The sequence below is a fragment of the Dactylosporangium sp. CS-033363 genome, from assembly GCF_050942475.1.
Taxonomy (GTDB): domain Bacteria; phylum Actinomycetota; class Actinomycetes; order Mycobacteriales; family Micromonosporaceae; genus Dactylosporangium.
The window spans coordinates 6600814-6823115 of record NZ_CP192032.1; the positions used below are offsets into that span (position 1 = coordinate 6600814).

Sequence of the window (222302 nt, forward strand, 5' to 3'; positions counted from 1 at the left end):
CATGGCGCTGCTGTGGGCCGCCGGCGACCCGCTCTCGCCGGCGCAGGTGCAGCAGCGGCTCGACCGGGACCTCGCGTACAACACCGTGCAGACGATCCTCACCCGCCTGCTGGAGAAGGGCCAGGTGCGCCGGCGGGTGAACCTCAACGGCGGGCGCGGCCACGAGTACTTCCCGGCCGAGGACCAGGCGGCCGCGGCGGCCAAGCGGATGCGGGCCGTGCTCGACGGGCCCAGCGACCGCCGGGCGGTGCTGCGGCAGTTCACCGCCGACCTCGAACCGGCCGACGCCGAGCTGCTGCGGGCGTTGCTGCGCGACTCCGACGGGGAGACACCGGCGTGACGTGGCTCGTCCACGTGCCGATCCTGCTGCCGGTACTGCTCCTGCCGGTCGCCCTCCACCCGCTCGCCCGGCGGGCCACCCGGTCCGCCCGACCCGAACGGGCCGCGCGCGCCCTCGCCGCCGGGGCCGTGGTCACCGCCCTCTCCAGCGCGGTGTGCCTCGTCCTGGTGGTGGCGACACTGCTCGACGACATTCCGGCCATCGAGCGGTACGGCCACCTGTCCGTCGCCCAGGGCCGCACCCTGCCGGAGCCGGTCCCCGACCCGATCGCGATGGTCGCGGCCGTCCTGCTGCTCTGGATCGGGCGGCGGGTGCTGACCAGCCTGCGCGCGCGGCTGGCCGTCGCCCGGGAGCTGCATGCCGCCGGCCCGCCGCACGACGGGCTGGTCGTGGCCGACTGGGACAGCCCGCGCGCGGTCGCCGTGCCGCCGGGCCGCGGACGGCGGGGCCACGTGCTGGTGACGAGCGGCCTGCTGCGCATGCTCGACGGGCCGGAGCGGGCCGCGGTGCTCGCGCACGAGCGGGCGCACCTGCGGCACCGGCACGACCGCACGGCGGCGCTCGCGGCGATGGCGACCGCGCTCAACCCGCTGCTGCGGCCGGTCGAGACCGCGGTGGGGCTGCTGGTGGAGCGCAGCGCGGACGAGGACGCGGCCCGCACGGTCGAGGACCGGCGGCTCGTGGCGCAGACGATCGCGAAGGTGGCCCTGGCCGCGCACCGCCCGGCGGCGGCGCTCGGCTTCGACGGCTCCAGCACCGTGCGGCGGGTGGAGGCCCTGGTCCGGCCCGCTCCCCGGCGCGGCGGCCCGACCGTACCGGGCTCGATGGCGGTGGCCGGACTCTCGCTCGCGGTGACGATCGCCGCGGTGGCCGAGTTCATCGCGCTGCTGCAGGCCTGGCTCCCGACCGGCTGACCTCGGCCCACGGTCGGCGCGCAGATCCGAGCCGGTGTGCAGCTCAGCGCACGGTGGGCGGGCGGGTCCTGGCCGGTGTGAGGCTCAGCGCGCGGCGGGCGGGGCCTGGCCGGGGTGGGGCTCAGCGCGCGGCGGGCGGGGCCTGGCCGGGGTGGGGCTCAGCGCGCGGCGGCGCGCAGGTCCTGGCCGGTGTGCAGGGCGACGAGGGCCAGCAGGGCCAGGGCCGCGGTCGTGAGCAGTGCCCCGCCGAGCATGCTCTGGCCGGCCGCGAGGGCCGTGCCCGCGCCGACGAGCAGCAGGGCGGCCCGCAGCCGGCGGCGGCTCGGAGCGGTGCCGATGCGCAGGAGCCGGGCGGCCAGCGCGCACAGCCGCAGCGCGACGAACGCGAGCGTGGCCCAGTAGTACGCGAGCAGCGCGACGCCCAGCGCGCCGGCCGGGTGCTCGACCAGCCCGCTGTTGGCCAGCAGCACCATGGCGGCCCCGGCCAGCGCCGGCGCGGCCAGCGTGCGCAGGGTCACCGCGACGGTCCGGCCGAACGGCGCCAGCGGCGCGGCGAGCAGCGCGCCGGCGACGATCGGGGCCAGCCACCAGACGGCGATCGGCGCGGACGCCCGCAGCAGCAGCGCGACGGCGGCGGTGACGGCGAACAGCGCGGCCGCGAGCACCCGGCGGGTCTGCCCGGCGGCGGTCTCCGGCCAGTCGCTCGGGTGCAGCCACAGCCGTGCCGCCCCGGCGATCGCGTCGGCCCACGAGCGCACGCCGCGCTCGGCGATCTCCCGGCCGAGCTCGTCGCCCCACCGGTCGCGGACCGCCGGCGGGTACAGCGCGACGATGACCTCCGGCGCGCTCACGCCGATTCCACCCCCAGCGCCCGCAGCCCCGCCCTGGCCACGCGGGCGAGCTGTTCGAGCTCGGCGCGCAGCGCGGCGCGGCCGGCCTCGGTGATGCGCATGGTGCGCTGCCGGTCCTGGGCGTCGGCGTCGGCGGCGACCGGCTCGATCAGCCCGCGGCCCTCCAGCCGGGTGAGCGCCCCGTAGAGGCTGCCGGGGCCGAGCCGCCGCCCGGTGAGCTCCTCGATCGCGGTGTTGATCGCGTACCCGTGCCGCGGGCCGTCCGCGAGCACGGTGAGCACGACCATCTGGGCGTCGGTGCTGTGCATGGCCCAACTGTACTCCACGCCGCGTAGTACTTGCCGCGTAGTACGAGGCGCGTACTATGGCGGCCATGAAGCTCCTCGCGATCTGGGCGGTGCTGGCGGTCGGGGCCGTGTTCGAGGTGGCGGCCTACGTCGCCAAGCAGCACACGGTCAGCCCCTGGCGGGACGACCCGTATGACGTGGTGGTGTCGTTCGCGCTGCCGGCGGTACCGATGCTGGCTCTGGCTCTTGTGCTTCGGCTGCCGGCCTGGCGAGCTCCCGGCGGCCCCGACCGGGCCCGGCAGACCGCGCGGGCGGCCGGGGCGCTGCTAGCCGTCGTCTGGCTCACGGTGGGCACGGCCTGGTCCGCCGTCGCCGTCCGCGCACCGGTCCCCGCGCCGTTCGTCGCCGGTCTGGCGGGGATCTCGGTGCTGAGCCTCGGCGGTACCGTCGCATGGTTCGTGACGAGACCACCGCGCGGCGCGGGCCGGGGCTGGCGGCACGACTGGCTCGGCGACCTGCCGCTGGTCAACCGGTGGTTCCCGGGGCTGGCCGGACGGGTCAGGGCGCACGCGACCGGGGTGTTCGCGGCGCTGAGCCTGCTCGCCGCGGCCGGGCTCATCGGCGCCCAGGCGGTCGGCGAGCGCTGGACCGACCCGCTGCTCATCGGCTGGGCGTTCCTCGTGGAGGCCACCTCGATGTTCGCCTTCTGTGTCGTCGCCAACGCGGTCGCCGGGTTCGTCGCCCGGCCGGAGCGCTCCCGGGCCGCCCGCGTCACCGAGGCCGCGGTGCTGGCCGGCACCGCCGGGCTGGTGCTGATGACCGCGTTCCGGGATCCACTGTGGACGGCGGTGACGGGCGCCCCGGTGGCCGCGGTGCCGACCCTCGTCGCGCTCACGGCCGGCGCGGGCCTGGCCGCGGCGGCGATCGCGGCGGCGGTCCTGCTGAGCCGGACCGCCGCATGATCCGCGTCGACGCGCTGACGAAGCGCTACGGCGGCCGCACCGCCGTCGACGAGCTCAGCTTCGCGGTCGAGCCCGGGCAGGTCTGCGCGCTGCTCGGGCCGAACGGGGCCGGCAAGACCTCCACCATGCGGGTGCTGGTCGGCCTGTCCAAACCGAGCGCGGGCCGGGTCGGCATCCTCGGCGAGCCGGTCGGGCTCGGCGCCGCCGTGCTGTCCCGCGTCGGCGTCCTCATCGACGGCCCGGCGTTCGTGCCGCACCGCAGCGGCCTGGCCAACCTGCGCCTGCTGTGGTCGGCGACCCGGCGCGCGTGGCCACCGCCCGCGCTCGACGAGGCGCTGGCGCTCGCCGGGCTGGGCGAGCACCTCGGGCGCGCGGTGCGGCGGTACTCGATGGGCATGCGGCAACGCCTCGCGCTCGCCCAGGCGCTGATGCGCGACCCGGAGGTGCTCGTCCTCGACGAGCCCGCGAACGGACTGGACCCGGCCGAGGTCCGGGCGCTGCGCGAGCACCTCGCCGCCCGGGCCCGCTGCGGCGGGACGGTGCTGGTGTCGAGCCATCAGCTCGCCGAGGTGCAGCAGGTCGCCACGCACGCCGTGGTCATCGACCGCGGCCGGCTCGCCGCCGCGGGCCCGCTCGCCGAGCTGCTCGGCGGGCGCTCGCTCGAGGACGTCTTCCTGGCCATCACCGAAGGGACCGCCGATGCTGCGGGTTGAGCTCGCCACCCAGATCCTCCGGCTGCGCACCGTCGTCGCGCTCGGCTGCCTGGCCGCCCTGCCCGTCGTCGCCGGGCTGGCCACCGCCTCGTCGGCCGGCAGGCGGCTGGAGGGGCAGGACGGGCTGTTCGGGGCCGCCCCGTACTCGGCGCTGAACCACGCCATGGCGAGCCTCGAGTTCGCCGGCCCGCTGCTGCTGCCGATCGTGGTGGCGCTGCTCGGCGCGGCCATCGGCTCGGCCGACCGGGACTGGGGCATCCTGCGGTACCTCTACGTGGCCCCGGTCACCCGCGGCCGCCTGCTGGCCGGCAAGCTCGCCGCCGTCGTGGTGGCCACCGCCGCCGCGGTCGCCTCCGTCGCGGTCGCCGGCGTGCTGACCGGGCTGGCCGTCTTCGGCTGGCACCCGTTCCACGTCCTCGGCGGCGCGAACCTGTCCGCCGCCGCCACGCTCGGGCGCGTGGCGGCCGCGTGCGGCTACCTGACGCTGTGCATGCTCAGCATCGGCGCGCTCGCCTTCGCCCTCGGGCTGCTGCTGCCGCGCGGGGCGGAGGCGGTCGCGGTCGCCATCGGCTTCGTCGTCGTGGCCAGCATCCTCAACGGCCAGGCGGCGCAGCGCGGCGGCCTGCTGCACGCCGTCGCGGTCGCGCTGCCCGTGCACTACTGGCAGCAGTGGCCCGCGCTGTTCACCCCGTCCGCCGCGGCCCACCTGGGTCCGGGGATCGCGGTCCAGGCCGCCGCCGTCGCCGTGTGCGCCGGGGCCGCCGTGCTCGTCCTGCACCGGCGCGACCCGGCCGCCTGAGGCCGTTCTCTTACGCAGTTCTTAATCGGCGTTCGGCAGACTTCTTAACACCCGAGCCGAAGGTGTACTGCGTGAGACGCTACTGGCGAACCGCGTTGCTCGTCGCAGGTGTCGTGGTGGCCGCGCTGGAGCTGCGCGGCCACCTCCCGTCGCTGTCGGAGACGTGGCTGGCGCTGCGCACCGCCGGGCCGGGCTGGCTCGCGGCCGCCGCCGGGCTGGCCGTGGTGGCGATGGTCGCGTTCTCGGAGCAGCAGCGCCACCTGCTCGCCGCGTTCGCGGTGCGGATGGGCGCCGGGGCCTCGCTCGGGCTCACCTACACCCGCTCGGCGATGGCGGCGGCGCTGCCGGCCGGGTCGGCGGTCTCGGCCGGGTACGCGTTCGGCCGCTTCCGCGCCCACGGCGCCCCGCGCGCGGTCGCCGCCGCCGTGATGCTGCTGTCCGGGGCGGCGTCCCTCGCCGGGCTCGCGCTGCTCTATGTGGGCAATGTGCTCATGCTCGCGCGCCCGTCCGTCGCCACGCTCGGCGTCGCCGGGTGCGCGATCGTGCTCGGATCGCTCATCGGGCTGCACGCTCGCGCAGTCCGGCGCACGGTCGTCGCGCCCGCCCCGATCGAAGGTACGAGCCGGATCGCGCGAATGCGCGCGACGCTTCGCCAGACGCTCACGCTCGCGGGAACCGTGCCGACCGGCCGCTGGCTGCTCGTCATCGCGATGGCCGTGCTCAACTGGCTCGCCGACGTCGTCTGCCTCATCTGCACCGTCCGCGCGGCCGGGCTGGACGTGCCGGTCACGACGATCGCGACCGGGTACCTCGTGGCCCAGCTCATCCGCCAGATCCCGATCACCCCGGGCGGCATCGGCGTCATCGAGGCGAGCCTGCTGGTCGCCCTCACCGCGGCCGGTGCACCGGTGGCCCCGGCCGCGGCGGCGATCCTGCTGTACCGGATCCTGTCCTGCTGGATGGACCTGCCGATCGGCCTGGCCTGCTGGCGCGCCTCCAAGAGCCCGGCACCGATCACGAGTGCTCCAGGGACCGTGCACGCCATCCATGCAGCGTGACCGGTGGACGGGCGCGGTCGAAGGGGACCAGCAGGACGGTACAAGCGGAAACGAACAACGCGACGAGCGCCCATCCGTGCAGCAGGTCGGGCATCGGAATCCAGCGGGCGATGAACAGGCCCACGCACGCCGACATCGTCCACCACGGCAGCGCGTGCCGGGCCCCCGCGAAGTCCCAGATGATCGTGCCGACCACGACGCCGGCGATGTAGTACTTGTTGCCGCCCGGCTCCAGCACCAGCCGCGACGCGACCGTCAGCAGCGGGATCGCCTGCCACCGCCCGCGCCACACGGCCAGGGCGCCGAGGGCCAGCGCGAGCACCAGCTGCGCCGGGCGGTCCCACGGCGGCGTGTACGGGTCGTTGATGCCGAGCGCGTGCAGCGCCGACGCCGGGTGGTTCTGGATGGCGAAGCGCAGCGCGTTGCTCGTACCCGGATCGCCCACGAAGAACGGCACCCACGCGACGGCCACGGCCACGCCCAGCACGACGAAGGCCGCGAGCCGCCGCCGCCACCCGGGGACCAGGAGCAGCAGCGCCGCGAACCCGATCGCCCACGGCTTCGCGTCGGTGGCCAGGCCGAGCAGCAGCCCGGTGAGCCACCCGTGCCCCGCCCGCGCGGCGCGCAGGGCGGCGACGGAGAGCAGCAGCGCGAGGACGTCGTCGAGGTGCGCGACGCCGACGGCGAGGAACATCCAGACCGGCATGAAGTACGCCGCCGCGAGGGCCAGCCACGCGTCGTCGCGCTCCCACCGGGGCACCAGCCCGCGCACCAGCCACAGCAGCAACAGTCCGGCGGCGGCGCTGAGGATCTGCCAGCCGAGCATCGCCACCAGCCCGCCGGCCGGCAGCAGCGGCAGGACGGCCAGGAAGCTCAGCGGCCCGATCTGCAGGATCGGCGCGGCGGCGTAGACGTGCAGGCCGCCGCGCACGGGATCGTCGGCGTCGGCGAGGGCCGAGGCGCCCTGCAGGAAGTAGTGCCACGACGAGCCGCCGCGGATGACCATGATGCCGAACCACACGGCCGCCCAGGCGAGCACGAGGTAGGCGGCCGTACGCGGCGACGGTGGACGCAGGCGGTGCAGGCGTTCGAGCATCGCCGCACGCTAGGCGCGGCAGTCTGAGGGCGCGCTGAAACCCGTCTTTCAGCGAGACTTCAGGCCCCGGCGGTGACGATGCCGTCATGCACCCGAGAGCATCCGCGCTGGTCCGCGTCGCGAGCAAGGTTCCGGAAGTGACCGTCTTCTTCTGGGTCATCAAGGTGCTCGCCACCACCGTCGGCGAGACCGCGGCCGACCTGCTGAACTTCAACCTGGGGCTGGGCCTGGGCGGCACCACGCTCGCCATGTTCGCCGTGCTGGCCGGCGCGCTCGGGCTGCAGTACCGCGCGCCGTACTACATCCCGTGGCGCTACTGGCTCGTCGTCGTCCTCGTCAGCATCGCCGGCACCCTGATCACCGACAACCTGACGGATTCGTTCGGCGTGCCGCTCGAGGTGACCACGGCCGGGTTCGCGGTGGCGCTGGCGGTCGTGTTCGTCTGGTGGTACCGCAGCGAGCGCACCCTGTCCATCCACTCCATCACGACCCGGCGCCGCGAGACGTTCTACTGGGCCGCGATCCTGTTCACCTTCGCGCTCGGCACCGCCGCCGGCGACCTGCTCGCCGAGCGCCTCGGCCTCGGCTACCTGCTGTCGGCCGCGCTGTTCGCGACGGTCATCGCGTTCATCGGCCTGTTCTACGGGCTGCGCGTGTTCGGCGGAGTGTTCGCGTTCTGGGCCGCCTACGTGCTCACCCGGCCACTCGGTGCCTCGCTCGGCGACTGGGTCGCGCAGCCCTCCGACTCCGGCGGCCTGAACCTCGGCACGGTCGGCCCGAGCGCCGTCTGCCTCCTGGCGGTGGTCGTCCTGGTGGCGTACCTGACGCTGTCCCGCCGCGACGAGATCCTCGACGACGGCTTCGGGGCCTAACGCCGGCGCGCCCGGGCGCGCAGCAGCTCGACGGCGATCGGCACCACCGACACCACCACGATCCCGATCAGGATGAGCTCGATGTTGTCGCGCACGAACGCGATCTGGCCCAGGAAATAGCCGAGGATCGTCACCCCGCAGGACCACAGGACACCACCGATCACGTTGTACGTCACGAAGGTGCGATAGTGCATGCCACTCGCACCGGCGACCACCGGGGTGAACGTGCGCACGATCGGCACGAAGCGCGCGAGCACGATCGAACGCGCACCGTAGCGCTCGAAGAACTCCCGCGCCTTGTCCAGATGTGCGCGCTTGAACAACCGCGCATCCGGCCGCCGGAACAGCGCCGGCCCGACGCGCCGGCCGAGGATGTACCCGACCTGATCCCCGGCGACGGCGGCGAGCGACACGAGCAGGCACACGAGCCACAGCGGCTGGTGCAGATAGGTCCCGGCGGCCACGAGCAGCCCGGTGGTGAACAGCAGGGAGTCACCGGGCAGGAAGAACCCGATCAGCAGTCCGGACTCGGCGAACACGATCGCGAGGATGCCGATCAGGCCGAACGTCGAGATGAGGTACTCCGGGGCGAGCCAGTGCATGCAACACCAATCGTGAGAGGGGTTCAGCGATGTGCGACGGCGGCCGGGACCGCGCTCACCGGTTCGGCGAGCGCGTTGACGACGGCCGACAGGCGCTGGATCTGGGCCGGCTGGAGGGTGTCGTACCGCACGAAGCCGTCGCCCTGCCGGTACTGGGCGAGCTCGGCGTCCACGGCGGCGAACCGGTCGTCGAGGTGGGCGTCGTGGGCGGGCTTGAGGGCGGCGATCGCGGCCCGGCAGCCCTCGGCGTTCGCGGCGAAGTCCCACAGGTCGGTGTGCGAGTAGCGGTCCTCCTCGCCGGTGACCTTCTTCGTCGCGACCTCGTCGAGGAGGCTCTTGGCCCCGTTGGCGATCTCCAGCGCGGTGAGCGCGATCCCGTTCAGGCGGGTGCGCAGCTCGGTGACGTCGGCGAGCAGCTGGTCCGCGACGCCGGCCACGGCGGCCAGGTCACCGCCGTTCCACAGCTGCTGCTCGATGCGGTGGTACCCGGTCCAGGCGGCGCCGGGGTCGAGGTCGCCGTCGCGCGCGTCGATCTTCGGGTCGAGGTCGCCGAAGGACTCCGCGACGGTCTCGATCCGCTCGTACGGCGTGCGGGCGGGCGCGTACAACGCCTGCGCCCCGGCCCGGTCTCCGGACTTCACGGCGGCCACGAACGCGGTCGTCCGCTCCAGGAACGCGGCGGCCTGCTGGCGCACGTAGTCCTGGTACGTCGCGGCGGCCGCGGCGAGCGCGGGGTCGGCGGAGGGGGCACTGGAGGTACCGTTGCCGGGGCCTGCGACAACGAACTCGGCGCGGATTCCGGTGCCCGTCATGCCCGGCCGGCACGACGTGGTGTAGGTGCCGGCGGGCAGGTCGACGTGCAGGGTGCGGCTCACGCCGGGGGCGATGTTCTCGACCTCGCCGACGATGCGGTCGCCGGCCGCGTACACGTAGAACTCGGTGACCTTTCCGCCCTGGTTGTGCACGTCGAACACGCGGGCGCCGGCGGAGGCGCGGCCGGCGCTGAGGCGGCACTCGGTGTCGGTGGCCGTGACGGTGATCTGGCCGGGGTCGGCCGCCGGCGCCGCCGTGCCGCAGGCCGAGGCGAGCGCCGCGACGACCGCCAGCAGCGCGATCGCCTGCGCGCGGGGCCGGGACGTGGGGTGCGCGGGGCGGAAGTAGACCGACACCATGATCATCGTGAACGCGAGCGTGGAGCCGAGCTCGAGCGCGCCCGCCCGCGGGTCCGCGCGCACCAGGCCGTGCACGCCGTGGTGCAGCAGCAGCGCCGCCAGCGGGATCAGCAGCGCGCCGGTCCAGGTGAGGAAGCGGCGGGGGTCGGTGCCGGCGGTGGCCGTGACGGCCACCCAGCCGGCGACGGCCGCGGCGGCCGCCGCGGCGACGGAGGCGACGCTCGCCCCCGCGCTCAGCGTCGCGAGGAAGGCGACCACGGCCACCGCCCAGCCGCTGACCCGCGGCGTGCGCACGGTGCCGCCCATCCAGAGGATCAGCAGGACGGTGCCCGCCACGGCGGCGAGCGCGGCGATCGTCTCGAACAGCCATGGCTGCCGCCCGCCCGCGTCGATCCAGGCCGCCGTCGTCGCCGGGATCGCGGCGAGCACGCCGTACCCGACCGGCAGGAGCCGATCGCGGCGCCCCGTCTTGCTCAGGAACGCCAGGAGGATCACGACGACGAGCGGGCCGGCGAAGTACACGGCGGCAACCAACCTCCGACACGTTGTAGGTCATGTTCGATGGGACATTACCCAGCCATTCCTGAAAGAACCTTGAATGGTGTCGCCCGGGCCGCCGCACCGAGCGGCGGGAGCCCGTAGAGGTCCTCGATGGTGCGCAGGATCGCGTAGTGGTCGATCCGCTCGGCGCGGTCCCCCGGCGTCACGCCGGCCCCGGCGACCAGGGTCGGGATGTGGTTGCCGTCGGTGCGGTCGTCCTCGTCGAAGGTGAGGATCAGCAGGCTGTTGTGCCGCTCGGCCCAGTCCGCGTACGAGCCGAGCGTGCGCCAGAGCCACACGTCGGCGTCGCCCTTCGGGCAGTCGTGCATGTCGTGGCACAGGTCCGGCACGACGAACGCGACCGTGGGCAGCCGGTCCCAGCTCGCCGGCAGGTCGGACAGCGGGCGGTTCAGGCTCGGCGGGACGCTGGCGAAGTCGGCCCAGGGGTTGTGCCGGCGCACGTAGGTGCCGCTCGAGCAGCCGGTGTACCCGGCGTGCGGCAGCGCCTCGGCGTAGCCCGTGAAGGTCAGGCCGGCGTCGAGCAGCTGGCGGCCGAGGTTCGGGGCGTCGAAGGTGCCGCGCAGGCACCTGTTGTCGGTGACGCCCTGGGTCGAGCCGGAGAACAGCGCCAGGTAGTTGGGCTGGCTCGGGTGCGTCTCGCCGTACGCGTTGACGAAGTTGGCGCCCCGCCGGGCCAGCGCCGAGATGTACGGCGTCCTGGGATGCCCGATGACCGCGTCGTACCGCTTGTTCTCCATGACCACGACGACGACGTGATCCGGGCGCGGAGCGGGCGGCGTGGCGGCCAGGGCCACCGGGGCGGCGAGCACGGGCAGGGCGGCCGCGAGCAGCACAGTGGTAAATCGCATACCTACATCTTGTAGGGGTCTACGCAAATCGGATGAATCGGACACGCCGAAATCGTGTTCAGGCTTCTTTCAGGGGTCTTCTCCCTACCATTCCCGCCATGAATGCACGCATCGTGGTGATCTCCGCGAGCTTCGGATCCGGGCACGACGGCGTGGCCGCCGAGCTGACCCGGCGCCTGACGTCGCACGGCCGCGACGTCGAGCGCCACGACTTCGTCGACCTGGTGCCGGGCCGCCTCGGCCGGGTGCTGCGCGAGGGGTACCACCGCCAGCTCACCGCCGCCCCGCGCACCTGGGGCTGGCTGCTCGCCGCGGCCGGCGCCGGCTCGGGCGCCGCGGCCCGGCTGACCGCCCTCGCCGACCAGGCCCTCCTCGACGCCATCGGCACCGGGGCGGAGGCCGTCGTGTCCACCTACCCGCTCGCGAGCCAGGCCCTCGGCCGGCTCCGCGCGCAGGGCCGCCTCGCCGCGCCGGTGTGCACGTACCTCACCGACCTGTCGGTCCATCCGCTGTGGGTCCACCGCGGCGTCGACGTCCACATCGGACTGCACGACGACGCCGCCCGCCAGGCCAAGGAGCTCGGCGCGGCCGACGTCCGGGTCACCGCGCCGGCCGTCGGGCCCGGCTTCACCCCCGCGCCCCGGCCGGACGGCCGCCCGCGCGCGCTCATCGTCGCCGGGGCCTGGGGCGTCGGCCAGATCGAACGCGCGGCCGCCGACATCGCCGCCACCGGCGCGGCGGTGCCGGTCGTGGTCTGCGGCCGCAACGAGCAGCTGCGCGCCCGCGTCCGGCGGCAGGGTCACGCGATCGCGCTCGGCTGGGTCGACGACATGCCCGCCCTCATGCGCACCTGCCACGTCGTGGTCCAGAACGCCGGCGGCCTCTCGTCCCTCGAGGCGCTCACCGCCGGCCGGCCCGTGCTCACGTATCGCTGCATCCCGGGTCATGGCCGTACCAATGCCGAGGTTCTGGACCGGATCGGCTGGGTGCCCTGGATCCGCGACCGCGCCGGCCTCGCCGCCGGCCTGCGCCACGCCCTGACCGATCCCCCGCGCTTCGCGCCCGCCCCGGCGCAGCCCGAGGACGTCCTGCTGGAGCTGACCGCATGAACGACACCGTGGCGTTCGCCGCCACCCTCGTCCCGCCGCTGACCGCCATCACCCCGCTGCGCCGCGCCTACATGCCGCGGCTCGCCGGCGTCGGCCGCCCCGGCCACATCGCGCTCACCTTCGACGACGGCCCCGACCGCCGCTCGACCCCGCACATCCTGCGCATCCTCGCCGAGTACGACGTCCGCGCCACCTTCTTCGTGCTCGGCACCATGCTCGCCGAGGACCCGGAGCTGGGCCGCGAGCTCGTGGACGCCGGCCACGAGGTCGCCGTGCACGGCTGGCACCACCGCTGCCTGCTGCGCCGCGGCCCGCTCGCGACCGACCTGGACATCGCCCGGGCCACGATGCTCGTGGACACCGTCACCGGACGGGCGCCGCGGTGGTACCGCCCGCCGTACGGCGTGTTCACCCTCGCCGCCCTGCGCGCCTGCCGCCGCCTGGGCCTGACCCCGGTGCTCTGGACGGCGTGGGGCCGCGACTGGGAGGCGGGCGCCACCCCGCACTCGATCGTGCGGACGGTCACGCGGCGGCTGACGGGCGGCGGCACGGTACTGCTGCACGACACCGACGTCACCTCCGCCCCCGGCTCCTGGCTGCGCACCGCCGGCGCCCTCCCCACGCTGCTCGACTGGGCCCAGCTGCGCGGCTACACGGTCGGCCCGCTCGCCGAGCACCTCGAGGTGCCGCGATGACCTGGCTCGTCACCGGCGGCGCCGGCTACATCGGCGCCCACGTCGCCACCGCCCTGCAGTCCGCCGGCGAGCCCGTCGTGATCCTCGACGACCTCTCGACCGGCGACCCGGCCCGCGTCCCGCAGGGCGTCCCGTTCCTGCTCGGTGACGCCGGCGACCCCGCCACGATCCGCGAAACCCTGCACCGCCACCGGATCACGGGCGTCATGCACCTGGCCGGCAGCAAGTCCGTGCCGGAGTCGTTCCAGAAGCCGCTGTGGTACCGCCGGCAGAACGTCACGGTCGTCGAGAACGTCCTCGACGCGATGGCCGAGGCCGGCGTCACCAGGCTCGTCTTCTCCTCCTCCGCCGCCGTCTACGGCACCCCGTCCACGCCCGCCGTCGCCGAGGACGCCCCGGCCCGCCCCCTCAACCCGTACGGCGAGAGCAAACTCGACGCCGAACGCGCGGTCGCCAACTCCCCCGGCGTCTCCTGGATCGCCCTGCGCTACTTCAACGCCATCGGCGCCGGCGCGGCCCATTTGCAGGACCACGGCACCACGAACCTGCTCCCCCTGGTCTTCCAGGCCACCCGCACCGGCGAACCGCTCACGGTCACCGGCACCGACCTGCCGACCCCGGACGGCACCGCGATCCGCGACTACGTCCACGTCACCGACATCGCCGCCGCCCACCTGACCGCCGCGGCCGCCGTCACCTCGGGCCGCCGCTCCCGCGTCTACAACGCCGGCACCGGCACCGGCCACTCCGTGCTCGACGTCATCCACGCCGTGGAACGCGTCACCGGCACTCCGGTGCCGTGGCGCGCCGGCCCGCCCCGCCCCGGCGACCCGTCCACCGTGGTCGCCGACGTGACCCGGATCGCGACGGAACTCGGCTGGAAGGCCGGCCACACCCTCGACGACGCCGTCCGCTCAGCCTGCTCGTGACCCACCCGCGGCCGTTCCGGACTCACCGCTCAGGTCGGGCTTTCGTCGATCGGAGCCATGCGTGGAGGCGCCAGGGCCGAGTCAGGACGAGGCCGGCCACGGACATCGCCGCGAAGCCCGCGAGGAACTCGCGGTACGGGCCCCAGTTCCCGGTGTGGTCCAGCGGGTAGATCAGCCCGGGGCTGCCGACGTCGCGGGCCGGCAGGGTCTCGCCGGCCTTCGCACCCTTGGCCAGCCCGCCGACCAGCCGCTGCCGGGCACGGACCACGGAGCCGTCGTCGCTGACGAAGTCGCCGTACCACGCGCAGCGCTGTCTCGGCGGCTCCCACCGGTCGCACGGGGCGAACTCGGTCAGCGTGAAAGTGCCGGTGCGGCCACCGCCGTGGGCCGCGCGCCATGACGGAACGAGCGCCGCCAGCATGCCGAGCGTCCCGATCAGCCCCACCACCAGCAGGGCGGTCCCCGCGAGGAGCGCGCGCCTCATCCGCGGACCAGCGCGGATTCCCAAGGCTCCAGATCGTCCTTGTACCGCCGGCTCGCCGTGAACGTCCGGCCGCCCACCGGCACGTGCAGTTCCGCGAAGCGCCACGGCCGGCGCGAGATCGTCAGCCGTGCGGTCCGCTCGAACATCGACGCCACGAAGTGTGCGACGTCCGAGCGCGCGATGCCGTCGAACGTGTACTCCGCGCACACGATCTGCACATCGGGATGCTCGGGCGAGGCGATGACGATGAGGGCCGGGTCGTCGTCGCGGTACGAGACGGTCGTGAACGTGCTGCCGTTCTCGAGCGGACGCGTATCGATCCGCGCATCGGGGTACCGGACCAGGATGTCGTTCACGACGCGCCGGCCCGTTCCTTTGTGTGCGTTCGGCTCCACCACAGGGCGCCCACGGCGGCGGCGAACACGATCGCGCTCGTGAAGGTGTTCAGGCGAACACCGAACACGTGGTTGACCGTGTCCACCCGGAGCAGTTCCACCCAGAACCGGCCGACGGTGTACGCCGCGATGCACAGCGCCAGCGCCTGCCCGTTGCGCAGCGCGAAGCGGCGCTCGGCCCACAGGACCAGGGCGGCGACGCCGAGGCACCACAGGGCCTCGTACAGGAACGTCGGGTGGTACAGCGCGATGTCCGGCGTCGCGGCGGGCCGGTGCTCCGGATCGATGCGCAGCGCCCACGGCAGGTTGGTCGGGCGGCCGTACAGTTCCTGGTTGAAGTAGTTGCCGAGCCGGCCGATCGCCTCCGCGACAACGAGGCCCGGGGCGGCGGCGTCGGCGAAGGCGGCCAGGGAGATGCCGCGGCGCCGGCAGCCGATCCAGGCGCCCACCGCGCCGAGCGCGATCGCGCCCCAGATGCCGAGGCCGCCCTCCCAGACGTACAGCGCGCGGACGGGATTGCGGCCGTCGGCGAAGTACAACTCGGGGTCGGTCACAACGTGATAGATCCGGCCGCCGAGGATGCCGAAGGGGACGGCCCACATGGCCACGTCGACGATGTCGTCGCGGCGCCCGCCGGACGCGACCCAGCGGCGGGTGGTCAGGGCGACGGCGACGACAATGCCGGCGATGATGCACAGCGCGTAGGCGCGGATCGGCAGCGGGCCGAGGTGCCACACGCCGCGGGCCGGGCTCGGGATCGCGGCCAGGAACGACGTCATGGCATCCAAGCCTGGCACAGCGCTCACGCGCGGGTCGAGCGGGTCTTTGCTCGGGCGCGCAGCAGCTCGATCGCGATCGGCACGACCGACAGCACGACGATGCCGATGAGGATCAGCTCGATGTGGTCACGCACGAACGCGATCTGCCCCAGGAAGTAGCCGAGCGTCGTCACCCCGCACGACCACAGGACCCCGCCGATCACGTTGTACAGCACGAACGTCCGATAATGCATCCCGCTCGCCCCGGCCACGATCGGGGTGAACGTGCGCACGATCGGCACGAAACGCGCGAGCACGATCGAACGCGCACCGTACTTGTCGAAGAACTCCTGCGCCTTGGTCAGGTTCGACTGTTTGAACAGGCGCGCATCCGGCCGGCGGAACAGCGCCGGGCCGACGCGCCGGCCGAACAGGTAGCCGAACTGGTCCCCGGCGATCGCGGCGACCGTGACCAGCAGGCACACCAGCCACAGCGGTTGCGTCAGGTACTTGTCCGAGGCGACCAGGAGTCCGGTCGTGAACAACAGCGAGTCACCGGGCAGGAAGAACCCGATCAGCAGGCCGGACTCGGCGAACACGATCGCGAGGATGCCGATCAGGCCGAACGTCGAGATGAGGTACTCCGGATCGAGCCAGTGCATGCTTCGCCAATCGCCTCGGAGACGCTCCTACAACTTGTAGGCCACTACCCAAGGTAGCGACCGAACCTGAAGGGAAGCTGTACGAGCGCCGTCAGTAGGTGAACCGGGCGACCATGCCGTTGAGCCGGCCCGCGAGCCCGGCCAGGTCGTCGGCCGCGCGCTGGCTGGAGCGGGCCGACTCCGAGGTCGCCGTGGTCACCGCGGCGACGGCCGAGAAGCTCGCGTGGACATCGCCGGCGCCGCGGGCCGCGTCGTTGATCGAGCGGGTCATCTCGTTCGTGGTCGCCGACTGCTGCTCGACCGCGGCCGCGATGGTGTGGCTGAACTCGGTCAGCTGCCCGATCACCTCCTCGATGCGGTGCATCGCCGCGCTCGCCCCGTCGCTGCCGGTCTGGATGGCGCCGATGCGGCGGGTGATGTCGTCGGTCGCGCGGGCGGTCTCCTGGGCCAGGTCCTTCACCTCGCTCGCCACGACCGCGAAGCCCTTGCCGGCATCGCCCGCCCGGGCCGCCTCGATCGTGGCGTTGAGCGCGAGCAGGTTCGTCTGCTCGGCGATCGAGGTGATCAGCCGGACCACCTCGCCGATCTGCGCGCTGGCCTGCCCGAGCGTCTCCAGCTGCGCGGCGGTGGAGCGGGTGATCTCCAGCGACTGGTTGGCCACCGCCGCCGCGCGCGAGGACGTGCTCGCGATCTCCTGGATCGACACGGTCATCTGCTCGGCCCCGGCCGCGACCGACTGCACGTTCGTGTTCACCTCGTCGGCGGCGTACGCGGCCTGGGACGCCTTGCCCGAGGCCTCGTCGGCGCCGAGGTTGAGGTCGCCGCTCACCTTCGACAGCTCGCCGGCGGAGGTCGTGAGCAGTTCCGCGGTACCGGCGAGGTCCTGCACGGTTGCGCGAACGGACGCCATCGCGGTGTCCAGTTCGCGCCCCATCCGGCCGAACTCGTCGTTCGTGGCCAGGTTCGCGGTCGCGGTCAGGTCGCCGCGGGCCAGCGCCGTGATCGTGTCGCGCAGCCGGTGCACCCGCCGGGTGGTCTGCCGCGTCATCGTCAGCCCGGCCGCGACCATGCCGGCCAGCAGCACCATCACGCCGGCGACGATGCTCGTCTTGGTGCGGGTCTCGGCCGAGTTCGCGGCCTTCGCGCGCGCCGCGAGCAGTCCGGACTCCTCGGTGTACATCGCGCTCGTGAGCGTGCGGATCTGGTCCATCACCGCCTTGCCGGCGTTGGTGAGCACCACCTTCTGCGCGGCGTCGAAGCCCTGGGCCCGGCGCAGGTCGACGGTCTGCTTGAGCTCGCCGAGCTTCTGGGTGATCAGCGGGGCGAGCTGGTCGAGGCGCTGCTGCTGCCCGGCGTTGTCCGCCGTGAGCGTGCGCAGGGCCTGCTGCTCACTTGCGAGGTCGGTCAGCGCCTGGGTGTACGGCGCGAGGTAGTCGTCCTCGCCCGTGATCACGAACCCGCGCTGCCCGGTCTCGGCGTCCTTGAGGCTCGAGTTGAGCGCCTCGACGCGGCCGAGCACCTGATAGGTGTGCTGCACCATGCTCGTGTTCGTCACCAGCGAGTCCACGGACAGGTACGCCACCGTGCACACCGCCCCGAACACCACCGCGATGCCGACGAAGATGACCGCGAGCTTCCGCCCGATCGTCGCTCCCGCCATGCCGCCGCAACTCCCTCACACCCGAAAACGTCGCACAGTGTGTGCAGTACTTCGCGCTGTGTCATACGTCTCTTCGGGTCGCGGACCGCTCGTGTGAGCGTTTTGGCAAACGAGCGCCGGGCCGTTGCCGGCCCGGCGCTCGTTTTTCGTTCAGTTCCAGCGCTCGTCTTCTGTTCAGTTCCAGCGCTCGTTTTGTTCAGTTCGAGCGCTCGTTTTGGTTCAGTTCCAGTACGCGGTCGACCAGTCGTCGCTCGACCAGTAGTGACCCGACCAGTAGTGGCCGTTCCACGTGCGGCCGGACCAGTAGTGACCCTCCCAGTCGGGGTCGGTCCAGGACGTGGCCCCGGTCCAGGGCTTGCCCGACCAGGTGCCGGCGGCCCAGGTCTTCGAGGCCCACGAGGAGCCGGTCCAGCCGTCGCCGGCCAGGCGGTAGCCCATCCAGGTGCCGCCGGACCACGCCGTCACGTTGGCGCTCTTCGGGGCCCAGGCGGCGGAGCTGAACGGCCCCCAGACGGTGTTGTCGCCGCTGAGCGCCACGTTGTCGCGGACCACCCGGCTGGCGCCGCGGGCGTCGTCGAGCTTGCCGTTGCCGGTGGAGCGGTTCCAGCCGCTGGCCCACAGGCTCTGCGAGGCGAGCGCGCCGTTGAGGTTGAGCTCCTTGATGTTGCGCTGCATGGCCAGGCCCGACACGAACGTCGAGGACTGGGTCAGCACGGTCTTGACCTGGTCCGGCGTCAGCGTCGGCCGGGCCTGCAGCAGCAGCGCGATCGCGGCCGAGGTGACCGCCGCCGACTGCGAGCTGCCGCTGCCGCGCAGCAGCGTCGAACCGACCTTGGCCGACGGGTACGACAGGTCGACGTTCGAGCCCGGGACGGCCAGCGAGACGATCGACTCGCCGGGAACCAGCAGGTCGACGCTGCGGTTGCTGCCGCCGATGGTCGCGAATGAGGCGAAGTCGTCGTCGGTCGCGCTCGCCGTGCCCTTGGTGGTGCCGGCGGCGACGGCGATGACCGCCGGGTCGCTGGCCGGGTCGCTCACCACGATGTCGCTGTTGCCGTCGTTGCCGGCCGCGGCCACGACGACGATACCGTTGAGCCAGGCCTGCTCGACCGCGTACTGCACCGGGTCACTCCACGAATAGGGAGTGCCGCCCGTGCCGTACGACAGGTTGATGATCCGGATCGGGTTCGACGGGTCGTCGTTCTTGTGCGCGACCACCCAGTCGACCGCCGCGATCATCTGCGACACGTCGACGGCCCCGTTGGACGTGCCGACCTTGATCGAGGTGAGCTTGGCCTTCGGCGCGATGCCGACGGTGCCGGTCGCGGTGTCGTTGCCGACGATGATGCCGGCCATGTGCGTGCCGTGCCCGTACGTGTCCAGGTAGCGCAGATCCGGGTCCTGCGACTCGAAGGACAGGTCGGGCCCGTTGACGATCTGGGAAGCCGGCAACCCGGCCACGGGCGCGACGCCGGTGTCGATGAGCGCGACCCCGACGCCGGCGCCGGTCAACCCGGCCGCCGCGCCCGTGGACGCGTTGATGGCCTGGCGAACCGCCGCCAGGGTGGTGCCGGTACTGGTGCTGCTGCTGCCGAGCCAGGCGCTCGTCGCCCAGCCACCGTTGCCGACGGCGTGCTGTACAGGTCCTGCGGCCGCGCCGACTCCGGCGACCACGGCAGCCGCGGCCGTGAGGGCCGCAGCGATTCGGCGTCCTGCCGCCGCCCGCCGCCGCAAAGCAGATCTAGGCATGGGGTACTCCGTTCCCGCCGGCGAACTCCTCACCGGCGCGAGATCAACGATGACCGGCCGCGCCCGCGAAATCACGCCCCGTGACCCGGTTCCGGCCACCTGGCCGCCCGGTCCGCCCAACCACCCGACGCGATGTCATCCGGCACCCGTCACCCTGCACCCGGCCTGCACCACTCCTGCTCGCACACGGCAACGACCATGAGGTCCACCGCACCCGACCGGCGGCGAAATCGCTCTGCCCGCGCAACCGCCACTCGGGTCATGGCGTGTCGCTCATGGTGCTGGAGGAACTGGACGAGGACCTGCCGCCGTCGTTCACCCGGCACCCGGACGCCCGACGGGCCGGCTTCCACGCCGAGCGCGACCGGCTGACCGCCCTCGTCACGGCCCGGCTCGGCGCTGCGGAGATGGTGCTGACCGCCGCGAGCGACCGCTACCGGGCGGTGTGGCGCCGCGGCGACCGGGCGCTGCTGGTGGAGACCATGGACGACATCGCCTCCTACTCCGAGTACGACGTGCTCGGCCTGCGGCTGCGGCCCTACGGCCCGCCGCTCACCGACCTGACCGACTGACCACCGGCGGGATCGCCGTCGGCTCGGGCGCCGGCCCGGCGGCGGCGGTAGCGCTCGCCGAGCAGCCCGCCGACGGTGAGCAGCACCAGCGTGGCCAAGGCGGCCCACATCGGCCAGGCGCCGGGCTGCCAGCCGTAGGCGCCCACCGTCACATACGCCGTGGTCGCCGGCAGGATACCCAGCGCGGTCCCGGCGATGAAGTCGCGCAGCCGGACCGAGGTGAGCCCGGCGACGTAGTTGACCGCGGTGAACGGCACGATCGGGATCAGCCGGGCGACGAGCACCGTGCGGAAGCCGCGGCGGCCCGTGAGCAGCGGGTCGAGCCGGTCGAGGCGGCCGCCGGTGAGCCAGCGCACGGTGTCCCGGCCGAGCAAACGGCCGAGGTAGAACGCGGCGACGGCGCCCAGCATCGCCCCGGCCACGACGACCACGAGGCCCGGCACCAGCCCGAACAGCGCGCCGGCGGCGAGGGTGAAGACGGTCTTCGGCAGCGGGGAGAGCGACACCGCCGCGTACAGGGCGCTGAAGGCCACCGGCGCCCACCAGCCCAGCGCCTCCACCTGACCGCGCAGCTGCTGCTGGTCGGGAACCCCGACGAGCAGCGCGGCGGCGACCACCAGCGCCACCAGCGCGAGGAGGCCGGCCGCGCGCAGCAGCCGGGCGCGAAGACTCATGATCCCCATCGTGCCCTGCCGCCCCACCGCCGGCACGGCGACACCGGCGTTTCGTGGCCGGGCCCACCCGCGGCACGACACGGACGCGGTGATCGCCGCCGCCTTCGCGAGCCCGAACGGCCACCGGTCCCGACGACTACTCCGGCGGGCGCGACTGCTCCGACGGACGTGTCGACTCCCGGCGGACGTGACTACTCGCGGCGGACGTGACCTCTCCCGGCCGACGTGACTACTCGCGGCGGACGTGACTACTCGCCGCGGGCGTGGATGAGGAAGCGGTGCGCGCAGACGGTGATACCGCCACGTTCATGCATTCGCTTGAGCTCGTCCGCATACCGCGCCACGGTGAAGTCGCGCACCTGCCACGGCACCGCCCGCAGCTGGTACACCACGGCGCCCACATCCGCGAACGCCAGCGGCGGGAACTCCTCGCGCACGTCCGTCACGCGCAGCCCGGCCGCCGTCAGGGCCTGCGCGGCAATCTCGGCGTTCCACGGCTCCTCGTACGCCGGCGGGGCACCCAGCGCGGCGTTCAGGTCCGCGCAGTCCGCGCTGCCCACCTGTTGCGTGAGCAGCTCGCCGCCGGACCGCAGGACGCGCGCGATCTCGGCCGCATTCAGCCGTCCGTGGCGGTTGAGCACCAGATCGACGCACGCATCGTCCAGCGGCAGTGTCGCATCGGGCGCGAACCGAACATCGACGCCCAGCGGGCCGAGGCGCTCCCGGGCCACGGAGACGTTCGGCGCATAGCCCTCGGTGGCGATCGTGCCGCGCGTCGGTCGCAGCGTCGCGAGCAGTTCGCCGCCGCCCGTGTCGATGTCGAGCAGATCCGCGCGCAGGTGCGCACGGGCCAGGTCCGGATACGACCAGGACGGGTCAGAGCCGGTCGCCCGCCCCTCCAGCCAGGAAAAATCCCACCCCCGCAGCGGTACTTCCAATGCCTCCGTCACCAATCGCTCATACTCTTGCATGGGGTCAGACGGTACCGACGGTCATCCTCGCGCGCCCGTCATTACCGTTCGGAGGGGTGCGATGCCGTCCAGGTTCGGCCGAGCGGTCCTCGCGGCCCTCGTCACCGCCGGCGCGTCCACCGTCGCGGTCGCGGAGCCCATCACCGCCGCCGCGCCCAGCACCGCCTACACCGAGATCCTGCCGGCGCCGGTGTCCGCCGGGGCCGAGCGCGGCGGGTTCACGATCGACCGGCACACCACGATCACGGCCGGCCCGGGCGCGCAGGGCGTCGCCGACTACCTGGCCGGCATCCTGCGCCACAGCACCGGCCAGCCGTTGCCCATCGTGCGCCCGAGCCGCGGCGGCAACACCATTTCGCTCATCACCGGCGGTTCGAACGCGCCAAGCGAGAGCTATCGCCTCGACGTGAGCGGCCGCGGCGTCACGCTCACCGCAGGCCGCGCAAATGGACTGTTCGCCGGCGTCCAGACCCTGCGCCAGATCGTGAACGGTCACGTAATTCCGGCCGGGCACGTCGCCGACGCGCCGCGGTTCGCGTACCGCGGCGCGATGCTCGATGTCGCGCGGCACTTCTTCACCATGGCGCAGGTCGAGCGGTACATCGATCAGCTCGTGCAGTACAAGATAAACACCTTGCACTTGCATTTGGCCGACGACCAGGGCTGGCGCCTGATGATCAACAGCTGGCCGCGGCTGGCGACCTATGGCGGCAGCACCGCGGTCGACGGCGATCCCGGCGGCTATTACACGCAGGCGCAGTACCGGGCGATCATTCAGTACGCCGCGAGCCGGTACGTCACCGTCATCCCCGAGATCGACATGCCCGGGCACGTGAACGCCGCGCTCGCCTCGTACGCCGAGCTCAACTGCGACGGGGTCGCGCCGCCGCTGTACACCGGGACAGATGTCGGGTTCAGCTCGCTGTGCGTGCACAAGGACGTCACGTACACGTTCCTGGACGACGTGATCGGCGAACTGGCCGCGCTCACGCCCGGCGCGTACCTGCACATCGGCGGCGACGAGGCGCACGCCACGAGCCAGGCCGACTACATCGCGTTCATGAACCGCGTCCAGGGCATCGTCGCCGCGCACGGCAAGCGCGTCCAGGCCTGGCACCAGATCGCGGCCGCGACGCCGCTTGCGGGCACGGTCGCGCAGTACTGGGGCACCACGAACGACAGTCCCGCGGGCGCCTCGGGTGTGGTGCTGTCGCCGGCGAACCTCGCGTACCTGGACATGAAGTACAACGGCAGCACCCCGCTCGGGCAGGACTGGGCGGCGCTGATCGAGGTGCGCGACGCGTACGGCTGGGACCCCGGCACCTACCTGCCCGGCGCCCCGTCCTCGGCGATCCGCGGCGTCGAGGCTCCACTGTGGACCGAGACGCTGCGCACGTCGGCGGATCTGGAGTACATGGCGTTCCCGCGGCTGCCGGCCATCGCCGAGCTGGGCTGGTCGCCGGCGTCCACGCACAACTGGGACGCGTTCGAACTGCGCCTGGCCGCGCAGGCACCCCGCTGGCGGGCGGAGGGCATCAACTTCTACCCGTCACCGCAGATCCCCTGGCGGTGAGCGGTGGCGCTGGCGGCCGACGGCGTAGGCCTCGGCCAGCCAGCCCGCGAACTCCGCGTCGACGTCCGCGGGAGCGCTCAGCCGGAACGCGTGCAGGACATTGTGCGCCGAGAATCGCTCGATCCGCCGGAACCGCGCATGTTCGATCGCCCGGGCGAGCACGAGATGGCCATCGAGCCATCGTGCCCGCGGCACGAACGCCGCGAAGCTCATCCGCGCATGCAACGCGATCCGCGTCCGCTCCGGCAACACCGAGACCGGCCCGAGCGCCGTCACCTCGGCCAGAACCGCGTCGAACGTGGCGCGCACATGCGGCGCGCGACCGGCGAAGTGCGCATCCAGCGAACCGAGCGGCGCGCACGTGTGCGTCTGGTTGCGGTTGGCAAACGTCCGGCCGCACGACGGGCATGTCCACAACGGACGCGTCATCGCCCCAGCGTACGGCCTGTCTCGCGCGAACCGCCGCGCCCCGCCTCGCACGAAGCGCCGCGGCCCGCCTCACACGAAGCACCGCAGCCCGTCCCACGCGAACCGCCGCGGCCCGTCCCACACGAAGCGCCGCGGCCTGTCTCACGCGAAGCGCCGCAGCCGTCTCACGCGAAGCGCCGCGGCCCGCCCCACACGAAACGTCGCGGCCCGGGCGTCCAGCCAGGGTCAGGACCGGACGTCCGGTTCAGGTGAGGACCGGACGCCCCTGCGGAAGCCGCGAGCGCGTCGCCTGCATGCGGTCGATCACGACGGCCATGAAGCGCCGCGTCAGATCCAGGCCGAACGCCGGGTCCGCATCGCACAGTCCGCGCACGCCCGCCCCGTCCAACGCGATCGCCAGCACCGGACCGGCGGTGACCGCGCCGAAGTGCCAGCGGTACGGCGGAAACAGCCACGACCAGCCGAGCACCGCACCCGGGCCGAGGGTCTCGATGACCACTCGCTCACCGCCGGGCAGGCGAGTGTCCAGGTCGACGAACCCCTCCCGGATGAGCCAGAACCGTTCGGCGCGGCCGTGCTCGTCGAAGATGCGGGTTCCTGCCCGGAATGGTGCGCGATGCGCCCACAGCGTGAGCCGCTCGACGTCGCGCGGCGGCAGACCGGCCAGGAACGGGTGTGCCGCCATGAGATCGTTGAGACTGATCATGCCCCCATCCTGCTCCGGAGCGGGGCAGGCAGGGCAGGGCCGAAGGTCCCGAGCACGAGGCGTCAGTTAGTTGTAATACATGCTGTCGGCCTCGCCGGTCTTGTTCTTGGCGGGTCGCTGGGTGGCCAACGGCTTGCCGTGGTTGGCGAACGTCGTGTCCATGACGACCGCCGGCTTGTCCGTCTGCTCCATCTCGACGTGCACGGCGGTCACATTGCCCTGCGCGTCGACCTCCATCGTGAACGGCACGTCCTTGGTGTAGAAGGCGACGATCGACGGGTGGCCGACGGGCAGGAACTCGCCCTCGCCGGACATCGGGTCGAACAGGCCCTTGTACGAGGTCGGGCCGGTCTTCGTCGCCGAGACGATGCCGCTGGTGAACTGCGGCAGGCCGGTCGGGTTCTCCATGTCGACGCCGTCGAAGTCCGGGTGCTTGGCCCGCGCCAGGTCGAGGTGGACCCACTTGTCCTTCTCGTCGGCGCGGCTGTACAGGTCCTTGTCGAACACGATGCGGTGGATGTGCCCCGGGTACTTGCCGCCGGTGATGGTCACGTTCTCCTCGTAGATCTTGCCCGCGTGGTCGAAGCCGCCGCTCGCGTCGACCTTGCCGTCGTCCTCGGACGGCAGGTTGCTCACTACATGGAAGGTGTACTGCCCGCTCATGAGCTTGGTGAGCGCCGCGACCACGTCGTCCTTGGCCGGCGGCGGGGCGGGCGAGCGGCTGACGCTGGGCGTGACGGCGGGGCGGACCGGGTCGGCCTCCGCATCGGGAAAGCCCAGGCAGCCCGAGCTGGCGGCGGCCACCCCGGCCAGCACCAGGGCAGCGGCGAACGGCGTGTGACGTGGCATGTGGGCGTCCCCCCGTGGATCGAACCATCCAAATCAACGGTCGCCGACAATAACCCAGGTGCGCAACATGTCCCACCCGAAAACCATGTGGAGTCGACGGATAACGATGCGTGTTGGTGCGCACTAGCGTCGCCGCATGCGCACCGCCCTCCGAGCGGCCGTGGCCGCCACCACCGCGCTGGTCCTCGCGACCCTGTCGGCCACCGTGCCCGCCTCCGCCGCGGCCGCCGGCCTCAGCCGGTACCGCATCTCCTCGGTCTACGTCGCCGGCGTCTCGTCCGGCGGGTACATGGCGACCCAGCTCCAGGTCGCGTACTCCAGCCGCATCGCCGGCACCGCGGTCTTCGCCGCCGGCCCCTACTACTGCGCGCAGAACAACGTCGCCCAGGCGCTCAACGGCTGCGGCAACAACATCAGCCCGACGTACCTGAGCACGCTCGAAGCGGACACCCGCCTGTGGGCCGCCTACGGCTGGATCGACCCCGTGCGCAACCTCGCGGGCAAACCGGTCTACCTGTTCCACGGCAACGGCGACACGTCGGTGAAGAAGTCCGTGAATGACGACCTCGCCACGTATTTCCGTGACTTCGGCTCCTCCGTCCGCTACGACACCGGCTCACCGGCCGGGCACTCCTGGGTCACCCCGCAGGGCCCCGTGGCCTGCGCCTCGACCGCCTCGCCATACTTGAACAACTGCGGCACCGACCCCCAGCGCGACCTGCTCACCAAGCTGTTCGGTTCGGTGAGCGCCCCGAACACCGGCACCCTGCGCGGCACGAAAGTGCAGTTCAACCAGAGCACCTACGCGGTGAACGGATACGCACCCGGTTTGAGCATGGACTCTTCCGGTTTCGTGTACGTCCCGAGCTCCTGCGCCGCCGGCCAGTCCTGCCGCCTGCTCGTCGCCCTGCACGGTTGCGTGCAAGGTTATGGCGCAGTCGGCACCGCGTTCGTGGACAAGGCCAACCTGAACCAATACGCCGACACGAACAACACCATCATCCTGTACCCCCAGGCCGCCGCATCCGCCGTGAACCCCAACGGATGCTGGGACTGGTGGGGCTACCTGGGCGCCACGAACTACCCGATCAAGGGCGGCGCCCAGCTGGAAACCATCATGAACATGGTGCGCCAACTCGGCGGCTGACCACCCACCGCGACCGGGCCCCGCCAGTCCGCGGGGCCCGGTCCCCCGTTCGCAGTGCTCGTCACGCCGCCGGTCCGCCCGGGCCCGGCCCGCCACCGCGGCGGCCCGGCGCTCGGTCCGTTCGCGGGAGCCCGGCCCGCCATCGCGGCAGACCGGCCCGCCGCCAGTTCACGGGAGCCCGGTCCCCCGCCGGGGCAGACCGGTGTGCCGTCAGTTCGCGGAGTCCGGCCGGTTGTTGCGGTGCTTTTCCTGCAGCTTCCGGGTCCGCCGCCGTTGCCGCAGGGCGGCGATGCCGTCGGCGGCGGCGACCCACAGGCGGCCGACCCAGTCGAACCCGCCGCCACCATGCAGCGACTGCTCCCCGATGAACTGCGCGTTCGGGTCGAGCCGCCGGTTCTCGTAGTCCGCGTTGGACTGCCCCGGGATGCGCTTCGGCTGTGCGCTCATGTTCCTATTACGCCGCACGCCCGCACATGGTTCTCTACGCCGTGCTCAGATCCGTCCGGGTGAGCGCCGCACGCCCGCACATGGTTCCCTACGTCGCGCTCAGGTCCGTCCGCGTGAGCGCCGCGCGCAGCTCCAGGCCCTCCGCGGCCAGGTTCGCGCGCCCGCCCTGTTCACGATCGATCGCGCAGATGACCGTTTCGATCAGGGCGCCGGAATCGCGCAGCATCGCGCACGACGTGAGCAGCGCACCGCCGGTGGTCACCACGTCCTCGATCACCACGACCCGCCGCCCGTCGACCGGCCCGCCCTCGGCCGCCCGGGCCGTGCCGTACGCCTTGGCCTCCTTGCGCACGAAGACCGTCGGCAACCCCGTGAGCTGCGACATCACCGTCGCGATGGGGATGCCGCCCATCTCCATCCCGGCCAGCACGTCACACGGTGGCAGCAGCTCCACCATCGCCGCGGCGACCTCCCGCAGCAGTGCCGGCTGCCCCTCGAACAGATACTTGTCGAAGTACTCGTCGCTCACCTGCCCCGACCGCAGCCGAAACGTCCCGGTCAGATGGCAGGCGTCATACACGCGCCCCGCAAGCGTGGTCATGCCGGCAGTATTTCAGTGCGGGAACGCGCGAGGGATGCGCACCTTGCCGCGAGCGTCGCGGTAGGCCTGGATGCGGCTGATCACCTGCCGCCGCCCGATCGTGTGCTCGATCCGGTCCAGATACAGGCAGCGCGCGGCGAGCGAATCCAAATCGACGGTGAAGTACATCGCCATGAGCGGATTCACGAACAACGTGCTGCCACTCGTACGCCCGGTGAAGCGCACATCCCCGAACTCCCCGCCGATCGCGGCGGCGATCTGCCCCTGCACGATGCTCGGCCGCTGCGCCGTAGCGCCGTGCGCGTATGAGACGAGGTCGCGGTACAGCAGGGCCTCGCGGCTGCCGGCCGGAATGGACAAGGCGCCGAGGTACCCGCCGGCAAGAGTGAGCGCGGCCAGGTTCTCCAGCACCTGCGAGTGGTTGACCCCGTCGTGCGCGTCGATGCCGAACCCGAGCGCGCTCACGAGCTTCACCGGCACATCGAGCGCGGCGACGGCGGCCAGGCTGGTGATGTCCTCCACCGGCGTGCCCAGGTCGCTCTCGTCGCCGCGCAGCAGGATGTCCGTTCCGCCGTCGACGAGCACGATCGCGTCGATGCCCAGACGCGCAATCAGATACCGGTACGCCTCGCGCAACGTCTGCACCCCGAGCGGCGGGAACGCGAACACCGTCGACGGCAGCTCGTGCGCGTGCAGCCAGCGGGCGAGCACGCCCTCCGGGAAGTACCAGTCGGGGGAGGTCGTTTCCGGACGCACCTCGACGACGTGCTCGTCCACCCACGCGGCCCGGTCGATCAGTTCGAGCTCGGAGAACGACAGGCTCGCGAGGTGCACGTCCGCACCCCGCTCCCACAGCGCGAGCGCGAGCGGCAGCCCCGCGTACACGTCGAAGCCGCCGCCCGCCCCCGCGATCAGGATGCTGCGCGCGGAACCGAGCGCGGCGAACAACGGCGGCACAGCCAACGAGAACATCGCCGCCATTCTCGACGATCACCGCGCCCGCCGCTGCCCCGAAGATCACCGCACCCACCGCGGCCCGGGAGGTCAGTGCGGTGCCAGATGCCGGGCCAGGAACTGATCGTCGAGCCCGTGCCACTGGATGGTCCGGTGGTCGCCGGGGTTGGCGTGCAACGTCTTCTCGCTCGTGCCGAACGCGTCGAACAACTCGAGCGCCGACGCCCGGTCCACGTGCTCGTCGTCCCACGGCAGCAGGAACTGCACCGGCACCCGCACAAGCCGGGCCGCCGCCAGCAGCGGCTCGGACACCACGAACCCCGCGCCGAAGATGGCGGCGCGGATGCGCGGTTCGGCGGCGACGAGCGGAATCCCGATCGCCGTGCCGAGGGAGATGCCGCCGCCGTAGCCGATCGGAGCGTCGCCGATCTCGGGCAGGCGCTGCAGCGCGTCGAGCACGGCCTGCCACTCGGGCACGGCCTGCTCGGCCAGGGCGGCCCCGTAGGCCGCGCTCACCGCGCGCACCCGGTCGGTGGAGCCCGCGGCCATGGCCGCACCCAACTCGGCGCGGGCCCGCTCGTCGCGCGCGGAGCGGCGACGGTCGCCGTGGCCGGGCGCGTCGATGGCGACCACGGAAAAGCCGAAACCGGTGACCAGCGCACGGGCGCGCGCCACCTGGGCCGGCGTCCTCTTGTGCAGCCCGCCGCCGTGGCCCATCAGGACCAGTGGCGCGCCGGGCGTCGAGGACCACAGCACCCCGGGCACGTCCCCGAGGACGAAATCACGTTCTAGAACACCATCGGACGAGGTTGAGGCAGTGAAGTACAACGGAAGCCCTTCGAGAAACGGGACCAACTGACGATCACGGATCTCTCACCCCCTTCGACCGAAGCAGCGAAGCAGCGAAGCAGCGAACCAACACAGGCTAGCGCGCGAAGGGCCGGCCCAACCAGCGGGCCGGCCCCGAGAACGACAGACTTCAGCAGCTCAGGTTGCCACCGGCGGGCACGCCCAGGATGCCGACGAACTGGTTGTACAGGTTGATGCGGCTCTGCACCTGCGCCGGGTTGCCCCCGTTGCACTCGATGCTGTTGATCGCGCGGATGGTCGTGCCGAAGCCCTGGCCGTTGACCATCGCGTTGTGGGACGTGGTGCCGGCGTTGCCGGTGCCGGTCATCCAGTACCAGAGGCCGGTCTGCCACGAGATCGACGAGTTCGTGGCCACCAGGTTGGGGTTGTTGAGCAGGTCGACGCCGAGCGCGTCGCCCGCCGCCTTGTAGTTGAAGTTCCACGACAGCTGGATGGGGCCGCGGCCGTGGTAGGCGGACTGGCCGGCGGGGCAGCCGTAGGGCTGGGACCAGTCGCAGTACGTCGGCCAGTTGGCGGTGTTGATCTCGTCGATGTAGACCAGCCCGCCGGTCTCGTGCGAGACGTTGGCCAGGAACGCCGCGGCCTCCTGCTTCTTGACCGTGTCGCTGCCGGTGGTGGCGAACGCCGGGTACTTCTTCATCGCGTCGGTCAGCCCGGCGTACGTGTAGAAGCCGTTGCGGCTCGGGAACATCTGGTTGAACTGCGCCTCGCTCACCACGAAGCCGGTCGTACCGCCACCGCCGCCGGTGTCGCCGCCCCCGCCGCCGCACGTGGTCGGCGACCAGAACCAGGTGCTGATGGTCGGGTCATAGCCGGGGTTCTCGTGTGTCGCCACGTAGTAGAGCCCGTTGGTGTACCGCACGACCGCGCCCACCCCGTACCACTGCCCGGCCACCCAGTTCGGGGCGCTGCAGGTGCCGCCGCCCCCGCCCGTGCTGCCGCCGCAGGAGCCGTTGTCGGCCCACACGCCGGACCCGCCGGTGCTCGGGGTCTCGTACTGCGTCCACCACTTCGCGGTCCAGTTGTGGCCGTTGTACGAGGCCTGCATGCCGCCCGTGTACACCGTGCTGCTGACGAAGGCCGGCGCGCAGGCGGCCGCGCTGGCCTCGGTCGCGGGGAGAATCGCGGCCGCGGCGGCGGCGATCGCGATGCCCGCCGTGGCCACGAACGCGAGGAGTCGTTTTCTGGGCATGGAGAGATGACCTTCCCGTGAGAGCGGGCGATCGATGCATGGACGACTGTCCATACCCATATGTAAACAAAACTTCTCCTTTTGTAAAGACTGTTACCTGATTTAAGGAAGCGGGCCGCCACCGAACCCGAATTGGCCTGCGACAGCACCGGCCCGGTCGGCGAGGCTCGGGTGTATGCGCCTGCTGCTCCCGCTGCCCACCGACCGCCCGGCCCTGCGCTGGAGCATGCTCCTGGGCGGCCTGGCCCTCTACGGGCTCAGCAGCGGCCTCATCATCCAGGCCGGCCTCGGCGTCGACCCGTGGGACGTCCTGCACCAGGGCCTCGCCCGCACCCTCGGCGGCCAGGTCGGCACCTGGGCCATCCTGGCCAGCGTCGCCGTGCTGCTGCTGTGGCTGCCGCTGCGTGCCCGCTACGGCGTCGGCACCCTGGCCAACGCGATCCTGGTGGGCCTGGGCATCAACGCCACCATCTGGCTCGTGCCGGCCCCGCACAACCTGGCCCTCAAGGCCCTCATGCTCGTGGCGGCCATCCTGCTCAACGCGTTCGCCACCGGCCTGTACATCGGCGCCGGCTTCGGCCCCGGCCCGCGCGACGGCCTGACCACCGCGATCGCCGCCCGCGGCCACTCGATCCGCCTGGTCCGCACCCTGATCGAACTGACCGTGCTGGCCGCCGGCTGGCTGCTCGGCGGCTCGGTCGGCATCGGCACCGTCCTCTACGCCGTCGCGATCGGCCCGCTCACCCACATCGCGATCCCCCGCCTGCGCCCGCGCGAGGCGGTGGTCGAGGCCCATTGACGTAGACGGTGGTCGTGGTGGCGTTCGCCCTCGGCGGCCCGGTCGGGACCGCGCTCCTGCGCCGCCGCTAACCCGCGTGCTTGCGGTCGGCGCCGGCGCCGGACTCGGCGCCCGCGATCACGGTGGCAAGTGCGGCGCCGTCCTCGGCCGGAGCGACCACATCCTCCACAGCGTCGGGGTCCTCCTCCTCGGCGGGGGCGGGGCCGACGGCCGAGGCCAGCAGGGCGGAGTTCGGGATGTTGAGCGGCCCGTCCTTGGTCTCCAGCACGGTGTACAGCAACCCAGCCGACACGATCACGCCCCGGTGCGGCCCGTTCAGCGCGCCCGACATGACCCGAACCTCCTGCCCGGGCACATACGGCCGCGCGAACAGCAGCACCAGCCCCGCAAACAGGTTCCCGAGCACCGGCTGGGCCGCGAGGCCGACCACGATTCCCGTGATCGCCCCGCCGACCAGGACCTGCCGCAGTTGTACTCCCAGCAGGTCGCACGTCGCCAGCACGGCGATCAGGTAGCCGCCCAGCAGCACGAACAGCCGCAGCGGAGTGCCCGCCGCGGCGCCGGCGCGGGCGACGGCGATGCGCTGCACCTCGCGCGCCGCGGTGCGGCTCGCGGCCAGCCCGAAGATGGCCGTGAACAGCGCGCAGCCGTAGGCGATCAGCCGGGCCCGCAGCGACTCCGCGTGCACGCCGCCGATGTCGTGGCCGGTGATCAGGAAGATCAGCGCCAGCAGGCCGAAGACGATGGTCTTGCGGAAGTCCGGGCGCACCTTGAGCTCGATGGCGCGCAGCCCGGCGAACGCGTGTGACTCGTGGGACGTGTCCTGCGTCACCCGCCGCCGCGTCAACCAGCCCATCTCGTACCTCCCACGCTCCGTAACCGCCGCCCGCGACCCTACCGCGCCGCGTGAGCGGCCGGCGGAACCGGCATGATGAGGGCATGACCCCCGGCGAGGCCCTGCTCCTGCTCGGCGGCGGGCTGGTCGCCGGCACCGTGAACGCCATCGCCGGCGGTGGGTCGCTCATCACGTTCCCGCTGCTCGTCGGCCTCGGCCTGCCCGGCGTGGCGGCGAACGTCAGCAACGCGCTGTCGGTCGCCCCCGGGTACGCCGCGAGCGTCGCCGGCAGCCGCCCCGACCTCGAGGGCCAGGGCCGGCGCATCCGCACCATCCTGCCGACGATCATCGTGGGCACCCTGTGCGGCAGCGCCCTGCTGCTGTTCACGCCGCACGAGGTCTTCGACGTCGTGGTGCCGTTCCTGCTCCTCGGCGCGGCCGTGATGATGGCGCTGCAGAAGAGGCTGCGGGCGGCCACCCGGCGCAGCGGGAAACCGGCGATGCTGCACCTGGCGGTCTTCGGCTGCGGCCTCTACGGCGGGTACTTCAACGCCGCCATGGGCGTCCTGCTCGTCTCCTTCCTCGCCCTGGTCCTCGACGAGCCGATGCGGCGGCTCAGCGCGCTCAAGAACGTCTTCTCCGCCGTCGTCGGCGCCACCACGGTCCTGCTCTACAGCGCGTTCGGACCGGTCAACTGGGCGGCGGTCGGCGTGCTCGCCCCGGCCACCATCGCCGGCGGCTACCTCGGCGCCCGCGTCGCCCGGAAGCTGCCCGGCGAGGTCCTGCGCTGGACCATCGTGGTCTTCGCCACCGCGGTGGCCGTGGTGCTGTTCATCACGTAAACGTCGGATCAAGGACTCCTGCCTTGGGCGACCGCGGCCCGGGGAGTACCTCCATCTCCCATGGACCCTCGCGCGATGGGCAAGCTCGACGCCGGGCTCAAGCTCGCCGCCCACGCGTACGAGCTGGGCGGCGACGAGGAGTCCGCGATCAGCGTGCGGCTGCGCTTCGCGGGCGACCTCGACGAGATCCGGGCGCTCGGCTTCACGGTCCACGAGCGGGCCGGCGACCAGGCGTTCGGCGTCGTGCGGTTCCGCGACGTCGAACGGATCGCCCTGCACCCGGGCGTCCTGCGGATCGCCGCCGGCCGCCCGCCCCGGCTGCGGATGGACACGGCCGCCGCCGACGGCCGGGCCGCCGCGTCCTCCCCCGGCGCCGTCGGGCCCGGCGGCGACGGGCTCTGGCACGCCGACGCCGCCACCGGGGTGCTGACCGCCGCGGCCGACGCCACCGGCCGGGACGTCCTCGTCGCCATCATCGACACCGGGATCGACTTCACCCACCCCGCGTTCATGCGGCAGCTGACCCCGGCGCCGGCGACCCGGATCGTGCGGATCTGGGACCAGGGCCTGCTGCCGTCGTCGCTGGCCGAGTGCCCGCCGGTGACCAGCCTGCTCTCCGCCGACCCGTACGGCCGCGAGTTCACCGACGCGCACATCGACGCCGCGCTCACCGGCGGCCCGCCCGTCCCGCACCGCGACTGCGAGGGCCACGGCACCCACGTGGCCGCGATCGCCGCCGGCGGCACCCTGTTCCCGCCGGGCGGCGCCGCCACGTACGTCGGCGTGGCCCCCGAGGCGGGCATCATCGCGGTGAAGCTCGTCGACGTCCCCGCCCCCATCCAGTTCCGGCTGGCCAATGGGTTCGGCGGCGAGGTCGGCTTCACCACCCGGGTGCACGACGCGATCATCTACTGCCTGCGCACCGCCCGGGCGCTGGGCAAGCCGATCGTGGTCAGCATGAGCGTCGGCTCCGACGAGCTGCCCGGCGACGGCCTGGACGACGACGCGCGCTGGATCGACGACCGCCTGGACCCCGCGGTGCCCGCCGGCGACCTGCAGTTCCCGACCGGCGCCATCATGGTCAAGGCGGCCGGCAACATGGGCAAGGCGGCCTGGCGCTCGGTCGCCGTGATCACCGTACCGGCGGCGGGCCGGGTCGTCGTCCCCCTGGAGATCAAGGACGACCGGATCGGCGTGGACACCAGGTGGCGCAACTGCGCGCAGGTGACGAGCACGGAGCCGGTGGTGGCCGACTTCTGGTACCGCCGCGACTTCGACAAGGTCCGCTTCGCCCTCCGCCTGCCGCACCAGGCCGCGTTCAGCGACGACATGGGCGTCGGCGGGAACCTCACCCACTCCTTCAAGCTGCGCCCCGGTTCGCCGCCGCGCACGGTGCTCGTGGCCCCGGCCGCCAACGCCCACACCATCTGGGCCACCCACGGCACCGAGGACGCCGTGCCACACCCCGACGGCGGAACGGTCCGCCGCCACGACTTCCAGGTCCTCGTCGCGCCGAAGCTCAGCGGCACCACGGTGAGCTATCCCGAGGGCGTCTACGAGGTCCGGATCACCGCCCCGCCAGGGACGCGGTTGTACCTCATGTGCCTCTACTCCGCCTTCGCCCCTCAGCTGATCGCGGACCTGCGGATAGCGGCCACGACGGCGGACGGCGCCCCGGTCGACCCGGCGATCGCGATCGGCGCCGAGTTCTCGCTCACCGACACGCTCGGCCGGCACGCGCTGACGGTCGCCTCGTACGACGACGCCAACGGCGCGACCGCCGACCCGGCGTACCACCACATCGCCGAGACCTCGTCCCGCGGCCCCCTGCGCGACTTCTCCGACCCGCCCGGCTCCCTGCCGCTCATCGCCGACAAGCCCGACCTGGCCGCGCCGGGCGAGCACATCACCGCGGCCGAGAGCGCCGACACCAAGGCCCGGCCGATCGTGCCCACGCCCGCCTGGCTCGCCGGGTCCCGGTTCACCGAGAAGGGCGGCACCAGCATGTCCGCCCCGTTCGTGGCCGGCGTCGTCGCGCTGCTGCTGGACAAGAAGCCGGACCTGACCATCCACGACGTCCGCGCCGCGCTGGTGACTGCGGCCGCCGCCCGCCCCGGCGCCGATCCCGCCCCGCCCGGCCCAGCCCACCAGCGCGCCTTCGGCGCCGGCACGGTCGACGCCCGCGCCGCCCACGAGCTGATCTGACCGCGCCATGGCCGCCGACGAGGTCTCCATCGCCCGCCTCGGCGCCTGGCTGGCGCGGGCTCTCGGCGCGACGGCCGGCCTCGCGACCGACCTCGACACCGACGCCCTCGGCTACCAGCTCCCCGACGAAGTCGCGACCGACCCGGCAGTGCTGGCGGCCGCGACGGCGCTCGGCGACAGCGGCGACCGGCTGCTCGCCACGGCCGAAGCCCTCGACACGGCCACCGGGCCCGCGCTCGCCGACAGCGGCGCCCGGTTGATCGGCGCGGCCACGGACCGCGACGCGTCCACCGAGACCGCGTTCAGCGACAGCGGCGACCGGCCGCGAGCCACGGCCACGGCCCGCGACGCGGCTACCGGCACCGCGCAAGGCGACAGCGGCGACCGGCCGCGAGCCACGGCCACGGCCCGCGACGCGGCTACCGGCACCGCGCAAGGCGACAGCGGCGACCGGCCGCGAGCCACAGCCACGGCCACGGACCGCGACGCGGCTACCGGCACCGCGCAAGGCGACAGCGGCGACCGGCCGCGAGCCGCGGCCGCCGGGGACGACGGTGAGCTGGGGCAGGCGCTGCTGGAGCTGCTCGACGGGGTCTACCGCCACGCCGACGCCCTGACCCGCCTCGCCGCGGCGATCGACGACGCCGCGGCCGCTCTCCCGGCCGGGGAACGCGACCCGGTGCGCACGTTCGCCGCCGCCCTGGCCCGCCGCGCGTTCGACTCCGCCGTCGTCGCGCTCCTGGAGCGGGAGTGGCCGCGGCTGGCGTACCTGCTGCGGCTGCTCGGCCTGCTCGACTGGCGGATCGTCGAGGCGAGCGGGCGGCCGGGCGAGACCCGGTACGCGCACAAGGAGCTGCGCCTCGACCGCGCCGGGGCGCTGTTCACCGACCCGGCCGCGCACCTGGCCGACGCGCACGGCTGGGGCACCGCCCGCTTCGACCCGTACGAGCTCATGCGCGCCGTCCTGCCGTTCTTCGGCTCCGACGCCGCCGTCACGGTGGACCGCGACCACGGCGACGCGACCCTGGCGGCCGGGCCGTCCCGGTGGCGCCGCGACAGGTCGGAGCACCCGCCCGGCCTGATCCTCGACTACGCGGCGGACGTCGCCCAGCGGTTCCAGGAGCGGGTCGAGACGAGCTCCACCTGGGGCATCGGCTTCGACGCGACCCTCAAGCTCGGCGGCGGCGCCGTCTTCCGCCTGCGGCCCCCGACGTCCCTCACCGTCGAGGCCAACACCGGCCCCGCCGGAGGCCGGTTCGCGTTCACCGCCGACCGCAACCAGAGCGCCCGCGGCTTCACCATCGTCGGCGGCAACGACCTGCTCGCGCTCACCGCCGACAACGCCGGCGCCGGCGCCGACCTCACCGTCGGCGCGGACGCCACCGGCCCGGTCGCCGTCGAGCCGGCGCTGACCGCCGACCTCACCGGGCTCACCCTGACCCTGGGCACCGAAGACGCCGACGGCTTCGTCGCCTCCCTGCTCGCCGGGGCCGACCTGCAGGGCCGGTTCGACCTGCACCTCGCGTACACGCTGAGCAAGGGCCTCACCGTCACCGCGGCCGGCGGCCTGGCAACCGCCATCCCCATGCACCAAAGCGTGCTCGACACGCTCTACCTCATCCTCACCATCGGCGACGAGGGCGCCCTCACCCTGGAGGCGTCCGCCGGCCTCACCGCCACCGTCGGCCCGCTGACCGTCACGGTCGACCGGATCGGCGCGACGCTCACGGTCGACTTCACCGAGTTCCCACCCGTGCCGAGGCTCGCGTTCAAACCGCCGCAAGGGGCCGGGCTCGCGATCGACACCGGCCTCGTCACCGGCGGCGGCTACCTGGCGCTGAACACCGGCACCGGCGAGTACTCCGGCGCCGTCGAGCTCGTCTTCGCCGAGTTCCTGGCGCTGAAGGCGATCGGCATCGCAGCCACCCGCCTGCCGGACGGCACCGACGGGTTTTCGCTGCTCGTCGTCATCACCGCCGAGTTCGGTACCCCGCTGCAGCTCGGTCTCGGCTTCGTGCTCACCGGCGTCGGCGGGCTGCTCGGGCTGCACCGCACCATGCGCCTCGACGAGCTCGCCGACGGCGTGCGCACCGGCGAACTCGACGGCGTCATGTTCCCCCGCGACGTGGTGGCCGACGCGCCGCGGATCATCGCCGACCTCGGCCGCTGGTTCCCGGCCCAGGACGGCACGTTCGTCGTCGGCCCGATGGCCCGGCTCGGCTGGGGCACCCCGCCGCTCATCACCGCGACCCTCGGCGTCGTGCTCGGCATCCCGCCCGGCGACGTCGCGATCCTCGGCGTCCTGCGCTGCACGCTGCCCGACGAGGCGGCCCCGCTGCTCGACCTGCAGGTGCAGTTCGTCGGCGCCCTCGAGCTGGAGCGGGAGCGGCTGTGGTTCTCCGCCTCGCTGTTCGGCAGCCGGGTGGCGGGCCTCACCGTCGGCGGCGACCTGGGGCTGCTCATCTCCTGGGGCGGCGCGCCGAGCTTCGTGCTCAGCGTCGGCGGGTTCCACCCCCGGTTCGCCCCGCCGCCGCTGCCGTTCCCGGTGCCGCGCCGGGTCGCCCTGTCGATCCTGGACGAGGACTCCGCCCGCATCCGCATCGACGGGTACCTCGCCGTCACCGCCAACACCGCCCAGTTCGGCGCGGGCGCCGAGGTCTTCTTCGGCCTCGACGACTTCTCCATCGACGGGCACCTCGGCTTCGACGCGCTGTTCCAGTTCAACCCGTTCCTGTTCTCGATCGCGTACTCCGCGTCGATGGGCGTCAAGGTCTTCGGCGCCGGGCTGTTCTCGGTGCGCATCCGCGGCGCGCTGGACGGCCCCTCGCCCTGGCACGTCGAGGGCGCCGGCTCCATCACGCTGCTGCTCTGGGACCTCGTCGTGCCGTTCGCCTACACGTGGGGCGAGCGCACCGACACCGTCCGGCCCGACGTCGCCGCCCTGCCGATCCTCGCCGCCGAGCTGGCCAAGGCCGAGAACTGGATCGCCCGCCCGCCGTCCGGGTCGCGGCTGTCGGTGACCCTGCGCGCCGTCGAGCCGACCGCCGACCTGGTGCTGCACCCGCTGGGCACGCTGCAGATCAGCCAGCGGGCCGTGCCGCTGGACCTGAGCATCCAGACCATCGGCAGTCAGCGGATCGCCGACCTCGACCGGGCCGCGCTGCGGGTCGCCACCACCGGGCTGCGGCAGCAGGAGGCGGTCCGCGAGTCGTTCGCCACCGCCCAGTTCCGCGACCTCGACCCGGCCGCGCGGCTGTCCGCCCCCGGCTACGAGCCCCAGGACGCCGGCGTAGTCGTCGCGGTCACCGGCCCCGCCGCCCGCACCTCGCACGCGGTCAAGCGGGTGGTGCTGCCCGAGCTCATCGTCATCGACAGCGCCTTCACACGCACCCTTCGCCGGTACTACAACGTCGGCCGGACCTGGTTCCAGACGCTGCTCGGCAGCAACGCGGCCGCCCGCTCCCCGCTGTCGCAGACGGTCCGCCGGCAGCGGGTCCCCTTCACGGACTCGGTCACCGTCGCCGCCCCCGGCTACGTCATCGCCGACCGGCGCGACAACACCCCCAGGACCGGCGCCGCCGTGTTCACCTCGCACGCCCGGGCGGCCGACGCCCTCGCCGCCGAGCCCGGTGCGGCGCAACGGTTCCACGTCATACCCGCGGCGGAGGCGGCATGAGCGGCGTGTACACCTTCCTGCCCTGGGTACGCAGCGGGGTCGCGAACCTCGTCGAAGCGGCGGCGGGGTCGGCCCGGCCGGCCCTGGCGGTACACCTGGAGCTGGAAGGAACCGGGAAGGACGGCACGGCGCCGGCCCCGCTGCCCGTGGAGCGGACCGTCGAGCTCTACGGCCCCGGCGATGTCGTCGGCGTGGACCCGGCGCAGATCAGCCGGGTCGAGCCGAAGCACTGGGTGACCAACTTCGAGCCCAACCACCTCGCCGCGATCGAGTTCTACGACGAGGACTTCCCGTGGCGGTACACCCCGGTCGCCCCCGAGGGCCGCCGCCTCCCGCCGTGGCTCGCCCTCGTCGTGCTGGAGGAGGGCGCCGAGTTCACCGAGGGCGGAGGCGCCGCCGGCCCACTGCCCACAGTGGACGTCACCGTCCCCTTCGGACGGGTCTTCCCCGACCCGGCGGAAACCTGGGCCTGGGCCCACGTGCACGTCAACGCGGAACTGTCCACAAGGGTCGTCGAGCCGGACGGCGACGCGGCCGCGCGGGCCGCCCAGCGCGTCTTCGACACCGCGCCCGACACCGCCTGCTCCCGGCTGCTGTGCCCGCGCAAGCTCAAGCCGCGCACCGGGTACCACGCGTTCCTCGTCCCCGCCTTCGAGAGCGGCCGCCTCGCCGGGCTGGGCCGCGACCCGGGCCCCTACTTCGACGACCCGGCCAACGGGCTCACCGCGACGTCGGCGGCGTGGTGCGACTACGCCGTGGCGGCGAACCGGCCGGATCCGGCGCGCTTCCCGCTGTACCACCGCTGGCACTTCAGAACCGGCGGGGACGGCGACTTCGAGTCGATGGTCCGGCTCCTGCGGCCCCGGCCCGTGGACAGCCGCGTCGGCCACCGCGACCTCGACGTCACCGACCCGGCCCCGAACCTCGCCGGCATCGACGACCCGGACCTCGGCGGCGTGCTGCGCCTCGGCGGTGCGCTGCGGGCCCCGCTGGACGCGCTCGACGCCGCCGAGCGCGCCGAGTACGACCGCTACGACGGGTGGGCCACCCCGTACCCGCACACGTTCCAGGCCCGGCTCGCCGCGCTGGTCAACCTCGCCGACGACTACCAGCGCACCGGCCCGGACGACCCCGACGACCCCGACCCGATCGTCACGCCGCCGCTCTACGGGCGCTGGCCCGCGCTCACCGACCGGCTCCTGGACGACCCGGACGGCAATCCGGTGCCGCACCGCGCGAACTGGGTCCACGACCTGAACCTCGACCCGCGCTGGCGGGTCGCGGCCGGCTACGGCACCGCGGTCGTCCGGCAGCGCCAGGAGCGGTACCTGCGGGCCGCCTGGGACCAGATCGGCGACGTGCTGGCGGCGAACCGGCGCATCCGCACCGGCAAGCTCGCCCTGGCCGCGGGCCGCCACCTGCACCGCACCCACCTGGAGTCCACGGCGGCCATCGATCCGGCTCTGGTACTGCTCAGGGCCGCCCCACTGCGCGCCCGGATCGTCACCGGCGGGCTCACCGTCGCCCACCGCCTCGCCGAGAGCCCGATGGGCCCGGCCCTGACCTCCAGCGCGATGCGCCGCACGACCCGCCCCGGCGGCCGCCTCGCCCGCCGCCTCGCGCTCACCACCCCCGCCGCGGCCGGCGCCCTCGTCGCGCGGGCCAACGCCGGCGAGATCACCGCCGCCCCGCCCAAGACCGCGCCCGACGGGATCCTGACGCCCGACGACCTCGCCGCCGCCGTCCCGCCGAGCCGCCGGCCCCGGCTGTGGTTCGTGGTGCTGCTGATGCTCGTCGTCACGGGGTGCGCCTGGTACGGCATCCTGCTCGCCGCCCTCGTCGCCGCCGCCACGGTCCTGCGCCGCCGCCGGTCTCGGCCCCTGGCGCTCGGTGAGGACGCGCTCACCCCCGCCACGGTCGACCGGCTCCCCCAGGCGAGCGGCTTCACCCTCACGCCCGACGCCGACCCGCGCGCCCCGATCGCCGTGCCCACCGCCGGCCCGGGCGGGCGGGACAACGCCGACGCCGTGCGCTTCAAGGACGCCCTGCGCGACGAGTACCGCCTCATCGCCGTCAGCCGCCCGCTCGGCGAACCCCCGCCGGCCGTCCCACTGGACCTCTACGCCGCCGCGGTCGACCTCGTCGCCGGCACCCGGCCCGAGCTGACCGTCCCCCGCTGGGTCCGCTCCGGCCTCGCGATCCCGGACCGCATCCGCGAGCAGACCGCGGACACGTTCGACGAGATCATGGCGTACCCCGAGTTCGACATCCCGATGTACGAGCCGCTGCTCGCCCTCGGCGACGGCGTCTTCGTGCCGAACCTGCACCTGCTGCCGGCCGACAGCGTCACGCTGCTGGAGACCGACCAGCGCTTCGTCGAGGCGTACCTCGTGGGCCTCAACCACGAGTTCGCGCGCGAGCTGCTGTGGCGGGAGTACCCGACCGACCAGCGCGGCAGCCCGTTCCGCCAGTTCTGGGACGTGCGCATGCAGCCCGAGGCGAAACGGGAGCGGCGCAAGGACATCCGGCCGCTGCACGAGTGGCCGCCGGGCGGGAACCTCGGCGGCAACGACAACCGCGGCACCGGGGACGAGCTCGTCCTGGCGGTGCGCGGGGAGCTGTTCAAGAAGTACCCGAACACCGTCGTCAGCGCCCAGCCCGCCCGCTGGCCCACCGGCGCCGACGGCCGGCCCGACACGACCGGCGAGCGCGAGCTCGGCGCCGACGCCGATCGGATCTCCCCGCTCTTCGAGGCCCGGGTCGAGCCCGACATCGTCCTGTTCGGCTTCGCCCTCACCGCCGCGCAGGCCCGCGGCGACCCCACCGCCGCCGACGAGCCGGGCTGGTTCTTCCGGATCGAGGAGGTGCCCGGCGACGCCCGGTTCGGCTTCGACGTGTCCCGCGACCCGGGCACCGCCATCAACGTCTGGAACGACCTGGCCTGGTCCGACGTGGTGCCGGACCTCGCCGACGGGGACCCGGTCCGGGTCGCCGCCATCCCGCCGCACATCCTCGTCGAGCCCACCGGGGACGTCATCGAGAAGCATGAGCAGTGGGAGTACGACCGGCAGGTGCCCTTGGACGCCGGTGTCAGCGCGGCCGAACTCGCCTACATCGCGCTGCAGACCCCGGTCGTGATGGCCGTGCACGCCGCCGAGATGCTCCCGGACCAGGAGGCCGCCGGTGGCCGATGACCCGATCCCGGGCGTGGGGCAACTGCCGGACGCCACGCCGTTCGTCCTGCTGCCGCTGCGGCTGGAGACCCGCTACCTCCCCGGCCGGTTCTGCGTCCGGGTCTTCCCCGACGACGTCCTCGTCGACACGTTCCAGCCGCGGATCGCCGAGGCCGAGCTGGCGAACGTCACCGCGTACTGGGTGCGGCGCTGGCTGGCCGGCGGCGACCCGGACGCGCACCGGGCCGCGTGGGCCGCGCTCGTGCGCGCCGGCGGGGCCGGCCGCGCCCGCTGGCTGACCGTCCAGGTCGCGCCGCTCGACCCGGACGCGGAGCCGGACGGGCGCGGGCTGGTCATCGTCCCCGCCACGTCGGTTCCCGCCGCCGAACGGGACCCGATCGCCCGGTTCTGGACGCGGGTCTGGTCCACGGCCGGGGCCGAGCGCGACGCCGCCCGCGCCGACCTGGCCGCCGCGCTCGGCGCGGAGCGGGCCGCGCGGGTCGAGGCCGAGCTCGCCCCGGTCAACCTGGCCGACACCGGGCTGCGGGCCGAGGTGGCGTTCCTGGACCTGCCCGCCCGCGACACCCTCCCGCTGACCCGGCGGGCGTGGAGCCGCGGCGCCCGCGCCTGGCTGCTGCCGCAACGCCTGGTGCTGCTCGGCTTCCGCGGCGGCGAGCAGGTCCTGCAGCGCGTCGGCGAGCCGATCCCGGCCGTCCTGCCCGTCGGTCCCGACCCGGCGGCCGCCCCGGACGAGCAGCTGCGCGCCGGCGGCCCCGACCTCGCCGTCCCCGACGCGCTGCGGTGGACGGTGGACTTCGAGGCGGCCGTCCGCGCCGGGATGGCGTTCGCGGTCGAGCTCGACCCGGCCGAGCCGCCGCCCACCTTCGACCGGCTGTTCGTCCTCGGCGTGCGGCTGGGCGGCGACGCCGAGCGGGGCGGGGACGAGCTTTCCACCCTCGTCCGTCACCACCAGGCCGGCCGCGGCGGGCTCGCGCTGCTGCCGCAGGGCCGCCCGACCAGCAACACGGACGACACCAACGCCGGGCACAGCTGGTGGGAGGACCCGGACGAGAGTTTCGCGCACTTCTTCGAGCCCCACGACGACCGGGACGGATGGCGGCGGCGCACCGACGGCGCCTGGCTGGCCCGGCTGCTCGGCGTCGACCGGTCCGTGCTGCGCGAGTCGCCCGGCTACTACGGCGCCGACCAGGCCCAGGCCCGCGCCATGCACACGGCGCTGTGGCCCGCCACCCTCGGCTACTACCTGGAACAGCTGCTCGAACCCGTCGTCGACGACGCGACCGTCCGGCGCACCCGGGAGTTCTTCACCCGGTTCGTCCTCGGCCGCGGTACCGCACCGGCGATCCGCGCCGGCCGCCAGCCGTACGGCATCCTCCCGGCGACGGTGTGGTCGGCGGCGGGCTGGTGGCACGACGAGTCCTACGCCGCCCGCGCCGACGGCCTGCCCGGCCCCGGCTACCTGGACGGGCTCGCGGGCCTGCTCCGCCGGGCGGGCGCGCTGTGGCGGCCGCTGACCGGCGGGGTCGCCCACCTCGGCGCGCCGGGCCCCGACCCGCACCGGACCCTGCTCGACATCGTCGGGCTGCACCCGGGCTCGGTCGAGTTCCACCAGCGGTACGCGCGCAGCTTCACCCACTACGCCAACACCCTGTGGTTCTCGCGCACCGACGTCGGCGAGCCGCTCGGCGCGGCCGTGCGCGCCTCCGTCCGGGCCGGGCTGCGCACCCTGGCCGACCTCGGCTGGGACATGCCCGAGGACGGCGAGCTCCCCGAGATCCTGGAGAAGGTGTTCCTGCGGCACAGCAACCTGCTCACCGGCCCGCTCGTGCAGGACCCGGTCTCCGACACCGGGCCGCTCGCCGTCACCCGCCCCGACGGCCGCAACTACGTCGCCTGGCTGCGCGCCGCGGCCGGCACCTCGCACGACACCCTGCGCCGCCAGGAGGGCTTCCCCGGCGGCGTGCCGACCGCGCTGCTGTACCAGCTGCTGCGCCACGCCCTCGATCTCGGCTACGTGGACACCGCGCTGGAGCTGCGCCGCGACGCCCTCGACCTGAGCGCGGCGGCGGTGCGGGCCGAGCGCCGGGAGCCGAAGTACATCCAGGTCGCCGGCAGTGCGGACGCGGCTGGCGGGACGAGCCGCTGGCGGAGCCTCTACCGCCCCGAGCGGCAGGTCACCGGCGACCCCGACCTGCGGCTCGGTGACTACATCCCGCGCATCCTCCAGACCCGGCAGCCGTACCTGCACCGCCAGCTGGAAGCGCTCGACGAGCTGGCGGCGGCGTCCAGCGGCGCCCTCGAGCGCGCGCTCGCCGAGCACCTCGACTGCCTGACCTACCGCCTCGACGCGTGGCAGCTCGGCCTGCAGGCGGTCCAGCTGGAGCACATGCGGGACACGGCGGGCGGCGCCCACATCGGCGCGTACGGCTGGCTGGAACACGTCCGTCCGAAGGAGACGGTCCCGTCGCCGGTCGCGCTCGACGACGACCTCGCCGCGCTCTTCGCCGACGCGCAGGGCCGGCCGCTGCTGCACGACCCCGGCAACGCCGGGCACCTGCACGCCCACTCGCTCGACCAGGCCGTCACCGCCGCCGTCCTGCGCGGCGGCCACCACGGCGGCACGGTCGACCTGGGCTCGGCGCGGGTGCGGGCGGCGCTGCGGCTCATCGAGGGGATCGGCGCCGGGCAGTCGCTGGGTGCGCTGCTCGGGTACCGGCTGGAGCGGCTGCTGCACGACGAGCCCGCCCTGTACCTGGACGGCCTGATCTACGAGCTGCGGCGCGCGTTTCCGCTCGCCGGCAACCGGAACACGACGACCCGGGTCGACCCGGCCCCGCCCATCGGTGCCGTCGAGGCCCGCAACGTCGTCGACGGCGCCGCGCTCGCCGAGCACCTCGCGGACACCGGCGCCACCAGCTACCCGTACGGCCTCGACCTGCCGCCCCTGGAGGACTTCGTGCGGGCCGGGACCCCGGACGCGGCGGGCATCGGCCGGATCGTCGACGCGCGCGTGGCCACGGTGTGCGGCCTGGCCGGGGCCGTCGCCGACCTGCAGCTGGCCGAGGGGGTCTACCAGGTGGTGCGGGGCAACTACGACCGGGCCGCGGCCGTCCTCGACGCGTACTCCAAGGGCGGCCCGCCCACCGTACCCGAGGTCGTCACCACCCGGCGCAGGGGCCGCACCCTCACCCACCGGGTCGGCCTGCACCTGCCCGGCGGCCTCCCGCCCGGTGACCCCGCGGTGACGGGCCCGCGCGCGGCCGCCGAACCCGCCCTCGCCGGCTGGCTGGCCGCGCAGCTCCCGCCCCTCGACACCGTGTACGCCCGGATCACCTGGGCCGGCGGGACGCTGACGCCGAGCGTGGCCGATCTGGGGCTGACCGCCGCCGACCTGTTCTACCTCGCCGACGGCCTCGACGACCGGATCGTCGACTTCGCCGAGCGTGCCGCCGGGCCGCCGCACGGCGCCGTGTTCGGCGTGGAGTACGGGCCGGACGGCGTCGCCGGCTTCACGGTCGCCGACGTCCTGCCGCTCGTCCAGGCCCTGCGCGGGATGATCCTCGGTGCCCGGCCGCTGCAACCGGCCGACCTCGGGTCCACTGTGGAGGGGGCGGCGGTCGCCCGTACCGACACGGCCGAGGCGGTGCGGGCCGGGCTCGCGGCCACCCTGCCCGCCGTCGACGCGCTGCTGGTCCGGCTGGACGCGGCCGTCGCCGAGGACGCGGACGCGTGGACGGCGGACTACGCGGCGGCGGTCCGGCCCGCCGCGCCCTACGGGCTGGCCTCCGCGCACCTCACCGCCGCCGTCGAGGGTCGCCGGGCGCCGCTCGCCGCCATGGTGCGGGCCCTGGACCGCATCCTGGAGCGCTGGGGCCGCAAGCGCGACGAGTACGACGCCACGATCCAGGCGTACGGGGCGCTGCCGTCCGGTGCGACCGACGAGGAGCGCACCGCCCTGCTCGTCCGGGCCGGCCGCACCATCGCCACGACGATCGTGGCGCCGCTGCCGGCCGTCCCGGAGCTCGAAACCCGGATCGCCGCGCTGCGGGACGCGTTCGACGCGGCCCTGGCCGGCCTGACCGCCGTGCGGGACGGGGCGGACCGGGTCGGGGCCACCTTCGCGGCGTTCGCGGCGGCCGTCCCGGCGTACACGGCCGTCGACCACACCCCGCTGGACCTGGGGCCGTTCCGGGACGCGCTGGCCGGGCTGGCCCTTGAGCTGCGGCGGCGGGCGGAGGCGCTGCGCGACGAGATCGTGCGGCGGACCGCCGGGCCCGCCGATGCGCAGGTGGTGCTCGGCGCCGGGTTCGTCGTGCTGCCCGAGTTCACGCCGCCCGCCGAGTTCGATGAGGCCTGGTCGCACCGGGCGGACCTGGTGCCGCCGCTCGCGCTCGACGACTGGCTGACCGGGGTGGCGCGGGTGCGGGAGCGGCTGCGCTGCTTCGAGGCGGTGTCGCTGCTCGGCGAGGCCCTCGGTGTCGCGGAACCGGCGGGGCTGGAGGCGGTGCAGGTGCCGTACCGGGCCGGGGAGCCTTGGCTGGGCCTGGAGTTCGCCGGGACGGTGGGCGAGGACAAGCTGCTCTACACCGCGCACTACGGGACCATCGCGCCGACCGTCTGCGGGCTGCTGCTGGACGAGTGGGTGGAGGTGGTGCCCGAGCCGGACCTCACCACCGGGCTGGCGTTCCACTTCGACCGGCCGGGCAGCGCGGCGCCGCAGGCGATCCTGCTCGTGACGCCGCCGCGGTTCACGGGCGGGTGGCGGTGGGCGGACCTCGTGGCCACGCTGCACGAGACGCTCGACCTGGCCGTGCAGCGGGCCGTGGAGCCCGCCGGCCTGGACCGGACGGCGCTCGGGCCGCTGCTGCCGGCCGTGGTGTCGGCGGTGACGCTGTTCCCGATCACGGCCGCGCTGAACTTCGCGGTCAGCAACGACGTGCACCTGCGGCTGGCGGAGGGGGACGCATGAACCGGTACGTCGTGACGCCACACCTCGATGCCGTGCTGTCCGGGGAGACGCCGGTGCCGACGACCGTGGCCTGGAACCGGCTGGAGGGGCGGCCGCGGCGGCGGGACTATTCGCGGGCGCTGCGGGCCGAGGTGCGCGATCCACTGTGGATGGTGACGCGGCAGTGGCAGTTCGGGGAGTACCTGGCCGAGGACGCCGGGTCGCCGGTCGCGGCCAAGGTGGCGTGGCGGACCGACCCGATCACCGGGTTCCGGGCGGCCGGCGGGGGCGAGCGGCCCTACGATCCGGACGTTCCGCTGGAGGCCTTGGTGGAGCGCCGGCCGGTACCGTTGCGGCAGGATCTTCGGCTTGTGCTCGGCCGGCGCTGGCGGAAGCTGCTCGACGGGGCCGGGCTGGCCGCGCTGTGGCCGTCCTATCTGGACCGGTATCGGCTCGCGGACGTTCCGGGCCGGGCGCTGGACGGCGGGCAGCTCCTCTCGCACCTGCTCGGCGGGCTGGCCGCCTCCGACGGGCTCGACCTCACCGAAACGGAGCGGACGACCGTCGACGACCTCGGTGCGGGCTTCCTGGCCTGGGCCCAGGGCCTGTTCACGCAGCCCGGCCCGGTGGACTGCTGGCGGCCCGAACGGCTGGACTACGCGGCCGGGCTGTCCGCGCCGCCCGGCGTCCTGGCCGCGCCCGACTACCGCGGCGGGACCCTCGACTGGTACAGCTTCGACGATGATGCCGGCGACGTTGGTGCGCCGGCTCCCACCCGGGTGACGAGCTTCCTGCCGACCACCGTGCAGTTCGACGGGATGCCGGACCCGCGCTACTGGGCGTTCGAGGACGGGCGGACCAACTTCGGCGGGATCGCCGCCGACACCACGGACCTCGCGAAGCTGCTCCTCATCGAGTTCGGCCTCGTGTACGGCAACGACTGGTTCCTCCTCCCGCTCGACCTCGAGGCGGGCACGCTGACCGCGATCCGGGGCCTCGTCGTCACGAACGTCTTCGGGGAGCGGTTCTGGATCGAGCCCTCCGGCCCGCCCGGGCGCCTCTTCGTGCCGGCCACCGCGCCGGCGGGACTGGAGAGCGCCCCGGTCGAGGCGGTCACCCTGGTCCGCGACGAGCAGGCGAACATGGTCTGGGGCATCGAGACGACCGTGCCGCTGCCTCCCCCACAACGCGGCGCACCGGACACTGTGGACAAGTACACGCTGATGACCTCGGTGCCGGAGCACTGGATCCCGTTCATCCCGGTCCACGTGGCCGGCGACAACCGGGAGGTCCAGCTGCAGCGGGGCGCGATGCCCCGGCTGCTGCCCGGCGGCGGCATCGAGAAGGTCGCGCCGCGGACCGGCCTGCTGCGCGTGGGCCTGGACTCCTCGCCGCCGCGCGCCTACTACATCGCCGAGGAGGAGGTCGAGCGGGCCGGTACCGTGATCGAGGCCCGCTGGCAGCGCTGCCGGTGGACGGGCGGCCGGGTGGTGACGTGGCTCGGGTACCGGCGAACGGTGGGTCGCGGCGGGTCCTCCAGCGGCCTGGCCTTCGACACCGTCACCGGGCCGCGCGTCGGTCCAGCCTGATCAGGGGCAGGGCGGGCAGCATCAGGGCGGCGGTGAGCAGGAACGTGGCCGGGTAGCCGACCGAGGCCACGATCAGCCCGGCGGCCATCGCGCCGGCGGCCATGCCCAGGTCGTACGCGGTGTTCCAGATGGCGCTCACGGTGTCCGCCCCGCCGGCCGGGACCCGGTTGAACATCACGGTCAGCGTGGCGTTCTGCAGCACCCCGAAGCCGGCGCCGAGCACCAGCGAGCCGACCACGAGCGCGGCCGGGCTGTCCACCAGCGCCAGCGCCGCGGTGCCGCCCGCCGCGAGGAGCAGGCCGGGCGTGAACAGCCGGGCCGGACCCCGGCGGTCGCCCAGCCGGCCCGCCAGCCAGCGCGCCACGGTCGCCGCCGCCGGCTGGGCCAGCAGCGCCGCCGGGGCCACCCACGCGGGCAGCCCGGCCGCGGCCAGGGGCAGGTACGTCACGATCACGCCGACCGCGGTGGTCGACGCGGCGAAGATCAGGGCCGGGCGGGTCAAAGCCGGGGTGCGCAGCCCCGCTCGCAGGCCGTGCCCCTCCGGCGCCGCCGCGGCCCGGCCCGGCAGGCCCGGCACCGACAGCAGGGCGAGCAGCGTACACACGGCGGTGGTCACGAACACCGGCGCGAAGCCCCACCGGCCCGCCGCCCACACCCCGAGCGGCAGCGCGATCAGGCTGGTCACGCCGCTCACCACGCCGAGCAGGGCCAGCCCCTCGCCGCGCCGTTCGACCGGCACGAGGGTGGCGGTGAGTGCGCCGCCGGCGACGGTACAGATGGCGAACCCCGCGCCCCGCACCAGGCTCACCGCGATGATCACGGCCGGCGCGGTGGCGAAGGCCAGGATCACCGTCGGCGCGCCGAGCAGGAACAGGCCCGCCGCGAGGGACCAGCGGTAGCCGGCCCGGGCCACCAGCCGCGGGGTCAGCAGCTCCACCACGACGGTCGCGACCAGCAGCGCGACGGTGGCCAGGCCCGCGCCGCCGGACGAGCCGGCCAGCATCGGGACCACGGACAGGGGCAGGTAGAACCCGACCGCGGAGCCGGCGATCGAGACCAGGCGCAGCAGCAGCGGGCGGGTGACGAGGCGGGGACGGGCGAGTTCGACAACGGTCATGCATTCAAACCTAGGAGCGAACCGGTCCACTGGTAAGGTCCAGTTCCATGCCTGTCGAGTGGGCCGGTTTGGGGCCGGAGCTGCTGGTGACGATCGACCGGGACGCCGGTACCGGCCTGCGCACCCAGCTCGAGGAGGCGCTGCGCACGGCGATCCGCACCGGCCGGCTCGCCGCGCAGGACAAGCTGCCGTCCTCGCGCGAGCTGGCCCAGGCGCTCGGCCTGTCCCGCGGCCTGGTCCAGGACTGCTACGCGCAGTTGCAGGCCGAGGGGTACCTCACCAGCCGCCCCGGCTCGGCCACCCGCGTCGCCCCGGGCGCGGCCACGGTTGCCGCGCCGATCGCGCCGCGCCCGGATCCCGCCGCGGCGCCCACCGTCGCCGACTTCCGCACCGGCGTGCCCGATCTGGGGCTGATCCCGCGCGAGGACTGGGCCTGGGCGGTACGCGAGGCCTGCCGCACCATGCCGGACGCGGCCTTCGACTACGGCGACCCGTCCGGCCAGCGCCGCCTCCGGGAGGTCCTCGCCGCCTACCTGGCCCGGGTCCGCGCGACCGCCGCCACCGCCGAGCACATCGTCGTCTGCGGCGGCATGGCCCAGGCCCTCGCGCTCGTCCTGCCGGCCCTCGACGGCGGCCGGCTCGCGGTCGAGGACCCGGGTCCGGGCACGTCCACGGTGGAGCAGGCGGAGGCGGCCGGGATGCGGGTCGTCCCGGTCCCGGTCGACGACGGGGGCCTGGACGTGGCCGCCCTGACCGCCAGTGGCGCCCGCGCGGTGCTGGTCACGCCCGCCCACCAGTGGCCGACCGGCGTGGTGCTGTCCGGTCCCCGCCGCCAGGAGCTGATCGCCTGGGCCCGGGGCGCCGACGGGATCATCGTCGAGGACGACTACGACGCCGAGTTCCGCTACGACCGCGACCCCGTCGGCTCGCTGCAGGGTCTCGCCCCCGATCGCGTTGTCTCCCTGGGTACCGTCAGCAAGTCCCTCGCCCCCGCCCTCCGCCTCGGCTGGATCGTCGCCCCGGACCGGCTGCTGCCGCCGATCGTGCACGCCAAGCGCCTGGCCGACCGCGGGAGCCCGGGCGTCGACCAGTTCGCCCTCGCGGCGCTGCTGGAGTCGGGGCGGTACGACCGGCACCTGCGGCGGGTGCGGGCCGAGTACGCGGCGCGCCGCGAGGTCCTCACCGCCGCGCTCGCCGCGCACGCGCCGCACCTGCCGGTGACCGGGCTGGCCGCGGGCTTCCACGCGGTGCTCGGCCTGCCCGACGGCACCGACGAGGCCGCGCTGATCACGCGGGCGCTCGATCGGGGGGTCGGGCTGTACGGGATGGCCGAGCACCACCGCGACCCGGCGTCCGCCCGGCCGCGGCTGGTGCTCGGTTTCGGCAACACCTCGCAACGCGAGATCGCGGCCGGGATTGCCGCGGTCGCCGACCTCCTGCGTTAGCTTTCAGCCGGCTGCGTTGGCATTAGCCGGCTGCTTTGCCGAACCAGCGCGCGAGGTGGTCGTCGAGATCCTGCTGGTCGGCGCCGATCCAGGCCACGTGGCCGTCCGGGCGCAGCAGCACGGCGGGCGCGTCGAGGTCCGCGCCGGGCTCCGTGACGGCGTCGACCCGATCCGCCCAGGCGCCCGCGGTCAGCCGGCCGGTGCGGTCGAGGAGGAGGCCGCGGGCGTGGTGCAGCAGACCGTACACGTGACGGCTCTCAGGCAGGTCGAGGTCGGGCATGCGGCGGCCGAGCAGGTCGGGGCCGGGGCCGAGGTCGTAGCGGATGCCGATCGCCGAGATCTTCTCGAGCAGGTGGCGGTTCACGACGTCGAAGTCCATCAGCTCGGTGAGCAGCCGGCGCACCGCCTGCGCGCCCGGTTCGGTGGACGAGAGCGCCAGCTGGGCCCGGGTGTTGTCCAGCACGTCGGCGGCGACCGGGTGCCGCTCGGCGTGGTACGTGTCCAGCAGGCCGTCCGGCGCCCACCCGCGGACCTGCGCGGCGAGCTTCCAGCCGAGGTTGACGGCGTCCTGCACGCCCAGGTTGAGGCCCTGCCCGCCGGTCGGCGGATGGATGTGCGCGGCGTCGCCCGCGAGGAGGACCCGCCCGACGCGGTACCGCTCGGCCAGCCGGGTCGCGTTGCCGAAGCGGGACAGCCAGCGTGGGGAGTGGATGCCGAAGTCGGTACCGGCGACGGCCTTCAACTCGCGGCTGAAGTCCTCCAGCGTCGGCTGCTCCGCGCGGTCGCTTGCGGCGACGGCCGGGAGGATGACGCGGTACGCGCCGGGGCCGAACGGGGCGAACACGAACCGCTGGTCCGTCCGGCGGATCTCGGCCACCCGGGCCGCGATCTCCTCCGCCGGCCGGCTCGCCTCCAGCTCGCCCATGAGCGTGTCGGCCGGGGACGGTTCGCCGGGGAAGGCGACGCCGAGGTGTTTGCGCACGGTACTGCGCGCGCCGTCGCACCCGACGAGAAAGCGCGCCCGCAGCCGCTCCCCACCGGCCAGCTCGACGGTCACGCCGTCGTCGTCCTGCTCGAACGCGGCCACCGCCGCGCCGTGCCGGACCTGCGCACCGAGCGCGAGCGCGTGCTCCTCGAGCTGCTGCACAATGACGGGCTGGGGGATGCCGAGCAGGTACGCGTACCGGGAGTCGAGGTCCTTCGGCGCGGGCTTGTCGATGGCCGCGAAGTAGGCTCCGGCCGGACGCCGCCGCCCCCGCTCGAGCAGCCGGTCCAGCAGCCCGCGCATGGCCATGAGTTCGAGGCTGCGAATGTGCAGCCCGACGATCCGGACCTGCGCGGCGGGCTCGGTGTCCCGCTCGAGGACGAGCACACTGACGCCGTGCAGCCGCAGCTCGGCGGCGAGCATGGCCCCGGTCGGCCCACAGCCGACGATGATCACATCTTGCATGAGGTGTAGCCCTTCGAGAGTGCCCTGGTTGGCGCTCCCGGCGACGGCTACGTCAGTCGCCCGACCGTGAAGGGAGGGGGAGCGCCCACAGCGTTGCTTCCTGCATGGGTCTCACCTCCTCGTCCGGCGTCGCGGTCCGCGAGCAAAGTACTAGGCCCACCGCCACCAAGTCCAGTCCCTTTGTACTCCGCTCGGGTGAAGCGTTACCGTTCTCGATCGGTGGCACGTTGCGGGGCGGCTCACCGGGTGCGGCCTCGCCATGGGGGATTGAGAGGCTTGGTCGCTATGGCGGGGAACTCGTGGCCTGACGAGGAGCGGTCGCCCTGGGCGGCGCCGCCGGCACTTGCCCCCGACGCCCCTCGGCACGCGGCCTCGCCCGGACCTGACCCTTCGGCGCCGCCCGCTCCTCCCGCGCCGCCTTACCCCGCTGCTGCTTGGGCCCCGTCCGCTCCGGCACCCTCCACCTTTGACTCGCCGACCGTTGTACTGCCCGCCCTTGCATCCCCTGCTCCTGCACCGCCCTCTCCGGCGGCCCCTGTTGATCTGGCCGTCGCTCCCACGGCCGAGCATCCGATCATGCGGTTCGGCTTTTCGCCGGCGACTCCTCAGGCGTTCCCAGCGGCCCTCAACCCCCTCACCACAAATCCGACATTTCCGATATCGCCGACCGGCGACGACCCGGGGCGACGCAAGCGGACCAGGCTGGTGCTCGCGGCGGCCGGAGTGACGCTCGCCGTCCTCATCGGCGGGGTCGTCGCCGCCGTCACGCTGACCGGCTCCGACAAGAACGCCAACCCGACGGCCGCCGCCGCTCAGAACCCGAACGGGCCCCAGTCCGGCGACGAGACCTCGACCTCCGCGGGTCCGGTGGGCGGGCGCGACGAAACCTCGCCGCTGCCGAGCACCGCGGTGGCACCCGCCCAGCTCAAGCCGGGTTTCGAGCTGACGGCGGGGCAGGGGCTGCGGTCGGGGAACGGGAAGTACACCCTGACGCAGCAGCCGGACGGCAACCTCGTGCTCGCCGATGACGCAAAGCGGGTGCAATGGACGTCGCAGACCACCGGCAACCCGGGCGCGACCACCAGTTTCGATCGCACCGGCGACCTGGTCGTCTACAACAAGAGCGGCATCGCCCTGTGGCGAAACACCACAAACGGACAGGCCGCACTGCTCGAACTGCGCGACGACGGCAACGCCGTGCTCACGCGCGCAGACAAAACGGAGCTGTGGTCAAGCAAAACCGAGCGATCGCGCTTGTACTCCGGCCAAATGCTCACCTCCGGCCAGCAGCGCCGCACGGCCGACGGCAAGTACACCCTCGCGCAGAACGCGGACGGCAACCTCGTCATCACCGGCGCCGACAAGAAGGTCGTCTGGAACGCGCAGACGAGCGGCCACCAGGGTGCGTACACGCTCATGCAGGACGACGGCAACCTGGTCGTGTACAGCACGGACAAGAAGCCGCAGTGGTCCTCGGGCACGTCGGGCACCACGGGCGCGTCGGCCGTCCTCAACGCCGACGGCAACCTGACCGTCACCGCCGCCGGCAAGACCCTGTGGGCGACCGCAACGGACGGCTTCACCAAACTGACCGCGGGCCAGCGCATGGAGTCCGGCCAGTCCCGCACCGCCCCCAAGGGCGGCTTCACCCTGCTCATGCAGCCGGACGGCAACCTGGTCCTGCAGAACGCGGCAAAATCCATCGTGTGGAAGAGCGGTACGAACGGCCATCCAGGCTCGTCCCTGCGCTTCCAGGCGGACGGCAACCTGGTCATCTACGACGCCGCCGGCACCGCGATCTGGAGCACCAAAACCACCGGCAAGGCCGCCACCCAGCTGCTCGTGCAGGACGACGGCACGATCGCGCTGTACACCGCGGCCAAGGTCGCCGTCTGGTCGAGCAAAACCGGATGAGCAACCGGCACAGCACACCCTCGGAACTACCGCAGTCTGCGCACGTCCGGAGTCTCGGGTACCGGCTGAAACGCAACGTCGCTCGACGGCAGTTCGTCCGGGAACCAGCTGATGCGATGCCGGCCCGAAAGCAGATCGGCCAGGAAGGCGACAACTCCGCCGGCGTAATCCGACCATCGCACGCCGCGACCCTCCAGCACCGCGATGGACCACAGTTCCGGGTCGGCCACAGGTCGCATCACCCAGAACACGGCGTCACCGTTGTCCGTCTTCGCGACGGGCAACAGCTCGCCCTCTCCATACGGCACTTCCGACGACGAGCTCCGCCGGAGACTTTCCAACGACGCCTGAGCGCGGACGACCTCCCCCTCCAAGCGGATCGCGGGAAACGGGCTCTCCGGCACGAGCACATACAGAAAGTCGTCGAACGACCCGGCCCCGTAACTGTCAACCAGCCACTTGTAGTCCAGCGGCAGCCGCGTCCCGAGCCGCCCCTCCACCTCCGCCCACAACCGAAATGGCTCCACCCGCTCCGGCGGCGTCGCCAGCGAGAGCAGCCGATCGTTATCGCGCATGAGGCTCCACCTTCAGCACTGCAAGTACGGCATCCACTGCACACAAGCCGGCTTCGCCCCGCCGCCCGCGATGAACTCCTTGAATGCCTGACGCACCAGTTCGATCGGAACCTCGCATCGCGGCGGGAACTCCCGGGCATGCCCCATGAGCGAGTAGAGCGGCTCCTCCCGGCTTTCGATCCCGCCTTGCGAAACCCAGTTTCCCGTCGAACGCCAGCCGCCACGTCGCGACCAGCCTGGGGATGGCCGGCTCGGGGCAGCGCGACGAACCGGGCAGTGGACAAAATGAGGCCTTCGGGGATCTCATCTACGTGAACGCTCAGCCGACTTCTGACTCGAAGGCCCAGGGCCGGGCAACGCGATCCGGGGGCTCGGGCGTTCTATCGACATGAACCAACGCGTGCGGCTCACGCCCGTTGCTCTCGGATCGGCCGGGCTTGCGGCCGCGCCGCTGGTGAACGTGTTCACGCGGTACACCTGGGCCTGGCAGTCCGCGCTGGTCCTCGCGGCCATGGCGCTCGCCGGTGCGCTGGTCCGGCGCTGGCGCACGCCCGCCTGGGCGGCCAGCGCCGCGATGGCCGCCGCGGCCGTGTTTACGCTCGCCGCGCTCTTCCCCGGTCGCCACGCCGCGGAGCTCGTCGGCGAGGCGTCCGCGCAGCTGCACCGCTTCGCCGCGCCGGTCGGGGATCATGACGGGCTGCGGTTCCTTGCCATCGCCGGGGTCGCGGTGCTCGGGCTGGTCGTCGACGTGCTCGTGGTCGAGCTGCGGCGGCCGGCGCTCGCCGGGCTGCCGATGCTCGCGGTGTACACGGTTCCGGTCGCGGCGCTCGATGGCGGTACGGACTGGTGGCCGTTCGCGCTCGGTGCGGTCGGGTTCGTCTGGCTGCTCGGCGCGGACAGAATCGCGCAGGTGCGCACGTTCGGGCGGCGCATCGGCGGTCAGCGTTCGCTGTCGCTCGCCGCGGCCGGGCGGGGACTCGGGCTCGCCGGGGTGGCGCTCGCCGTGGCGCTGCCGTTGCTGCTGCCCGCCGCGCTGCTGCCCGTGCAGCCCTGGTCGCCCGGCACCGGAAACGGGCGCGCCGGGGATGTCGACCTGCTCGCGTTGCTGTCCGGGGAGCTCAACCGGCCCGAGGCCGTCGCGCTGCTGGACGTGACGGGAGACGACCCGCAGCCCGGGAACCTGCGCCTCGCCACGCTCGAACAGCTCAGCAACGACGGGTTCGCGCCGCTGCCGCACGGCGCGACCAGGCCCGTCACCAGCGGTCTGCCCCGTCCCGCCTTCGGGGCCGACGTGCGCACCGGCACCCACCGCGCCGAGGTGCGCATCGGTGCGCGTTTCACCGCCGGGACGCTGCCCGTTTACGGGTGGCCGACGAGCGTTCGCGGTGTCGATGCGAGCTGGCTTTTCGAGCCCAGAACGCAGATGGTGTACTCCGAGCAGCGCACCACAGCCAACCAGCAGTACACGATGGAGTATGTGCGGCCGGAGGCCGGGCCCGACGAGCTGCGGCGCGCGCCTGCCGTGGACGCGGCCGACCCGGCGCTGCGCGACCTGCTCAGCGTGCCGCCGAACCTGGTCGTGCAGTCGCTCGTGCCAGGCCTGATCGCCGGCCAGACCACGGAGTACGACAAGGTCCAGGCGATCAAGAACTTCTTCTCGCCGGCGAACCACTTCGTGTACGACACGAAGACCGGGCCCGACACGAGCGGCTCCGCGATCACCGACTTCCTGCGCGATCGGCGCGGGTTCTGCACGCAGTACGCGGCCGCCTTCGCCTGGCTCCTGCGCGCGGCGGGCATTCCCGCGCGCGTGGCGATCGGATTCGTCGCTCACCCGAGTGGGCACGGGCGGACGACGACCCTGACCAACCACGATCTGCACGCCTGGACCGAGGCCTTCTTCCCGGGGTACGGCTGGATCCCCTTCGACGCCACCCCGCCCGGCGCCACCGGCGCGCCGGCCCCCGCCCCGGCGCCGACCGCGGCCACGAGCACCGGGGTCGCGAGCCCCACTCCGGTCACCTCGGCCGCCACCCCGATCAGCCCCGGCTCCCCACCGAGCACCGCCGCGACGCCGACCTGGGCGCTCAGCGGCCTCCTGCTCGCGCTGCTCGCCCTGCCGGCCCTGGCCCGGTCCCGCACCCGCCGCCGCCGGCTCCAGCGGGCCACCGTGCACGACGCCTGGGCCGAACTGCTCGACACGATGGCCGACTACCGCATCGCGCCCCGGGCCGGCGAGACCCCGCGCGCGGTCGCGCAGCGCCTGACCGGCCTGGACACGGCGGCGCTCGACGGCGTGCGGGCGCTGCGGACGGCCGAGGAGCACGCACGGTACGCGGCCCGGCCACTCCCCGCACCCGACCTGCGCACCGCGATCCGCGCCGTGCGCACCGGCCTGGCCACCCGCGCCGGCCGCCGGGCCCGGCTCACGGCGGCCGTCCTTCCCCCGTCGGTACTGCACCGCTGGTTCAGGAAGACACGCCCAACTGCGCGCGGAACTCGGTGAACTCCTCGAACGGGAAGCGCCCGTGGCCGGGGTTGCGGTTCGAGTACCCCGCGTACTCCCCCTCCAGCACCCACCCCCGCTCGCCGTCCCACCGCCACGCGTAGTCGTCCTCCGGCACCGCCTGCATGAGCTGCGCCGCCATCCGCGCCGCCTCCTCGCCGCGGAAGAGCCCGAGCCGCTCGAACGCACCGGCGACGACCGCGCGGTGCTCGGCGAGCAGCGCCGTCTCGTCCGACCCGTGCCCGACCCACCGCGCGAGCAGCAGCAGGCCGACATCGGCCGGAAGCGGGTGCTTCGCGGTGCGCATTCGCGCAACGACGGCCTCGACCTCGCTCCACCGCAGGCAGAACGGGTGCCAGCGGGCCTGGTCCCAGTGTCCCAGCTCCAGCGAGAGGTACGGCAGGTCCTCGTCGTCGTCATCCTCGCCGCTCTGCAGGTACAACTCGTGCAGGGTGATCTCGAAGTTCAGCTCCAGCCCGAGCCACCACCCGTCGCGGACGGGCAGGATGACCTGCGCGGATTCGAGATCGTCCTCGTCGTCGGCCGGTTCGAGGTCGTTGAGCCGCCACGCGAGCTGCTCGCCGGCCTCCTCGAAGTCGAACCCGTCGTGGTCGTCGAACGCGTAGCACCGCCAGAACTCCGGCTCCCGGACCGCGGCGACCAGCGTGTGCTCAGCCAGCTCCATGGCGCCGGACTCTATCGACCGAACGCAAGCGCGAATAATGGGCGGGATGAAGCTGCTGCTGCCGGACAGCATCGACCTGGACCTGACCGTACCGACGGATGTCACCGCCGTCCGCTACGCCGTCGACGCACCCGTCCCCGACGAGCACACGGACGCCGAGGCGCTGGTCGTCTGGGGCAACTCCGCGCCCCAACTGCGCGATTCGGCCACCCGCCTGCCCCGCCTGCGCTGGATCCAGACCCTCGCGGCGGGCCCGGACGCGGTACTGGCGGCGGGCTTCCAACCGGACATCCTCATCACGTCCGGACGCTCATTGCACGACCTGACCGTGGCCGAACACGCACTTTCGCTCATCCTCGCCGCCGCGCGCCGCCTCAACCTGCTCATTCGCGCACAGGTCGGCCACCGCTGGGCCGGCGAACTGGGCGGCCTGCAGCCCGTGGCCCCGCCCGGCACCTTCCGCACCCTGCGTGGCGCCAACGTCACGATCTGGGGCTTCGGCGGCATCGCGGCGACCCTGGCCCCGCACCTGACCGCGCTCGGCGCGAACGTCACCGGCATCGCCCGCCACCCCGGCGACCGGGCCGGCTACCAGGTGCTGGGCGTCGGCACCCTGCCCACGGTCCTGCCCACCACGGACGTGCTCGTCATGATCCTGCCCGCCACCGACGAGACCCGCCACGCCCTGAGCGCCGACCAGCTGTACCTCCTGCCGTCCCACGCCTGGGTGATCAACGTGGGCCGCGGCGCCACGGTCAACGAGTCGGCGGTCCTGGCCGCAATCCGCGCCGGCCGCATCGCCGGCGCCGCCCTGGACGTGTTCGAAACCGAGCCGCTGCCGATCGACTCCGGCCTGTGGGACGAGCCGAACGTCATCATCACGCCCCACGCCGCCGGCGGCCGCCCGATCGGCGCCGCCGCCCTGATCACCGAAAACCTGACCGCCCTGCGCACCGGTGCCCACCTGCGCAACATCGTCGACCGGTGAATCAGAAAATGCGCCGCCCGTGCGCGTCGGGGACGCCGGACTTGCGCAGGAAGTACGTGTTGATCTGATCGCGCCACTCGATCGCCGAACGCTCCTGTTCGGCCAGCCGTTCGCTCACCCGCTCGTGCAGCCCGGCCCCGACCAGCTCGGGCGCCAGCTCCGACCACCGCCGCCGCATCCGCGCAACAGCCGCCGCGCCGGCGAAGTGCGCATCATAGATGTGCTGAATGACGGTGGTTCCAGAGCGAAGCACGTGTTCGTACGGCACGTGGTGGAAGAACAGCAGCAGCTCGTCCGGGCACGTGGCGAGCGACTCGTACTCGTCGCGCCACGGCACCGGATACTGCCCCGTGAACCCGGTCCCCGTGGCCCGCGTGCGGTCGACGCCGACCCCGTCCCGGTCCGCGAAGTGGTACGTCCCCCACCGGCTGTACTCGTACCCGTCCACATCCGGCCCGTAGTGATCGCCCGGATGCACCATGAACCCGGCCCCGAGCGGCGCCGTGTACTGCTCATACACGCACCACGACCGGTCCATCAGCGCATGCAACGTCGCGCGCGCCGCATCCGGAAAGGTGAGCGAAATCCACTCGTCGAGCACCGCGACCGGATCGAGCGAGGGATCCCAGGCCAGCCGCCCGGCCGCGTACAGGTTCGCCTGCGCCAGCGGATGCCCCGTCCAGTAGGCGTCCTCGCCCACATTGGACACCGTCACGACTGCGTCCACACGATCGGCCACAGTGGACAACGCCGACGTCCACATAGGAGGCAGGTAGCACAGGTGCCGCTGCTGCCCCGTGTACTCCTGCGTCGCCTGCAACTCCACCGCCAGCCGCGTCGCGGGCATCGCGAGCAGCACCGGTGAGACCGGCTCGCGGGTCTGGAAGTCGATCGGCCCGTGCTTGACCTGCACGACCACGTTGTCCGCGAACCGCCCGTCGAGCGGCGCGAAGTGCTCGAACGCCGCCCGCGCCCGATCGGTGGACCGGTCCCGCCAGTCCTGCCGATGGTTGTACACAAACGCGCGCCAGTACACCTCGCCCCCGAACGGCGCGAGCGCGGCGGCCAGCACGTTCGCCCCGTCGGCATGCGTGCGCCCATAGGCATACGGCCCCGGCTGCCCTTCGGAGTCCGCCTTGACGACGAACCCGCCGAAGTCCGGGATGCGCGCATACACCTGCCGAGCCGCCGCCGCCCACCAGTCCCGCACCCGCCCATCACACGGGTCGGCGGTGTCGAGCCCGCCGAGCATCATGGGCGAGGCAAAGGACACCGAGAGCAAAACCCGGATATGGTACGGCCTGAAGCGCCCCGCCAGCACCGCCACCTCCCCGATCCGCTCGGTGAGCAGCCGCGCCTCCCCCGCGTGCACGTTGACGTTGTTCACCGACACCAGGTTGATCCCGGTCGAGGCGAGCAGTCGCGCATAGTCGCTCACCCGCCCGAGGTCCGAGGTCAGCGCCCCGTCCTCCCAGAAGACCGACCCGCCCGAGTACCCCCGCTCCACCTGTCCCATCACGGGGTGCACGAACACGTTGTCCCAGTGCTGCACCACCCGCCGCCCCTTGACCGGCCGATGCGTCTCCGCCCCGAAGTCCCCGGCGACGCGCAGCGAGTGAAACGCCCCGTACATGAGCCCGGCCTCGTCCGCCGCGACCACGGTGGTCACCCCGCCGACCCGCGAGATCGTGTACGCCTCCGCCCCAAGCCCACACTCCGGATCGAGCCGCAGCACCACGCCCTCGCCAACGCCCCACTCGCCGCCGGCCAGTCCTGGATCGGGCCGAGCCGCGACCTGCGGCAGCCACGCCGGATGCACCCAGCTCACGACCGCCCCACCCCGTTCACGACCGCACCGCCACCACGAACTCCGCCCGGCAATACGAGGCGGCGCGGATCGGCGGGCCGGCTGGACGCCTGATCTCGGCTCGCTGACAGCCCGCCGCAGGCAGCGCACGACACCATGGTTCGACAGGCACACGCGCCGCCATTTCGACCGCCGCCCGCCGCGCACGGCACCGCCGCACGACAGGCACACGCGCCGCCACCATGCCGACTGCAGCCCGCAACGCACGACATCGCCGCACGGCTCGAACCGGCACCGTCACCGTGAGAGGCGCAACGCAACACCACGCGGGGCGCATCGGCGGACTCTCCGGCCGCGACGGCAACGTGGCGGGTCATGCCCGCTCCACCACGGCGACCGCGAGCGGGCACAGCACGACGGCCTCCTGCACCGCGGCGCCGTTCAGCAGGTCTACGCCCGGGCCCGGCACCGCGACCCCGAGCAGCGCACGGCACCACCACACGGCCCGAACCAGCACCGCGACCCCTAGCAGCGCACCGCGGCACCGCGCGCGGTGGATCAGCGCGCGACGGCTCGGGGCGCGACGGCTCGGGGCGCGACGGATCAGCGCACGGCGGATCGGCGGACTGGCTGGACGCGGCGGCGACGACGGGGCGGGTCATGACAGGTCCACCACGGCGACCGCGAGCGGGGCCAGCACGACCGCATCCTCCACGGCGGCGCCCGTCAGTAGGTCGACGCCCGGGCCCGGCACCGTGACCGTGGCCGTGCGGGCGTCCGAGTGGTTGAGCAGGAACAGGTAGCGGTCGCGCCGCGTGGCCTCGACGTACGGCGGGGCGCCCTCCAGCACCGGGGACGCGCCCGCGGCCCGCACGGCGCTCAGCAGGGTGTCGCGCAGGGCGGACGGTTCCAGGCGGGTGCCCAGGTAGACGACGCGGCCCGCGCCGAAGTCGTTGCGGATCAGCGCCGGGCGGCCCGCCAGGTCGCCGGTGGTGTACTCGCCCAGGACCGTGGCCGTCTCAGGGTGCAGGCTGTCCTGCCACCAGTCGGCGGTCGCGGTCGTGCCGTCGGCGAACTCGACCTCGAACGTCTCCCCCTCTCGCGCCGGCCAGTACTCGTCTATGTATGCCCCGATGAGCCGGCGGAACGCCCCCGGGTAGGCGGGCTGCCGAACCTGGTTGTCCCGATCGACGACACCGGAGAAAAAGGAGATCACGACGGTTCCGCCGGCCTCCGTGAACTCCTCGAGCGCCGCGGCGAACCCGTCATGGACAAGGTACGCGCTGGGTACGACAAGAATCCGGTACGGCGACAGGTCCGAGCCGAACGACACCAGGTCCACCGCGTAGTGCGCCTCCAGCAGCGGCCGGTAGAACGACTCGGCAATCCACGCATAGTCGAAGTCGTTGCGGGGCAGGCCGTGCGTGACCTCCAGGCCCCACCAGGCGTCCCAGTCGAACAGGAGCCCGACGTGCGCTGAGGAAGAGCACGAACCCACCACAGGCGCGAGGCGCCGCAGTTCGTTGCCCAGCGCCACGACCTCGGCCCACGTGCGGGAGGACGTGCCCGAGTGCGGCAGCATCGCCGAGTGGAAGCGTTCGTGGCCGCCGCGGGAGGCGCGCCACTGGAAGAACAGGACGCTGTCGGAGCCGTGGGCGAGCGCCTGGTACGAGCCGAGCCGCATCCGCCCCGGCCGCTTGACGTTGTTCACCTTCCACTGCGAGACCGCCGACGCCGCCTGTTCCATGAGCAGCCACGGCTCGCCGCGCAGTGAGCGCATCAGGTCGAAGTTGAGCGCCGCCGCCACGTGCGAGTCGGCCACGCCCGGGTCGGGGTAGATGTCCAGCGCGACCGCGTCCTCGAAGCCGGCCCACCGCCAGTAGTCGGCGTGGCGGTAGAAGCGCATGAAGTTCGTGACGATGGGGAGGTCGTCACGGTACCGCCGGACCGCGTCCCGTTCCGCGACGAAGCACTCCAGCAGCGCGTCGGAGACGAACCGCTTGAAGTCGAGGCGCCGAGCGGGGTTCGACCACGAGCGCGGCACCGACGGTGGGCCGACCTGCTCCCAGTCGGTGTAGCGCTGGCCCCAGAACCGGGTGTACCAGGCGTCGTTGAGCGCGTCGAGCGACCCGTAGCGCGACTGCAGCCACGAGCGGAACGCCACGGCCGACGACGGGCCATAGGACGTCGGCCCGTACTCGTTGCTGATGTGCCACATCGCCAGCGCCGGATGCCCCGAGTACCTGGCGGCGAGCCGGTCGGCGATGCGCACGGCGTGCGACCGGTACCGCGGCGACGCCGGGTCGTAGTGCAGCCGGTTGCCGAACCCGAACCGCGAACCGTCCTCCATGACGGGCAACACCGAGGGATCGTCCTGCGACAACCACACCGGCGGCGCCATGGTCGGCGTGGCCAGGTCGACGCTGATCCCGCCCGCGTGCAGCAGGTCCATCACCTCGTCGAGCCAGCCGAACTCGAACCGCCCCGGCGAGGGTTCCAGCGACGCCCAGGCGAACACCCCGACGGTGACCAGGTTGACGCCGGCCCGCCGCATGAGTTCGACGTCCTCCTGCCACACCGCCCGGTCCCACTGCTCGGGGTTGTAGTCCCCGCCGAACGCGAACCCGCCAAGCCGCTGCCGCAACGTGTCCATCCGCGCATTCACGCCACGAACCGCCGCTCGATGTCCGCGCACATCGGCCGGCACACGAGCAGAAGCGCGGCAATGAACAACGACGCCGGCAGCAGCACGAACGCCTCCGACGCCAGCACGGTGATCGCCCCCGCGCTCAGCAACAGTCCGGCCGTGCCCAAAGCGACACCGGGCCGGTGCGCGAGAAAGTACGCAGCCAACCGCGCAACGTCGGAAGCGCGGAACACGTACAGCGACGAAATCACCACAGCGTTCACGCTCCAGAGCAGGATGACCGAGGCGAGCACCACCAGCAGCCAGAACCACCACCCCGGAACCCCCGCGGCCGTCCGGTTGACGAGCGAAACGAACAGCACCGCCAGCACAACCAGCGCCGGCAGCCAGACGCGCAGCACACCGAGCACATTCAGCCGGTACCCGCGCAGGAACGTCCGCGCCGGGTGCAGATCCGCGAGGTCGGACCCCCGCCGGTGCACGGCGTAGACAGCGGCTGAAGCGGCCGGCCCGAGCGGGACCGCGCACAACACGAACAGCGGCACATTGCGACCGTCCGGAGCGAGCAGCAACAGCACCACCAGCCCGGGCGCCGCCGCCACCACGAACAGCACCTCGACGACGAACAGCGTGTAGACCAGCGCGGAGAACCGGGCAAGCGTCGTCACGCAACATCACCGCCGAACAACCGGGCATCGTCGAACCACGGCGGCGTCTCGTCGCACACCGCGCTCACCTCGACCAGCGTCACCTCATGCAGCCCCAGCACCAGATCCAGCTCGACCCGCCCCCCGACCACCGGCACACTGCGATGCGTCCGCACCGGCTCCGCCGCCTCTCGCAACGCGTCGAGCTGACGGGGCAACGGCGAAGCGGGCCGCCCCATGGCCGCCCAGGCCGCCCGAGCGTTCCCCGCCTCCTCGGAGACAGAAGAACGCGCAACAAAGGCGGAGGCAGACGCGCCGATGGGCACCGACAACCGCACCCGATGCCCGTGCACAGGAGACCGCCCGGTGTGATCGACCGGCGCCCAGGCCAGCACCGTCACCTGACCGGACGCGTCCCGGGTGACCAGAAAATCAGCACCGCGCGCCAGCACGTCAGGCCCCATACGCGCCAGAAACGCGTACAGGTGAAAGGTCGGCTTCTTGATCTGCCGATGCGTCAGCAGCCCGAACCCGCCATGGAACAGCGCCGCCGGCACCCCCGCCTCCTCGAACGTGTCGCAGAACGTCCAGTACGAGAACGAGTCCACAAGATCGCCCGCCGCCGCGACCACCGGCGCCAGATAGGCCGCGTGAAACGCCGTGTCGTGGATCGGGTTGTCGGGCCGGTACGACGAGCTGAACTCCGTGATGTGCACCGGCAGCCCGTCCAGCGACGTCCCGGCGAGGGCCTTCCGCGGCGCCCCGAACTGCTCCAGCAGCGCCGCGGAGGGCCGCAGCGTCTGGTACGACAGAAACGGCACCGCCTGCGCGGGCCCGGAGGTGTAGGCGTGCCGGCTCACGAAGTCGACCGGCACCGAACGAGCGGCCACGAAGTCCGCGAAGCGCAGCAGCCACTCGTCCGAGGCCCCGGGCGACAACGCCGGCCCGCCCACCTGCAGCGACGCGTCGACGGACTTCACCGCGGACACCGTCAGCTCGTACAGCCGGTGGTAGGCGTCCTGGTCCGCGCCCGGCCAGAACACCGTCAGGTCCGGCTCGTTCCAGACCTCGATCGGCCAGGTGCGCACCTCGTCGAGCCCGTACCGGTCGACGAGGTGCGCCATGAACGCCCGCACGAGCGCGGTCCACTCGGCCGGCGACGAGGGCGGCGTCACGTTCCCCTGCCACCAGAAGACCGTCTGCGAGCCGGAGCCGAGCGCCGCCGGGGTGAAGCCGAGCTCGACGAACGGCCGCACCCCCAGCGTGAGGTAGGCGTCGACGACCTGGTCGACGTACGTGAACGCGTGCGCCACCCGCCGCTCGCCGCCGAACTGGTACGGGCGGTAGACGCCGACGCCGTCGCTGAGCACGCCGTGCTGGCGGATGTGCCGGAACCCGATCTCCCGCTGCACGAGGGCGAGGGAGTCCTGGTAGTCGCGGCGCAGGGCCAGCTCGAACCGCCCGGCGCCGACGGAGTGGCGCCAGGCGTCGGTGAGGCGGCCCGAGGGCCGGTCCGGCACGAGCATCGGGGCGGTCACTCAGCCGTGCGCCTTCTTGTACCGCTGGTACGCGGCGTTGACCGTGTCGACGTACTTGTCCATGTTCTTGCCCTTGAGCTCGCTGACGTACGCGTTCCACTCCGACAGCGGCCGCTGGCCCAGGATGAACTTGAGGGTCTGCTGGTAGACGGTGTCCTTCAGCCCGGTCTCCCACAGCGTGGCCTGCTCGCGCTCCTCGGCGCTGAGCGGCCGCGGCGGCGGCTGGGGCCGGTTGGTGCGCTTGTTCATGACCTCCTGGAAGGCCAGCTCCTCCTTGGGGAACTGGGAGTTGAGCAGCTTCGTGGAGCCGCCGTAGACGAAGACGCCGTTGAAGAAGCCGTACTCGACCTGGAGGTTCTTGGTCCCGGACGGGTTGAGCCCGCCGAAGTTCACGTCGCTCGCGAGCTTCAGCGAGCCGTCCTCGACGCTGCCGGTGTAGGTGGTGCCCTCGATGCCCCACTTGGCGAACAGCTTGCCCTCGGGCGAGTAGAACAGCCAGTCCATGAACTGCATGAGCGCGACGAAGTTCTTGCTCTGCCGGGCCTTCGCGGAGATCATCACCCCGGACTCGAGGCGGGACACGTAGATGGTCTCGCCCGTGCTGCCGGTCGGCACCGGGATCTTCAGCACCGTCGCGCCCGGGATGTTCTTGATGCTCGGCCGGATCTCGTTGACCAGCGTCTGGGCGTTGCAGCTCATCACGAACGACTTGCCGTTGGCGAACTTCTGCTTGGCCTGGTCGTCGGGCTGCGTGAAGCTCTCCGGGTCGACCAGCTTCTCCGCCACGAGCGTGTTCAGGAACTGCAGGACCTGCTTGTACTGGTCGGTCGCCCCGGCATACACGAACTTCTTGGCGCCGTCGTCCCAGGTGGTGTGCTGGAAACCCCAGCCGGCCAGGGCGCCGTAGGACGACCCGACGAGGTTGAGCAGGTTGTTGCCGCCCGGCTGGGGCGGCGTGCTCCAGCGGTCCGACAGGGGGTACACGTCGGGGTGGGCCTGTTTCATGGCCTTGAGCACGTTGTGCAGATCGTCCCACGTCTTGGGGATCGTCAGCCCGAGCTGCTGCAGGACGTCGGTGCGGATCGCGAGGGAGTAGTCCTGCCAGGCGTCCTCGTGCAGGCCGGGCAGCAGGTAGAACTTGCCGTCCTCCTGCCGGAAGCCGTCGAGGTCCGGCTCCAGCTTCCACTTCGCGACCTGCTCCTTGAAGTTCGGCATCAGGTCGAGGTGGTCGCTGACGGGCAGGATCGCGCCGGAGGCGATGTAGGCCTCCTCGTCGGGGTGGTACGTCTTCGGGATGATCAGCGGTGCGTCCCCGGACGCGACCACGACGCTGCGCTTCTGGTTGTAGTCGCTGCCCGGCACGACCGTCGACTGCAGCGTCACGCCGGTGCGCTTCTTGAGCTCCTCGAAGAAGAGCCAGCTCTCCTTGTACGGGTAGGCGGCGTTGCTGTACATCATGATGGGGAACGTCAGCGGCGCCTTCGCGGTGAATTGCTTGCCGACCGCGTAGTCGTCCATCGCCCCCTCGCGGTTCGCGCTGTAGTCGGGGGCCTTGCCGCCGTCGTCGGTCTCGTCGTCGCCCGAGCAGCCGGCCATGGTGGCAAACGCGGCGGCACCGGCGGCGCCCAAGACGGCGCGTCGAGAAAGTTGCATCGGTCCTCCTGAAAGAGACGCGTCAGCCCTTGACGGCGCCGAGGGTGACGCCGGAGACGAAGTAGCGCTGGATGAACGGGTAGACCATGACGATCGGCAGGGCGGTCAGCACGATGGTCACGGCCTGGATGTTCGCGGCGATCTGCAGCGTCATCTCGCTCGGCGCGGAGATGTCGGTGCCGCCGGTCGCCCCCGCGATGAGGTTGCGCAGGTAGATCGTGACGGGGAACAGGTCGGCGTCGTCGAGGTACAGGAACGCCGCGAACCACGAGTTCCAGAACGACACGGCGTAGAACAGCGTCATCGTGGCGACCACCGCCTTGGACAGCGGCAGCACGATGCGCAGCAGGGTGCCGTAGGTGCCCAGGCCGTCCACGGCGCCGGCCTCCTCCAGCTCGACCGGCATCGCCTCGAAGAACGCCTTCATCACGAGCAGGTTGAACACGCTGATCGCGTTGGGCAGCACGATCGCCCACAGGGTGTTGCGCAGGCCGAGCGAGCTGACCAGCACGTAGTTGGGGATCAGGCCGCCGTTGAAGAACATGGTGAAGACCGCGATGCCGACCAGCGCGGTGCGGCCCTTGAGGTGCCGCTTGGACAGCACGTACGCGTAGCAGGTGGTCAGCACCATCGAGATCAGGGTGGCCACCACGGTGTACAGGACCGTGTTGCCGTAGTTGGTCCAGAACACCGGGTCGCCCATGACGCGCTTGTACGTGGTCAGGTTGAACCCGCGCGGCCACAGGTTCACGTCGCCGTTCTGGATGTGCTGCTCGTCGCTGAACGAGCGGGCGACGACGTTGACGAACGGGTACAACGTGAGCACCACGACCCCGGTCAGGACGACCGCGTTGACGACCCTGAACGCGCGGCTCACCACAGGCTCGCCCCGACCGTGCGGCGCGAGATGAAGTTGGTGGTCAGCACCAGCGTGAGGCCGATGACGGACTCGAACAGCCCGATCGCGGCCGCGTAGCTGAAGCTGCCGGAGACCACGCCGACCCGGTACAGGTACGTGGAGATGACGTCGGCGGTGGGGTAGGTCAACGGGTTGTACAGCAGCAGGATCTTCTCGAAGCCGACCGCCATGAACGTGCCGACGTTGAGGATGAGCAGCGTCATCATCGTGGGCCGGATGCCGGGCAGCGTGACGTGCCAGGTCTGGCGCCACCGGCCCGCGCCGTCGATCTTCGCGGCCTCGTACAGCTGCTGGTCGATCGTGGTGAGCGCCGCGAGGTACAGGATGGTGCCCCACCCGACGGTCTGCCAGACCTCCGAGGAGACGTAGATCGTGCGGAACCAGCCGGGCTGCTGCAGGAACGAGATCGCGTCCCCGCCCAGCGCCTTGATGCCCGCGTTCACCGCGCCGTCCAGGGCCAGCAGCTGGAACACCAGGCCGGCCACGACCACGATGGACATGAAGTGCGGCAGGTAGGACACGGTCTGCACCAGCCGCTTGAGCCAGCGGGTGCGGACCTCGTTGAGCAGCAGGGCCAGCACGATCGGCAGCGGGAACGTGAAGGCCAGGGTGAGCCCGCCGATGATCAGGGTGTTGGTGAAGACGTGCCAGAACGTGGGGTCGTCCCAGAACATCTCGAAGTAGTGCAGGCCGACCCAGCGCTCGCCGAACAGGTCCCCGCCCGGCTTGTAGCGGCGGAACGCGATCACGTTCCCGGCCATCGGCAGGTACCGGAAGATCACGAAGAAGGCCAGCGGGACGACGGCGAGCGAGTACAGCTGCCAGTCCCGGCGTAGGGCCGCGCGCCAGGTGCGGCGCCGCGCTCGGACCACCATGGGCCGCCCTCCTGTCGAAACTTTCGGAAACTCCGCCGCAACGGCAAGGGCGAATGTAGATTTCTCGATGGACCGTGTCAAGGGTTCCTGGCGAAGCGCTATGACCTGCAAACACTTGCAAACGCCGATCTGTCGCAGGCGCCCTGGTAGCGCTACCATGGCGCCCGGCGCCGGGCTTCCGGCGATCGGAAACTTTCGAAGAAGGAGCGCGCAGCCGTGGCCGAGCCGGAGGACTTCGACGCGTTCTGGGCCGAGACCCTGCGCGCGGCCCGGGCCAACGCATCGATCCAGAAGCTGAGCCCGCACCCGACCCCGCTCCAGCTCCTGGAGACCTGGGACGTCACGTTCGGCGGCTTCGGCGGCGCGCCGATCCGGGCCTGGTACACGCGCCCGGCGGGCAGCGAGGAGGACCTGCCCGCCGTCGTCGAGTTCGTCGGCTACGGCCGCGGCCGCGGGCTGCCGATCGAGCGGCTGACCTGGCCAACCGCCGGTTACGCGCACCTGCTCATGGACGCGCGCGGCCAGGGCGACCAGTACGGCAACGGCGGCGACACCCCCGACCCGCACCGCGGCGCGCCCGGCGGCTCCCGGCCCACCACCGACGGCATCCTCGACCCGCACGACTACTACTACCGCCGGCTCGTCACCGACGCCGTGCGCGCCGTCGACGCGGCGCGCGCCCTGCCCGGCGTGGACCCCGCGCGGGTCGCGGCGGCCGGCAACAGCCAGGGCGGCGGGCTGGCCCTCGCCGTCGCCGGCCTGGTCCCGGACCTGTTCGCGCTGCTCACCTCGGCGCCGTTCCTGTGCGACATCGAGCGGGCGCTGAGCATGACGGAGCTCGCGCCGTACGGCGAAATCCGGCAGTTCCTGGCCGTCCACCGCGAGCGCCACGAGCAGGTGCTGCGCACGCTGTCCTATGTGGACGGCCTGCACTTCGCCCGCCGGGCGGGCGCACCCGCCCACTTCGGCGTCGGCGGGCTCGACCCGGTGTGCCCCGCGAGCACCGCGCTCGCCGCCTTCGACGCCTACGCCGGAAGCGACAAGACGCTGCACGTGTACCCGTACAACGGCCACGAGGGCGGCGAGGCACTGCACACTCTGCGACAGCTGGAGTGGCTGCCGAAACTTTCGAAGTAGACTGCCACGGCCAACATCGCGAAGGGAGATCGATGCCGCCGCACCAGCGGGCCACCATGGCGGAAATCGCCGCCGAGGCCGGTGTCTCCGTGCCCACGGTCTCCAAGGTCCTCAACGGCCGCCGCGACGTCGCCCCGGCGACCCGGGACCGGATCGAGGACCTGCTGCGACGGCACAGCTACAAGCCGCGCCGCGCCCAGCCGGCCGCCGCCGGGCTCATCGACGTGGTCTTCGTCGACCTCGGCAACTCGTGGGCGATGCAGATCCTGGCCGGCGTCGAGGAGACCGCGCACCGGGCCGGCACCGGCGTCGTCGTCTCCGCCGTGCACGGCCGCCAGCACCGCACCGAGCCGGACCGCCGCTGGCTGGACGGCCTCGCCGCGCGCCGCTCCGACGGGGTGCTGCTGGTGCTGTCCGAGCTGTCCGCGACTCAGCTGGAGCAGCTCGGCGGGCTCGGCATCCCGGTCGTCGTGATCGATCCCGTGGGGCAGCCCGATCCGGCGGTACCGTCCGTCGGCGCCACCAACTGGACCGGCGCCCTGACCGCCACGGAGCACCTCATCGGCCTCGGCCACCGCCGGATCGCGGTCGTCGGCGGCCCGGAGGACGTGCTGTGCTCGCAGGCGCGCATCGACGGGTACCGCGCCGCCATGCACGCCGCCGGCCTGCAGATCCCGCCCGGCTTCATCCGCACCGGCGACTTCACCAGCCCGACCGGCCACCGCGAGACCCTCGCCCTGCTCGACCTGCCCAACCCGCCGACCGCCCTGTTCGCCTGCTCCGACGAGATGGCCCGCGGCGCGTACGAGGCCCTCTACGAGCGCGGCCTGCGGGTGCCCGACGACATGTCCATCGTCGGCTTCGACGACCTCGAGCAGGCCCGCTGGTCGATCCCGCCGCTGACCACCGTGCGCCAGCCGCTGACCGAGATGGCCGCCCTCGCCACCCGGATGCTGCTCACCCTCGCGGCCGGCGACAAGCTCGACGCGTCGCGGCTGGAGCTGGCCACGCCGCTGGTCATTCGCAGCAGTACGGCGAAGCTGTGAGCGCCAGGCGCCGGGGCGAGGTCACCGTGGCCGCGATCGCCGAGCTCGCCGGGGTGTCCGTGCCCACCGTGTCCAAGGTCCTCAACGGCCGGGCCGGGATCGCCGCCGAGACGCGCGACCGGGTGGAGGCGCTGCTGCGCGAGCACGGGTACCGCCGCGCCGACGCCGCCACCACCACGCCGAACATCGAGGTGGCGTTCTTCGGCCTGGAGAGCCACCTCGCGATGGAGATCCTGCGCGGCGTCGAGCAGACCGTCCGCGAGCGCGGCCTCGCCGTCGGCTTCACCGACCTGCAGGGCCCCGTCCCGGGCGGCCGCCGGCCGGCCGACCGGCTGCTGGCCCGCCGCCCCACCGGCGTCATCGCGGTCAACTCGGCGTTCCGGGTCCGCCAGTACGAGCAGCTCATGGCCGGCGGCGTGCCGATGGTGGTGCTCGACCCGACCGGCGAGCCCGGCCACACCATCCCCTCGGTCGGCGCCACCAACTGGAGCGGCGGGGTCGCCGCCGCCCGGCACCTGCTCGACCTCGGCCACCGGCGGATCGCCGTGGTCACCGGGCCGATGGAGTACCTCTGCGCCCGCGCCCGCCTCGAGGCCACCCGCGGCGCCCTGGAGACCGCCGGCCTCCCGCTCGACCCGGCGCTGGTCCGCCACGGCCGGTTCACCTTCGAGGACGGCATCGAGCTCGGCCACGCACTGTTACAGCAACCAGACCGCCCGACCGCCGTCGTGTGCGGCGACGACCTGCAGGCCCTCGGCGTCTACGAGGCCGCCCGCCGCCTCGGCCTGCGCATCCCGCAGGACCTCAGCGTGGTCGGCTTCGACGACATCGAGGTGACCCGCTGGTGCGGCCCGCCGATGACCACCGTGCGCCAGCCGTTCGCCGAGATGGGCGCGACCGCCGCCCGCATGGTGCTGCGACTCGCCCTCGGCGAGCCGGTCGAGCCGGCCCGGGTGGAGCTGGCCACCGAACTCGTCGTGCGCGGCAGCACCGCCCCGCCAACCATCTGAGCACCCCGCGGCGTCCCATCGACATGCGCTGCCGTCTGCTGCTGCTCATCCCACTGCTGCTCGCCGCCTCCGCCTGCGCGGAACAGACCTCCGGGACCACCCCCGGCGGGCCCGTCACCCCGACGCCGGTCCCGCTCGACGTCGGGCCGAGTGCCAAGGTCACCGGCAACACCATGCCGACCGGGATCGTCGTGCAGGGCAAGGAGCTCATCTTGTACCTGTGGGTGGCGACCGGAGCGCCCGTCCTCGCCACCGCCAGCCGCGACTCGGCCTCCGGCACCGTCGACCCGAAGAGCGACGGGGGCATCTGCACCGGCACCACCCTGTCCGAGGACCAGAACCCGTTCTTCGGCCTGACCCAGTGCGTCGCGGGCGACGGCTCGCTCATCGAGTTCGGCGCCTACAAGGGCGAGGTGTCCCGCGTCATCGACGAGATGGACGGCAAGACCACCGACGCCACCTTCACCCGCTGGACCGGGTCCGAGCAGCCGGTCACCATCTTCTGGCTGCAGCGGCGCGGCAACCCGAACCCGTCCAACGTCGTCAACGCGCCCGGCAAGACCTCGCCGTTGCCGGCCGCGCAGTACCCCCGGATCACCGTCTACAGCACCAAGGGCAAGGCGGTCGCCTCGGCCCACATCCGGCCCGGCCAGACCGAGCAGAAGGGCGGCTGATCCGGTCAGAAGCGCAGGATCCGGTCGTCGCCGTCCTTGGGGTCGCCGCGCCCGTCCCGGTTCGAGGTGGTCACCCACAGCGAGCCGTCGGGCGCGGCGACGGCGGTGCGCAGCCGGCCGTACTTCCCGGTCAGCTCGGCCTTCGGCTGCCCCGTCTGCTCCCCGTTGAGCGGCAAGGTCCACAGGCGCTCACCGCGCAGGGCGGCGACGTACAACGTGTCCCCGATGATCGCCGCGCCCGACGGTGACGCGTCGTCGGTCGCCCAGGTCACCAGCGGGTCGGTGAACTTGCCGCCCTGCGTGTCCCCCTTGCCCTCGACGGTCGGCCAGCCGTAGTTGGCGCCCGGCTTGATCAGGTTGACCTCGTCGAACGTGTCCTGCCCGAACTCGATCGCCCACAGCCGCCCCGCCGAGTCCCAGGCCAGCCCCTGCACGTTGCGGTGCCCGAGGCTGTACACCGGCGAGCCGGCGGTGGGGTTCCCGGGCGCCGGCCTGCCGTCGGGCGACAGCCGCAGAATCTTGCCGTTCGGGCTGCTCGGGTCCTGCGCGCGCTGGCGCTGCCCGGCGTCCCCGGCCCCGACGTAGAGCAGCCCGTCCGGCCCGAACGCGATCCGCCCGCCGTTGTGGATGCCGGCCTTGGCCAGACCGCTGAAGATGACTTCGGGGGTACCGCCGGTGCCGCCCAGCTTGAACCGCACGATCCGGTTGTCGTCGGCGGCGGTGAAGTACGCGTACACGTACCCGTCCTGCGCATAGTCCGGCGACACGGCCAGCCCGAGCAGCCCGCCCTCGCCGGACGCCTGGACCCCCGGCACCTGGTACACCTGCCGCGCCGCCCCGCCCTGCGCCGGCACCTGCAGGATCCGCCCGGTGTTGCGCTCGGCGACCAGCGCGTCACCGCCGGGCAGGAACCCGATCCCCCACGGCACGTTGAGCCCGGTCGCGATCTCCTTGGCCGCCCCGAAGTCCGGCGCCTTGGCACTCGTCGAACCTTGCGGCGCCGCCGGTGCGGCCGAACTCTGCACGGGACTTTGCGCCTTGGGCGTCTCGTCCGAATTGTCGCTGTCGCTGCACCCGGCCACCAGCACCGCGCACAGCACGGCGGCCATTCCCGCTCTTCCACGCATGTCCGACTCCTACCCTCGATAGTTGAGTCACATGCAACCAGTACGGTTCCCGCGCCCGCCGGCTCAGCGCTGGTGCAGCGCCATGCGCAGGGTCAGCGGCGGGTGCGTGACCAGCGCGCGGACCCGGGAGCGGCGGGCCGCCGGGTTCGTACGCCGGGCGCTCGCCACGAGCGTGCGCAGGTGCACCGCCCAGGCGCGCAGGGCGCCCGCCCCCGCCTGCCGGACGGCGAACCGGTCGCAGGCGGCCTCGCCCCACCAGCGGCCGGCGACGGTCAGCACCGGCACCGCCAGCAGGGTGAGCCCGAGCGCCCGCGGGTCGAAGCTCAGCATCGCCCCGATCAGCGCGCCCACGCCGAGCAGGCCGGTCACGGTCCAGGCCAGGCTGTCGCGCCGGGCCAGGTGGGCGATCTCGTGCCACAGCACGAACCGCGCGCGTTCCAGGTCGCCGTCGGTGTGCTCGGTCAGCAGGATCACCGCCTTGCGCCCCAGCCACAGACAGCGATCGGAGCCGATTCCCGCCTGCAGGTGTACCTCCAGTTCCCGCAACCCCAGCCGCCCGAGCAACACCCCGGCGTCGGCGGGCAGCGGGACGAGCGCCAGCGAGCGCACGGTGACCTCCCGCCGGCGGCGCAGGATCTGCACCGGCGCCACCACGAGCGCGATGAACATCGACCCGGCGGCCCCGGCGACCACGATCTCGGGGCCGGAGGTGTCCCAGGTGACGGCGAGCAGCAGCCCGTACAGCAGCAGCCAGAACGGCAGCAGCACCCCCAGCGTCCCGACCCACCCGCGGCGCGGCACCGCCCCGGCCCGCGCGGTGACCTCGGCCAGCACCGGCTCGACGAAGCTGCCGACAACCTCCGGGCAGCACCCGGCGTGCTCGCCCACGGTCGTGCCGAGCAGCCCGGCCAGCAGGTCGGCGGTGGCCACCCGATCCCGCCCGGCCGCCTGCGCGTGCCGGGCCGCGGCCTCGATCGCGGTCCGCAGCTCACCGCCCGGCGCCACCGGCGGCCCGGCCAGGCCGGCCAGCTCGTGCCGGGCGCCGCCCTCAACCTCGGCCAGCCCCTGCAGCAGGTGGCCCGGCCCGGCACTCGACGCTCCGGCCCGCCGCGCGGCCACGGCGGCCGCCTCGATCGCACGCTTGGACTGCTCCGTCAGCCGCATGCGCGAGATGGTCCCACAGCGGCGGCAGGGCATCATCGTCGCGTGCGAGTCTTCTTCAACTTCGCCAACGACACCTTCCGCTGGGTGGACGTCCTGCGCTTCCCGCTCCCCGCGCCGCCGCCGGACGACCGTTCGTGCCTCGACCTGCTGATCCGGCACGCGTGGTACGGCACCAGCTACACCGGCGGCGAGCCGGGCGGGGATCCGGAGCGGCACGGGCGGTACAAACGCGAATGCATCACGGCGGAGAGCTTCGACCCGATCGAGCCGGACCCGGCCGAGCGGTGGCTGCGGGGCTGGTCGGTGCAGTGGGCCCCGCTCGCGGCGGCGATCGCGGAAGGACTGGAGCGCGACGTGTACGCCCCGATGCGCGCCGCCGACCGCGTGTTCCGGCTGCGGGAGCTGGGCGATCAGGCGGTACACGATGCGGGGTGGCTCCTGACGGAATTCCACGAACTGGTGCTGCTCGACCGCACCGCGGGGGCGCTGCTCCTGGTCGTCGCGGCCGAGGACTGAGCCGCTAGGTTGACCGCATGGAACTGCGCGCCGCCGTGGCCGAGGACATTCCCGCCGTGCTGGCGTTCTGGAAGGTCGCGGCCGAGGACACCAACCGGGTCGGGGACGATGCCGGCGCGGTCGCGGCGCTCATCGCGCGGGACCCGGACGCGTTGCAGCTCGCGCTGGACGGGGACGCGATCGTCGGGTGCCTGATCGCGGGGTTCGACGGGTGGCGGTGCCACCTGTACCGCTTCGCCGTGCACCCCGGGCGCCGGCGGCAGGGCATCGGGCGGCTGCTGCTCGACGCGGCCGAGGAGCGGTTCCGGGCCCTCGGCGCGCGGCGGGCCGACGCGATGGTGCTCGAGGACAACACCGTCGCGCACCGCACGTGGGCGGCCGCCGGCTACGAGCAGCAGCCGGAGTGGCGGCGCTGGATCAAGCGGCTCGGCGGATAATGGACGCGTGGGGACGCAGTACCTGACCCTGATCCTGCTCGCCGGCCTGCTCGCGGTCGTCGTCGTGCTGGCGGTGCGCGCGCTGGGCACCTGGCGCGCGCAGTCCGGCGGGGCCGAGGTGGCGGTCCGCTGCCGCGACGGGCACGTGTTCACCACCGACTGGATTCCCGGCGTCTCGTTCCGGGCGGTGCGGCTCGGCAACGTCCGGTACCAGTACTGCCCGGTCGGCCGGCACTGGACCTTCGTGACCCGGGTCGACCGCACGGCCTGAGCGCGGCAGCACCAGGCCGTCCACGAGCAGGGCGGTGCCGCCGCCGGCCATGGCGGTCCAGTGGGCCCAGGCCGGCCAGACCCCCCGCGAGTGGACATTCAACGGTCGATGAGGTCGGCCAACTCGGCGAGGTGAACCTCCAAGCGCGGGTCAGGGGACGCGATCCAAGGTCCGATCAGGTGCGGTTCGTGCCGCCCGACGATCACGGTGAACGCAGCCAACTGGTCACGTGCGTTCTCCGCTGCGGTTACCTCTTCACCGACCAGCTGCCGGGCGGCCAGGCAGAGGTCGATGCGCTCCGCCAGCCATACCGGTGCGTGGCGGGCTCGTTCCGCGGCGCCGTACGCGTCGGCGCCGGCGATCTCGGCGACCCGGGCGGCCACCTGGCTATGGCCGTGACGGCGGGCCATGCGTTCGAAGCGGGTCCACTCGCGGCCCATCGAACCCATGCGTTCGCCCCACTCCTCCAAGAGCACCATGCGCAAGGCACGCGCGGACTCGCGCATCAGATCGGTCGCCCGTCCCGGATCCGCCTCCTGCGCTTCGACGGCCTCGGACAGGCAGCGTCTCGCCTGCTGCCGCCAGACCCCGATCCGCGCCGCCACGACGTCGGGGTGGAAACGGGTTTCGGTGATCCAGGCCGCGAAGCCGGCGACGAGCTGGTCGTCGGGCTCGGCCGCGTGACCCCCGTATGCCTTGTCGAGCCCGTGGAACCAACGCCGCTCGCCGAACCTGGCGATCACCCACGACGGACCGGCCGCCGTCGCCTCGCGGACCTCCGCGGCGGTGAAGGCCAGGCCACCCACGTCAAGCGACTGGGCCCGTCCGGAACCTGCCCACCAATGCGCCAGGCCGTCACGGCGGTGCACGAGCGCGGCCAGGTCGGGATCGGCTGCGGAGAACACCGGCAGGAGGTCGATGTCGGACATCGGCCACGCCTCGCCGCGCCCGATACTGCCGCCCACCAGGAATCCTCGGATCCCGGGAACCGCGCCGAGCACGGCGACGGCCTCGTGGAGCCTCTCGTCGAGTAGTTCCTTCCAGCGCTGCACGCGCACGAGCCTAGCTGCCCGCAGATCCCGCACCGGCCAACGGCGGGGCCAAGCGGCACGACCGGACCGGGCGGGTCAGCTGAGCCAGAGCACCATCGCGTCGCCGGTTCTTGTGGCTTCGGCGAAGTAGCCGACCAGGTCCTCGTAGTAGCGGCGCAGGTGGTCCAGGGAGCCGGGGTCGTCCCAGCCGCCCTGCGGGTACAGGTCGGCCGCGGCCAGGTCGGGGCCGGTCACGCTCTGGATCAGGGCTTCGAACGGCAGGGTGGACAGGAAGGCCGAGCCGGTCGCGACCTGGTCCGGGGTCAGCAGGAAGGCGGGCCCGTAGCCCCAGTCCTCCTCGGTGAACTCCTCCTCGCCGTGCACGACGTTGACCGGGCAGCCGGCGCGCTCCAGCAGGTAGCGCAGCGCGTCCCAGGCGCGGTCGGTGCGGTGCAGCCGGTCCGCGGCCAGCTGCCCGTCGGGGCTCTCGGGTTCGTCGATCTCCGCGTCCTCGAGATCCTCGGCATACTCCATCGCCCAGTCGGGATCCTTGCGGGCCCGATCCAGCTCCAGGGGCGTGATGCGCAGGTAGTTGCCGATCATGCTCATGGATTCAGGCTATCGGCTCCGTATCATCGGGTGGCGTGAACCTCAGACTCGCCACGGTCGGGGACGCCGGGGCGCTCGCGGCCTTGCACGTGGCCACCTGGCAGGCGGCCTACCGGGGTCTCATCCCGCAGGGGTACCTCGATGCCCTCGACGTCGCCGAACGCGCCCGCGAGTGGCGGCGGCGCCTGGCCGATCCGCCGCCCACCGCGGTGGTCGTCGTGGCCGAGGACGCCGCCGGAGTGCAAGGCTTCGTCACGGTCGACACGGGCGTCGTGCGGGCGATCTACGTCCACCCCGATCACTGGAGCACCGGCACCGGCCGCCGGCTCATGGACGCGGGCCTCGACTGCCTGCGCGCGGCGGGCTGCACCGAGGCCGTGCTGTGGGTGCTGGCCACGAACGAGCGGGCGCGCCGCTTCTACGCCGCGGCCGGCTGGCACCCGGACGGCGCCGTCCAGATCGAGGACTTCGACGGTGTACCGCTGGAAGAGCTCCGCTACCGCCGGACCCTCGCATGACGGTGTGGGACGCCCACGCGGCCACGTTCGACGACGAGCCGGACCACGGCCTGCGCGCGCCGTCCGTCCGCCGCGCCTGGGCCGGCCTGCTGGCCTCGGTGCTGCCCGCGGAGCCCGCCGCGCTGGTCGACCTCGGCTGCGGTACCGGCAGCCTGACCGTCCTGGCCGCGGAGCTGGGCCATCGGGTGGTCGGCCTCGACTCGTCCCGGGCCATGCTGGACCAGGCGCGCCGGAAAGCGCCGGCGCTGCACGTCGTTCAGGCGGACGCCGACCGGCCGCCGCTCGCGCCGGGCTCGTTCGACGTGGTGCTGGTCCGCCACGTGCTCTGGTCGGTCCCGGATCCGTCGGCGACCGTCGAGCGCTGGCTGCAGCTGCTGGCTCCGGGCGGCCGGCTCGTGCTCATCGAGGGCCACTGGTCCACGGGCGCCGGCATTCCCGCCGCCACCTGTGCGGCCCTCGTCGGCCGGCACGCGTCGGCGGTACAGGTGCGGCACCTGACCGACGAGGCGCTGTGGGGCGGGCCGATCGCCGACGAGCGGTACCTCGTCACGGCGTTGTGAACACGTTCCAACAACTTCCCGCCTATTGACAACTGTCTTTACAGTCGGCGAGCATGCTGAGAGCGCTCTCACAACCGTGGAACGGGCGCTTACCCTTTCCCCCGCCCAAGGTACGAGAAGGGGCACATGCATCGTGGAAAGTCAACGTAAACGCACATGGAGGGCACTGCGAGCGGCCGCCGCGCTCGCCATCGCCGTCCCGGTCACCGTGTTCGCCGCCGCCACGGCGTCACAGGCCGTCGGGCCCGCTGTCCTGCCCGTCACGGTCACCAACAACACCGGCCGCTCCGGCGCCGTCTACCTGTACGTCCTCGGCACCAACCTCAGCACCGGCCGGCTCGGCTACGTCAACGCCGCCGGCGCGTTCAGCAACTGGCCGGCCGGCGGCAACCCGCCCACGCCCGCGCCGGACGTGTCGATCGGCGGGCCCGGCAACGGCGGCTCCGTCACCATCCAGGTGCCCCGCGGCCTGTCCGGCCGGGTATACTTCTCGATCGGCCAGAAGATCAACTTCTTCCTGACGCCGGACGGGCTCGTGCAGCCCGCGCCGTGGGCCGGCGGCGACACCAACCGCGACATCCTGTTCGACTGGAGCGAGTTCACGTACAACGACGCCGGCCTGTGGCTCAACAGCTCGCAGGTCGACATGTTCGCGATCCCGCACGCCGTCACCGTCACCAACGGCGCCGGCGCGACCAAGCGGACCGGTGACCTCGTCGCCGGCGGCCGGGACGCGGTCATCAACGGCATCAAGGCGCAGGCGGGCTGGTCCGGGTCGGTCTACACCCGCTCGGACGGCACCGTGCTGCGGGTCCTCGCGCCCGGCAAGGCGTCCGAGGCCGGTCTGCTCAGCGCCACCTACCTGGACTCGTACATCAACTCCGCCTGGAGCGCGTACGCGTCCAAGACGCTGACCGTGGTGCCGTTCGGCGACCAGCCGAACACGAAGTACTTCGGCCGCACGTCGGGCACGGTCATGAACTTCACGAACAGCGCCGGGCAGCAGGTGGCGTCGTTCCAGCGGCCGGGCAGCAGCGACGTGTGGGGCTGCGCGGGCAAGCTCTTCGCGCCCAACGACAACGTCGTCGGGCCGATCGCCCGCACGCTCTGCGCCGCCCTGACCCGCGGGACGCTGGGCACCATCGACACCCAGCCCAGCACCAACGCGGCCCAGTTCTACCAGAGCAACCCGGCCGACCAGTACGCGAAGATCATCCACGCGAACATGGTCGACGGCAAGGCGTACGCGTTCCCGTTCGACGACGTCGGCAACTTCGAGTCGCTGGTCAACGACGGCGACCCGCGCTCGGCCGGCATCGTGCTCACCTCCTTCACCGGTGGTGGCGGCGGTGGCGGAGGCGGCGGTGGCAGCACCGCGGCGGCGGGCACCATCACCGGCCCGGGCGGCAAGTGCGTCGACGTGAGCGGCGACGACACCGGCGGCAACGGCACCGCGGTGCAGCTGTGGGACTGCCAGTCCGGCGCGGTCGACCAGCGCTGGACCCACAACGCCGACAACTCGCTGAGCACGCTGGGCCGCTGCCTCGACATCAACGGCAACGGCACGGCCAACGGCACGCAGGTCCAGCTGTGGGACTGCAACGGCGTCGGCGGCCAGAAGTGGGTGCAGCAGGCCGACGGTTCGCTGCGCAACCCGCAGTCGGGCCGCTGCCTGGACTCGCCGAGCGGCAACACCGCCAACGGCACGCGCCTGCAGATCTGGGACTGCAACGGTTCCGGCGCGCAGAAGTTCGCCGTCAACGGCGGCGGCACGATCGCCGGACCGGGTGGCAAGTGCGTCGACGTGGCCGGCGACGACAACGGCGGCAACGGTACCGCGGTGCAGCTCTGGGACTGCCAGGCCGGCGCGGTGGACCAGCACTGGTTCCGGCAGTCCAACGGCTCGTTGCGCACCCTCGGCCGGTGCCTGGACATCATCGGCAACGGCACCGCCAACGGCACGCAGGTCGAGCTCTGGGACTGCAACGGCGTCGGCGGGCAGAACTGGACGCAGCAGGCGGACGGCTCGCTGCGCAACCCGCAGTCGGGCCGCTGCCTGGACTCCCCGAGCGGGGCGACCGGCAACGGCACGCGACTGCAGATCTGGGACTGCAACGGCACTGCGGCGCAGAAGTTCGCGCTGAGCTAGAACACTGGACGGCGGCCCTGAACAGGGCCGCCGTCCTCCTATCGATTGAACTGGAACCAGTTGAGGTTCACGAAGTCGGTGCCCGCGGTTCCGGTGAACGTCAGGTACACCGTGTGCACGCCGGTCGCCGACCCGGACAGGTTCGTGGTGGTGCTGACCCAGGCCTGCCAGCCGCCGGTCGAGCTGACCGGGACACTGGCGACGATCGGCCCGGTGGTCGAGTCGAGGCGGTACTGGATGGTCCCGCTCGAAGCGCCGGAGGCCAGCCGCGTGGTCACCGACACCGCGCTCGGCGTGCCGAAGTCCACATTGGAGTACGAGAGCCAGTCCCCCGGCGTCACGTAGCCGACGTTCTGGCCGCCGCCGGTGTCGGTGCACGCCTCCGTCTGGATGCCGGACTGGCCGGCGAAGCTCTCCGCCTGCCGCACGCCGTACGCGTTGGGCAGCCCGGCGCCGGCGGTGAACTGCAGCCAGTTGAGGTTCACGAAGTCGACGCCCGCGGTGCCGGTGAACGTGAGGTACAGCCGGTGCACGCCGGTCGCCGAGCCCGACAGGACCGTGGTGGTGCTGACCCAGGTCTGCCAGCCGCCGGTCGAGGTCACCGGCACGCCGGCGATCACCGGCCCGGTGGCGGAGTCGAGGCGGTACTGGATGGTGCCGCTCCCCGCCCCCGAGGCCAGCCGGGTCGTGACCGAGGCCGGCGACGACGTGCCGAAGTCGAGGTCGTAGGCGAGCGTGTCACCGGGCGCGATGTAGCCGACGTTCTGCCCGCCCCCGGTGTCGGTGGTGGTCTCGGTCTGCGTCCCGGACTGCGCGCTGTAGCTCTCGGCCTGGATCTGCGTGTACGCGCTGCGCGTCACCGGCGGGGTGCTGCCCCACGGGACCTGCGGCGAGGCGTAGAAGTTGATGCCCTGCGCCGTCCACCGCGGACCCTGCGCGCCCAGCCGCACCTTGAACGTGTCCCAGCTGCGGGCCGACTGCGGCGACCACGCCAGCTCGGCCAGCGCCGGCATCCGCGGGAACGCCATGAACTCGATGTCGGCCAGCTTGGTGAGCGTCTCGGTCCACATCGGCGCCTCGACGCCGAGGATCGCGCTGGCCGGCACGCCGGTGAGGTACGCGCCCGGGTCCCAGTTGTACGCGGTCTGCACCTCGATCAGCCCCGCCCACGACTGCCCGAGCGGGGTCGAGCTGGTGTACTTCATGTCGAGGTACGCCTTGTTCGCCGGCGACATCAGGATCTTGTCGCCCTTGCTCACCGCCGCGCTCAGGTCCGCGTCCGAGGTGGACGTTCCCCAGAACTGCGCGACCCGGTTCGCCGTGTGGTTCGCCTGCCCGATCTGGTGCCAGCCGACGACGGTCTTGCCGGCCGCGCCGACGAAGGGCTGCACCCGGTTCATGAACGCGGTGTAGTCCGCCGCCGGGGTGCTGGCGGCCTCATCGCCGCCGACGTGCAGGTACGGCCCGGGCGTCAGGGCCGCCAGCTCGTTGAGCACCTGCTGCACGAACGTGTACGTGACGTCCTTGGCGACGCAGAGCGAGCTGAACCCGACGCTCGTCCCGGTGTACAGCGGCGGCGCCGTGTCGTTGCAGTTGAGCTGGGCGTAGGAGGCCAGCGCGGCGTTCGTGTGCCCCGGCATGTCGATCTCGGGCACCACGGTGATCTGCCGCGCCGCCGCGTAGGCGACCAGGTCGGAGTACTGCGCCTTGGTGTAGAACCCGCCCGCGCCGCCGCCGACCTGGGTGCTGCCGCCGATGGTCGTCAGCTGCGGCCACGCGTCGATCACGATCCGCCAGCCCTGGTCGTCCGACAGATGCAAGTGCAGGACATTCATCTTGTACTGCGCGATCTCGTCGATATACCGCTTCACCACGTCGGGCGCGAAGAAGTGCCGCGACACGTCGAGCATCGCGCCCCGGTACCCGTACCGCGGGTAGTCGACGATCCGCCCACCCGCGACGGTCCACGGTCCACTCTGGACGGTGCGCGCCTCGATCGACGCCGGCAGCAGCTGCCGCAGCGTCTGCACCCCGTGGAACAGCCCGGCCACGGTCTGCGCCCGCAGCGTGACGGCGGCGGCGGTCACGTCGAGCTGGTAGCCCTCGGTGCCCACGCTGGCGTCGGCCCCGGACAGCAGCAGCGCGATCCCGCTCGCCGGCGTCCCGGTGGTGGTGGAGACCGGCAGCGCGTACCCGGTCGACGGCCGCAGAATCCCGGCCAGATAGTTCCCGACGTCGGTGGCGCCGGCCGCGGTCTGGATCGCGGCGCCGGACGGCAGCGTGTAGGTCACGCCGGCTGCGGGCTGCGCCGACACCGGCACGGGCACGACGTCGGCCAGCCCGGTGGCGGCCCCGGCGGGCGAGGCCGGCAGCGCGACGACACCGGCGAGGACGGCCGCCACGGCGGCGGCGGAGGCGAGCAGCAGGTTGCGCGGGGAACGGTGCACGGCATCCTCCAGCGAAACTGTTAAGTTTCCTGCTAGTTTGACGGCACGCTATGTCTCCCACGACACGCTGTCAAGGACTCAGGCGGCGCCGATCCGGCTCCCGTCCGGCGCGTAGACGTAGCCGTCGGAGCTGTACCAGCAGCCCGGCACGCCGTTGTAGTCGCCGTGGTAGCCGCCCGAGCCGAAGTGCGGCTCGGGCGCGTCGCCGAACGGCTGCAGGTGCTCCGCGCCGGGGTCGTAGGAGCCGAAGTCGGCCTCGGTGTAGTCGTCCATCGGTGTCTCTCCGTACCTCAAATCAGTCTCTCCGTACCTCAGATGAGCGATCCGTCGCCCGGCTTGCGGGCGCGGAACAGCTCGGGATCGAGCCGGTTGTCACTGTGCTGCTCGGGCGCGGGTGCAACCGGCGCCGGCCGGTGGCACGGCCAATGTTCGGCCACCCACTTCCTGGGGTTCTTCCACCAGGGCGGCGACGGCTCCGGCGGCGGCACAAAAGCGGCCGGTACCGGGACGGGCGGCGGCGGGACCGGCAGGTCGAACGGCTCGATCGCGATCTCCAGGCACGCGTGCGACGTGACGATCGGGTCGATCTCGTCCACGGTGTCCACGCCGACCACGGCGGTGAACTGCGCGACCGTCCCGGCTGCCGCTGACCACAGGTCGAGCCGGTCCGCCCGCGGCACCACCCGCACCGTCCCCGGCCGGATCCGCAGCGCCGGACCGGGCTCGGCGGTCGCCTCCGCCCAGGGCGGCGGGTCGAACGACGACGGGCGGGGCTGCTGCACGTCCGGGCCGACGTCGGTCCAGACGTCGCGGACCCAGCGGTCCAGCTGCTCGCCCGCCCACTCGTGCATCTGCTCGGCGAGCAGGTCCAGCTCCGGCGGCGGCGCGGACGGGCCGGCGCTGACCCAGCCGACGACCGCGAACAGCGGCCGCCCGCCCGCGTCGTGGCCGAGGTCCTCGCTGACCTCGGCGACCCGCAGCGCGGCGGCGACCACGCGCTCGCCGTCGACGACAGCCTGGACGAAGCGTGGTGCGGCGTCCCGGCGGTGCGGCCGGGTGCCGAGCGCGGCGGCGACCAGCGGCCCGTACCGGGCGGGCGCGCGGCCGGACGGCACCGCCCGCCACCAGGAGTCGGCGTGCCACAGGCGGCAGTAGACCAGCGGCGCCCAGCCGGGTTCGGGGGTCACGGCACGTCCGGGGTGGTCGGGTTGAGCACGGTCCCGTCCTGGATCAGCGGCAGGTGCCCGATCTGCTCGCCGAGCAGCGCGGACCGGTGCGTGTCCACCTCGAGCTGCTCGCGCAGGGCGGCCAGCGCGGCCTTGGCCTGGCGGGTGGCCTTCGCGTGCGCCTCGATCTTGGCCGACGAGCTGAACACCCGGTTCCGGTACTGCTGCTCGTCCCGCTCGGCCTGCGTCAGGGCCTTCTCCGCCTCGGCGATCGCGCGGCGGGTCTCCACCACGGCCGGGCCGAGCCGGCACAGCAGGGTGTACGCGATCGGGTGCATGAGGTTGTTCGGCGCCACGCTCGGCGCGTCGACCTTCTGGGCGTCGGGCGACCCGAAGTACCCCAGCCGCACCGGGCAGATCATCGCGCTGATGCCGCGCTGGAATGCCAGCGGGAACAGCAGCCGCACGTCCTCGACGAGCTCCTTGAACAGCACGTCCTCGGCGTGGCCCTGGAAGCGCGGCCGCAGCAGGTCGGCCTTGGTCAGCAGCACCACGATCGACGGAAGCGCCTTGCCCTCGGCCCTCCGCTCGCGGATCTCCCGCTGCAGCTGGGTGCTGATCGCGGCGATCTTGGTGCTGCGGTGGGTCCGTTCGAGGTTCTCGGCCGTGATCCGCTGGGTGAGGTGCTCGCAGCTGACGACGGCGTAGACGGTGTCCGCCGCCCGCAGCTGGGCCCGCATGGGTACCACGTCCGGGTTGTCGTCGTCGGTGGTGAGCAGAGCGCCGCCCCGGTAGTCCAGCATGTCGAAGTTCAGCCACGGGTCGATGCCGGCGTTGAGCACGAACGGGTACTGCTGCGCGCCGTCCTCCCGGGTCGGCGGCGGGAACGTGCCGCTGCTGCACAGGTCCTCCCACTCGGCCAGCAGGCGCAGGTCGAGCTTGCGCTCCCGGCAGTACAGGAAGAAGCCGTTCATCAGCCCGGCGGCCAGGGTCGCGTACATGCCGAGCAGGTAGCTCGACTTGCCGCAGCTGGTGGTGCCGAGCATGGCCACGCTCAGGGTCGGGGTCTTCGTCATCGGCTCGCCTCTCGGGACGCGTCGGTCAGAACGGGACGCAGGGCCAGGTCCAGGCGTTCGACTAGCGCGCGGGTGCGATCGCGCCGGTCCCTCGCGGCCGTCGCGGCGGCTTCGGCGGCCTCGGCGGCCAGGCGCCGCCGCCGGCCGGCGCCGTAGGCCAGCGCGCCCGCCGCCACGATGCCCACGGGCGCGCTCAGGGCCATCGCGACGCCGGTCCCGATCAGCAGCGCCGGGTGCACGGGCGAGTGCTTGCCGGCCTCGGCGGACTCGGCCGCGGGTTCGGCGGGGGCGAGCCAGTGGCGCAGCGACCAGAGCAGGCCGGCGACCGGCTCGCGCGCCGGCAGGAGCAGCGCGGCCACCCGGTCGTCGCCGGCCACGCCGTCCAGGAACGGCCGCAGCCGGTCGGTCGCGGCGCGCACCGGTTGGGAGATCAGGAAGGTCACCGGGCAGGCCACCCCGGCCGGCCGGTCGGCCAGGCCGTGCTGCAGGTTGACGAGCACCGGCCGCAGGTACGCGGGGCCGTCCGGCCCGGCCAGCCGCTCGGCGCCGAGGCAGACGAGGAAGCCGTCGGCGGCGCGGAGGCGCTCCCCCACCTCGCCGGCCGGGGACAGCAGGTCGGCCCCGGTGAGCGTGTCGCGGGTGACGGCCAGCTCGTCGGCGCCGTCCACGGTGAACACCGTCGTGCCGTCCGGCTCGCCCGGGCGCAGCGCGAGGCCGTCCATGCCCGCGGCGAGCGCCGCGAACGCGCGGTCGGCGGCGGCCAGGTCGGCGTCGCCGTCCGGCCCGCCGAGCACGGCCAGGCGCCGCCCGGGCAGGGTGGGCCCGGCAGTGGCTTCGGGGGCGACCCCGCCGAGCAGGTCGACGATGGCGGCCACCCCGTGCCCGATCGCCCGGTCGAGGGGACCCGGCGCGGTCACAGCAGGGACCGGCCGTCGGGATCGTAGCGGTGGCGCGTCGCGGGTGCGGCCTCCAGCGCGGCCCGCGCCGGGTCCACGGCCGTCACCGCGGCCTCGGCGTCCGCGACCGCTCCGGTGCCGGCCAGGGCCTCGGCGAGCTCCGCGAACAGCCGGATGTGGTGGTCCGCGGCGCCGGCCCGCGCGGCCGCGGCCAGCTCGGCCAGCGAGCGCCCGGGGTCGTCGCGCACCTGGTCGAGGTCCGCGGACGACGCCGGGGCCAGCAGCGCGAGCGCCCGGCGGAGCTCGGCCAGGGCGCCGGCCGCGTCGCCGGCCTCGATCCGGCGGCGGGCGCGGTGCAGCACGTGGTACGCCGGATCGACCATGGCGTTGAGCGACAGGGCCCCGTCCAGCCGCCCGCGCTCGCCCACGATGCCGGAGGCGCGCACGGCGTCGTCGATGCGCTCGGCGTACCCGGCGGAGTTGATGAGGTGGTAGCAGTCGATGGCGGTGACCGCGCACAGGACGGCCGCCCGGCTGGCGAGTTCGTGGTTGAGCTCGGCGAGCGTGCGGGGGTCGCTCGGGCTGGGCAGCTGGAACGTCTCGGCGGTCGGCGAGGTCGCGTTGAGCCGGGCCAGCTCCTGCGGCGTCCACCAGGCGGCGTCGGGGAACCGCAGCGGCAGCACGCCCTCGGCGTCGGTGACCGGCTGGGACGAGCCGGGCACGAGGTTGCAGCCGCCGATGCGGATCTCGAGCCGCTCCTTGGCCAGCATCGGCTCCAGGGTGATCACCGGCAGGCCGCGCAGGTCGGACTCGTACAGGTCGCTGTGCGGCCAGCGGAAATGCCGGTCGGCGACCTTGACGGTGACCAGCCCGGCCCGCTGGTACGCCTGCAGGTCGGCCTCGATCCGCGCGATCAGCCCGCTCCACGGCTGCGGCCCGCCGTCGCCGGGGGCCGGCGGCACGAGCAGCAGGACCGGCGGCATGACCGACGGGTCGGTGTAGACGAGCCGGAGGCTGCGGCCGAAGTGGCCCGGGCCCTCGCGGAACGGGTACGTGTCCAGCCGCAGCCGCTCGCGCATGAGGGCGAGCTGGTGGCTCGCCTTCTGCTCCTCCAGGTCCCGCTGGTGGCTGAACGCCGACTCCTGCAGCTGCCGGCTGTGCTCCCGGGCCTCCTCGGCCCGCAGCTGCTGCAGCTCGGCCTGCAGGTGCACGATCTCCAGCTCCTGCTTGCGGGCCTGGCTCGCGTTGTAGAGGTTCCCGGCGGTCGAGATCGCCGCCCCGGCCACCTGCGCGCCCGCCGTCGCGCGCCGCTGGGCAACCTGCTGGCGCAGCCCGTCGGCCTGGTTCTTGAGCTGCTGGTTGCTCTGCCGCCGTTGCGCCGACTGGTTGAAGAAGCTGGAGATCAGGCCGATGATCGAGATCACTTCCATGATCGGCATCGCGTCACGCGCTCCTTGTCGCCCGGCGTTGCGCCAAGGTTGAAGCCGGCGACGGCGGGTCACCATCCTCTGATCGTCGGCTTGTTTCCGGCTGCGGGGCGCTGCCATGCTTTCGCGATGGCGCCGCCGCACGGGCCGACGGGCAATGCCACCCCGCTCCGGCACGTCGAGCTGGAGATCTTCGAGCAGACCGCCGGCCAGGCCGAGCTGCGGCTGGCCGCCGGCGACGGGCCGCCCGGCCACTCGGGCGGTGGACAAGGCCGCCATCGACCGGCTCGCCGAGCTCGCGGAGCGCGACGACGGCGAGGCCGGGGCGCGGCCGGCCGAGTTGCTCGACGGGGCCGAGGGGTGACTGGTTCGCCGGCGGCGGCCCCGCGATGAGGCGCCGGAGGTGCACCGGCTCGCGGTGGCCGGCCGGGTGCCGGACTTGGCCCGGGTGGTCGGGCACCGGTTGGCCGCGGCGTGGATGCGCACATCCCGGTTCGCCGACGTCGTGACCCTGGCCGGCGCGACCCTGACCCTCGGCCCGGCCGCCGAGGCCCACTTCGACCGCGCCCGCGCGTTCCACTCGACCGGCGGCCCGGGCCGGCGCTGGCCGGCTTCGAGCAGGCCCTGACCCTGTACCGCGCGGCCGGCGACCGCGCCGCCGAGGCCGCCACCACCACCAGCATCGGCGCCGTCCACGAGGCGGTCGGCGAGTGGCCGCAGGCGATCGAGGCCTTCCAGCGGGGCCTGGCGCTCTCCCGGGAGGCCGGCGACCGCGTCGGCGAGGCCACGACGCCCCAGCATCGGCGCCGTGCTGGGCGCCCTCGGGGAGCGGCGCCAGGCCCTGGCCTTCCTCGAGCGCGCCCCGGCCATCCAGCAGGACATCGGTGACCGGGACGGCGAGGCCAACACCCGGTGGCACCTGGCCGGCGTCCACCGGGCGGGCGAGCATCCGAACTGACGGCTTGTTTCCGGCGCGGCGGCGCTGAAATGATTTCGCGGTGGCGCAGACGGTTCCGGTGCGGGTCGGCGAGGTCGAGGTGCTGGTCGAGGTCGTGCCGGTGGCGGGGTCGCAGCAGACCTCGGCGGCGGAACGGGCCGCGGACCACGTGGCCGGGGCGTTCGAGCGGGCCCAGTCCGCGGTCGAGGAGATCGCCGTGTCGACCGCGCGGATGGTGGGCCGGATCTCGCGCCGGGTCGGCAGCCCCGAGACCGTGGAGGTCGAGTTCGGGGTCAAGGTGTCGGCCAAGGGCGACGTGATCGTGGCCGGCGCGGCGGGCGAGGCCTCGCTCAAGGTGAAGATCGTCTACGGGGCCGGGACCGGGCCCGCCGAGCAGGAGGAGCCGGACGCCGCGGGCGGGCCGGCGTCGTGAGCGTCCCCGGGTACGAGTTCCTGGGCCACGTGCTCGACGGCGGCGGCGCGCCGGTCGGCACCTGCTTCCAGGTCTCGCCCGGCGTGCTCGTCACGGCGCTGCACGTGCTGGCCGACGTGGGCGTCCCGCGGATCGCGCCGGTCGGCGGGGGCCCGGCGCACGAGGCCGCCGTGGTGCGGGTCGACGAGGTGCACGACCTCGCGGTGCTGCGCATCCCGGCGCCGCTGGACCGGTCGAGCCCGGCGCTGGCCCTGTCCGACGCGGTGGCCGCGAACGTGCCGATCGCCGCCGGCGGGTTCGCGCGGGTCGAGGACGGCGGGCACGAGTACGGATTCGTCGCCTCGGGCGGGCACTGGCGGGGGCCGGCGCTGCGCGACGGGGTGCTGTGGGCCCGGCTGCAGGCGGACGCGGTGCTGCCCGGCATGAGCGGCGCACCGGTCCTGCGGGCCGCGGACCGGGCGGTGGTCGGCGTGGTCTCCGGCCGGTACAACACGCAGGACGGCTGGCTCGCCGGAGCGGTCTGGGTGGCCCGGACCGAGGACCTCCTGCCGCTGCTCGACGGGCTCGCCGCGACCGTGGCGGACGAGGAGCTGCCGCCGGGTACGCTGCTCGACCTGGTGCTGGCGGTGTCGCCGGCGGAGGTGCGGCTGTCCGGGTCCGGCGAGGACGTGACCGCCCCGCACCGCGGGGTCTCCCCCGGGCTGGCGAACGCGCTGCACGACCTGCGCCGCCGGCCCGCGGCCCAGCGGCTGGCCGGGGACCTGCTCGCCGAGTCGTTCCTGCCGGTGCCGGTCGCCCAGGCCCTGGCCCGGGTCCTGCGCCGGGCGCGGCAGGCCCACGTGCCGGTGCGGGTGGGCATCGACGCGCCGGGCTGGTGGGCGCTGCCCTGGGAGATCCTCCCGGAGCCGGTGACCGGGCGGCCGCTGGTCCTGCACGACCTGGTCGCCGTGTACCGGAAGATCCCCGCGGCGGGCACCCGCTCGGCGCCGCTGCCGGGCCCGCTGCGGATCGTGGTCGCGATCGCCGCCCCCGACGAGCGGACCGACTACGAGCGGGAGCTGGCCGGCGTCCTCGACGCGGTGCACCGGGCCCACCGCAGCCAGGCCGTCGTGCGGATCGTGCCGTTCGCGACCACCGCGGCGATCCACGCGGCGCTCGGCGAGGACACCACGCACGTGCTGCACCTGTCCGCGCCCGGCCGCCCCGGCGTCCTGCACCTGGAGGACGAGCAGGGCCGGCCCCGCGCCGTGGACGCCGAGACCCTGGTCCGGGAGGCGATCCCCGAAGGCCGGATGCCGCGGCTGATCGCCCTCGCGGCCGGCTACACCGACGCCGCGGGCGAGGACGGGGCCGCCTCGTTCGCCGCGCGGCTGGCCGAGCACGGCGTGGGGGCGGTCGTCGCGACGCAGACCGCCGTCAGCGACCTGTACTCCACGCGCGTCCTCGCCCGCGTCTACGCCGAGCTCGCCGGGGCCACCTCGCCGGACGTGGTCGGCGCCGTGGCCCGCGCCCGCCGCGCGGTGCAGGCGGAGCTGGACGAGTGGGGCGACCTCAGCGTCCTGGCCGCCACCCCCTCCGTGACCGTCGTCGACAGCGCCGCCCCGCCCGAGCCGCGCACCGAGCCGGTGCCGGACCTCGGCGGCCTCCTCACCCGGCCGCTCGGGCAGTTCGTCGGCCGCCGCGACGCCCAGCGCACCCTGCCCGCGCTGCTGAGCGGCGGGACCGCGGCGGGCGTGCTGCTGCACGGCATCGGCGGCATCGGCAAGACCACCCTCGCGGCGGAGCTCGTGCGCCGGCTCATCGACACCTCGCCGGGCTGGCGCCTGGCCACCGTGGCCGGCGAGGTCAACATCGACACGGTCCTGGCCGCCGTCGCGGGTGCGGCCCGGCGCGATCTGATGCGGCGGCAGCAGTACACCGGCGAACGGGCGACGGCCGTGCAGGTGGCCGAGCGGGTGGACGTGCCGTGGCGGGACCGGTTCGGGCTGCTGCGCGAGGTGGTGCTGGCCGACACCGCCGTCCTGCTCGTGCTCGACAACTTCGAGGACAACCTGGCCCGCGACGGCGACGGCTGGGCGATCCCCGACGCCGCGCTGGCCGGGCTGCTCGCCGCCTGGCTGGCCAGCCCCGGCCGCAGCCGCCTGGTGATCACCTGCCGCTACGGGTTCGACCTGCCGGGTCTTCAGGCTCATCCGGTACCGCCGATGAGCCGCGCCGAGACCCGCAAGCTGCTGTGGTCGCTGCCCCGCCTCGAGCAGTACGCGGGCGACGCCGAGGCCCGGGAACGCGTCTGGCGGGCCGTGGGCGGACATCCCCGCGCGCTGGAGTACCTCGACGCCCTGCTGTCCCACGGCGGCCAGGGCCGGTTCGACGAGCTCGTCCAGCGGATGGAGGCCGGCCTCGCCGCCGACGTGCTGCTCGCCGAGCACCTGGCCCACCTCGAGGCGATCCCGGGCGCGGTGCGGCTGCTGGCCGGCATCAGCGTGTACCGCGAGCCCGTCGACACCAACGCGCTGCTCTTCCAGGTCGGCACCCCCGACCCCGGCGTCCCCGAGCGCACCCAGGCCATCCGCGACATGCAGGACCTGCTGCTCCAGCACCAGCTGACGCTGCGCGACCTGGCCGCGGCCACCGGACCCGGCAGCCCGCTGCCGCAGGCCGACCGGGAGCGGCTGATCGACCTGCAGGCCGAGGCCGAGGAGCCGCCCCGGGCCCCGCTCAGCGCGCCGGCCGACCTGGCCCAGCTGGTCCGCCGGCTCGCCGCCACCAGCCTGGTCACCGCGCTCGGCGACGGCCACGTGGTCATGCACCGGTGGACCGCCGCCGAGCTGCACGCGCGCTGGAACCCCGACCTGGTGACCGTCGCCCACACGGCCGCCGCCGAGTACTGGCACTGGCGCGAGAAGGTCTGGCCGCAGGACCCCGAGGCCGACCTGCACGACCTCGAGGAGGCCCGCCACCACCTGCGCGCCGCGGGCCGCCCGGAGGCCGCCGGCATCGTCACCGAGCGCATCTGCCGGCGGCTCGCCGAGCGGGGCGCCTGGGACCGGGAGGCCGGCCTGGTCCTCGACACGCTGCGCTGGCTGCCGGCCGACTCGCCCCGCCGCCCCGTCTGGTACTACCACCTCGGCCTGCTCGCCCAGAACCGCGGCGACTACCCCGAGGCCGAACGCCGGTACCAGCAGGCGCTGAGCATGTTCGAGGAGGTCGGCGACCGGGCCGGGGTCTCCGCCGGGCTCCACCAGCTCGGCAACGTCGCCGAGGCGCGCGGCGACTACCCCGAGGCCGAACGGCGCTACCAGCAGGCCCTCGCGATCAGCGAGGAGCTCGGCGACCGGGCCGGCATCGCCACGAGCCACCACCAGCTCGGCATCCTCGCCCAGCGGCGCGGCGACCGGCCCGAGGCGGAGCGCCGCTACCGGCAGGCCCTGACCCTCAAGGAGGAGCTCGGCGACCGGGCCGCCGCGGCCGGCACGCACCACCAGCTCGGCGCCCTGGCCCAGGACCGCGGCGACCACGAGGAGGCCCAACGCCGGTACGAGCAGGCCCTGGAGCTGTGCGAGGAGCTCGGCGACCGGGCCGGCACCGCCGCCACCCGCCACCAGCTCGGCACCCTCGCCCAGGACCGCGGCGACTACCCCGAGGCCGAGCGCCGCTACCAGGAGGCGCTGACCGACTTCGAGGCGCTCGGCGACCGGCCCGGCGCGGCGCGCGCCTACCACCAGCTGGGCTCGCTGGCGTACCTGCGCGGCGACTACTCCGAGGCCGAGCGCCGCTACGAGCAGGCCCTGACCTGCTTCGAGGAACTCGGCGACCAGCCCGGCATGGCCACCGCGATCACGAACCTCGGCCGGCTGTCGGCCGAGACCGGCAGCCTCGCCGAGGCCGTGGCGCTGCACTGCGAAGCGCTGAGCATCCGCCTCGACCTCGGCGTGCCGCAGACCGCGGCCAACCTCGCGTCCCTGGCCGACCTGCGCGCGACGGTCGGCGGGCCGGCGTTCGACCAGGCGGCGTCGGTCATCCTCGACGCCGAGTCGATCCGCAACCTGCACGCCCTGCTGGACCGGCGTTAGCTCACCTTGCCGGGCACGAAGTACCCGTCGTCGCCGGACCTGTACGCCCACACGTTCAGCGCCGGGCCAGCCAGTCCCCCGCCCTTGCCGAACTTGATGTGGCGGCCCAGGCCGTCGCGATCCCAGGCGTCGACGTACTGCAGCATCGCCGGGCGGCTGGTCCGGCCCGCGCGCAGGCCGGACAGGGCGATCCCGGCCGCGTCGTAGGCCTCCGGCGCGTAGTACTCCGGGGTGTCGCCGCCGAAGCGGGCCGTGTACTGCGCGCGGAACACGTCGAGGCCCTGGGTGACCGGGACGCAGGGGCAGGTCGCGTAGGTGCCGTGGCCCGCGTCCCCGGCCGTCTTGCGGAACGTCTCGGTGATCAGCTTGTCGCCGCTGACGAGCGGGATCTTCGGCAGCACGGCCCGCAGGCGCTGGACGAACGGGGCGGTGTCGTCGGCCCAGCCGCCGAAGTACACCGCGTCCGCGCCGCTGCGGCGGACCTGGTCCACGACCGGCGACCAGTCGGTGGCGTCCTCGGCGACGTCGGCGTGCCCGGCGACCGCGCCCAGTGTCGCCGTCACCCGGGCCGCGACGTCGATGCCGAACGTCGTGTCGTCGGCGATCACGAAGACGTGCTTGGCCTTGAGGGTGTCGCGCAGGTACCGCGCCGCCGCGTCGGCCTGGTCGTCGTCGCTGGGCAGCGTGCGGTGGAACACCGTCCAGCCCTTGGTGGTCAGCACCGAGTCGCTCGCGGAGGGACTGATCACGGCCAGGCCGGCGGGCTCGAACACCGGCAGCGCGTCGGTGACCTCGCCGCCGTAGGTCGGACCGACGACCGCGACGATCGACGGGTCGGCGGCGATCACCGAGGCCGTCGACGCGGCGCCGCCGGTCACCGCGGTGTCGAATTCCTGCAGGTGTACCGTGCAGTCGCCGCCGTGCGCCGCGTTGTCCTGCGCCACGGCGAGCTCGACCGCCCGCAGCTCGCCCGGCCCGTCCCCGGCGTCGTCGCCGGTCAGCTCGCCCATGAACGCCAGGGTCTGCGGGCACTCGTCGGCGTCGGCGGTCGCGGACACCGCCGGCCCGGAGCCGTGCGGGATGAAGTCGGCGGCGAGACAGGTCGCCGCGAGCACCACGACGACGGCGACCGCCACGAGGTCCCAGCGCGCCCGGCCGGGCTTCGCCACCGTCGGCGGGGCGGGTGCCGGTGCGGGCTCAGGCGGTACACCGGCGGCGGTTTCGGAAATCCCGAGGGCCACATTGGACAGTCCGCGGGCCTCGGCCAGGCCGCTGCGCATGCCCTCCAGGTCACCGGTGAGCTCGGTGAGCCGGGCCTCGGTGTCGCTCGCGCCGGCCGAGTCGTGCATGACGATGATCTCGGTGACCCGGACCGAGAGCCCTTCGAGGTCGAACACCGCCGCCTCGATCCGGGCCAGCAGCGTGCGCCGGGTGGTGTCGAGCCGGTTCGCGACCGCGAGCTGCTCCTCGAGGGCGTGCAGGGACCGGTCGAGCTCGGCCCGCAGCCCCGGGTCGCCGGCCGCGTCGCGCTGCGCGCGCGTCTTGGCCAGCTCCGCGCGCAGCCGCTCGACGGGGATGTCGTGCAGCGCGCGTTCGAGCGTCCTGACCTGCTCGGCGAATCTTTTCAGATCGGCCACGACCTCGGCCGCGTGGTCGTCGACGTCCCCGATCTGGGCGCGCAGCACCTCGTCGCGGGGCGCGTCGGTCTGTTCGCGCAACCTCGCAACGGCAGTTTCTGCGCGTTTGACCAGCGCTTCCGGGTTTGTGGGCGATGTGTTCGGCTTCTTCGATCGCTTGACCGCGAAGAAGCGCCATATCGCGTACCCGCCGGCGATGGCGACAGCCACGGCCAGCCCAATCACCCACGGACCGATCATGATCGCTCCACCAGCTTCCTCGGCGGATCACGACGATACCGCCGTGGCGCCAGAGCGCTGTCGGCTACACGTCTTGGAACATGGCGGCCAGCCGCGGCAGGTGCCGCCGGTTCGCGTCCTCGTCCTCGACGTCCCAGCGTTCCCCGCCCGCGGGCGCCGGCCCCCGCCGCAGCTCGCCGAGCGCGGCGTCGAACGCTTCGGGGTCGCCGTACGCCTGGCGGGCCACGTAGTGCAGCCCCTCGCACCCGAGCCACCCCTCGTCGTCCGCCATCCGCCGCACGATGGGCAGGTCGGCGAGCGCGTCGGGATCGGCGACGGCCTGCTCGAACGCCGCCCGCCCCTGCAGGATCAGCCCCGCCCGGAAGTCCCGGAACCCGTCGTCGCCACACCCGCCCTCGATGAGGTAGGCGGCGGCCCAGAGCGGGTGGAGGTACGACTGCCGCAGGTGCTCGGCATAGTGCCGCTCGAACGCCAGAATGTCCTCGGGTGGCAGCTGCCGGAGCCGCGCCAGGACCACCTCCGGCCGCGGTTCGCCCCCGTCGTCAAGGGCCCCGCCGACGATCTCCCACCACCGCGCGATCTCCACGCCCGCGACTGTAGCCCGCGCGCACGTTGCAGAATGGCACCGTGACCTTCGTGCCGGACGTCGCCCAGGGCGACCTCGAGGGATTCGTGCTGGTCCGCCCGGACGGCACGCTGACGGCCGAGGTTGTCCACGTGCAGTGGATGGACAACCACCCGGCCGGCCCGGACACCCACGTCACGGTGTCGTTCGCGGACGGCACCGACGTGGAGTTCGCATTCGACGTCCCGGTCGTGAAGGGCCGCGCGACGGCGTCCCCCCAGGCGGCCCCGCTCACCTGGGGCACCGACGCCGGGCGCTGGGACATAGACTCGGCCCTCTGACCTTGATGGAGGACGAACGGTGATTGCCCGGATCTGGCGTGGTGTCGTCCCCGCGGACGTCGTGGCCGAGTACGCGCGGTACGTGGACGAGACGGGGGTCGTGCAGTACCGCAGCACGCCCGGCAACCGAGCCGCCGAGATCCTGACCCGCGACCTGGGCGACGGCACCGCCGAGGTGCTCGCCTTCACCATGTGGGACGGCTGGGCCGACATCCGCCGCTTCGCGGGCGACGACGTCGAGCACATCGTGCTGTACCCGGAGGACGAGCGGTACCTCATCGGCCAGTCCTCCCTGACCCACTACGAGGTCAGCGCGCACGGCACCGACCCGCGAGCGGTCGCCGAGGCGTTCTCGGGCCACCGCTTCGCCGACGCGTACCCGTTCCTGTCACCGGACGTGACCTGGAACATCCTGGGCGGCAACACCCTGCGCGGGCGCGACGCCGTGATCGCCGCGTGCGAGGCCACCCTGGCGGGCCTGACCGGGACGACTACGGAGTACGCCCGCTTCGTGGCAGTGGGCGACGGCACCCGCGCGGCGGTCGACTCGGTCGCCAGGTACACGGCCCCGGACGGCGACACGGCGGTGGTCGCCTCGTGCGACATCTACGAGTTCAGCGACGGCGCACTGACGACGATCACCTCGTACTACGGCGAGCTGCCGAACGCCTGAGCATTCGACCTGTTCGACCGGGTCGCCGCCGACGCGCTCACCGGCGCGGCTCTCGCCCGAGGCCGCACTGGACTATGCGCCGTCGGAGGTTTGCGTAAGCGTGAACGGCGGCGCGGTGTCATCCAGCGGCTCGATGCTGCCACCGGGCTCGGCGGCATAGGCACGGCCATCCTGAACGTAGAAGTTCAGCCAGGGATGCAGCGACAGTTCCTCCCGCGCTTGACCGATCCACCCCTGCGTCAGCGACCGCCGCGCCAACCAGGCCGGTACCACCGAAATCAGCTCATACATGACATCGTCGAGCACAAGGGTCCGGACGAACAATCCCAACGTGCCCGGCCGGTTCGAGTACGGCTGCTGAGCCATCAATGATCGGACGCCGCCGCCCGGCAGAGCATCGTCCGGCTCCGTGACCAGGCAGGACCAGTTGAGCCCCAGCTCGGCATCATCAGGCAACCGCTCCGCAAGACCGAGGTGGAAGCGGAGCTCGTCCAGGAACGACGCGGGCGCGTCCGGCCGCACACGCAACGACAGCGTCCACTCGTAATGCAAGCTCACCGGCTCTACCGTTCACCGCTCGACTTGGTCGCCTTTGCCCTGATCCCGCCGGGGACGCATTCCACCGCCGCGTCACGGAGTTTCCGGCCGACGATCGTGTGCTGCCGCAGGTCCATCCGGCCGCGGATCGGCGCGAGGACGTCGACGGGGCGGTCCGGGAAGCGCTCCCGCAGGTGCGCGAGCAGGGCCCGGGACGCCGGCGTCAGCTCATGATCCACGCTGCGCAGTGTCGCACGGGCGCACCTATGGTGAAGCCGTGAACGCCAATCCCGCAATCCGGCCGATCGCGCTCGCCGTGATTCGCCGCGGTGACGCCATCCTGGTCTTCGAGGGCCGGGACGAGACGAAGCAGCAGACCTTCTACCGCCCGCTGGGCGGCGGCATCGAGTTCGGCGAGCCGGCCGCCGACGCCGTGCGGCGGGAGCTGCGGGAGGAGTTGGGCGTCGAGCTGTACAACGTCGAACTTTTGGGCGTCCTGGAGAACATCTTCGCGGCGTTCGGCCGGCGGGGGCACGAGATCGCGTTCATCTTCGCGGCCGATGTGGTGGATCCGGCCGTGTACACCGCGGAGGACCTCGGCCTTGTCCTCGACGAGGGCACCCCGGTGGTGTGGCAGCCGCTGAGCCGCTTCGACGGGGACGCCATCCTCTACCCGACGGGGCTGCTCGACCTGCTGCGAGGGGGCCGCCGATGAGGTCCCGCGGTGGTCAGGCCAGGGTGTGCAGGACCTGCAGAACCCTGGGCAGGATGGCGACGTTCCAGGCGCCGTTGGGCACCTGGATGCGGGACTTCGGCTTGGCGCCGGCGGTGGCGGTGGCGGTGGCCAGCAGGTGCAGGTAGACCGGCTCGCGGCGGACGCCGGCGTACTGGGGCCAGGAAATGGTCCTGCGGAACAGGCCGACCTTGTGGATTCCGGCGTTGTCCAGGCGCAGGCCCGACATCTCGACCGTGCCGCCGCCGTGGACCGCGGCCACGGCGTCCGTCGCGAGGCGGGTGCCGGCGTGGTGCTCGATCAGCTCCACCGCCCGGGTCCAGCGGTCGTGGTGGGCGGTGCGCGTGGCGTGGTCGACGCGGGTCTTGAGTGGGCCCGTTGTGCCCGCGAACATCATGAATGTCGCGGTACGCCAGGTGTCGCCCAGGCCGATGGTGAAGCTGGTGCGCAGGTAGGCGCCGTTGACGTGGTGGTCCACGGCGCGGTACTGCAGGCGCGTGATCCCGCCCCAGCGGAACCCCGTGCCGCCGATGTCCGCGCCCTCGTCGGTCAGGGTCAGGCGGGCGTTGCGCGCCTCGAGTTCGAGCAGCAACCGGGCCATGCCAGGACGGCGTTCCATCGGGTTCCACGGGCAGTGTAACCTGGCTCACACAGTACCGGCGATCGATGCGGCAGAGGGGTCCAAGGATGGACGCACCGACCACGCGTGACGGGTTGCTTGCGAAGCTGGACACCAGCGTTGCGCACTCGGCGCGGCTGTGGAACTACCTGCTCGGCGGGAAGGACAACTTCGCCGTCGACCGGGAGGCGGCCGAGCAGGTGCTCGCGTACATGCCGGAGCTCGTGCAGTCCGCGCGGTTCAACCGGCAGTTTCTCGGGCGGGCCGTGCGGCACCTGGCCGGCGAGGCGGGCATTCGGCAGTTCCTCGACATCGGCACCGGGCTGCCGACGGCGGACAACACGCATGAGGTCGCGCAGCGGATCGCGCCGGACAGCCGGGTCGTGTACGCCGACAACGACCCGATGGTGCTGGTGCACGCGCGGGCGCTGCTCGTCGGGACGCCGGAAGGCGCGACGGACTACATCGACGCCGATGTGCGCGATCCGGAGGCGATTCTGGCCGCGGCCCGCCGTACGCTGGACTTTGAGCAGCCCATTGCGCTGATGCTGCTCGGCATCGTGAACTTCGTGCCCGACGACGCTGAGGCCTCCAGCGTTGTCCGCACGCTCGTCGACGCGTTGCCGGCCGGCAGCTACCTGGTCATGTCGCACCCGACGCGCGAGGTCAACGCGGCGGCGGTCGACCGGGCGGTGGAGATGTGGAACAGCAGCGGGGCGGCGCCGATGGCGGTGCGGACGCCGAAGCAGATCGAGGCGTACTTCGACGGGCTGGAAATCCTGGAGCCCGGCATCGTCACCTGCTCGCAGTGGCGGCCGGACGGCAACGACGAGACCCCCGCGTCGGAGTTCTGCGGGGTCGCGCGCAAGCCCTAAAGCCTACGCAGATTTTCGTACGGGCACGCCTCCCACGGCCCGACGACCGTGCGCGCCCCACCGTCGATGATCGAAGCCATGAAGCAGAAGCTGCTGCTCCTCGTGGCGGTCGGGTTCGCGGTGGGGCTCACCTTCCCGTACGTGAGCCTGGACAGCGCCGACAGCCGGCTCACGGTACAACCGGGACTGCACTATGCCGTGCTCGTCGTGCACATCTTCACGGCCGCCGTGGCGCTCGTGGTGGGGCCGCTGCAGTTCATGCCGCGGGTGCGGGCGCGGCGGCGGCTGCACCGGGTGCTGGGGCGGGTCTATCTGCTCGGCGGGGTGCTGCCGTCGGCCCTCGCGACGGTGCCGGTCGCGATCTGGTCGGGGCGGCCGCTCACGCAGGTCGGCCTGACCACCGCCGCCGTGCTGTGGCTCGCGACCGGCGTGCTCGCCTACCGCGCGGCCCGGCGGCGGGACTTCACCGCGCACCGGGCGTGGATGATGCGCAACTATGCGCTGACGTTGCTCGCCGTCACGGCCCGTTTACTGGTACCGCTCCTGCTCCTCACCCAGCTCCCGTTCGGCGGCGCGCCGGACCCCAAGGCGCTGATCCCGGCCGGGCAGACGCTCGGCTGGATCGTCAACCTGATCGTGGCCGAGCTGCTCATCCGGCGAGCGTCCGCGTCGCGCGGAAGCCCAGCAGCCGTTCGATAGCGGTGGTGTCGATCGGCGACCGATGGCCGGGAATGTCTTCCCGCAGTTCGGTTTCGCCATGGTACCGCCGGATCAGCTCCACAGTGGACGCCGCCGCCATCGTCGTCGGGGCGGCCAGCAGGACCGCGTGAAAGCCTTGCAGCTCCCGGGTCAGCGCCAGCCAGACGGCCTCGGCGGCGTCGTCGACGTGCAGGTACGACCAGGAGTCGGCGGCCATCTTCGCCGGCTCGCGCTCGCACAGCTCGGCGGTGCGGCGGATCGCGTCCCAGTCGGCGGTGTACGGGAAGCGCAGCGCGACGACGTCCATGCCGTACCGGCGGTGCATCATCGCGGCCGTGGCCTCGTCGGCCTGCTTGGACAGCGAGTACGCGTCCTCGATCTGGAACGGGGTCGCCTCGTCGATCGGGTAGTACGCGGGGTGCAGCACGCGCGGCGCGAACCGCAGGCCGAGGATCGAGTAGCTGCTGGCGATGACGGCCCGGCGGACCCCGGCCTGCGCGCACTCCTCCAGCACGTTGAAGGTGGCACGGGTGTTGCCGCCGAAGACCTCCACGGGGGTACCGAGGTCAGGGCTCGGAATCGCGGCCAGATGCACGACGGCGTCGACCCCGCCCCCGATCGCCGCGCGCACGGTGCCGGGGTCGCCGGCGTTGCCCACGACCGTGTGCGCGGCGGTGTCTGGTGCAGGCTCATCCAGTACCAACGCATGCACTTCGGCGTTTTCTGCGGCCAACCGGGCACAGACCGCGCGGCCGATGTTGCCGTTGGCGCCCGTGACGAGGACTCTCACGGGGCCTCCAGCGCGCCGTCGGGGCGGCGGACGACGGCGGCCCAGCGGTCGAAGAGGAACTTGGTCGGCGGGAACCGCTCGGCCTTCGCCTCGTCGAGGTCGACGCCCCAGCCCGGCTGTTCCGAGGGGTACATGTAGCCGCTCACCACGTCCGGGCAGCCGGGGAAGACCTCGTGGGTGGCCTCGTTGTACTCGTGCGACTCCTGGAACCCGAACGCCGGGCTGGAGATGTCGACGGCGAGGTTGGCCGCCACCCCGACCGGCGACACGTCGGCCGGCGAGTGGAACGCGGTGCGCACCCCGCACAGCTCGGCCAGCGCGGCCAGCTTGCGGGTCGGGGTGAGCCCGCCGATCGCGGACGTGTGCAGCCGGATCAGGTCGACCCCGCCGTCCCGGATGAGCCGCGCCGCGTCGGGTACGGACCCGATCTGCTCGCCGACCGCGAGCGGCACCGGCGAGCCGGCCCGCACCTCGGGCAGCCGGTCGTAGTGCTCGGGCGGGATGACATCCTCGAGGAACGACAGCGCGTACGGTTCGAGGGCCCGGGCCAGCACGATCGCCTGCTTCGGGGTGAGCCGGCTGTGCACGTCGTGCATGAGGTTGATCCCGAAGCCGAGGCGCTCGCGGGCGGCTGCGAACAGCGACGGGGTACCGCGGAGGTAGCGCTCCGGATCCCATCCGTCGGGGTTCGGCGACCCGGGGTAGTGCCCGCCCGTCCCGGCCGCCCCGTAGCTGCCGAGCCCGGGTTCGGCGCGCTGGATGCGGATGTTGCGGTACCCCTCGGCGATGAGCCGCTCGGCCTGGTCGAGGACCTGCGCGGTGGTGTCGCCGGAGGCGTGCGTGTACACCTCGACCCCGCCCCGGACGCGGCCGCCGAGCAGCTCGTACACGGGGACGCCGGCCCGCTTCCCGGCGATGTCCCACAGGGCCTGGTCGAGCCCGGAGAGCGCGTTGTTCAGCACCGGTCCGTTGCGCCAGTACGACGAGAAGTGCACAGTCCGCGTGATGTCCTCGATGTCCGCCGGGTGCCGCCCGACCGCGAGCGGCCCGACGTGCTCGGCAACGGCGGCGGCGACGGCGGCGTAGCGCTGGGTGAAGGTGGCACAGCCGAGCCCGTACAGGCCGGGTTCACTGGTCTCCACCTTGACGACGACGAGCGGCAGTCCCTCGGGCGCAGTGACGATCGGCCGTACTTTGGTGATGCGCAACTTGTCGCGGGCCGGCCACGGAGGCCGCGCTTCGGGAAGTCCACCATCGGCATCGAGCAGCGCGTTCGGATCATGCGGAGCGGTCACTGACGCAGTCTATGCACCACGATGCGTCCCGTGGACGACCTGCCGCCGCTTCCAGGCCGCGCAGTTCCGGTCGATGCTCGGCTCGCTCCTGCTGGCCAGCGAGGTCGGCTACTGCGGCGCGGGGTACTGCGTCGCGCTGGCCGCTCTCGGCACGCGGAGCGGTTTCTGGTTCCGGGCGGGTTGTGGGAACGCTGGGCGGCGGGCGTCTCCCACCCGCCGGACGTCACCTACTGCCTGGACCACATCACCGACCTGTGCGACGCCATCGCCTAAGAGCGTGTTTGAGAAGTGCTCGGGTGGCTTCGCGGCGAGAACGACGTCATCGACGAGATACTATGATCGGTAATTCGACCGGTTGGCGCAGCCCGAAAACGACTCGTTGGAGGCTTCGACATCCGCGACATCGGCGGACCTCCCTCCCGACCAGCCGATGCTCCCACCATCACCGGTGGTGCTGAACTGCGTGACATCGAATCCACCCGATCAGGCAATGGGTCCGGTGGTGCTCGATCTCAGGAACAGACATGAGGTCACAGGCACGAAAACCTCTGATCGTCGACATCCCGATAGAGTGGGCAATCGTGTCGCTGTACTGGGATCCGACAACCGCTTTGATGCCCGACCAACGCGCGGAGTTCAAGGGCCGGTGGAACGACCTTCTCTGGCTCAACGTTCCCGGCCCGTTCTGGACAGGCGAGACGGATACCTGCTGGACGGGCCGACTACACGCCCCCGACCACGTCCTCTACGGCGGCGAATACTTCACCGAGTTCGTATACCGCCAGCCGCGGACAGCAACCGAGGTGGCAGCGCTCGCCGAGGCCGCACGGGACGACCCGTTGGGCGGTTACGGCTGTGACGGTGACGATCGTTGGACCCCTGAGACCGTTCGTAGCTGGTGGCGAGACCGCGACCGCGTAGTCGAACACGTCGAGCAGCAACACCAGCGTTGGGTCGCAAGTGACCGCGCCGACGAGCAGGAGGCCGCAGCCGGACTCCGAGACTTCGCGTCGTACTTGGATGCCACGCTCAACGCCGATCTACGGATCTACCTGTTCTGGCTGATGGAGCGTCGATCACCCAACCCTGACGATCGACTGCCGTCCCTGTAACGCAGTATTCGCCACGATCAACAGCCGGAGCTACCCGGAGTGGCGCTGAAACGCTCCGACACGGAGTCGCCGCAAAATCAAGCGGCGCCGCAAGTGACCGACAGCCGGCGCTCAAGCTGACCGGCAAAACCACCGAGGTCAGGCCGCCGGCGGACTATGCGCTGTCGGAGGTTTGCAGGAGCGTCAACGGCGGCGCGGTGTCATCCAAGGCCGGTACCACCGAAACCAGCTCATACATGGCATCGTCGAGCACGAGGATCCGCACGAACAATCCGAACGTGCCCGGCCGGCTCGAGTACGGCCGTTGAGCCATCAGCGATCGCCGGCGAGGGCGCTCGTGAACAGGGCGAGGGAGTCTTCGTGGACGAACCGCAGCGCTGCCAGTTCGTCCCCCGTGAACCAGGCGATGGCGTCGTGCTCCTCCGGCGCGGCGTTGACCGGCGTGCCCGCCCAGGAATCGATCAGCCAGATCCGCATGTGGAACGTCTCGCCGTGGAGTTCGGCCAGGGGCGGGCCCGCCGGCTGGGCGATGTCGATGCCCAGTTCCTCGCGCAGTTCGCGGACCAGGGCCGCGGCCGGTGGCTCCCCCGGCTCCACGTGGCCGCCCGGGAGGTCCCACAGGTTCGGGTACCGGAGGCGGCCGGGCGAGCGGTGGGCCAGCAGGAGCCGGTCGCCGTCGCGGAGGAGGCCTGTCACGATCTGGGCCCGCTGCGAATTCGACACAGGCGCATTCTGCTGTGCGTCGTTCGACATGTTGGGGAGGCGCGTGGGTGGTCGATCCTCGGAGGACATTTTCCCTGAGGAGGCATGATGCTGTCAGTACGGAAAAGGGCCCTGGTGGCCGTGCTCGTCGTCGCTGCCGCTCAGCTCGTCGCGCAGGCGCCGGCCTTCGCGGCCGGGCGGCTCGGGGTCGTGCTCGTCGCGACGACCCTGGACGACTACGACGACCGGCACAACTCGAACTCGACGCAGACGCGGTCGGCGTCGTGCCCGGCCGGGACCCATGTGATCGGCGGCGGGGCTCGGGTCAGTGGGGGCGGCGATCAGGTGCGGCTCACGCGGCTCGTGCCGGTGCGGGGTGGGGTCGGGCAGAACGACTACTACTCCGCCACGGCCGAGGAGCCCGACACCGGGTACTCGTCCGAGTGGCAGTTCGTCGTGTACGCGCTCTGCGCCGATGTCGATGAGCTGGACAACTACAGCGTCGTCTCAGGCAGTACCAGCGCGTCTTCTTCGACCTTCAAACAGGCCACCGCGGACTGTCCGGGGTCGACCCTGGCGATCGGCGGGGGCGGGGCCGTCAGCGACGGGGATCATCAGGTCGGGCTGCAGCTGGCGCGGTTGGCCGGCCCGCTGGACATCGCCCGGGCCACCGGCCGGGAGGACGCCAACGGGTTCGCGTTGAGCTGGAGTGTGACGGCCTATGCCGTGTGCGCCGATCGGATCAGTGGCGCGGCCATTTACGGCACGATCGCCGCGGAGGGTGACACGGACGAGTGCCCGCCCGACAAGTTCACCTACTCCGTCGGTGGCGGCGGGTCGCTGACCGACTCCGGGCCGTACTTCCTGCAGACGATCTACCCCTTCGGCGAGCGGAGCTGGACCGTCGAGATGACCGGGCCGCCGGTCGGGCAGACCAGCGTCCAGGCCCTCTGCGGTTACTGAGCGCGGTGCTGCTGCAGGGCCTGGGTGAACCAGTCGAAGACGGGCGCCAGCGAGGGGGCGGTCGCCCAGCCGTTGATGGTGGAGATGAGGTGCCAGTAGCGCTCGACGCGCGGGTCGTTGGCGACCTCCAGGCGGGTGAGGAGCTTTTCGCGGTACTGCGGGCTGTCGGCCGTGCCGAACGTGCGGGCGTAGTGGGCGACCAGGTCGTCGACGATCTCCGCGGCCGGCGGCGATGCAGGTGCGATCCCGTCGGTCAGGGCCGTCGTCACGCGATCGCGGACGTATGTGGTCAGTTCGTGGTGCAGGCCCGTCCGGTCGCCCTCCGCGCGCTCGGCAGCCTGGTGGGCGGCCATCCGGCGGATGCTGGCCTTGAAGTCGTCGTCCTGGACGAGTTCGGCGAGCTCGATCCACGCCTCGACCTGCTCGGCGGTCGGCTCGTCGGGCAGGTTCGGCATGGTGGAGCGCAGGAGCTCGACCAGGTCGGGGTTGGCGTCGACGGCGCCGAAGGTGCTGTCGATGAAGTCGTGGATGAGGCGGTGCCGTTCGGCTTCGGACAGTTGCACGAGGCGGTGCATGAGTTCCATCTCCTTCGTGGTGGAGTCCCGCTTCGCCACCAGGCGCAGCACGGCGCGGCGGACCCGGAGGACCTGGATCTGCACGTCGAGCGCGTCGGCGTGGAAGGCGGCCGCCTCGGACATGGTGATGTCGTCGGCGAGCACCCGGCGGATTGTCACCAGGTCGAGGCCGAGTTCACGCAATGTGCGGATCAGGTCCAGGCGGGTGATCGCGGCCAGGTCGTAGCGGCGGTGGTTGGCGGGACTGCGGTCGGTGGGCGGCAGGACACCCGCGTCGGAGTAGAACCGGATCGTGCGCACGGACAGGCCCGTGCGCCGGGCCAGGTCTCCGATCGAGTACACGCCGATCAGCCTCCAACCTCCACCAGATGGAGATGCAAACGCTAGTCCAGGGTGAGCGGGCTCCGTGGTGCGGCGAAGTGCGCTGTGGCCGTCGTACTGTTGGGCGGGTGAGTGTGGTCCGGCGCGAGGCGCGGCGCCGCTGGGCGGTGGTCGCGGCGATCGTCGGCGCGCTCGTGGCGGTGCCGCTCGTGGTGGCGTTCGCGCCGGTCACGGCGCCGCGGATCGAGCCCGGGCAGCTCCGCGCGCGCATCCTCGAGGCGGCGGGCGGGCCCTATCAGGGCTACGCCGAGAGCCGGGGTTCGATCGTGCTGCCCGAGCTGCCGCAGCTGGGCGATGTCTCGGGACTGTTCGGCGGTACCACCAGCATGCGCGTCTGGCACGCCGGCAATGACGCCTGGCGGGTGGCGGTGCTCGATCCGGTCGGCGAGAAGGACTTCTTCAAGACCGCCTCCGGGGCGTTCACCTGGGACTACGGGCGCAACCTGTGGACCGAGACGGTCGGCGACCCGGCCGTGCGCGCGCCGCAGGCGTCCGATCTCACCCCGCCCGAGCTCGCCCGGCGGCTCCTCAAGGACGCCGGCGACGACGCCGGGCTGCGGGCGCTCCCCGGGCGGCGGATCGCCGGGAAGGCCGCGGCCGGGCTGCGGGTCGTGCCGAAGGACCCGGCCACCACCATCCGGGCCATCGACGTCTGGGCCGACCCCGGCACCGGGCTGGCGCTGCAGGTCGAGGTGGCCGGGGTGTTCACGACCCGGTTCCTCGACGCCACGACCGACCCGCCGTCCGACGCCGTGCTGCAACCGGAGGCGTCCGACTCGTCCGGGTTCGCGTCCAGCACCCGCTCGGAGATCACCTCGTCGCTCAATGCCGTCACCCGGGCCAACCTGCCCGGCTCGCTCGGCGGGCGGGCCAGGGTGCCGGGGCCGTTGAGCGCGCTCGCGGCGTACGGGACGGGACTCTCGCGGTTCGTGGTCATCGCGGTGCCGGGGCGGCTCGGCGACCGGACGCTGTCGGCGTTGCGGGATGCGGGGGGCGAGGCGGTCGCGGGCGGTACCGGATATCTCATGCGCTCGGCGGTGCTCAACATCGTGGTGACCAAGGTCGGGCGGCGGACGTATCTGGTCACCGGGTTCGTGGCGCCGGACATCCTGACCGCGGCGGCGGGAGAGCTCCGATGATCGAGACCGCCGCGCTGACCAAGACGTTCGGGCGGGTCCGGGCCGTCGACGGGGTGGATCTGCGGGTGCCGGAGGGCGCGCGGTACGGCCTGCTCGGCCCCAACGGATCCGGCAAGACCACCCTCATCCGGATGCTGCTCGGGCTCGTCTTCGCCACCAGCGGGGAGATCACCGTGCTGGGCCGGCCGATCCCGCGAAGGCTCGCCGAGGTGCTGCCCGACGTCGGGGCGCTCGTCGAGGGGCCGGCCGCCTACGGGCACCTGTCCGGGCGGGCCAACCTGCGGCTCATCGACGCGGCCGGGCGCTCGGTGGGGCGGACCCGCAAGCGGCGGATCGAGGACGCGCTCGAACGGGTCGGGCTGGGCGGCGTGGACGGGCGGCCGGTGCGCACGTACTCGCTCGGGATGCGCCAGCGGCTCGGGCTCGCCGCCGCGCTGCTGCGCACGCCGCGGCTGCTGATCCTCGACGAGCCGACGAACGGCCTGGACCCGCAGGGCATCCACGAGATCCGGCAGCTGCTGCTGGAGATCAGCGCCGCCAGTACCACATTGCTGTTGTCGAGTCATCTGCTGGCCGAGATCGAGCAGCTGTGCACCTGGGTCGGGATCATGGACCGGGGGCGGCTCGTCGGGCAGGACGAACTGGCCGCGCTGCGGGTGCCGACCGGGCGGGTGCGGCTCACCAGCCCGGACGCCGATCGGGTGGTGGCGCTGCTCGACGGGCGGGTCGTGCACCGCGACGCCGACAAGCTCACCGTCACCCACCCCGACGCCGCCGCGCTCAACGCGCAACTGGTCGCGGCCGGGCTGCGGATCGCCGAGATCGGGGCCGAGCGCCAGACCCTCGAGCAGGTCGTGCTGCGGGCGACCGGATCGGGCACCGACCGGATGGAGCGCCGATGATCCTCGTCGAACTGCGCAAGTTGTACCGCCGGCCGCGCACCCTGGTCAGCCTGGCCCTGCTGTGCGGGCTGCCGCTCGCCGTGGCGATCCTGCTCGCGACGACCCGGATCGGCACCGCGGCCGGCCAGGGGCCCGCGTTCCTGTCGGCGGTGCTCAACAACGGCTCGCTGTTCCCGGCGGCCGCCCTGGCCATCGTCCTGCCGCTGTTCCTGCCGGTCGCGGTGGCGATCGTCGGCGGCGACGCGGTCGCGGGCGAGGCGAGCGCCGGGATGTTGCGCTACCTCGTCGCCCGGCCGGTCGGACGGACCCGGCTGCTGCTGGCCAAACTCGTTTCGATCATGGTGTACGTCCTGGGCGCCGTCGTGGCGGTCGTGCTCACCGGCTACGTGATCGGGATGATCTTCTTCCCGGTGCAGCCCGGTGCCGAGGTCGTCACCTCGGTCTCGGGGCCGGCCCTGTCGCCGCAGCAGGTCACCCTGCGGATCGGGGCGGCCATGGTGTACATCGCGCTGTCCATGCTCGGCGTCGGCGCGATCGCGCTGTTCCTGTCGACGGTGAGCGACTCGTCGCTGGGTGCCACCCTCGGGGCCCTCGCCGCGCTGGTCGCCAGCCAGCTGTTCACCGCCCTCGACGCGGCCACGGCGATCCGGCCCTACCTGCCGACCCGGTACTGGCTCGCCTGGATCGACTTCTTCCGCGAGCCGGTCCTGTGGCGCGACATCGAGCGCGGGCTCGGGCTGCAGCTCGTGTACGTCGTGGTCTTCCTCGGCCTCGCCTGGGCCAACTTCGCCACCAAGGACGTCACCAGCTGACCGGCGCCGCTCAGCAGGGCGGGGCCGGGCCGATGGGGGCCGTGCCGATCGCGTCGAGCACCAGGCCGGTCACGTAGTCGTCGGTCGGCAGGTCGCCGTGGCCCACGTCGCGGCCGGGGCAGGCCTGCTGGATGTCGACGTCGACGGCGCCGGGCAGGACGGCCGAGTCCGGCGGTACCACCGTCTGGTCCTGCTCGGTCCAGATGCTCAGCCACTGCGGCGGGTTCGGCACCGGCTCCTTGAGCTCGGCGAGCAGCGTGCTGCCGGGCGCGAGCTGCTGGCAGGCGGCCGGGCAGGCGCCGGGCAGTCCCGCGGCCCCGGCGGCGGCGAGCCGGGCACCCTGATGGGGCGAGCCGAGGGTGACGACCCGGCGCGCCTTGTGCACGCCGTCGTGGCGCTGCACCCAGAGCCGGGCCACGACCCCGCCGGCCGAGTACCCGATGACGTCCACCGACGGCGCCCGCCGCAGCGCCTCCGTGGCGGCGTCGTCGAGCGTGTCGGCCTGCTTGCCGAGGTCGCCGGTGCCGCCGTCGGGCATCGCCACCACGGTCGCGGTGCGCCCGGCGGCCCTGATGGCGGCGGCGAGGCGGTCGAGGCCGTCGGTCCCGCCGCCGTAGCCGGGCACCAGCAGTACGACACCCGGCTTGTCCTGATCGGGAATCCGCAGCGGCTCCGCGCGCAGGGCGGCGCGCACCGCCAGCCCGCCGGCGACCAGCACGGCGATGGCGGCGAGCACGGCGAACATCGCACGGCGCCGGGGACTCATGCACCATGTGTACCTCACCGGATCTCCGCGCCGCGCTCCATGCCGGCCCGCGTGCACGAGGCCGGTTCTTCCACCCGGCGATCGAGGGCTCGCCGCCCGGTCCGGCCGCGATCGTGTACAGCACCCACGACTCCCGCGTGGGGGTACGTGCCGATGGCCGTCCTCGGCCTGTCGCTCGTCTGGTGGACGGTGTCCCTCACGCGGTGGACGGCCAGGCGGATCCGCGTCTCGACAACCCGGCGGGGATAGGCCACCATCTGCGCGTGAGCTTCAGTCTCCTCGTGCTGGCGGCCCGCCCGGGGGCGAGCGACGCCGAGGTGCGGGCGATGGCCGGGGCGTGCCTGGGGCCCGGGCACCGCGAGGGCGAGCTCGACGAGCGGATCGTCTCCTTCTACGAGAGCCTGCGCGGGCGGTTTCCGGACTTTCTGCCGTACGGCGCGGACACCCCGTGGATGGACACGCCGCTGGCCGTGGGCATCGACCACGTGGGGATGCAGCTGAGCTTCAGCGACCGGAGCCGGGCCGCGCTGGAGCTCATCGACCAGCTGGCCCGGCGGTACCGGCTGCACATTTATGATCCCCAGGGCGACGAGCTCAAGCGCCCGGAGGACGCGTCCGTCAGTTGGTGATCAGGAACCCGCCGTCGAGGGTGAGGTCGACCGCGTTCACGCCGCCGTTGGTGAGCAGGAAGTCGACGGCGCCGACGACCTCGGACCTGGTGACCAGGCGGCCGATCGGGGTGCGCAGGGCCCCCGGCTGCTGCTCGACCGGGACCGGCGCCCACTTCGGGCTGTCGCCGACGATGCCGGGGTGGATGGCGTTCACGCGGTGCGGGGCGATCTCCCGGGCCAGCGTCTTGATCAGGCCGCTGATGCCGCCGTTGAACGTGGTGACCATGGTCGAGCCCGGGTAGGGCCGTTCCTTGGCCAGGCCGCCGAAGAGGACCACGGCGGCGGCCGGGGTGAAGCGCGGGCTGAGGACGCGGACCGTCTCGGCGTACCCGACGAGCTTGATGGTGATCGCCTTGATCGCCTGGGTGGTGTCGAACCCGTCGAGCGTCACCGGCGTCGGGTCACTGGCGGTGAGCACGAGGTTGTCGACCGACTCGACCCCGGCGAACGCGGCCTCGATGCTCTCCGGCTCGGACAGGTCCACGGCCAGCCCGCGCGCGCCGGCCCCGATCCGCGCGGCGGCCGCCTCGGCCCCGGCCTTGTCCCGCCCGGTGACGATCACGGTGTCGCCGCGCCCCGCGAAGTGCTCGGCGACCGCGTGCCCCAGGAACCCGCTGCCGCCGACGACGATAGAAATGGTCATGAACGCCAACGTACCCGGCGTCAGTGCGGATACTGCCGCGAACTGCGCGGCGCGATCCCGGCCCGGAAGGTGTTGATGGCCGCGATGACCTGATGCATGCCCGTCGTCGCCTCGATACGGTCCAGATACAGGCAGCGGGCGGCGAGCTTCTTGAGGTCCACGGTGAAGTAGACGGCCATCAGGGGATTGACGAACAACACGCTGTCTCTGGTACGGGTCGTGAACTGCACGTCACCGAACGCACCCGCCAGGGCGGCGGCGATCTGGCCGTTGACGATGCTCGGCCGGCTCGGGGTCGCTTCCTGGGCGTCGGCGGCCGCGTCGAGATACAGCTCGGCCTCCCGGCTCCCGGCCGGAATCGACAATGCGCCGAGGTACCCGCCGTCGCGGTTCAGCGCGGCCAGGTTCTCGAGCACCTGGGTGTGTACGACACCGTGGTACGCGTCGATGCCGAAGCCCAGGCAGGTGACCAGCCGCACCGGGATGTCGTCCAGCCCGGCCACGGCGGCCAGGCTGGTCATGTCCTCGGCGGGCGTGCCGAGGCCCGTCTCGTCGCCGCGCATGAGGATGTCCGTCCCGCCGTCGACCAGCACGATCGCGTCGAGCCTGCGCGTTTCGGCGAGATGGCGGTACGCGGCCCGCAGGCGCTGCACCCCGACCTTCGGGAACGCGTGGACCGTCGCCGGCAGGCCCTGCTTTTCGAGCCAGCGGGCGAGGGTGCGCTCCGGGAAGTACTCCCGCGGCCCCGCGGTTTCGGCATTGACGGCGGCGACGTCCCGCTCGACCCAGGCGTCGAGGTCGACCGCCCCGAGCTCCGTGAAGGACAGATTCGCCAGGTGTACCTCCACGCCGGCATCCCACAGCGCGACGGCGAGCGGCAGCCCGGCGTACACGTCGAATCCCCCACCGGCCCCGGCGATGAGCACCCGCTCGGCCCCGTCCAACGCCGCGAACAGCGGCGGCACCGCCAGCGACTCCCCCATGAAGCCATGTTCGCATTGGCGGCGCTCTGTCGCGATGGTGCCTGCTTGCTGTGGAATCCCCATTCGCGCGGGAGGCACGGGGGCGTGTCAACAGTTCGGGCGGGCACGGTAGTCAGTAGGGAGTGACGTTCGAGGAGTACGTGCTCACCCGGGGGCCGGCGTTGTTGCGGCTCGCGCGATTGCTCGTGGATGACGTGCATCGCGCTGACGATCTTGTGCAGGACACGCTTGTGCGGGTGTATCCGCGGTGGGCGAGGATTCTGCGCTCCGACCAGCCCGACCTCTACGTGCGGCGGGTGCTGATCAACGTCAACGCCACCTGGTGGCGGCGGCGGTCCAGCCGGGAGATGCCGGCCGTGCTCGACGGGGACGGGTGGCCGGGGGCGGGCGACCACGGGGCGCCCGTCGCCGAGCGGGTCGCGCTCTGGGACAAGGTGCGGGCGCTGCCGGGCAAGCAGCGGGCGGTCATCGCCCTGCGGTACTACGAGGACCTCGACGACGACCGGATCGCGCAGATTCTCGGGTGCTCGCGCGCCACCGTCCGGACCCATGCCATGCGCGCGCTCGCCGCGATGCGCGTCGAGCTGCACGAACTGGAGGGGACCTCGCGATGAGCAGCGACCTGCAGGACCTGCGCGCCACGCTGCGCGCCCGGGCCGAGGCCCGTACCGACCCCGAGACGTTGCTGGCGTCCATCGGGCCCGCCTTCCGCCGGCGCCGGCAGCGGCGCATCGCCGCCGCTACCGCCGGGCTGGCCGCCCTTGCCGTGCTCGCCGCCGTCGTCGCGCCGCGGCTGGTCACCGGGCCCCCCGCCACGATGCAGCCCGCGCAGCCGGTCGCCTCGGACCCGATGAACACAGCTTCTCCCGGAGGGGTCGGCTCCGACGCGCTCACCCTGCACTTCGGGATCGGCAAGCCGCCGTTCGAGACGAGCGACGAGCGCTGGGAGACCGACACCGGGGTCGAGCGCATGTCGGTACAGGGCCGCAAGGCCGACGGCTCGTTCGCCGAGCTGACGCTGCGCGCCGACGCGGTGACGCCGCGCGCCGATCCGACCGCCAGCGGTGCGGTGCCGCCGCTCGAAGGCGTGCAGACCAGGCCGGGGACGGTCGGCGGGCAGCCGGCGACCGTGGTGACCGGGACCATCAGCGGGCTGCAGACCACCCTGATCAGCTGGGTGCCGGGGCCGGGCGTCAAGGCCGAACTGCGGGTGCAGGGGCCGGTACCGCTCGACAAGGCCCTCACCTACGCCGGCACGGTCCGGCTGGACCAGTCCCGCCCGTGCGTCTTCCGGGTGCGGCCGACGGTCCTGCCGCCGGGGACGAGCGTGCGCAGCTGCGCGATCATCGGTACCACCGGGGCGGGCACGATCACCATCCACGGGCCGGGCGGCGACATCGGCATCGCCGTGCCGAAGCCCGCCAAGTTCGGCATGGACGCCAGCCCCGGCGCGGTCGCGCAGCACCTCGACAACGGCTGGGTCTACGAGGACCTGACCGCGGGGTCCGGCGGCTACTTCAGCGCCAACATCCGCATCTCCGACCCGTGGGTCGAGGTCTCCGCGCACGGGCAGTACGGGATGGCCGAGGTCCTTCTGGTCGCCAATGGCCTGAAGCGGACCTAACCGAGGGCCAGGCGGACCGGCCCGCCGGCCGGGTCGGCCGCGCTCACCAGGGAGTACGGGACGCGGAACACGCGCCCGGGCGCGGCCGGCCAGGGCAGGCGGACCGCGCCCACCCGGCGGCCGTCCTGCACCGCCGTCACCCGCGGGAGGCGGCGGTGCTCGGCCGTCCACAGCAGCAGGCGGTCGCGGGCCGGCGGCGGGCCGCCCGGGGCGATCAGCTGCGGGGCGACCCACAGCAGCGGCTCCTCCACGGCCAGCGCCACACCGGAAGCCGCCGCGGACCCGGCCAGGACGGCGGCGGCGACGTGGCGGCCGTCGAGCGCGGCGGCGTCGGCGGTGTCGACCGGGTGCAGCAGGTTCCCGGCCGCGAACACGCCCGCCCGGCTGGTCCGCAGGCCGGCGTCGACGACCGGGCCGAGGGTCGCCGGGTCGAGGGTCAGGCCGGCCGCGCGGGCCAACTCGTGGTCGGGAATCCAGTCGCCGGTGAGCACGACGGTGTCGCAGTCCACCTGGGAGAGGCGGCCGGTGCGCAGGTCCTCCAGCTCCACAGTGGACACGCGGCCGTGGCCGTGGATGGCGGCGAGGCGGGTCCGGGTGCGCACGGGGCGTACCGGCAGCCGGAACTCGGGACGCGCCAGCTCGGTGGTGAGCAGGACGGTGCGGCAGCCGGCCGCGCGCAGGGTGAGCACCGCCGACCAGCTGACCAGCTCGGCCCCGACGACGACGGCGCGCCGGCCGACGGGGGCGCGGTGCAGGTGGACGAGCTGCTGCAGCTGCCCGGTGGTGTAGACGCCGGCCGGCCGGTCGCCGGGGATGAGCCGGGCCGGGCGCGGGCGCTCGCGGGCCCCGGTCGCGAGGATGACGGCGGCGGCAGTTACGGTGCGCCGGCCGCGCGGCGAGGTCACTTCCAGCTTGTGCGCCCCGGCCGAACCGGAGAGCGTGCGCTCGCCGGCCCAGCCGGTCACCATCGCCTCGGTCTCCAGCACCGCCCCGGCGGCCGCGGCCCGGCGGATCAGCCGATCCGCATAGGACGGTCCACTGAGGACGGTTCTCAGGTCCCGGATGCCGTACCCGAGGTGGTCGCTGTGCCGCGGAATGCCCCCGAGCGCGGACTCCCGTTCGAGCACGAGCACCGGGCCGTCCACCCGCCCGGCGAGGGCGGCGGCCGCGCTGAGCCCCGCCGGTCCCCCGCCCACGATCGCGACCCGCACGTGCTCGCTCACCGGACGGCCTGAATCTCGGCGGCGCAGTAGAAGCCCTGGCACCGGCCGTTCATCGCCCGGGTCCGCCGCCGCAGCCCGTCCACGGTGGACGGTGGAATGACCGAGGCGTACGCGTCGCGGATCTCGCCCCGGGTGACCCGCTCGCAGAAGCACACGATCCGCCCGTACTCCGGATCGGCCGCGATCGCCGCCGCATCCTGATACGGCCGCGGGAAGGCCTCCCCCAGGTTCGGCATCCGCGGCGGCGGCGGCAGGTCCGGCCGCGGGGTCAGGTCCAGGTGACCGTCCACAAGCGACCCGACATGCTCGGCGATGGCCAGGCAGGCGGTGAGCCCGGTCGAGCGGATGCCGCCGACGAGCACGTACCGGCGGCCCGGGTCCACGTCGATCAGGTAGTCGTCGGCGTCGATCGCGGCCCGCAGCCCGGCGTAGGTGGCGGTCACCTCCTCGCGCAGCAGGGCCGGCATCAGCGCGGTGCCCTTGGTCCGCAAAAACGTGAAACCGGCCGCGGAGGTGCCGGTCGCGGTACGGTCCGGCAGGTCCTCGGCGGTCGGCCCGAGCATCACGTTGCCGTAGACGGTCGGGCTGATGAGCACGCCCTTGCCCACTTTGGACGGCACGGGCAGGACGATCCGCGGGGCGAGCGGCCGGGCGAGCTTGTCGAACACGAGCAGCTCGCCGCGGCGGGGCGTGACGGTGAACCGTTCGTAGCCGAACAGCCGATCCAGGGTGTCGGCGCCGAGGCCGGCCGCGTTGACGACCCAGCGGGCGCCGATCTCGCCCTGCGCGGTCGCGAGCCAGGTGTGGGTGCCGTCGTCGCGGACGGCGGTGACCCGGTGGCCGCGGCGCAGCGTGACGCCGCGCGTGACGGCCTCGGTCGCGAGGGCCAGGTTCGTCGTCCACGTGCAGGTGATCGACTCGCCCGGCACCATCAACGCGCCCAGCGCGCCGGGTGCCAGCGCGGGCACCTCGCGGTACACCTGCGGAGCATCGATGATCGTGGACTCGGTGTAGCCGTTGCGCTCGGCCTTGTCCCGCAGGCCGGGCAGCGCCGCGAGCTGCTCGCCGTCCCACGCCACGAGCAGCGCGCCGGTGCGCTCCACGGGGATCCCGGTCGCCGCGGCGTACCCGCCGAGCAAGTGGTAGCCGCGGGCCACCAGCCGCGCCTCCAGCGTGCCCGGCTTCGCGTCGAACCCGGTGTGCAGGATCGCGGTGTTGGCCTTGCTGGTGCCGTCGCCCACGTCGTCGCGGGCTTCCAGCAGTACCGTGGAAAGCCGGGACGCGCCGAAGAGCCGGGCGATCGCCGAGCCCACCAGGCCCGCGCCGATGACGGCGACGTCGAAGGTCGCGGCGGTCACGGTGCGCTCCGCGCGGCGAGCGCGTGCCAGCGGGCCAGGTGCTCGGCGGCGCGCTCCGCCGGCCATTCGGGTTCGAACGTCGCCGCGGGCCGCCAGCCGCCGGTCGCGTCCACGATGGACAGTCCGGGGTCGAGGGCGAGCCGGGCGCAGGCGGCGGCGCCGAGCGCGGTCGCGTGCGGGGACGGGTACACGTCGATGGGAATCTGCGCGAGGTCGGCCTGGGCCTGCAGGAGCACCCGGGAGCGGGTCAGGCCGCCGTCGACGCGCAGCCGGGTGAGCGGGGTGCCGAGGTCGTCCCCGGTGAGCGCGACGAGCGCGGCGACCTGGGCCGCGATGCCCTCCAGGACGGCCCGCACGAGGTGCCCGCGGCCGGTGCTGAGCGTCATCCCGGTCAGCGCGGCGGTCGCGGCCGGGTCCCACTACGGCGCGGCCAGGCCGGCCAGGGCGGGCACGCACAGCACGCCGGCGCTGTCCGGGGCGGCGACCGCGTCGAGCTCGGCGGCGCCGTCGACGATCCCGAGCTCGGCGAGCCAGCGCACGGCGGAGGCGGCGGTGTAGACCTGGCCGTCGGCGCAGTACGCGGTGCTGTCGCGCAGCTGCCACGCGACCGACGTGGCCAGGCCCTTCGCCGAGCGGACCGGGGTGCCGCCGAGCTGGGCGAGCAGGAACGCGCCGGTGCCGTACGTGCATTTGGCGGTACCCGGATCCAGGCACGCCTCGGCGAGCAGCGCGGCCTGCTGGTCGACGATGAGCCCCGCGACCGGGATGTCGCCGCCGAACGCCGTGGTACGCCCGACGATCCGGTCGCTCGGCACGATCTCGGGCAGTTCCTCGTCGGCCAGGTCGAACAGTTCGAGCAGCTCCTCGCTCCACCACACCTCGTCGAGGTCGAGCAGCAGCGACCGGCCGGCGGTGGAGGCGTCGGTGACGAAGGCGCCGCAGAGCCGGTGTACAAGCCAGGTGTCGGTGGTGGTGACGACGCCGCGGGCCGAGCGGTTCTCGCGCAGCCAGCGCATCTTGGGGGCGGAGAAGTACGGGTCGAGGACGAGTCCCGTCCGGTCGGCGATCAGCGGACCGGCCTTGCTGCGGGCGGCGCAGACGGCCTCGGCCCGCCGGTCCTGCCAGACGATGGCCGGGCCGACGGGCTCGCCGGTCGTTCGGTCCCACACGAGGACGGTCTCGCCCTGGTTGGCCAGGGCAACCGCATCCGGTCGTACCCCCGATTCGGCGACCGCCCGCCGCCCGGCCGTGAGCACGGAGGCGAGCAGCGCGCCGGGATCGACCTCGACGCCGCCCCCGGGCAGATAGTCGGGCCGCAGCTCCTCCTCGGCGGTCGCCAGCACGCGTCCGTCGCCGTCAGTGACGATCGCTTTGGTACCGGACGTGCCCTGGTCGATCGCGAGGACGTGCATGGCCCCAGTAGAACACCGCCGTCAACGACGCGCCGCGCGCTTTCAGCGGCGCGCCGCCGCCTGGAACAGCTCGATGAGGTCAATGGTGGCCTCGCCGGTCCAGATCAGCGACGAGAGCCCGACGAGGATCGGGACGGCGACCAGGATGCCGGGGAGCGCGGCCGGGTGGGGCCGCAGCAAGTGGCTGACCCGGCGCGGCACGATCCCGCCGATGCTCGCCGCGTGCAGGCCGGACGGGTGCGGGTTGGCGTGGCCGGCGAGCGCGGCGGTGCCGATGGCGTGGGCGACGGTACGCCGGTCGCCGAGCGCGTCCGCCGCCCGCTCGTCCGCGGCCCGCTCCACGAGATAGTCGACGTGCCGGCCGACCCACCACAGCGCCGGGTGGGCCGCCACCGCCAGTTCGGTGACGCGCACGAGCCGGTGGTGGCGCTCGGCGAGGTGCGCGCGCTCGTGGGCCAGCAGCGCCTCGAACTGCCGGTCGGTGAGCAGCTCCCGCATGCCGGTGGTGACGACGACGTGCCCCGGCCGCCCCGGGACGGCGAACGCTCCCGCCACCTCGTCCGGCACCATGACCACCGCTTCGGCGCTCCCCGGCGGCAGCAGGCGGAGCAGGCGGCGTTGGAGGCTCCAGCGGTACCAGACGGAGCAAACGACCGCCGCCAGCAGCCCGACGCTGAGCCACGGCACCCACGGCTCCGACGCCGTGTCCTGCGCGACGACGGCGGCCGACCAGCCCAGCGGCCGGTCCACGAACGGCACCTCGGCCACGGCGTGCGCCGCGAACAACAGCAGGTTGACGGTGCTGCCCAGCGCCGCGGCGGCGGCCGACCACGCCACGGCCCGGGCGGCGGCGGCCGGTGCGAGCCGATCGGCCAGCAGCCGCACCGCGACGACGAGCAGCGGCGGGACGACGAGAACGGACCAGACGAAGTGGTCGATCATGGTCTGCTCACCCTTTCCGATACAGTCGTGTCCGTGACCGACGAGATGCGGCCGAGGCGGCGGCCCGGGCAGCTCGAAGCCGAGATCCTGACGGTACTCGGCGCGGCCACCGGCCCGTTGACCCCGGGTGAGGTGCGGGAGCGCCTCGACCCCGCGGGGGGCCTGTCCTACAGCGCCGTGGTGACGACGCTGACCCGCCTGCACGAGCGCGAGGCGGTGACGAGGGAGCGCAGCGGGCGAGCGTACCGCTACGGAGCGCTGTCCGACCCCGCCGGCCTGGTCGCCGAGCGCATCAACCGCCTCCTCGCCGCCCAGGACGACCGCGCCTCGGTCCTGCGCCGCTTCGTGAGCCGCCTCAACGCCCAGGACGAGCAGCTCCTGCGGGACCTGCTGAACGAGGACCCGGGCTGATAACTTCTACTGGGTTGTAGAAGGTAGGTTCCGGGGGGTCCCATGACGGTGGTACTGGACGACGAGGTCCTGGTACTGCTCGCCGAGGGCCCCAGCAGCGCCTACGACCTCTGGCACCGCCACACGGCCATCTTCGGCGCCTCCCGCCGGGTCGACCTGAGCCGCATCATGATCAGCGTCGGCCGGCTGGAACGCGCCCGCCTCCTGCGCGTCGAGGCCCCGACCACCCTCCGCCACGGCAGCGGCAACCGCCTCTCGTGCTGGCTCACCGCCGAGGGCCGCCGCCGCCAGGCCGACTGGCTGTGCGCGGTCGGCCCGGACACCGCGGTCGACGACCTGTACATACGCGGCATGCTCGCGGTGGACGCCGCGAACCCGGCCACGTTCGACACCTTCCTCGCCAACAGCCTCGCCGCCACGCGCCTGCGCATCAGCCGCCTGGCCGCCACGGTCGACGCGGACCCGGCCCAGCGGGCGCGGCTCGCCTTCGACCAGGAGGTGGCGCGGGCCCTGGCGCTGTGGCTCAACCAGCTCCCGGAGCACCGCCGCCCCGCCGCCTGACCACCGTCAGTCCCGCGGGAAGCCCATGGTCGGGTGGGCCGGTCCGCCGAGCTCGGCCGACAGCAGGTCGGCGAGCCGCCAGACCGCCGCGTCCCGGTGCTGCGACCCCCAGTAGGCGAGCCCCTCCACCGCCAGCCGCCAGTGCAGCCCGTCCAGGCTCACCGCGACCCGGTCGCCCCCGGACTGCCCCGCGGCCGTGATGGGTGCGTGGTCCGGGCCGAGGGCCGCCGCGATCGCCCGCCACTGCGGGCCGGGCAGGGTGACGGTGTAGGTCCGGGTCTCGTCGAGGCCCAGGTCGTCCGGTGTGCTCGCGGCCACCGTGAACTCGCACCACGGCGACCAGCCGGCCGTCGGGGTCGCGCGGACGCGCCAGCGGTACGACACCCCGTGCGCCAGCGTCCCGGCCCGCTTGAAGTCGAGCGCCGCCCCGCGACCGTCGGGCTCGCCGGGCAGGTCCACGTCCCGCTCGGTATGGCCCGCGAGCCCGCGGAGCTGGAACGTGGAGGAACGGTACGGCGGGCTGTCGCCGGTGAAGGCCAGCACCGGCCGCACGGTGTCCAGCACCGGCCGGTCGGCACAGCCCCGCCCGTCGGTGTCCAGCGCCACGCCCACGGCCGCCGGCGGCTCCACCACCGCGTCGGTGGGCCGGAACGCCACGGCGACGCCTACCGCCAGGACGACGGCCAGCACACCGCCGAACGCCATCCGCCCGAGGGTCGTCACGGCAAGGTCCATCGGCAGCGGCGCGCCGAAGTTGAGGTCATGTCACGGAAAAGGGGTCCCCGTACACCTTCCACGCCAGTGGCGGCCGCAGGTCGAGGTTGCCCGCGTCGAGGAAGGCCCGCTGTGCCGTGTCGACCCGGCTCGTGTCCGAATGGGCCTCCTCCGTCCGCATCACCGCGACCCGCGCGTCCAGGAACGCCCGCAGATAAGCGGCCTCGTCGCCGCCCCGCGACGGCGGCACGGCATGCGCCAGGGCGGCCCGCCGGATGCCGCCGAAGCTCGAGGCGTCCGAACCCGGCCCGTGCATGACCATCGCGTCGAAGTAGATGAACTGTCCCAAGGCCCGCAACCCGTCCGCGCGGGCCTGGGTGACGGCCGGCGTGAAGTACACCGTGTCGCGGAAGGCATCCTGGGCCGCCTGGAAGGCCGGATCGCCGGCCGAAGAAGCCCAGGCCGCCGCGAACGGCGAGCCCAGACCAGCGTGCGAGGACGTGCCGTCCACCGCGCGCAGCGCCGGCAGGAAGCGGGCAAGCGCATTCCCCGGCACGGCGGCGGTGTACGACTCGACGACCGCCAGCATGTCGCCGGTACCCGAGCAGAACCCGATGATCCCGCCCGTGTAGCCGCGGCCGTCGCCGATGTCCTCCAGGTACCCGTACTGCGCGTGCCAGTCCAGGGAGGAGTTCTCCGCCGAGGACACCAGCCGCATGGCCAGATCCGTGCCGAGATCAACACCGGAAAAAGCGAGCCCGGAAGCGAAGGCCGGCGAAGGAGCGAGGCCCACCACCGCGGCCAGCATCAAGACGCGAAGCTTCACGCCGAGATCGTGCCATCACGGAACGTACGCATGTGGCTACTCAAGGGCAGAATGGCCGTTCGGCCTACACTCAAAGCGTGGCCAGGACCGAGGGCGGAGTCGCCTACGCCAGGACCGGGTCCGGGCCGCCGCTCGTCTACGTCGGCGGCTGGGTGTCGCACCTCGAACTCAGCTGGGCCCTCCCCGCCGAGCGCGCCTTCTACGACGCCCTCGCGCAGGGCCGCACCCTGATCCGCTACGACAAACTCGGCTGCGGGCTGTCCGAGCGCACGCCGCCGGGCCAGTACTCCATGGCGCAGGAGCTCGACACGCTCGACGCCGTCACCGCGGACCTCGGGCGGTTCGACCTGATCGGCACCTCCCTCGGGGCCGCCGTCGCCGCCACGTTCGCCGCGCAAAAGCCACAGAAGATCCAGAAGCTCATCTTGTACGGCGGGTGGCTCGACGGATCCCGCGTCGCCTCGCCCGAGATCCGCATGCACGTGCTCGGGCTGGTCACGCAGCACTGGGGGCTCGCGTCGGGCCTGCTCGCCGACGTGTTCGCGCCGGACGCGGACGCGGGGACGCGGGCGGCTTTCGTGCGGTACCAACAGGAATCGGCCGACGCCGAGACGGCCCGGACGATGCTCGCCGCCGCCTACGCCACCGACCTGACCGACGTGCTGCCGCGGATCGTCGCGCCGACGCTCGTGGTGCACCGGGACCGGGACCGGGCGGCGCCGCTGAGCGAGGGGAAACGGCTCGCCGACGGCATCCAGGGTGCGCGGTTCGAGGAGATCCCGGGGCGCTCGCACCTGCCGTACATCGGCGACACCAGCGCGCTCACCCGCGCCATCCGCCGGTTTCTCGGCCTGCCCGCCCGCCACCGGGGCAGCGGACCGGCGCTCACCGCCCGGCAGCGCGAGGTCGCCGCGCTCGTCGCGCAGGGGTGCACGAACCGCGAGATCGGCGAGCGGCTGGGCATCGCCGAGCGCTCGGCCGAGGCGCACGTGGAGCGGATCCGCCTCCGGATGGACTTCCGGTCCCGCGCACAGATCGCCGCCTGGTACGTGGCGACCGCCGCGAACTGAGGTATTTTCCCGCCTGCCCCGAACCCCGGTGCGCAACGAACATGGGCGGATGCGTTTGCTGTACGCGGCCGTCGCCTACGCGGCCTTCCTCCTGAGCTCGGCCTGGGCCGTGTGGTTCCTGGCCGCCGGCGCCGACGGGCCCGCGCGCCACGATGCCCCGGTGGCACTCGCCGTCGACGGGCTCCTGCTGCTCGCGTTCGCCGCCCACCACACGATCGCCGCCCGCGACCGGTTCAAGCGGCTCGTCCCGGCCGCGATCGAGCGCAGCACCTACGTGCTCGTGGCGAGCCTGCTGCTGTTCGCCGTGTTCGGCTGGTGGGAGCCGGTGCCGGCCACCGTCTGGCGGGCCGGGGCGCCGTGGTCGTTCGCGATCTGGGCGGTGTTCGGGGCCGGCTGGCTGATCGTCGCCGGGTCCACGTTCATGGTGGACCACGCCGAGTTCTTCGGGCTGGCCGGCCCGAGGGAGCACGAGATTTCCAGCCGTCTGCTGTACTCCCTGTGCCGCCACCCGATGATGCTCGGCCTGCTGATGACGTTCTGGGCCACCCCGCACATGACCGCCGGGCACCTCTTCTTCGCCGTGGCGTCGACGGGGTACATCGCGGTCGGCATCCGCTTCGAGGAGCGGGCGCTGCGGGCGCGGTTCGGCGCGGCCTACGAGGAGTACGCGCGCCAGGTCCCCGCGCTGCTCCCCTGGCCGCGCCGGGCCTAGGCGACCAGCCAGTCCGGCTCGATGTCGGTCTGGATGCCGAAGGTCAGCTGGGTCGGGCTCTTGCCGTCGGGCGCGATGGTCCAGATCGCGCCGAAGCCGCCGTCGTCGTCCGCGGCCGAGTACGCGATGAGCTTGCCGTCCGGGGACCAGGCCGGCTCGATCAGGTAGGTGTCGTTGACGATCGGCGGCCCGGCGATGATCAGCTTCTCCGCGCCGCCGGTCGCCGGGATGCGGTACAGGCTGCTGCCCAGGCCGTTGTTCTCGAAGCGGCTGAACGCGAGCTGCTTGCCGTCGGGTGAGAAGTCCGGGTCGTCGTCGTGGCGTCCGGCCACCGCCGGGGTCAGCGGGTCGAGCGACAGCGTCGCGAGGGTCAGCGCCAGCAGCCCGCCCGAGCCGCCGGCGAACCGGCTGAACACGATCCGGGTGCCGTCCGGCGACCACGCGGGCGAGTGGTCCTCGGCCCCCGGCGCCGCGGTGAGCAGCTGGAAGCCGCCGCCCGCGACGTTGCGGACACAGATGTGCCCGGTGAACGGGGACAGCGGCTCCCGGCACGTGTACGCCAGCCGCTTGCCGTCCGGGGACCAGGCCGGCTCGTCGGCGTCGCCGCTGCCGGCCACCACGGCCAGCCCGGTGGTGTCGGCGTTCATCACCCAGAGGGTGTCCGGCCCGGCGCCGTACCGGGTGAACGCGATCCGCTTGCCGTCCGGCGACGGCACCGGGCTGAGCTCCTGGATGCCCGCCGTGTTGGTCAGGTTCTTCGGCTTGGAGCCGTCCGGGTTCATCGACCAGAGCTCGTGGTTGATCGCGTAGTCGCGGGAGAACACGATGCGGCCGTTGCCCGCCGGCGGCGGCGCCGCCGTGGCAGTGGTCGCGGGGAGGACGGGGAGCACCGCCAGGGCGGTCAGCGCGGCGAGGCCGGGCGCATACGGTCGCTTCATCCCGGGCACGGTAGGCCGCCGGGAACCGCCCAATCCGGGCATCCCGCCGAACGGGCCGAAACCCGACAGTCCTACCGGCCCTCGACCGTGACCAGCCAGTCCCCGGCCGCGACGGTGGTGCCGGGGGTCGCGTGGACGGCGACCAGGCGGCCCGGCCGGTCCGGCGCGCACAGCCGCACGAGGGCCAGCCCGTCGAGCCGCACCACGCCGAGCGGCGCCCCGGCCGCGTACTCCTCGCCCGGCCCGACCAGCCAGCGCACCAGCCGCCCGGAGACCTCGTCCCAGCGCAGCGGGGTCGCCCCGGCCGGCGGCGGCACCGGGTCCAGCGCACGGTCCCCGGCCCGGGCGGCGAGCGCGGCCGCGCCCTGGGTGACGGCCAGATCCGGATCCTCGGTACGGCGCACCGGCCGCCCGATCCCCCGCTCGACCGCCGCCGCGACCGCCGGCGTCCGGCAGGTCCCGCCGGTCAGCAGCACGGCGGTCACGTCGGCCGCGCGGGCCCCGCTCGCCGCGAGCAGTCCCGTGCTGCAGGCGACGGTCCGCGCGACGAGGGGCGCGATCAGCTCGGCGAGCTCGCGCTGATGCAGCTGGTACGGCGGGGCGAGAGGCGTCAGGTAGTCCTCCACGTCCTCGGCGTCGCTGAGCTGGTGCTTGACCCCGCGCACGAACTCGCGCACCTGCAGCCCGAGCCGCAGCCGGGCCGGTGCGGCCAGGGCGGCGGTGCCGAGCGCGCCGGCCAGCTCCTCCCCGCCGCGCTCGTGCAGGTGCGCGGAGATGAGCGCGTCGATGTCGCGGCCGCCGCAGTCGTCGAGCGCGGCGTGCCCGAGCACCTCGTGCCGCCCGCCCCCGAACCGGATCAGCGCCGCGTCGAACGTGCCGCCGCCGAAGTCGTACACGAGCACCAGGTCCCCGTCGGCGAACGGCGCCCCGGACAGCGGCGCGAGGGCGGCCGCGACCGGCTCCGGGGCCAGCTCCACCTCGGCGAACCCGGCCGCCTCGCCGGCCCCGATCATCACGTCCCGCCGCGGGTCGCCGGGCCCGTAGGAGGCCGGCACGGTGAGCAGCAGCCGCTGGACCGGCCCGCCGTGCAGCTCGGCGGCCCGCTCCCCGAACACCCGCAGCACCGCGGCGACGAGCTCCTCGGGCCGGTAGTCGCCCTCCCCCAGCGGGATCGGCGCCGTCTCGCCGAGGTCGCGCTTGAACTCGGCCCGGTACGCCGCCGGGTCGGCCCGCTTGCGCCGCTCGGCCACGGTCCCGACGAGCAGCGCGTCGCCGGTCCGGCAGACCGCCGAGGGCCAGTTGTACAGCCCGCTGGCCGGCTCCTTGATCAGCCGGACCGGCTGCCCGTCGACGACCAGCGCGGCCGAGGACGACGAGGTCCCGAAGTCGACCACCAGCACCGCTTCGCTCACGCCGGCTCTCCAATCCCCACGAGAAAGATCGTGCCCTCGAACCCGACCGCCACCCTGGTCCCGTCGGGGCTGACCACCAGGGCCTGCGGATGGCCGTACACGACGTCGAACCGCGCGTGCACCGTCCCGTCCCCCGGCTCCAGGACGTGCCACGACCCCTTGGTCGCCACGAGCAGCCGGCCGTCGGGGGTGGGCGTGGCGGCCTGGTCGGCCGGCATCCAGTCGTGCAGCCACGCCTGCTGGCCGGTGCGCAGGTTCCAGCCCCGCACCGCGTTGATGACGATGACCCGGCCGTCGGGGCTGAACCCGAGCGAGCGGATCGGCACGCCGCCCTCGACCGCCGTGATCCGGGTGCCGGTGGCCGCCTCGCGCACGATGACCCGGCCGTCCGGGGTGGACGTGGCCACCAGCCGGCCGTCCGGGCTGAACGCCCCCACCCAGCCGCCGTCGGCGCCGCCCCACAGGTCCCGGCGGGTGGCCCAGTCGTGCAGGACGGTCGTCCCGCCCTCGGTGACGATCGCGAGGTGCCGGCCGTCCGGACCGAACTCGAGCCCGATCACCCGGTCGTTGACGGGAATCACGGACCTCGCCCGGTCGCCGGTGAGGCTGTTGACCACGACGCCCGAGTGCGCGCCCATCAGCAGTTCCCGTCCGTCCGGGCTGAACTCGACGCAGTACGCCGTGCCGAGAACCTTCGACAGCTGACCGTTGCTGCTGTCCCACAGGTCCGCGCCGGATTCCCGCCTGGCGTACGCCAGCCACCGGCCGTCCGGGCTGAACGCCAGTCCGGCCGGCCCGTCCGTGGTCGTGAACCGCTGGAGCTGGACGGGCCGCGTGTAGCGCACGGCCACCGATCCCCGGACCGGGGCGGGCTCGGGCGGTGCGGCGACGGTGGCGAGGTAGCCGCCGTTGAGGACCGGGTCGCCCGCCGCCGCGTGCCGGGCGACCAGGACGCCCGGGGCGTCGGGGGCCCGCAGCCGCCGCAGCGCGCCGTCGGCCGTACGCACGACGGCCAGCTCGGCCCGCGCCGGGTACGGCCGGCCCGGCTCGACCAGCCAGCGCACGAGCCGCCCGCCGGCCACGTCCCAGCGCAGCGGCGTGTGCCCGTTCGCCGCGGCCGGGGCCACCCGCCGCTGCGGGGCGTCGCCGGCCAGCTTCACGGCGCCGTGCACCGAGTCCAGGTCGGGCTCGTCGGCCCAGGTGACCGGCCGCCCGGGGAGCCCGTCGACCAGCGCCCGGGCGAACTGCGGGATGCGGACCAGCCCGCCGGTCAGCACGATCCGGTCCACGCCGCCGTGGCGCTGCAGCAGGCGCCCGGCCGTGGCCAGGGCGCGCGCGACGATCGGGGCGAGCAGCCGGGTCAGGTCGTCGCGGTGCAGTTCGAGGACCGGGCCCAGCGCGGTGACCGCGTCGGCGGCGACGTCGGCGGCGGCGACGGTCGTGCGCATGCGCTGTACCGTCGCCGCGAACTCGAAATCGAGCCGCTTGGCCACGATCGCCGCCGTCGCGGCCGGGAGGTGGTCGGTGCGCAGCGCCTCGGCCAGCTCGTAGCCCCCGGCGGTGCGCAGGTGCGCGCCCAGCGTCTCGTCGAGCCGCCACCCGCCGGCGTCCCGGTCCGTCTCGTGGTCCAGCACCGCCGGGCCGGCGGCGCGCACCACGCTCGCCGTCAGCGCCCGCGCGCCGAAGTCCAGCACCAGGGCCAGCTCGGCCCGCTCCTCGGGCGCCGCGGCCAGGGCGAGCGGCCGCTCCAGCAGCTCGGCCTCGGCGAACCCGACGATCTCGGCGATCTCCAGCAGCACCCGGCGGTGCTCGGGATCGGCGAACGCGGCCCGGTCGGCGACGAGCAGCAGCCGGTCGACCGGCCCGCGCAGGAGCCGGGCGGCCACGTCGCGCATCGTGCCGAGCATCCGCCCGACGAGCACGACGTCGCGCTTGTAGTCGTCGGTCCAGCCCGCGAAGCCGTCGGGATCGGCGCGGCGGCGGTGCAGGGCGACGGCGCCGCAGTACGCGTCGATGTGGATGGCGGTCGGCCAGAGCGGCGCCCCGGTGAGCGGGTCGGCCACCTCCTTGACCGCCTTGCCCCGCACGACGACGGCCTTGCTGGTGGCCGCGCCGATGTCGGCGATCAGGACCGCGTCGCTCATCCGGTCTCCCCCATGCGCATGACGGTGACCCCGAACTCGGTGCCCAGCGCGAGCGTCACGCCGTCGGGGGCGAGCGCCAGCGCGGTGACCTGACGGGGCGGCTCGTACTGCGCGAGCACCGAGCCGTCGGCGGCGTCGAGCACGGCGATGCGCGCCCCGCCGACGACGAGCCGGTCGCCGCCCGGCGTGAACGCGAGGCCCCACACGACGCCCGGCTCGGTGACCGCCCAGACCTGCGGATACCCCCGCGGACGGCAGCACACGACGTTGCCGGCGGTGTCGCAGGCGGCCAGCCGCTCGCCGTCCCGGCTGAACGCCAGCCGCTTGTCCGCCTCGGCCACGAGCCCGGTCGCGATCGGGGTCCGCTGGGTCAGTCCGTGCTCGAAGTCGACGAGCACCAGGCCGGTCCCGTGCGGGGTGGCGATCCACGCACCGTCGGGGCTGCACGCGACGGCGCCTCCGGTGTCCGTCCGGGACCACGCCGAGCGCATGTCGCCCACGCGGTACAGCGTCGTCGCGCCGGCGGTCGCGACCGCGAGCCACCGGCCGTCCGGGTCGGCGGCCAGGTCGAGCACCGAGTCCTCGGCGAACGGGCCCGGACCGGACCGGCCGGTGCCCACGTCGTAGCCCAGGATTTCGGGATCGTCGCCGCCCGCCCAGAGCCGCTGCTCGCCCGCGAAGGCGACGGCGTACATCTCGCCGCAGTCCTCCCGGGTCCACCCGCCGGTGCCGTCGATCTCCATCACGGCGACGGCCCCGGGCATGCCCACGGCCAGGAGACCGGCGGGGCTGAACGCGACCGCTTCGGCCGTACCGCACGGGATGTCGTGCAGGATCGTGAACCCCACGGCCCGGGAGGACGGCCGGACGGTGGCGACCCAGCCCCCGTCGGTGAGCAGGTCGCCGGCGCCGGCGTGGCGGGCGGCCAGGACACCGGCGCGATCGGGGGCGCGCAGCCGGAGCAGCGCCCCGTCGGCGGTGCGCACCACGGCCAGCTCGGCCCGCGCCGCGAACGAGCCGCCCGGCTCGACCAGCCAGCGCAGCAGCCGCGCCCCGGCCGCGTCCCAGCGCAGCGGCGTGTGGCCGTTCTCCGGCGACGGGGCGGCCCGCCGCTGCGGGGCGTCGCGCACCAGCTTCGCCGCCCCGCGCACCGCGTCGAGCTCCGGCTCCCCGGTGCGGACGACGTGCAGGCCGGGCAGGCCCTCGGCCAGGACCTGCCGCAGGTACGGCGAGCGGGACGCCCCGCCGGTCAGCACCACCCGGTCGACGTCGCCGGCCCACTCCCGCAGCAGCGCCCGCACGGTCCCCACCGCGCGGTCGGCGATCGGGCCCAGCGCCGCCGGCAGCTGCTCGCGGCCGATCTCCAGCACCGGGCCGAGCGCGACGACGGTGTCCACGGCCCGGTCGGCGACGGAGAGGGTCTGCTGCATCCGCTGGACCGTGTCCGCCAGGTCGATGTCCGTTGCGAGCGCGTCGCCGGCCCGCACGAGCTCGGCCAGCGCCGCGGTGATCGCCCACCCGCCGGCCCCGGGCTCGACGTCCGGCGGGAACGGCATCGGCCCGTCCACCCCGGCCCGCACCAGCGTGACGACCAGCGCCCGGGCCCCGAAGTCCAGCACCAGGTCGGCGGCGCCCGGCTTCGACGGCTCGGCGGCGAGGGCGGCCGCCCGCTGCAGCAGCTCGACCTCGGCGAACCCGGCGCGCTCCGCCGCCTCCAGCATTACCCCGGGGGCGACATGGTCGGCGAGGAGGACCAGCCGCGCGATCTCGCCGTGGTTCGCACCGGCCGCCTCGCGCAGGGCCGCGAGCATGTGCTGGACCAGCACGGCGTTGCCGCCAGTCTCGTCCCAGCCAGTATGGCCGCGCGGGTCGGCCCGGCGGCGGCGCAGCGCGAGCGTGCCGACACACATGCCGGCGTGCAGTGCGGTCGGCCAGATCGGCGAGCCGGTCACGGGTTCGACCACCGGCGCCACCTGTCCGCTGTGGACGACGACGGCCTTGGTCGTGGCCGCGCCGACGTCGGCGATCAGCACCGGCTCGCTCACCGCGGGTCCTCGAGGCGCATGAGCCGGACGCCGTCGTCGGTGCCCAGGGCGAGGGTCACGCCGTCGGGGGCGAGCGCCATCGCGTGGACCGGCGCGCCGAGCGGGAGGTCGGCGAGGAGCTGGCCGCGCAGGGTCTCGAAGACCGCGATCCGCGCGCCGGCGACGACGAGCCGGTCGCCGCGCGGGGTGAACGCGAGCCCGGCGACGCCGCCGGGCTCGGTGGCCGTCCACGCCGTCGTGGAGGTCCGCGGGTAGCAGCACTGGACGGTGCCGGCGCGGTTGGACACGGCCAGCCGGTCGCCGCCGCGGCTGTACACCAGCCGATGCCCGCCGCCGGTCGCGACGTCCCGGGCGAACCGCCGGCCCGACGGCTGCCCGTTCTTGAGGTCGATGAGCTCGACGCCCTGCGCGATCATCGCGAGGACCGTGCCGTCCGGGCTGAACGCGACGGCGCTGCCGGTGTTCCTGCGCGACCAGCGGGGCGCCGGGTCGGACGGGGAGTACAGCTCGGTGTTCCAGCCTGCGGTCGCGACCGCGAGCAGCCGTTCGTCCGGGCCGACGGCGAGGTCGAGCACCGCATCCCCGGCGGGAACGGCCCGCAGCCGCCGGTCGGAGCCGATGTCCCAGCGTTCGACCGGTCCGTTGCTGCCGGCCCACACCTGCGTCCCGCCCGCGACGAAGGCGACCGCCCGCGCGGCCCCGCGGATCGCGAGCCGCGACAGCGCGCGCCCGTCGCCGTCCAGCAGGCAGACCGCATCCTCGACCCCGGCCGCGATGCGCCGCCCGTCGGGGCTGAAGGCGATCGACCAGACCGGCCCGCGCGGGGCGGCGTTCGAGCGGAAACCGGTCTCCTCCAGGACGCCGACGGTCGCCGCCCAGGACCCGCCGGCGAGCACCGCGCCGGGCCCGGCGTGCCGGTGGACCAGGTAGCCCGGGCGGTCCGGGGCCCGCAGCCGCCGCAGCCCGCCGTCCTCGGTGCGCACCACCGCCAGCTCGGCCCGGGCCTCGAAGGTCGCTCCCGGTTCGACCAGCCAGCGCACGAGCCGGGCCCCGGGCACGTCCCAGCGCAGCGGCACCTGCCCGTTGGGCGGCGCGGGCGCGGCGGTCCGCGGCGGCACGGCCTGGACGAGCCGCGCGGCGCCGCTGACGACCCCGCCCTCGCCCATCTCGACCGAGTTGCCCGGCAGCCCGATGGCGGCGGCGACGGTCCGGGCCACGTACGGAATGCTGGTCATCCCGCCGGTGAACACCACCCGGTCGACCGCCGTCGCGGTGCGCCCCAGCAGGTCGGACGTGGCCGCGATGGCGCGCTCGACGAGCGGGGCCAGCAGTTCCTCGAACGCCTCCCGGCGCACCTCGACCACCGGCCCGGTCGCGAGCGGGCGGTCGGCGGCGACGGGGGCCATGCTCAGGGCGTGCCGCAGCCGGCGGACCGCGTCGGCGAAGTCCATCGCCACGCACGCGGCCGCGTCCTCGTCGAGGTGGTCGGTGGCCAGCGCCCGCGCCAGGTCCGCCCCGCCGAGCTCGCGCACGCAGGCGGCGAGCGCGGCCTGCGCGGCCCGGCCGCCGCAGTCCTCGGCGACGGTGTGGCCGAGCGACTCGTACCCGCCGGCGGAGATCCGCACCAGGCCCGCGTGCAGGCCGCGCTCCCCCAGGTCGAAGGCGAGCACCACGCCCGGGTCGTCGGGGCCGCTGCTGGTGTAGGCGGCCGCGGCGGCCCGCGGCACGAAGTCGGGGTCGTCGAAACCGAGGTGCACGGCCATGCGCTCGAGGAAGGTCAGCCACGGCGCGTCCGGCTCGGCGTCCACCACGACCACGAGGCGCTCCGGGGCTGTCCCGTGGCGCGTGGCCGCCCGCAGCACTCCGGCGAGGATCCAGCCCCGGGCCTGGAGGTCGCCGTCGCCGAAGTATTCGGCCGGGTAGGCGCGGCCCGTCGTCCGGGCCGCGGTGCCGAGCCGGATGTCGCCGGCGCGATCGTGGGCGGCCGTGGGCCAGGCGCGCAGCCCCGTGCCGGGCTCGGTCACCGGGGTGGGCCGCCCGTCGCGGATCAGGACCGCCTTCGTGGTGGCGTGGCCGGGGTCGACCACGAGGACAGACTCGTGCATGGCACCGCTCACGCCGGCTCCCGCACCGTCGTCACGAGCCGCTCGTAGCTGCGCCGGACCACCTGCACGGCGCGGCGGGTGCGGCCCTCGTACAGCGGATCCAGGTCGCGCGCGGCCCACTCGCCGAGGCGGGCGCGGGCGGCGGCGAGCAGTTCGGGCGGCGCGGCCGGGGACGGCAGGCCGAGCCGGTCGGCGGGTGCCGTGCCGTGCTCGCCGGTCACCCGCAGCAGGTCGGCGGCGTCGTCCGGCGTGAACGCGAGCGCGTCGTCGTAGTACAACCGCAGCACTTCCAGTTCGCGGAACGCGTGCTCGTCGCGGTCGAGGGCGAGCAGCGGGGCGCAGGCGTCGAGGAGCACGGCGCGCTCGTGCGGGCCGAGGGCGGCGGCGCGCCGGTCGCGCAGGCGGTAGGCGAGGTCGAGCGCGCCGCGCAGCTTGATGAGCTCGGCGCGGTTGCCGAAGTGGCCGGTGAGCAGGGCCCGGAAGCCGGGCAGGCCGCTGCGGGCGGTGAGCTCGGCCCGCAGCTCGGCCGCGTCCCGGGCCCCGTCGCGCACGAGCCCGGCGGCCAGCCAGATGCCGTACTGCCCGAACCGCCGCAGCAGCGCGGCCCGGCGCTGCGGCGGCACCGGCAGGTCGTCGTACTCGCGGGTGGCGAAGAACGGGCCGCGGCGCAGCCGCCGCTCCAAGGTGGAGGGGTCCACGGTGGACAGTCCGATGAGGTCGCCGAGCTCGTCCTCGGTGAACGTGGCGGCGGCCGCGGCGACCAGGCTGGCGATCGGCCGCACCTCGTAGAGGACCCGCCGCGCCCCGGGTGCGCTCATCACGCGCTCGGCCAGCCGGCGGCCCTCGGCGAGCGGGTCCGGGTACTGCGGCCAGGACAGCTCCACCTTGGTCAGCGCGGCGACCGTGGTGACCGGTCCGGAGCCGCCGACGCCCGGCCCGGCGAAGTCGGCGAGCAGCTCCTCCTCGTTGGCCGCCAGCCCGCGCGCGAACACCACGACGAGCGCGTCGGCCCGGCCGGCATGGGCGGCGGACGCGGCCCGCACGTCGTCGCCGGTGCGGCCGAGGAAGCGCAGCGTGTTCTGCGAGTCGGTCTGGAACACCGAGTCCAGGCCCGGGGTGTCGACGAGGTCGAACGCGCGCAGGTGCTCGTTGGGGTCGGTGACGCGCAGGTGGTCGATCGCCCGCAGCAGCCGCCGGTGCTGCTTGTCGCCGTCGCGGGCGCGCACGGTCAGCGCCTCGAGCTCGGCCGGGTCGCGCCGCTCGGGCGGGCGGCCGTCGGTGAAGTGCACGGTCAGCTCGCGCCGCGGGCCGTGACCGATCCAGTTGACGTTGAACGTGAGCTCCTCGACCCCCGTCGGGGCGAGCGGCGCGCCGAGCAGCGCATTGGCGAGCGTCGACTTGCCGGAGCTGACCCGGCCCACCAGCGCCACCCGCATCGGCCCGGACAGCCGCGCCCGGCACGCCGCCAGGTCCTCGGCGGCGTTTTCCAGGCCCGGCAACGGTACCGAACGCAGCCCTCGAACCGCCTCGTCGAACGCCGCCGTCGCCCGTGCCCGCAGCCCGGTCATCAGGCGTCCGCGGCCTCGGCGTCCACCGTGGACAGTCCCTCCGCCGCCGCGACGAGCGCCGTCACCCGCTCGCGCAGCTCGATCAGCGGCTTGCACTCGGCGAGCAGCTCGCGGGAGCGCGCCTTGGCCGCGTCGTGGGTCGCCTTGCGCGCCGCGGCCAGCCGGGGCAGCAGGTCCTGCAGCGTCTCCTCCTGCTGGGCCAGCCGCCCGTCGAGCTCGGCGATGGCCGCGGCGGTGAAGTCCCGGACCACCTCGTTGACCGCGGTCGACACGTGCCGGCGCTGGTCGCGCTGCAGCGTGCCGAGCTGCTGCTGCAGGCTCTGCCGGCGGGCCTGGCGCTCGGCGCGGCGCTCGTCGGCGAGGCCCTCCTGCCAGCCCAGCGCGCTGCCGAGCAGCCCGCCGATGGCCGCGCCGACGGCGTTGCCGGCCACCGGCACGATCAGCCCGCCGAGCAGCCCGCCGACGGCGGCGCCCAGGCTGACCCCGGCCCGCAGCCCGCCGAGCCGGCCGCGGAACAGCCCGGGCCGGTCCTCGGCGGCGGGCTCGGGGTCGACGCGCAGCTCGGGCACCGGCGGCACCGGCAGCTCGCCGAGGGCCGGCCGGTCGAGGTCGAAGCCGTGCCGGAGGCTGAAGTCGGCCAGCACCTCGGCCGCCGCGACCGCGGCCTGCTCGTTGAGCTCGCCGACGACCTGGGCCGCGTCCGCGGTGAGCTGGCCGACGAGCCGGTCGGGGTGGTAGAGGTACTGGTCGTCGCGCAGATAGTCGACGGTGAAGCCGTGCCAGACCTGGTCGAGGCGCCGCTCGCCCTGCACGCCGAGGCGCCGCCCGAGCCCGCCCAGCTCGTCGGCGAGCTGCCGGCGCCACTTCGCCGAGGCCAGCCGCATCTCGGTCAGCTGCTTCTGCCGGGCCTGCGCCTCGGCGACCAGCCCGGCGAGCTTCACGTTGGTCTCGTCGGCGAGCGCGTCGAGCTCCTCCTTGAGCGGCTCGAGCAGCCCCTGGGCGGCCCGGCCGAGCTCGTCGAGGGCGGCGCCGAGGAGGCGTTTCGCGCGGTACCGGTGCAGGGAGCCCCACAGCGCGGCCTCCAGCGCCGGGAAGTTGGACAGCTCCAGGTCCTCGTCGTCGCCGTCGAGCAGGTAGTCCCGCTTCGCGTGGGCGGACACCGGCACGATCGCGACCTGGTCGGCCGGCCGCCCGAGGGCCGTCGCGATCTTGGCCCGGCCGTTGGCCAGGATCGCCGAAAAGTCCCCGATGTCGGTCTTGGTCAGCACGAACTGCAGCGCGTCGCGGGAGTCGCCGGCCGAGACCGCCTCGGCCGCGTGGCGCAGGAACCGCAGCTCGCTCTCCAGCAGCGGCTGGGTCGCGTCGAACACGAACACGATGGCGTCGGCGCTGGGCAGGAACGCCATGGTCGCCGCGGTGTGCCCCGCGTACACGCCGCCGACCCCGGGCGTGTCGACCAGCGTCAGGCCCGAGCGCAGCTTCGGGTGCGGGGTCTCGATGGCCACCAGCCGCGCCCGGCGCGCGTTGTGCGGGTTGCCGCTCTCGGTGACGTATCCGGCCAGCTCGGCCCGCCCGGCCGCGACGGTCTCGGTGCCGCCGCCGTCGTGCTCGAGCAGGACCTCGATGCGTTCCTGCTCGCCGTACCGGACGGTGGTGACCACGCTCGTCGCGATCTCCCCGGCCTCGGGGAACAGCAGCGGCCGCTCGTGCTCGTCGAGCAGCGCGTTGAGCAGGCTGGACTTGCCGCGCTTGAACTCGCCGCAGACGACCACGGTGAGCCGCCCGGCGGCCAGCCGCTCCCGGGCCGCCTCGAGCCGCCCGGCCGCGGTCCGCGCGCCACGCCGCTCGGCGAGCGCGATGAGCTGCGGGAACAGGCCGAGTGCCGCGTCCCGGGCGGTGTCGAAGTCGCGCATCGGGCCCATGGTAAGGGCCCGCACCGGCGGCGATCACGGACCGGCGGGCAAAATCCGCCGACCGGCCGGTGCGTTCCGGCTCTTCCGGTCGCCCGCCCACCGGATGGGGGAATCGCCGGTGAGGAATTTACCCGGGTGAATCGTCGGATCCGGTTCGTGGCGGATCGGCGGATGGGCGGGACGCGCGTTTCCTTCATATTCTGGCGCGACGACCGATCTGAGCGACGGCGTGACCGGCCGACCCGGAGGGAGTGTGCGGCGGATGAGCGGCATCGACCCCGGTGTGGCGCGCGCGGACGAGCGGGCCGACACCCGGCCCCTGCTGCTCGCCTGTGTGGCGATCTTCGCGCTGGGCGGGGTCTGGACGGTGTTCTACGCGGCCGGGCTGCCCGCGCCCAAGGTGCTCATGTGGCTCACGGTGCCCGCGACCAGCATCGTGGCGATGCTGACGACGCTGCGGGTGGCCCGCACGCCGGGGCTGCACCCGGCCGCCCGGCGGTTCTGGCTGCACCTGACCGTGGTCGAGGGGTTCGTGCTGGCCGGCGCCTCGCTGATGACGGTGTCGACGTTCGCGCGCTGGTCGGACCGGCCGATGCTGTTCGTCGGCGCCGGGGTACCGCTGCTGTCCCTGGCTCTTCTGCTCGTGATGTGGGCGCTGCTGCGGCTTCCGGCCGGGCATCGCTCGCGCAGTGAGTGGGTGCGCCTGACGCTGGACGGCGCGACGGTCACGGCCGGGGCCGCGCTGTTCCTCTGGCACCTGGTGCTGCGGCCGCTGGTGGAGACGCACACCGAGGTGCCCAAGTTCCTCGGCATGGTGCTCATCGCCCTGTTGTGCCTGCTCGCGCTGGTCGCGGTGATGAAGGTGGCGATGGTCGGCAGCGGGCCGGTGACCATGGCGTCGCTGCGGCTGCTCGCGCTCACCATCCTGATCGGGGTGTTCGCCTCCGCCGCGGCGCCGATCACCAACCAGCCGCGCTGGGTCGGGCTGCAGCCGATCAGCATCATCGTGAACATGCTGGTCGTGTGCTGCGCCGCGCACGTGCAGCGGCGCGGGCCCGACGACCCGGCGGGCGAGGGCGCACCGGTACGGCGCTCGCGGCGCTTCTCGTCGCTGCCCTACGTCGCCGTCGGCGCGACCTCCCTGCTCCTGGCCGTGCAGAGCTTCCGGGCCGGCCGCGAGCACAGCGTGGCCGACATCGCCCCGGTGGCGCTCGGGGCCATCCTGATCACCGGGCTCGTCGTGGTCCGCCAGTTCGTCGCGCTGCGTGACAACGCGCACCTGCTCGACTCGGTCAGCCGCCACGAGCAGCAGCTGCAGCACCAGGCGACCCACGACACGCTCACCGGCCTGGCCAACCGGGCCGGCTTCAGCGCCATCGTCGAGCACGCGCTGGACCGGGCGGCGGCGGACACCCAGGCGGCGGTACTGCTGATCGACCTCGACGACTTCAAGGAGGTCAACGACACGCTCGGCCATGCCGTCGGCGACGACGTGCTGGTCGCGGTGGCCCAGCGGCTGCGCGCGGCGGTGCGGGGCAACGACGGTGACGTGGTGGCCCGCCTGGGCGGCGACGAGTTCGCGGTCCTGCTGCGCCACGCGCCCGGCGGGGACGCCGACCGGGCCGCGGAGCGGGTGCTGGCCCTGCTCGCGCCGCCGGTCAGCGCGGCCGGGCACCACCTGCTCGTGCACGCCAGCATCGGCGTGGCGCCCGCCCGGCCCGGCGACGACCTGGGGACGCTGCTGCGCAAGGCGGACATCGCGATGTACGCCGCGAAGGACCGCGGCAAGGGCAACTCGGTCGGCTACACCCCGGACATGGCCGCCCGCATCCAGGCCCACGCCGAGCTGGGCGCGGACCTGCGCGACGCGATCGGCACCGACCGGCTGTTCCTGCGCTACCAGCCGATCGTCCGCCTCGACGACGGCTCGGTGGTCGGCGCGGAGGCCCTGATGCGCTTCGAGCACCCGACCCGGGGGCCGATCTCCCCCGCCGAGTTCATCCCGGTCGCCGAGCAGTCCGGCCTCATCGTGCCGCTGGGGCGCTGGGCCCTGCGCGAGGCGTGCCGGCAGATGGCGGAGTGGCTGCTGCGGTACGGCCAGAAGGCCCTCTGGTCGATCACCGTCAACGTCGCCGGGCGCCAGCTGCAGGACCCCGGCTTCGTCGACGACGTGCGGGCGGCCCTCGCGTCGGCCCGGCTGGCCCCGGACCGGCTCCTGGTCGAGGTGACGGAGACGGCGGTGCTCGGGGACGGGCCGGCGATCGCGACTCTGCACGAGCTGCGCGCGCTCGGTGTGCGCATCGCGCTGGACGACTTCGGCACGGCCGCCTCCTCGCTCGGGCTGCTGCTCACGTGCCCGGTCACGACGCTCAAGCTGGACCGGAGCTTCGTGGAGGAGATCACGACGGCGGGGCGGCCGGCGGCGGTGGCGCAGGCGGTCATCCACATCGCGCAGACCCTCGACCTGGCCGCCGTCGCGGAGGGGATCGAGACCGAGGACCAGGCCCGGGTGCTGCGGCAGCAGGGGTACCTGCTCGGCCAGGGCTACTTCTACGCGCGTCCGATGGCGGCGCGGGAGCTCGAGCAGCGGCTGGAGCCGGCGCGCCAGCCTGCGTTCTAGCTTCCTGCGGTCGTTTCAGCTTCCTACGGTCAGCCTGATCGTGAAACCGTCCGTTCCGCGCTGCATGCTCACGTGGTCGCACACCTGGTGCGCGATCCACAGCCCGAAGCCGGCCGAGTTCTCGCTGGTCGCGGCCAGCAGGCCGGCGTAGGGGTCCTTCGGGCCGGGCCCGGTGTCGGCCACCGTGACCACCACGCGCCCGTCGGCGGCCCACACGCGCATCCGGACGGGCGCGCGGCCGTACCGGTGCGCGTTGGCCACGATCTCGCTCACCGCGAGCGTCAGGTCGTCGATGCGCTCCTCGCCGATGCGGCCCTCGCCGACCGTGCGCACCACCTGGCGGGCCTGCTCCGGCGGCGGCCCGAGCACGTCGGCGGCGGCCGGGCAGCGCTGCAGCGGGTCGGCGATCTCCGGCCGGTTCTCCAGCAGGAACGTCTCCGGATCGGTGTACTCCGCGTTCGCCGTGTGCTCACCCAGCGGACCGGCGGTGAACGGGTGCGTGCGGTGCATGTCCGCGAGCACGTGCGACGGGGCGGACCGAGCGTCGTACGCGCACATGCTCCACAGCGGGAACTCGTCGTACGCGTGGTTGATCGCCGACTCGTAGCAGGCCCACCAGTCCCAGCACGCCCCGAAGTGCTCGGGCAGCAGCTCCCCCACGATGCGGATCTGCCCGGCGCCGGCGTCCACCTGCTCGGCCAGCAGCGTCCGGTACGCGCGGATGGCGCCCGCCGGCCGCGCGTACACCTCGCCGCCGCTCAGGAACGTCACCGGGCACCCCGCTGGCAGCGCCCGCTCGACCAGGGCGGCGTTGCGGGCGCCGAACGACACCATGGTCGGCTCGCCGGCCACCACCCCGCCGAGCAGGAACGGCACGACCACGTCGAGCAGGTGCTCATCGGAGTCGTAGCAGATCGCCTCGTGCAGGTACCCGGTGTGCCCGGCCCCGGCCCCCGTCCTCATCGCGCCGCCTCTACCCGAATCCGCGTCAGCCGCAGCAGCTCGACCAGGTGGGCCGCGGTCGCCAGCGGGGTGTGCAGCACCGCCGTGACGTCCCGTTGCTCCGCATGGCGCTGCAGGTGCAGCAGCGCCCGATGGTCGATGAAGCGAAGGGCGTGCGCGTGGAACACGATCTTTCCGTTCTCAGGACGAGGTTGTACCCGGGCGAGCGCGGCGGGAAACAGCTCCTCGGCTGTGCTGTCGAGCTCACCGCTCAGCAGCGCGGCATTCGGGTCGTGCGGGTCCCCGCGCACCGCGAACAGGACATCCGCCGCGTTGGTACCGGGATGCAGGCACGCGAGCGCGCCGACCGCCTCATCGCCGACCGTGCCGCGGTGCAACGCGCAGATCGCGCGCATCGGATGGACGGCGATGTACCGGTCGACGAGCGCCTCGTACCGCGCGAACGCGTCCAGGCGCTCGGCGGTGTCCACGAGCGCCGTACAGTCCGCGAACACCCGCAGCCCGGTGTGCCCGTCGCCGAGCGCGGCCGCCGTGGCCTGCGCGTACGCGGCGACCTGGGCCTCGGGCTCGACCAGCTCGCCGGCCGCGTAGGTGGCCTCGAGCGAGACGAACTCGGCCCCGGCGGGCAGCCAGCCGGGGTCGCTGGTGCCGGCGAACCAGACCCGTTCCCCGGCCGCGATCCCGGCGCCGAGGTATGCCTGCGCGTATGCGTGCAGTTGCCCCGGGGTGTCGTACGTCCAGCAGAGATGCTGGTCGGCGGCCGAGGTACTCACGTTCGAAGGGTAACCCCGTTTCCGCACCCGGCGCGCGTCGAGCATTGCGCACTCTGTCCTTTCGGCATTGCGCGCTTTTGGTGCGCCGTACGCGTTGCGTGAATCCGCCCGGGGCGGGTAGCCGGGGACCCATGAGAATCGGACTCATCGGAGCCGGCCACATGGGCTCCACCCTCGCCCACCTGTGCGTCGAGGCCGGCGACGACGTGGCGATCGCCAACTCCCGCGGCCCCGACACCCTGCGCGACCTGGAACTGATGCTGGGCGAACACGCCGTGGCCGCCACTCCCGACGAGGCCGCCCGCTTCGGCGACATCGTGGTGCTGGCGGTGCCGTTCGGCCAGTACCAGGACCTCCCGGCCGCCGCCCTGTCCGGCAAGACCGTGGTCGACGCCTGCAACTACTACCCCCAGCGCGACGGCCACCACGCGGCCCTGGACGACGGCCGGGTGACGAGCAGCGAACTGATCCAGCGGGAACTGCCCGGCGCCCACGTGGTCAAGGCCTTCAACGCCATGCGCTGGGACCACCTGCGCGACTACCACCACTCGGCGGGCGCCCTGCGCCGCTACGGCATCCCGGTCTCCTCCGACGACCCGGCCGCCAAATGGCGCGTCATGGACCTGGTCGAGCAGCTGGGCTACGAACCGGTCGACGCGGGCTCCCTGCGCGCGGGCGGCCGCAAACACCAGCCCGGCACCGACGTCTACACCGCCGACCTCTGGGCCGACGAACTCCGCGACCGCATCGGCATCGACGCCTGATCCTCCTGTTTTTACAGGGGCGGCAGCAGTCCCCGGGCGATGGCCGTGGTGACCGCGGCGGTGCGGTCCTTCACGCCGAGCTTCTCGAAGATGCGCATCACGTGGCTCTTCACGGTCGCCTCGCTCACGAACAGCTCCCGCCCGGTCTCCGGATTGGACAGCCCCCGGGCCAGACACCGCAGCACGTCCATCTCCCGGCTGGTCAGCTGCGGCACGTCCCCCCGCCGGTACCGCACGAGCCGATCCGCCGCCGGCGCCGCGATCGCCGTCCCCCCACGCGCCGCCGTGCGCACCGCGGCCGTCAACTCCTCCCGGCTGCACCCCTTGAGCAGATATCCCACGGCCCCGGCGGCCACCGCCCGCACCACGTCCCCGTCGGTGTCATAGCTGGTCAGCACCAGAATCCGAGCCGTACCGGCGGCGGTGATCCGCTCGATCGCGGTGATCCCGTCCAGATCCGGCAGCCGCAGATCCATGAGCACCACATCCGGCCGCAACACCGCCGCGAGCCGGACCGCCTCATGCCCGCGCCCGCAGTCGGCCTCCACCACGAGATCCGGCTCCCGATCGAGCACCGCCCGCAACCCGTCCCGCACAATCGGATGGTCATCCACCACGAGCAGCCGCACCGTCATGCCGGAAGCTCCACGTCGAGCGTCGCGCCCGCGCCCGGGCTCGACCGCACATCGACCGATCCGCCCGCCGCGGTGACGCGTTCGCGCAGTCCGGCCAGACCGAATCCGGGAGTCGGCGCGTCCACGTCGAACCCGCGCCCGTCGTCGTGCACGCGAAGGGCGAGAACGCCGCCGTCGTACCGGATGTGCACGTCCACATGCGCCGCCCGCGCATGGCGGCGCACGTTTGCCAGCGCCTCCTGCACGGCGCGCAGGGCCACGACCTCCAACTCGGCGGGCAGCGGCCGCGGCTCCCCCTCGACGGTCAGCTCGGCGCCGCCGGGCAGGTCGGGCCCGATCCGGTCGACGACCTGCCGCAAAGCAGCCGGCAGCGACGCCGAACGCAGGGCCGGTGGCGTGGCCGCATCGATCATCGACCGCGCCTCGGCAAGGTTGTCCCGGGCGGTGTCGCGGGCTCGCAGGAGGTACACGAGTGCGTTCTGCTGTTCTTCTCCGAGCTCCGACTCGAGCGCGTCGAGCAGCAACAGCACACTGGTGAACCCCTGCGCAACGGTGTCGTGGATGTCGCGGGCCATCCGCTCACGCTCGGCCAGCGCACCCGCCTCCCGGCTGACCAGGGCAAGCTCGGCACGAGTGGCCTCGAGTTCGGCAACGAGCCGCGCCCGATGCGCACTCTGCTCGATGATGCGCGTAATCCACAGTCCGACGCCGATCGCGCACAGCAGCGCAAGCCCGGCGGGCACGAGCACCGTTTCGGGCTCCTCGAGGCGGAACGCGAACGCCATGGCCGTGGCGACGACGGCGGCGATCGTTCCGGCCACCGCCTGCCTGGCCGGCAGCATCGCCCACACGTGCGGAAACAACACCGTCAGGAGCACCGCCCCGGCCGGCGCGACGGCGACCGCGGCGGCCGTGAGGGCGACCGCGATCCCGACGTACGTCCAGCCCCCGCCACCGCGCGGCCGCCGCAGCAGCCGGGCACCGGCCAGCGGGTACCACGCGGCCAGCGCACCGACGAGCGCAACCCCGAGGATCCGCTCCCGCACGGCGAGGTCCGCGTCGAACCCGATCAGCCCGGCGGCGACGACAGTGAGCGCGGCGAAGGCGAGATGCCACCCGACAGCGAGGCGGTGCCACTCGTGCTGCCCCGGGTCCGCGGTCGCGCTCATCCCGTCAGCATCCCCCGCACACGACCCGCGCGCATCCAACGGTCGTTGGATGCGCACCCGGCCCCGTCCGCGCGAACCTGACGACCATGACCCCACGCCTGACGCTGAACATCATGCTGTTCCTGACCGTCTGCTACGGCGCCGCGGTGGCGATCCTGGCCGTGACCGACACACCCGGCCTCGGCAACTTCACCATCATCGGCGCGATCGTGCTGGGCGTGCTGTGGGTGGGGCGCGGCTTCCTCATCCGCGGATCACGCTGACGTCCGGCGTCGCCCCTGCGCGGGTGGCGGTTCCGACGATCCAGTCGTCGCCGTCGCGCGTGACGGTGCAGGTCCAGCCAAGCGTGTGCAGCCGTTCGCGCAGGGCGGCGGGGTCGATGAAGTGCTTCACGATGCGGTACGTGCGGCCGTCGTTGAGGCGCCGTTCGACGATCCCGTCGCTGACGTACGCCTCCTTGGGACGCTCGTCGGTGTGCTCGTCGATGAACAGCACGCGGCCGCCGCCGGTGAGCCAGCTGCCCACCAGGCGCCAGAACTCGGCGAACCGCTCATCGGGCACGTGCGACAGCCACGCCGAGAAGAACACGACGTCGAAACGCTCGCCCGGGGCGTACCCGAAGATGTCGGCGCCGGCGAATGTGACGTTCGACGGCGCTCGCTCCCGCGCGATCGCGAGCGTTTCCGGCGCGGCGTCGACGGCGAGCACCGAATCGGCCTCGCGGGCGAGCGCCTCGGTCCAGAGGCCGGTGCCGCAGGCGAGCTCGAGGACACGGCCGCGCGGGGCCATCGCGGCGACCAGCCGGGCGATGCGGGTGCGGGCCGCGTCGACGTCGCCGTACGCGGTGGCGTCGTACTCCGCCGCGCGGCTGCGGTAGTAGCCGACCTGCTCGGCCAGCACGTTGTCCGTCATCGGTCCATCCTGCCTCAAGCACGCACACCGCCGGTGCGCGCTTCCGCCCCGGCACGGTCGGGTCATGACGCGGTGAGCATGCCGCCAACGATGCCGGCGGACCTCAGCGGCGGGCCGCGGTCGGCAGGCGGGCCGCGGTCGGCAGGCGGGCCTCGTCCTCCACGAAGCTCAGCGGCGGGCGGGGGTCCAGGCGATCGAGCACCGTGCGGGCGATGTGGCCGGGGCCGGCAAGGAGATAGCAGTCCACGGCGCCGTCCTCGCACCGGCGCACGGCGTCGATCAGGACCCGGGCGCCGGCCGCGGCCAGGAAATCCAGCTCGCGCAGGTCGATGACGAGCGATTGGCGAGGTGCCAGAGCGGCTACGGTACGGCGAAGCAGCTGCCTGCATCCCGGAGCTGTCACGGCGTCCAGGGCACCGCCGAGCAGTACTGCCATGCCGTCGGTCGTTCGGGTCACGCTGACGCCCGGGGGTGTCGGGTCGGCCGTGCGCGCGCGCCGGGGCAGGGTGGGGGCGGCCGGGACGCCCGCCATGGCCTCGGCGGCGAACCCGGCGAGGCGGTCCTGGCCCGGGTGTGGGCCGGGCGTGCGGTACTGCAATGACAGTACGCCCAGCGGGTCGCCGCGCTCGTCGCGCAGGAGGTAGGCGTGGACGGCGGCGAACCCCAGGTCGGTGGCGGGGGCCACGCGCTCGAGGACGACCGGGTCCGTCATGTCCGGGCCGACACCGGCGGCGGTCAGGAAGGCGGTGAGGCGGTCGCGCAGGCGCAGGGGCACGCCGCTGTGGCGGACCGTGCGCAGCGCGGTGGTCTTGGGGTCGAAGACGTGCAGGGTGCAGGCGTCGGCGAGGCGGCCCGCGGCCACCACGATCGCGGTGCGGACGATGTGGCGGTCGGCCAACGCCAGGAACTCGGGCGCCACGAGGGTTTCGGGGTCGGCGCGCAGCCGGCGGTGGAATTCCGCGAGGACCCCACGGCGGCTGGCGCGCATTTCGGCGTCGATGACGTCCTGTTGCTGGCGCGGCGGTAGGCCGCGCCGCGACCGTACGCCGCCGATCGGAGCATCTGGGTCCATGCCGCGCTCCGTCACCGTTGTCGCCTCGGCGGGATGCCGCCGGCTCAGCTCACCCTACTCCCGGGCCGGCAAAGCCGCAGCGCACACACTCGACATCGAGTTCGCGGTAAGGGCCTGAGACCCGTATGGTGCTGTACCCGTGAACAGGTTGGTCGAGGTTGCGGTGCCGGAACGGCTGGGGCGCGGGTACCGGTGGTTGCTCGCCTCATCGTGGACCAGCAACCTCGGCGACGGGATCGCGCTGGCCGCCGGGCCGCTGCTCGTGGCCTCGCTCACCGACAACGCGTTCCTGGTGTCGCTGGCGGCGTTGTTGCGGTGGGCGCCGCCGCTGGTCTTCGGCCTGTACGCGGGCGTGCTCTCCGACCGGCTCGACCGGCGGCGGATCGTGATGGCCGCGGACGGGCTGCGCGGGGTCGTGCTCGTCGCGCTGGTGGTGCTGCTGGTCACCGGCCATCTCCCGGTCGCCGGTGCGCTGGTGGCGATCGGGCTGCTGACGGTGGGTGAGGTGTTCGCCGACAACGCCGCGCAGACGATCGCGCCGATGCTGGTACCACGGGACGATCTTGTTCTTGCAAACGCGCGGCTGCAGGCGGGCTATATCACGCTGAACAACCTCGTCGGGCCGCCGATCGGGGCGCTGCTGTTCGCGGCGGGGCACGCGTGGCCCTTCGCCGCCGAGAGTGTGCTGGTCGTGGCCGGGGTCGTGCTCGTGTCGCGGATGGCGCTGCCGGCCGATCCCGCGGCGTCCGAGCGACCCGCGGGGGTGCGGCACGCCGTCGTCGAGGGGCTGCGGTGGACCGCCGGGCACGCCGCCGTGCGCACGCTGTCGCTGACGATCCTGATCTTCAACTTCACGTTCGGGGCGGCGTGGTCGGTGCTCGTGCTGTACGCGCAGCAGCGGCTCGGACTCGGGCCGACCGGCTTCGGCGTGTTCACGACGCTGGGCGCGGTGGGCGGGCTGGTCGGCACCGGGATGTACGGCTGGCTGACCCGGCGCGTGAGCCTGGGCAACATCATGCGGGCAGGCCTCATCATCGAGACGCTGACGCACCTCGCCCTGGCCGTGACGACGTCACCCTGGCTCGCGGGGGCGATCATGTTCGTCTTCGGGGCGCACGCCTTCATCTGGGGTACTACGTCGCTGACGGTCCGGCAACGCGCGGTGCCGACGCAGCTGCAGGGGCGGGTGGGCAGCGTCAACACGATCAGCACGTTCGGGGGGCTGGTGGTGGGCTCGCTGATCGGCGGGACGCTGGCCACGCAGGTCGGCGTGACGGCGCCGTTCTGGTTCGCGTTCGGGGGGTCGGCGGTGTTCGTCGTGCTGTTGTGGCGCTCGCTGGCGCGGATCGCGCACGGGTAGCTCGGCTCGGGAAAATGTCGTACCCGGGTGGCAGGATGTGGTGACACGAGGGCCGGCAGCAGCGGGATAGCAGTATCCCGTGCCGGCGGCGTATCCGACCCGGCCGGTGTCCGCCCCGCCGCCGGGGCAGCCGGGGTGGCCGGCTTCCTGAAATCCGGTACAACATCAAGCATGGTTGTTCTGGGAGCCTATTTTCCGGCGTCTAGTGCTGACGCGTACCCGATCGCGAACATTCCGGCCGGTGAGCTGACGCATCTGTTCTACGCGTTCGGGACCATCGAGCAGGGGCACCTCACGCTGCCGCGGGACGCCCCGGCGCACCTCGAGGCGCTCGCCGGGCTCAAGCGGGCGCATCCCAGGCTCCGGACCGTACTGTCGATCGGCGGCTGGGGTGCCGGCGGCTTCTCCGACGCGGCGCTGACGAAGCAGTCGCGGGCCGCGTTCGTGGACGAGACGCTGGCGCTCCTGAAGGACTTCGACGGGGTCGACCTGGACTGGGAGTTTCCGGTCTCCGGCGGGCCGGCCGAGGTCGTGCACCGGCCCGAGGATCGACGCAACGCGACGCTGCTGGCCCAGGACCTCCGGGCGCGGCTCGGGGACGGCAAGATCCTCACCGCGGCGTTGCCCGCCGCGCGGTTGCAGTCCGCCGGGGCCTATGACCCGGCCGAGAGCTTCGAGATCGCGGAGCTGGCCAAGGTGCTCGACTTCGTGAATCTCATGACGTACGACTTCGGGACCGGGTTCTCGCCGATCGCGACGTTCAACGCTCCACTCGAAGGCATCACCACGGCCGTCGACGACTACCTGCGGGCCGGGGTCGCGCGGGAGCGGCTGGTGCTCGGGGTTCCGTTCTACGGGCGGGGATTCCTCGTCGACGAGGCCGGCGAGCGGGCGGGGCTGGGGCGGCCTCAGGTCGGTACCATGGAAGCTCCTGAATATCGGGACATCGTGAACTCCTTCCTGCCCGATCCGGCCTGGGAGCGGCACCGGGACCCCGTTGCGCGGTCGCCGTGGCTCTATCACGCCGGGAAGCGGGCGTTCGTGAGCTATGAGGACGCCTTGTCGATCGAGGAGCGGGCGGCGTTCGCGGCGCAGCGGGGACTCGCGGGGGTGTTCACGTGGCAGCTGGCCGCGGATGACGACCGGCACAGCCTGCTCGGGGCCATGACGCGGCCGTTCGCCGGGGATCTTTGAGTCTGCGTTAAGTGTTGCTTAGATCGAGGCCGCGGCATTCCGTTGCCGAGATGTTGTCGTTACGTTTGGTGCAGCTCGACCGGTCCTCGTCGCTCAACCGGGCGGCCCGGGCGGGCGCCGCCGAGTCGTACGCCGGGCCTGTGAACAGGTCTCGGCGCGTGAGCCGGGGACCCAATGGGGCGGGAGTCGTTGCCGCCCATGGGGTGAATCCGTGACCGTGCGTGATGGTCGCGGTAGGGCGCACCTTCTTTCCGCCCGAACCCGTCAGCTAACCCGGTAGGCGGTCCGGAAGAAGGACGCTGTCGTGTTCATCGGACGTACGGCGCTGCGAGCGTGGCTCATCGGGCTGACGGTCGCGGCCGTGGTCGCTCCGGCGTGTGCCGCACACGCCGACCCGACGCACGAGGAGATCCAGGCCCAGATCGACAAGGGCAACCGGGACCTCGAGCTCATCGTCGAGGACTACAACAAGATCAATGGCGATCTGGAGGCGACGCAGGCCTCGATCACCAAGCTGGAGCAGGACCTGCAGCCGCTGCAGGCGAGCATGGACGAGGCCCGCAAGGGCGCCGACCAGGTTGCCGTCAACGCGTACAAGAGCGGCGGCAGCCTGGGCACGTGGTCGCTCATGCTGGGCGCCCAGTCCACCGACGGGTTCTTCGACCGGGTCGGGACGCTGGAGCAGATCTCGCGCAACCAGCAGGCGGACATCGCCACGTACACCGCGGCCAAGAACGGCTTCGACACCGAGAAGCAGCGGCTCAACGAGCAGCTCGCGGCGCAGAGCCGGCAGAAGACCGACATCGAGGCGCGGCGCAAGCAGATCGAGGGCAACATCGCCAAGCTCGACGACATGCAGAAGAAGGCCGACGAGGCGGCTGCGAAGGCCGCGGCGGCCAGCAAGGCCAAGACGACGAAGACCACCACGACGTCGAACCCGGGACCGCCGCCGGCCGTCTCCGGGGCCGCCGGGAAGGCCGTCAACTACGCGTGGGCGCAGCTGGGCAAGAAGTACGTCTTCGGCGCCGCCGGCCCGAACACGTTCGACTGCTCGGGGCTGACCATGATGGCCTGGAAGGCGGCGGGCGTGACGCTGCCGCACAACGCCGCCCAGCAGTGGGGCAAGGTCAAGCACATCACGCGCAGTCAGCTCGCCCCCGGTGACCTGGTGTTCTACAACGGGCTCGGGCACGTCGGGATCTACATCGGCAACAACCAGATCATCCACGCGCCGAACAGCCGGACCGTGGTGAAGGTGGCGCCGATCGACATCGACTCGCTCTACGGATACGGGCGGGTCTAGCAGGTCAGCGGAGTTCGCCCGGGAGCAGGCCGAAGACCACCGTGTCGCGGCGCCCGGTCTTGAACCGGAGGTGCGAGCGCAGCAGCCCCTCCCGGACGAACCCGCAGTGTTCCGCCACCCGCGCCGAGGCGAGGTTGTCCGGGCCACAGGTCAATTCCAGCCGGTGTACCCCCAGTGCCCCGAACCCCCACCCCGCCAGCAACCGCAGCGACCGCGTGGCCACACCGCGCCCGCGCGACCAGGGCGCGACCCAGTAGCCGATCGACGCGCGGGACTGGGCGGGGTCGACGTCGTACAGGGACGCGGCGCCCCAGATGCGGGCGGGATCGGCGGGGTCGACGACGGCCAGGTTCAGCGATGCGCCGGCCAGGCGGTCACGCTCGTTGTCCGCGAGCGCGGCGTGCACCTGGGCCTCGGTGATCGGCTCGACGTGCGGCCACGAGAAGCGCTGGCAGAGTTCGTCGGAGAACGCGGCGTACCGTTGCGGCGTGTCCCGCTCCTGCCAGGGCCGCAGCAGGACGGTGCCGTCGGTGAGGTCGGGGTCGGGAAACGGCAGGGCGGACCGCGGCGGGTCGTCGGGCACGGCTACGCGGACTGGCCGCGGTAGGTGCCGGTCTCGTCGACGGCCTCGGCGAAGTCGGCGAAGTCCATGTTGGCGATGCTCAGGTTCGACGCGACCTCGGCGAAGGCGGCCGGCAGCACCCGGAACGAGCGGCCCGGCTCGTCGGCGAGGTCGACGGCGAGCAGCGGGTGCTCGTCGTCGGTCATGCTGGTCTCGTCGGCGAGGAAGAGCTCGTAGACCTTGTCGTCCTCGTCGGCGGCGTCGTCGATGTCGATGAGGTCGGCGATGGTGGCCCCGTCGTACGCGGGGTCGCCGATGTACGTGGCGTGGTCCTCGCCGAAGAGCGTCTGGAGCTCGGCCCAGGCGTCATCGTCGCTGAAGTCGACCCGCACCACGAGCGCGGTGAGATCGCGGGGCTGGGGCAGCGCCGTCATGGGCGGCATCATCCCATCCCGCGCCCCTTTCCCGCGCGGGGGGCGCGCCGGGGCCCGGCTGGAGTACAAACGGCGGCATGACCAGTCGCATCTCCGTGCTCGTGATCGACGCCAACGACCCCCGCCGGATCGCCGCCTTCTGGTGTGCCGTGCTCGGCTGGGAGGTGATCGAGGAGGAGCCGGGCGACCCGCTCGTGATCACCATCGGGCCGGCCGGCGGGTCGGCGCCGGGGATCGACGTGGTGGCCGTGCCGGAGCACAAGACGATCAAGAACCGGCTGCACCTGGACCTCCGCGCGGACGGCAGCACCCAGGCGGAGGAGGTCGAGCGGCTGATCGGCCTGGGCGCCCGCCGGGTCGACGTCGGCCAGGGTCCCGACGTCTCCTGGGTGATCCTCGGCGACCCCGAGGGCAACGAGTTCTGCGTCCTCTCGCGAAGCGTCCAGGACTTGCCCTTGTCCCAACGCATCGATTGAGATTAAAATCCCGGAAAACAGTTAACAACCTTAACTGTTTACATGGGAGTGCTCTCGGTACAGGAGGAGCGAGATGCGCAGACCCGGCAGGCTCTTCGCCGGCATAGCGGCCACCGTGCTCACGGCCGCCGTCGCGTGGACCACCGTCACGCTGAACACCACGGCGCAGGCCGCCACCACCAGCGGAGGCGTCAAGTTCGCCTACTTCACGCAGTGGGGCATCTACGCCAACGGTTTCTACCCCAAGAACCTCGACACCAGCGGCATGGCAGGCAAGCTCGACTACCTCGTGTACGCGTTCGAGAACATCAACCCCACGAACCTGAGCTGCTTCGAGAACGACTCCCCCGCGTCGCAGGACGAGAACAACCCCAACGCGGGGGACAACGCCGGCGACTCGTACGCCGACTACGGCAAGTCCTACGGCGCCGACATCAGCGTCGACGGGGTGGCCGACGTCTGGAACCAGCCGCTCGTGGGCAACTTCAACCAGCTCAAGAAGCTCAAGGCCAAGTACCCGAACCTGAAGATCCTGGTCTCGATCGGCGGCTGGACCTACTCGAAGTACTTCTCCGACGCCGCCTCCACCGACGCCAACCGCAAGCGGCTGGTGAGCTCCTGCATCGACATGTTCATCAAGGGCAACCTGCCGGTCCGCAACGGCTACGGCGGCGCCGGCTCCGGTGCGGGCGTGTTCGACGGCATCGACATCGACTGGGAGTACCCGGGCGCGGCCGGGCACACCGGCAACCACTACACCGCCGCCGACAAGACCAACTACACGCTGCTCATGGCCGAGTTCCGGGCGCAGCTCGACGCGCTCGGCGGCGGCAAGAAGTGGCTGACCGCGGCGGTACCGGCCGGCCAGGACAAGATCCGCATGATCGAGACGAACAAGGTCGGGCAGTACCTCGACTACGCCAACATCATGACGTACGACATGCACGGCGGGTTCGAGCCGCAGGGCCCGGCGAACTTCCAGGACCCGCTGTACGGCTCGCCGAACGACCCGAGCCCGGTGATCGCGCCCGGCACCGGGAAGTACAACATCGACTCCGCCGTGAAGGCGTGGGTCAACGGCGACGCGAGCTACGGCATACCCGGCGGGTTCCCGGCGAGCAAGGCGACCATCGGGTACCCGTTCTACTACCGCGGCTGGACCGGCGTGCCGGCCGGGGCGAACCACGGGCTGTACCAGCCGGCGGCCAGTCCTGCGACCGGCCACGCGATGTCCGGCAACGTGCCCGGCGTGTCGTTCTACAAGGAGCTCACGGGCTTCGTGGACAACCCGTCGTACACGTACTTCGACCAGACCACCAAGTCGTCGTACTTCTACGACGGCTCGACCTTCTGGTCGGGTGACAACGCCCAGTCGATCCAGGCCAAGGCGGACTACCAGCACTGCAACGGCCTGGCCGGGGCGATGATGTACTCCCTCGAGGCGCTGGACAGCAACGCGACCCTGTTCAACCAGGTGGTCAACTCGACCAACGGGGCGACGGCCGGCTGCTCGACGACCTCGCCGACCGCCTCCGTCTCGCCGTCGCGCAGTGCCTCGGCGAGCCCGTCGCCGAGCAGGAGCCCGAGCGCGAGCCCGACCCCGACCGGCGGCACCTGCTCGGCCCCGGCCTGGAACGCGAGCACCGCCTACAGCGGCGGCGCCGTGGTCTCCTACGGCGGGCACACCTGGACCGCGAAGTGGTGGACCCAGGGCGAGACGCCGAGCACCGGCGGCTCGGGCGTGTGGACGGACAACGGCGCCTGCGGTGGTACCAGTCCGACTCCGACGGGCGGGACCGGCAACTGCGCGGGCCTGTCGCCGTACAACGCGAGCACCGCGTACACCGGCGGGCAGTCGGTGAGCTACGGCGGGCACAAGTGGACCGCCAAGTGGTGGACCCAGGGCGAGACCCCGAGCACCGGCGGCTCGGGCGTGTGGACCGACAACGGCGCGTGCTGACGGCAAAAACGACCGACAACGGCGCCTGCTAGACGCCACTCATGAGTGTGCCGCCCGGCGGAACTCCCGTCCGGGCGGCATACTCGGGATCATGACCGAACCGGAGCTCGATCCCGAGCAGTACCCGCCGATCGACCCGCGCGAGCCGGTGCCCGACGACCCGGGTGAGCTCCTGCCGGACACCCCGCAGACGCTGCCGCCGGCCCCGGCCGAGCCGATGCCGGGCGACGGCGACCCGCCGCCCGACGGGGGTGTTCCCGAACCGGCGTAACTCAGTAGAGCCTTCCGAGGATCGCCCGCAGCAGGATGATCCCCAGGAAGACGATGATGAACGCCAGGTCGATGCCCACGCCGCCGAAGCGCAGCGGGGGCAGGGCGCGGCGGACGGGGGCGAGGACCGGCTCGGTCACCGCCCACACCGCGCGGGTCACCTGGGCCCGCACCCCACCCGGCATGGGCGAGCCGGCCAGCACCGCGCTCCAGTCGAGCACGGCCCGGGCGACCAGCAGCAGCTGGAACACCAGCAACGCGATGAGCACGATGTCGAGGACGAGATCCACACAACCTCCAAAAGAACAAGTGTGCGTCAGTACTTGAACGAGCCCGCGATCCCGCTGAGCTCGCCGGCCATCGCGGCCAGGTCGCCGGCCGCCCGCTGAGCCGCGGCCGCCTCGATCGTCGTGGCGCTCGCGTTCTTCGACGCCGCCGCGATGGTCGACGCGATCTCCGCCGAGCCGGCCGCCACCGAGCCCACGTTGCGGCTGATCTCGGCCGTGGTGACGGTCTGCTCCTCGACGGCCGCGGCGATCGTCTGCTGCGCCTCCGCGACCCGGGTGACCACGGTGGAGATCCCGCCGATGGCCGCCGCGGCCCGCGCCGTCTCCTCCATGATGGCGGAGATCTTGGTGCCGATCTCCTCCGACGCCCGGGTGGTCTCCTGGGCCAGGTCCTTCACCTCGTTGGCGACCACGGCGAAGCCCTTGCCGGCCTCCCCCGCGCGGGCCGCCTCGATCGTGGCGTTGAGCGCGAGCAGGTTGGTCTGGGCCGCGATCGCGGTGATGGTCTTGACGATCGCGCCGATCTCCGCGCTCGCCTCCGACAGCTGCGCGACGGTCGCCGAGGTCGTCGCGGCGCTGGCCACCGCCTCGCCGGCCACGGTCGCGGCCACGCTGGTGCTGCGGGCGATCTCGTCGATCGCGTGGTTCATCTGCTCGGCGGCCGAGGCCAGGGTGGCGACGTTGCCGGAGATGTGGTCGGCGGAGCGGGCCACCTGGACCGTCTGCCCGCTGGTGGTCGCGGCCTGCTCGTCGAGGCGCCCGGACAGCTGGGTCAGGTCGCGGCCGGCCGCGGTGAGCGCCGCGGCCCGGTCGCCGACCTGGCCGACCGCCTCCCGGATGCCGGTGACGGCCGCGTTGAACTCGCGGGCCATGTCGGTCGCCTCGTCGCGGCCGTCCTCGGGCAGCTCGACGGCCAGGTTGCGCTGGGCCAGCTCGCGCAGGCCGCCGATCACCCGCTCGGCCGGGCGGACCACGCTCCACGTGATCACGATGGCGAGCAGGGTGGCGATGGCGACCGAGAGGGTGACGGCGACGGCGATCGCGATCACCAGCGTGCGGCGGGCGTCGTGGGCGACCTGGGCGCTGTGCTCGGCGGCGGCCACGGACCGGGCGGCGACGGAGTCCACCAGCTTGCCGGTGGCGTCGAGGATCTTGTAGTACTCGTCGTACCCCGCGCCCTCGATCAGCGCCTTGGCCGCGGCGACGGAGCCCGTGCGGTACAACGTGACGATCTGCTTGTCGTAGTCGAGGAAGGCGGCGAAGCTCGTCTCGATGGTGGCGAACAGCTGCCGCTCGGCCGGCGTCAGCAGACTCGTGTCGACCGCGTCCAGCTCCGTCTGGAGGGAGGCGGCCGAGGCCAGGTAGCCCTTGCGGTTGGGCGAGGTGTCCGCGGTCGCCGCGACCCCGCCGAGCGTGGCCACGTCGCCGGCGTAGGCGACCTGCCAGCCGGACACGTCGGCGTCGCGGAACTTCAGCTGCATCACCTGCCGCGACAGCGTCTGCAGCTGCCCGATCCCCTCGCTCGCGGTGGCCTGTGCGGCCGATCCGCGCTCCCCGATGAAGGCCATCCCGGCCAACAGCGCGCTCATGACGGCGAACGCGAGCGCCAGCCGGGTGCGGAGCCGGACCCTGCGCACAAGATTTACCATGCCCCGGAGTTCGGCAGCCGGCCTAAGTTACCGAGCAGTCATGACGCAGGACACGGCAAAGCCGCCCTTGGTACTCTGCTTCACCCGGTACATCGCCGCATCCGCCTCACGCAGCAGCCGGTCCCCGTCGCCGGCCTGTGCGGTCGTGGCCAGCCCGACGCTGGCGCCGATCCGCACGCTCGTCCCGGCGATCTCGAACGGCTCGGCGACCGCGGCCACGATCCGCTCGGCCACCGCGACCGCCGCGGCCTCCTCGGCGTCCAGGACCACCGCGAACTCGTCGCCGCCGAGGCGCACCACGGTGCCGTCGCCGGCCGCGTCCAGCAGCCGCCCGGCCACGGCGACCAGCAGCTCGTCGCCGGCGGCGTGCCCGAGGCGGTCGTTGACCGGCTTGAACTCGTCCAGGTCGACCAGCAGCAGCGCCCGGTGCGCCGGACGTTCGCCGGCCGCCCCCGCCGGACGGGCGCCCGGCCCGGCCGTCCCGGTGAGCAGCTCGGTGAGCGCGCGCCGGTTCGGCAGGCCGGTGAGCGGGTCGTGCGCGGCCTGGTGGCGCACGAGGGCCTCGTGCTCGGCGAGGGTGTCGAGGGCCTCCTGTTGCTGGCGCAGCAGCTCCTCGCGGGCGCGCATGGAGGCGCGGTGCTCGCGCTCGAAGCGGTACAGCAGCAGCCCGATCGCCGCCACCGCCGCCACCATCGCGAGGACCAGCGTGAAGTCGGCGAGCGTCTTGGCCAGATCGGCGGCGGCCGTCTCCGACTCCTCCAGGCGCTGCAGCGTGCTGGCGAGCACGACGAACGCCGGGTCCGTGCGGCCCTGTTCCAGCGCGAGGGCCTCGGCGGTCTTGCCGACGCCGAGGAGACCGAGCTCCTGGTCGAGCACAGCGTGGTACCCGGAAACCTGCTTGGAAAGCCCCTCGGACCCGGGCAGCTTGTCGAGAATGTCCCGCTCGCGCAGGCGGATGGCACCGAGCTCGCGGGCGACCTTGACGGGCGTGTTGCGGCTCGCGAGGGTCTTCCACTGCAGCGAGCTCTCCTCGTGCAGCAGCACGTTGAGCTCGTTGAGCTGGGCGCGGGTCCCCTCGTGGACGCGGCTGCGGCCGTGCAGCTCGATGTTGGCCACGGTGACGGCGGCGAGTAGCACCAGGGCGAGCGCCAGCACCCGTGGCCACCGCCACGACAACGAGTTTGCCACCGCTGCGCGCACGGTTCGACTATCGACCGCCGCTCGGCGGACCTTGGGTTTTCGGCTCAGCCACTTCCAGGACCGGTCGATAGGAGCGGTGTGATGAGGCGCACTGCACTGCTCGCGGCGGCTGCCGCCCTGCTCGCCCTGGCCGGCTGCGCGAAGGACGGCGGCACCGGCTCGGCCCCGGACGTCACCCTGGAGTTCTGGTACATGCCGTACGGCGGCCCGATCCAGGACCGCGCGGTCGTCCAGGAGACCGAGGAGTTCCACAAGCTGCACCCCAACATCACCATCAACCCCGTGCGCATCCAGTGGAGCGACGCGCTCACCCGGCTCAGCACGGCCACGACCAGCGGCGAGGGCCCGGACGTGACGGTCCTCGGCACCACCTGGGTCGGCGGCTTCAGCGCCCTCGGCGCCCTGCGGCCCTACACCGACGCGGAGATCGCCGAGGTCGGCGGCAAGGACGTCTTCGCCACGGCGGCCTGGAGCGCCAGCCACCGCCTCGGCTCCGACGAGATCACCGCGCTGCCCTGGCTGACCGACGTGCGCGCCCTGTTCTACCGCAAGGACGTGCTCGCCCAGGCCGGCATCGACCCGGCGACCGCGTTCACCGACTGGAACGCCTTCGAGCAGACCCTGCAAAAGATCAAGGCCGGCAGCGGTACCGTCTGGCCGCTCGCGATCGGCAACGAGAACAACTTCGGCATCATCCACAACGTCGCCCCCTTCATCTGGGGCGCGGGCGGCAACCTGCTCGACGACTCCGGCGACAAGTCCCTGCTGGACCAGCCCGCCGCGGTCGACGGCGTGGAGTACTACCAGCGCCTGGTCCACAAGTACGACGACCCGGCGGCCATGAAGCTCACCTCCAGCGACGTACCCGAGGCCTTCGCCAACGGCACCGGCGCCGTCACCATCGACAACTCCCAGGCGGTCGGCGACTACCTGGCCGACCCGGACCGCCCCGGCCTGAAGAACGGCTGGGGCACCGCCCCGATGCCGGCCGGCAAGGAGGGCCGCTTCGGCTTCTTCGGCGGCTCGGGCCTGGCGATCCTCAAGTCGGCCAAGCACCCCGACGAGGCCTTCGCGTGGGTGAAGTTCCTGACCGGCGAGGAGAGCCAGCGCCGGTACAGCGTCTCCTCCGGCCTGTGGCCCGCCCGCACCGCCGCGATCAAGGGCACCCGCCTGGAATCCGACCCGGCGTACGCGGCCTTCCGCACGATGATCGCGGCCGGCCGGATGTACCCGTCGATCCCGGCCTGGATCGTGGTCGAGAGCATCATCGCGAAGGACCTGGCCGACCTCTGGCACGCGCCGGACGCCCTGACCCGCGCCCAGGTCGAGGAGATCCTGCAGCGCACGACGACGGACATCGACGAGGCACTCCAGGACCCGGCCCAGACCGGCATCAACTGACCCCGAGCGCCGGGTCCCGGGGCAGGTAGGGCAGGTCGTCCACCGCCGTCTGCACGGCGCCGACGTCGTTGCCGGCCAGGGCGAGCGGGCCCAGCCAAGAGTCCAGGGCCCGCCGGACGCCGCCGGGAAACGGCTGCCGGTGCCAAGCGGCCCGCTGACGGTCGGGCCGAGGTACCGGGCCTGCCCGGCCGGGTCCACGACCAGCGGCGGCGGGTGCCCGGCGGTGCAGTAGGCCAGTGTGCCGTCGGGTCGAGCACCACGAGCGATGATGTTCCGGTGACATCTCATGGCGGGACCAGCAAGCACGCGGACGATGCGCGGCTGTTGCCGCTGCTGGACGGGCCTGGCGCTCGGGTGGCTGGAGCACGGCTTCCCGACGGCCGAGGTGATGGATGACCTGGCCGCGCTGAAGGACGCGCCGGACCGGGGGCAGCCGATCCGGCATCGCGCCCTGCGGGTGTACCGGAAGGCGCTCTGAGCGGCCCTCGCCGGCGGGGTGGGCGGTGCTCGCTGTCGTCCCGGTCGGCTCGGTGTTCGGGGCGGGGTGCTGAACCTGTACCGTGCCCGGCGTGAATGACCTGATCCACGAACTGTCCAGCGACGATCCCGAGCGGGTCGAGGTCGCGTCGCGTGCGCTCGACGAGAGCATGCAGCACCAGGGCCGGCTGCTCCCGCAGGCCGTGGACGCGGTGCCGCTGCTCGTCGGGGCGGCGGCGCGGGCGCGGTGTGAGCGGGCGTTCCTGGTCACCTGGATCGGGATGCTGGCCGACCCGCAGCACTCGTACGGCGACGACCTCCCCGCCGTCCAGGCCGCGCTCCGGAGCCACGCGGCGCCGCTCGTGGCCCTGGTGGACGACGGCGACGAGCAGGTGCGGGCGGCGGCGCTCTACCTCGCCGTCCAGGCCGATGCGGTGCCGGTCGCGCGGCTGGCGGCGATGTGGGCCGACGCGCGCGACCCGGAGCTGCGGGTGGCGCTGCTGTTCACGCTGGCCCTCGCGCCCGAGATCGTGCGCGGGGCGCTGGGCGACGAGCGGGGCGACGTACGGCTCGCCGCCGCGCTGGCGCTGCAGCGGGCCGGGCTGGCGCTGCCGGACGACCTGGGCGCGGACATCGTGGACGAGGACATCGCGCTGCCGTACCAGTGGCGGGCGCAGGCCGAGCCCGTCGTCGAGCTGCTGCTCAACGCGCCGCCCGCGCTGCAGGAGCGGCTGCTGCGGGAGAGCCCGGAGCTGTGGGCCATGGAGGAGCTGTTCCGGCGCGACCGCGGGGCCCGGTTCCGGCTCGTGCCGCTGCTCGGGCCGCTGCTCGCCGACCCGAAGACCCGCGAGGACGCCCTCGAGGTGCTGCGCACGAGCGGACAGGCCGCCGGGCGGTACCGCGCCGAGCTCGCCGACCTGGCCCCCGACCACCCGGCCGCGGCGGAGACGCTGGCCCGGCTCGACGGCAGGCCCGGGAACGGTGCGCCGGCGGTCGTCCCGCAGGAGCCGGTCGGCGAGCTGCGCGCGATCGCGACCGACCCGCGGCGGCACCCCCGCGAGCGGCTCGACGCGGCGCGGGCGCTGTGGAGCGCGACCGGCGAGACCGAGATCCCGGTCGCGGTCGCCGGCGAGTGGCTGGAAAATCGGGCCCTCGCGCCCGACGCGATGGATCTGGCCCGCCTCGCCGATGCGCGGCAGTTGACCGGCGCGATCGAGGGCTGGCTCGGCTTCGACGGCCTGCCGGGCGTGGCGGCGGCGCGGGCGCTGGCAGCGTTCGGTACACCCGCGGAACGGCTCCTGCCGGGCCTGCTGCGGTGCGTCGCGGGCGGCTCCGACCGGCCGGCCTTCGAGGCGGTCGAGCTGATCGCCGAGCTCGATGACGCGTCGGTGGCGCCGGTGCTGCTGGAGCTGGCGGGGCGGGAGCGCGCCCTGGTCACCGCCGGCCGGGACGGCGACATCGCCTGGCACGACGACGAGCTGCGGGAACGCCTGCGCGCCGCGGCCGCGCACATCGATCGGCGCCGTGGCGTTTAGCGGTACAGACGGGTGGGAATGCAAGTTGCAAGTCGGTGCGACGAAGCGCCGGCGCCGAAACCCCGCATTCGTACTGCCTTATCGACTGCGAACCGCGGGTGGCAAACGCAAACGGGTGCGGCGGATCCGCCCGATCCGCCGCACCCGAACGTGTCCACTGTGGACTTCGTCGGGCGTGCATGCCGGACGGCCGCATTGGGTACGTAGGGCGGCATGCGAGCGCTGACCGTCGTACCGCTGCAGTCCGGCACCGCCGAGGTTCGTGACGTGCCCGAGCCCGGGACCGGCGGCGACCGGCTCCTCGTGGAGGGCCTCGCGCTCGGGGTGTGCGGCACCGACCGCGAGATCGTCTCCGGCGCGTACGGCTGGGCGCCGCCCGGCCACGACCGGCTCGTCCTCGGGCACGAGTCGCTCGGGCGGGTCCGCGGCGCGCCCGAGGGGTCCGGCTTCGCGGCCGGCGACCTCGTCGTCGGGATCGTGCGGCGGCCCGATCCGCGGCCCTGCCCCGCCTGTGCGCACGGCGAGTTCGACATGTGCCGCAACGGGGAGTACAGCGAGCGGGGGATCAAGGAGCTCGACGGGTACGGCAGCGAACTCTGGAGCGTCGAGCCCGACTATGCGATCAAGCTCGATCCGGCCCTGGCCGAGACCGGGGTGCTGCTGGAGCCGGCGTCGGTCGTGGCCAAGGCCTGGGACCAGGTCGAGCGGGTCGGGGCGCGGGCGTACTTCGCGCCGGAGCGGGTGCTCGTCACCGGGGCCGGGCCGATCGGGCTGCTCGCCGCCCTGCTCGGGGTCCAGCGGGGGCTCGAGGTGCACGTGCTCGACCGGGCCGAGAGCGGGCCCAAGGTGCGGGCGGTGGAGGGGCTCGGCGCGACGTACCACAGCGGGCAGGTGAGCGAGATCGCCGGAAAACTGCGGCCGGACATCATCATCGAGGCCACCGGGGCGGCGTCGGTCGTCTTCGATGCGATCGCCGGGACCGGGGCCTATGGCATCGTGTGCCTGACCGGCGTCTCGTCGGCCGGCCGCACGATCTCCGTGGACCTCGGCGGGGCCAACCGGAGCATGGTGCTGGAGAACGACGTGGTGGTCGGCTCGGTCAACGCCAACCCGCGGCACTACACCGCGGCCGCGCAGGCCCTGGTCGCCGCCGATCCGGACTGGCTGGCGAGCCTGATCACGCGGCGGGTGCCGCTGGAGCGGTTCGCGGAGGCGCTCGAGGCGCGGCCCGACGACATCAAGGTCGTGCTCACCCTGGGCCGGTGAGGACCTCGCTCATGTTGAGGATGCCAAGCAGCCGTCGTACTCCCGCAGGCGCGTCCAGCACCGCGAAGCGCTCGCCCAGGCGCTGCCGGACGGCCAGCAGCACCGCCAGGCCCGACAGTGAACAGAACGTGACCCCGCCGAGGTCGGCCTCGACGCGCGCGTGACCGTCGTCGACGGCCGCCTCGAACGCACCGCGCAGCAGGTCGGCGTTGGCCGCGTCCAGGTCGCCGCGGACGGATATCCGGACGATCCGCGGGGACTCGCGCCGCACGACGGTCGTGACTTCCATGCTCTCGAAGTTCATGCAGCATCACCGTCGGTCACGGTATGCCGTAGTCCTGGAACGTGAGAACAGCTTCGAGGCCGCGAAACGTCAGACAAAGGGTTTACCCGATGACGGGTCACCCTTCAGTCGCGCGGTGGCCGCCGATCAGCGCTCCGACGGCGGCCACTCGCCGGGTTCTCGCGGCGTCAGGCCCGGCCGCCGGCGCCGCTGTCGGCCCCGCCGTCGTGCACCGCCGGGTCGGCCCCGCCGTCGGCCACGCCCTCGTCGGCGCCGCCGTCCGCTCCGCCGTCCTCGCCCTCGACGTCCGCACCGCCGTCGGCCGTGCCCTCGCCGGGCGCCGCGCCGCCGTCGGCCCCGCCGTCATGCGCGCTCGGAACGGCGCCGCCGTCGGCCGGTCCCTCGGCTCCGGCCGCGCCGGTGGTCGTGATGTCGTCGTCGTTGAGCGCCATGATCGGCTCCTTGAATATCGGCGGATTCGGCCGTGCGGCCGGTCGATCACCCGATACCCCACCCGGAGCGGGCCAATCGGGTTATTCCGCCCGCCGGTCCTCGCGTGCGGAGCCGTTGGGGCGCAGGCGATGCGGGTCGACGGCGCGGTCCGGGAACCGCCGCAGATACTCGGCCTCGAGCTCGCCCGTGCGCGCGTCGTGATTGGCCAGCGCCTGCTCGGATCCGTGCCGGAACGTGTCGTCGCGGGTCTCGTGCAGATGCCGCAGCTCGCGCGACAGATCGCTGTCGTCCAGCAGCTCGGGCGGCACCCCACCGGTCATCGACGCGGCCCCGTCCCGCGACTTGAGCTGCGCGAGCGCCTCACTCGCCTCGTCGTACGCGTACTCCCCCTCCGGCAGCGCATCGACCGCGTCGACGACGGAGACCGGCGCCCCGGCGGCCACCGCGTGCCGGTGGATCTCCTCCCGGGTGACGCGCTCGTTCCCGGCGTACACCGCGTCGAGCAACTTTTCGACCTCGTCCATGCCCGGTGGGTTACCCCCGCTGGCGGCGAACCAACAAAGTGAGTACCGTTCGCCGATGACCGAGGTGACCGCCGGCTGCACGCTCGCCTTCGACGTGACCGCCCCGGCCGAGATCGTCCTGCAGATCGCCGCCGCCCACCGCCCCGGCGTCACCGCGACCGACTCCCTGGTCACCTCGCTGGACGGCACGCCGATCGACGCCTCCCCCGTCGAATCCCGCGACGGCGGCCGCCTGCACGTCCTGCGCCCCGCCCCGGGCCGCCTGGAGATCACCTACACCGTCGAGGCCAGCCTCTCCCCCGCGCCCGCCGACGTCACACCCTTGGCGCGCATAGAAGCCCTTCGACCCAGCCGGTACTGCCCGAGCGACCGGCTCGCCCCGTTCGCCACCCGCCAGTTCGGCATCATCGACCCGTTCGACGCCGGCGCAGTGCGCGAGACGGTCATGGCTGTCGCGCGTTTCGTGCACGAACGCACGCGCTACCAACCGGGCGCGAGCACCGGCACCACGGACGCCACCGACACCCTGCTTGCCGGCGCGGGCGTCTGCCGCGACTTCGCGCACCTGGTCGCCACGTTGCTGCGCGCCCTGGACATCCCGGCGCGCACGGCCGCGGTCTACGCACCGGGCCTGTCCCCCATGGACTTCCACGCCGTCGCGGAGGTGGCGATCGACGGCGTCTGGCGCGTGGTGGACGCGACCCGCCTGGCCCCGCGCCAGAGCCTGCTGCGCATCGCCACCGGCCCGGACGCGGCGACGACGGCGTTCGCCACGGTGCAGGCCGGGGTGGCCGACCTGTCCACGCTGGACGTCCACGCCATCGTGGTCGGCGACCTGCCGTTCGACGACGGCACCGCCGAGATCACCGTGCCCTAGTGGGGATCGGCGGCGCGGTGCTCGGCCAGGATGTCGCCGCCGAAGTCCGATGAGGGCCGGCGCAGCACCGTGTGCGCGTGGTTGCCGTCGGCGGTCGTGTTGTCGTACTCGATCAGCAGGTCCGGCCCCTGCACCCGGTAGTAGTACCGCCCGCCGCGCGCGGTCTGCCCCTCCCACGCGAACGTGAGCGAGTCCCGGTCCACGACCGGCGCGACGTCGGCCGGGAGCCGCTCCAGATACACGGCGACCAGCTCGTCCAGCCGCTCCCGCGCCGGCTCGGGCAGTTCGGCGGCGGCCACCCCGGGCGGCGGCGGCACCACATCCGCGCGCGGGCCGCTGTAGATGTCGACGGGCGCCTGCGGCTTGCGCACCACCTGGGCCAGCAGCGACTCCGGGAGCTCCGCGAGCACCTCGAACCCGAGGTCCTCCTCGGGCCCGAGCGGCCGCAGCACCGGACGCCCCCGGTAGTACGTGGCCAGCGGGTTCGCCCCGAAGAACACCGGCGTCGGCGACACGAGATCGCCGTCCAGGGTCATCGTGACCGACAGGTGGTGCCCCTCGAACCGCCAGCCCCACCGCCCGGCCGGACCGGGATCGCCGAACACGATGACGCGGTAGTCGTCACTGTGCCGGTTCCGCGAGTACCCCTCCTTGCGATCGAGCACCTCCTCGACCGCCACGACCCCCATCGCCTGCGCAAACGCGTGCGGCCGCAGCGCCGTGGCCAGCAGCCGGTGCGCCGCCTTCCGCCCGTCGAGCCCCAGCTCGTGCAGCGAAACCCCGGGCCGCGGCGACGGCCGGTACTCGATCCACCGCCGCTGCCCGCTCTCGAACGGCACCCGCACGCTCCCGGGCGCCGCCCCCAACAGCCGCACCGCCTCATCCCGCATGGCCGCGGCAGTCGTCGTCATGGTCCAGTTCTACCCGATCGCGCCGACCGTTGCGCCCGCGCGCCACAGCCGCTGCAATTGGTGCACGGCCGCGCGGCGGACAGTACGGAGGGTGAGCATGGCTCTGCTGCAAGCCATCGGGGTGATCCTCGCCGGATTGCTGGCGGGTGAGGAGTTCATCGTCCGGTACGGGGTGCAACCCGCCCTGCGCGCGCTCGACGAGCGTGCGCACATCGGAGCGCGCGTGGCGCTCGTTCGACGACTGCGCATTGTGGTGCCGGCGCTCATGCTGCCGACCGTCGCGGTCGCCGTTGCCGTGCTCATCCGGGCGGACGGGGCCGGGGCGGGGTGGCGGTGGGCGGGCCTGGCGGCCCTCGTGGCGTTCCTGCTCTTCTCGTTTCTCGGGACGGTTCCGATCAACATGAAGGTCGTCGGCTGGGACGCCGATGCGCCGCCCGCGGACTGGCGGGCCGTCGTCGACCGCTGGCAGCGGATCGATGTGCTGCGATCGGGGGCGGCGATCGTGGCGTTCGGGTGCTTCGTGGGGGCACTGGCGGTACAACTGGGATAGGTTTTGGCTCTGGTTCTGATGGGAACGCGAGCTGCGGCGATCGGGAGGAGTTGGGCGGGGTGACGGCTGACGGGCACGTGAACGACCCCGAGGCGCTGCGCGCGGAGATCGTGCGCACGCGCGCGGCGCTCGGCGAAACGGTCGAGGCGCTCGCCGCCAAGGCCGACGTGAAGGCGCGCGCGAAGGCCGCGGCCGGCCGCACCGTGCACCGCGCCGCGGCCGGTCTCGGTGAGCGGCGCACGCAACTCGTCCTGGCCGCCGGCGCGACCCTGCTCCTGGGCGCGGTCGTCGCGCTGATCGTCCGCGGTGCCCGGCACCGCTGAACATTGCTGCCCCCCGTTGAGGAGATCATGATGAAGCTGCTGCCCATCGCGGCCGGACTGGCCATCGGGTACGTGCTCGGGACGCGCGCCGGCCGCGCGAAGTACGAGCAGATCGTCGACAACGCGCGGCGCGTGCGGGACAACCCGACGCTGAGCCAGGTCGGCGAGGCCGCCCGCAACCTCGCGAACCCGCCCTCGGCCGCCTGACCTCGACGCCTCGGTCCCCCGCCGCCCGGACGGCGGGGGTCAGGTGCTCAGGAGACGCTCCGCCACGTCGAAGGCGTCCTCGCCCGCGGTGCGGTTGGTGGACAGGAAGGCGTGCACGTCCGGGTCCGCCGGCGCGGGGACCGGGCCGCACGCGGAGATCCCGCGCAGCTCGCTGAACAGGCACACCACCCGGCGGCCGGCCGTCGTGGCGCCCGCGGTGTGCAAGGTCTCGCAGCGCTTCCACAGCCGGCCCAGGCGGCGGGCGGCCGCGGCGTTGTCGGTGTACACGCCGCCCCAGCCGACCTGCATGAAGACGGCGAGCGGGCCGCAGACCAGGTGGTAGTTCACGGCGTACGAGTTGACGCCGTGGCCGGCGTGGCTCACGGCGACGTAGTCGGGGACCCGGCCGGCCAGGACGTCGGCGGGAAAGTCGCCCTCGAACAGGTACATCGCGAATGCGTCGATGTCGCGCGTCGCCCAGCACCATTCGCGCACCGCGCGCAGCTGGGTGCGCATCGGGGCCGGGATCGGGGGCACCGGCAGGCGGCTCGACGTGAACGCGGCCACCATCTCCGCGTAGGGTGAGCCGTCGGTCCGCACGCACAAGATTGTGCGGCTCGCCGCCGCGGCGACGCAATGGATCGCCAGCGCGACTACCACGATGCGCGAACGACACCTTGCAGAACGCTACCTCGCCGCCGGGCCACTCATTCAGCTACGCTTATCAATGTGAAGCCGATTCGGGTTCTGGTCGCCGCGGCGATGGTCGTCAGCCTCACGCCGCTCGTCGAAGCGAGCGGAACGGCCGGGGCGAGCGAAACGGCCGGGGCGGGCGAAGCGGCCTGGGTCGCGCCGTTGAGCACGCGCGGGCGGTACATCGTCGACGCCGACGGCAACCGGTTCAAGCTCAAGGCCGGCAACTGGCACGGCGCCAGCGGCACCTGGAACGGCTCCGGCGACACGGAGGCCGACGCCAACCACCACGCCGGCGAGAACTCCGGGCGCATCCCGCTCGGCCTGGACCGGGTGTCGCTTGCGAGCATCGTCGCGCAGTTCCGAGCGCTCGGTGTGAACAGCATCCGCCTGCCGTTCTCGAACGAGATGGTGCACGACCAGCGCGCGGTCACCGACGGCGCCGTGGCCGCCAACCCGCAGCTGCGCGGGATGACGCCGCTGCAGGTCTACGACGCCGTGGTCGCCGCGCTCACCGCGGGCGGGCTCGCGGTCATCCTGAACAACCACACGAACACGACGCGCTGGTGCTGCGGCGTCGACGGCAACGAGCGCTGGAACGCGAGCCAGTCCACCGCCACGTGGGAGTCCGACTGGCTCTTCATGGTCCGCCGGTACCGCGACAATGCCCGCGTCGTCGGCGCCGACCTGTACAACGAGGTCCGCCGTACCGTCTGGGACGACCCGAACTGGGGCCTGGGCGACGACCACGACTGGTTCGCGGCCGCGCAGCACCTCGGTGACCGCATCCTGTCCGAGGCGAATCCGGACCTGCTCGTCATCGTCGAGGGCATCAACTGGACGGGCATCCCGGTGGACGGATTCGCGCACGGGCGGCCGACGCTGGAACCGCTGCGCACGCTGTCCCCGACGCTTGTCCGTTCGAACAAACTGGTGCTGTCCGCGCACTTCTACGACTACACCGGGCCGAACCACAGCGGCGCGACCGGGATCGGGGAGACGAGCGACCCCCGGTACCGCGATCTGAGCCGCGCGGACCTGCAGGCCACGCTGTACCGGCAGGCCTTCTACGCCGCCGACGAGGCCGCGCAGCACTTCACCGCGCCGCTGTGGGTGAGCGAGTTCGGCATCGGGCGGTTCGGTTCGGACGACCGCAGCCGCGCCTGGTTCGCCAACTTCGTGGACTATCTGATCGCGCACGACACCGACTTCGCGTACTGGCCGCTGGTGGGGTGGCAGCAGGACGGTACCGGCAACGGCTGGGCGTTGTTGAGCTGGGACCGCGCGGGCAACCTGCTCGGCATCGACGACGGCGGCGACTGGCGGGCCGCGGACTGGCATCGGCTCGTGAACGCTCCTTCGCGCACCGGGGCCGTCGCTCCGGTCGCGCACTGGGCGATGCTCAGCCCGGACCGCGCGGACTTCATCGCGTCACTGCGCGTTCGCGCACAACCGGACTGGGATGCCGGAGCGCGCAAGGCGGCGTGTCCGGATGGACAGCGGCTGATCGGCATCGCGCACGACGGCAACCGCGGACTGTGCACCGACACCGGCAACGGCCCGCAGTGGCCGGCCGGAAGTGCGCAGCGGGTCGTCACCGACGAGCGTTTCGTCAGCCCGGACTGGGCGGGCGGCTACACCAAGTTCCAGTGCCCGGACGGCTCGTTCCTGATCGGGTACGCGGTGCGCGGCGCGACGATGTCGAGCGCACTGTGCGCACCGGCGTCGGCCGCGCCGCCCTCCGGGGGCCGCACGGTGTGGTTCGACCGCGGCGACAACCGTCCGTCCGGCGCGCACGGCGGGGACTTCGCGACCGGGCACTACAAGGGGCAGTGCGGCGACGGCGAGTACGCGGCCGGCATCGCCTTCACCCGCCGGATCGGCTCGAACGGCGCCCCGGCCGCGCTCTACTGCCGGTCGTTCTGAGCCGCGGCCGCGCGGACCGAGGCGGCGGCGTCCTTGGCGACCGTCGCCCAGTCCGCGCCCAGGGCGGACCGCGCGGCGGCGTCGAGCGTCGCGCCCTTGCGCACGACCTGGGTGAAGAACGCGAACAGCTTCGCCTCGCCGAAGTGCTGCGCCAGGTAGGTGACCGCCAGCAGCGCGATGCCGTACCGCGCGACCGCGTCCTCGAGCTTCGTCCCGTCCGCGGGCGGCCCGAGGGCGACGGTCCCGTCCCAGCGGCCGGCCTCCAGGTAGGAGCGCACGGAGTCGAGGTCGTCGCGCAGGGCGCCGCCGTCGCCGTTCGCGACGTACTCGGCGATGCCCTCGGTGAGCCACCACCCGGCCGCCGGCGGCAGGTTGCCGTCGAGCGTCACCACGTGCGCGAACTCGTGCGCCATGAGCGTGCGCGTCGAGGCCTCGCCGCGAATCGAGCCGCGCGCGACGACCACCTCGGAGGTGCCGGGCTGCAACGGGATCGTGTAGGCGGCGGCGTTCTCGGTGTCGCTGTCGTACCAGCTCGTCCACTCCTGCTCACCGGCGACGTACACGAGGTACCGCGGCGGCGGCCCGCCGAACGAGGTCGCGACGCGGTCGTCGATGGGCGCGGCCGCCTCCGCCGCCTTGAGCAGCCGGTCGAGCAGGGAACTGTCGATCGACTCGGCGCCGGCGACCGTGACCCGCTTGCCGTTGCGCACGGTGAGCTTCGTGCTGTCCCACGGGCGGTTCGTCTGCTCGTATCCGACCAGGTGCACACGTCCGCGCACGACCGTCCACTCGGTGTCGACGAGCAGCGGGATCGGGGTGCAGTCCGGCGCGTCGAAGCAGTAGCCGACCGCGACCGGCAGCCGCCAGACGCCGTTGAGCCGGCTCGGGATGCCGTTCGTGGTCATGTCCCAGCGCCGCACGGCCAGGGCGGTGAGCGAATCGAACCGCCGCCCCGCGCGTTCGCGCACCTCGGATCCGGTGTCCGGGAACGCGGCCAGGTACGCGTCGCGGTCGCCGTGCAGCATCGCGTCCGACTGTCCCTTGAGGACGGCCTGGATCGCGTACAGCGGGTTCTCGCCCGCCCGCACGACCGTCCCGTTGTGCGCGACCGCGACCGCGGCGTACGCGGTCGGCGCCGAGCCGAGGGTGAACAGCTGGGTTGTGAGGATCGCCGCGGCCGCCACCACGGCGGCCGCCAGCGCCACCAGCGTGCCGGTGCGGGTTCTCGTCATGGCGGCACCGTACGTCCGCCGGCCCGGCAGTGGCGTCGCGCGCGGGCCGGCTGGCACTTTTCCGGGAACAACCCGGTGCGGCGGCGGCCGGGCAGGGCCTAGACTCGGGGAGCGGTCGCGGTGCGCAGCCGGCGGATACTTCTGGCATATTCCGGTTCGATTCCGAAACCGCCGGCGCCTGGATCTCGCGACCACTCGAGGAGCTCATGACCGAGCTGCGGACACGCCCGTGCCGGCTGGACGACGCCGCGGCGATCGCCGGCCTGATCAACGCGGCCATGGTGGCCGGCGGCGGGCGGGGTGGCTACGCCGCGTCCGAGGTCGAGCAGGAGCTGCGCCGCTCCCCCGACACCCGGGCCCTCGTCGACCCCGACGATCGCCTGATCGCGGCCGCGCTCGTCCCCCGCCCACCCGAGGGTGGCGACCACGTCGAGCTCATCGGCGCCGTCGACCCGGCCCACCGCGGCCAGGGCATCGGCCGCGACCTGCTGGCCTGGCAGCTCGCCCACGCCGGCACCTGGGAGCCGCAGGTCATCGCGGCGGTGAGCGACACGAGCACGATCCGGCTGTTCGAACGCGCAGGGTTCACCCCGATGCGCTACTTCCTCGAGATGTCCGCCCCGACCGGCGTCCCGGCGATCCCGCCACCCGGCACCGTCCAGATCACCGGTTTCGAGCCTTCACAAGCGCAGCAGTTGTACCGCGTGCACGCCGACGCCTTCCACGGGCTCTGGGGACATCAGGAACAGACCTATGCCGAATGGTCCGCCGGAACGGTGGACGCCGCGCACTTCCGCCCGGAGCTCGCCCGCCTGGCCGTGGTGGACGAGGCGATCGTCGCGTACGTGCTGCCGTACGACCGCGGCACGCTCTACATCGGACAGGTCGGCACCGCGCAGTCCTGGCGCCGCCACGGCATCGCCGCCGCCCTGCTGACCTCGGTCCTCGCCGCCGCCGCGCAGGCCGGCTACCCCACCGCCACCCTGGACGCCGACTCCGCCAACCCGACCGGCGCCCCGGCGGTGTACACCCGCGCGGGTTTCGTCGTCGACCAGCACATCGCCGTCTACCGCCGCACGCCCGCCACGACCAGGTTGTGATCGGACAGTCCGCCGCCGTCCACGACCTGCGCGTGCTCGACCGTCGCGCCGCGGACGACCACGTGGTCGATGATCTGCGCACCCGCCCCGGGCCGAGTCACCGCCGCCCCCGCGGGTAGCCCGGCCACGCTGAACCCGTCCCCGAGCCCGCCCGCGACGGTGGCCGGATCGGCGTTGAAGTCGCCGAGCAGCACGGCCGTTCCGGTGCGCGCCACGTCCGCCAGCCGCGCGAGCTCCGCATTGCGCGCATCCCCGAACCCGACGTGCGTACACACGGCGAGCATGTCCGAAGTGCGCACCGCGAGCAGCCCCTTGCCCGGATCACCGGCAAACGCCTCGCCCGCGACCACCTCGCCGTCGCCGATGAGCACCAGAAACTCGCCCGGATCGCGCAACTGCTGCACACCCTTGCGCACATTGGGCACCCGCGGATACCGGAACGCGTGCACTTCGCGATCCCGCACGGCCGCCCGAAGCGCCACGAGCAGGTCCCCGCTCACCTCCTGCAGCGCCACGACATCCGCCCCGCGCGCCGCGACCACCTCCGCAATGGCGGCAATGCGCAACCGCTCATCGGGCCACCGCACGACCGTCCCGTCGTCCCAGTTCGCCGCGTGCACCCGATGCAGCACGTTCCACGTCACCACGTTGATCACATGCCCGACCCTATCGGCCGTTTCTCGAACCAGTGGTGGGCGTACGGCTCGGCGTTGAAGGCGGGCACCTCGTGGAAGCCGGCGCTGCGGTACAGCGCGATCGCCTCGCCGAGGGACGCGTTCGTCTCCAGGCGCAGGGCCGCGGCGCCGGCCGCCGCGGCCGTGGACTCCAGCTCGGCCAGCAGGCGGCGGCCCAGGCCCAGGCCGCGTACGGTCGGGGACACCCACATGCGCTTGACCTCGGTCGGGGCGCCGGGGTGGAACTTCAGGGCGCCGCAGCCGACCGGCGCGCCGTGCAGGGTGGCGACCAGCAGGACGCCGGCCGGAGGGGTCAGCTCGTCGTCCGCGGCCGAGATGCTGCGGGACGGGTCGAAGCCGGTCCGGAAGCGCTCGGCGAGTTCCGCGTAGTACGCCGCGATGCATCGGCGGGCGTTCGGGTGGCGCGGATCGAGCGGTTCGATGCGCACCATCGAGGCGAGCAGCAGGCGCTCGACCTCGGCCATCGCGGTCACGAGGCGAGCGCGCTGGCCGGGGCTCAGTGGTTCCAGGATGGCCGCGGCCTGGTCGTCCGAGCGCTGATCGAGCACCGTTCGCTCATCGAGGCCGGCTTTCGTCAGTCGTACTGTGCGCACTCGCGCATCGTCCGGGCTCGGCGCGACGGCCACGAGGTGGTCGGACTCCAGCGCGCGCAGGAGGCGGCTGAAGTACCCGGAATCCAGGTCGAGCCGCGCGCGCAACTCGCGCACGTCGGTGGGCTCGGCGCCGATCTCCCACAGCAGCCGGGCCTGGCCCAAGGGGCGGTCGCGGGCCAGGAAGGCGTCGTCGAGGGCGCCCACCCGCTGCGTGACCGTGCGGTTGAAGCGCCGCACCTGACCGATCGCACTCGCGTCCATTCTCTGACTATAGTCAGAGAGTGGCGACGCATGACTGGTCCCGGGAGGTCGATCTGGAACACCTGGCCGCCATCCGGCGGGCGCCCGACCGGTTCGCGCCCGGCGGCGGGCTGCACCTGGTGCTCGAAGTCATCGCGTACGCGGCCGACGAGGCGGCCGTCAACGGCGGCGGTACGTGCACGATCGCGCGGCATGTGGACGGTTCGGTCGCCGTGGTGGACGGCGGGCGCGGCACCGACGTGCGCCGCGACGAGCGCGGCCGGCCCGTTCGCAAGCCGGTCATGGCCACCCGGGACCTGCGGTTCTTCGACCGCCCCGGCGCCGAGCTGCTCGCGGACGGGCATCCGCGCCGCGGGATCTCGGTGGTCGCCGCGCTCAGTGTCTGGCTGGAGCACACCAATCGGCGCGGCGACGAGGCCTTCACCCAGCGTTACGAGCGCGGAGTCCCGGTCACCGGGCTGCTGCCGGTGCCGCCGGACGGGACCACCGGCACGGCGGTGCGGTTCCTGCCCGAGGTCGCGCTGGGGCCGCTGGACGACCTTGCGCACATGGACTGGCCCGGACTGCGCGTGCTGATCGAGGTGCTGTAGAACAGCGCCATGCGCGTGCTGTTCACCGCAGTACCCATCCATGGGCATCTCCTGCCGCTGCTCCCGCTCGCCGAGGCGGTCGGCGCGGCCGGGGACGAGGCCGCGGTGGCCGCCCCGCCCGCGCTGGCCGGCCTGGTCGGCGGCCTGCCGGTGCTGTACGCCGGGCCGGGCATGGCCGACCTGCTCGCGGAGAACGACCGCCGCACCGGCGGCGCGGCCATGCACGAGGACGTCGCTCCGGTGGCCGAACTGTTCGCGGGGACGCTCGTCGACGTGACGTTTCGCGCCACACTCGAGCGGGCCCGCGCATTCGGCGCGCAGGTCGTGGTCGCCGACGAGTACGACACGATCGGCCCGATGATCGCCGCCACGCTGGGGGTGCCGCTGGTCCGGCACGCGATCGGGCTGCCGGTCTCGCCGCCGGCGCTCGGGCCGGCGATGGAAGCCAGGCTCGCACCCAGGTACGCGGCGCTCGGGCTGACCCGCCCGGACCGGGTCGCGCTGGTCGACCCGTGGCCACGCGCGCTGCAGCCCGAGGGGTGGACGCCGGCGCCCGACCGGCTGCCGATCCGGCCGAAGGTGTACGCCGGTTCGGGGCCCGCCGACGTGCCGCCGCCCGGTGAGGGTCAAGCCGACGTGCCGCCGCCCGGGTCGCGGCCGCGGGTGCTCATCACGCTCGGCACGGTGCTGCTCGATGCGGACATGCTCGACGCGCTCGTGGACGCCGTGGCCGCCATCGACACCGTGGACGTGCTCGCGGCCGTGCCACCAGGTGTGGAACACACGCTCATCGACGAGCGCGCGAACGTGCGGTTCATCGGGTTCGTACCGATGGCGCGGCTGCTCGCTTCCGGCGTTTCGGCCATCGTCGCGGCCGGCGGCGCGGGCACCGTCCTGGCCGCGATGGGCCACGGCATCCCGATGGTCCTGTGGCCGAAGGGTGCGGAGAAGCCCATGAACGCCGAACGCGTGGCGGCGGCCGGCGCCGGCATCGTGGTCGACGATCCGGTCCGCTCGGCCGAGGCGGTCCGAGAAGTGCTGACCTCGCCGGTGTACCGCCTGAGCGCCGAACGCATCGCCGCCCAGCTCCGCGCCGCACCCGAACCCGCGCAGGTGTGGCGAACCCTACGCGCCCGCCTGCGCTGAAGCGGTCAGCACTCGAACTGCATGCGCACGATCTCCGCGCTGATCGGGGCGAACATCTCCGCGCGCACGCGGTTGTGCTCGGCGTCGGCGTCGTAGCGGCGGTACGCGTCGGCGTCGGCGAAGTCGTTGGTGATCGAGAAGCTCCAGTTGCCCGGCCGCAGCCCGGCGTCGACGCCGACGCGCACGTCCAGGCAGCCCTCCGGCTCCAGGGCGACGATCGCCGCCAGGGCCGCCTCGATCGTCGCCCGGTCGACGCCGTCCCGGACCTTGCCCACCACCACGTTGCGGATCATTGGCTCATTGTGCACCCACTCGCTATCGTGCCGGATCGTGGCCGAACACTGGGACATCGCACGCGTCGAACGGCGGCTGCGCGCCACACCGCACGGTGCACCGGCCCGCCGGCTGAGCCGCCTGCTCACCTGGCGCGGTGCGCATTTCAAGCGCCGCCGATCGGCCCCGCTGCTCGACATCGTCGCCCGCCTGGCCGACCGCCTGCGCGCCGACGCCGTCCCCGTGCGGGGTCCGCAGTTCGCGGCCCAGATCGAGCTCGACCTCTTCGACCTGTTCGCCGCCGAAAACATCCCGTTCGAGACGGACGAGGTGCACCATCCCCGCCTGGCCGAGTGGTTCGACGATGCCGGGCCCGGGCGCCGCTCGCTCGAGGCGTATGCGACCCACCCCGACCTGCGCGCGCCCTTCCGGCGGGCATGCCTGGGCCTGCTCGCCGATCACCAGTTCGGCGCCGAGGTCGGCGGCCCGCCCCTGCACCCCAACCTGCTCGCCCTCGCGCTGTCCGTGCCCGGCGTCGCGACAGCGCTCGAAGCGGAGGTCGACGCCGTCACCGCCCGGCTGCCCGAGGACCTGAACCGGCTCGAACCGCTGTGCTCGCCGGCCGGGTACGCCGCCTTCGGCCGCTACCTCGACCGCGTCGCCGCCTTCGACCTCGACGCGGCGGCCGAGCGCTCACGGCGGGCCGGCCGGCCGGGCGACCTGACGTGGCCCGAGTACGAGGCGGCGACCGCCGGGCTCGACCCGCGCCGCACCCGGACGGACGCGCAATGGCCGTGGCTCGCGGTCCACGACACCGGGACCGCGATCGTGTTCGACGGGTCGGGTACGCACGTGCGGTACACCATCAGGATCCCGGAGCGGGAAGGCGTCTTCGGCCAGCTCCCGGCCCGCTGCACCCTGCACGACGGGCGCCTGCTCGTCAGCTGGTTCACCGGCATCGAGGAACGCGGATGCTGGGCCGACGCGCCGGACGCGGAGTTCGCGCTCGCCGGCGCCGGGATCGAGCTCGGCGGCCTCGTCGTCGGCCCGCTCACCCGGCTGCCGTCCGGCGACGAGCACGTCGTGCCGGGCGGCCGGTTCGAGCCGGGACCAGGCAGGCGATGGCGGCGGGCCGTGGCCCCGGACGCCCCCGCCCCGTTCGGCCGCCGCGACGGCGAGACCGGCTGGGACCTGATCGAGACGCCGGACGGCCCCGCCGTGCGGTCCATCGACGGCCGCGCGGTGCCGCTGCCGCCCGGCGCGCCCGAGCACGGGATCGCCGGCGTGCTGCGCCTGCCGGTCGGCGACCGGCTCGTCACGGCGAACCCGTTCGGCCAGGTGACGCTCTGGGATCCCGGCTCGGGCCGGCCCGGCTTCGGCCCGGAGATCCCGCCCGGCCTGCCGCCGATCGGCTGGTGGGACTGGCTGCGTCCGAGCGGGGCGGCGGGACCACCGGCGACGGCCGGCCTGGCGGAGACGATTGCCCGCTACCGGGCTCTGCCGGACACGCCCGCCCCGGCGCCCGTGTCGGTGCACGCGCATGACGCGAACCTCCGCAATGCCCTGCTCGGCCTGCTCGGCGGCTGGGGCTTCGACGACGGCGAGCGCCACACGCCCCGCCCCACCAGCGGCTACGGCATGCTGCGCCACCTGGAAGGCCGCCGGGGAACGTACGTCGGCGGCTGGACCCAGGTGCTGCCCGGCCTCGGAGCCGTCGCGCTGCGGGCGGGCCTGGTCACCACGCCCGAGCCCGAGCGCGAGGCCCTGGCCGCGTTCCTGACCGCCGTCGCCGACGCCGGCCTCGCCGACGGCTCCCGCACGCTGCTCACCGTCCTCGTCCAGGCCGACTTCCTGGCGTTCCCGGCGGCGGAACTCGGGCTGCCGGTGGTCCTGGCCGAGGACTGCGGCGCCGGGCTGGGCCGGGTCTGCCAGCGCTGGCTCGTCGAGGGCGAACTGCCGCAGCACCCGCGGGTCCAGGTCGTGGAGCGGGTCGCGCTCGGCGGCTGGGGCGGCACCGAAACCGTGCGGCACTTCGTCCGGCTGCTCGCCGAGCGTGGACCGGCGCGGTGGGATCTCGGCTGGCGGCCGGAGGGGCTGGAGCCGCATCGTGCGGTACACCTGCTGAACGCGATGATGCCCGTCGAGCCGGAGCGGCTGTGGGCGCACGGCCCCGACCTCGACGGATTCCGCCGGGCCGCGGCCGTCGAACCGCCGGAGCCGTACCGCTACCAGCCCTGGATCGCCGGCTAGCGCGCCGCCAGCCACTCGTCGTAGGTGATCCCGCCGATGCGCGCGCCCGGGGCGGTCACCAGGGAGTCGTCGGTGATCGCGGCGCCGAAGTACGTGGCCGACGGGTCGGTCACGATCTTCGCGGTGCCGCCGACGGCCTTGCGCACGAACTCGTCCAGGCCGATCTTCTCCGGGCCGCCCAGCTCGACGTAGCCCTTGACCGGCGGGGCCTGCACGGCGTCGCACACCGTCGCGGCCACGTCGTCGGCGGCCACCGGCTGCAGCTTGGCCGGGGTCAGGTGGGACGCGCCGTCGGAGCCGACCGACGAGGCGGCGATGCCCGGCGCGAACTCGAAGAACTGGGTGGCGCGCACGATCGTGTACGGCACCGGCCCGCTCGTGATGAGCTCCTCCTGGGCGACCTTGGCCCGCAGGTAGCCGCTGCTCGGCACCCGGTCGGTGCCCACGATGGACAGCGCGACGTAGTGCCGCACGCCCGCCTTGGCCGCCGCGGCCAGCAGGTGGGTCGTCGAGGTGCGGAAGAACGCGAGCACGTCGTCGTCGGCGAACGACGGCGAGTTGGTCACGTCGACGCAGGCGTCGGCGCCCGCCAGGACCTCGTCCAGCCCGGTGTTCGCGATGGTGTCGACGCCGGAGCTCGGGGACGCGGAGACCGCCTCGTGCCCGTCCGCCTGCAGCAGGGCGATCAGCTTGCGACCGATGAGCCCGGTGCCGCCGAAGACCACGACCTTCATGACTGTACCTCCAACTCGGACAACTTTTATCCGAGACAGACTCTACCCGGACACAGCCTGTCCGAGTCAAGTAGGATGGGCGGGTGAAGATGTCGGGTGGCGTCGAGTGGGCGCTGCACTGCTGCGTGGTGCTGACCGCGGCGCGCGGGCCGGTGCCCGCCGCGCGCCTGGCCGAGCTGCACGACGTCTCGGGCAGCTACCTCGCCAAACAGCTGCAGAGCCTGGCCCGCGCCGGGTTGATCCACTCGGTGCAGGGACATGCCGGCGGCTATGCGCTTACCCGGGATCCGGCCGACATCACCGTGCTGGACGTGGTCGAGGCGGTCGACGGGGCCAGTCCGGCCTTCGTGTGTACCGAGATCCGCCAGCGCGGCCCGCTCGCCACCCCGGCCGAGGCCTGCACCACCCCGTGCCCGGTGCACCGCGCGATGATGACGGCGGACGAGGCGTGGCGCGCCGCACTCAAGAGCCAGACGATCGCGGACCTGGCCGTCAGCGTGACGGCCACCTCCGGCCCGGCCACGTTCGACATCGTCCGCGAATGGCTGGACACCTAAACGAGAAATAGGGCCGGCGCCACCCCACACTCGGCGCCGGCCCAGCTCTGCAAGGGCCCGGCATACGTCAACACGCACGCCGGGCCCGGATGGTTCACTCCAGCAGCCGCACGATCACGTGCTCGTCGCCCGCGTCCGCCTCGACGCAGACGTCGTCACCGCTGGAAGACAGCCGGCCGGCGTCGACGGCCGCCACCGCGGTGACGCCGGCCAGCTGCACCCGCCAGCGCGCCGCGCTCCCACCGCGGCGCACCTCGACGACGGTGCCGGCCCGGCGCACGGTGAACGTGGCGGCGGGCCGGCCCTGCGGGGTCGGAACCTCGACGGTGACGCTGTCGCCGTCGCCGAACTCGAACAGGCGCAGCGTCACCCCGTCGTCGTACTCGTAGTCGGGGCGGTCGTCGCGCGCCCCCAGTGCGATGACCGAGCCGGGCCGGGCCAGCACCGGCAGGTCGCCGAGCCCGTACCGGCGCCGGACCCAGCCCGGCCCGGTCAGCACCTCCCCGCTGCGCAGGTCCGTCCAGCGACCCGCGGGCAGGTAGAACGTGGTGTCGCCGTCGGCGCTGAACACCGGGGCGACGAGGATCGAATCACCGAGCAGGTACTGGCGGTCGAGCTGCGCACAGCCCGGGTCCTCCGGGAACTCCAGGGCCATCGGGCGCATCACCGGGATGCCGTCGCGGTGGGCGGTGACGGCGGCGGCGTAGAGGTACGGCATCAGCCTCGCCTTGAACCGGGTGAACTCACCCAGCGTGGCGACGGCGGTGTCGCCGAACAGCCACGGCACCCGGTAGGACTCGTTGCCGTGCAGGCGGCTGTGCGAGGACAGCAGGCCGAAGGGGATCCAGCGGGTGAAGACCGCCGGGTCGGGGGTGCCCTCGAAGCCGCCGATGTCGTGGCTCCAGAACCCGAACCCGGACATCGCCAGGGACAGCCCGCCGCGCAGGCTCTCGGCCATCGACGGGAACGTCGACTCGCAGTCACCGCCCCAGTGCACCGGGAACTGCTGGCCGCCGGTCGTCGCGGAGCGGGCGAAGAGCACCGCCTCGCCCTCGCCGCGGTGCTCGCGCAACAACGTGAAAACGGCCTCGTTGTACAGGTGCGTGTAGTAGTTGTGCATGCGCAGCGGGTCGGACCCGTCGGCCCAGGCCACGTCCGTCGGGATCCGCTCGCCGAAATCGGTCTTGAAGGCGTCCACGCCGAGGTCGAGAAGGGCTCGGAGCTTGCTCTTGTACCACGCTGTCGCCGCCGGATTCGTGAAGTCCACGAGGCCCATGCCGGCCTGCCACAGGTCCCACTGCCAGACGTCGCCGTTGGGGTAGGTGACCAGGTACCCGGCCGCCGCGCCCTCGGCGAAGAGCTTGGAGCGCTGGGCGATGTACGGGTTGATCCAGACGCAGATCTTCAGGCCCCGCGCCTTGAGCCGCGCGAGCATGCCGGCCGGGTCCGGGAACGTCTCCGGGTCCCACTCGAAGTCGCACCAGTGGAACTCGCGCATCCAGAACGTGTCGAAGTGGAACACCGACAGCGGCAGCCCGCGCTCGGCCATCTCGTCCACAATGGACGTCACCGAGGCCTCGTCGTAGTTCGTGGTGAACGACGTCGACAGCCACAGCCCGAAGGACCAGGCGGGGGGCAGCGCCGGGCGGCCCGTGAGCGCCGTGTACTTGCGCAGCACGTCCTTGGGGCTCGGGCCGTACACGACGAGGTATTCCAGGATCTGCCCGGGCACGCTGAACTGCACGCGGGACACGGCCTCGGACCCGACCTCGAAGGACACCGGGCCGGGGTCGTTGACGAACACGCCGTAGCCGCCGCTGGTGACGTAGAACGGGACGTTCTTGTAGGCCTGCTCGCTGCTTGTGCCGCCGTCGGCGTTCCACACGTCGACGGTCTGGCCGTTCTTGACCAGCGGGCCGAAGCGCTCGCCGAGGCCGTAGACCGTCTCGCCCACGCCGAGCTCCAGCTGCTCGCGCACGAAGTGACCGTCCACCGTGGACAGCGCGGCCATCGCCTTGCGGGGACTGGCGGTGAGCACCCGGCCACCGGCCGTGAACTCCAGGCGCCACTGGTCGCCGAGGGCGAAGCGGGCGCTGAGCTCGCCGGACGTGAACGTGGCGTGCTCCTCGTCCCGGGTCACCTTGGGCGAGGCGGCCGGGTCGGCCTCGACGCGGAAGTGCGGCCCGCGGTCGACCCCGCCGGCGTACCGGGTGATGCGCACCGCGATCACGTCCGGGGCCGGGGCGGTGCACTGCACGGTGAGCAGCGGCATGTTGAGCGTGTCCCCGCGGTCCACCACGCGCTTGGCCGGCGCGTAGACCGTGAGCCGGTCGGCGCGGACCTCGACGTCGCGAACGTGCACGGGGTACTGCGGCTCGACGCCGTCGCGCAGCCGCCAGTACCCGTCGGTGAACTTCATGCGGGCTCCCTCATTTGACTGCCCCGGCGGTCACGCCCCTGGTCAGGGTGCGCTGGAAGATCAGGAAGAACAGCAGCGCGGGCAGGATGCCCAGCAGCGCCGATGCGCTCGTCGCGGTGGCGTCGAGATCGTGCTCGCCCTGCAGCAGGGCGAGCGCCAGGGGCACGGTCTGGTTGCTGTTGGAGACCAGGAAGACGAGCGGGATGAACAGCTCGTTCCAGGTCCAGACGAAGAAGAACGTGAACAGCACCGCGAGGGTCGGGCGGCTGACCGGGGCGACGACCCGCACGAGGGTGCGCAGCCGGCCGGCGCCGTCCATCGCGGCCGCGTCCAGCAGCTCGGACGGGAACTCGGCCAGCACGGAGGAGAGCAGGAAGGTGCCGAACGCGCTCTGGATCGCCGTGAAGATGACGATCACGGTGAGCTGGGAGTCGTAGAGGTCGGCCTCGGTGGCGAGGTGGTAGAGCGGGTAGATCAGGCTCTCCTGCGGTACCAGGTTGGCCACCAGGAACGCGGCGAGGAACCAGCGGCGGCCGCGGACCCGGCCGATACCGAGGGCGTAGGCGTTGAGCAGCGAGAAGCCGACGCCCAGGACCGCGACCGCGCCGGAGATCACGGCGCTGTTGACGAGGGTCCGGCCGAAGTTCGCGCGGATCCAGAACGCCTTGATGCCCTCGAACGACACGTGGGTCGGCAGGCCGAGCGGCCCGACGTTCGCGTAGTCCTGCGGGGTCTTCACCGCGTTGATGAGGATGAGCCAGAACGGCGCGACGACGATGAGCACGACGGCGACGAGCGCGGCGAGCACGAGGTATTTCCTCATCGCGACTGTACCCGGATGAAGGCGAACGTCAGCGCCACGATGAGCACCGCGAGCACCGTGGAGATGGCGGACGCGTAGCCGACGTTGACGGTCTGGAAGTACTGCTGCCACGCGAAGTACGACGGCACGAGCGTGGCGTTGCCGGGCCCGCCGCCGGTGAGCACGAAGATCTGCGCGAACACCTTGAGCGCGGCGATCGTCGTGGTGATGAGCACGACGCCGATCTCCGGCCGGATCTGGAACAGCGCGATCCGGGTGAAGCGCTGCCACCAGCCGGCGCCGTCGAGCGAGGCGGCCTCGTACAGCTCGGGGTCGACGCGTTGCAGCCCGGCCATGAACATGACCACCGGGTAGCCGATCTGCACCCACACCATGACCGCCATGACGGTGTACAGCGCGTAGTGCTCGTCGCCCAGCCAGTTATGGGCCAATTTTTGTAAATGTAGTTTGATCAAGATGGAGTTCAGCACCCCGTAGTTCGGGTGCAGGATCCAGCCCCAGACGATGCCGGTGACCGCCAGGGGCAGCACCTGGGGCAGGTAGAAGCCGGAGCGCAGCGCCCGGGCGGTGCGACCACCCAGGCGCGGCGCGACGTAGTCGAACAGCAGCGCGGCGAGGAACAGGCCGAGCAGCGTCGGCACCACCGCCATCGCGACGATCATGAACGCGATGTTCTTGAACGAGAGCCAGAACCTGTCGTCGTGCAGCAACCGGTCGTAGTTGGCCAGGCCGGTCCAGCGCGGGGTGCCCACGCCGGACCACTCGGTGAAGCTGGTACCCACGGTCATGAGCAGCGGTACCGCCACCACGAGCGTGCACAGCAGCGCACCCGGGACCAGGAACGGCCAGTAGCCCTTGCGACGGGTCATCACTTGCCGACGTTCGCCAGGTTGTCGTTGTACGGCTTGGCGATCTCGTCCAGCACCGCGTCCGGCTTGGCCGAGCCGTTGATCAGCTTCTGGCCGCCGGCCACGAGCACGTCGTAGTACCCGGGTGCCGGCCAGTCGGGGTAGAAGGCGAGGCCGTCCTGCTTGGCGATCGTCTCGTAGTTGGCGATCAGCTCCTTGCTCTTCGCATCCGTGATCTTGTCCGTCTGCGCGGCGACGGGGATGCCGCCGGAGTTGCCGAGCAGGTTCTGGATCTCGGGCTTCATGGTGATGTCGATGAAGTCGTACGCGAGCTGCTTGTTCTTCGCCTTGGCCGGGACCACCCAGAGGTTGCCGCTCGATCCGGGGTAGAGCTTGCTGCCGGGGAACAGGAACGTGCCCCACTGGAACGAGGCCTCCTTGACCATCCGGCCGTACCACCAGCTGCCGGAGATCATGATCGGCGACTTCTGCTGCTCCCAGGCCTGCCCCATGTCCTCGGCCTTGATCCCGGCCGAGTTCTTGTCGATCCAGCCCTTGGCCACCCAGTCGCTGAACGTGTTCGCCGCGTAGGTCCACTGTGGACCGTGGAAGTCCACCTTGTTCTTGTACAGCTGGTAGTCGTCGACCCACCCGCGGTCCGCCTTGGACAGGGCGAGCGAGTAGAGGATCTGCTGGGCCGGGTACTCCGCGCCGCCGAGGCTGATCGGCGTGATCCCGTTGCTCCTGAACGTCTGCATCGCGGTCTCGAGCTGCTCGAGCGTCGTCGGGACCTGCACGTTGTACTTGGCGAACAGGTCCTTGTTGTAGTACGCCATCACGTACTCGGCGTAGTTGGGCACGCCGTACCACTTGCCGCTGCCCATGACGCCGCGCGGGTCGTACTTCGCGGTCGTGGCGAGCCCCGGGCTGAGCGCCTTGCTCCACCCGCGCTTGTCGGCCTCGGCCGAGATGTCGGTGAGCAGCCCCTGCTTGGACAGCAGGCCGGCGCTCGCGTTGCCCTTGTTGTACTCCATGACGTCGGGCGCGTCGTTCGAGTTCAGGATCATGCTGGCGTTCTGCCGGATCTGCTCGAAGCCCTTCTCCTCGAACGTCACCTTCACGCCGGGGTGGGACGCCTCGAACTGCTTGATCGCCTCGGTCCAGGCGATGCCCATGGCGCTCGCCGGGCCCTCGTAGTGCCAGAGCTTCAGGGTCTTGCCGTCGCCCTGCGCCTCGTCGCCGCCGCCACAGGCGGCGAGCGAGCCGGTCAGCGCGAGTACGGCCGCCGCGACAACAGCGGCGCTGCGGGTGCGCGTGAACACGTCTGCTCCTGATGTTGGGGTGTTTGGAGCGCAGCGGTTTTCGCCGCTTCACGGCTTCCGATGGGGTTTGTTCGAAATCCTGTCGAAGCGCTTCGACAGTGAAGCTACGAACTGCCGGGCGGCTTGTCAACAGTTGGCTTTCCCGCCGCAGCGTGCGCCGGGTGCGATCGGGAAACTTCCGCGCTTCGGCGCTTAACGCGCCCCGAGGCGCCTGGCGACCGCGTCGCGCACCTGGCTCATGGTGGGCGCGGGCCGGTTCGCGTCGTCGGCGATCCTGCGCAGCGATGTCATCGTGACCCCGTCGAGGCGGCAGGCGACGAACCGCTCGTACACGCCGAGGTCGGAATCGACGTTGATGGCGAACCCGTGGCTCGTGACGCCGCCCCGGATCCGCATGCCGATGGAGACGATCTTGTGGTGCCCGGGCGTCCACACCCCGACGAGGCTGTCCCCGCCCTTGGGCGTCTCCCGCCGGACGGCCGGGATGCCGAGATCGCCGAGCGCGTCGATGAGCGCGAGCTCGAGCCACCGCACCACGTCGCCGGGCCCGCCCTCGCGCAGGTTCATGATCAGATAGCCGACCAGCTGGCCGGGCCCGTGGTAGGTGGCATGGCCGCCGCGGTCGACCTCGACGACGGGGAGCGATCCGTCCTGGGGCAGATCGGACAGTGCGGTGTGCCGCCCGTACGTCACGACCGGCGGATGCGTCAGCAGGAACAACCGGTCGGGCGCGGTGCCGGCCTGGCGCTCGGCGACCCAGCCGCGCATGGCTTCGGCCGCCTCCAGGTACTCGATCTCGCCGAGGTCGACCCGCACCATCTCCACCACGGGTCCATCCTCCCTCGGCGGTCGCGCCGTGCCACTGGTGCTGCGTCACACCTCGCCGGGCACGCTGCGTCGCGCTAAGCTGAGCGCGCGATGGCGTCCGGCCTGCGCTCCGGCTCGGCTCGCCGGCCGCGGCGGTCACGGCGTGTGACGGAGCCGGAATTATCGAATAACGATTACCGGTAATTCGATAATTCAGTAATCCGGCCGCGGCGGTACGGCGTTCCCGCTCAAGTCGGGCATCGCGCTGCCGATCGGACCGAGGTGAGTGTCGGACTGCGCGGCCGGCTCGGGGAGCGGGCGCGGGCACACCTGTTCGCCGAGGCGTTCGACCACAGTCCGGTGGCGAGGGCGGTCCTCAGCCTCGATCCGAAGACGCTCGGGGTGATCGTCGATTGCAACCCCGCCTTCGCCGGCCTCGCCGGGCGGCGGGCCGAGGCGCTCCTGGGGCACGCGGGCACGATCGTGTTCCCGGCGGTGGACGAGGCGGGCTGGCTGACCACGCTCGGTGAGCTCGGCCGGGAGGCCGGCCGATCAATATCGGTCAGACGGCCGCTGCAGCGGGCTGACGGCGCTCAGGTCTGGGCCGACATCCGGGGGACGGTGGCCCGCGACACCGACGGCGCCGCCTACCTGCTGATCGACGCGAACGTGCTCGAACCCGGGGCCGACCTCGGCGGCGCGGCCGGCCCCGGCGGTGCGGCCGGCCCCGGCGGTGCGGCCGGCCCCGGCGGTGCGGCCGGCCCCGGCGGTGCGGGCGGCCCCGGCGGTGCGGGCGACCTCGGCGGTGCGGCCGCGGGAGCTGAGCGGGTCGGCTCGGAGCAGGCGTTCGAGGACTCCCCGCTGGGCATGGTCATCGCCGGCGGTGACGGGCGGTTCCTGCGGGTGAATGCCGCGTTCGCCCGGCTGCTGGGAAGGCCGGCCGGGGAGCTGATCGGCTGCACGTACGCGTCGCTCACGCACCCCGACGACGTGGCCGAGAGCGACGAGCGGCAGCGGCGGATCCGGACCGATCCGGGGTCGGTGCAGAGCTTCGAGAAGCGGTTCGTACGCCCGGACGGCAGCGTCGTCTGGGCCGCGCTCAGCCTGACCACGATCGCCGGCGACGATCCGGGCCGGCAGCGGCGCCGGCTGGTGCAGGCCGAGGACATCACCGCGCGCAAGGTCGCCGAGGCCAAGGCCGAACGCGCTCTGCGCCAGCTGGAAATGACCATCGCCGTCCAGCGCGACGTCACCGTGGCCGCCGCCGACCGCGACGCGGCCCTGCACCTCATCGCGCGGCGGGTCCTCGACGTCCTGCCGGCCGCCGACGCCTCGACGGTGCAGCTGCTCGACGACTCGCGGCAGGCGCTGCGCGTCGCCGCCGGGACCGGCATGCTCGACATCCCACCCGACCTGCGCATCCCGCTCGACGGCTCATTGCCGGGCCACGCAATCCGCACGCGCACCACCGTGCGCAGCGACGACACCCGCACCGACCCGCGCGCTTCGGCCGCCGTCCGCACCGCCGCCGGCGGCCGATCGATCCTCGCCGCGCCGCTGTTCGGCATGGACGACACGTTCGGGGCGCATGCTGCGCCGTCCCGCCGAACGGCAGCGCACGACGACGCCCCCGCGACGCACGCCGCGCCCTCCCCCCACGCGACAGCGCACGACGACACCACCGAGACGCACGCCGCGCCCTCCCCCCACGCGACAGCGCACGACGACACCACCGAGACGCACGCCGCGCCCTCCCCCCACGCGACAGCGCACGACGACACCACCGAGACGCACGCCGCGCCCTCCCCCCACGCGACAGCGCACGACGACACCACCGAGACGCACGCCGGGCCGTCTCGTCAGGCGGGCGGGTTCGACGACGCGTTCGGGGCGCTCGTGGTGTCGTCGCGGGAGCCGAGAGCGTTCGACGACGCCGACGCGCAGCAGCTGACGTTGCTCGCCGACGCGCTCACCGGGGCGCTGCGGCATTCCGACGCCGTCGATCGGCAGCGGCAGTTGCTGACGCAGGCCGAACGCGCGAACGCGGCCCTGGAGAACGCGAACGCGGCGCTGGAAAGTGCGAACGCGGCGCTGGAGAAGGAGCGGGCGGCGGCCGTCTCCGCCGTCGATCGGCTCGAGCGCAGTGAGCGGCGGTTCGCCGAGGTGTTCGAGCACTCCCCCGTGGCCATGATGGTGGTCTGGCTGCGCGGGGAGGGGCGGGGGCGGATCTCCATGGCCAATCCGGCGTTCGAGGCGCTCCTCGGGTACTCGCCCGAGCGGGCGCACGGGATGCACGTCACCGACTTCCTGCCTGTCGCCGCGCCGCACATCGAGCCGGCCATTCAGGCGCTGGCGGACGGTACCGATGTGCGGACCATCCGGTCGTCGGTGGTGCGGCGCAGCGACGGGTCGACCGTGCCGGTGGCCAGCCATACGTCGGTCATCGTCGGGGACGACGGGCAGCCGGAAGCCGCCGTCGTGCAGATTCTCGACGTGACCGCGCAGCACGTGGCGGCGGCCGCGGCGGAGCGGGAGCATCGGCGGCTGCGGGACACGTTGCAGGCGCAGCGGGACGTGATTGCCGGGGCCGGCGATCGGGAGGAGACGCTGCGGCTCGTGGCCGAGCACGCGGTCGGGCTCTTCCCCGCCGCCGACGGGGCGCTCGTCGAGCTCGTGGACGGGCCGGCCGGGTTGCGGCACGCGGCCGCGTCCGGGGTCGTCGACGGGGACGCCGCGCTGGTGGCGCCGCTGCTCGCGGCCGGGCGCACGATCGGGACGGTGCAGGTCACGGGCGGCGCCGCCGGGGTGTTCGACGAGGCCGACGGGCAGCAGCTGGCGCTGTTCGCCGACGCGGTCAGTGCGGCGCTGCGGCACGCCGACGACGCGGCCGAGCTGGCCTCGCGCAACCGGGATCTCGAGGCGGCGAACCGGCTCAAGCGGGACCTGATCGGCATGCTCGGGCACGAGATCGGCAATCCGCTGGCGGCGATCTTCGGGTACACGGAGCTGTTCGAGGACTGGCCCCGCCTCGACGACGCGCGGCGGGCGAAGATCATGTCCGGGATCGAGCGGCAGGCCCACCGGCTCGACGAGATCGTGCGGGAAGTGCTGCTCATGGTGCGCGCGGACGCGGGGACGCTGCGGGCCGAACGGGTGGCGCTGCCGGTGCGGGAGCAGATCCAGGCCGCCCTGAGCGCGGCCGGGGCCGAGCGGGTTCCATGCATCGGGGCCGATGCCGTGGTGCTGGCCAGCCCGCAGCACCTGCAGCACATCCTGACGAACCTGATCTCCAACGCGGCGAAGTACGGCGGCGGGGTGACGGCGGTGCGCACCGACGTCGCCGGGGACCGGGTGCGCATCCGGGTCGAGGACCGGGGGCCGGGGGTGCCGGAGGAGTTCCGGGCGCGGCTGTTCCAGCGGCTGGCCCGGGCCGATCGCGACGCGGGCAAGGTCGGCGGGACCGGGCTCGGCCTGTACATCGTGCAGAGCCTCGCCCAGGCCAACAACGGCGACGTCCGCCACGAGCCCAACCCCGGCGGCGGCGCCGCGTTCATCGTCGACCTCGAAGCGGCCGCGTGACCCGCCACGAGCCCAACCCGGGCGGCGGCGTCGTGTTCGCCATCGAGCTCGAAGGAGTCGAAGTCGCAGGAGGAGAACTCGAAGCGGCCGCGTGACCCGCCACGAGCCCAACCCGGGCGGCGGCGCCTTGCTCGTCATCGAGCTCGAAGAAGTCGAAGTCGCAGGAGTAGCACTCGAAGCGGCCGGGTGAGGCCCTAGATCACCGCCACCGAGACGGCGCAGACGGGGCGGGCCGGGCCCGGGCGGGAGGTCCAGACCGAGATGCCCGTGCCCGGCAGGACCAGCGCCGCCTCCTCCTCCGCGACCTCGCGACCAGCCGCGGTCAGGGCCGCCCGCACGTCGGCGACGGTGCGCGGGCGCGACGGCAGCAGGTTGATCCCGTCGAGCATCACCGAGCCCGCGCGGGTGACGGTGATCCGGGTGGCGCGGGCCAGGCCGTCGTAGCCGACCGTGAGGCCCTCGTCGAAGAACTGGTCCTCCGCCGGGTACCCGAGGATCGCCACGCCGCCGTTGCGGGTCGCGCGGGCCTCGTCGCGCGGGGTGCCCAGGGCGAGCGCGGTCAGGCCGGCGCCGGGCAGCACCGTGTATGAGGTCAGCGGCGCGACCGCCTCGGGGCCGGCGTCGAACTCCGCGATCCGGGCGCCGGCGCGGCGGGGTGCGTAGGCGGTCACCACCTCCACCTCCCGGCTCTCCGAGAACAGCATCGCCGCTCCCCCGGCCACCACCCACCCCGAGTCGTCGCGCGTCACCGCGACCCCCGCGGCGCGCAGGGCGGCGACCACCTCGCGGGTCTTGCCGTGCAGGGGTACGCCCAGGTGATGTACACCTGACGGCTCATGAATCTCGATGCAGTAGAGGCCCTCGTCGTGCCCGCACGTCAGCTGCACACCGTCGGGATAGTCGTCGGTGAGGTCCACGGCGCCGGCCCCGCGGCGGAACGGCCGGCACGTGCCGAGGGCGGCGCGCAGCTCCCCGCGCGGGGTGCCGAACCGGAACGGGCCGATGCCGCGTCCGGGGGCGACCCACCAGTTACGCTCGTCCATACCCCGGCACTGTAGAGCGCACTCTTACCGTTCTCCGAGCTACCGGGGCTATCTTTGGGCCATGCGCCCTGCCGGGAAGCCCGAGCCGCAGTGGGCCGGACCCGAGGTGACCATCATCCCGGAACCCGGCCAGAGCCAACCCGAAACCGCCGAGCCCGCGCCCTCGTGGCGCTTCCGCCGGCCCGGGCAAATCGACAAAAAGCCCAGCGAACCGGCCGCAAGGCCGGCCTGGCCGCCCACAAAGCCCGCCAAGCCCGCCGCGATCACCGGCTGGCCGAAGCAACAGGAACCCGAGCCGGACGAAGAGCCGCCCAGCCAGAAGCCCGTCGCGCTGAGCCGCCGGGATCTCGCCATCGGCGTCGGCGTGGTCGTCATCGCCATCGTGGTCACCGGCATCCTCGCGTTCCGGGCCGGCGGCGGCGCCCAGCCCACCGCGGCCAACCGCCCGACCGCCGCCGCCTCCCCCAGCGCGTCCGGCCCGCCCACCACGGCGCAGATCTACCAGGCCGTCGCCCCCTCCGTGGTGACCATCGAGACGACCCTGCCCGACGGCGGCGCCACCGGCACCGGCGTGATCGCCAACGCGACCGGCACCATCCTCACCGCGTTCCACGTGGTCAAGGGCGGCACCGCGATCAAGGTCCGGTTCGCCGACGGCACCGAGTCGGCGGCCGAGCTCGACGGGTCCAACCCGGAGATGGACATCGCCACCCTCACCCCGGCGACGCTGCCCGACGTGCTCGTCCCGGCCGTGATGGGCAACTCGGGCCGGATCGCGGTCGGCAACGACGTCGTGGCCATCGGCAACCAGCTCGGCCTGACCAGCAGCACCACCACCGGCGTGATCTCGGGGCTGAACCGCACCGCGGCCAACCCGGACGGCACGAAGCTCACGGGGCTCATCCAGTTCGACGCGGCGGTCAACCCCGGCAGCTCCGGCGGCCCGCTGGTGAACGCCAAGGGTGAGGTGATCGGCATCGTGGTCGCCCTGGCCAACCCCACCTCCGCGGGGACCTTCGTGGGCATCGGCTTCGCGGTCCCGATCGGCGCGGCACTCGGCTCGACAGGACCCGGTGAACCCGGGCCGGAACAATAGGGGTAAGGACAAGCATGGACGGATCGAACGCGACCGCCGTCGAGCAGGTGCTCTACGAGGTCCGCAAGACCATCGTCGGGCAGGACGGCCTCCTCGAGCGGCTCATGGTCGCCCTGCTCAGCCGCGGCCACATCCTCGTCGAGGGCGTCCCCGGCCTGGCCAAGACCCTCGCGGTGAAGGCGCTCGCGGGGGCCATCGGCGGGCAGTTCCACCGGGTGCAGTTCACCCCGGACCTGGTGCCGGCCGACATCGTGGGCACCAGGGTGTACCACCAGCCCTCGGGCGAGTTCCAGGTCGCCCTCGGCCCCGTGTTCACCAACCTGCTGCTCGCCGACGAGATCAACCGGGCGCCGGCCAAGGTGCAGAGCGCGCTGCTGGAGACGATGCAGGAGCGGCAGGTCACGATCGGCCGCGAGACGCACCAGATCCCCAAGCCGTTCCTGGTCATGGCCACCCAGAACCCGATCGAGTCCGAGGGCACCTACGCCCTGCCGGAGGCCCAGGTCGACCGGTTCATGATGAAGGTCCTCGTCGGGTACCCCAGCCCGACCGAGGAGTTCGTGATCGTCGAGCGGGCCATCCTGCCGGAGGCGATCACCCAGGCCGTGGTCGACCCGGAGCGGCTCATCGCGATGCAGCGCGAGGTCGACGAGGTCTACGTGGACCCGTCGCTGATCGAGTACTCGGTGCGGCTCACCAACGCGACCCGCAACCCGGCCGACATCGGGCTGGGCGACCTGACCCGCTACGTCACCTTCGGCGCCAGCCCGCGCGCCTCGATCAACCTGGTGCTCGCCGCCCGGGCGCTCGCGTTCATCCGCGGCCGCGACTACGTGGTGCCCGAGGACCTCGCCGAGCTCGCGCCCGACGTGCTGCGCCACCGCCTCGTGCTCTCCTACGAGGCCCTGTCCGACGACGTCACCCCCGACATGGTGGTCGACCGGGTGCTGGCCGCCGTGCACGTGCCGGCCCCGACCCCGTCGCGCAACGGAAGCCGCTAGCGCATGACCACGGCCGCCGACCGACTGCTGCGCCGCCTGGAGTGGCAGGTGCTGCGCCGCCTCGACGGGCAGTTGCAGGGTTCGTACCGCACCGTCTTCCGCGGCACCGGCATCGACTTCGCCGACCTGCGCGAGTACACGCCCGAGGACGACGTCCGGCACATCGACTGGAACGTGACCGCGCGCCTGGACGAGCCGTTCGTACGGCAGTACACCGAGGACCGGGAACTCACCGCCTGGCTCGTGCTGGACCTCTCGGCGTCGATGCGCTACCAGGACAGCGACGGCAAGGACGCCACGCTCACCGAGCTGGCGGTGAGCCTGGCCCGGCTCATGACGTACGGCGGCAACCGGGTCGGCGCCATCCTCTACGACAACGCCGCGCACCTGGTCCTGCCACCCCGCGCCGGGCGGCAGCACGTCCTGCGCATCCTGCACGAGCTCGAGAAGGCGTCCGCGAAGGCGCCGGCCAGGGGCGCGACCGACCTCGGCGCGATGCTCAGGCTCGCCGCCGCGAACATCCGGCGCCGCAGCCTGGTGTTCGTGGTGTCCGACTTCATCGGCGAGGACTGGGAGCGGGAGCTGACCCGGCTGACGTTCCGCCACGAGGTGGTCGCGATCCGGGTGGTCGACGCCCTCGAGCTGGACCTGCCCGACCTCGGGCTGGTCGTGGTCGAGGACGCCGAGACCGGCGAGCAGATCCTCGTCGACACCGGCGACCCGCAGTTCCAGCTGCGGCTGCGGGCCGAGGTCGACGCGCGGGAGGCGGGCGTGGCCGAGGCGATGCGCCGCTCCGGCGTGCGCGGGCACGTGGTCACCACCGACGAGGACCCGCTGGAGGCGCTGGTCGCCATGGTCCGCGACGCGAAGCGCAGGCGCCGATGACGTTCGAATACCCGCTCCTCGTCGCCGTCGCGGTCATCGCCGCCGCGGCACTGGCCGTGCTGTACTTCCGGCTGCAGCGCCGGGTGCCGATCAAGGCCGGCTCGGCCTGGCGCCGCCACCTGCCGCAGGTGCTGTTCCTCAGCGCGGCGACCCTGATGCTGCTCGCCGTCGCCCGTCCGGCGGCGGTGCTGCCGGTCGCACGCGCTGCCGGTACCGTCATCCTCGCCTTCGATGTCTCCAACAGCATGAAGGCCGACGATGTGCAGCCGACCCGGCTCGACGCGGCCAAGACGGCGGCGACCGAGTTCGTGGCGGCGCAGCCCGACAGCGTCAACATCGGCATCGTCGCCTTCGACCAGGGCGCGCTCACCACGCAGCAGCCCTCCGAGGACCATGACGCCACGACCGCGGCGATCAAGCGGCTGCAGGTCAACGGCGGCACGTCGCTCGGCCAGGCCATCCTCGCCTCGCTCACGGTCGTCGTCGGCAAGCCGGTGAGCCTGCCCAACGCCGACACGGGCGAGCAGGCGCCGGACATCGGGTACTTCGGCAACGCCACGATCGTGGTCCTCTCCGACGGCGAGGACACCGGCGGCCCGGACGCGCTGGCCGCCGCGAGCGTCGCGGCCAAGGCGGGCGTGCGCATCGAGACCGTCGGCGTCGGCACCGTGGACGGGGCCACCGTCGAGGTCGACGGCTACCAGGTCGCGACCTCCCTCAACGAGGACCTGCTGACCCAGATCGCGCAGACCACGGCCGGCAACTACCACCGGGCCGAGAACGCCCAGGCGCTGCACGACGTGTACCAGTCGCTGGACCTGCGGCTGACGACCGAGCGCAAGCCGGTGGAGCTGACCGGCGCGGCCACGGCGTTCGCCGTGCTGCTGCTCTTCCTCGGGGGCATACTGATGACCACCTGGTTCGGACGGATCCTCTGATGTCGCTGACCTGGCCATGGGCCCTCCTGGTGCTGCTCGCGTTCCCGTTGCTGCTGGCCTACCGGTGGTGGAGCCGCCGCCGGCGGCGCAAGGTGGCGGTGACGCTGTCCAGCGTCGCCCTCGTGCGCGCCGCGCTGCCCGGCCGCTCCTCGTGGCGCCGGCGCGTGCCCCTCGCCCTGCTCGCCCTCGGCATCCTCTTCGCCGGTACGGCCGCCGCGCGCCCCCAGGCCTCGGTGGTCGTGCCCGACGACGCCGCGACGATCCTGCTCGCCATCGACGTCTCCGGCTCGATGTGCTCCACCGACGTCGACCCGAACCGGCTCAGCGCCGCGCAGAAGGCGGCCAAGGAGTTCATCGCCGACCACGAGGGCGGCGCGAAGATCGGGCTGGTCGCCTTCTCCGGCACCGCCGGGCTGCTGGTGCCGCCGACCACCGAGAAGGACAAGCTGACCAAGGCCATCGACGGGCTGCGGACCTCCCGCGGTACCGCCATCGGCCTGGCCATCCTCGCCTCGATCGACGCCATCGCCGAGATCAACCCCGACGTGCCCCCGACCGGCGTGGAGGTGCCCGACAACGGCGGTACCGCGGGCCAGAACGGCGACTACGAGCCCGACACGATCGTCATCCTGACCGACGGCCGCAACACCGACGGCGTCGACCCGATCACGGCCGCCGAGCAGGCCGCCGCCCGCCGCCTGCGGGTCTACACGATCGGCTTCGGCACCGACCAGCCCTCGCCGATGGTGTGCTCCAGCAACCAGATCGCCGGCGACCAGAGCTGGCGCGGGGGCGGCCCGGGCGGCGGCGGGGGCTTCGGCTTCGGCGGCCGCGGCCGGTTCCAGGACATGGACGAGCCGACCCTGACCAAGGTCGCCGACATGACCGGGGCCAAGTACTTCAAGGCCGACAACGCCAAGGACCTCGGCGACGTCCTGCGCGACCTGCCCAGCCAGGTCACCCTGCAGCACAAGAAGACCGAGATCAGCGTGTGGTTCGCCCTCGCGGCGGCACTGCTCGTGGTCGGCGCCGTCTTCCTGGCCCAGTGGTGGTCGCGCCCCCGACCGGCTACGGGCAGCCCTTCTCCGGGGCCACGCCGATCGTGATCAGGACCCGGGTCCCGCGGGCCACGATCCGGCCGCCCGCGGGGTCCTGGGCCAGCACGACATCGATGTTCGCGCAGTCCACGGCGGTGGCGGCGGCCACCCCGAGGCCCGCCGTCTTGAGCGTCTTCACCGCGTCGCGGTCGTTGAGCCCGACCACGTCCGGCACCTTGACCAGCAGGTCGGGCGGGGCGGGCGCGGCCATCGCGGGCGACGCCACCAGCAGCAGGGCGGCCCCGAAGGCCGCCGCGACAAGAGTTCTCATGACGGTGAGTATCGGAACGGGCCTTGAAACGCGGTTGAAGCGAGGCTGATTCCGCGCTGATGCGGTGGCCGGAAACGGAACGTTCGGGTGAGATCCGGTACGCAACCGGCACGATATCGTTCCACTCGTGACGCGGGAGGCCCGGCGCTATGTCCTCGCCGCCGCCGTGGTCGCCGCCCTCGGCACCGTCTGGTGCGTGGCCCACCTGACCGTGGGCGCCGGCACCGAGGCCATCGCCTACGCCTTCGCCCCCGCGGGCGGCGTGTTCGCCACCGCCGCCGTCTTCCGCCTCCTGCGCACCGGCGCCCTGCAGCCCGTGGCCCGCAGGTTCTGGCGCACCATGCTCGCCGCGGTCGCGCTCGTCTCGTTCGGCTACGCCTGGTTCGCCGCCGACATCCTGATCCACTGGACCGAGGCCGCCACCCGCTCGATGCCGCTGCCCGCCGCCGCCTGCGCCGCGATCGGGTTCCTGATCGCCATCTGGGCCATGGTCCGGGTGCCCGTCGTGCCGTCCGAGGGCGTCGAGTGGTGGCGGATCCTGCTGGACCGCACGATCGGTTTTCTGGGCTGCGCGGTCGTCCTCTGGTACGCCGGGCTGGCACCTATGATCGGCGCCGCCGACCCGTGGAGCCCGCAGGCGATGGTGCTCACCGGCCTCGGCCTGCTGGTCGCGGTCGGGGCGGCCACCAAGGTCTCCTACGTCGCCGGCGGCCCGGTCGACCGTGACGCGATCCGGCTCATGGCGGCCTCCGGCGGGTTCACCGCGGCGATCGTCACCGTGATCGCGGTCCGGCTCGGCCCGCCCGGCGCCGTGCCCGCCCAGGCGATCGTCATGCCGCTGACCCCGCTGCTGGCCACCCTGGCCGTCTGGGTCCAGGCGCGGGCCGACGCCGGGCTGCGCAACCGGCCGGGGCGCAGCGGGGTGCTGCTGCCCTACCTCGCCGTGGCCGCGGCCGACGTGCCGCTGGTCGCCGTCGCGCTGGGTGCCCCGCTGAGCTGGCCCAGCCGCGTGGTGCTGCTGGCCGCCGTCGTCGTCACGGTGCTCGTCACCCTCCGCCAGTACCTCGCGTTCCGGGAGAACACCCGCCTGCTCGCGAGCACGCGGGTGCAGGAGGAGCGGCTGCAGTACGAGGTGAGTCACGACGGCCTGACCGGGCTGGCGAACCGGGCCCTGTTCCGCGACAAGCTCGCGGCCGCCCTGGCCTCCGGCGAGCCGGTGCACGTGCTGCTCGTCGACCTCGACGACTTCAAGAACGTCAACGACCTGCTCGGCCACGGCGTCGGCGACCACCTGCTCGTCTCCGTCGCCCAGCTGCTGCGCGCCGAGGCGGGCCCGCACGCCCTGCCGGTGCGCGTCGGCGGCGACGAGTTCGCGGTGCTGCTGACCGGGACCCGCGCCGAGCCGGAGGCGCTCGCCGCCCGGCTGCTGGCCGCCCTGGACCGCCCGATCAGCGAGCACCGGCTGCTCGTGCAGGCGAGCATCGGCATCGCCGCCGCCGGCCCGGACGCGACCGTCGACTCGGTGCTGCGCGACGCCGACGTCGCCATGTACACCGCCAAGCAGGGCGGGAAGGCGAGCTTCGTGCGGTACGTCGACGGCATGGGCGAGCCGGTGCTGGCCCACATGCGCCTCGGCGGCGAGCTGCGCCGGGCCCTGGACGACGACGAGTTCCGCGTCGTGTACCAGCCGATCCTGTCCCTCTACGACGGCCGCGTGGTCGGCGTGGAGGCCCTGCTGCGCTGGCACCACCCGGACCGCGGCGTCGTCGGCCCGGGCGAGTTCATCGCGGCGGCGGAGCGTACCGGCCTGATCGTGCCCCTGGGCCGCTTCGTGCTGCGCGAGACGTGCCGGCAGGCGGCGGCGTGGCTGCGCCGCTTCGGCCCGCACGCCCTGCGCGAGGCGGGGCTCAACGTCTCCGCCCGCCAGCTGCACGACCCGGACTTCGTCGCCGACGTGACCGCCGCCCTGGCCGAGAGCGGCCTGCCCTGCGAGCGCCTGGTCCTGGAGGTCACCGAGTCCGCGGTCCTGCGCGGCCAGCAGGTCTCCCGCACCCTGCACGAGCTGGACAGCCTCGGCATCCGGCTCGCCCTGGACGACTTCGGCACCGGCGAGAGCTCGCTGAGCCTGCTGCGCGCCTTCCCCGCCGCGATCGTCAAGCTCGACAAGTCCTTCGTCGACGGCATCGAGATCGACGACGGCCGGCCCGCCGCCTCCGACGCCCGCCAGGCCGTGGCCCGCGCCGTCATCCAGCTGGCCCGCGCCCTGGGCCTGGACACCGTGGCGGAGGGCGTCGAGAGCGCGGAACAGGCGGCGGTGCTGCGCGAGCTCGGGTACACCCTGGGCCAGGGCTACCACCTCGCCGAGCCGCTGACCGCCGAGGGCGTCACCGAGCTCCTGGCCCGCCAGCAGTCGATGACCACGGTCGGGCTGCTGCGTCAGGGCCGCGCGGCGCCGGGCCACGGGCCGGGGGTCGCCGCCGGGGTCGCGGACGGCTCGACCACGGTGTTGTAGACCGCCATCCCGCGCGCCTGGTAGTTCTGCAGCGCCGCCGGGCCGTCGAGGCTGCACGTGTGCACCCAGACCCGGCGCGTCGCGGGCAGGGACGGCCACCGCTCGGCCAGGGACCAGGCCCGCTCCAGGGCCGCCGTCAGCAGGTGCCCGCCGATGCGCCGGCCGGTGAACTGGGGCAGCAGGCCGAAGTACGCGATCTCGACCTCGCCGCCCGCGTGCCCGTCCAGCTCCACGTAGCCGACCGGGGTGCCGCGCAGGGAGGCCACCCACGTCTCGACGCCGGGGCGGTCCAGCCAGTCGCGCCACTGCGGCCACGTCCAGGCCAGCCGGTCGGTCCAGAACCAGTCGCCGCCGACGGCCGTGTAGAGGTACCGGTTCAGCTCCGGGCTCACCAGTTCGGCCCGCGTGATGTCGACCGGGTCGGTGGGCGGCGCGGCCGGGCGGAGCCGCGCGGGGTCGGTCTGCTCCAGGTGCCAGGTCGTGATGTCCACGGGCATGATCCTTCCCTACGGGGGCTGGCCCCAGTACACGGGCGGTGGGCGGCGGGATGGATCGGGGCGGCCGCGGCCGGAAGCATCGACGGCATGCGAAGCATCGTGGAAGTTCCGGGGGCCGTGCGGCAGGCGCGGACGCTGTGGTTCGTGGCGGTCGGGGCCGGGGTGTTCGAGACCGTGCTCGTGGTCGCGAGCGGCCGGGCCGGTGACGGGGCGGTGGCCGGGGTCGCCCTGCGCGCCGTCGTGTTCGGGGCCGCGCTCTTCACAACGCTGCGGATGTACCGCGGGCAGCGCTGGGCCCGCCTCGCGCTCGCCGTCGGGCTCGGGGTGCTCGGCACCCTCTCCATCGTCGTCGACCCGCTGCTGTGGCTGGCCGGCGGCAACTCCCTCACCGCCGTCATCCGCGATTCCGGCGGGGTGGACCTGCTGTTCGGGGCCAGCCGCGTGCTGCACGTGGCCGCGGTGCTCTCGGCGTGCGCGCTGATGTTCACACCGAAAGCGAACGCCTACTTCAGATAGGGCCGGCGCTGTCCCGCGCGACCAGCACCGGTTCGACCAGGGTCGCGTCCGGGACCGGGCGGCCGTCCAGCTTGGCTGCGACCAGCTCCACCGCGCGCCGGCCGATCTCCTCGGCGGGGATGCCGACCGAGGTGAGCCGGGGCTTGGACCGCTCGGCGAGGTCGTCCGGGCCGAGCGCCACCACCGAGATGTCGTGCGGCACCGAACGGCCAAGAGCGGCAAAAGCATCGAGCAGCAGCGGTACCGCCGGTTCGTTGTGCACCACCACGCCCGTCAGGTCGGGGTGGCGGGCCAGCAGCGACTCGGCCAGCTCCAGGACGGCGTCGGGGGTCGGCTCGCACGGCAGCGTCGAGCCGCTCAGGCCCCGGCGCCGCAGGGCCTCGTGGAAGCCGTCGGCGGTGCGGCGGGCGAAGCCGAGGCCCCGCTCGTACACCTCGGGCGGCGAACCGACCAGGGCCACGCACCGGTGCCCGAGGTCGGCGAGGTGGTCCACGCAGGCCGCCCCGGCCGCCGCGAAGTCGAGGTCGATGCAGGTCAGCCCGGTGCCGTCGGCCGGGAAGCCGATGAGCACGGACGGCCGGCCGAGCGTGCGCAGCCGGGGCAGGCGGGCGTCGTGCTCCTCGATGTCCATCACGATGAGCCCGTCGGCGAGCGAGCTGGCGGCGACCCGCTCGAGCCCCTTCTCGCCCTCGTCCTGGGTGAGCAGCAGCACGTCGTGGTCGAACCGGCGCGCCGCGGTGACCACGGAGATGACGAACTGCATGAGGATCGGCACGTACAGGCCGGTGTAGAGCGGCATGATCAGCGCGATGACGTTGGACCGGTTGCTGGCCAGGGCCCGCGCCCCGGCGTGCGGGTGGTAGCCGAGCACCTCGATGGCGGCGAGGACCCGGGCCCGGGTCTCCTCCGAGATGGTCCGCTTGCCGCTCAGGACATACGAGACGGTGCTCGGGGAGACTCCCGCCTGCTTCGCCACGTCACCGATCGTTGCCATGGCGCACACGGTAGCCGGTCCCCCACGTCCCGTCCCGCCCCGCCGCCCGCGCCTTTCCGGCGGTCTGGGACCATCGGCGAGCCATGTCCGGTTTCGTGGAAGTTCCATGCCCGGGTTCCACGCGCGAACCGAATAGCTACAGAACCGCTCCCCGGTGACGATGGCAGGGCGTGGGGCTGTTGTCGCGTTCAGTTTCCGCCGCCCGGCCCGAGCCGGCGCCGCGGGATGTCGAGGCGCTCGAGGAGCTCGTGACCGCGCTGGCCGGCGCGTCCGACGAGGCGAGCACGTGGCGGATCACCGTCGAGTCGCTGGTGCGCTCGTACGGGTACGAGTACGGGGCGGTCTGGCTGCCGACCGGCGTCAACGGGGCGCTGGAGATCGGGCACGTCGCCGGGTCGGTCGGGGACCGGGTGCGGGCCGCGCCGACCGGGCTGGTGCAGCGGGCCCAGCAGAGCCGGCAGGCCATCTACGCCGGGGACCTCGCCGAGGTCACGAACGACCCGCGGGCGGCCGAGGCCGGGCGGGCCGGGATGGTCGCCGCCTCCGTGGTCCCGGTCCTGCGCGACGCGCGGGTGGTGGCGGTGCTGGAGTTCTACTCGCCGTACCACTTCCACGTCGACGAGCCGCGCACGCAGAAGTGGAACGCGATCCTGCGCATCGCCGAGCTGGCCCGCGCCCAGGTGCTCGCCGCGGCCGAGCTGCGCCAGGACGCCAAGGACCGGGCGGCCGTGACCGAGGTCGTCACCGCGCTGGGCCGGGCCTCGGACAGCGCGTCGGCGATCCGCGGCGCCCTGGAGACGGTGCGCAGCGCGTTCGGGTGGGCGTACGGGTCGTATTGGGAGGTCGAGGAGCGCGGCTCCGGACCGGTCCTGGTGTTCCGGCTGGAATCGGGCTCGGCCGGCCCGGAGTTCCGCGACGTCACCCTGGCCGCCACGTTCGCCGAGGGGGTCGGGCTGTCCGGGCGGGCGTGGAAGGCGCGCGACCTGGTGTTCGTGCCCGACCTGGCCGAGCTGACGGACTGCGTGCGGGCCCCGGCGGCCCAGCGCGCCGGCGTGCGCTCCGGTGTCTGCTTCCCGATCCAGTCGGGCGGCCGGGTGGTCGGCACCATGGACTTCTTCACCACGGCCCGGATCTCGCTGAGCGACTCGCGCGCCTCGGTCCTGCGCAACGTCCAGCAGCTGGTCTCCCAGCGCCTGGACATCGTGCGGGCGGGTGAGGCGGCCGAGCGCAACGGCCGGATGCTGCTGGACTCGATCGCCCGGCTGCGCGAGGCGAGCAGCGACGCGACCGGCGTGGCGCGGGAGGCGGTGAGCCGGGCCTCGACCATGACGGGTGAGGTGGACGCCCTGGGCCGGGCCTCGGCCGCGATCGGGGACGTCATCAAAATCATCTCGTCGATCGCCGACCAGACCAACCTGCTGGCCCTCAACGCGACGATCGAGGCGGCGCGGGCGGGTGACGTCGGCAAGGGCTTCGCGGTCGTCGCGGGCGAGGTGAAGGACCTGGCCCGGGAGACGGCGGCGGCGACGCAGAAGGTGGCCGACCAGATCGCCGGCATTCAGGACAGCGCCCGCTCGGTCTCGGCCGGCATCCACACCACGAGCGACACGATCGGCCAGATGGACGCGGTCCAGTCCCGGATCACCTCGATCCTGGAGGACCAGGCCCACCTGGCCACCCTGCTCAACGAACGTTAGTACCGGTCGCGGTCGTGGTAGTGGCGGTGCCGGTCGTCGTCGCGGTCGGAGCGGAACATGCTGGTCAGGGCGGCGGCCAGGCCGACGCCGACCACGGCGATGCCGACCTGCACGCCGACCACCAGCCAGTCGTAGTTGTGGCCGCTGACCGTGAAGTGCTTGTCGCTGTGCAGGTCCCAGCGGTCCGCCGCCCAGGTCCCGGCCACCGCGGCGCCCATGCCGATGAGGACGGTCAGGATGATGCCGATGGATTGCCGGCCGGGCAGGATGATGCGTGCCACGATGCCGATGACCGCGCCGAAGACGATGGCGGCCAGATAGTCCTGAAATTGCACCGGGTGCCTCCCCCTGCAAGGAACTGACTCCCGCATTGTGCTGCCCCGGCGCAACCCCCGGCCCTCCCGCGTACGGTCATAACTAGTTGCCCGAACGCGAAGGGAAGTCCGTGATGGAGGAACGCAGCTTCGACGTCGTGGTCGTCGGGGCGGGGCCCGGCGGGGAGGTCGCGGCGGGAAGGCTGGCCGAGGCCGGGCTGGACGTGGCGATCGTGGAGGACCGGCTGGTCGGCGGGGAGTGCTCGTTCTACGCCTGCATCCCGTCCAAGGCGCTGCTGCGCCCGGGTGAGCTGCTGGCCGAGGTGCGCCGGGTGCCGGGGGTGACCGAGGCGGTGACCGGGCCGCTGGACGCCGCCGCGGTGCTGCGCCGCCGCGACGAGCTGATCGGCAACCTCGACGACGCCGGGCAGGTGCCGTGGCTGGAGGAGCGCGACATCGAGCTGTTCCGCGGGCGGGGGCGGCTCGACGGGGAGAAGCGGGTGGTCGTCGGCGACGGCGGCACGGTGCTCGTCGCGCGCAAGGCGGTCATCCTGGCCGGCGGGACCGTGCCCGCGATGCCGCCGATCGAGGGCCTGGCCGAGGCGAAACCGTGGACGAACCGCGAGGCGACCACCTCGAAGACCCTCCCGAAGCGGCTCGTGGTGCTCGGCGGCGGGGTGGTCGGGGCCGAGCTCAGCCAGGCCTACGTCTCGCTGGGCACGAAGGTGACCCTGATCGAGGGCGAGCACCGGCTGCTGCCCCGCGAGGAGCAGTTCGCGTGCGAGCAGGTGACGGCGTCGCTGCGGGAGCAGGGCGTGGACATCCGCACCGCACAGAAGGCTTCGGCGGTACGGCGTGAGGGTGACACGGTCGTCGTCACGCTCGGCGACGGCAGCACGGCCGTGGGCGACGAGCTGCTGGTCGCGGTCGGGCGGGTGCCGGACACCGAGGCGCTGGGCCTGGAGTCGGTCGGGCTCACCGGCGGCGGCCCGGTCAAGGTCGACGAGCACACGCGGGTGCCGGGCAAGGACTGGCTGTACGTCATCGGCGACCTCAACGGCCGCGCGCTGTTCACGCACATGGCGAAGTACCAGGCGGCGCTGGCCTCCGGGCACATCCTGGGCCGGCCGATGGCGGCGACCCACCTCGCCGACGGCACCGGCGCCCCGCGGGTGATCTTCACCGACCCGCAGGTGGCCGCGGTCGGGCACACCGAGGCCTCGGCCCGGGCGGCCGGGCTGAACGTGCGGGTCGTGGACCTGCCGACCTCGGGCAACGCGGGCGGCTCCTACTACGGCAGCGGCGCGCGCGGCACCAGCCGGTTCGTCATCGACGAGGAGCGGCAGGTCATCGTCGGGGCCACCATCACCGGCTCCGAGATCGCCGACTTCCTGCAGGCGGCGACGATCGCGGTGGTGGGCGAGGTGCCCCTGGGCCGCCTGCGGCACGCGATCCCGGCGTTCCCGACGCGCAGCGAGATCTGGCTGTACCTGTTCAACGCCCTCGGCCTGTAAAACCTACAGCGGGTGGCCGATCTCCCACTCGTGGCCGAACGGATCGGCGACCCGGCCGACCCGCCAGCCGTGCTCGGGCGCGACCTCCGACGTGGGGGTCGCGCCCGCCGCCACGGCCCGCGCGTGCATGGCGGCCGGATCGCCCACCACGAGCAGGATCCGCCCGGTGGTGCCGTTGACCAGCGGCGGGCTGAGGCGCCGGCGCGCCGGGTCGGCGGACGCCACCCAGAACACCGCGCCCTCGACGTCGAGCTGGGCGACGACGTCCTCGCCCTCCCCCACCTGATGCAGGACCCGGGCGCCGAACGCCGCGCGGTAGAACTCGACCGCCGTGGCCGCGCCGTCGACCCACAACTGCGGCTGGATGCTCGCCATCCCGCCACTCTAGGTCGCCGGGCCTGCGCTGGCGGGAACTATGTGGCCGGAACCGGCCGCGGGTTTCGGGCGGCGAGCACGGCGCGCTTGCCGGCCACCGCCACCGCCGCCGCGTTCGTGCCGACGACGACGGCCATGCCGGCCCAGACGTGCGCGGCCGGGATCTGGCCGAGGATCACCGCTCCGGCCAGGGCGGCCCACACCGGGTGGACGCTCTGCAGCAGGCCGAAGAACCGCGGCGGCACGCGGCGCAGCGCCACGACGTCCGCGGCGTACGGGACGACCGAGCACAGGACGCCGGCCCCGAGCGCGTAGGCGAGCCCGACCCAGGTGAAGCGGCCCTGCGCGAGCAGCACGATCGCCACCGGCAGGTACAGCACGGCCGCGACCGACGTGCCCACCGCCGGGCCCTGCAGGCCGGGCAGGCGGGCGCCGACGAGGCGGTTGAGCAGGATGTACGACGCCCAGCAGGCCGCCGCGAGCAGGCCCAGGCCGAGTCCCACGAGGTCGGTGCTGGAGCCGGGCAGCACGAGCACGTAGACGCCGATCCCGGCCACGGCCGCGCACACCAGGTCGATCGGGGTGCGCGACCCGCACAGCGCCACGGCCAGCGGGCCCAGGAACTCGAGCGTGACGGCCAGGCCGAGGCCGATGCGGTCGACCGCGGTGTACAGGCTGATGTTCATCGTCGCGAACACCACGCCCAGCAGCAGCGCCGGCCACCACTGGGCCCAGGTCATCCGGCGCAGGTCGGGCCGGGCGATCGGCAGCAGCACGGCCGCCGCCACGAACTGGCGGACCGCGACCACGCCCGCGGGCCCGATCGCCGGGAAGGCCCGCGCGCCGAGGGCGGCGCCGGCCTGGTTCGCCGCGGCGCTCGCGACCATGGTCGTCAGGGCATCGCCGGTGCCGAGGTTCAGCCTGCTCACAGCCCCGATTCTCGGTCCGCTCGGGGGGCCCGCGGAAATGCGCGCGGCGGCGGATTCATACGCTGTACGCATGGATCTGGAGCTTCGGCAGCTGCGCGCGTTCGTCGCCGTGGTCGAGGCCGGCACGTTCACGGACGCGGCCGCGGTGCTCGGGCTGTCGCAGGCGGCGGTGTCGCGCGCCGTGGCCGGCCTGGAGTCGGCGCTGGGCGCGAAGCTGCTGCATCGCACCACCCGCCAGGTCCGGCTGACCGCGGCGGGCACGCAGGTGCTCATCCGGGCCCGCGCGGTGCTGGACGAGGTCGCGCACCTGCGGCGCGTGGTCGAGCGTTCGCGCACCGAACTGCGCGTCGGCTACGCCTGGGCCGCGATGGGCCGGCACACCCGGCGCATCCAGCGGGCCTGGGCGGGCCGGCATCCCGGGGTGCCGCTGGTGTTCGTGCAGCACAACTCCCTCGCCGCCGGGCTGAGCGACGGCACCGCGGACGTCGCCGTGCTCCGGCGCGCACTCGACGACGCGCGGTTCGCCACCGCCGAGGTCGGCCTGGAGCACCGCTGCGCGGCGGTCGCCACCGAACACACCCTGGCGCGGCGCCGGACGGTGCGGCTGGCGGATCTGACGCGGTACACGATGGCGATCGACGACCGGACCGGCACGACGAGCCTCGGCCTCTGGCCCGAGGGCGCGGGCCCGGCGTCGGTGCGCGCGACGCACGGCACGGACGAGTGGCTCACGCTGATCGCGGCGAACCAGGCCGTCGGGGTGACCTCGGAGGCCACGGCCCACCAGAACCCGCGCCCGGGCGTGGCCTACCGCCGCATGGCCGACGCGCCGCCGATCGAGGTCCGCCTGGCCTGGTGGCGCGACGATCCGCCGGCCCAGCTGGACGACCTGATCGCCCTGACCCGCGCGGCCTACGGCTGGGAAACGCGGGTTTGACCTGCGCGGATCACCGTCAGCGAGCGCGCCGTGCGGGCCGCGCGCCCGTGGCCGGATGGGCGGGCGAAGCGCTCGGGTAGGCTGCGCGGCATGAGTCTGCCGCAGCGGACCGCGATCCTGGAGGCGATGCACCGCGAGGCGGAGGTCGGGGAGCAGACCCTGGCGCCCAACAGCTACCTCGTGCTCGTCGCGCCCGGCGATCATGCGCACCTGGTGCCGCTGGCCGGGCCGCTCGCCCGGGCGCAGGCCGAGTTCCTCGCCGAGCAGCGCTGGGGCATCTGCGACGAGGTGGTCGTGGACATGCGGCCCGACGACACGATCCCGCCCGGTGAGTTCAGGATCGTCGCCGATGTGCGCAAGGCCAAGACACGGCGCGAGGACGAGGCCGGGCGCGGGATCCTGCTGCTCATCGACGACGGTCGCCGCTACTCCATGCAGTCCGGCGAGACCGTCATCGGGCGCGGCCGGCAGGTGGATCTGCGCGTGCGGGACGAGGGCGTTTCGCGGCGGCACGCGTCGTTGCGGTACGACGGACGGTCCCTGGTCCTGATGGATCTCGGCTCGACCAACGGGACGCTGCTGAACAGCCGCCCGGTGACCGAGCCGGCGGCCGTGAACCCGGGCGACGTCATCACGCTCGGTGGGGTGACGCTGACCGTGCAGGCCGACCACTGACCGGCCACTGACCGGTCCACCCGGAACGGGTCGCCCATAGCGCCCGGGTGCGGGAACGATCGTCCCGCTTTGCCGCCGGGTCCCGTGCCGAGCGGCGATCCGGTGCGAGGCTGGACCGACCGGCGGCAACCCGAACGGTTGGAGATGGTCATGTCCGAGGTGGGCCTGGGTCTGGGGTACTGGCTTCCGCGCACGCGGTTCGCGATCGCGGTCACGCCGCGCACCGTGGTGCGCATCGACGAGGGTCGGAGCCACGTCGAGGAGGTGCAGGACGTGCGCGTCACGCCGGCCGTGGTGCAGGACCCGGCGAGCCGGCACACACTCACCGTGCGGGCCTCGCTCCTGGAGACGGTCGCCGTCACGATCGAGCTCGACGACCGGGGGTTCATCCAGTCCATCAACAGCCGGTCGGGCAAGGACTACAGCCCGATCGTGAGCCTGGTCGGCAAGGCGGTCGGGCTCGCGGCGACCTTCTACACCGGCGGGGTCGCGGCCATCACCGGCGACCTGCCGCGGCAGTGGCGGGAGGCGTCGCTCGAGGACGGCTGGAACGCCCTGCACCCGGGGCTCGCGGACGCCGCGACGGCACTCGCCGAGCGCACCGACGAGCTGCTCGCGCGGCTCGGGCACCCGGAGACCACCGCGGCCGGGATCGCCGAGCTCGGGCGGGCGCTCGACGTGCTGCAGCAGCAGCTGGCCGCGATCAGCGAGGCCCGGCGCGGCTGGATCGCCGGGCACGCCAGGACGTTCGAGACCACCACCTGGCAGCTGGCGCCGGCCGAGCTGCTGCGCGTCGCCGGGCCCGGGCTTCCGGACGCGCTGGTGGACCCGCCGGTACCGCCCGCGCAGGCCGACATGTCCCGCGACTGGCACGTCCTGCTGGCGATCGCCGACCCGGACCGCCCGGCCGGGGCCGCCGCGACCGCGGAGCGCGACCTGACCGACCACGTCGCGCTGCGGCGCTCACGGCCGGTGACGATCGGCGTGTACCGCCCACACCCCGGACGCGACGGCGGCGCGTGGCACCTGGACCCGGACTCGCCGGCCCAGCTCGACATCGTCGACGAGCTGAGCGTCACCGACCTGCTGCCGCTCGACGGCTCCTGGCACCGCGACAACAAGTTCGTCCTCGCCTACCACCCGGACATGTCCCTGAAGTCGTTCGGCATCGAGTCGGCCCCGGCCGTCGCCGGCCTGTCCACCTCCATCGGCGAGGTCCTCGACGCCGTCGCGCAGGCCCGCAAGGACGTCGCCGCCCGCCCGTCCGCCGAGGAGGAGGCCGCGGCGCGGGCCAAGACCCAGCTCGAACTCCTGCAGAGCCTCAACTCCGCGGAGATCCTCGCCGCCACCCGGGCCCGCTCGGCCGAACTGGCGGCCCTGGAACAGCAGAAGAAGCTGCGCGAAGCGGCGGCGTGACACCGCTAGCGCGCCAGCAGCACCTGCCGCGCGGTCGCGGTGCCCGCGGCCTGCGCGGTCCAGGCCGCCGGGGCCTCGTCCAGCGGCACGGCCTCGTAGGAGACGGTCAAGCGCCCCGCCGCCGCGTGCCCGGCGATCGTGCGCATGGTCTCCGCGCGCTCGGGCTTGGTGAGCGAGGTGTTCGTGTACCCCAGAATGCGCAACGACCCGCTGCGCAAGGTGGCCGAGTCGAACGGGGCCGTCGGTGACGCCGAGCCGCCCAGGTTGACCAGCCGGCCGCCCGGGCGCAGCACCTGCAGCGCGGCCGCGGCCGGGATGCCGAACAACGGGTCCAGCACCAGGTCCAGCGGGCCGTCCAGGGCGGGCCGCAACCGGGCCGCCAGCGAGGCGACCGTGTCGTCGTCCCGCAGCGGTACGACCGCGTCGGCCCCCGACGAGGACGCCCGCGATCGCGCGGCGGCGGAGCGGCACGCGGCCACGACGCGGCGGGCGCCGAGCAGCCGGGCGATCTGGATCGCCGCCTGCCCGACGATCCCGCCGCCGCCGAGGACGAGCACCTGCTCGCCGTGGTGCAGGTCGCCGCACGAGGTGAGGGACTGCCACGCCGCCACGGCGGACAGGCCCAGTGCGGCGACCAGGGCCGGCTCCGCCCCATCGGGGAGAGCCACGAGGTCGGACGGGTCGGCGCTTGCGTACTCGGCCATGCTCCCGTCGCCGGCGCGCATCCCGGCGTCGGTCGCGAACCACACCGGCGTGCCGTCGTCCAGCGTCCCCACGCCCTGCACGCCCGGGACGTAGGGCACGGCGGGCGCGCCGAAGTACGACGTCCCGCTCGCGCAGAACAGGTCCAGCGGTGTGATGGGGGCGGCCGTCACCGCGACCCGAACACCATCCACAGTGGACACATCGCGATCCAGCACGACCGGAACGGCACCGCATTCGCGCACGACGACGGCCCGCATGTCAGGTCGCGATGTCCGGGTACGGCAGATCGAAATGCGCCAGCCGCAACGCGTACTGCTTCTGGAACCCCAGCGGCTCCTCGTGGTCGCGCTCGAACATGGCGATGAACAGCGTCAGCGTCAGGAACGGATGCGCGCCCAGCGAGAACAGCGCCGGGTAGTCGTGGTCCACCAGCGCCGAACGCTCCTCAGCGGAGAACGCCAGCCAGGTCGAAGCCTCACCGGAATGGCAGTTCAGCAGCGAGTTGGCCACGTTGGCCTCCCACCACGCCACGGTGCCCGCGGGGTCGGTCCGGTAGCGCTCCACCAGCTCGGGGTCGCGGTCCACCGTGAACAGGAACTTGTTCAGCAGGTACTTGCTCATGCGACACCTCCGGAGGGGTACCAGGTGAAGTAGGCCTCCATGGTGTGGAACAGGTCGTACGTGTCCACGTAGTCCGCCTTCCGCCCGGCCCCGGCCACGCCCATCATGAGCATGAAGTCCATGAACCCGTGGGTGGCGTTGCCCGGCGCGTGCAGGCTGTCCAGCGTCACCTCCGACAGGCAGCCGTCGAGGTCGCCGTTGGCGATCCACTCCACGGCGCGCGCGTCGAACTCCGGGTCGGGGCCGTGCGGGCCGAACTGGCGCGGGCCGCCGAGCTCCAGCGAGAGGTGCCCCGTGCCGATGACCGCCACCCGCAGGTCGCTGGGCCAGGACTCCACCAGCTCCCGGATCGTCTGTCCGAGCTGGACGAAGCGCTTCGGCTGGGGCAGCGGCGGGGCGAAGATGTTGGTGTACACCGGCACGATCGGCAGGTCGGCCTCGGGCCGCAGGGTGATGATCGGGCACGTGATGCTGTGGTCGATCCGCAGCTCGTTGCTGAACGCCAGGTCGAAGCCCGCGTCCAGGCCCTCCCGCAGCATGTACGCCGAGAGGTCCTCCTGCCCCGCCAGCCGCATCCGCGGCAGGCCGAACTCGCGCTCCTCGTTGTACCAGTTGGCATCGTAGAACGGCGCCTTGCCGACGAGGAACTGCGGCATGTTGTCCAGCCACAGCTGGTGGAAGTGGTCGGAGCCGACCATCACCAGCACGTCGGGCCGGGCCTTGGTCAGCGTCTCCCGGAAGCGCCCGATCTTGGCGACCCACTCGTCGGCGAACGGCGGGCGGTCCTCGCCGACGGCCGTGCTGGCCTTGTAGTAGAAGGGGTGGTGCGTCGAGGCGATCACCGCGACGATCTGAGCCACGGCGGCTCCCTTCAAGCGAGGTTCACGAGGTGTACTTGGCGTTCCGATCCACGGTTCGGTAGATCTCAAGACCCAGGTTCGTCCGGCGCTCTTCGGCGAGGTGTCCCAGGAGCCCGGCCGCACGAGCCAGCAGCGCGAAACCGCGGAGCATCTCCACCGGCAGGCCCAGATCGGCGAGGGCGGCGCCACAGACCCCGGCCCCGTTGAGCGGCAGGGTACGGCCGAGCACCTCCGGGTGGACGCGGCCGATGGCCTCGAACAGGCGCAGGTGCGGCCCGCGCAGGCCCTCGTCCTCGGCAATGGCGATCAGCACGGGCGTCCGCGGGTCCCGGACCTTGTGCACGGGGTGGCCGAGCCCGGGCACGAACTTGCCGGCCTCGCGCTGCGTGCGGACGGCCTCCAGCGCCACGGCGTCGAAGTCCGCATCCGTGGCGGGCGAACGCTCTGCCAGTACACCGGCGAGGAAACGACCGCAGTCCTCGGTGACGCCGAGGAACCGCGACCCGCCCCCGAGCAGCCCCGCGGCCAGGGCACCCTGCAGCGCCTCGGGAGCACTCGCGTAGGTGACCCGGGCGGCGATCGCCGTCGGGGTGAAGCCGTGATCGGCCAGGGCGACCAGCACGGCCTCGAACACCCGGGTCTCCGACGGGGTCGGGCGGCGCCCGGCCACCAGCCAGAAGGCCAGCTCGCCGAAGCCCACCTTCCCCATCAGATCGGCCGCGAGGTCCTGCCCCAGCAGCCGGATCCGGTCGGCGTCGGACGTGCCGATGCCGGTGGGGAAGCTCAGCTCTTCAGCCATTGCCGGATCTCCTCGCCGTGCTCGTCCAGGGCCGGCGGCGGCAGCTCGTACCGCGCGGGAGTGGCCGAGAACCTGATCGGGTTGCGCACCCCGGGGACGCCGCCGGTCGTCACGACCGGGTCGAGCCCGAGGGCCTCGGCGTAGGCCACGCCGCCGTCGATGGTGTTGATCGGCGCGCACGGCACCCCGGCCGCCGTGAGCAGGTCGAACCACTCGTCCTTGGTCTTCGTGACGAGCACGTCGACGAGCAGCGGGCGCAGCGCCTCGCGGTTGGCCGTGCGGTCCTGGTTGTGCGCGAAGCGCGGGTCGTCGAGCAGGTGCTCGAGGCGCAGGACGCCGCACAGCTTGCGGAACTGCAGGTCGTTGCCCGCGATGACGATCAGCTCGCCGTCGGCGGTCGGCAGCGGCTCGTACGGGAACAGGCTCGGATGCGCGTTGCCCATGCGGAACGGGACCGTGCCGCCGGCGACGTACCCGCTGCTGTGGTTGACCAGGCCGGACAGCGCGGACGAGAGCAGGTTGACCTCGATGTGCTGGCCGCGGTCGGTGCCGGCGCGGTGGTGCAGCGCGGCGAGGATGCCCAGGCCCGCGTGCATGCCGGCCATCACGTCGAAGACCGAGATCCCGGCGCGGTAGGGCGGGCCGTCGGCGTCGCCGGTGAGCGACATCAGGCCCGAGATCGCCTGCACCATGAGGTCGTAGCCGGGGAGGGCGGCGCCCTGGGCGGTACCGAAGCCGGAAATGGAGGCGTAGACCAGCCCCGGGTTGCCGGCGGACACGCTGTCGTAGTCGAGGCCGAAGCGCTCGAGGCCGCCGGGCTTGAAGTTCTCGATCACCACGTCCGCGCGGCGGGCCAGTTCGCGGGCGGCGTCGAGGTCGTCCGCATTGCGAAGGTCCAGCGCGATCGAGCGCTTGTTGCGGTTGATGCCGAGATAGTAGGTGGAGAGGCCCTCGCGAATCGGGGGCATCCACGTGCGGGTGTCATCCCCGCCCGGCCCCTCCACCTTGATCACGTCGGCGCCGAGATCGGCCAGCAGCATCGTCGCGTACGGCCCCGCGAGGATTCGCGAGAAGTCCGCGACCAGCAGCCCGTCCAATGGTCCCACGGCGCCTCCTGACCGCTCTGCGGACAAGTGTCCGCAAGTCGTTGACACGATACAACACCGGGTTGAGAATTCCACCACCTAGGCAATGACCGCCTGGCGGACACTTGTCCGAGATTGGAGCCCCCCGCTATGGGCGCAGTCATCTTCCGCAACGGCCTGGTCCTGACCATGGACGACACCCACACCGCGCTGCCCGGCGCCGACGTGCTCATCGTCGACGACAAGATCGCCGAGATCGGGGTCGGCCTCACCGCCCCGCCCGGCGCCCAGGAGATCGACGCCACCGGCGGCATCGTCATGCCCGGCATGATCGACACCCACCGCCACATGTGGCAGACCGCCATGCGCGGCTACGGCGCCGACTGGACCCTCACGCAGTACTTCGTCTGGTACTACCTCGAGTCCGGCAAGCATTTCCGCCCCGAGGACATCCACGCCGGCAACGTGCTCGCGGCCTGGGAGGCCCTCGACGCCGGCGTCACCACCACCGTCGACTGGTCGCACGGGCTGCAGACCACGCAGCACGCCGACGCGGCCGCCGACGCACTGGAGTCCGTGCCGGGCCGGTTCGTGCTCGCGTACGGCAACATCCAGCAGGGCCCGTGGCAGTGGTCGGCCGCGCCCGAGTTCCGCGACTTCGTGAGCCGGCGCTTCACCGGCTCGGACATGCTGGGCTTCCAGATGGCCTTCGACGTCACCGGCGACCCGTCGTTCCCGGAGAAGGCGGCGTTCGAGGTGGCCCGCGACCTGGGCGTGCCCGTCACCACCCACGCCGGCGTCTGGGGCGCGACCAACGACGACGGCATCCGGCTCATGCACGAGCACGGGTTCATGACCCCGCAGACCGTCTACGTGCACGCGGCGACGCTGAACCCGGACTCGTACCACCGCATCTCCGCCACCGGCGGCAGCGTCTCGGTGTCGACGGAGAGCGAGCAGAGCGCCGGGCAGGGCTACCCGCCCACCTGGACCCTGCGCGACCACGACATCCCGGTCTCGCTGTCGATGGACACCTCGGTGTGGTGGAGCGGCGACCTGTTCTCCGCCATGCGCACCACCCTCGGCGCCGACCGCTCCCGCGAGCACCTGCAGGCCCACGGCCGCGCCGAGACCGTCACCCACGTGCACCTGCGGGCCGAGCAGGTGGTCGACTGGGCCACCCGCGGCGGCAGCCGGGCCCTCGGCCTCGACGACAAGGTGGGCAGCCTGCAGCAGGGGAAGAAAGCGGATGTCGTACTGCTGAAGAACGACGCGAGTCCCGTGATGTTCCCGATCCTGAACCCGTACGGCCACGTCGCCTTCCAGGCCCAGCGCGGCGACGTGCACACCGTGGTGGTCAACGGGCGGGTCGTCAAGCACGAGCACAAGCTGGTCGGGGCGGACCTGGCCAAGGCCCGCGCCGACGTCGAGCGCACCGTGGAGCACCTCGTCTCCGTCATGGGCCGCGACGCCTGGGAGAAGGGCATGAACCCCGACATCCCGGAAACCAAGGTGATGGACAACCCGTACACGTATACCGAGTGGGACGCCGGATCCGCGCAGTGGAAGCATGGGTCTGCCCAATAAGGAAGGATCCGCATGCCACGCGAAGCCGGACCGGATTTCATCGAGGCTCTCGCGCGCGGCTTGGACGTGGTGCGCTGCTTCAGGCCGGGCCGGCCGGTGATGACCCTCAGCGAGGTCGCCACCGCCACCGGCCTGGCCCGCCCCACCGTCCGGCGCATCCTGCTCACCCTGGAGGAGCTGGGCTACGTCCGGGCGGTCGGCGAGCGCGGCTTCGCGCTCACCCCGCGGGTGCTGGAGCTGGGGATGTCGTACGTCAACGCGCTCAGCCTCTGGGACGTGGCCCGGCCGCACATGCAGAGCCTGGTCGCCAAGACGGGCGAGTCGACGTCGCTGTCCCAGCTCGACGGCTCCGACATCGTGTACGTGGCCCGGGTGGCGGTCCCGAAGATCGTCACCCTGGCCGTCACCATCGGCACCCGCTTCCCGGCCCCGGCCACCTCGATGGGCAAGGTGCTGCTCGCCGCGCTCACCCCCGACGAGCTGACCAAGCTGCTGGGCGAGCCGAGCCGCTCGGGCATCACCCCGCGCTGGCAGCCGCCCCGCGACGAGCTCGACGCGGCCCTGCGCGAGGTCCGCACCAAGGGCTGGGCGCTGGCCGACCAGGACCTGGCCCCGGGCGTCCGCTCGGTCGCCACCGGCGTGCGCAACGGCGACGGGCGGGTGGTGGCCGCCCTCAACGTGACCGTCCACGCGGCCGAGACGACCGTCGAGCACCTCCTCGACCACCACCTGCCGCTGCTCCTGCGCACCGCCGCGGACATCAGCCACGACTGGTCGCTGCTGGACTCGGTCCCGATCGTCACCTGAGTTTGGTCAAATCCTCCGCTTTCGGCAGGGCGGCCCGCGCGCCGACCGCGGTGGTGGCCAGGGCCCCGGCCGCGCAGGCCAGCCGGGCCGCCTCCTCGAGGTCGTGCCCGGCGTCCAGGGCCCACGCGAGCGCGCCGCAGAACGCGTCCCCGGCGCCGGTGGTGTCCACCGTGGCCACGCGATGGCCCGGAATGTCCACGGTGGAGCCGGGCCGGTGGATGCGGCACCCGGCCGCGCCGAGCGTGACGACCACGGCCCCGACGCCGGCCGCCAGCAGCTCGGCGGGCGACCCCAGCACGGCGAGCTCGTGCTCGTTCGGCACCAGCACGTCCACCATGGACAGCATTTCAGGCGGCAGGTGTACCGCCGGTGCCGGATTGAGCACGAACCGCCGGCCCGACCGCGCGGCGGCGAGCACCGCGTCCAGCGGCACCTCCAGGCTCGCCAGCAGCACGCCCGCCGCCGGCAGCTCCGGCACGTCGGCCGCGCACAGGTTCGCGTTCGCGCCCGGTACGACGGTGATGGCGTTCTCGCCCAGCTCGTCGACGAGCACCACGGCGAGCCCGGTCGGCACCGTGTCCCGCACCAGGTACGTCAGGTCCACATCGGACAGTGACGCCGGGTCGAAGTCGGGCCCGACGCGGGCGATCAGCGCGCACTCGCCGCCGAGCCGCGCGACCGCCGCCGCCTGGTTGCCGCCCTTGCCGCCGGGCCCGGTCGAGGAGCCGGTCGCGATGACCGTCGAGCCGGGCGCGGCGATGCTCGGCACCCGTACCACGAGATCGGCGTTAATCGCCCCCACGACGAGCACGCTCATGGGACGGGATGCTACGGGACTCGTCCATCATGAAGCGCGCGTACCAGTCCGGCCATTCCTCGTCGTAGTGGCCGAGCGCCTTCTCGTGCACGCCGTGCGCCGCTTCCGCCCGGCGCAGCGCCGCCGCCAGCTGCTCGGCCGTGTCGAAGGCGATCACCGGCCGGGCGCCTTGATCCGGACCTCCTGCATGACCCAGCCGTTGCCGTCCGGGTCGGCGAAGGTGGCGAACGAGTCGTACGAGCCGTGCTGCGGGTCCGGCCCGGCCACCCGCCCCTCGGTCCCGCCGTGGTGGAAGATCCCGCCGGAGTCGTGGAACGGCTCGCTGACGTCCACGCCCCGCTGCACCATCTCGGCCCGGGCCTGTTCGATGTCCTGCACGACCAGGTGCAGCCCCTCGACCGACCCGACCTCGGCGGTGGTGAGCCGGTCCCCGAAGATCACCGAGCACCCGGATCCCGGCGGCGTCACCTGTACCACCCGCAGCCCGTCGTCCGCCGCGAAGTCCGCGTCCAGCCGCCAGCCGAGCCGCCCGGTGTAGAACTCCTTGGCCCGATCGACGTCGCCGACCGGGATCACGATCACCTCGAGTTTGAAGTCCACCGCGCCACGCTGCCCCGCCGCGGGTCGTTCAAGCGCCCGGCAGCCTCCGCTCACCTTCCCCGTCACCGCCTCCCGTCACTGGCGCACCGGTCTGCTTCGCCGGTCCGGTTCGATCACCCGGGCTTGACGTCGTCCTCGGCGGCGGCCCCGCGGCGGCGGAACATGGCGAACCCGGGCAGCCCGATGATCGCCTGGCGCAGGTCGCGGGTCACGTTGAGCAGCTCGTGAATGTCGGGCCCGACCCGATCGAGCGTGGCCAGGATCGGCATGACGTCGGTGCGCAGGTGATGCGCGAGCCGCGGCAGCTCGTCGATCATCCGAATGCCGGCGTCGACCTCCTCGGGCGAGAGGTTGTCGACGAACCGGCGCAGGTGCGGCTCGTACGCCGAGATGAGCTCGCCGGCCTTCACCGACGTCTGCGCCGCCTGCTCGACGATGGCGTCGGCGTTGGTGGCGGTCTGCTCGGCCTGCGCCACGATGGCGTCGGCGGCCGTAGCGGTCTGTTTGGCCTGCACGACAACGGCGTCGGCGCTGGTCGCCGTCTGCGCGGCCTGGACGACGATCGCGTCGGCATTGGTCGCCGTCTGCGCGGCCTGGACGACGATCGCGTCGGCATTGGTCGCCGTCTGCGCGGCCTGCGCAACGACCGCGGCGGCGGCCGTCGAGGTCCGCTCGGCCTCCTCGATCAGCCCGCGGACCTCGCCGATCGCCTCGTCCGCCGCATCCAGCGTGGCGGTGGCCCGGGCAACGAGCATTTCGGCGCCGTCGACGATGCGCACCACCCGCCCTGGCAGCGCCACGACGGCGGCGGCGGTACTGACGGCCTGACCGGCCGCGGAGACGGCCAGGTCGACGACTTGCGAGACACGCGGCAGGGGCAGCGGCATACCTCCATCCTGCCCGATGCGGGCTAACCCTATGCGGCTCTCACCCCAGTCCGTTCCAGCCCACCGCGCGGTGCACTACCATCACCCCCGTGAGCTTCGAGGTTCACGCGGATGCCTACGGGCGGTTCATGGGCCGATACTCCGAGCCCTTGGCGCAACGGTTCGCGACGCTCGTCGGGGTCGCGGCCGGTCAGCGCGCACTCGACGTCGGCTGCGGCACAGGCGCACTCACGGCGGAACTCATCGCACGCCTAGGGGCCGCCTCGGTCTCGGCGGTCGATCCGTCCGAGTCCTTCGTGGCGGCGGCCCAGGCCCGTTTCCCGACCGCGGATGTGCGGGCGGGGTCGGCGGAGCAGTTGCCGTACCGGGACAAGGCCTTTGATCTTGTTCTTGCGCAGTTGGTCGTCCACTTCATGCGCGATCCGGTAGCCGGCCTGCGCGAGATGGCCCGTGTCGCACGGCCGGGCGGCACCGTCGCGGCGTGCGTGTGGGACCACACACCCGGCGGCGGCGGCCCGCTCTCGGTGTTCTGGCGCGCCGCGCTCGACGTGGACCCGCAGGCCCACGACGAGTCCAACCTGCCCGGCGCGCGCGAGGGCCACCTGGCCGAACTGTTCACGGCGGCCGGACTGCGCGATCTGGAACCGACCGAACTGTCCGTTCGCGCACGCTTCGAGGACTTCGAAGCGTGGTGGGAGCCGTACACACTCGGCGTAGGCCCGGCGGGCGATTACGTGCGCTCACTCGACGAGCCGGGCGTGGCCGCATTGCGCAAGCGATGCGCGGAACTGCTGCCGGCGAACGGCCCGATCGAGATCACCGCATCGGCCTGGACCGTGATCGGACGGGCGGTTTCGCGCGACTGACGGCAGCACGCGCGCCGGGCATCGCGACAGCCACGCCACCCGAACGGCCCCGACCACGATCGCGCACCCGATTTCGCGCAACTGACGGCAGCACGCGCGCCGGACATCGCGACAGCCACCCCGCCCGAGCGGCTCCGACCGTGATCGGACGGGCGGTTTCGCGCAACTGACGGCAGCACGCGCGCCGGGCATCGCGACAGCCACGCCACCCGAACGGCCCCGACCGTGATCGGACGGGCGGTTTCGCGCGACTGACGGCGGGTAGCGCACGGTCCGTGACGACCTTCCCCCTGGGCGGCCTGGACCTGGGCGCCACCGGTTCGTTCGCGGCCGGGCGCCTCGACGCCGAGGACGAGGCCGGCCTGGCCGGGCAGGTGGCGTACCTCGTCGGGCAGTTCGAGCCCCCGCCAACTCCGGTCGCGGCCGGGCTGCAGCGGGTGATGGACCACGTCGGCGGCGACGAGGCCCTGCTCGCGTGGCTCGACCAGTTCCCCGGCCGGCCGCAGCTCGTGACGCGGGCGTTGGAACTGGTGGCACTCCTCGACCGGTACGGTGACCGCCGCGCCGTCGTCGCCGCCCTCAACCATCGGCGGGTGCACGTGCCCGATCCGCCGTCGCTGGCCGAGTGGCTTCCGCCGGTCAGCGACGAGGCCACGCTGCCCAGCCTGGGCGGGGAGATCAAGGCCCGGCTTGGCGACGACGATCCGGCGGAGGCCGCGCGGCTCGCCCTCGACGCTGCGCGACTGCTCGCCGACCTGGCACCCGGGCTGCACGACGTGCCCGGGCTCGCCGACCTCGAACCGCTCGCCGTCGAATCGGTACACGCCCTGGAGGCCGTCGAGGTCTCATGACCGGGCGGCGGGCGATGCACAAACGCGCACCGCACCCATCCCGCGCACACGAAACGCGCACCGCACCGCGCACGCAACGAGCAACGCATCGCGCACGCAAACGCGCGCCGCACCGCACGCAAACGCGCACCGCACGCAAACGCGCACCGCACGTGCACGCAAACGAGCTACGCGCCGCGCACGCAAACGCGCACCGCACCGCACCATCGCGCACCGCACCGCACCGCACCGCACGTGCACGCAAACGAGCAACGCACCGCGCAGGCAAACGAGCAACGCACCGCGCAGGCAAACGAGCAACGCACCGCGCAGGCAAACGAGCAACGCACCGCGCAGGCAAACACGCACCGCACCGCGCACGCACGTGCACGCACGTGCACGCAAACGCGCACCGCACCGCAAACGAGCAACGCGAATGCGCGGGTGGCGTGGAGATGTCGTGAACGGGGACAACTTCACGGCGCGCGACCGAGCATCATGTGCGCGTGAAGCGACGATCGGATGCGCTGCCCCTCGTCCTGCTCGCCACCGCCGGCTGGACGCTCGTGGCCGTGGTCATGCTGTTCGAGCTGCGGATCTTCACGTGGTTGTTCGTGTTCGGGTACCTCGTGCTCGGCCTCGCCTACCTCGCCGCCGCCATCTGCACCGTGGTCGCCGTGGCCGGACTGTGGCGGCGAGCCGGCCCGCGCTGGGCGGTGCCGGTGCTGGTGGCCTGCCTGCTCGCCCCGGCCGGCATCTACGCGACCGACTGGGTGTACGCGTTCGCCACCGGCTACTACCGCGCGTTCCGCCACGACTTCGCCACCGTCGCCGCCATGTCGAGCCGCGGCGAAGTGAACCCGCGCGAGTACTACGGCGACCCGCTCCCACGCGCCGTGCGCCATCTCTCGGTGAACGGCCGCGTCGCGCACATCGTCGCGCTCGATCACGACTCAGGCGCGACGTTCCTGCCGCAGTGGGAGGGCGTCCCCGACGGCGCCGTCGGCTTCGCCTACCTCGACCCAGGCACGCCGCCCGACGCCGAGCTGGACTGCTTCGCCGACCAGTGCCGCGTGCGCTACACGCTGGGCGACGGCTGGTATTGGCTCACGCGAGGCTGACCGCCCAAACGCCTGGGCCTTGACGGTCCCGGCCGCGAATATCGGCGATCATCCGACCGATTGTTCGACCGAACCGCACCACAGTGGCTTCGCATGGAACAGTAGCCGAAGCGCACCATCCGAAACGACGGAGATTCAGGCCGTCGCGGATGGGCCATTGTGAAAGACGACGTTGCCTTTGCCGACGACCGGAACGACGTTGTTGGACCCGCCGACCGTCACGTTCTGCTGAATCCAGGTACGTTCCGGGGGCGTGAGCTCGTGCCCGATCTCGTCGATCAGAGCGCGCAGGTCATCGACGAGGTCGGGCTCTCGGTCCAGGGCCCCTTCGAACTCGGCGGTCCACGTCTGCGACATCAGGCGGCGCATCGCGGCCGGATCCCCGGCCTCGGCGACGTGTGAGTTGTCCCGGTCGAGCCGACCCTCCAGCACCGGGGCTCGATCCGAGCCACCCCGTCCGAGCAGCCGGACGATCCCGTTCCGGGCGGTCTGCCAGGCATCGGTCGCCATTGCCGTCGCGATCGTCGCACCTGCGACCGAGGCAAGTTCTACGAGCGCTTCCTCCAGCATGGAGCCTCCTCGGGCCGCATCGGGTCAGCCACCATAGTGCACCGTCGCATCATCTATCCATCGAAGATCGGTCGCAGCCGGGCTGTAAGTTAGCCGACCGAATGGATCCGTCCATATCCGCGCCGGGCGGGTGCGCCTCCTGGCTACACTTCGCAGATTCCGGCATCTGTTCCGACCAGTAGTTGTGCCAGCGGAAAATGCGCGGGGAACGCCATGCATTCGAGGGACCTCTATCAGCAGCGCGTCAATGTCGCGCAGGGTGGGTTCGCCGCGGTTTCCGGCAGCGGCGACATTCACGTGCACCAGACCGCGCCCGACTACCACTTCAGGAGGCTGGACGACGACGCCGCGCCATTTCCGATCGACTTTCGCCGGCAACCGAGCCTGCTGCTGTCCTGGGCCCACGAACTCGTCGATTTCTACGGCCGCGAGCGCGAACTCGAGACCCTCGCCGACTGGCGCAACGAGCCTGACGAATTCGACGTCTTCCTGATCCACGGACAGGGCGGTCAGGGAAAGACCCGGTTGGCCAACCAGTTCGCGGCGCTGTCGTCCGCCGAGGGCTGGACGGCCATCACCGCGCACCCGCACGTGGGGATGTCCGGATTCGCCGAACGGCCGGAATCCCTGCCGATCGGCAGCAGCGGCCGGATCGTCGTGGTGGACTACGCGGAGCGCTGGCCGGTGCCGCTGCTGCAGGGGCTCCTGTCCGACTCCAGGCTGCACCTGGGGCGGACCAGGATCGTGCTGGTGGCCCGGCCGGCGGGGCGCTGGTGGGCGCAGATCAGCCGCCGGCTTGCCAGGGACTTCAAGGTGAGACCGGGCCACCTGGCGCTGGAGCCGTTGCCCGAGCACTCCGGCGATCGCGAAGCGATCTTCATCGCCGCCCGCGACAGGTTCGCGGCCGCGCTCGGGGCCGGCGATGTCCGAGGATGTGAGCCGCCCGCCGACTGGAAGAGCGGCGCGAGCTCACTGTCGATCCAGATGGCCGCGCTCGCTTCGGTGTTCGCGGCGACCCGTAACGAGACCGCGCCAGACGATCCTGGCGCGCTCTCGGCGTACCTGCTCGACCGGGAAGACGATCACTGGACGAATCTCCACGCGGAGGCCGGACTGCGCACCCGGCCCGACACGATGGCCCGCACGGTCTATCTGGCCTCACTGGCCGGGCCGGTCGGCCACGAGGTGGCCACGGTGCTGCTCACCGCGACGGGTCTCGCGGTTCCGGGCGAAGAGACGAACCAGCTGATCGACGATCACCTCGTCAGCTATCCGGCGACCGAACCGGCCACGGTACTCGTACCGCTGCAGCCCGATCGCCTGGCCGAGGACTTCATCGCCATCCGGTCGACGGGGCAGGCCGCGGACGCGGAGACCGCGGACGCCTGGACCAACGGCAAGATCGACGCCGCCCTTCGAGCGCTCCGCGATGTGAGTCCGGATCGGGCGCTCGCGATGCTCTCGACCACGGTCGCGGTAGCGCAGCGGTGGGAGTCGTTCTCCCGGAATCACTTGAGCCGGTTGCTGCTCGCCCAGCCGGACGCGTTCCTGGAGGGCGGCGGCACCATCCTGTCCGCCCTGGCTGACGTCCAGGATCTGGACGCGGCCACGCTCGCCGACTTCGAGCAGACGATGCCGGTCGACGGATCCGTCGACATCATGGATCCGCTGGCCACCCTGACCGGGCGGCTGTACGAACGACTGCGCCAAGCGTCACCGAGTGCGCCCGGCACGATCGCGGTCGCCTTGCGGCTGGCGTTCCGCCTGGTACGGGCCGAGCGTTACCAGGAGGCGCTGGACCCGGCCAGGGCATCCGTCCAATTCGCGCGGGGCGCCCGCCTCCGCCGGGCCGACGCGGACGGACACGGCCCGCAGGGAGCCCGCCACCGCAGAGCCGACGCGGGCGGACACGGCCTCGCCGTCGGTCTCGGCTGCCTCGCCGAGGCCCTGGAAGGCCTCGGACGCATCGACGAGGCCATGACCGCCGCCGACGAGGCGGTCCGGCTGTGGGGCCCGCCGACGGTGGGCGCCGCCGAGACGAATCTCGTTGCGGCCGGCGCACTGGAGACCTTCGCCCGGCTTCTGTACGGCCGGGAGCAGTCCCGCGAGGCGGCAGTACAGCAGCGACGCGCGACAGGCATCCTCACGGCACACGCCGACCAGAACATCGCCCTGCTGCCACGCCGCGCACGCGCATTCTCGGCACTCGCGCAGTACTGTCTCAGCGCCGGACTCGACGCGGAAGGCGGGAGGGCCACCCGCGCCGCCGTCGACCTCTGGCGGCTGGTCGAGGAGCACATTCCCGGCCCGTACGGGATCAGGCTCCTCGACGCCCTGACCGACCTCGCGCAGCTGGACGACGCCCCGATCTCCGACCGGTTGGCAGCCGCCGAGGAGGCCGGACGGGAGCTGCTCAAGCTCGTCCAGCACGATGTCACGCTGATGCCACGAGTCGCGACGACCACTCGGGTGTGGGCCGAACTGCTCAGCAGATCGGGTAATCACCGACGGGCCATCGACACGGTCGAACGAGCGCTCCAGGCGTCGTTCGACCTCAAAGAGCAGCACCTGCCGACGCACGCCCGCCTGCGGGGCCGCGTGCTGCTGACCTTCGCCGTCTGCTGCCTCGGCGCCAATCAGGGTCTCGACGATGGCCTCAAGGCTGCGGAGCTCGCCTCGTCGGAGTACTTCACGTCACCCGAATGCTCGGCGCTGCGGTCGGAGGCGGACCGGACGACGGCCGACCTTCTGATCAAGCTCGGGCGATTCAGCGAAGCCGAGCGGCGGTTCGGACGGACGAACCGGCGGGCACTGAATCTCGACGGCATCTTCGAGCGGGCCGCGACGAAGGTCTCCCGGCATGACGGCCGTGTCGAGAAGGCCTGCACGATGTGCGGCGGCACGAAGCGGATCCCCGGCTCGTGGGTCGGGAAGCCGGAGTTCAATCTCGTGGTCTGCTGGTCGTGCGAGCTGCCACCGCCCAGACGCTGACTTGGTCGAGAAAGCGTCCTGTGAACGTCCTACGCGACGGTGTTCCGAGGCGCGACGGGCGTCGATACCGTCGAGGGCATGGAGGTTCGGATGCTCGGGCCACTCGCGGTGGAGGTGGCCGGTCGCGCGGTACACCTGCCCGGTCAGCAGCGCCGCCTGCTCGCCGCGCTCGTGCTGCGGGCCGGGTGCCCCGTGACCATCGACGCGCTCGCCGGTGCGGTGTGGGACGGGGGCGCACCGGCGCTCGCGCGGCGGCAGGTGCAGAACCACGTCTCGGCGCTGCGCGGGGTGCTCGGCCGGGCCGGCTCGTCGCTGGCGATCGTGGCCGACAAGGACGCGTACACGCTGCACATCGAACGCGGCCGGCTCGACCGGTGGGTGTTCGACAAGCTCGTCGGCAAGGCGCGCCAGGCGGCCGCGGGCGGCGACGTGCTCCGGGCCGCCGACCACCTGCGAGCGGCGCTGGAGCTGTGGCGCGGACCGGCACTCGAAGGGATCGGCGGGGACACGCTCACCCGGGACGCCGCCGCGCTCGACGCGGTGCGGGACCTCGTCACCGAGGAGTGGCTGGAACTGCAGATCCTGGCCGGCCGGCACCGCGAGGTCGTCGGGGAGCTCACCCGGCTCGTCGCCGCCCACCCCCTGCGCGAGGGCCCGGTGCGGCTGCTCATGACGGTGCTGGCCCGGCTCGACCGGCGCGCCGAGGCGGTCGAGCACTACCGGGCACTGGCCGCCCGGCTGCGGACCGAACTCGGGATCGAGCCGTCGATGGCCCTGACGAGGACGCACGCGGCCATCGCCGGCCGCCACTTCGATGCCGCCACGGTACCTCGCCAGCTCCCCGGCACCGTCCGCCTGCTCGTCGGCCGCGAACGCGAGCTGCGGGAACTCGACGACGCCGTCGGCGCGACCGGGCTCGTGGTGCTGACCGGGCCCGCCGGCGTCGGCAAGTCCGGGCTGGCGCTGCACTGGGCGCACCGCAACGCGGCGGCGTACCCGGACGGCGGACTCTACGTGAACCTCCACGGCTACTCCCAGTTCCGGGCGCTCAGCGCGGCCGAGGCCCTGCGCGTCCTCGGCGCCGGCGACGAGGTGGCCCACCGCTCCGCACTCGCGGGCCGCCGCATGGTCCTCGTGCTCGACAACGCCGCCGACGCGGCCCAGGTGCTGCCGCTCCTCCCCGGCGCGCCCGGGTGCGCGGTCGTGATCACCACGCGGCGGACGCTGCCCGAGCTGACCGTGGAGCGCGACGCCCGCCACCTCGAGCTCGGGCCGCTCGCTCCCGAGGACTCGCTGCGACTGCTCACCGGCATGCTGCGCGCGCCGCTCGACCCGGCCGACGAGCCGCTCGCCCACACGCTGACCGAGTTGTGCGAGCACCTCCCGCGGCACATCCGGGTGGCCGGGGCGAACCTGCGCGACGCCGGGCCGGCCGCGATCACCGAGCAGATCGACCGCCTGCGCCAGCACCGCAGCGCCGTGCTCGCCCCCGACACGTTCCACTACCGGAACGGCCCCGACCGGACCGCGACCGACCACGCGAACGTCCTGCCGCCCCTGTACTACCTGGAGCGCACCGGCCCCGCCCCGCGCCTGGTCGTGTGGGACCCGCACACGCCCGAGCCGACGCTGCTGGCGACCCTGCCGGCGGCCGCCATCGACACCGCGAATCTCTCCCCCGATCTGCGCTGGTTGAGCTGGGTCGATGCCGGCGAGCTGTACGTGCGGGACCTCACCGGCGCGCAGCCGGAGCGCATCCTGCACGAGAGCGTCGACGGGCTGCTGTTCCCGCCGGTGTGGACGCCCGACTCGCGGCGCGTGCTGGTCCGCGCGCTCGACGGCAGGGCCGGGACCGTCGATGCCGGCAGCGGCAGGTTCGCCGCCCTGCCCGCCGACCTCTCGGGCGCCGCCCATCCGATCTACTCGGTCTGTGGCCAGGCGCTGTCCTGGCTCGCCGCCGACGGCACGCTGCTCATCGCCGACCTCGACGGCCGCAACCCGCGACCGGTGCCCGTGCCGGACACCCTGGCCGAGGACGGCCGCCGCGTGGTCGGCGTGCAGGCCTGCGAACCGCACAACTTCGTCCTGTACACCGCGCCGGCCGACACGCCGATCGGCGCCCGCTCACTCGTGAGCAACGCCTACCTCATCGGCGCCCGATCGGTGGTGAACGGACAGCGCGTCGGCGACGAATGGGAGTTCATCGGCATGGCCGGGGCGACCCGTGACTACGTGCCCTACCAACTGCGCTTCGTACCGCCCGTCAACCGATTCGGCTACGAGCACGTCCAGCGCCGGCTCCTGGGCCGGCACGACCTGACCCTGGAGGGCGGCAACGGTGAATACCGCTGCAGCGCGACCGAACCCCCGATGCTGGACGACTTCCTGCTGCTGACCGCCTGACCGACCGTTCCATGCCCCGATCCCACCACAGGGGTACGACAAAAACGCCAGAGCAAGATCGCCGAGATACGATCGCCCCAGGACAGGGGGCGAAATGG

214 protein-coding genes, 1 pseudogene and 1 riboswitch (2 of these 216 only partly in view) are annotated in these 222302 nt (G+C 73.1%); of the genes and pseudogenes, 100 read left to right on the forward strand and 115 right to left on the reverse strand.

The genetic code is table 11. The features are described from left to right. A protein-coding gene (locus ACQPZ4_RS30505) for a BlaI/MecI/CopY family transcriptional regulator (RefSeq protein ID WP_433042869.1) crosses the window boundary here: on the forward strand, positions 1 to 340 show its 3' portion. 44 nt of this gene lie to the left of the window's left edge; the window shows 340 of its 384 coding nt (coding positions 45-384); its start codon lies beyond the left edge, outside the window; the stop codon is at positions 338 to 340. After that, a complete protein-coding gene (locus ACQPZ4_RS30510; RefSeq protein WP_433042872.1) occupies positions 337 to 1254 on the forward strand; it encodes a M56 family metallopeptidase in 918 nt (305 codons plus the stop codon). The genes ACQPZ4_RS30505 and ACQPZ4_RS30510 overlap by 4 nt, the downstream gene beginning before the upstream one ends. Before the next feature lie 158 nt (positions 1255 to 1412). On the opposite strand, the gene ACQPZ4_RS30515 is transcribed toward ACQPZ4_RS30510, so the two are convergent. Next, on the reverse strand, positions 1413 to 2105 hold the full coding sequence (locus tag ACQPZ4_RS30515) for a hypothetical protein (RefSeq protein ID WP_433042874.1): 693 nt from the start codon (positions 2103 to 2105) through the stop codon (positions 1413 to 1415). Then, complete coding sequence (locus ACQPZ4_RS30520) at positions 2102 to 2413, reverse strand: PadR family transcriptional regulator (RefSeq protein WP_433042877.1); 312 nt, start codon at positions 2411 to 2413, stop codon at positions 2102 to 2104. Before ACQPZ4_RS30520 ends, ACQPZ4_RS30515 begins: the two co-directional genes overlap by 4 nt. A gap of 65 nt (positions 2414 to 2478) precedes the next feature. Here ACQPZ4_RS30520 and ACQPZ4_RS30525 point away from each other — a divergent pair, with 65 nt between their 5' ends. From ACQPZ4_RS30525 to ACQPZ4_RS30540, 4 genes are all read left to right on the forward strand, one after another. After that, the gene (locus ACQPZ4_RS30525; protein WP_433042880.1) at positions 2479 to 3354 is read left to right on the forward strand and encodes a hypothetical protein; all 876 of its coding nucleotides are present in this window, start codon (positions 2479 to 2481) and stop codon (positions 3352 to 3354) included. Next, on the forward strand, positions 3351 to 4067 hold the full coding sequence (locus ACQPZ4_RS30530; protein WP_433042883.1) for an ABC transporter ATP-binding protein: 717 nt from the start codon (positions 3351 to 3353) through the stop codon (positions 4065 to 4067). The genes ACQPZ4_RS30525 and ACQPZ4_RS30530 overlap by 4 nt, the downstream gene beginning before the upstream one ends. Continuing rightward, positions 4054 to 4866 (forward strand): ABC transporter permease subunit, encoded by an 813-nt coding sequence (locus tag ACQPZ4_RS30535; protein WP_433042886.1) that lies wholly within the window; start codon positions 4054 to 4056, stop codon positions 4864 to 4866. The genes ACQPZ4_RS30530 and ACQPZ4_RS30535 overlap by 14 nt, the downstream gene beginning before the upstream one ends. A gap of 71 nt (positions 4867 to 4937) precedes the next feature. Beyond that, positions 4938 to 5924: a lysylphosphatidylglycerol synthase transmembrane domain-containing protein gene (locus ACQPZ4_RS30540; RefSeq protein ID WP_433042889.1), complete on the forward strand. Its 987-nt coding sequence runs from the start codon at positions 4938 to 4940 to the stop codon at positions 5922 to 5924. On the opposite strand, the gene ACQPZ4_RS30545 is transcribed toward ACQPZ4_RS30540, so the two are convergent. Continuing rightward, on the reverse strand, positions 5881 to 7020 hold the full coding sequence (locus ACQPZ4_RS30545) for a glycosyltransferase 87 family protein (protein WP_433042892.1): 1140 nt from the start codon (positions 7018 to 7020) through the stop codon (positions 5881 to 5883). The two genes, ACQPZ4_RS30540 and ACQPZ4_RS30545, sit on opposite strands and share 44 nt — an antisense overlap. 86 nt (positions 7021 to 7106) lie before the next feature. Here ACQPZ4_RS30545 and ACQPZ4_RS30550 point away from each other — a divergent pair, with 86 nt between their 5' ends. Further along, on the forward strand, positions 7107 to 7892 hold the full coding sequence (locus tag ACQPZ4_RS30550; RefSeq protein ID WP_433042895.1) for a COG4705 family protein: 786 nt from the start codon (positions 7107 to 7109) through the stop codon (positions 7890 to 7892). Here ACQPZ4_RS30550 and ACQPZ4_RS30555 read toward each other — a convergent pair. From ACQPZ4_RS30555 to ACQPZ4_RS30565, 3 genes are read right to left on the reverse strand one after another with little or no spacing between them, the layout of a single operon-like run. Beyond that, complete coding sequence (locus tag ACQPZ4_RS30555) at positions 7889 to 8494, reverse strand: DedA family protein (protein ID WP_433042898.1); 606 nt, start codon at positions 8492 to 8494, stop codon at positions 7889 to 7891. The two genes, ACQPZ4_RS30550 and ACQPZ4_RS30555, sit on opposite strands and share 4 nt — an antisense overlap. Positions 8495 to 8517: 23 nt before the next feature. Then, a complete protein-coding gene (efeO, locus tag ACQPZ4_RS30560; protein WP_433042901.1) occupies positions 8518 to 10200 on the reverse strand; it encodes an iron uptake system protein EfeO in 1683 nt (560 codons plus the stop codon). 35 nt (positions 10201 to 10235) lie between these two features. Then, entirely contained in the window at positions 10236 to 11075 is an 840-nt protein-coding gene (locus ACQPZ4_RS30565; RefSeq protein ID WP_433042904.1) for an alkaline phosphatase family protein, read from the reverse strand. Between the two features lie 98 nt (positions 11076 to 11173). Here ACQPZ4_RS30565 and ACQPZ4_RS30570 point away from each other — a divergent pair, with 98 nt between their 5' ends. From ACQPZ4_RS30570 to galE, 3 genes are read left to right on the forward strand one after another with little or no spacing between them, the layout of a single operon-like run. Beyond that, entirely contained in the window at positions 11174 to 12184 is a 1011-nt protein-coding gene (locus ACQPZ4_RS30570; protein ID WP_433042907.1) for an MGDG synthase family glycosyltransferase, read from the forward strand. Beyond that, on the forward strand, positions 12181 to 12879 hold the full coding sequence (locus ACQPZ4_RS30575) for a polysaccharide deacetylase family protein (protein WP_433042909.1): 699 nt from the start codon (positions 12181 to 12183) through the stop codon (positions 12877 to 12879). The genes ACQPZ4_RS30570 and ACQPZ4_RS30575 overlap by 4 nt, the downstream gene beginning before the upstream one ends. Beyond that, positions 12876 to 13808, forward strand: coding sequence for a UDP-glucose 4-epimerase GalE (galE, locus tag ACQPZ4_RS30580; RefSeq protein ID WP_433042912.1), 933 nt, complete (start codon positions 12876 to 12878; stop codon positions 13806 to 13808). The genes ACQPZ4_RS30575 and galE overlap by 4 nt, the downstream gene beginning before the upstream one ends. A 22-nt stretch (positions 13809 to 13830) precedes the next feature. Here galE and ACQPZ4_RS30585 read toward each other — a convergent pair whose 3' ends face one another. The 6 genes from ACQPZ4_RS30585 to ACQPZ4_RS30610 all read right to left on the reverse strand — a co-directional run bounded on the left by ACQPZ4_RS30585 (position 13831) and on the right by ACQPZ4_RS30610 (position 19441). Beyond that, complete coding sequence (locus tag ACQPZ4_RS30585; RefSeq protein WP_433042915.1) at positions 13831 to 14292, reverse strand: hypothetical protein; 462 nt, start codon at positions 14290 to 14292, stop codon at positions 13831 to 13833. Continuing rightward, the gene (locus tag ACQPZ4_RS30590) at positions 14289 to 14648 is read right to left on the reverse strand and encodes a hypothetical protein (protein WP_433042918.1); all 360 of its coding nucleotides are present in this window, start codon (positions 14646 to 14648) and stop codon (positions 14289 to 14291) included. Before ACQPZ4_RS30590 ends, ACQPZ4_RS30585 begins: the two co-directional genes overlap by 4 nt. Further along, positions 14645 to 15466, reverse strand: a complete 822-nt coding sequence (lgt, locus tag ACQPZ4_RS30595; RefSeq protein WP_433042921.1) for a prolipoprotein diacylglyceryl transferase — start codon at positions 15464 to 15466, stop codon at positions 14645 to 14647. Before lgt ends, ACQPZ4_RS30590 begins: the two co-directional genes overlap by 4 nt. Positions 15467 to 15489: 23 nt before the next feature. Further along, on the reverse strand, positions 15490 to 16107 hold the full coding sequence (locus ACQPZ4_RS30600; protein ID WP_433042923.1) for a DedA family protein: 618 nt from the start codon (positions 16105 to 16107) through the stop codon (positions 15490 to 15492). Positions 16108 to 16198: 91 nt separating this feature from the next. After that, entirely contained in the window at positions 16199 to 17767 is a 1569-nt protein-coding gene (locus tag ACQPZ4_RS30605; RefSeq protein WP_433042926.1) for a methyl-accepting chemotaxis protein, read from the reverse strand. A gap of 219 nt (positions 17768 to 17986) precedes the next feature. Continuing rightward, a complete protein-coding gene (locus tag ACQPZ4_RS30610) occupies positions 17987 to 19441 on the reverse strand; it encodes a S8 family serine peptidase (protein ID WP_433042929.1) in 1455 nt (484 codons plus the stop codon). A gap of 341 nt (positions 19442 to 19782) precedes the next feature. Here ACQPZ4_RS30610 and ACQPZ4_RS30615 point away from each other — a divergent pair, with 341 nt between their 5' ends. Next, entirely contained in the window at positions 19783 to 20088 is a 306-nt protein-coding gene (locus ACQPZ4_RS30615) for a hypothetical protein (protein ID WP_433042932.1), read from the forward strand. On the opposite strand, the gene ACQPZ4_RS30620 is transcribed toward ACQPZ4_RS30615, so the two are convergent. After that, positions 20055 to 20762 (reverse strand): TVP38/TMEM64 family protein, encoded by a 708-nt coding sequence (locus ACQPZ4_RS30620; RefSeq protein WP_433042935.1) that lies wholly within the window; start codon positions 20760 to 20762, stop codon positions 20055 to 20057. The genes ACQPZ4_RS30615 and ACQPZ4_RS30620 overlap by 34 nt on opposite strands. A gap of 248 nt (positions 20763 to 21010) precedes the next feature. Next, complete coding sequence (locus ACQPZ4_RS30625; protein WP_433042938.1) at positions 21011 to 21733, reverse strand: class I SAM-dependent methyltransferase; 723 nt, start codon at positions 21731 to 21733, stop codon at positions 21011 to 21013. Between the two features lie 61 nt (positions 21734 to 21794). Here ACQPZ4_RS30625 and ACQPZ4_RS30630 point away from each other — a divergent pair, with 61 nt between their 5' ends. Then, a complete protein-coding gene (locus ACQPZ4_RS30630; RefSeq protein WP_433042941.1) occupies positions 21795 to 23306 on the forward strand; it encodes a beta-N-acetylhexosaminidase in 1512 nt (503 codons plus the stop codon). Here the strand turns inward: ACQPZ4_RS30630 and ACQPZ4_RS30635 are convergent. The 3 genes from ACQPZ4_RS30635 to ACQPZ4_RS30645 form a co-directional block, all read right to left on the reverse strand. Further along, complete coding sequence (locus tag ACQPZ4_RS30635; protein ID WP_433042943.1) at positions 23283 to 23735, reverse strand: DUF5655 domain-containing protein; 453 nt, start codon at positions 23733 to 23735, stop codon at positions 23283 to 23285. The genes ACQPZ4_RS30630 and ACQPZ4_RS30635 overlap by 24 nt on opposite strands. 244 nt (positions 23736 to 23979) lie before the next feature. Continuing rightward, positions 23980 to 24441, reverse strand: a complete 462-nt coding sequence (locus ACQPZ4_RS30640; RefSeq protein WP_433042946.1) for a Crp/Fnr family transcriptional regulator — start codon at positions 24439 to 24441, stop codon at positions 23980 to 23982. 66 nt (positions 24442 to 24507) lie between these two features. After that, positions 24508 to 25290, reverse strand: coding sequence for a hypothetical protein (locus ACQPZ4_RS30645; protein WP_433042949.1), 783 nt, complete (start codon positions 25288 to 25290; stop codon positions 24508 to 24510). Positions 25291 to 25426: 136 nt separating this feature from the next. Here ACQPZ4_RS30645 and ACQPZ4_RS30650 point away from each other — a divergent pair, with 136 nt between their 5' ends. Further along, complete coding sequence (locus tag ACQPZ4_RS30650) at positions 25427 to 26437, forward strand: extracellular catalytic domain type 2 short-chain-length polyhydroxyalkanoate depolymerase (RefSeq protein ID WP_433042952.1); 1011 nt, start codon at positions 25427 to 25429, stop codon at positions 26435 to 26437. Between the two features lie 210 nt (positions 26438 to 26647). Here the strand turns inward: ACQPZ4_RS30650 and ACQPZ4_RS30655 are convergent, their stop codons facing one another. The 5 genes from ACQPZ4_RS30655 to ACQPZ4_RS30675 all read right to left on the reverse strand — a co-directional run bounded on the left by ACQPZ4_RS30655 (position 26648) and on the right by ACQPZ4_RS30675 (position 30501). Beyond that, the gene (locus ACQPZ4_RS30655; RefSeq protein WP_433042955.1) at positions 26648 to 26884 is read right to left on the reverse strand and encodes a hypothetical protein; all 237 of its coding nucleotides are present in this window, start codon (positions 26882 to 26884) and stop codon (positions 26648 to 26650) included. 88 nt (positions 26885 to 26972) lie between these two features. Beyond that, positions 26973 to 27485 carry an orotate phosphoribosyltransferase gene (gene pyrE, locus ACQPZ4_RS30660; RefSeq protein WP_433042958.1) on the reverse strand — a complete coding sequence of 171 codons (513 nt, stop codon included), beginning with the start codon at positions 27483 to 27485 and terminating at the stop codon, positions 26973 to 26975. A 12-nt stretch (positions 27486 to 27497) separates the two neighbouring features. Further along, complete coding sequence (locus ACQPZ4_RS30665; RefSeq protein WP_433042961.1) at positions 27498 to 28457, reverse strand: DUF1152 domain-containing protein; 960 nt, start codon at positions 28455 to 28457, stop codon at positions 27498 to 27500. A 72-nt stretch (positions 28458 to 28529) separates the two neighbouring features. Continuing rightward, on the reverse strand, positions 28530 to 29204 hold the full coding sequence (locus ACQPZ4_RS30670; protein ID WP_433042964.1) for an alpha/beta hydrolase: 675 nt from the start codon (positions 29202 to 29204) through the stop codon (positions 28530 to 28532). 214 nt (positions 29205 to 29418) lie between these two features. Beyond that, a complete protein-coding gene (locus ACQPZ4_RS30675; protein WP_433042967.1) occupies positions 29419 to 30501 on the reverse strand; it encodes a glycoside hydrolase family 19 protein in 1083 nt (360 codons plus the stop codon). A gap of 175 nt (positions 30502 to 30676) precedes the next feature. On the opposite strand from ACQPZ4_RS30675, the gene ACQPZ4_RS30680 reads away from it, so the two are divergent. Then, on the forward strand, positions 30677 to 31300 hold the full coding sequence (locus ACQPZ4_RS30680) for a YczE/YyaS/YitT family protein (RefSeq protein WP_433042970.1): 624 nt from the start codon (positions 30677 to 30679) through the stop codon (positions 31298 to 31300). Positions 31301 to 31367: 67 nt separating this feature from the next. Here the strand turns inward: ACQPZ4_RS30680 and ACQPZ4_RS30685 are convergent, their stop codons facing one another. After that, on the reverse strand, positions 31368 to 32156 hold the full coding sequence (locus ACQPZ4_RS30685; RefSeq protein ID WP_433042973.1) for a mechanosensitive ion channel family protein: 789 nt from the start codon (positions 32154 to 32156) through the stop codon (positions 31368 to 31370). A gap of 83 nt (positions 32157 to 32239) precedes the next feature. Between ACQPZ4_RS30685 and ACQPZ4_RS30690 the strand changes: the two genes are divergently transcribed. The 6 genes from ACQPZ4_RS30690 to ACQPZ4_RS30715 all read left to right on the forward strand — a co-directional run bounded on the left by ACQPZ4_RS30690 (position 32240) and on the right by ACQPZ4_RS30715 (position 48589). Next, entirely contained in the window at positions 32240 to 32977 is a 738-nt protein-coding gene (locus ACQPZ4_RS30690) for a sulfite exporter TauE/SafE family protein (RefSeq protein ID WP_433042976.1), read from the forward strand. Between the two features lie 75 nt (positions 32978 to 33052). Continuing rightward, on the forward strand, positions 33053 to 35182 hold the full coding sequence (locus ACQPZ4_RS30695) for a S8 family serine peptidase (protein WP_433042979.1): 2130 nt from the start codon (positions 33053 to 33055) through the stop codon (positions 35180 to 35182). A 7-nt stretch (positions 35183 to 35189) separates the two neighbouring features. Beyond that, a complete protein-coding gene (locus ACQPZ4_RS30700) occupies positions 35190 to 38858 on the forward strand; it encodes a DUF6603 domain-containing protein (RefSeq protein WP_433042982.1) in 3669 nt (1222 codons plus the stop codon). Next, positions 38855 to 42052 carry a hypothetical protein gene (locus ACQPZ4_RS30705; RefSeq protein ID WP_433042985.1) on the forward strand — a complete coding sequence of 1066 codons (3198 nt, stop codon included), beginning with the start codon at positions 38855 to 38857 and terminating at the stop codon, positions 42050 to 42052. The genes ACQPZ4_RS30700 and ACQPZ4_RS30705 overlap by 4 nt, the downstream gene beginning before the upstream one ends. Next, positions 42042 to 47021 carry a hypothetical protein gene (locus ACQPZ4_RS30710; protein ID WP_433042988.1) on the forward strand — a complete coding sequence of 1660 codons (4980 nt, stop codon included), beginning with the start codon at positions 42042 to 42044 and terminating at the stop codon, positions 47019 to 47021. The genes ACQPZ4_RS30705 and ACQPZ4_RS30710 overlap by 11 nt, the downstream gene beginning before the upstream one ends. Continuing rightward, complete coding sequence (locus ACQPZ4_RS30715) at positions 47018 to 48589, forward strand: hypothetical protein (RefSeq protein ID WP_433042991.1); 1572 nt, start codon at positions 47018 to 47020, stop codon at positions 48587 to 48589. Before ACQPZ4_RS30710 ends, ACQPZ4_RS30715 begins: the two co-directional genes overlap by 4 nt. Here the strand turns inward: ACQPZ4_RS30715 and ACQPZ4_RS30720 are convergent. Continuing rightward, complete coding sequence (locus ACQPZ4_RS30720; RefSeq protein ID WP_433042994.1) at positions 48561 to 49706, reverse strand: MFS transporter; 1146 nt, start codon at positions 49704 to 49706, stop codon at positions 48561 to 48563. The genes ACQPZ4_RS30715 and ACQPZ4_RS30720 overlap by 29 nt on opposite strands. Positions 49707 to 49753: 47 nt before the next feature. Here ACQPZ4_RS30720 and ACQPZ4_RS30725 point away from each other — a divergent pair, with 47 nt between their 5' ends. After that, entirely contained in the window at positions 49754 to 51151 is a 1398-nt protein-coding gene (locus ACQPZ4_RS30725) for a PLP-dependent aminotransferase family protein (RefSeq protein WP_433042997.1), read from the forward strand. Positions 51152 to 51173: 22 nt separating this feature from the next. On the opposite strand, the gene ACQPZ4_RS30730 is transcribed toward ACQPZ4_RS30725, so the two are convergent. Beyond that, entirely contained in the window at positions 51174 to 52601 is a 1428-nt protein-coding gene (locus tag ACQPZ4_RS30730; protein WP_433043000.1) for an FAD-dependent monooxygenase, read from the reverse strand. 705 nt (positions 52602 to 53306) lie between these two features. Here ACQPZ4_RS30730 and ACQPZ4_RS30735 point away from each other — a divergent pair. Further along, complete coding sequence (locus ACQPZ4_RS30735) at positions 53307 to 54515, forward strand: hypothetical protein (RefSeq protein ID WP_433043003.1); 1209 nt, start codon at positions 53307 to 53309, stop codon at positions 54513 to 54515. A gap of 26 nt (positions 54516 to 54541) precedes the next feature. Here the strand turns inward: ACQPZ4_RS30735 and ACQPZ4_RS30740 are convergent, their stop codons facing one another. Then, a complete protein-coding gene (locus tag ACQPZ4_RS30740) occupies positions 54542 to 55090 on the reverse strand; it encodes an SMI1/KNR4 family protein (protein ID WP_433043006.1) in 549 nt (182 codons plus the stop codon). Positions 55091 to 55102: 12 nt separating this feature from the next. Next, complete coding sequence (locus tag ACQPZ4_RS30745; RefSeq protein ID WP_433043009.1) at positions 55103 to 55237, reverse strand: Imm1 family immunity protein; 135 nt, start codon at positions 55235 to 55237, stop codon at positions 55103 to 55105. Positions 55238 to 55478: 241 nt separating this feature from the next. On the opposite strand from ACQPZ4_RS30745, the gene ACQPZ4_RS30750 reads away from it, so the two are divergent. Then, positions 55479 to 57596 carry a DUF3488 and transglutaminase-like domain-containing protein gene (locus ACQPZ4_RS30750; protein ID WP_433043012.1) on the forward strand — a complete coding sequence of 706 codons (2118 nt, stop codon included), beginning with the start codon at positions 55479 to 55481 and terminating at the stop codon, positions 57594 to 57596. Here ACQPZ4_RS30750 and ACQPZ4_RS30755 read toward each other — a convergent pair. Then, positions 57559 to 58281: a hypothetical protein gene (locus ACQPZ4_RS30755; protein WP_433043015.1), complete on the reverse strand. Its 723-nt coding sequence runs from the start codon at positions 58279 to 58281 to the stop codon at positions 57559 to 57561. The genes ACQPZ4_RS30750 and ACQPZ4_RS30755 overlap by 38 nt on opposite strands. A gap of 46 nt (positions 58282 to 58327) precedes the next feature. On the opposite strand from ACQPZ4_RS30755, the gene ACQPZ4_RS30760 reads away from it, so the two are divergent. Beyond that, entirely contained in the window at positions 58328 to 59269 is a 942-nt protein-coding gene (locus ACQPZ4_RS30760) for a phosphoglycerate dehydrogenase (RefSeq protein ID WP_433043018.1), read from the forward strand. Between the two features lies 1 nt (position 59270). On the opposite strand, the gene ACQPZ4_RS30765 is transcribed toward ACQPZ4_RS30760, so the two are convergent. The 8 genes from ACQPZ4_RS30765 to ACQPZ4_RS30800 form a co-directional block, all read right to left on the reverse strand. Beyond that, complete coding sequence (locus ACQPZ4_RS30765) at positions 59271 to 61097, reverse strand: alpha-glucuronidase (RefSeq protein ID WP_433043021.1); 1827 nt, start codon at positions 61095 to 61097, stop codon at positions 59271 to 59273. Positions 61098 to 61449: 352 nt separating this feature from the next. Beyond that, positions 61450 to 61593 (reverse strand): hypothetical protein, encoded by a 144-nt coding sequence (locus ACQPZ4_RS30770; RefSeq protein ID WP_433043023.1) that lies wholly within the window; start codon positions 61591 to 61593, stop codon positions 61450 to 61452. 141 nt (positions 61594 to 61734) lie between these two features. Further along, entirely contained in the window at positions 61735 to 63729 is a 1995-nt protein-coding gene (locus ACQPZ4_RS30775; protein ID WP_433043026.1) for a beta-galactosidase, read from the reverse strand. An 8-nt stretch (positions 63730 to 63737) separates the two neighbouring features. Then, positions 63738 to 64391 (reverse strand): hypothetical protein, encoded by a 654-nt coding sequence (locus tag ACQPZ4_RS30780; protein WP_433043029.1) that lies wholly within the window; start codon positions 64389 to 64391, stop codon positions 63738 to 63740. Then, positions 64388 to 65908 (reverse strand): GH39 family glycosyl hydrolase, encoded by a 1521-nt coding sequence (locus ACQPZ4_RS30785; protein WP_433043032.1) that lies wholly within the window; start codon positions 65906 to 65908, stop codon positions 64388 to 64390. Before ACQPZ4_RS30785 ends, ACQPZ4_RS30780 begins: the two co-directional genes overlap by 4 nt. After that, positions 65909 to 67561, reverse strand: a complete 1653-nt coding sequence (locus ACQPZ4_RS30790; RefSeq protein ID WP_433043035.1) for an ABC transporter substrate-binding protein — start codon at positions 67559 to 67561, stop codon at positions 65909 to 65911. Positions 67562 to 67583: 22 nt separating this feature from the next. Further along, the gene (locus tag ACQPZ4_RS30795) at positions 67584 to 68438 is read right to left on the reverse strand and encodes a carbohydrate ABC transporter permease (protein WP_433043038.1); all 855 of its coding nucleotides are present in this window, start codon (positions 68436 to 68438) and stop codon (positions 67584 to 67586) included. Continuing rightward, entirely contained in the window at positions 68435 to 69355 is a 921-nt protein-coding gene (locus tag ACQPZ4_RS30800) for an ABC transporter permease (RefSeq protein ID WP_433043041.1), read from the reverse strand. Before ACQPZ4_RS30800 ends, ACQPZ4_RS30795 begins: the two co-directional genes overlap by 4 nt. Positions 69356 to 69571: 216 nt before the next feature. Here ACQPZ4_RS30800 and ACQPZ4_RS30805 point away from each other — a divergent pair, with 216 nt between their 5' ends. The 4 genes from ACQPZ4_RS30805 to ACQPZ4_RS30820 are packed head-to-tail and all read left to right on the forward strand — an operon-like array spanning position 69572 to position 73222. Next, a complete protein-coding gene (locus tag ACQPZ4_RS30805) occupies positions 69572 to 70492 on the forward strand; it encodes an acetylxylan esterase (RefSeq protein WP_433043044.1) in 921 nt (306 codons plus the stop codon). Positions 70493 to 70548: 56 nt separating this feature from the next. Next, positions 70549 to 71538 (forward strand): LacI family DNA-binding transcriptional regulator, encoded by a 990-nt coding sequence (locus ACQPZ4_RS30810; RefSeq protein ID WP_433043047.1) that lies wholly within the window; start codon positions 70549 to 70551, stop codon positions 71536 to 71538. After that, positions 71535 to 72548, forward strand: coding sequence for a LacI family DNA-binding transcriptional regulator (locus ACQPZ4_RS30815; protein ID WP_433043050.1), 1014 nt, complete (start codon positions 71535 to 71537; stop codon positions 72546 to 72548). Before ACQPZ4_RS30810 ends, ACQPZ4_RS30815 begins: the two co-directional genes overlap by 4 nt. 23 nt (positions 72549 to 72571) lie before the next feature. Next, positions 72572 to 73222, forward strand: coding sequence for a hypothetical protein (locus ACQPZ4_RS30820; RefSeq protein ID WP_433043053.1), 651 nt, complete (start codon positions 72572 to 72574; stop codon positions 73220 to 73222). Between the two features lie 5 nt (positions 73223 to 73227). Here the strand turns inward: ACQPZ4_RS30820 and ACQPZ4_RS30825 are convergent, their stop codons facing one another. Both ACQPZ4_RS30825 and ACQPZ4_RS30830 read right to left on the reverse strand, forming a co-directional pair. Continuing rightward, complete coding sequence (locus tag ACQPZ4_RS30825) at positions 73228 to 74349, reverse strand: PQQ-dependent sugar dehydrogenase (protein WP_433043056.1); 1122 nt, start codon at positions 74347 to 74349, stop codon at positions 73228 to 73230. A gap of 63 nt (positions 74350 to 74412) precedes the next feature. Then, on the reverse strand, positions 74413 to 75513 hold the full coding sequence (locus ACQPZ4_RS30830; RefSeq protein WP_433043059.1) for a hypothetical protein: 1101 nt from the start codon (positions 75511 to 75513) through the stop codon (positions 74413 to 74415). Between the two features lie 42 nt (positions 75514 to 75555). Between ACQPZ4_RS30830 and ACQPZ4_RS30835 the strand changes: the two genes are divergently transcribed. Genes ACQPZ4_RS30835 through ACQPZ4_RS30845 form a run of 3 tightly spaced genes read left to right on the forward strand, consistent with a single transcriptional unit; the run spans position 75556 to position 76737 of the window. After that, on the forward strand, positions 75556 to 76029 hold the full coding sequence (locus ACQPZ4_RS30835; protein ID WP_433043062.1) for a hypothetical protein: 474 nt from the start codon (positions 75556 to 75558) through the stop codon (positions 76027 to 76029). A gap of 17 nt (positions 76030 to 76046) precedes the next feature. Continuing rightward, complete coding sequence (locus ACQPZ4_RS30840; protein WP_433043065.1) at positions 76047 to 76466, forward strand: GNAT family N-acetyltransferase; 420 nt, start codon at positions 76047 to 76049, stop codon at positions 76464 to 76466. Positions 76467 to 76473: 7 nt separating this feature from the next. Next, positions 76474 to 76737, forward strand: coding sequence for a hypothetical protein (locus ACQPZ4_RS30845; RefSeq protein ID WP_433043068.1), 264 nt, complete (start codon positions 76474 to 76476; stop codon positions 76735 to 76737). Between the two features lie 98 nt (positions 76738 to 76835). Here ACQPZ4_RS30845 and ACQPZ4_RS30850 read toward each other — a convergent pair whose 3' ends face one another. Both ACQPZ4_RS30850 and ACQPZ4_RS30855 read right to left on the reverse strand, forming a co-directional pair. Next, positions 76836 to 77789 (reverse strand): nucleotidyltransferase domain-containing protein, encoded by a 954-nt coding sequence (locus ACQPZ4_RS30850; RefSeq protein ID WP_433043071.1) that lies wholly within the window; start codon positions 77787 to 77789, stop codon positions 76836 to 76838. 75 nt (positions 77790 to 77864) lie between these two features. After that, positions 77865 to 78377, reverse strand: a complete 513-nt coding sequence (locus ACQPZ4_RS30855) for a YfbM family protein (protein WP_433043074.1) — start codon at positions 78375 to 78377, stop codon at positions 77865 to 77867. Between the two features lie 35 nt (positions 78378 to 78412). Between ACQPZ4_RS30855 and ACQPZ4_RS30860 the strand changes: the two genes are divergently transcribed. From ACQPZ4_RS30860 to ACQPZ4_RS30870, 3 genes are all read left to right on the forward strand, one after another. Then, positions 78413 to 78895, forward strand: a complete 483-nt coding sequence (locus ACQPZ4_RS30860; protein ID WP_433043077.1) for a GNAT family N-acetyltransferase — start codon at positions 78413 to 78415, stop codon at positions 78893 to 78895. Then, on the forward strand, positions 78892 to 79455 hold the full coding sequence (locus ACQPZ4_RS30865) for a class I SAM-dependent methyltransferase (RefSeq protein ID WP_433043080.1): 564 nt from the start codon (positions 78892 to 78894) through the stop codon (positions 79453 to 79455). Before ACQPZ4_RS30860 ends, ACQPZ4_RS30865 begins: the two co-directional genes overlap by 4 nt. Before the next feature lie 133 nt (positions 79456 to 79588). Further along, a complete protein-coding gene (locus tag ACQPZ4_RS30870) occupies positions 79589 to 81604 on the forward strand; it encodes a beta-1,3-glucanase family protein (RefSeq protein WP_433043083.1) in 2016 nt (671 codons plus the stop codon). A 38-nt stretch (positions 81605 to 81642) separates the two neighbouring features. Here the strand turns inward: ACQPZ4_RS30870 and ACQPZ4_RS30875 are convergent, their stop codons facing one another. The 6 genes from ACQPZ4_RS30875 to ACQPZ4_RS30900 all read right to left on the reverse strand — a co-directional run bounded on the left by ACQPZ4_RS30875 (position 81643) and on the right by ACQPZ4_RS30900 (position 88628). Then, positions 81643 to 84051 carry a family 20 glycosylhydrolase gene (locus tag ACQPZ4_RS30875; RefSeq protein ID WP_433043086.1) on the reverse strand — a complete coding sequence of 803 codons (2409 nt, stop codon included), beginning with the start codon at positions 84049 to 84051 and terminating at the stop codon, positions 81643 to 81645. A gap of 78 nt (positions 84052 to 84129) precedes the next feature. Further along, positions 84130 to 84324 carry a hypothetical protein gene (locus ACQPZ4_RS30880; protein ID WP_433043089.1) on the reverse strand — a complete coding sequence of 65 codons (195 nt, stop codon included), beginning with the start codon at positions 84322 to 84324 and terminating at the stop codon, positions 84130 to 84132. Positions 84325 to 84362: 38 nt separating this feature from the next. Next, positions 84363 to 85238, reverse strand: coding sequence for a hypothetical protein (locus ACQPZ4_RS30885; RefSeq protein WP_433043092.1), 876 nt, complete (start codon positions 85236 to 85238; stop codon positions 84363 to 84365). Next, positions 85235 to 86293, reverse strand: coding sequence for a hypothetical protein (locus ACQPZ4_RS30890; protein WP_433043095.1), 1059 nt, complete (start codon positions 86291 to 86293; stop codon positions 85235 to 85237). Before ACQPZ4_RS30890 ends, ACQPZ4_RS30885 begins: the two co-directional genes overlap by 4 nt. Next, positions 86290 to 87210 (reverse strand): class I SAM-dependent methyltransferase, encoded by a 921-nt coding sequence (locus ACQPZ4_RS30895; protein ID WP_433043098.1) that lies wholly within the window; start codon positions 87208 to 87210, stop codon positions 86290 to 86292. Before ACQPZ4_RS30895 ends, ACQPZ4_RS30890 begins: the two co-directional genes overlap by 4 nt. Continuing rightward, positions 87207 to 88628 (reverse strand): hypothetical protein, encoded by a 1422-nt coding sequence (locus ACQPZ4_RS30900; RefSeq protein WP_433043101.1) that lies wholly within the window; start codon positions 88626 to 88628, stop codon positions 87207 to 87209. The genes ACQPZ4_RS30895 and ACQPZ4_RS30900 overlap by 4 nt, the downstream gene beginning before the upstream one ends. A 391-nt stretch (positions 88629 to 89019) precedes the next feature. On the opposite strand from ACQPZ4_RS30900, the gene ACQPZ4_RS30905 reads away from it, so the two are divergent. The 5 genes and pseudogenes from ACQPZ4_RS30905 to ACQPZ4_RS30925 all read left to right on the forward strand — a co-directional run bounded on the left by ACQPZ4_RS30905 (position 89020) and on the right by ACQPZ4_RS30925 (position 94059). Next, positions 89020 to 89244: a hypothetical protein gene (locus ACQPZ4_RS30905; protein WP_433067145.1), complete on the forward strand. Its 225-nt coding sequence runs from the start codon at positions 89020 to 89022 to the stop codon at positions 89242 to 89244. Positions 89245 to 89246: 2 nt separating this feature from the next. Next, positions 89247 to 89318, forward strand: a pseudogene (locus ACQPZ4_RS30910) (hypothetical protein); the annotation flags it as partial. Between the two features lie 106 nt (positions 89319 to 89424). Beyond that, positions 89425 to 89574 (forward strand): hypothetical protein, encoded by a 150-nt coding sequence (locus ACQPZ4_RS30915; RefSeq protein ID WP_433067147.1) that lies wholly within the window; start codon positions 89425 to 89427, stop codon positions 89572 to 89574. Between the two features lie 40 nt (positions 89575 to 89614). Beyond that, positions 89615 to 89986 carry a CU044_2847 family protein gene (locus ACQPZ4_RS30920; RefSeq protein ID WP_433043104.1) on the forward strand — a complete coding sequence of 124 codons (372 nt, stop codon included), beginning with the start codon at positions 89615 to 89617 and terminating at the stop codon, positions 89984 to 89986. Then, on the forward strand, positions 89983 to 94059 hold the full coding sequence (locus tag ACQPZ4_RS30925; protein ID WP_433043107.1) for a tetratricopeptide repeat protein: 4077 nt from the start codon (positions 89983 to 89985) through the stop codon (positions 94057 to 94059). Before ACQPZ4_RS30920 ends, ACQPZ4_RS30925 begins: the two co-directional genes overlap by 4 nt. On the opposite strand, the gene ACQPZ4_RS30930 is transcribed toward ACQPZ4_RS30925, so the two are convergent. Together ACQPZ4_RS30930 and ACQPZ4_RS30935 are read right to left on the reverse strand one after the other, a co-directional pair. Next, positions 94056 to 95777, reverse strand: coding sequence for an ABC transporter substrate-binding protein (locus ACQPZ4_RS30930; RefSeq protein ID WP_433043110.1), 1722 nt, complete (start codon positions 95775 to 95777; stop codon positions 94056 to 94058). The two genes, ACQPZ4_RS30925 and ACQPZ4_RS30930, sit on opposite strands and share 4 nt — an antisense overlap. Before the next feature lie 223 nt (positions 95778 to 96000). Beyond that, positions 96001 to 96522, reverse strand: a complete 522-nt coding sequence (locus ACQPZ4_RS30935; RefSeq protein WP_433043113.1) for a DUF4240 domain-containing protein — start codon at positions 96520 to 96522, stop codon at positions 96001 to 96003. Positions 96523 to 96563: 41 nt separating this feature from the next. Between ACQPZ4_RS30935 and ACQPZ4_RS30940 the strand changes: the two genes are divergently transcribed. Both ACQPZ4_RS30940 and ACQPZ4_RS30945 read left to right on the forward strand, forming a co-directional pair. After that, the gene (locus ACQPZ4_RS30940; RefSeq protein WP_433043116.1) at positions 96564 to 96842 is read left to right on the forward strand and encodes a hypothetical protein; all 279 of its coding nucleotides are present in this window, start codon (positions 96564 to 96566) and stop codon (positions 96840 to 96842) included. Positions 96843 to 96861: 19 nt separating this feature from the next. Beyond that, positions 96862 to 97515: a nuclear transport factor 2 family protein gene (locus ACQPZ4_RS30945; protein WP_433043119.1), complete on the forward strand. Its 654-nt coding sequence runs from the start codon at positions 96862 to 96864 to the stop codon at positions 97513 to 97515. Between the two features lie 72 nt (positions 97516 to 97587). Here ACQPZ4_RS30945 and ACQPZ4_RS30950 read toward each other — a convergent pair whose 3' ends face one another. Together ACQPZ4_RS30950 and ACQPZ4_RS30955 are read right to left on the reverse strand one after the other, a co-directional pair. Further along, complete coding sequence (locus ACQPZ4_RS30950) at positions 97588 to 98073, reverse strand: hypothetical protein (protein WP_433043122.1); 486 nt, start codon at positions 98071 to 98073, stop codon at positions 97588 to 97590. Between the two features lie 5 nt (positions 98074 to 98078). Then, positions 98079 to 98291 (reverse strand): hypothetical protein, encoded by a 213-nt coding sequence (locus ACQPZ4_RS30955; RefSeq protein ID WP_433043125.1) that lies wholly within the window; start codon positions 98289 to 98291, stop codon positions 98079 to 98081. 38 nt (positions 98292 to 98329) lie between these two features. On the opposite strand from ACQPZ4_RS30955, the gene ACQPZ4_RS30960 reads away from it, so the two are divergent. Continuing rightward, positions 98330 to 98767 carry an NUDIX hydrolase gene (locus tag ACQPZ4_RS30960; RefSeq protein ID WP_433043128.1) on the forward strand — a complete coding sequence of 146 codons (438 nt, stop codon included), beginning with the start codon at positions 98330 to 98332 and terminating at the stop codon, positions 98765 to 98767. A 13-nt stretch (positions 98768 to 98780) separates the two neighbouring features. Here ACQPZ4_RS30960 and ACQPZ4_RS30965 read toward each other — a convergent pair whose 3' ends face one another. After that, the gene (locus ACQPZ4_RS30965; protein WP_433043131.1) at positions 98781 to 99404 is read right to left on the reverse strand and encodes a hypothetical protein; all 624 of its coding nucleotides are present in this window, start codon (positions 99402 to 99404) and stop codon (positions 98781 to 98783) included. 68 nt (positions 99405 to 99472) lie between these two features. Between ACQPZ4_RS30965 and ACQPZ4_RS30970 the strand changes: the two genes are divergently transcribed. Together ACQPZ4_RS30970 and ACQPZ4_RS30975 are read left to right on the forward strand one after the other, a co-directional pair. Then, positions 99473 to 100279 (forward strand): SAM-dependent methyltransferase, encoded by an 807-nt coding sequence (locus ACQPZ4_RS30970; protein ID WP_433043134.1) that lies wholly within the window; start codon positions 99473 to 99475, stop codon positions 100277 to 100279. Between the two features lie 78 nt (positions 100280 to 100357). Next, positions 100358 to 100978 carry a DUF2306 domain-containing protein gene (locus ACQPZ4_RS30975; RefSeq protein ID WP_433043137.1) on the forward strand — a complete coding sequence of 207 codons (621 nt, stop codon included), beginning with the start codon at positions 100358 to 100360 and terminating at the stop codon, positions 100976 to 100978. Here the strand turns inward: ACQPZ4_RS30975 and ACQPZ4_RS30980 are convergent. Both ACQPZ4_RS30980 and ACQPZ4_RS30985 read right to left on the reverse strand, forming a co-directional pair. Beyond that, a complete protein-coding gene (locus ACQPZ4_RS30980) occupies positions 100929 to 101768 on the reverse strand; it encodes an NAD-dependent epimerase/dehydratase family protein (protein WP_433043140.1) in 840 nt (279 codons plus the stop codon). The genes ACQPZ4_RS30975 and ACQPZ4_RS30980 overlap by 50 nt on opposite strands. After that, positions 101765 to 103063 (reverse strand): enolase C-terminal domain-like protein, encoded by a 1299-nt coding sequence (locus tag ACQPZ4_RS30985; RefSeq protein ID WP_433043143.1) that lies wholly within the window; start codon positions 103061 to 103063, stop codon positions 101765 to 101767. The genes ACQPZ4_RS30980 and ACQPZ4_RS30985 overlap by 4 nt, the downstream gene beginning before the upstream one ends. A 581-nt stretch (positions 103064 to 103644) precedes the next feature. Between ACQPZ4_RS30985 and ACQPZ4_RS30990 the strand changes: the two genes are divergently transcribed. After that, positions 103645 to 104175: a hypothetical protein gene (locus tag ACQPZ4_RS30990; protein ID WP_433043146.1), complete on the forward strand. Its 531-nt coding sequence runs from the start codon at positions 103645 to 103647 to the stop codon at positions 104173 to 104175. A gap of 312 nt (positions 104176 to 104487) precedes the next feature. Here the strand turns inward: ACQPZ4_RS30990 and ACQPZ4_RS30995 are convergent, their stop codons facing one another. Next, positions 104488 to 104898 (reverse strand): NUDIX domain-containing protein, encoded by a 411-nt coding sequence (locus tag ACQPZ4_RS30995; RefSeq protein WP_433043149.1) that lies wholly within the window; start codon positions 104896 to 104898, stop codon positions 104488 to 104490. A gap of 114 nt (positions 104899 to 105012) precedes the next feature. Between ACQPZ4_RS30995 and ACQPZ4_RS31000 the strand changes: the two genes are divergently transcribed. Further along, entirely contained in the window at positions 105013 to 105840 is an 828-nt protein-coding gene (locus tag ACQPZ4_RS31000; protein ID WP_433043152.1) for a hypothetical protein, read from the forward strand. Here the strand turns inward: ACQPZ4_RS31000 and ACQPZ4_RS31005 are convergent. Further along, positions 105834 to 106757 carry a MerR family transcriptional regulator gene (locus ACQPZ4_RS31005; RefSeq protein WP_433043155.1) on the reverse strand — a complete coding sequence of 308 codons (924 nt, stop codon included), beginning with the start codon at positions 106755 to 106757 and terminating at the stop codon, positions 105834 to 105836. The genes ACQPZ4_RS31000 and ACQPZ4_RS31005 overlap by 7 nt on opposite strands. A gap of 107 nt (positions 106758 to 106864) precedes the next feature. Between ACQPZ4_RS31005 and ACQPZ4_RS31010 the strand changes: the two genes are divergently transcribed. From ACQPZ4_RS31010 to ACQPZ4_RS31020, 3 genes are read left to right on the forward strand one after another with little or no spacing between them, the layout of a single operon-like run. Beyond that, positions 106865 to 107935: a hypothetical protein gene (locus tag ACQPZ4_RS31010; protein WP_433043158.1), complete on the forward strand. Its 1071-nt coding sequence runs from the start codon at positions 106865 to 106867 to the stop codon at positions 107933 to 107935. Then, a complete protein-coding gene (locus tag ACQPZ4_RS31015) occupies positions 107932 to 108837 on the forward strand; it encodes an ABC transporter ATP-binding protein (protein WP_433043161.1) in 906 nt (301 codons plus the stop codon). Before ACQPZ4_RS31010 ends, ACQPZ4_RS31015 begins: the two co-directional genes overlap by 4 nt. Beyond that, positions 108834 to 109649, forward strand: a complete 816-nt coding sequence (locus ACQPZ4_RS31020) for an ABC transporter permease (protein WP_433043164.1) — start codon at positions 108834 to 108836, stop codon at positions 109647 to 109649. Before ACQPZ4_RS31015 ends, ACQPZ4_RS31020 begins: the two co-directional genes overlap by 4 nt. Positions 109650 to 109659: 10 nt before the next feature. Here the strand turns inward: ACQPZ4_RS31020 and ACQPZ4_RS31025 are convergent, their stop codons facing one another. After that, positions 109660 to 110415, reverse strand: a complete 756-nt coding sequence (locus tag ACQPZ4_RS31025) for an esterase/lipase family protein (RefSeq protein WP_433043167.1) — start codon at positions 110413 to 110415, stop codon at positions 109660 to 109662. Between the two features lie 263 nt (positions 110416 to 110678). On the opposite strand from ACQPZ4_RS31025, the gene ACQPZ4_RS31030 reads away from it, so the two are divergent. Then, positions 110679 to 111044 carry a hypothetical protein gene (locus ACQPZ4_RS31030; RefSeq protein ID WP_433043170.1) on the forward strand — a complete coding sequence of 122 codons (366 nt, stop codon included), beginning with the start codon at positions 110679 to 110681 and terminating at the stop codon, positions 111042 to 111044. Here ACQPZ4_RS31030 and ACQPZ4_RS31035 read toward each other — a convergent pair. Together ACQPZ4_RS31035 and ACQPZ4_RS31040 are read right to left on the reverse strand one after the other, a co-directional pair. Then, positions 111034 to 111729 (reverse strand): SDR family oxidoreductase, encoded by a 696-nt coding sequence (locus tag ACQPZ4_RS31035; RefSeq protein ID WP_433043173.1) that lies wholly within the window; start codon positions 111727 to 111729, stop codon positions 111034 to 111036. The two genes, ACQPZ4_RS31030 and ACQPZ4_RS31035, sit on opposite strands and share 11 nt — an antisense overlap. 20 nt (positions 111730 to 111749) lie before the next feature. After that, positions 111750 to 112712 (reverse strand): DUF1152 domain-containing protein, encoded by a 963-nt coding sequence (locus tag ACQPZ4_RS31040; RefSeq protein WP_433043176.1) that lies wholly within the window; start codon positions 112710 to 112712, stop codon positions 111750 to 111752. A gap of 122 nt (positions 112713 to 112834) precedes the next feature. On the opposite strand from ACQPZ4_RS31040, the gene ACQPZ4_RS31045 reads away from it, so the two are divergent. Beyond that, entirely contained in the window at positions 112835 to 113326 is a 492-nt protein-coding gene (locus tag ACQPZ4_RS31045; RefSeq protein WP_433043179.1) for a SigE family RNA polymerase sigma factor, read from the forward strand. Next, the gene (locus ACQPZ4_RS31050) at positions 113323 to 114336 is read left to right on the forward strand and encodes a hypothetical protein (RefSeq protein WP_433043182.1); all 1014 of its coding nucleotides are present in this window, start codon (positions 113323 to 113325) and stop codon (positions 114334 to 114336) included. The genes ACQPZ4_RS31045 and ACQPZ4_RS31050 overlap by 4 nt, the downstream gene beginning before the upstream one ends. Here the strand turns inward: ACQPZ4_RS31050 and ACQPZ4_RS31055 are convergent. From ACQPZ4_RS31055 to ACQPZ4_RS31075, 5 genes are read right to left on the reverse strand one after another with little or no spacing between them, the layout of a single operon-like run. After that, a complete protein-coding gene (locus tag ACQPZ4_RS31055; protein ID WP_433043185.1) occupies positions 114333 to 115559 on the reverse strand; it encodes an NAD(P)/FAD-dependent oxidoreductase in 1227 nt (408 codons plus the stop codon). The two genes, ACQPZ4_RS31050 and ACQPZ4_RS31055, sit on opposite strands and share 4 nt — an antisense overlap. After that, the gene (locus ACQPZ4_RS31060) at positions 115556 to 116917 is read right to left on the reverse strand and encodes an NAD(P)/FAD-dependent oxidoreductase (protein ID WP_433043188.1); all 1362 of its coding nucleotides are present in this window, start codon (positions 116915 to 116917) and stop codon (positions 115556 to 115558) included. Before ACQPZ4_RS31060 ends, ACQPZ4_RS31055 begins: the two co-directional genes overlap by 4 nt. Beyond that, positions 116914 to 117303 carry an FGGY-family carbohydrate kinase gene (locus ACQPZ4_RS31065; RefSeq protein ID WP_433043191.1) on the reverse strand — a complete coding sequence of 130 codons (390 nt, stop codon included), beginning with the start codon at positions 117301 to 117303 and terminating at the stop codon, positions 116914 to 116916. Before ACQPZ4_RS31065 ends, ACQPZ4_RS31060 begins: the two co-directional genes overlap by 4 nt. Before the next feature lie 33 nt (positions 117304 to 117336). Beyond that, positions 117337 to 118329 carry an FGGY family carbohydrate kinase gene (locus tag ACQPZ4_RS31070; protein WP_433043194.1) on the reverse strand — a complete coding sequence of 331 codons (993 nt, stop codon included), beginning with the start codon at positions 118327 to 118329 and terminating at the stop codon, positions 117337 to 117339. A gap of 42 nt (positions 118330 to 118371) precedes the next feature. Continuing rightward, positions 118372 to 119271, reverse strand: coding sequence for a M56 family metallopeptidase (locus tag ACQPZ4_RS31075; protein WP_433043197.1), 900 nt, complete (start codon positions 119269 to 119271; stop codon positions 118372 to 118374). A gap of 33 nt (positions 119272 to 119304) precedes the next feature. Here ACQPZ4_RS31075 and ACQPZ4_RS31080 point away from each other — a divergent pair, with 33 nt between their 5' ends. Then, on the forward strand, positions 119305 to 119682 hold the full coding sequence (locus tag ACQPZ4_RS31080; protein WP_433043199.1) for a BlaI/MecI/CopY family transcriptional regulator: 378 nt from the start codon (positions 119305 to 119307) through the stop codon (positions 119680 to 119682). A gap of 42 nt (positions 119683 to 119724) precedes the next feature. Then, positions 119725 to 120243, forward strand: a complete 519-nt coding sequence (locus tag ACQPZ4_RS31085) for a hypothetical protein (protein ID WP_433043202.1) — start codon at positions 119725 to 119727, stop codon at positions 120241 to 120243. 6 nt (positions 120244 to 120249) lie between these two features. Here ACQPZ4_RS31085 and ACQPZ4_RS31090 read toward each other — a convergent pair whose 3' ends face one another. Together ACQPZ4_RS31090 and ACQPZ4_RS31095 are read right to left on the reverse strand one after the other, a co-directional pair. After that, a complete protein-coding gene (locus ACQPZ4_RS31090) occupies positions 120250 to 120966 on the reverse strand; it encodes a hypothetical protein (RefSeq protein WP_433043205.1) in 717 nt (238 codons plus the stop codon). A 37-nt stretch (positions 120967 to 121003) separates the two neighbouring features. Continuing rightward, positions 121004 to 121783, reverse strand: coding sequence for a chitosanase (locus tag ACQPZ4_RS31095; RefSeq protein WP_433043208.1), 780 nt, complete (start codon positions 121781 to 121783; stop codon positions 121004 to 121006). A 77-nt stretch (positions 121784 to 121860) separates the two neighbouring features. Here ACQPZ4_RS31095 and ACQPZ4_RS31100 point away from each other — a divergent pair, with 77 nt between their 5' ends. Further along, the gene (locus tag ACQPZ4_RS31100) at positions 121861 to 122853 is read left to right on the forward strand and encodes an alpha/beta fold hydrolase (protein WP_433043211.1); all 993 of its coding nucleotides are present in this window, start codon (positions 121861 to 121863) and stop codon (positions 122851 to 122853) included. 49 nt (positions 122854 to 122902) lie between these two features. After that, positions 122903 to 123565, forward strand: a complete 663-nt coding sequence (locus ACQPZ4_RS31105) for a methyltransferase family protein (RefSeq protein ID WP_433043214.1) — start codon at positions 122903 to 122905, stop codon at positions 123563 to 123565. On the opposite strand, the gene ACQPZ4_RS31110 is transcribed toward ACQPZ4_RS31105, so the two are convergent. From ACQPZ4_RS31110 to ACQPZ4_RS31140, 7 genes are all read right to left on the reverse strand, one after another. Further along, on the reverse strand, positions 123562 to 124503 hold the full coding sequence (locus tag ACQPZ4_RS31110; RefSeq protein WP_433043217.1) for a TolB family protein: 942 nt from the start codon (positions 124501 to 124503) through the stop codon (positions 123562 to 123564). The two genes, ACQPZ4_RS31105 and ACQPZ4_RS31110, sit on opposite strands and share 4 nt — an antisense overlap. Positions 124504 to 124574: 71 nt before the next feature. Then, a complete protein-coding gene (locus ACQPZ4_RS31115) occupies positions 124575 to 125915 on the reverse strand; it encodes an Hsp70 family protein (RefSeq protein ID WP_433043220.1) in 1341 nt (446 codons plus the stop codon). After that, positions 125912 to 128059 carry an Hsp70 family protein gene (locus tag ACQPZ4_RS31120; RefSeq protein ID WP_433043223.1) on the reverse strand — a complete coding sequence of 716 codons (2148 nt, stop codon included), beginning with the start codon at positions 128057 to 128059 and terminating at the stop codon, positions 125912 to 125914. The genes ACQPZ4_RS31115 and ACQPZ4_RS31120 overlap by 4 nt, the downstream gene beginning before the upstream one ends. Continuing rightward, complete coding sequence (locus ACQPZ4_RS31125; RefSeq protein WP_433043226.1) at positions 128056 to 130104, reverse strand: hypothetical protein; 2049 nt, start codon at positions 130102 to 130104, stop codon at positions 128056 to 128058. Before ACQPZ4_RS31125 ends, ACQPZ4_RS31120 begins: the two co-directional genes overlap by 4 nt. After that, a complete protein-coding gene (locus tag ACQPZ4_RS31130; RefSeq protein WP_433043229.1) occupies positions 130101 to 132209 on the reverse strand; it encodes an Hsp70 family protein in 2109 nt (702 codons plus the stop codon). The genes ACQPZ4_RS31125 and ACQPZ4_RS31130 overlap by 4 nt, the downstream gene beginning before the upstream one ends. Positions 132210 to 132217: 8 nt before the next feature. Further along, positions 132218 to 133777 (reverse strand): dynamin family protein, encoded by a 1560-nt coding sequence (locus tag ACQPZ4_RS31135; RefSeq protein WP_433043232.1) that lies wholly within the window; start codon positions 133775 to 133777, stop codon positions 132218 to 132220. Next, complete coding sequence (locus ACQPZ4_RS31140) at positions 133777 to 135690, reverse strand: dynamin family protein (RefSeq protein WP_433043235.1); 1914 nt, start codon at positions 135688 to 135690, stop codon at positions 133777 to 133779. Before ACQPZ4_RS31140 ends, ACQPZ4_RS31135 begins: the two co-directional genes overlap by 1 nt. 262 nt (positions 135691 to 135952) lie before the next feature. On the opposite strand from ACQPZ4_RS31140, the gene ACQPZ4_RS31145 reads away from it, so the two are divergent. Then, on the forward strand, positions 135953 to 138310 hold the full coding sequence (locus ACQPZ4_RS31145; protein ID WP_433043238.1) for a putative bifunctional diguanylate cyclase/phosphodiesterase: 2358 nt from the start codon (positions 135953 to 135955) through the stop codon (positions 138308 to 138310). Between the two features lie 15 nt (positions 138311 to 138325). Here ACQPZ4_RS31145 and ACQPZ4_RS31150 read toward each other — a convergent pair whose 3' ends face one another. Both ACQPZ4_RS31150 and ACQPZ4_RS31155 read right to left on the reverse strand, forming a co-directional pair. Continuing rightward, positions 138326 to 139273, reverse strand: coding sequence for an anti-sigma factor RsbA family regulatory protein (locus tag ACQPZ4_RS31150; protein ID WP_433043241.1), 948 nt, complete (start codon positions 139271 to 139273; stop codon positions 138326 to 138328). Then, positions 139270 to 140046, reverse strand: coding sequence for an MEDS domain-containing protein (locus ACQPZ4_RS31155; protein ID WP_433043244.1), 777 nt, complete (start codon positions 140044 to 140046; stop codon positions 139270 to 139272). Before ACQPZ4_RS31155 ends, ACQPZ4_RS31150 begins: the two co-directional genes overlap by 4 nt. Before the next feature lie 131 nt (positions 140047 to 140177). Here ACQPZ4_RS31155 and ACQPZ4_RS31160 point away from each other — a divergent pair, with 131 nt between their 5' ends. Continuing rightward, the gene (locus tag ACQPZ4_RS31160) at positions 140178 to 140810 is read left to right on the forward strand and encodes an NADPH-dependent F420 reductase (protein WP_433043247.1); all 633 of its coding nucleotides are present in this window, start codon (positions 140178 to 140180) and stop codon (positions 140808 to 140810) included. A gap of 11 nt (positions 140811 to 140821) precedes the next feature. Here the strand turns inward: ACQPZ4_RS31160 and ACQPZ4_RS31165 are convergent, their stop codons facing one another. Further along, positions 140822 to 141445 carry a response regulator transcription factor gene (locus ACQPZ4_RS31165; RefSeq protein ID WP_433043250.1) on the reverse strand — a complete coding sequence of 208 codons (624 nt, stop codon included), beginning with the start codon at positions 141443 to 141445 and terminating at the stop codon, positions 140822 to 140824. Next, positions 141442 to 142614, reverse strand: coding sequence for a sensor histidine kinase (locus ACQPZ4_RS31170; RefSeq protein ID WP_433043253.1), 1173 nt, complete (start codon positions 142612 to 142614; stop codon positions 141442 to 141444). The genes ACQPZ4_RS31165 and ACQPZ4_RS31170 overlap by 4 nt, the downstream gene beginning before the upstream one ends. 86 nt (positions 142615 to 142700) lie before the next feature. Between ACQPZ4_RS31170 and ACQPZ4_RS31175 the strand changes: the two genes are divergently transcribed. Beyond that, positions 142701 to 142877, forward strand: coding sequence for a hypothetical protein (locus tag ACQPZ4_RS31175; protein ID WP_433043256.1), 177 nt, complete (start codon positions 142701 to 142703; stop codon positions 142875 to 142877). Here the strand turns inward: ACQPZ4_RS31175 and ACQPZ4_RS31180 are convergent. Both ACQPZ4_RS31180 and ACQPZ4_RS31185 read right to left on the reverse strand, forming a co-directional pair. Next, entirely contained in the window at positions 142858 to 143526 is a 669-nt protein-coding gene (locus ACQPZ4_RS31180) for a class I SAM-dependent methyltransferase (RefSeq protein ID WP_433043259.1), read from the reverse strand. The two genes, ACQPZ4_RS31175 and ACQPZ4_RS31180, sit on opposite strands and share 20 nt — an antisense overlap. Positions 143527 to 143629: 103 nt before the next feature. Next, on the reverse strand, positions 143630 to 144598 hold the full coding sequence (locus ACQPZ4_RS31185) for an STAS domain-containing protein (protein WP_433043262.1): 969 nt from the start codon (positions 144596 to 144598) through the stop codon (positions 143630 to 143632). Positions 144599 to 144737: 139 nt separating this feature from the next. Here ACQPZ4_RS31185 and ACQPZ4_RS31190 point away from each other — a divergent pair, with 139 nt between their 5' ends. The 3 genes from ACQPZ4_RS31190 (at position 144738) to ACQPZ4_RS31200 (ending at position 148455) form a co-directional block, all read left to right on the forward strand. After that, on the forward strand, positions 144738 to 145958 hold the full coding sequence (locus ACQPZ4_RS31190) for an MFS transporter (protein ID WP_433043265.1): 1221 nt from the start codon (positions 144738 to 144740) through the stop codon (positions 145956 to 145958). Between the two features lie 171 nt (positions 145959 to 146129). Then, positions 146130 to 147152 (forward strand): glycoside hydrolase family 18 protein, encoded by a 1023-nt coding sequence (locus tag ACQPZ4_RS31195; protein ID WP_433043268.1) that lies wholly within the window; start codon positions 146130 to 146132, stop codon positions 147150 to 147152. A gap of 120 nt (positions 147153 to 147272) precedes the next feature. Continuing rightward, positions 147273 to 147449: riboswitch (cyclic di-AMP (ydaO/yuaA leader) on the forward strand. 7 nt (positions 147450 to 147456) lie between these two features. Further along, a complete protein-coding gene (locus ACQPZ4_RS31200; RefSeq protein WP_433043271.1) occupies positions 147457 to 148455 on the forward strand; it encodes an NlpC/P60 family protein in 999 nt (332 codons plus the stop codon). Between the two features lie 4 nt (positions 148456 to 148459). On the opposite strand, the gene ACQPZ4_RS31205 is transcribed toward ACQPZ4_RS31200, so the two are convergent. Both ACQPZ4_RS31205 and ACQPZ4_RS31210 read right to left on the reverse strand, forming a co-directional pair. Next, positions 148460 to 149038, reverse strand: a complete 579-nt coding sequence (locus ACQPZ4_RS31205) for a GNAT family N-acetyltransferase (protein ID WP_433043274.1) — start codon at positions 149036 to 149038, stop codon at positions 148460 to 148462. A 2-nt stretch (positions 149039 to 149040) separates the two neighbouring features. Then, positions 149041 to 149451 (reverse strand): DUF6924 domain-containing protein, encoded by a 411-nt coding sequence (locus ACQPZ4_RS31210; protein ID WP_433043277.1) that lies wholly within the window; start codon positions 149449 to 149451, stop codon positions 149041 to 149043. 77 nt (positions 149452 to 149528) lie between these two features. On the opposite strand from ACQPZ4_RS31210, the gene ACQPZ4_RS31215 reads away from it, so the two are divergent. From ACQPZ4_RS31215 to ACQPZ4_RS31225, 3 genes are all read left to right on the forward strand, one after another. Next, the gene (locus tag ACQPZ4_RS31215) at positions 149529 to 149927 is read left to right on the forward strand and encodes a VOC family protein (protein ID WP_433043280.1); all 399 of its coding nucleotides are present in this window, start codon (positions 149529 to 149531) and stop codon (positions 149925 to 149927) included. Between the two features lie 73 nt (positions 149928 to 150000). After that, on the forward strand, positions 150001 to 151887 hold the full coding sequence (locus ACQPZ4_RS31220; protein WP_433043283.1) for a glycosyl hydrolase family 18 protein: 1887 nt from the start codon (positions 150001 to 150003) through the stop codon (positions 151885 to 151887). Positions 151888 to 151978: 91 nt separating this feature from the next. Continuing rightward, a complete protein-coding gene (locus tag ACQPZ4_RS31225; RefSeq protein ID WP_433043286.1) occupies positions 151979 to 152158 on the forward strand; it encodes a hypothetical protein in 180 nt (59 codons plus the stop codon). A 1-nt stretch (position 152159) separates the two neighbouring features. Here the strand turns inward: ACQPZ4_RS31225 and ACQPZ4_RS31230 are convergent, their stop codons facing one another. Genes ACQPZ4_RS31230 through ACQPZ4_RS31240 form a run of 3 tightly spaced genes read right to left on the reverse strand, consistent with a single transcriptional unit; the run spans position 152160 to position 155248 of the window. Further along, positions 152160 to 152447, reverse strand: coding sequence for a YggT family protein (locus ACQPZ4_RS31230; protein WP_433043289.1), 288 nt, complete (start codon positions 152445 to 152447; stop codon positions 152160 to 152162). Positions 152448 to 152473: 26 nt separating this feature from the next. Next, a complete protein-coding gene (locus ACQPZ4_RS31235; protein WP_433043292.1) occupies positions 152474 to 154081 on the reverse strand; it encodes a methyl-accepting chemotaxis protein in 1608 nt (535 codons plus the stop codon). A gap of 39 nt (positions 154082 to 154120) precedes the next feature. Then, a complete protein-coding gene (locus ACQPZ4_RS31240; protein ID WP_433043295.1) occupies positions 154121 to 155248 on the reverse strand; it encodes a diguanylate cyclase domain-containing protein in 1128 nt (375 codons plus the stop codon). Positions 155249 to 155374: 126 nt separating this feature from the next. On the opposite strand from ACQPZ4_RS31240, the gene ACQPZ4_RS31245 reads away from it, so the two are divergent. The 4 genes from ACQPZ4_RS31245 (at position 155375) to ACQPZ4_RS31260 (ending at position 159972) form a co-directional block, all read left to right on the forward strand. Then, complete coding sequence (locus tag ACQPZ4_RS31245; RefSeq protein WP_433043297.1) at positions 155375 to 156694, forward strand: extracellular solute-binding protein; 1320 nt, start codon at positions 155375 to 155377, stop codon at positions 156692 to 156694. 286 nt (positions 156695 to 156980) lie between these two features. Further along, entirely contained in the window at positions 156981 to 157172 is a 192-nt protein-coding gene (locus ACQPZ4_RS31250) for a hypothetical protein (protein ID WP_433043300.1), read from the forward strand. A gap of 91 nt (positions 157173 to 157263) precedes the next feature. Further along, on the forward strand, positions 157264 to 158706 hold the full coding sequence (locus ACQPZ4_RS31255; protein WP_433043303.1) for a hypothetical protein: 1443 nt from the start codon (positions 157264 to 157266) through the stop codon (positions 158704 to 158706). 213 nt (positions 158707 to 158919) lie between these two features. Next, complete coding sequence (locus tag ACQPZ4_RS31260; RefSeq protein WP_433043306.1) at positions 158920 to 159972, forward strand: glucose 1-dehydrogenase; 1053 nt, start codon at positions 158920 to 158922, stop codon at positions 159970 to 159972. Here the strand turns inward: ACQPZ4_RS31260 and ACQPZ4_RS31265 are convergent. From ACQPZ4_RS31265 to ACQPZ4_RS31275, 3 genes are all read right to left on the reverse strand, one after another. Then, positions 159956 to 160276, reverse strand: coding sequence for an STAS domain-containing protein (locus ACQPZ4_RS31265; protein WP_433043309.1), 321 nt, complete (start codon positions 160274 to 160276; stop codon positions 159956 to 159958). The two genes, ACQPZ4_RS31260 and ACQPZ4_RS31265, sit on opposite strands and share 17 nt — an antisense overlap. A gap of 167 nt (positions 160277 to 160443) precedes the next feature. Further along, the gene (locus ACQPZ4_RS31270) at positions 160444 to 160707 is read right to left on the reverse strand and encodes a hypothetical protein (RefSeq protein WP_433043312.1); all 264 of its coding nucleotides are present in this window, start codon (positions 160705 to 160707) and stop codon (positions 160444 to 160446) included. A gap of 81 nt (positions 160708 to 160788) precedes the next feature. After that, complete coding sequence (locus tag ACQPZ4_RS31275) at positions 160789 to 161232, reverse strand: DUF6158 family protein (protein ID WP_433043315.1); 444 nt, start codon at positions 161230 to 161232, stop codon at positions 160789 to 160791. Positions 161233 to 161287: 55 nt separating this feature from the next. Here ACQPZ4_RS31275 and ACQPZ4_RS31280 point away from each other — a divergent pair, with 55 nt between their 5' ends. Then, entirely contained in the window at positions 161288 to 162109 is an 822-nt protein-coding gene (locus ACQPZ4_RS31280) for a transglutaminase-like domain-containing protein (RefSeq protein WP_433043318.1), read from the forward strand. Here the strand turns inward: ACQPZ4_RS31280 and ACQPZ4_RS31285 are convergent. Further along, a complete protein-coding gene (locus tag ACQPZ4_RS31285) occupies positions 162106 to 163020 on the reverse strand; it encodes a DUF3500 domain-containing protein (RefSeq protein ID WP_433043321.1) in 915 nt (304 codons plus the stop codon). The two genes, ACQPZ4_RS31280 and ACQPZ4_RS31285, sit on opposite strands and share 4 nt — an antisense overlap. A gap of 97 nt (positions 163021 to 163117) precedes the next feature. Between ACQPZ4_RS31285 and ACQPZ4_RS31290 the strand changes: the two genes are divergently transcribed. The 3 genes from ACQPZ4_RS31290 to ACQPZ4_RS31300 are packed head-to-tail and all read left to right on the forward strand — an operon-like array spanning position 163118 to position 164100. After that, on the forward strand, positions 163118 to 163570 hold the full coding sequence (locus tag ACQPZ4_RS31290) for an anthrone oxygenase family protein (RefSeq protein ID WP_433043324.1): 453 nt from the start codon (positions 163118 to 163120) through the stop codon (positions 163568 to 163570). Between the two features lie 59 nt (positions 163571 to 163629). Beyond that, positions 163630 to 163893 (forward strand): DUF3618 domain-containing protein, encoded by a 264-nt coding sequence (locus ACQPZ4_RS31295; RefSeq protein WP_433043327.1) that lies wholly within the window; start codon positions 163630 to 163632, stop codon positions 163891 to 163893. 30 nt (positions 163894 to 163923) lie between these two features. After that, entirely contained in the window at positions 163924 to 164100 is a 177-nt protein-coding gene (locus ACQPZ4_RS31300; protein WP_433043330.1) for a hypothetical protein, read from the forward strand. A gap of 39 nt (positions 164101 to 164139) precedes the next feature. Here ACQPZ4_RS31300 and ACQPZ4_RS31305 read toward each other — a convergent pair whose 3' ends face one another. After that, positions 164140 to 164700, reverse strand: a complete 561-nt coding sequence (locus tag ACQPZ4_RS31305; protein WP_433043332.1) for a hypothetical protein — start codon at positions 164698 to 164700, stop codon at positions 164140 to 164142. A 129-nt stretch (positions 164701 to 164829) separates the two neighbouring features. Here ACQPZ4_RS31305 and ACQPZ4_RS31310 point away from each other — a divergent pair, with 129 nt between their 5' ends. Beyond that, on the forward strand, positions 164830 to 166719 hold the full coding sequence (locus ACQPZ4_RS31310) for a glycoside hydrolase family 5 protein (protein WP_433043335.1): 1890 nt from the start codon (positions 164830 to 164832) through the stop codon (positions 166717 to 166719). Here ACQPZ4_RS31310 and ACQPZ4_RS31315 read toward each other — a convergent pair. After that, the gene (locus ACQPZ4_RS31315; RefSeq protein ID WP_433043338.1) at positions 166701 to 167951 is read right to left on the reverse strand and encodes a hypothetical protein; all 1251 of its coding nucleotides are present in this window, start codon (positions 167949 to 167951) and stop codon (positions 166701 to 166703) included. The two genes, ACQPZ4_RS31310 and ACQPZ4_RS31315, sit on opposite strands and share 19 nt — an antisense overlap. A 206-nt stretch (positions 167952 to 168157) precedes the next feature. Here ACQPZ4_RS31315 and ACQPZ4_RS31320 point away from each other — a divergent pair, with 206 nt between their 5' ends. Further along, on the forward strand, positions 168158 to 169051 hold the full coding sequence (locus ACQPZ4_RS31320) for a GNAT family N-acetyltransferase (RefSeq protein ID WP_433043341.1): 894 nt from the start codon (positions 168158 to 168160) through the stop codon (positions 169049 to 169051). On the opposite strand, the gene ACQPZ4_RS31325 is transcribed toward ACQPZ4_RS31320, so the two are convergent. After that, the gene (locus ACQPZ4_RS31325) at positions 169018 to 169707 is read right to left on the reverse strand and encodes an endonuclease/exonuclease/phosphatase family protein (RefSeq protein WP_433043344.1); all 690 of its coding nucleotides are present in this window, start codon (positions 169705 to 169707) and stop codon (positions 169018 to 169020) included. The genes ACQPZ4_RS31320 and ACQPZ4_RS31325 overlap by 34 nt on opposite strands. Next, positions 169704 to 170600, reverse strand: a complete 897-nt coding sequence (locus ACQPZ4_RS31330) for a GNAT family N-acetyltransferase (protein WP_433043347.1) — start codon at positions 170598 to 170600, stop codon at positions 169704 to 169706. The genes ACQPZ4_RS31325 and ACQPZ4_RS31330 overlap by 4 nt, the downstream gene beginning before the upstream one ends. A 20-nt stretch (positions 170601 to 170620) precedes the next feature. Between ACQPZ4_RS31330 and ACQPZ4_RS31335 the strand changes: the two genes are divergently transcribed. Beyond that, on the forward strand, positions 170621 to 171190 hold the full coding sequence (locus ACQPZ4_RS31335) for a hypothetical protein (protein ID WP_433043350.1): 570 nt from the start codon (positions 170621 to 170623) through the stop codon (positions 171188 to 171190). A 9-nt stretch (positions 171191 to 171199) separates the two neighbouring features. Then, entirely contained in the window at positions 171200 to 172336 is a 1137-nt protein-coding gene (locus tag ACQPZ4_RS31340) for a glycosyltransferase (protein WP_433043353.1), read from the forward strand. A gap of 5 nt (positions 172337 to 172341) precedes the next feature. Here ACQPZ4_RS31340 and ACQPZ4_RS31345 read toward each other — a convergent pair whose 3' ends face one another. Beyond that, positions 172342 to 172629, reverse strand: a complete 288-nt coding sequence (locus ACQPZ4_RS31345; RefSeq protein WP_433043356.1) for a Dabb family protein — start codon at positions 172627 to 172629, stop codon at positions 172342 to 172344. A 37-nt stretch (positions 172630 to 172666) separates the two neighbouring features. Between ACQPZ4_RS31345 and ACQPZ4_RS31350 the strand changes: the two genes are divergently transcribed. Beyond that, positions 172667 to 174859 (forward strand): hypothetical protein, encoded by a 2193-nt coding sequence (locus tag ACQPZ4_RS31350; protein ID WP_433043359.1) that lies wholly within the window; start codon positions 172667 to 172669, stop codon positions 174857 to 174859. On the opposite strand, the gene ACQPZ4_RS31355 is transcribed toward ACQPZ4_RS31350, so the two are convergent. Then, positions 174856 to 175593: an SDR family oxidoreductase gene (locus tag ACQPZ4_RS31355; protein WP_433043362.1), complete on the reverse strand. Its 738-nt coding sequence runs from the start codon at positions 175591 to 175593 to the stop codon at positions 174856 to 174858. The two genes, ACQPZ4_RS31350 and ACQPZ4_RS31355, sit on opposite strands and share 4 nt — an antisense overlap. An 89-nt stretch (positions 175594 to 175682) precedes the next feature. Here ACQPZ4_RS31355 and ACQPZ4_RS31360 point away from each other — a divergent pair, with 89 nt between their 5' ends. Then, complete coding sequence (locus ACQPZ4_RS31360) at positions 175683 to 176150, forward strand: RrF2 family transcriptional regulator (RefSeq protein WP_433066726.1); 468 nt, start codon at positions 175683 to 175685, stop codon at positions 176148 to 176150. Positions 176151 to 176244: 94 nt separating this feature from the next. Here ACQPZ4_RS31360 and yicI read toward each other — a convergent pair whose 3' ends face one another. From yicI to lipB, 5 genes are all read right to left on the reverse strand, one after another. Next, positions 176245 to 178569 carry an alpha-xylosidase gene (gene yicI, locus ACQPZ4_RS31365; RefSeq protein WP_433043365.1) on the reverse strand — a complete coding sequence of 775 codons (2325 nt, stop codon included), beginning with the start codon at positions 178567 to 178569 and terminating at the stop codon, positions 176245 to 176247. Positions 178570 to 178579: 10 nt separating this feature from the next. Beyond that, positions 178580 to 179392: a carbohydrate ABC transporter permease gene (locus ACQPZ4_RS31370; RefSeq protein ID WP_433043368.1), complete on the reverse strand. Its 813-nt coding sequence runs from the start codon at positions 179390 to 179392 to the stop codon at positions 178580 to 178582. Further along, entirely contained in the window at positions 179389 to 180261 is an 873-nt protein-coding gene (locus ACQPZ4_RS31375; protein ID WP_433043371.1) for a carbohydrate ABC transporter permease, read from the reverse strand. Before ACQPZ4_RS31375 ends, ACQPZ4_RS31370 begins: the two co-directional genes overlap by 4 nt. After that, positions 180261 to 181562, reverse strand: coding sequence for an ABC transporter substrate-binding protein (locus ACQPZ4_RS31380; protein ID WP_433043374.1), 1302 nt, complete (start codon positions 181560 to 181562; stop codon positions 180261 to 180263). Before ACQPZ4_RS31380 ends, ACQPZ4_RS31375 begins: the two co-directional genes overlap by 1 nt. Before the next feature lie 192 nt (positions 181563 to 181754). Beyond that, positions 181755 to 182381 (reverse strand): lipoyl(octanoyl) transferase LipB, encoded by a 627-nt coding sequence (gene lipB / locus ACQPZ4_RS31385; protein ID WP_433066729.1) that lies wholly within the window; start codon positions 182379 to 182381, stop codon positions 181755 to 181757. A gap of 270 nt (positions 182382 to 182651) precedes the next feature. On the opposite strand from lipB, the gene ACQPZ4_RS31390 reads away from it, so the two are divergent. Continuing rightward, positions 182652 to 185948: a PAS domain S-box protein gene (locus tag ACQPZ4_RS31390; protein WP_433043377.1), complete on the forward strand. Its 3297-nt coding sequence runs from the start codon at positions 182652 to 182654 to the stop codon at positions 185946 to 185948. Positions 185949 to 186142: 194 nt separating this feature from the next. On the opposite strand, the gene ACQPZ4_RS31395 is transcribed toward ACQPZ4_RS31390, so the two are convergent. Further along, positions 186143 to 186991 (reverse strand): hypothetical protein, encoded by an 849-nt coding sequence (locus tag ACQPZ4_RS31395; protein ID WP_433043380.1) that lies wholly within the window; start codon positions 186989 to 186991, stop codon positions 186143 to 186145. A 61-nt stretch (positions 186992 to 187052) separates the two neighbouring features. Here ACQPZ4_RS31395 and ACQPZ4_RS31400 point away from each other — a divergent pair, with 61 nt between their 5' ends. Genes ACQPZ4_RS31400 through ACQPZ4_RS31420 form a run of 5 tightly spaced genes read left to right on the forward strand, consistent with a single transcriptional unit; the run spans position 187053 to position 192017 of the window. Continuing rightward, the gene (locus ACQPZ4_RS31400) at positions 187053 to 188087 is read left to right on the forward strand and encodes a trypsin-like peptidase domain-containing protein (protein WP_433043383.1); all 1035 of its coding nucleotides are present in this window, start codon (positions 187053 to 187055) and stop codon (positions 188085 to 188087) included. A 14-nt stretch (positions 188088 to 188101) separates the two neighbouring features. Continuing rightward, complete coding sequence (locus ACQPZ4_RS31405; RefSeq protein ID WP_433043385.1) at positions 188102 to 189088, forward strand: AAA family ATPase; 987 nt, start codon at positions 188102 to 188104, stop codon at positions 189086 to 189088. Positions 189089 to 189091: 3 nt separating this feature from the next. Then, a complete protein-coding gene (locus ACQPZ4_RS31410) occupies positions 189092 to 189973 on the forward strand; it encodes a DUF58 domain-containing protein (protein ID WP_433043388.1) in 882 nt (293 codons plus the stop codon). Then, a complete protein-coding gene (locus tag ACQPZ4_RS31415; protein WP_433043391.1) occupies positions 189970 to 190911 on the forward strand; it encodes a VWA domain-containing protein in 942 nt (313 codons plus the stop codon). The genes ACQPZ4_RS31410 and ACQPZ4_RS31415 overlap by 4 nt, the downstream gene beginning before the upstream one ends. Beyond that, the gene (locus ACQPZ4_RS31420) at positions 190911 to 192017 is read left to right on the forward strand and encodes a VWA domain-containing protein (protein WP_433043394.1); all 1107 of its coding nucleotides are present in this window, start codon (positions 190911 to 190913) and stop codon (positions 192015 to 192017) included. The genes ACQPZ4_RS31415 and ACQPZ4_RS31420 overlap by 1 nt, the downstream gene beginning before the upstream one ends. On the opposite strand, the gene ACQPZ4_RS31425 is transcribed toward ACQPZ4_RS31420, so the two are convergent. After that, on the reverse strand, positions 191980 to 192279 hold the full coding sequence (locus tag ACQPZ4_RS31425; protein WP_433043397.1) for a PASTA domain-containing protein: 300 nt from the start codon (positions 192277 to 192279) through the stop codon (positions 191980 to 191982). The two genes, ACQPZ4_RS31420 and ACQPZ4_RS31425, sit on opposite strands and share 38 nt — an antisense overlap. 127 nt (positions 192280 to 192406) lie before the next feature. Here ACQPZ4_RS31425 and ACQPZ4_RS31430 point away from each other — a divergent pair, with 127 nt between their 5' ends. Beyond that, on the forward strand, positions 192407 to 194791 hold the full coding sequence (locus tag ACQPZ4_RS31430; protein ID WP_433043400.1) for a putative bifunctional diguanylate cyclase/phosphodiesterase: 2385 nt from the start codon (positions 192407 to 192409) through the stop codon (positions 194789 to 194791). Here the strand turns inward: ACQPZ4_RS31430 and ACQPZ4_RS31435 are convergent. After that, on the reverse strand, positions 194716 to 195288 hold the full coding sequence (locus ACQPZ4_RS31435) for a GNAT family N-acetyltransferase (RefSeq protein WP_433043403.1): 573 nt from the start codon (positions 195286 to 195288) through the stop codon (positions 194716 to 194718). The two genes, ACQPZ4_RS31430 and ACQPZ4_RS31435, sit on opposite strands and share 76 nt — an antisense overlap. Positions 195289 to 195375: 87 nt before the next feature. Between ACQPZ4_RS31435 and ACQPZ4_RS31440 the strand changes: the two genes are divergently transcribed. Beyond that, positions 195376 to 195804 (forward strand): hypothetical protein, encoded by a 429-nt coding sequence (locus ACQPZ4_RS31440; protein WP_433043406.1) that lies wholly within the window; start codon positions 195376 to 195378, stop codon positions 195802 to 195804. Here the strand turns inward: ACQPZ4_RS31440 and ACQPZ4_RS31445 are convergent. Next, on the reverse strand, positions 195797 to 196798 hold the full coding sequence (locus ACQPZ4_RS31445; protein WP_433043409.1) for a LacI family DNA-binding transcriptional regulator: 1002 nt from the start codon (positions 196796 to 196798) through the stop codon (positions 195797 to 195799). The genes ACQPZ4_RS31440 and ACQPZ4_RS31445 overlap by 8 nt on opposite strands. A gap of 170 nt (positions 196799 to 196968) precedes the next feature. On the opposite strand from ACQPZ4_RS31445, the gene ACQPZ4_RS31450 reads away from it, so the two are divergent. Next, positions 196969 to 198495, forward strand: coding sequence for a methyl-accepting chemotaxis protein (locus ACQPZ4_RS31450; protein ID WP_433043412.1), 1527 nt, complete (start codon positions 196969 to 196971; stop codon positions 198493 to 198495). On the opposite strand, the gene ACQPZ4_RS31455 is transcribed toward ACQPZ4_RS31450, so the two are convergent. Next, entirely contained in the window at positions 198492 to 198830 is a 339-nt protein-coding gene (locus ACQPZ4_RS31455; protein WP_433043415.1) for a GlsB/YeaQ/YmgE family stress response membrane protein, read from the reverse strand. The genes ACQPZ4_RS31450 and ACQPZ4_RS31455 overlap by 4 nt on opposite strands. A gap of 113 nt (positions 198831 to 198943) precedes the next feature. Here ACQPZ4_RS31455 and ACQPZ4_RS31460 point away from each other — a divergent pair, with 113 nt between their 5' ends. Beyond that, positions 198944 to 200323, forward strand: a complete 1380-nt coding sequence (locus tag ACQPZ4_RS31460) for a dihydrolipoyl dehydrogenase family protein (RefSeq protein WP_433043418.1) — start codon at positions 198944 to 198946, stop codon at positions 200321 to 200323. Between the two features lie 3 nt (positions 200324 to 200326). On the opposite strand, the gene ACQPZ4_RS31465 is transcribed toward ACQPZ4_RS31460, so the two are convergent. Next, a complete protein-coding gene (locus ACQPZ4_RS31465; RefSeq protein WP_433043421.1) occupies positions 200327 to 200698 on the reverse strand; it encodes a VOC family protein in 372 nt (123 codons plus the stop codon). Between the two features lie 38 nt (positions 200699 to 200736). Next, positions 200737 to 201627 (reverse strand): EamA family transporter, encoded by an 891-nt coding sequence (locus ACQPZ4_RS31470; RefSeq protein WP_433043424.1) that lies wholly within the window; start codon positions 201625 to 201627, stop codon positions 200737 to 200739. A 70-nt stretch (positions 201628 to 201697) separates the two neighbouring features. Here ACQPZ4_RS31470 and ACQPZ4_RS31475 point away from each other — a divergent pair, with 70 nt between their 5' ends. The 3 genes from ACQPZ4_RS31475 (at position 201698) to ACQPZ4_RS31485 (ending at position 204655) form a co-directional block, all read left to right on the forward strand. Next, positions 201698 to 202564, forward strand: coding sequence for a LysR family transcriptional regulator (locus ACQPZ4_RS31475; protein WP_433043427.1), 867 nt, complete (start codon positions 201698 to 201700; stop codon positions 202562 to 202564). Between the two features lie 90 nt (positions 202565 to 202654). Then, a complete protein-coding gene (locus ACQPZ4_RS31480; RefSeq protein ID WP_433043430.1) occupies positions 202655 to 203239 on the forward strand; it encodes an FhaA domain-containing protein in 585 nt (194 codons plus the stop codon). A gap of 150 nt (positions 203240 to 203389) precedes the next feature. Further along, a complete protein-coding gene (locus ACQPZ4_RS31485; RefSeq protein WP_433043433.1) occupies positions 203390 to 204655 on the forward strand; it encodes a hypothetical protein in 1266 nt (421 codons plus the stop codon). A gap of 5 nt (positions 204656 to 204660) precedes the next feature. Here ACQPZ4_RS31485 and ACQPZ4_RS31490 read toward each other — a convergent pair whose 3' ends face one another. From ACQPZ4_RS31490 to ACQPZ4_RS31510, 5 genes are read right to left on the reverse strand one after another with little or no spacing between them, the layout of a single operon-like run. Next, on the reverse strand, positions 204661 to 205575 hold the full coding sequence (locus ACQPZ4_RS31490; protein WP_433043436.1) for a zinc-binding dehydrogenase: 915 nt from the start codon (positions 205573 to 205575) through the stop codon (positions 204661 to 204663). A gap of 43 nt (positions 205576 to 205618) precedes the next feature. Then, positions 205619 to 205981, reverse strand: a complete 363-nt coding sequence (locus tag ACQPZ4_RS31495; protein WP_433043439.1) for a hypothetical protein — start codon at positions 205979 to 205981, stop codon at positions 205619 to 205621. Next, positions 205978 to 206841, reverse strand: coding sequence for an extradiol ring-cleavage dioxygenase (locus ACQPZ4_RS31500; RefSeq protein ID WP_433043442.1), 864 nt, complete (start codon positions 206839 to 206841; stop codon positions 205978 to 205980). The genes ACQPZ4_RS31495 and ACQPZ4_RS31500 overlap by 4 nt, the downstream gene beginning before the upstream one ends. A gap of 22 nt (positions 206842 to 206863) precedes the next feature. After that, on the reverse strand, positions 206864 to 207640 hold the full coding sequence (locus ACQPZ4_RS31505) for a citryl-CoA lyase (RefSeq protein WP_433043444.1): 777 nt from the start codon (positions 207638 to 207640) through the stop codon (positions 206864 to 206866). Then, entirely contained in the window at positions 207625 to 208746 is a 1122-nt protein-coding gene (locus ACQPZ4_RS31510; protein WP_433043447.1) for a CaiB/BaiF CoA transferase family protein, read from the reverse strand. The genes ACQPZ4_RS31505 and ACQPZ4_RS31510 overlap by 16 nt, the downstream gene beginning before the upstream one ends. A 129-nt stretch (positions 208747 to 208875) precedes the next feature. On the opposite strand from ACQPZ4_RS31510, the gene ACQPZ4_RS31515 reads away from it, so the two are divergent. After that, positions 208876 to 210312, forward strand: a complete 1437-nt coding sequence (locus tag ACQPZ4_RS31515) for an amidohydrolase family protein (RefSeq protein WP_433043450.1) — start codon at positions 208876 to 208878, stop codon at positions 210310 to 210312. Positions 210313 to 210324: 12 nt separating this feature from the next. Further along, positions 210325 to 211119, forward strand: coding sequence for an IclR family transcriptional regulator domain-containing protein (locus ACQPZ4_RS31520; protein ID WP_433043453.1), 795 nt, complete (start codon positions 210325 to 210327; stop codon positions 211117 to 211119). Here the strand turns inward: ACQPZ4_RS31520 and ACQPZ4_RS31525 are convergent. From ACQPZ4_RS31525 to ACQPZ4_RS31540, 4 genes are all read right to left on the reverse strand, one after another. Next, complete coding sequence (locus ACQPZ4_RS31525; RefSeq protein WP_433043456.1) at positions 211112 to 211936, reverse strand: ribokinase; 825 nt, start codon at positions 211934 to 211936, stop codon at positions 211112 to 211114. The two genes, ACQPZ4_RS31520 and ACQPZ4_RS31525, sit on opposite strands and share 8 nt — an antisense overlap. Then, positions 211908 to 212093, reverse strand: a complete 186-nt coding sequence (locus ACQPZ4_RS31530; protein WP_433043459.1) for a hypothetical protein — start codon at positions 212091 to 212093, stop codon at positions 211908 to 211910. Before ACQPZ4_RS31530 ends, ACQPZ4_RS31525 begins: the two co-directional genes overlap by 29 nt. Then, positions 212090 to 212536: a VOC family protein gene (locus ACQPZ4_RS31535; RefSeq protein WP_433043462.1), complete on the reverse strand. Its 447-nt coding sequence runs from the start codon at positions 212534 to 212536 to the stop codon at positions 212090 to 212092. The genes ACQPZ4_RS31530 and ACQPZ4_RS31535 overlap by 4 nt, the downstream gene beginning before the upstream one ends. Positions 212537 to 212649: 113 nt before the next feature. Further along, a complete protein-coding gene (locus ACQPZ4_RS31540) occupies positions 212650 to 213423 on the reverse strand; it encodes a hypothetical protein (RefSeq protein ID WP_433043465.1) in 774 nt (257 codons plus the stop codon). Positions 213424 to 213512: 89 nt separating this feature from the next. On the opposite strand from ACQPZ4_RS31540, the gene ACQPZ4_RS31545 reads away from it, so the two are divergent. The 3 genes from ACQPZ4_RS31545 to ACQPZ4_RS31555 all read left to right on the forward strand — a co-directional run bounded on the left by ACQPZ4_RS31545 (position 213513) and on the right by ACQPZ4_RS31555 (position 216240). Further along, a complete protein-coding gene (locus tag ACQPZ4_RS31545; RefSeq protein WP_433043468.1) occupies positions 213513 to 214289 on the forward strand; it encodes a class I SAM-dependent methyltransferase in 777 nt (258 codons plus the stop codon). A gap of 275 nt (positions 214290 to 214564) precedes the next feature. Next, on the forward strand, positions 214565 to 215140 hold the full coding sequence (locus ACQPZ4_RS31550) for a hypothetical protein (protein ID WP_433043471.1): 576 nt from the start codon (positions 214565 to 214567) through the stop codon (positions 215138 to 215140). 485 nt (positions 215141 to 215625) lie between these two features. Continuing rightward, positions 215626 to 216240: a hypothetical protein gene (locus ACQPZ4_RS31555; RefSeq protein ID WP_433043474.1), complete on the forward strand. Its 615-nt coding sequence runs from the start codon at positions 215626 to 215628 to the stop codon at positions 216238 to 216240. Between the two features lie 135 nt (positions 216241 to 216375). Here the strand turns inward: ACQPZ4_RS31555 and ACQPZ4_RS31560 are convergent, their stop codons facing one another. Beyond that, on the reverse strand, positions 216376 to 216810 hold the full coding sequence (locus ACQPZ4_RS31560; RefSeq protein ID WP_433043477.1) for a hypothetical protein: 435 nt from the start codon (positions 216808 to 216810) through the stop codon (positions 216376 to 216378). Between the two features lie 213 nt (positions 216811 to 217023). Here ACQPZ4_RS31560 and ACQPZ4_RS31565 point away from each other — a divergent pair, with 213 nt between their 5' ends. The 3 genes from ACQPZ4_RS31565 to ACQPZ4_RS31575 form a co-directional block, all read left to right on the forward strand. Then, complete coding sequence (locus ACQPZ4_RS31565) at positions 217024 to 219801, forward strand: hypothetical protein (RefSeq protein WP_433043480.1); 2778 nt, start codon at positions 217024 to 217026, stop codon at positions 219799 to 219801. Positions 219802 to 219879: 78 nt separating this feature from the next. Continuing rightward, the gene (locus ACQPZ4_RS31570; RefSeq protein ID WP_433043483.1) at positions 219880 to 222204 is read left to right on the forward strand and encodes a BTAD domain-containing putative transcriptional regulator; all 2325 of its coding nucleotides are present in this window, start codon (positions 219880 to 219882) and stop codon (positions 222202 to 222204) included. A gap of 94 nt (positions 222205 to 222298) precedes the next feature. Further along, positions 222299 to 222302, forward strand: partial view of an Lrp/AsnC family transcriptional regulator gene (locus ACQPZ4_RS31575; protein ID WP_433043486.1) — the 5' portion only. The gene runs 941 nt beyond the window's last position; 4 of the gene's 945 nt are visible here — the first part of the coding sequence; the start codon lies at positions 222299 to 222301; its stop codon lies beyond the right edge, outside the window.

Bases quoted from the DNA above. Each gene is read 5' to 3' on its own strand.
- ACQPZ4_RS30520 (WP_433042877.1), bottom strand. From the start codon at position 2,413: ATGCACAGCACCGACGCCCAGATGGTCGTGCTCACCGTGCTCGCGGAC.
- ACQPZ4_RS30525 (WP_433042880.1), top strand. From the start codon at position 2,479: ATGAAGCTCCTCGCGATCTGGGCGGTGCTGGCGGTCGGGGCCGTGTTC.
- ACQPZ4_RS30530 (WP_433042883.1), top strand. From the start codon at position 3,351: ATGATCCGCGTCGACGCGCTGACGAAGCGCTACGGCGGCCGCACCGCC.
- ACQPZ4_RS30535 (WP_433042886.1), top strand. From the start codon at position 4,054: ATGCTGCGGGTTGAGCTCGCCACCCAGATCCTCCGGCTGCGCACCGTC.
- ACQPZ4_RS30545 (WP_433042892.1), bottom strand. From the start codon at position 7,020: ATGCTCGAACGCCTGCACCGCCTGCGTCCACCGTCGCCGCGTACGGCC.
- ACQPZ4_RS30550 (WP_433042895.1), top strand. From the start codon at position 7,107: ATGCACCCGAGAGCATCCGCGCTGGTCCGCGTCGCGAGCAAGGTTCCG.
- ACQPZ4_RS30555 (WP_433042898.1), bottom strand. From the start codon at position 8,494: ATGCACTGGCTCGCCCCGGAGTACCTCATCTCGACGTTCGGCCTGATC.
- ACQPZ4_RS30565 (WP_433042904.1), bottom strand. From the start codon at position 11,075: ATGCGATTTACCACTGTGCTGCTCGCGGCCGCCCTGCCCGTGCTCGCC.
- ACQPZ4_RS30570 (WP_433042907.1), top strand. From the start codon at position 11,174: ATGAATGCACGCATCGTGGTGATCTCCGCGAGCTTCGGATCCGGGCAC.
- ACQPZ4_RS30575 (WP_433042909.1), top strand. From the start codon at position 12,181: ATGAACGACACCGTGGCGTTCGCCGCCACCCTCGTCCCGCCGCTGACC.
- galE (WP_433042912.1), top strand. From the start codon at position 12,876: ATGACCTGGCTCGTCACCGGCGGCGCCGGCTACATCGGCGCCCACGTC.
- ACQPZ4_RS30585 (WP_433042915.1), bottom strand. From the start codon at position 14,292: ATGAGGCGCGCGCTCCTCGCGGGGACCGCCCTGCTGGTGGTGGGGCTG.
- lgt (WP_433042921.1), bottom strand. From the start codon at position 15,466: ATGACGTCGTTCCTGGCCGCGATCCCGAGCCCGGCCCGCGGCGTGTGG.
- ACQPZ4_RS30600 (WP_433042923.1), bottom strand. From the start codon at position 16,107: ATGCACTGGCTCGATCCGGAGTACCTCATCTCGACGTTCGGCCTGATC.
- ACQPZ4_RS30605 (WP_433042926.1), bottom strand. From the start codon at position 17,767: ATGGCGGGAGCGACGATCGGGCGGAAGCTCGCGGTCATCTTCGTCGGC.
- ACQPZ4_RS30620 (WP_433042935.1), bottom strand. From the start codon at position 20,762: ATGAGTCTTCGCGCCCGGCTGCTGCGCGCGGCCGGCCTCCTCGCGCTG.
- ACQPZ4_RS30625 (WP_433042938.1), bottom strand. From the start codon at position 21,733: ATGCAAGAGTATGAGCGATTGGTGACGGAGGCATTGGAAGTACCGCTG.
- ACQPZ4_RS30630 (WP_433042941.1), top strand. From the start codon at position 21,795: ATGCCGTCCAGGTTCGGCCGAGCGGTCCTCGCGGCCCTCGTCACCGCC.
- ACQPZ4_RS30635 (WP_433042943.1), bottom strand. From the start codon at position 23,735: ATGACGCGTCCGTTGTGGACATGCCCGTCGTGCGGCCGGACGTTTGCC.
- ACQPZ4_RS30640 (WP_433042946.1), bottom strand. From the start codon at position 24,441: ATGATCAGTCTCAACGATCTCATGGCGGCACACCCGTTCCTGGCCGGT.
- ACQPZ4_RS30645 (WP_433042949.1), bottom strand. From the start codon at position 25,290: ATGCCACGTCACACGCCGTTCGCCGCTGCCCTGGTGCTGGCCGGGGTG.
- ACQPZ4_RS30650 (WP_433042952.1), top strand. From the start codon at position 25,427: ATGCGCACCGCCCTCCGAGCGGCCGTGGCCGCCACCACCGCGCTGGTC.
- ACQPZ4_RS30655 (WP_433042955.1), bottom strand. From the start codon at position 26,884: ATGAGCGCACAGCCGAAGCGCATCCCGGGGCAGTCCAACGCGGACTAC.
- pyrE (WP_433042958.1), bottom strand. From the start codon at position 27,485: ATGACCACGCTTGCGGGGCGCGTGTATGACGCCTGCCATCTGACCGGG.
- ACQPZ4_RS30665 (WP_433042961.1), bottom strand. From the start codon at position 28,457: ATGTTCTCGTTGGCTGTGCCGCCGTTGTTCGCCGCGCTCGGTTCCGCG.
- ACQPZ4_RS30675 (WP_433042967.1), bottom strand. From the start codon at position 30,501: ATGCCCAGAAAACGACTCCTCGCGTTCGTGGCCACGGCGGGCATCGCG.
- ACQPZ4_RS30680 (WP_433042970.1), top strand. From the start codon at position 30,677: ATGCGCCTGCTGCTCCCGCTGCCCACCGACCGCCCGGCCCTGCGCTGG.
- ACQPZ4_RS30685 (WP_433042973.1), bottom strand. From the start codon at position 32,156: ATGGGCTGGTTGACGCGGCGGCGGGTGACGCAGGACACGTCCCACGAG.
- ACQPZ4_RS30690 (WP_433042976.1), top strand. From the start codon at position 32,240: ATGACCCCCGGCGAGGCCCTGCTCCTGCTCGGCGGCGGGCTGGTCGCC.
- ACQPZ4_RS30695 (WP_433042979.1), top strand. From the start codon at position 33,053: ATGGGCAAGCTCGACGCCGGGCTCAAGCTCGCCGCCCACGCGTACGAG.
- ACQPZ4_RS30700 (WP_433042982.1), top strand. From the start codon at position 35,190: ATGGCCGCCGACGAGGTCTCCATCGCCCGCCTCGGCGCCTGGCTGGCG.
- ACQPZ4_RS30705 (WP_433042985.1), top strand. From the start codon at position 38,855: ATGAGCGGCGTGTACACCTTCCTGCCCTGGGTACGCAGCGGGGTCGCG.
- ACQPZ4_RS30715 (WP_433042991.1), top strand. From the start codon at position 47,018: ATGAACCGGTACGTCGTGACGCCACACCTCGATGCCGTGCTGTCCGGG.
- ACQPZ4_RS30720 (WP_433042994.1), bottom strand. From the start codon at position 49,706: ATGACCGTTGTCGAACTCGCCCGTCCCCGCCTCGTCACCCGCCCGCTG.
- ACQPZ4_RS30725 (WP_433042997.1), top strand. From the start codon at position 49,754: ATGCCTGTCGAGTGGGCCGGTTTGGGGCCGGAGCTGCTGGTGACGATC.
- ACQPZ4_RS30730 (WP_433043000.1), bottom strand. From the start codon at position 52,601: ATGCAAGATGTGATCATCGTCGGCTGTGGGCCGACCGGGGCCATGCTC.
- ACQPZ4_RS30740 (WP_433043006.1), bottom strand. From the start codon at position 55,090: ATGCGCGATAACGATCGGCTGCTCTCGCTGGCGACGCCGCCGGAGCGG.
- ACQPZ4_RS30745 (WP_433043009.1), bottom strand. From the start codon at position 55,237: ATGGGGCATGCCCGGGAGTTCCCGCCGCGATGCGAGGTTCCGATCGAA.
- ACQPZ4_RS30750 (WP_433043012.1), top strand. From the start codon at position 55,479: ATGAACCAACGCGTGCGGCTCACGCCCGTTGCTCTCGGATCGGCCGGG.
- ACQPZ4_RS30755 (WP_433043015.1), bottom strand. From the start codon at position 58,281: ATGGAGCTGGCTGAGCACACGCTGGTCGCCGCGGTCCGGGAGCCGGAG.
- ACQPZ4_RS30760 (WP_433043018.1), top strand. From the start codon at position 58,328: ATGAAGCTGCTGCTGCCGGACAGCATCGACCTGGACCTGACCGTACCG.
- ACQPZ4_RS30775 (WP_433043026.1), bottom strand. From the start codon at position 63,729: ATGGACACGTTGCGGCAGCGGCTTGGCGGGTTCGCGTTCGGCGGGGAC.
- ACQPZ4_RS30790 (WP_433043035.1), bottom strand. From the start codon at position 67,561: ATGCAACTTTCTCGACGCGCCGTCTTGGGCGCCGCCGGTGCCGCCGCG.
- ACQPZ4_RS30800 (WP_433043041.1), bottom strand. From the start codon at position 69,355: ATGGTGGTCCGAGCGCGGCGCCGCACCTGGCGCGCGGCCCTACGCCGG.
- ACQPZ4_RS30810 (WP_433043047.1), top strand. From the start codon at position 70,549: ATGGCGGAAATCGCCGCCGAGGCCGGTGTCTCCGTGCCCACGGTCTCC.
- ACQPZ4_RS30820 (WP_433043053.1), top strand. From the start codon at position 72,572: ATGCGCTGCCGTCTGCTGCTGCTCATCCCACTGCTGCTCGCCGCCTCC.
- ACQPZ4_RS30825 (WP_433043056.1), bottom strand. From the start codon at position 74,349: ATGCGTGGAAGAGCGGGAATGGCCGCCGTGCTGTGCGCGGTGCTGGTG.
- ACQPZ4_RS30830 (WP_433043059.1), bottom strand. From the start codon at position 75,513: ATGCGGCTGACGGAGCAGTCCAAGCGTGCGATCGAGGCGGCCGCCGTG.
- ACQPZ4_RS30840 (WP_433043065.1), top strand. From the start codon at position 76,047: ATGGAACTGCGCGCCGCCGTGGCCGAGGACATTCCCGCCGTGCTGGCG.
- ACQPZ4_RS30855 (WP_433043074.1), bottom strand. From the start codon at position 78,377: ATGAGCATGATCGGCAACTACCTGCGCATCACGCCCCTGGAGCTGGAT.
- ACQPZ4_RS30865 (WP_433043080.1), top strand. From the start codon at position 78,892: ATGACGGTGTGGGACGCCCACGCGGCCACGTTCGACGACGAGCCGGAC.
- ACQPZ4_RS30880 (WP_433043089.1), bottom strand. From the start codon at position 84,324: ATGGACGACTACACCGAGGCCGACTTCGGCTCCTACGACCCCGGCGCG.
- ACQPZ4_RS30890 (WP_433043095.1), bottom strand. From the start codon at position 86,293: ATGACGAAGACCCCGACCCTGAGCGTGGCCATGCTCGGCACCACCAGC.
- ACQPZ4_RS30900 (WP_433043101.1), bottom strand. From the start codon at position 88,628: ATGCCGATCATGGAAGTGATCTCGATCATCGGCCTGATCTCCAGCTTC.
- ACQPZ4_RS30965 (WP_433043131.1), bottom strand. From the start codon at position 99,404: ATGGAACGCCGTCCTGGCATGGCCCGGTTGCTGCTCGAACTCGAGGCG.
- ACQPZ4_RS30970 (WP_433043134.1), top strand. From the start codon at position 99,473: ATGGACGCACCGACCACGCGTGACGGGTTGCTTGCGAAGCTGGACACC.
- ACQPZ4_RS30975 (WP_433043137.1), top strand. From the start codon at position 100,358: ATGAAGCAGAAGCTGCTGCTCCTCGTGGCGGTCGGGTTCGCGGTGGGG.
- ACQPZ4_RS31015 (WP_433043161.1), top strand. From the start codon at position 107,932: ATGATCGAGACCGCCGCGCTGACCAAGACGTTCGGGCGGGTCCGGGCC.
- ACQPZ4_RS31020 (WP_433043164.1), top strand. From the start codon at position 108,834: ATGATCCTCGTCGAACTGCGCAAGTTGTACCGCCGGCCGCGCACCCTG.
- ACQPZ4_RS31025 (WP_433043167.1), bottom strand. From the start codon at position 110,415: ATGAGTCCCCGGCGCCGTGCGATGTTCGCCGTGCTCGCCGCCATCGCC.
- ACQPZ4_RS31035 (WP_433043173.1), bottom strand. From the start codon at position 111,729: ATGACCATTTCTATCGTCGTCGGCGGCAGCGGGTTCCTGGGGCACGCG.
- ACQPZ4_RS31040 (WP_433043176.1), bottom strand. From the start codon at position 112,712: ATGGGGGAGTCGCTGGCGGTGCCGCCGCTGTTCGCGGCGTTGGACGGG.
- ACQPZ4_RS31050 (WP_433043182.1), top strand. From the start codon at position 113,323: ATGAGCAGCGACCTGCAGGACCTGCGCGCCACGCTGCGCGCCCGGGCC.
- ACQPZ4_RS31065 (WP_433043191.1), bottom strand. From the start codon at position 117,303: ATGACGCTCAGCACCGGCCGCGGGCACCTCGTGCGGGCCGTCCTGGAG.
- ACQPZ4_RS31070 (WP_433043194.1), bottom strand. From the start codon at position 118,329: ATGCACGTCCTCGCGATCGACCAGGGCACGTCCGGTACCAAAGCGATC.
- ACQPZ4_RS31075 (WP_433043197.1), bottom strand. From the start codon at position 119,271: ATGATCGACCACTTCGTCTGGTCCGTTCTCGTCGTCCCGCCGCTGCTC.
- ACQPZ4_RS31085 (WP_433043202.1), top strand. From the start codon at position 119,725: ATGACGGTGGTACTGGACGACGAGGTCCTGGTACTGCTCGCCGAGGGC.
- ACQPZ4_RS31105 (WP_433043214.1), top strand. From the start codon at position 122,903: ATGCGTTTGCTGTACGCGGCCGTCGCCTACGCGGCCTTCCTCCTGAGC.
- ACQPZ4_RS31110 (WP_433043217.1), bottom strand. From the start codon at position 124,503: ATGAAGCGACCGTATGCGCCCGGCCTCGCCGCGCTGACCGCCCTGGCG.
- ACQPZ4_RS31120 (WP_433043223.1), bottom strand. From the start codon at position 128,059: ATGAGCGACGCGGTCCTGATCGCCGACATCGGCGCGGCCACCAGCAAG.
- ACQPZ4_RS31130 (WP_433043229.1), bottom strand. From the start codon at position 132,209: ATGCACGAGTCTGTCCTCGTGGTCGACCCCGGCCACGCCACCACGAAG.
- ACQPZ4_RS31135 (WP_433043232.1), bottom strand. From the start codon at position 133,777: ATGACCGGGCTGCGGGCACGGGCGACGGCGGCGTTCGACGAGGCGGTT.
- ACQPZ4_RS31140 (WP_433043235.1), bottom strand. From the start codon at position 135,690: ATGCGCGACTTCGACACCGCCCGGGACGCGGCACTCGGCCTGTTCCCG.
- ACQPZ4_RS31145 (WP_433043238.1), top strand. From the start codon at position 135,953: ATGAGCGGCATCGACCCCGGTGTGGCGCGCGCGGACGAGCGGGCCGAC.
- ACQPZ4_RS31150 (WP_433043241.1), bottom strand. From the start codon at position 139,273: ATGAGGACGGGGGCCGGGGCCGGGCACACCGGGTACCTGCACGAGGCG.
- ACQPZ4_RS31160 (WP_433043247.1), top strand. From the start codon at position 140,178: ATGAGAATCGGACTCATCGGAGCCGGCCACATGGGCTCCACCCTCGCC.
- ACQPZ4_RS31165 (WP_433043250.1), bottom strand. From the start codon at position 141,445: ATGACGGTGCGGCTGCTCGTGGTGGATGACCATCCGATTGTGCGGGAC.
- ACQPZ4_RS31170 (WP_433043253.1), bottom strand. From the start codon at position 142,614: ATGAGCGCGACCGCGGACCCGGGGCAGCACGAGTGGCACCGCCTCGCT.
- ACQPZ4_RS31175 (WP_433043256.1), top strand. From the start codon at position 142,701: ATGACCCCACGCCTGACGCTGAACATCATGCTGTTCCTGACCGTCTGC.
- ACQPZ4_RS31180 (WP_433043259.1), bottom strand. From the start codon at position 143,526: ATGACGGACAACGTGCTGGCCGAGCAGGTCGGCTACTACCGCAGCCGC.
- ACQPZ4_RS31185 (WP_433043262.1), bottom strand. From the start codon at position 144,598: ATGGACCCAGATGCTCCGATCGGCGGCGTACGGTCGCGGCGCGGCCTA.
- ACQPZ4_RS31195 (WP_433043268.1), top strand. From the start codon at position 146,130: ATGGTTGTTCTGGGAGCCTATTTTCCGGCGTCTAGTGCTGACGCGTAC.
- ACQPZ4_RS31210 (WP_433043277.1), bottom strand. From the start codon at position 149,451: ATGACGGCGCTGCCCCAGCCCCGCGATCTCACCGCGCTCGTGGTGCGG.
- ACQPZ4_RS31215 (WP_433043280.1), top strand. From the start codon at position 149,529: ATGACCAGTCGCATCTCCGTGCTCGTGATCGACGCCAACGACCCCCGC.
- ACQPZ4_RS31220 (WP_433043283.1), top strand. From the start codon at position 150,001: ATGCGCAGACCCGGCAGGCTCTTCGCCGGCATAGCGGCCACCGTGCTC.
- ACQPZ4_RS31225 (WP_433043286.1), top strand. From the start codon at position 151,979: ATGACCGAACCGGAGCTCGATCCCGAGCAGTACCCGCCGATCGACCCG.
- ACQPZ4_RS31245 (WP_433043297.1), top strand. From the start codon at position 155,375: ATGAGGCGCACTGCACTGCTCGCGGCGGCTGCCGCCCTGCTCGCCCTG.
- ACQPZ4_RS31250 (WP_433043300.1), top strand. From the start codon at position 156,981: ATGGCGGGACCAGCAAGCACGCGGACGATGCGCGGCTGTTGCCGCTGC.
- ACQPZ4_RS31260 (WP_433043306.1), top strand. From the start codon at position 158,920: ATGCGAGCGCTGACCGTCGTACCGCTGCAGTCCGGCACCGCCGAGGTT.
- ACQPZ4_RS31265 (WP_433043309.1), bottom strand. From the start codon at position 160,276: ATGAACTTCGAGAGCATGGAAGTCACGACCGTCGTGCGGCGCGAGTCC.
- ACQPZ4_RS31270 (WP_433043312.1), bottom strand. From the start codon at position 160,707: ATGGCGCTCAACGACGACGACATCACGACCACCGGCGCGGCCGGAGCC.
- ACQPZ4_RS31275 (WP_433043315.1), bottom strand. From the start codon at position 161,232: ATGGACGAGGTCGAAAAGTTGCTCGACGCGGTGTACGCCGGGAACGAG.
- ACQPZ4_RS31280 (WP_433043318.1), top strand. From the start codon at position 161,288: ATGACCGAGGTGACCGCCGGCTGCACGCTCGCCTTCGACGTGACCGCC.
- ACQPZ4_RS31285 (WP_433043321.1), bottom strand. From the start codon at position 163,020: ATGACGACGACTGCCGCGGCCATGCGGGATGAGGCGGTGCGGCTGTTG.
- ACQPZ4_RS31290 (WP_433043324.1), top strand. From the start codon at position 163,118: ATGGCTCTGCTGCAAGCCATCGGGGTGATCCTCGCCGGATTGCTGGCG.
- ACQPZ4_RS31300 (WP_433043330.1), top strand. From the start codon at position 163,924: ATGAAGCTGCTGCCCATCGCGGCCGGACTGGCCATCGGGTACGTGCTC.
- ACQPZ4_RS31315 (WP_433043338.1), bottom strand. From the start codon at position 167,951: ATGACGAGAACCCGCACCGGCACGCTGGTGGCGCTGGCGGCCGCCGTG.
- ACQPZ4_RS31320 (WP_433043341.1), top strand. From the start codon at position 168,158: ATGACCGAGCTGCGGACACGCCCGTGCCGGCTGGACGACGCCGCGGCG.
- ACQPZ4_RS31330 (WP_433043347.1), bottom strand. From the start codon at position 170,600: ATGGACGCGAGTGCGATCGGTCAGGTGCGGCGCTTCAACCGCACGGTC.
- ACQPZ4_RS31340 (WP_433043353.1), top strand. From the start codon at position 171,200: ATGCGCGTGCTGTTCACCGCAGTACCCATCCATGGGCATCTCCTGCCG.
- ACQPZ4_RS31345 (WP_433043356.1), bottom strand. From the start codon at position 172,629: ATGATCCGCAACGTGGTGGTGGGCAAGGTCCGGGACGGCGTCGACCGG.
- ACQPZ4_RS31355 (WP_433043362.1), bottom strand. From the start codon at position 175,593: ATGAAGGTCGTGGTCTTCGGCGGCACCGGGCTCATCGGTCGCAAGCTG.
- ACQPZ4_RS31360 (WP_433066726.1), top strand. From the start codon at position 175,683: ATGTCGGGTGGCGTCGAGTGGGCGCTGCACTGCTGCGTGGTGCTGACC.
- yicI (WP_433043365.1), bottom strand. From the start codon at position 178,569: ATGAAGTTCACCGACGGGTACTGGCGGCTGCGCGACGGCGTCGAGCCG.
- ACQPZ4_RS31370 (WP_433043368.1), bottom strand. From the start codon at position 179,392: ATGAGGAAATACCTCGTGCTCGCCGCGCTCGTCGCCGTCGTGCTCATC.
- ACQPZ4_RS31375 (WP_433043371.1), bottom strand. From the start codon at position 180,261: ATGACCCGTCGCAAGGGCTACTGGCCGTTCCTGGTCCCGGGTGCGCTG.
- lipB (WP_433066729.1), bottom strand. From the start codon at position 182,381: ATGGTGCGGGTCGACCTCGGCGAGATCGAGTACCTGGAGGCGGCCGAA.
- ACQPZ4_RS31395 (WP_433043380.1), bottom strand. From the start codon at position 186,991: ATGGACGAGCGTAACTGGTGGGTCGCCCCCGGACGCGGCATCGGCCCG.
- ACQPZ4_RS31400 (WP_433043383.1), top strand. From the start codon at position 187,053: ATGCGCCCTGCCGGGAAGCCCGAGCCGCAGTGGGCCGGACCCGAGGTG.
- ACQPZ4_RS31405 (WP_433043385.1), top strand. From the start codon at position 188,102: ATGGACGGATCGAACGCGACCGCCGTCGAGCAGGTGCTCTACGAGGTC.
- ACQPZ4_RS31410 (WP_433043388.1), top strand. From the start codon at position 189,092: ATGACCACGGCCGCCGACCGACTGCTGCGCCGCCTGGAGTGGCAGGTG.
- ACQPZ4_RS31415 (WP_433043391.1), top strand. From the start codon at position 189,970: ATGACGTTCGAATACCCGCTCCTCGTCGCCGTCGCGGTCATCGCCGCC.
- ACQPZ4_RS31420 (WP_433043394.1), top strand. From the start codon at position 190,911: ATGTCGCTGACCTGGCCATGGGCCCTCCTGGTGCTGCTCGCGTTCCCG.
- ACQPZ4_RS31425 (WP_433043397.1), bottom strand. From the start codon at position 192,279: ATGAGAACTCTTGTCGCGGCGGCCTTCGGGGCCGCCCTGCTGCTGGTG.
- ACQPZ4_RS31435 (WP_433043403.1), bottom strand. From the start codon at position 195,288: ATGCCCGTGGACATCACGACCTGGCACCTGGAGCAGACCGACCCCGCG.
- ACQPZ4_RS31440 (WP_433043406.1), top strand. From the start codon at position 195,376: ATGCGAAGCATCGTGGAAGTTCCGGGGGCCGTGCGGCAGGCGCGGACG.
- ACQPZ4_RS31445 (WP_433043409.1), bottom strand. From the start codon at position 196,798: ATGGCAACGATCGGTGACGTGGCGAAGCAGGCGGGAGTCTCCCCGAGC.
- ACQPZ4_RS31460 (WP_433043418.1), top strand. From the start codon at position 198,944: ATGGAGGAACGCAGCTTCGACGTCGTGGTCGTCGGGGCGGGGCCCGGC.
- ACQPZ4_RS31465 (WP_433043421.1), bottom strand. From the start codon at position 200,698: ATGGCGAGCATCCAGCCGCAGTTGTGGGTCGACGGCGCGGCCACGGCG.
- ACQPZ4_RS31475 (WP_433043427.1), top strand. From the start codon at position 201,698: ATGGATCTGGAGCTTCGGCAGCTGCGCGCGTTCGTCGCCGTGGTCGAG.
- ACQPZ4_RS31480 (WP_433043430.1), top strand. From the start codon at position 202,655: ATGAGTCTGCCGCAGCGGACCGCGATCCTGGAGGCGATGCACCGCGAG.
- ACQPZ4_RS31485 (WP_433043433.1), top strand. From the start codon at position 203,390: ATGTCCGAGGTGGGCCTGGGTCTGGGGTACTGGCTTCCGCGCACGCGG.
- ACQPZ4_RS31495 (WP_433043439.1), bottom strand. From the start codon at position 205,981: ATGAGCAAGTACCTGCTGAACAAGTTCCTGTTCACGGTGGACCGCGAC.
- ACQPZ4_RS31505 (WP_433043444.1), bottom strand. From the start codon at position 207,640: ATGGCTGAAGAGCTGAGCTTCCCCACCGGCATCGGCACGTCCGACGCC.
- ACQPZ4_RS31515 (WP_433043450.1), top strand. From the start codon at position 208,876: ATGGGCGCAGTCATCTTCCGCAACGGCCTGGTCCTGACCATGGACGAC.
- ACQPZ4_RS31520 (WP_433043453.1), top strand. From the start codon at position 210,325: ATGCCACGCGAAGCCGGACCGGATTTCATCGAGGCTCTCGCGCGCGGC.
- ACQPZ4_RS31525 (WP_433043456.1), bottom strand. From the start codon at position 211,936: ATGAGCGTGCTCGTCGTGGGGGCGATTAACGCCGATCTCGTGGTACGG.
- ACQPZ4_RS31540 (WP_433043465.1), bottom strand. From the start codon at position 213,423: ATGCCGCTGCCCCTGCCGCGTGTCTCGCAAGTCGTCGACCTGGCCGTC.
- ACQPZ4_RS31560 (WP_433043477.1), bottom strand. From the start codon at position 216,810: ATGCTGGAGGAAGCGCTCGTAGAACTTGCCTCGGTCGCAGGTGCGACG.
- ACQPZ4_RS31565 (WP_433043480.1), top strand. From the start codon at position 217,024: ATGCATTCGAGGGACCTCTATCAGCAGCGCGTCAATGTCGCGCAGGGT.
- ACQPZ4_RS31570 (WP_433043483.1), top strand. From the start codon at position 219,880: ATGGAGGTTCGGATGCTCGGGCCACTCGCGGTGGAGGTGGCCGGTCGC.